This is a genomic window from Arthrobacter sp. MDT2-34-1 (assembly GCF_059091365.1).
In genome coordinates this window covers 115,344-343,111 of the sequence record NZ_JBNHGO010000002.1, presented here as the reverse complement: position 1 = coordinate 343,111, position 227,768 = coordinate 115,344, and the positions used below count along the sequence as shown (strand labels likewise).

Annotated in this window: 212 protein-coding genes and 2 tRNA genes (2 of these 214 cut by a window edge); 108 read left to right on the top strand and 106 right to left on the bottom strand. The window is 68.3% G+C overall.

Going from position 1 to position 227,768, the window contains the following annotated elements:
• The 6 genes from AC5RVV_RS11960 to abc-f all read right to left on the bottom strand — a co-directional run.
• On the bottom strand, positions 1–984 hold the 5' portion of the coding sequence (locus tag AC5RVV_RS11960) for a putative bifunctional diguanylate cyclase/phosphodiesterase (RefSeq protein ID WP_494001604.1). Its footprint begins 1,380 nt before the window's first position; only the first 984 of its 2,364 coding nucleotides appear in the window; its start codon is at positions 982–984; its stop codon lies off the left edge, out of view.
• Positions 985–1,245: 261 nt separating this feature from the next.
• A complete protein-coding gene (locus AC5RVV_RS11955; RefSeq protein WP_494001603.1) occupies positions 1,246–1,785 on the bottom strand; it encodes a hypothetical protein in 540 nt (179 codons plus the stop codon).
• 50 nt (positions 1,786–1,835) lie between these two features.
• Positions 1,836–2,324, bottom strand: coding sequence for a pyridoxamine 5'-phosphate oxidase family protein (locus tag AC5RVV_RS11950; RefSeq protein WP_494001602.1), 489 nt, complete (start codon positions 2,322–2,324; stop codon positions 1,836–1,838).
• Positions 2,325–2,486: 162 nt separating this feature from the next.
• Positions 2,487–2,972: an SRPBCC family protein gene (locus AC5RVV_RS11945; RefSeq protein ID WP_494001601.1), complete on the bottom strand. Its 486-nt coding sequence runs from the start codon at positions 2,970–2,972 to the stop codon at positions 2,487–2,489.
• Positions 2,969–3,271, bottom strand: coding sequence for an ArsR/SmtB family transcription factor (locus AC5RVV_RS11940; RefSeq protein WP_494001879.1), 303 nt, complete (start codon positions 3,269–3,271; stop codon positions 2,969–2,971). Before AC5RVV_RS11940 ends, AC5RVV_RS11945 begins: the two co-directional genes overlap by 4 nt.
• A 258-nt stretch (positions 3,272–3,529) precedes the next feature.
• On the bottom strand, positions 3,530–5,167 hold the full coding sequence (abc-f, locus tag AC5RVV_RS11935; RefSeq protein ID WP_494001600.1) for a ribosomal protection-like ABC-F family protein: 1,638 nt from the start codon (positions 5,165–5,167) through the stop codon (positions 3,530–3,532).
• 214 nt (positions 5,168–5,381) lie between these two features.
• Here abc-f and asnB point away from each other — a divergent pair, with 214 nt between their 5' ends.
• A complete protein-coding gene (asnB, locus tag AC5RVV_RS11930) occupies positions 5,382–6,902 on the top strand; it encodes an asparagine synthase (glutamine-hydrolyzing) (protein ID WP_494001599.1) in 1,521 nt (506 codons plus the stop codon).
• Between the two features lie 123 nt (positions 6,903–7,025).
• On the opposite strand, the gene AC5RVV_RS11925 is transcribed toward asnB, so the two are convergent.
• The 11 genes from AC5RVV_RS11925 to AC5RVV_RS11875 all read right to left on the bottom strand — a co-directional run bounded on the left by AC5RVV_RS11925 (position 7,026) and on the right by AC5RVV_RS11875 (position 19,038).
• Positions 7,026–7,967: a glycine betaine ABC transporter substrate-binding protein gene (locus AC5RVV_RS11925; protein ID WP_494001598.1), complete on the bottom strand. Its 942-nt coding sequence runs from the start codon at positions 7,965–7,967 to the stop codon at positions 7,026–7,028.
• A gap of 26 nt (positions 7,968–7,993) precedes the next feature.
• Positions 7,994–8,791 carry an ABC transporter permease gene (locus AC5RVV_RS11920; protein WP_494001597.1) on the bottom strand — a complete coding sequence of 266 codons (798 nt, stop codon included), beginning with the start codon at positions 8,789–8,791 and terminating at the stop codon, positions 7,994–7,996.
• Position 8,792: 1 nt separating this feature from the next.
• Complete coding sequence (locus tag AC5RVV_RS11915) at positions 8,793–10,010, bottom strand: ABC transporter ATP-binding protein (protein WP_494001596.1); 1,218 nt, start codon at positions 10,008–10,010, stop codon at positions 8,793–8,795.
• The gene (locus tag AC5RVV_RS11910) at positions 10,007–10,651 is read right to left on the bottom strand and encodes an ABC transporter permease (RefSeq protein WP_494001595.1); all 645 of its coding nucleotides are present in this window, start codon (positions 10,649–10,651) and stop codon (positions 10,007–10,009) included. The genes AC5RVV_RS11915 and AC5RVV_RS11910 overlap by 4 nt, the downstream gene beginning before the upstream one ends.
• 161 nt (positions 10,652–10,812) lie before the next feature.
• Positions 10,813–12,627 (bottom strand): glutaminase A, encoded by a 1,815-nt coding sequence (glsA, locus tag AC5RVV_RS11905; protein ID WP_494001594.1) that lies wholly within the window; start codon positions 12,625–12,627, stop codon positions 10,813–10,815.
• 116 nt (positions 12,628–12,743) lie between these two features.
• A complete protein-coding gene (locus AC5RVV_RS11900; protein WP_494001593.1) occupies positions 12,744–14,501 on the bottom strand; it encodes an alkaline phosphatase D family protein in 1,758 nt (585 codons plus the stop codon).
• 223 nt (positions 14,502–14,724) lie between these two features.
• Positions 14,725–15,510 carry a hypothetical protein gene (locus tag AC5RVV_RS11895; protein WP_494001592.1) on the bottom strand — a complete coding sequence of 262 codons (786 nt, stop codon included), beginning with the start codon at positions 15,508–15,510 and terminating at the stop codon, positions 14,725–14,727.
• Positions 15,507–16,058, bottom strand: a complete 552-nt coding sequence (locus AC5RVV_RS11890) for an RNA polymerase sigma factor (protein ID WP_494001591.1) — start codon at positions 16,056–16,058, stop codon at positions 15,507–15,509. Before AC5RVV_RS11890 ends, AC5RVV_RS11895 begins: the two co-directional genes overlap by 4 nt.
• 74 nt (positions 16,059–16,132) lie before the next feature.
• Positions 16,133–16,690: a hypothetical protein gene (locus AC5RVV_RS11885; RefSeq protein ID WP_494001590.1), complete on the bottom strand. Its 558-nt coding sequence runs from the start codon at positions 16,688–16,690 to the stop codon at positions 16,133–16,135.
• Positions 16,691–16,880: 190 nt separating this feature from the next.
• Entirely contained in the window at positions 16,881–18,551 is a 1,671-nt protein-coding gene (locus AC5RVV_RS11880; protein ID WP_494001878.1) for a thiamine pyrophosphate-dependent enzyme, read from the bottom strand.
• A gap of 208 nt (positions 18,552–18,759) precedes the next feature.
• Positions 18,760–19,038, bottom strand: a complete 279-nt coding sequence (locus AC5RVV_RS11875; RefSeq protein WP_494001589.1) for a DUF3040 domain-containing protein — start codon at positions 19,036–19,038, stop codon at positions 18,760–18,762.
• 262 nt (positions 19,039–19,300) lie between these two features.
• Here AC5RVV_RS11875 and AC5RVV_RS11870 point away from each other — a divergent pair, with 262 nt between their 5' ends.
• The 4 genes from AC5RVV_RS11870 (at position 19,301) to AC5RVV_RS11855 (ending at position 23,350) form a co-directional block, all read left to right on the top strand.
• Positions 19,301–19,831, top strand: a complete 531-nt coding sequence (locus AC5RVV_RS11870) for a gluconokinase (RefSeq protein WP_494001588.1) — start codon at positions 19,301–19,303, stop codon at positions 19,829–19,831.
• An 88-nt stretch (positions 19,832–19,919) separates the two neighbouring features.
• Positions 19,920–21,326 carry a GntP family permease gene (locus tag AC5RVV_RS11865; RefSeq protein WP_494001587.1) on the top strand — a complete coding sequence of 469 codons (1,407 nt, stop codon included), beginning with the start codon at positions 19,920–19,922 and terminating at the stop codon, positions 21,324–21,326.
• 60 nt (positions 21,327–21,386) lie between these two features.
• Positions 21,387–22,160 (top strand): SDR family NAD(P)-dependent oxidoreductase, encoded by a 774-nt coding sequence (locus AC5RVV_RS11860; protein ID WP_494001586.1) that lies wholly within the window; start codon positions 21,387–21,389, stop codon positions 22,158–22,160.
• Between the two features lie 134 nt (positions 22,161–22,294).
• Positions 22,295–23,350, top strand: coding sequence for an L-idonate 5-dehydrogenase (locus AC5RVV_RS11855; protein WP_494001585.1), 1,056 nt, complete (start codon positions 22,295–22,297; stop codon positions 23,348–23,350).
• 102 nt (positions 23,351–23,452) lie between these two features.
• Here AC5RVV_RS11855 and AC5RVV_RS11850 read toward each other — a convergent pair whose 3' ends face one another.
• The 3 genes from AC5RVV_RS11850 to AC5RVV_RS11840 all read right to left on the bottom strand — a co-directional run bounded on the left by AC5RVV_RS11850 (position 23,453) and on the right by AC5RVV_RS11840 (position 26,430).
• Entirely contained in the window at positions 23,453–24,178 is a 726-nt protein-coding gene (locus AC5RVV_RS11850) for a FadR/GntR family transcriptional regulator (RefSeq protein WP_494001584.1), read from the bottom strand.
• A 427-nt stretch (positions 24,179–24,605) separates the two neighbouring features.
• On the bottom strand, positions 24,606–25,412 hold the full coding sequence (locus AC5RVV_RS11845; protein WP_494001583.1) for an alpha/beta fold hydrolase: 807 nt from the start codon (positions 25,410–25,412) through the stop codon (positions 24,606–24,608).
• 10 nt (positions 25,413–25,422) lie between these two features.
• A complete protein-coding gene (locus AC5RVV_RS11840; protein ID WP_494001582.1) occupies positions 25,423–26,430 on the bottom strand; it encodes an NAD-dependent epimerase/dehydratase family protein in 1,008 nt (335 codons plus the stop codon).
• Between the two features lie 136 nt (positions 26,431–26,566).
• On the opposite strand from AC5RVV_RS11840, the gene AC5RVV_RS11835 reads away from it, so the two are divergent.
• Together AC5RVV_RS11835 and AC5RVV_RS11830 are read left to right on the top strand one after the other, a co-directional pair.
• The gene (locus tag AC5RVV_RS11835) at positions 26,567–27,226 is read left to right on the top strand and encodes a pentapeptide repeat-containing protein (RefSeq protein ID WP_494001581.1); all 660 of its coding nucleotides are present in this window, start codon (positions 26,567–26,569) and stop codon (positions 27,224–27,226) included.
• A gap of 113 nt (positions 27,227–27,339) precedes the next feature.
• Positions 27,340–28,254, top strand: coding sequence for a phosphodiesterase (locus AC5RVV_RS11830; protein ID WP_494001580.1), 915 nt, complete (start codon positions 27,340–27,342; stop codon positions 28,252–28,254).
• Between the two features lie 79 nt (positions 28,255–28,333).
• On the opposite strand, the gene AC5RVV_RS11825 is transcribed toward AC5RVV_RS11830, so the two are convergent.
• On the bottom strand, positions 28,334–29,938 hold the full coding sequence (locus AC5RVV_RS11825; protein ID WP_494001579.1) for a stealth conserved region 3 domain-containing protein: 1,605 nt from the start codon (positions 29,936–29,938) through the stop codon (positions 28,334–28,336).
• 370 nt (positions 29,939–30,308) lie between these two features.
• Here AC5RVV_RS11825 and AC5RVV_RS11820 point away from each other — a divergent pair, with 370 nt between their 5' ends.
• Positions 30,309–30,716: a hypothetical protein gene (locus AC5RVV_RS11820; protein ID WP_494001578.1), complete on the top strand. Its 408-nt coding sequence runs from the start codon at positions 30,309–30,311 to the stop codon at positions 30,714–30,716.
• A 122-nt stretch (positions 30,717–30,838) separates the two neighbouring features.
• The gene (gene nhaA / locus AC5RVV_RS11815; protein WP_494001577.1) at positions 30,839–32,182 is read left to right on the top strand and encodes a Na+/H+ antiporter NhaA; all 1,344 of its coding nucleotides are present in this window, start codon (positions 30,839–30,841) and stop codon (positions 32,180–32,182) included.
• Positions 32,183–32,269: 87 nt separating this feature from the next.
• Here the strand turns inward: nhaA and AC5RVV_RS11810 are convergent, their stop codons facing one another.
• The 3 genes from AC5RVV_RS11810 to AC5RVV_RS11800 all read right to left on the bottom strand — a co-directional run bounded on the left by AC5RVV_RS11810 (position 32,270) and on the right by AC5RVV_RS11800 (position 35,570).
• A complete protein-coding gene (locus tag AC5RVV_RS11810; RefSeq protein WP_494001576.1) occupies positions 32,270–33,916 on the bottom strand; it encodes an ABC transporter permease in 1,647 nt (548 codons plus the stop codon).
• Positions 33,913–34,827 (bottom strand): ABC transporter ATP-binding protein, encoded by a 915-nt coding sequence (locus AC5RVV_RS11805; RefSeq protein ID WP_494001575.1) that lies wholly within the window; start codon positions 34,825–34,827, stop codon positions 33,913–33,915. The genes AC5RVV_RS11810 and AC5RVV_RS11805 overlap by 4 nt, the downstream gene beginning before the upstream one ends.
• Before the next feature lie 77 nt (positions 34,828–34,904).
• Complete coding sequence (locus AC5RVV_RS11800) at positions 34,905–35,570, bottom strand: TetR/AcrR family transcriptional regulator (RefSeq protein WP_494001574.1); 666 nt, start codon at positions 35,568–35,570, stop codon at positions 34,905–34,907.
• 114 nt (positions 35,571–35,684) lie between these two features.
• Between AC5RVV_RS11800 and AC5RVV_RS11795 the strand changes: the two genes are divergently transcribed.
• Entirely contained in the window at positions 35,685–36,689 is a 1,005-nt protein-coding gene (locus AC5RVV_RS11795) for a universal stress protein (RefSeq protein ID WP_494001573.1), read from the top strand.
• Here the strand turns inward: AC5RVV_RS11795 and AC5RVV_RS11790 are convergent.
• The 3 genes from AC5RVV_RS11790 to AC5RVV_RS11780 all read right to left on the bottom strand — a co-directional run bounded on the left by AC5RVV_RS11790 (position 36,673) and on the right by AC5RVV_RS11780 (position 39,111).
• The gene (locus AC5RVV_RS11790; RefSeq protein ID WP_494001572.1) at positions 36,673–37,011 is read right to left on the bottom strand and encodes a GYD domain-containing protein; all 339 of its coding nucleotides are present in this window, start codon (positions 37,009–37,011) and stop codon (positions 36,673–36,675) included. The two genes, AC5RVV_RS11795 and AC5RVV_RS11790, sit on opposite strands and share 17 nt — an antisense overlap.
• Positions 37,012–37,065: 54 nt before the next feature.
• Complete coding sequence (locus AC5RVV_RS11785) at positions 37,066–38,637, bottom strand: FAD-dependent monooxygenase (RefSeq protein WP_494001571.1); 1,572 nt, start codon at positions 38,635–38,637, stop codon at positions 37,066–37,068.
• Positions 38,638–38,718: 81 nt separating this feature from the next.
• Positions 38,719–39,111 (bottom strand): MerR family transcriptional regulator, encoded by a 393-nt coding sequence (locus tag AC5RVV_RS11780; protein ID WP_494001570.1) that lies wholly within the window; start codon positions 39,109–39,111, stop codon positions 38,719–38,721.
• 170 nt (positions 39,112–39,281) lie between these two features.
• Between AC5RVV_RS11780 and AC5RVV_RS11775 the strand changes: the two genes are divergently transcribed.
• The 4 genes from AC5RVV_RS11775 (at position 39,282) to galK (ending at position 43,830) form a co-directional block, all read left to right on the top strand.
• Positions 39,282–40,799, top strand: a complete 1,518-nt coding sequence (locus tag AC5RVV_RS11775; RefSeq protein WP_494001569.1) for a SulP family inorganic anion transporter — start codon at positions 39,282–39,284, stop codon at positions 40,797–40,799.
• A gap of 193 nt (positions 40,800–40,992) precedes the next feature.
• Positions 40,993–41,370: a TraR/DksA family transcriptional regulator gene (locus tag AC5RVV_RS11770; RefSeq protein ID WP_494001568.1), complete on the top strand. Its 378-nt coding sequence runs from the start codon at positions 40,993–40,995 to the stop codon at positions 41,368–41,370.
• 76 nt (positions 41,371–41,446) lie between these two features.
• Positions 41,447–42,628 carry a galactose-1-phosphate uridylyltransferase gene (gene galT, locus AC5RVV_RS11765; RefSeq protein WP_494001877.1) on the top strand — a complete coding sequence of 394 codons (1,182 nt, stop codon included), beginning with the start codon at positions 41,447–41,449 and terminating at the stop codon, positions 42,626–42,628.
• A complete protein-coding gene (gene galK, locus AC5RVV_RS11760) occupies positions 42,625–43,830 on the top strand; it encodes a galactokinase (RefSeq protein ID WP_494001567.1) in 1,206 nt (401 codons plus the stop codon). Before galT ends, galK begins: the two co-directional genes overlap by 4 nt.
• Positions 43,831–43,838: 8 nt before the next feature.
• On the opposite strand, the gene AC5RVV_RS11755 is transcribed toward galK, so the two are convergent.
• A complete protein-coding gene (locus tag AC5RVV_RS11755; protein ID WP_494001566.1) occupies positions 43,839–44,468 on the bottom strand; it encodes a prepilin peptidase in 630 nt (209 codons plus the stop codon).
• A 213-nt stretch (positions 44,469–44,681) separates the two neighbouring features.
• On the opposite strand from AC5RVV_RS11755, the gene AC5RVV_RS11750 reads away from it, so the two are divergent.
• Positions 44,682–45,452: a response regulator transcription factor gene (locus tag AC5RVV_RS11750; RefSeq protein WP_494001565.1), complete on the top strand. Its 771-nt coding sequence runs from the start codon at positions 44,682–44,684 to the stop codon at positions 45,450–45,452.
• Here AC5RVV_RS11750 and AC5RVV_RS11745 read toward each other — a convergent pair.
• From AC5RVV_RS11745 to AC5RVV_RS11730, 4 genes are all read right to left on the bottom strand, one after another.
• Entirely contained in the window at positions 45,403–45,834 is a 432-nt protein-coding gene (locus AC5RVV_RS11745; RefSeq protein ID WP_494001564.1) for an Hpt domain-containing protein, read from the bottom strand. The genes AC5RVV_RS11750 and AC5RVV_RS11745 overlap by 50 nt on opposite strands.
• A 178-nt stretch (positions 45,835–46,012) precedes the next feature.
• Positions 46,013–46,894: a type II secretion system F family protein gene (locus AC5RVV_RS11740; RefSeq protein WP_494001563.1), complete on the bottom strand. Its 882-nt coding sequence runs from the start codon at positions 46,892–46,894 to the stop codon at positions 46,013–46,015.
• A 30-nt stretch (positions 46,895–46,924) separates the two neighbouring features.
• On the bottom strand, positions 46,925–47,860 hold the full coding sequence (locus AC5RVV_RS11735) for a type II secretion system F family protein (protein WP_494001562.1): 936 nt from the start codon (positions 47,858–47,860) through the stop codon (positions 46,925–46,927).
• Positions 47,857–49,221 (bottom strand): TadA family conjugal transfer-associated ATPase, encoded by a 1,365-nt coding sequence (locus AC5RVV_RS11730; protein WP_494001876.1) that lies wholly within the window; start codon positions 49,219–49,221, stop codon positions 47,857–47,859. The genes AC5RVV_RS11735 and AC5RVV_RS11730 overlap by 4 nt, the downstream gene beginning before the upstream one ends.
• Between AC5RVV_RS11730 and AC5RVV_RS11725 the strand changes: the two genes are divergently transcribed.
• Positions 49,103–49,423: a hypothetical protein gene (locus AC5RVV_RS11725; protein ID WP_494001888.1), complete on the top strand. Its 321-nt coding sequence runs from the start codon at positions 49,103–49,105 to the stop codon at positions 49,421–49,423. The two genes, AC5RVV_RS11730 and AC5RVV_RS11725, sit on opposite strands and share 119 nt — an antisense overlap.
• A gap of 22 nt (positions 49,424–49,445) precedes the next feature.
• Here the strand turns inward: AC5RVV_RS11725 and AC5RVV_RS11720 are convergent, their stop codons facing one another.
• The 6 genes from AC5RVV_RS11720 to AC5RVV_RS11695 form a co-directional block, all read right to left on the bottom strand.
• Positions 49,446–50,639, bottom strand: a complete 1,194-nt coding sequence (locus AC5RVV_RS11720; protein ID WP_494001561.1) for a CpaE/TadZ family protein — start codon at positions 50,637–50,639, stop codon at positions 49,446–49,448.
• Positions 50,636–51,352 (bottom strand): Flp pilus assembly protein CpaB, encoded by a 717-nt coding sequence (gene cpaB, locus AC5RVV_RS11715; RefSeq protein WP_494001560.1) that lies wholly within the window; start codon positions 51,350–51,352, stop codon positions 50,636–50,638. Before cpaB ends, AC5RVV_RS11720 begins: the two co-directional genes overlap by 4 nt.
• An 11-nt stretch (positions 51,353–51,363) precedes the next feature.
• Positions 51,364–52,392, bottom strand: coding sequence for a pilus assembly protein TadG-related protein (locus AC5RVV_RS11710; protein WP_494001559.1), 1,029 nt, complete (start codon positions 52,390–52,392; stop codon positions 51,364–51,366).
• Complete coding sequence (locus AC5RVV_RS11705; protein WP_494001558.1) at positions 52,380–52,784, bottom strand: TadE/TadG family type IV pilus assembly protein; 405 nt, start codon at positions 52,782–52,784, stop codon at positions 52,380–52,382. The genes AC5RVV_RS11710 and AC5RVV_RS11705 overlap by 13 nt, the downstream gene beginning before the upstream one ends.
• A gap of 90 nt (positions 52,785–52,874) precedes the next feature.
• A complete protein-coding gene (locus AC5RVV_RS11700; protein WP_494001557.1) occupies positions 52,875–53,102 on the bottom strand; it encodes a Flp family type IVb pilin in 228 nt (75 codons plus the stop codon).
• A 536-nt stretch (positions 53,103–53,638) separates the two neighbouring features.
• Entirely contained in the window at positions 53,639–54,337 is a 699-nt protein-coding gene (locus tag AC5RVV_RS11695) for a TetR/AcrR family transcriptional regulator C-terminal domain-containing protein (RefSeq protein ID WP_494001556.1), read from the bottom strand.
• 212 nt (positions 54,338–54,549) lie between these two features.
• Here AC5RVV_RS11695 and AC5RVV_RS11690 point away from each other — a divergent pair, with 212 nt between their 5' ends.
• The 4 genes from AC5RVV_RS11690 (at position 54,550) to AC5RVV_RS11675 (ending at position 59,521) form a co-directional block, all read left to right on the top strand.
• On the top strand, positions 54,550–55,947 hold the full coding sequence (locus AC5RVV_RS11690) for a flavin monoamine oxidase family protein (protein WP_494001555.1): 1,398 nt from the start codon (positions 54,550–54,552) through the stop codon (positions 55,945–55,947).
• 2 nt (positions 55,948–55,949) lie between these two features.
• Entirely contained in the window at positions 55,950–56,873 is a 924-nt protein-coding gene (locus tag AC5RVV_RS11685; RefSeq protein WP_494001554.1) for a universal stress protein, read from the top strand.
• 2 nt (positions 56,874–56,875) lie between these two features.
• Positions 56,876–58,417, top strand: coding sequence for an APC family permease (locus tag AC5RVV_RS11680; protein ID WP_494001875.1), 1,542 nt, complete (start codon positions 56,876–56,878; stop codon positions 58,415–58,417).
• Positions 58,418–58,615: 198 nt separating this feature from the next.
• Positions 58,616–59,521, top strand: a complete 906-nt coding sequence (locus AC5RVV_RS11675) for a macrolide 2'-phosphotransferase (protein ID WP_494001553.1) — start codon at positions 58,616–58,618, stop codon at positions 59,519–59,521.
• A gap of 99 nt (positions 59,522–59,620) precedes the next feature.
• On the opposite strand, the gene AC5RVV_RS11670 is transcribed toward AC5RVV_RS11675, so the two are convergent.
• The 3 genes from AC5RVV_RS11670 to AC5RVV_RS11660 all read right to left on the bottom strand — a co-directional run bounded on the left by AC5RVV_RS11670 (position 59,621) and on the right by AC5RVV_RS11660 (position 61,723).
• Positions 59,621–60,262, bottom strand: a complete 642-nt coding sequence (locus AC5RVV_RS11670) for a hypothetical protein (protein ID WP_494001552.1) — start codon at positions 60,260–60,262, stop codon at positions 59,621–59,623.
• Between the two features lie 40 nt (positions 60,263–60,302).
• Positions 60,303–60,824, bottom strand: coding sequence for a MarR family winged helix-turn-helix transcriptional regulator (locus AC5RVV_RS11665; RefSeq protein ID WP_494001551.1), 522 nt, complete (start codon positions 60,822–60,824; stop codon positions 60,303–60,305).
• 137 nt (positions 60,825–60,961) lie between these two features.
• Positions 60,962–61,723 (bottom strand): DUF1353 domain-containing protein, encoded by a 762-nt coding sequence (locus AC5RVV_RS11660; protein ID WP_494001550.1) that lies wholly within the window; start codon positions 61,721–61,723, stop codon positions 60,962–60,964.
• 136 nt (positions 61,724–61,859) lie between these two features.
• On the opposite strand from AC5RVV_RS11660, the gene AC5RVV_RS11655 reads away from it, so the two are divergent.
• Entirely contained in the window at positions 61,860–63,146 is a 1,287-nt protein-coding gene (locus tag AC5RVV_RS11655) for a hypothetical protein (protein WP_494001549.1), read from the top strand.
• Between the two features lie 93 nt (positions 63,147–63,239).
• Here AC5RVV_RS11655 and AC5RVV_RS11650 read toward each other — a convergent pair whose 3' ends face one another.
• Positions 63,240–63,797, bottom strand: coding sequence for a histidine phosphatase family protein (locus AC5RVV_RS11650; protein ID WP_494001548.1), 558 nt, complete (start codon positions 63,795–63,797; stop codon positions 63,240–63,242).
• 266 nt (positions 63,798–64,063) lie between these two features.
• Here AC5RVV_RS11650 and AC5RVV_RS11645 point away from each other — a divergent pair, with 266 nt between their 5' ends.
• The 4 genes from AC5RVV_RS11645 to AC5RVV_RS11630 all read left to right on the top strand — a co-directional run bounded on the left by AC5RVV_RS11645 (position 64,064) and on the right by AC5RVV_RS11630 (position 67,379).
• The gene (locus AC5RVV_RS11645; protein WP_494001547.1) at positions 64,064–64,714 is read left to right on the top strand and encodes a hypothetical protein; all 651 of its coding nucleotides are present in this window, start codon (positions 64,064–64,066) and stop codon (positions 64,712–64,714) included.
• Entirely contained in the window at positions 64,696–65,265 is a 570-nt protein-coding gene (locus AC5RVV_RS11640; protein ID WP_494001546.1) for a P-loop NTPase family protein, read from the top strand. Before AC5RVV_RS11645 ends, AC5RVV_RS11640 begins: the two co-directional genes overlap by 19 nt.
• Before the next feature lie 2 nt (positions 65,266–65,267).
• Positions 65,268–67,052, top strand: a complete 1,785-nt coding sequence (locus AC5RVV_RS11635; protein WP_494001545.1) for an ABC transporter transmembrane domain-containing protein — start codon at positions 65,268–65,270, stop codon at positions 67,050–67,052.
• Between the two features lie 186 nt (positions 67,053–67,238).
• A complete protein-coding gene (locus AC5RVV_RS11630; RefSeq protein WP_494001544.1) occupies positions 67,239–67,379 on the top strand; it encodes a hypothetical protein in 141 nt (46 codons plus the stop codon).
• A gap of 53 nt (positions 67,380–67,432) precedes the next feature.
• Here the strand turns inward: AC5RVV_RS11630 and AC5RVV_RS11625 are convergent, their stop codons facing one another.
• The 4 genes from AC5RVV_RS11625 to AC5RVV_RS11610 form a co-directional block, all read right to left on the bottom strand.
• Positions 67,433–70,894, bottom strand: coding sequence for a DEAD/DEAH box helicase (locus AC5RVV_RS11625; protein ID WP_494001543.1), 3,462 nt, complete (start codon positions 70,892–70,894; stop codon positions 67,433–67,435).
• A gap of 110 nt (positions 70,895–71,004) precedes the next feature.
• Complete coding sequence (locus tag AC5RVV_RS11620; protein ID WP_494001542.1) at positions 71,005–71,433, bottom strand: DoxX family protein; 429 nt, start codon at positions 71,431–71,433, stop codon at positions 71,005–71,007.
• Between the two features lie 181 nt (positions 71,434–71,614).
• The gene (locus AC5RVV_RS11615) at positions 71,615–72,031 is read right to left on the bottom strand and encodes a hypothetical protein (RefSeq protein WP_494001541.1); all 417 of its coding nucleotides are present in this window, start codon (positions 72,029–72,031) and stop codon (positions 71,615–71,617) included.
• Between the two features lie 58 nt (positions 72,032–72,089).
• Positions 72,090–73,259, bottom strand: coding sequence for a glycosyltransferase family 4 protein (locus AC5RVV_RS11610; RefSeq protein ID WP_494001540.1), 1,170 nt, complete (start codon positions 73,257–73,259; stop codon positions 72,090–72,092).
• Between the two features lie 101 nt (positions 73,260–73,360).
• On the opposite strand from AC5RVV_RS11610, the gene AC5RVV_RS11605 reads away from it, so the two are divergent.
• Together AC5RVV_RS11605 and AC5RVV_RS11600 are read left to right on the top strand one after the other, a co-directional pair.
• A complete protein-coding gene (locus AC5RVV_RS11605) occupies positions 73,361–74,107 on the top strand; it encodes a sulfite exporter TauE/SafE family protein (RefSeq protein ID WP_494001874.1) in 747 nt (248 codons plus the stop codon).
• A 109-nt stretch (positions 74,108–74,216) separates the two neighbouring features.
• A complete protein-coding gene (locus AC5RVV_RS11600; RefSeq protein ID WP_493978854.1) occupies positions 74,217–74,345 on the top strand; it encodes a hypothetical protein in 129 nt (42 codons plus the stop codon).
• Between the two features lie 354 nt (positions 74,346–74,699).
• Here AC5RVV_RS11600 and AC5RVV_RS11595 read toward each other — a convergent pair whose 3' ends face one another.
• Positions 74,700–75,281 (bottom strand): dihydrofolate reductase family protein, encoded by a 582-nt coding sequence (locus AC5RVV_RS11595; RefSeq protein ID WP_494001539.1) that lies wholly within the window; start codon positions 75,279–75,281, stop codon positions 74,700–74,702.
• A 215-nt stretch (positions 75,282–75,496) separates the two neighbouring features.
• On the opposite strand from AC5RVV_RS11595, the gene AC5RVV_RS11590 reads away from it, so the two are divergent.
• Positions 75,497–76,798, top strand: coding sequence for a cell division protein PerM (locus AC5RVV_RS11590; protein WP_494001538.1), 1,302 nt, complete (start codon positions 75,497–75,499; stop codon positions 76,796–76,798).
• A 1-nt stretch (position 76,799) separates the two neighbouring features.
• Here AC5RVV_RS11590 and AC5RVV_RS11585 read toward each other — a convergent pair whose 3' ends face one another.
• Complete coding sequence (locus AC5RVV_RS11585) at positions 76,800–77,210, bottom strand: hypothetical protein (protein WP_494001537.1); 411 nt, start codon at positions 77,208–77,210, stop codon at positions 76,800–76,802.
• Positions 77,211–77,251: 41 nt separating this feature from the next.
• Here AC5RVV_RS11585 and purN point away from each other — a divergent pair, with 41 nt between their 5' ends.
• The 3 genes from purN (at position 77,252) to AC5RVV_RS11570 (ending at position 80,331) form a co-directional block, all read left to right on the top strand.
• A complete protein-coding gene (purN, locus tag AC5RVV_RS11580; protein WP_494001536.1) occupies positions 77,252–77,809 on the top strand; it encodes a phosphoribosylglycinamide formyltransferase in 558 nt (185 codons plus the stop codon).
• 398 nt (positions 77,810–78,207) lie between these two features.
• A complete protein-coding gene (locus AC5RVV_RS11575; protein WP_494001535.1) occupies positions 78,208–78,690 on the top strand; it encodes a DUF6318 family protein in 483 nt (160 codons plus the stop codon).
• Between the two features lie 1,047 nt (positions 78,691–79,737).
• The gene (locus tag AC5RVV_RS11570; RefSeq protein ID WP_494001534.1) at positions 79,738–80,331 is read left to right on the top strand and encodes a DUF6318 family protein; all 594 of its coding nucleotides are present in this window, start codon (positions 79,738–79,740) and stop codon (positions 80,329–80,331) included.
• Between the two features lie 88 nt (positions 80,332–80,419).
• On the opposite strand, the gene AC5RVV_RS11565 is transcribed toward AC5RVV_RS11570, so the two are convergent.
• A complete protein-coding gene (locus tag AC5RVV_RS11565) occupies positions 80,420–81,772 on the bottom strand; it encodes an MFS transporter (protein WP_494001533.1) in 1,353 nt (450 codons plus the stop codon).
• 143 nt (positions 81,773–81,915) lie between these two features.
• Here AC5RVV_RS11565 and AC5RVV_RS11560 point away from each other — a divergent pair, with 143 nt between their 5' ends.
• Positions 81,916–82,293, top strand: a complete 378-nt coding sequence (locus tag AC5RVV_RS11560; protein WP_494001532.1) for a hypothetical protein — start codon at positions 81,916–81,918, stop codon at positions 82,291–82,293.
• A gap of 103 nt (positions 82,294–82,396) precedes the next feature.
• On the opposite strand, the gene AC5RVV_RS11555 is transcribed toward AC5RVV_RS11560, so the two are convergent.
• The 7 genes from AC5RVV_RS11555 to AC5RVV_RS11525 all read right to left on the bottom strand — a co-directional run bounded on the left by AC5RVV_RS11555 (position 82,397) and on the right by AC5RVV_RS11525 (position 88,097).
• Positions 82,397–83,230: a ComEA family DNA-binding protein gene (locus AC5RVV_RS11555; protein WP_494001531.1), complete on the bottom strand. Its 834-nt coding sequence runs from the start codon at positions 83,228–83,230 to the stop codon at positions 82,397–82,399.
• Complete coding sequence (locus AC5RVV_RS11550; protein ID WP_494001530.1) at positions 83,230–84,051, bottom strand: ComEA family DNA-binding protein; 822 nt, start codon at positions 84,049–84,051, stop codon at positions 83,230–83,232. Before AC5RVV_RS11550 ends, AC5RVV_RS11555 begins: the two co-directional genes overlap by 1 nt.
• On the bottom strand, positions 84,038–84,520 hold the full coding sequence (locus tag AC5RVV_RS11545) for a hypothetical protein (RefSeq protein ID WP_494001529.1): 483 nt from the start codon (positions 84,518–84,520) through the stop codon (positions 84,038–84,040). Before AC5RVV_RS11545 ends, AC5RVV_RS11550 begins: the two co-directional genes overlap by 14 nt.
• Entirely contained in the window at positions 84,517–85,326 is an 810-nt protein-coding gene (locus tag AC5RVV_RS11540; protein WP_494001528.1) for a 4Fe-4S single cluster domain-containing protein, read from the bottom strand. The genes AC5RVV_RS11545 and AC5RVV_RS11540 overlap by 4 nt, the downstream gene beginning before the upstream one ends.
• Positions 85,307–85,519 (bottom strand): DUF2997 domain-containing protein, encoded by a 213-nt coding sequence (locus AC5RVV_RS11535; protein WP_494001527.1) that lies wholly within the window; start codon positions 85,517–85,519, stop codon positions 85,307–85,309. The genes AC5RVV_RS11540 and AC5RVV_RS11535 overlap by 20 nt, the downstream gene beginning before the upstream one ends.
• A gap of 29 nt (positions 85,520–85,548) precedes the next feature.
• Positions 85,549–87,195, bottom strand: a complete 1,647-nt coding sequence (locus tag AC5RVV_RS11530; RefSeq protein WP_494001526.1) for an AAA family ATPase — start codon at positions 87,193–87,195, stop codon at positions 85,549–85,551.
• A 95-nt stretch (positions 87,196–87,290) separates the two neighbouring features.
• Complete coding sequence (locus AC5RVV_RS11525) at positions 87,291–88,097, bottom strand: hypothetical protein (RefSeq protein ID WP_494001525.1); 807 nt, start codon at positions 88,095–88,097, stop codon at positions 87,291–87,293.
• Between the two features lie 131 nt (positions 88,098–88,228).
• Between AC5RVV_RS11525 and purH the strand changes: the two genes are divergently transcribed.
• Complete coding sequence (gene purH, locus AC5RVV_RS11520) at positions 88,229–89,905, top strand: bifunctional phosphoribosylaminoimidazolecarboxamide formyltransferase/IMP cyclohydrolase (RefSeq protein WP_494001524.1); 1,677 nt, start codon at positions 88,229–88,231, stop codon at positions 89,903–89,905.
• A 369-nt stretch (positions 89,906–90,274) separates the two neighbouring features.
• Positions 90,275–92,503, top strand: coding sequence for an NADP-dependent isocitrate dehydrogenase (locus AC5RVV_RS11515; protein ID WP_494001523.1), 2,229 nt, complete (start codon positions 90,275–90,277; stop codon positions 92,501–92,503).
• Positions 92,504–92,641: 138 nt separating this feature from the next.
• On the opposite strand, the gene AC5RVV_RS11510 is transcribed toward AC5RVV_RS11515, so the two are convergent.
• A complete protein-coding gene (locus AC5RVV_RS11510; RefSeq protein WP_494001522.1) occupies positions 92,642–93,733 on the bottom strand; it encodes a Gfo/Idh/MocA family protein in 1,092 nt (363 codons plus the stop codon).
• Between the two features lie 158 nt (positions 93,734–93,891).
• Here AC5RVV_RS11510 and AC5RVV_RS11505 point away from each other — a divergent pair, with 158 nt between their 5' ends.
• On the top strand, positions 93,892–94,461 hold the full coding sequence (locus AC5RVV_RS11505; protein WP_494001521.1) for a hypothetical protein: 570 nt from the start codon (positions 93,892–93,894) through the stop codon (positions 94,459–94,461).
• Between the two features lie 72 nt (positions 94,462–94,533).
• Here the strand turns inward: AC5RVV_RS11505 and AC5RVV_RS11500 are convergent, their stop codons facing one another.
• From AC5RVV_RS11500 to AC5RVV_RS11485, 4 genes are all read right to left on the bottom strand, one after another.
• A complete protein-coding gene (locus AC5RVV_RS11500) occupies positions 94,534–95,418 on the bottom strand; it encodes a carbohydrate ABC transporter permease (protein ID WP_494001520.1) in 885 nt (294 codons plus the stop codon).
• Complete coding sequence (locus tag AC5RVV_RS11495; RefSeq protein ID WP_494001519.1) at positions 95,418–96,323, bottom strand: carbohydrate ABC transporter permease; 906 nt, start codon at positions 96,321–96,323, stop codon at positions 95,418–95,420. Before AC5RVV_RS11495 ends, AC5RVV_RS11500 begins: the two co-directional genes overlap by 1 nt.
• A 92-nt stretch (positions 96,324–96,415) precedes the next feature.
• Positions 96,416–97,696, bottom strand: coding sequence for an ABC transporter substrate-binding protein (locus AC5RVV_RS11490; RefSeq protein ID WP_494001518.1), 1,281 nt, complete (start codon positions 97,694–97,696; stop codon positions 96,416–96,418).
• A gap of 147 nt (positions 97,697–97,843) precedes the next feature.
• The gene (locus AC5RVV_RS11485; RefSeq protein WP_494001517.1) at positions 97,844–99,064 is read right to left on the bottom strand and encodes an ROK family transcriptional regulator; all 1,221 of its coding nucleotides are present in this window, start codon (positions 99,062–99,064) and stop codon (positions 97,844–97,846) included.
• 145 nt (positions 99,065–99,209) lie between these two features.
• Between AC5RVV_RS11485 and AC5RVV_RS11480 the strand changes: the two genes are divergently transcribed.
• A complete protein-coding gene (locus AC5RVV_RS11480) occupies positions 99,210–99,935 on the top strand; it encodes a hypothetical protein (RefSeq protein WP_494001516.1) in 726 nt (241 codons plus the stop codon).
• Positions 99,936–99,950: 15 nt separating this feature from the next.
• Here the strand turns inward: AC5RVV_RS11480 and AC5RVV_RS11475 are convergent, their stop codons facing one another.
• The 4 genes from AC5RVV_RS11475 to AC5RVV_RS11460 all read right to left on the bottom strand — a co-directional run bounded on the left by AC5RVV_RS11475 (position 99,951) and on the right by AC5RVV_RS11460 (position 103,261).
• On the bottom strand, positions 99,951–100,484 hold the full coding sequence (locus AC5RVV_RS11475) for a gamma carbonic anhydrase family protein (protein WP_494001515.1): 534 nt from the start codon (positions 100,482–100,484) through the stop codon (positions 99,951–99,953).
• A gap of 73 nt (positions 100,485–100,557) precedes the next feature.
• Positions 100,558–101,169, bottom strand: a complete 612-nt coding sequence (locus tag AC5RVV_RS11470; protein WP_494001514.1) for a class I SAM-dependent methyltransferase — start codon at positions 101,167–101,169, stop codon at positions 100,558–100,560.
• A gap of 116 nt (positions 101,170–101,285) precedes the next feature.
• The gene (gene purU / locus AC5RVV_RS11465; protein ID WP_494001513.1) at positions 101,286–102,146 is read right to left on the bottom strand and encodes a formyltetrahydrofolate deformylase; all 861 of its coding nucleotides are present in this window, start codon (positions 102,144–102,146) and stop codon (positions 101,286–101,288) included.
• A gap of 5 nt (positions 102,147–102,151) precedes the next feature.
• The gene (locus AC5RVV_RS11460) at positions 102,152–103,261 is read right to left on the bottom strand and encodes an FAD-dependent oxidoreductase (protein ID WP_494001512.1); all 1,110 of its coding nucleotides are present in this window, start codon (positions 103,259–103,261) and stop codon (positions 102,152–102,154) included.
• 330 nt (positions 103,262–103,591) lie between these two features.
• Here AC5RVV_RS11460 and AC5RVV_RS11455 point away from each other — a divergent pair, with 330 nt between their 5' ends.
• The 4 genes from AC5RVV_RS11455 (at position 103,592) to AC5RVV_RS11440 (ending at position 108,495) form a co-directional block, all read left to right on the top strand.
• On the top strand, positions 103,592–104,689 hold the full coding sequence (locus AC5RVV_RS11455) for a S1C family serine protease (protein ID WP_494001511.1): 1,098 nt from the start codon (positions 103,592–103,594) through the stop codon (positions 104,687–104,689).
• Positions 104,690–104,936: 247 nt separating this feature from the next.
• Positions 104,937–106,217 (top strand): serine hydroxymethyltransferase, encoded by a 1,281-nt coding sequence (gene glyA, locus AC5RVV_RS11450; RefSeq protein WP_494001510.1) that lies wholly within the window; start codon positions 104,937–104,939, stop codon positions 106,215–106,217.
• 1 nt (position 106,218) lies between these two features.
• Positions 106,219–107,118 carry a bifunctional methylenetetrahydrofolate dehydrogenase/methenyltetrahydrofolate cyclohydrolase gene (locus AC5RVV_RS11445; protein WP_494001509.1) on the top strand — a complete coding sequence of 300 codons (900 nt, stop codon included), beginning with the start codon at positions 106,219–106,221 and terminating at the stop codon, positions 107,116–107,118.
• A 399-nt stretch (positions 107,119–107,517) separates the two neighbouring features.
• Complete coding sequence (locus tag AC5RVV_RS11440) at positions 107,518–108,495, top strand: endonuclease domain-containing protein (RefSeq protein WP_494001508.1); 978 nt, start codon at positions 107,518–107,520, stop codon at positions 108,493–108,495.
• A 235-nt stretch (positions 108,496–108,730) separates the two neighbouring features.
• Here the strand turns inward: AC5RVV_RS11440 and AC5RVV_RS11435 are convergent, their stop codons facing one another.
• Positions 108,731–110,125: an MFS transporter gene (locus AC5RVV_RS11435; protein ID WP_494001507.1), complete on the bottom strand. Its 1,395-nt coding sequence runs from the start codon at positions 110,123–110,125 to the stop codon at positions 108,731–108,733.
• Between the two features lie 267 nt (positions 110,126–110,392).
• Between AC5RVV_RS11435 and AC5RVV_RS11430 the strand changes: the two genes are divergently transcribed.
• Entirely contained in the window at positions 110,393–111,307 is a 915-nt protein-coding gene (locus tag AC5RVV_RS11430) for a LysR family transcriptional regulator (RefSeq protein ID WP_494001506.1), read from the top strand.
• Between the two features lie 102 nt (positions 111,308–111,409).
• Here AC5RVV_RS11430 and AC5RVV_RS11425 read toward each other — a convergent pair whose 3' ends face one another.
• The 3 genes from AC5RVV_RS11425 to AC5RVV_RS11415 all read right to left on the bottom strand — a co-directional run bounded on the left by AC5RVV_RS11425 (position 111,410) and on the right by AC5RVV_RS11415 (position 114,251).
• Positions 111,410–112,663: an NAD(P)/FAD-dependent oxidoreductase gene (locus tag AC5RVV_RS11425; protein ID WP_494001505.1), complete on the bottom strand. Its 1,254-nt coding sequence runs from the start codon at positions 112,661–112,663 to the stop codon at positions 111,410–111,412.
• Positions 112,664–112,672: 9 nt separating this feature from the next.
• Positions 112,673–112,999 carry a 2Fe-2S iron-sulfur cluster-binding protein gene (locus tag AC5RVV_RS11420; RefSeq protein ID WP_494001504.1) on the bottom strand — a complete coding sequence of 109 codons (327 nt, stop codon included), beginning with the start codon at positions 112,997–112,999 and terminating at the stop codon, positions 112,673–112,675.
• A gap of 61 nt (positions 113,000–113,060) precedes the next feature.
• Positions 113,061–114,251, bottom strand: coding sequence for a cytochrome P450 (locus AC5RVV_RS11415; protein WP_494001503.1), 1,191 nt, complete (start codon positions 114,249–114,251; stop codon positions 113,061–113,063).
• Positions 114,252–114,440: 189 nt separating this feature from the next.
• Here AC5RVV_RS11415 and AC5RVV_RS11410 point away from each other — a divergent pair, with 189 nt between their 5' ends.
• The 10 genes from AC5RVV_RS11410 (at position 114,441) to AC5RVV_RS11365 (ending at position 123,247) form a co-directional block, all read left to right on the top strand.
• Positions 114,441–115,364: a LysR substrate-binding domain-containing protein gene (locus AC5RVV_RS11410; protein WP_494001502.1), complete on the top strand. Its 924-nt coding sequence runs from the start codon at positions 114,441–114,443 to the stop codon at positions 115,362–115,364.
• Between the two features lie 218 nt (positions 115,365–115,582).
• Entirely contained in the window at positions 115,583–116,521 is a 939-nt protein-coding gene (locus AC5RVV_RS11405; protein ID WP_494001873.1) for an ABC transporter ATP-binding protein, read from the top strand.
• Positions 116,514–117,647, top strand: coding sequence for an ABC transporter permease (locus AC5RVV_RS11400; protein WP_494001501.1), 1,134 nt, complete (start codon positions 116,514–116,516; stop codon positions 117,645–117,647). Before AC5RVV_RS11405 ends, AC5RVV_RS11400 begins: the two co-directional genes overlap by 8 nt.
• The gene (locus AC5RVV_RS11395) at positions 117,644–118,477 is read left to right on the top strand and encodes an ABC transporter permease (RefSeq protein ID WP_494001500.1); all 834 of its coding nucleotides are present in this window, start codon (positions 117,644–117,646) and stop codon (positions 118,475–118,477) included. Before AC5RVV_RS11400 ends, AC5RVV_RS11395 begins: the two co-directional genes overlap by 4 nt.
• Before the next feature lie 162 nt (positions 118,478–118,639).
• Entirely contained in the window at positions 118,640–118,999 is a 360-nt protein-coding gene (locus AC5RVV_RS11390; RefSeq protein WP_494001499.1) for a VOC family protein, read from the top strand.
• Positions 119,000–119,061: 62 nt separating this feature from the next.
• Complete coding sequence (locus tag AC5RVV_RS11385; protein WP_493978594.1) at positions 119,062–119,589, top strand: hypothetical protein; 528 nt, start codon at positions 119,062–119,064, stop codon at positions 119,587–119,589.
• A gap of 83 nt (positions 119,590–119,672) precedes the next feature.
• The gene (locus AC5RVV_RS11380; protein WP_494001872.1) at positions 119,673–120,497 is read left to right on the top strand and encodes an exodeoxyribonuclease III; all 825 of its coding nucleotides are present in this window, start codon (positions 119,673–119,675) and stop codon (positions 120,495–120,497) included.
• Positions 120,498–120,508: 11 nt separating this feature from the next.
• Complete coding sequence (gene trpS, locus AC5RVV_RS11375; RefSeq protein WP_494001498.1) at positions 120,509–121,591, top strand: tryptophan--tRNA ligase; 1,083 nt, start codon at positions 120,509–120,511, stop codon at positions 121,589–121,591.
• A 2-nt stretch (positions 121,592–121,593) separates the two neighbouring features.
• On the top strand, positions 121,594–122,193 hold the full coding sequence (locus tag AC5RVV_RS11370; protein WP_494001497.1) for a 2'-5' RNA ligase family protein: 600 nt from the start codon (positions 121,594–121,596) through the stop codon (positions 122,191–122,193).
• On the top strand, positions 122,165–123,247 hold the full coding sequence (locus tag AC5RVV_RS11365) for a YihY/virulence factor BrkB family protein (protein WP_494001496.1): 1,083 nt from the start codon (positions 122,165–122,167) through the stop codon (positions 123,245–123,247). Before AC5RVV_RS11370 ends, AC5RVV_RS11365 begins: the two co-directional genes overlap by 29 nt.
• A 77-nt stretch (positions 123,248–123,324) precedes the next feature.
• On the opposite strand, the gene AC5RVV_RS11360 is transcribed toward AC5RVV_RS11365, so the two are convergent.
• The 4 genes from AC5RVV_RS11360 to sdhC all read right to left on the bottom strand — a co-directional run bounded on the left by AC5RVV_RS11360 (position 123,325) and on the right by sdhC (position 126,846).
• Positions 123,325–124,113 carry a succinate dehydrogenase iron-sulfur subunit gene (locus tag AC5RVV_RS11360; protein WP_494001495.1) on the bottom strand — a complete coding sequence of 263 codons (789 nt, stop codon included), beginning with the start codon at positions 124,111–124,113 and terminating at the stop codon, positions 123,325–123,327.
• Positions 124,113–125,900: a succinate dehydrogenase flavoprotein subunit gene (sdhA, locus tag AC5RVV_RS11355; RefSeq protein WP_493978599.1), complete on the bottom strand. Its 1,788-nt coding sequence runs from the start codon at positions 125,898–125,900 to the stop codon at positions 124,113–124,115. The genes AC5RVV_RS11360 and sdhA overlap by 1 nt, the downstream gene beginning before the upstream one ends.
• Before the next feature lie 88 nt (positions 125,901–125,988).
• The gene (locus AC5RVV_RS11350) at positions 125,989–126,459 is read right to left on the bottom strand and encodes a succinate dehydrogenase hydrophobic membrane anchor subunit (RefSeq protein ID WP_494001494.1); all 471 of its coding nucleotides are present in this window, start codon (positions 126,457–126,459) and stop codon (positions 125,989–125,991) included.
• A gap of 3 nt (positions 126,460–126,462) precedes the next feature.
• Entirely contained in the window at positions 126,463–126,846 is a 384-nt protein-coding gene (gene sdhC / locus AC5RVV_RS11345; RefSeq protein WP_493987889.1) for a succinate dehydrogenase, cytochrome b556 subunit, read from the bottom strand.
• Between the two features lie 338 nt (positions 126,847–127,184).
• Here sdhC and AC5RVV_RS11340 point away from each other — a divergent pair, with 338 nt between their 5' ends.
• The 20 genes from AC5RVV_RS11340 (at position 127,185) to AC5RVV_RS11245 (ending at position 149,443) form a co-directional block, all read left to right on the top strand.
• Complete coding sequence (locus tag AC5RVV_RS11340; RefSeq protein ID WP_494001493.1) at positions 127,185–128,330, top strand: mannose-1-phosphate guanylyltransferase; 1,146 nt, start codon at positions 127,185–127,187, stop codon at positions 128,328–128,330.
• 95 nt (positions 128,331–128,425) lie between these two features.
• Entirely contained in the window at positions 128,426–129,655 is a 1,230-nt protein-coding gene (locus AC5RVV_RS11335) for an amidohydrolase (protein ID WP_494001492.1), read from the top strand.
• A 192-nt stretch (positions 129,656–129,847) separates the two neighbouring features.
• Positions 129,848–130,966 (top strand): BMP family lipoprotein, encoded by a 1,119-nt coding sequence (locus tag AC5RVV_RS11330; RefSeq protein ID WP_494001491.1) that lies wholly within the window; start codon positions 129,848–129,850, stop codon positions 130,964–130,966.
• 177 nt (positions 130,967–131,143) lie between these two features.
• A complete protein-coding gene (locus AC5RVV_RS11325) occupies positions 131,144–132,709 on the top strand; it encodes an ABC transporter ATP-binding protein (RefSeq protein ID WP_494001871.1) in 1,566 nt (521 codons plus the stop codon).
• Positions 132,706–134,067 carry an ABC transporter permease gene (locus AC5RVV_RS11320; protein ID WP_494001490.1) on the top strand — a complete coding sequence of 454 codons (1,362 nt, stop codon included), beginning with the start codon at positions 132,706–132,708 and terminating at the stop codon, positions 134,065–134,067. The genes AC5RVV_RS11325 and AC5RVV_RS11320 overlap by 4 nt, the downstream gene beginning before the upstream one ends.
• The gene (locus AC5RVV_RS11315) at positions 134,064–135,353 is read left to right on the top strand and encodes an ABC transporter permease (protein ID WP_494001489.1); all 1,290 of its coding nucleotides are present in this window, start codon (positions 134,064–134,066) and stop codon (positions 135,351–135,353) included. The genes AC5RVV_RS11320 and AC5RVV_RS11315 overlap by 4 nt, the downstream gene beginning before the upstream one ends.
• 2 nt (positions 135,354–135,355) lie before the next feature.
• Positions 135,356–135,760 carry a cytidine deaminase gene (locus tag AC5RVV_RS11310; RefSeq protein WP_494001488.1) on the top strand — a complete coding sequence of 135 codons (405 nt, stop codon included), beginning with the start codon at positions 135,356–135,358 and terminating at the stop codon, positions 135,758–135,760.
• A 31-nt stretch (positions 135,761–135,791) separates the two neighbouring features.
• Positions 135,792–137,078: a thymidine phosphorylase gene (locus AC5RVV_RS11305; protein ID WP_494001487.1), complete on the top strand. Its 1,287-nt coding sequence runs from the start codon at positions 135,792–135,794 to the stop codon at positions 137,076–137,078.
• A gap of 245 nt (positions 137,079–137,323) precedes the next feature.
• On the top strand, positions 137,324–138,211 hold the full coding sequence (locus AC5RVV_RS11300) for a DedA family protein (RefSeq protein WP_494001486.1): 888 nt from the start codon (positions 137,324–137,326) through the stop codon (positions 138,209–138,211).
• Positions 138,212–138,271: 60 nt separating this feature from the next.
• Positions 138,272–139,417 (top strand): adenosine deaminase, encoded by a 1,146-nt coding sequence (locus AC5RVV_RS11295; RefSeq protein WP_494001485.1) that lies wholly within the window; start codon positions 138,272–138,274, stop codon positions 139,415–139,417.
• Positions 139,418–139,493: 76 nt separating this feature from the next.
• Positions 139,494–140,219 carry a MazG nucleotide pyrophosphohydrolase domain-containing protein gene (locus AC5RVV_RS11290; RefSeq protein ID WP_494001484.1) on the top strand — a complete coding sequence of 242 codons (726 nt, stop codon included), beginning with the start codon at positions 139,494–139,496 and terminating at the stop codon, positions 140,217–140,219.
• A 90-nt stretch (positions 140,220–140,309) separates the two neighbouring features.
• Positions 140,310–141,590 carry a phosphopyruvate hydratase gene (eno, locus tag AC5RVV_RS11285; protein WP_494001483.1) on the top strand — a complete coding sequence of 427 codons (1,281 nt, stop codon included), beginning with the start codon at positions 140,310–140,312 and terminating at the stop codon, positions 141,588–141,590.
• An 85-nt stretch (positions 141,591–141,675) separates the two neighbouring features.
• Positions 141,676–142,431: an FtsB family cell division protein gene (locus AC5RVV_RS11280; RefSeq protein ID WP_494001482.1), complete on the top strand. Its 756-nt coding sequence runs from the start codon at positions 141,676–141,678 to the stop codon at positions 142,429–142,431.
• Positions 142,432–142,501: 70 nt separating this feature from the next.
• Positions 142,502–143,209, top strand: coding sequence for a DUF501 domain-containing protein (locus tag AC5RVV_RS11275; RefSeq protein ID WP_494001481.1), 708 nt, complete (start codon positions 142,502–142,504; stop codon positions 143,207–143,209).
• A complete protein-coding gene (locus AC5RVV_RS11270) occupies positions 143,209–144,159 on the top strand; it encodes a Ppx/GppA phosphatase family protein (RefSeq protein WP_494001480.1) in 951 nt (316 codons plus the stop codon). Before AC5RVV_RS11275 ends, AC5RVV_RS11270 begins: the two co-directional genes overlap by 1 nt.
• 49 nt (positions 144,160–144,208) lie before the next feature.
• The gene (locus AC5RVV_RS11265) at positions 144,209–145,651 is read left to right on the top strand and encodes a S8 family serine peptidase (RefSeq protein ID WP_494001479.1); all 1,443 of its coding nucleotides are present in this window, start codon (positions 144,209–144,211) and stop codon (positions 145,649–145,651) included.
• Positions 145,652–145,729: 78 nt separating this feature from the next.
• The gene (locus AC5RVV_RS11260) at positions 145,730–147,178 is read left to right on the top strand and encodes an NAD(P)/FAD-dependent oxidoreductase (RefSeq protein WP_494001478.1); all 1,449 of its coding nucleotides are present in this window, start codon (positions 145,730–145,732) and stop codon (positions 147,176–147,178) included.
• A 97-nt stretch (positions 147,179–147,275) separates the two neighbouring features.
• Positions 147,276–147,785: a GNAT family N-acetyltransferase gene (locus AC5RVV_RS11255; protein ID WP_494001477.1), complete on the top strand. Its 510-nt coding sequence runs from the start codon at positions 147,276–147,278 to the stop codon at positions 147,783–147,785.
• Between the two features lie 46 nt (positions 147,786–147,831).
• Positions 147,832–147,904, top strand: a tRNA-Leu gene (locus tag AC5RVV_RS11250).
• Positions 147,905–148,048: 144 nt separating this feature from the next.
• Positions 148,049–149,443 carry an ABC transporter substrate-binding protein gene (locus tag AC5RVV_RS11245; protein WP_494001476.1) on the top strand — a complete coding sequence of 465 codons (1,395 nt, stop codon included), beginning with the start codon at positions 148,049–148,051 and terminating at the stop codon, positions 149,441–149,443.
• A 306-nt stretch (positions 149,444–149,749) separates the two neighbouring features.
• Here AC5RVV_RS11245 and AC5RVV_RS11240 read toward each other — a convergent pair whose 3' ends face one another.
• From AC5RVV_RS11240 to AC5RVV_RS11220, 5 genes are all read right to left on the bottom strand, one after another.
• Positions 149,750–150,520 carry an ABC transporter ATP-binding protein gene (locus AC5RVV_RS11240; protein WP_494001475.1) on the bottom strand — a complete coding sequence of 257 codons (771 nt, stop codon included), beginning with the start codon at positions 150,518–150,520 and terminating at the stop codon, positions 149,750–149,752.
• The gene (locus AC5RVV_RS11235) at positions 150,517–151,512 is read right to left on the bottom strand and encodes an ABC transporter ATP-binding protein (protein ID WP_494001870.1); all 996 of its coding nucleotides are present in this window, start codon (positions 151,510–151,512) and stop codon (positions 150,517–150,519) included. The genes AC5RVV_RS11240 and AC5RVV_RS11235 overlap by 4 nt, the downstream gene beginning before the upstream one ends.
• Before the next feature lie 74 nt (positions 151,513–151,586).
• Entirely contained in the window at positions 151,587–152,567 is a 981-nt protein-coding gene (locus AC5RVV_RS11230) for a branched-chain amino acid ABC transporter permease (protein ID WP_494001474.1), read from the bottom strand.
• Between the two features lie 11 nt (positions 152,568–152,578).
• Entirely contained in the window at positions 152,579–153,907 is a 1,329-nt protein-coding gene (locus AC5RVV_RS11225; protein WP_494001473.1) for a branched-chain amino acid ABC transporter permease, read from the bottom strand.
• Positions 153,908–154,224: 317 nt separating this feature from the next.
• A complete protein-coding gene (locus AC5RVV_RS11220) occupies positions 154,225–154,521 on the bottom strand; it encodes a GroES family chaperonin (RefSeq protein ID WP_494001869.1) in 297 nt (98 codons plus the stop codon).
• A 299-nt stretch (positions 154,522–154,820) separates the two neighbouring features.
• Here AC5RVV_RS11220 and AC5RVV_RS11215 point away from each other — a divergent pair, with 299 nt between their 5' ends.
• From AC5RVV_RS11215 to AC5RVV_RS11195, 5 genes are all read left to right on the top strand, one after another.
• The gene (locus tag AC5RVV_RS11215; protein WP_493978622.1) at positions 154,821–155,651 is read left to right on the top strand and encodes a Bax inhibitor-1/YccA family protein; all 831 of its coding nucleotides are present in this window, start codon (positions 154,821–154,823) and stop codon (positions 155,649–155,651) included.
• 84 nt (positions 155,652–155,735) lie between these two features.
• Positions 155,736–156,662, top strand: a complete 927-nt coding sequence (locus tag AC5RVV_RS11210) for an aldose 1-epimerase family protein (protein WP_494001472.1) — start codon at positions 155,736–155,738, stop codon at positions 156,660–156,662.
• Between the two features lie 37 nt (positions 156,663–156,699).
• Positions 156,700–157,977 carry an AI-2E family transporter gene (locus AC5RVV_RS11205; RefSeq protein WP_494001471.1) on the top strand — a complete coding sequence of 426 codons (1,278 nt, stop codon included), beginning with the start codon at positions 156,700–156,702 and terminating at the stop codon, positions 157,975–157,977.
• Entirely contained in the window at positions 157,974–159,212 is a 1,239-nt protein-coding gene (gene ilvA, locus AC5RVV_RS11200) for a threonine ammonia-lyase (RefSeq protein ID WP_494001470.1), read from the top strand. The genes AC5RVV_RS11205 and ilvA overlap by 4 nt, the downstream gene beginning before the upstream one ends.
• A 2-nt stretch (positions 159,213–159,214) precedes the next feature.
• Positions 159,215–159,790: a rhomboid family intramembrane serine protease gene (locus tag AC5RVV_RS11195; protein WP_494001469.1), complete on the top strand. Its 576-nt coding sequence runs from the start codon at positions 159,215–159,217 to the stop codon at positions 159,788–159,790.
• A 94-nt stretch (positions 159,791–159,884) separates the two neighbouring features.
• Here the strand turns inward: AC5RVV_RS11195 and greA are convergent, their stop codons facing one another.
• Together greA and AC5RVV_RS11185 are read right to left on the bottom strand one after the other, a co-directional pair.
• Positions 159,885–160,376 (bottom strand): transcription elongation factor GreA, encoded by a 492-nt coding sequence (gene greA / locus AC5RVV_RS11190; protein ID WP_494001468.1) that lies wholly within the window; start codon positions 160,374–160,376, stop codon positions 159,885–159,887.
• A 269-nt stretch (positions 160,377–160,645) separates the two neighbouring features.
• Positions 160,646–161,095, bottom strand: coding sequence for a DUF4307 domain-containing protein (locus tag AC5RVV_RS11185; RefSeq protein ID WP_494001467.1), 450 nt, complete (start codon positions 161,093–161,095; stop codon positions 160,646–160,648).
• 54 nt (positions 161,096–161,149) lie between these two features.
• On the opposite strand from AC5RVV_RS11185, the gene mca reads away from it, so the two are divergent.
• The 3 genes from mca (at position 161,150) to AC5RVV_RS11170 (ending at position 164,646) form a co-directional block, all read left to right on the top strand.
• The gene (gene mca / locus AC5RVV_RS11180) at positions 161,150–162,064 is read left to right on the top strand and encodes a mycothiol conjugate amidase Mca (protein ID WP_494001466.1); all 915 of its coding nucleotides are present in this window, start codon (positions 161,150–161,152) and stop codon (positions 162,062–162,064) included.
• A gap of 63 nt (positions 162,065–162,127) precedes the next feature.
• Entirely contained in the window at positions 162,128–162,487 is a 360-nt protein-coding gene (locus tag AC5RVV_RS11175; RefSeq protein ID WP_494001465.1) for a hypothetical protein, read from the top strand.
• Positions 162,488–162,489: 2 nt separating this feature from the next.
• A complete protein-coding gene (locus AC5RVV_RS11170) occupies positions 162,490–164,646 on the top strand; it encodes a thioredoxin domain-containing protein (RefSeq protein ID WP_494001464.1) in 2,157 nt (718 codons plus the stop codon).
• A 34-nt stretch (positions 164,647–164,680) separates the two neighbouring features.
• Here the strand turns inward: AC5RVV_RS11170 and trhA are convergent, their stop codons facing one another.
• Positions 164,681–165,442, bottom strand: a complete 762-nt coding sequence (gene trhA, locus AC5RVV_RS11165; RefSeq protein ID WP_494001463.1) for a PAQR family membrane homeostasis protein TrhA — start codon at positions 165,440–165,442, stop codon at positions 164,681–164,683.
• Between the two features lie 124 nt (positions 165,443–165,566).
• Between trhA and AC5RVV_RS11160 the strand changes: the two genes are divergently transcribed.
• Complete coding sequence (locus tag AC5RVV_RS11160) at positions 165,567–166,328, top strand: isoprenyl transferase (protein WP_494001462.1); 762 nt, start codon at positions 165,567–165,569, stop codon at positions 166,326–166,328.
• A 267-nt stretch (positions 166,329–166,595) separates the two neighbouring features.
• Entirely contained in the window at positions 166,596–167,993 is a 1,398-nt protein-coding gene (gene phoH2 / locus AC5RVV_RS11155; protein ID WP_494001461.1) for an RNA 5'-3' helicase PhoH2, read from the top strand.
• 136 nt (positions 167,994–168,129) lie between these two features.
• Here the strand turns inward: phoH2 and AC5RVV_RS11150 are convergent, their stop codons facing one another.
• The 4 genes from AC5RVV_RS11150 to AC5RVV_RS11135 all read right to left on the bottom strand — a co-directional run bounded on the left by AC5RVV_RS11150 (position 168,130) and on the right by AC5RVV_RS11135 (position 172,326).
• A complete protein-coding gene (locus AC5RVV_RS11150) occupies positions 168,130–169,476 on the bottom strand; it encodes a sensor histidine kinase (RefSeq protein WP_494001460.1) in 1,347 nt (448 codons plus the stop codon).
• On the bottom strand, positions 169,466–170,128 hold the full coding sequence (locus AC5RVV_RS11145) for a response regulator (RefSeq protein WP_494001459.1): 663 nt from the start codon (positions 170,126–170,128) through the stop codon (positions 169,466–169,468). The genes AC5RVV_RS11150 and AC5RVV_RS11145 overlap by 11 nt, the downstream gene beginning before the upstream one ends.
• Positions 170,129–170,227: 99 nt before the next feature.
• Positions 170,228–171,181: an AfsR/SARP family transcriptional regulator gene (locus AC5RVV_RS11140; RefSeq protein WP_494001458.1), complete on the bottom strand. Its 954-nt coding sequence runs from the start codon at positions 171,179–171,181 to the stop codon at positions 170,228–170,230.
• 356 nt (positions 171,182–171,537) lie between these two features.
• Positions 171,538–172,326, bottom strand: a complete 789-nt coding sequence (locus AC5RVV_RS11135) for a hypothetical protein (protein ID WP_494001457.1) — start codon at positions 172,324–172,326, stop codon at positions 171,538–171,540.
• Between the two features lie 56 nt (positions 172,327–172,382).
• Here AC5RVV_RS11135 and AC5RVV_RS11130 point away from each other — a divergent pair, with 56 nt between their 5' ends.
• Positions 172,383–172,889 (top strand): prepilin peptidase, encoded by a 507-nt coding sequence (locus tag AC5RVV_RS11130; RefSeq protein WP_494001456.1) that lies wholly within the window; start codon positions 172,383–172,385, stop codon positions 172,887–172,889.
• A gap of 54 nt (positions 172,890–172,943) precedes the next feature.
• Here AC5RVV_RS11130 and AC5RVV_RS11125 read toward each other — a convergent pair whose 3' ends face one another.
• The 5 genes from AC5RVV_RS11125 to AC5RVV_RS11105 all read right to left on the bottom strand — a co-directional run bounded on the left by AC5RVV_RS11125 (position 172,944) and on the right by AC5RVV_RS11105 (position 177,640).
• A complete protein-coding gene (locus AC5RVV_RS11125) occupies positions 172,944–173,174 on the bottom strand; it encodes a hypothetical protein (protein ID WP_494001455.1) in 231 nt (76 codons plus the stop codon).
• Positions 173,175–173,216: 42 nt separating this feature from the next.
• Positions 173,217–174,527 carry a S8 family serine peptidase gene (locus tag AC5RVV_RS11120; RefSeq protein ID WP_494001454.1) on the bottom strand — a complete coding sequence of 437 codons (1,311 nt, stop codon included), beginning with the start codon at positions 174,525–174,527 and terminating at the stop codon, positions 173,217–173,219.
• Positions 174,528–174,816: 289 nt separating this feature from the next.
• The gene (locus AC5RVV_RS11115; RefSeq protein WP_494001453.1) at positions 174,817–176,244 is read right to left on the bottom strand and encodes a class II fumarate hydratase; all 1,428 of its coding nucleotides are present in this window, start codon (positions 176,242–176,244) and stop codon (positions 174,817–174,819) included.
• A gap of 126 nt (positions 176,245–176,370) precedes the next feature.
• Positions 176,371–176,985 carry a carbonic anhydrase gene (locus AC5RVV_RS11110; RefSeq protein ID WP_493978642.1) on the bottom strand — a complete coding sequence of 205 codons (615 nt, stop codon included), beginning with the start codon at positions 176,983–176,985 and terminating at the stop codon, positions 176,371–176,373.
• A gap of 61 nt (positions 176,986–177,046) precedes the next feature.
• Complete coding sequence (locus AC5RVV_RS11105; RefSeq protein ID WP_494001452.1) at positions 177,047–177,640, bottom strand: DUF4245 domain-containing protein; 594 nt, start codon at positions 177,638–177,640, stop codon at positions 177,047–177,049.
• Between the two features lie 245 nt (positions 177,641–177,885).
• Between AC5RVV_RS11105 and glpX the strand changes: the two genes are divergently transcribed.
• The gene (glpX, locus tag AC5RVV_RS11100; protein WP_494001868.1) at positions 177,886–178,875 is read left to right on the top strand and encodes a class II fructose-bisphosphatase; all 990 of its coding nucleotides are present in this window, start codon (positions 177,886–177,888) and stop codon (positions 178,873–178,875) included.
• A gap of 89 nt (positions 178,876–178,964) precedes the next feature.
• Here glpX and AC5RVV_RS11095 read toward each other — a convergent pair whose 3' ends face one another.
• The 5 genes from AC5RVV_RS11095 to AC5RVV_RS11075 form a co-directional block, all read right to left on the bottom strand.
• The gene (locus AC5RVV_RS11095) at positions 178,965–180,002 is read right to left on the bottom strand and encodes a lipid II:glycine glycyltransferase FemX (RefSeq protein ID WP_494001451.1); all 1,038 of its coding nucleotides are present in this window, start codon (positions 180,000–180,002) and stop codon (positions 178,965–178,967) included.
• Positions 179,999–181,276 (bottom strand): mannose-6-phosphate isomerase, class I, encoded by a 1,278-nt coding sequence (gene manA, locus AC5RVV_RS11090; protein WP_494001450.1) that lies wholly within the window; start codon positions 181,274–181,276, stop codon positions 179,999–180,001. Before manA ends, AC5RVV_RS11095 begins: the two co-directional genes overlap by 4 nt.
• 123 nt (positions 181,277–181,399) lie before the next feature.
• A complete protein-coding gene (locus tag AC5RVV_RS11085) occupies positions 181,400–182,992 on the bottom strand; it encodes an LCP family protein (protein WP_494001449.1) in 1,593 nt (530 codons plus the stop codon).
• 52 nt (positions 182,993–183,044) lie between these two features.
• Entirely contained in the window at positions 183,045–183,572 is a 528-nt protein-coding gene (gene purE, locus AC5RVV_RS11080) for a 5-(carboxyamino)imidazole ribonucleotide mutase (RefSeq protein ID WP_494001448.1), read from the bottom strand.
• Positions 183,569–184,693 carry a 5-(carboxyamino)imidazole ribonucleotide synthase gene (locus AC5RVV_RS11075; RefSeq protein ID WP_494001867.1) on the bottom strand — a complete coding sequence of 375 codons (1,125 nt, stop codon included), beginning with the start codon at positions 184,691–184,693 and terminating at the stop codon, positions 183,569–183,571. Before AC5RVV_RS11075 ends, purE begins: the two co-directional genes overlap by 4 nt.
• Before the next feature lie 196 nt (positions 184,694–184,889).
• Between AC5RVV_RS11075 and AC5RVV_RS11070 the strand changes: the two genes are divergently transcribed.
• The gene (locus AC5RVV_RS11070) at positions 184,890–185,462 is read left to right on the top strand and encodes a GtrA family protein (RefSeq protein ID WP_494001447.1); all 573 of its coding nucleotides are present in this window, start codon (positions 184,890–184,892) and stop codon (positions 185,460–185,462) included.
• Positions 185,463–185,487: 25 nt separating this feature from the next.
• Here the strand turns inward: AC5RVV_RS11070 and AC5RVV_RS11065 are convergent, their stop codons facing one another.
• Positions 185,488–186,183, bottom strand: a complete 696-nt coding sequence (locus AC5RVV_RS11065; RefSeq protein WP_494001446.1) for a TIGR03089 family protein — start codon at positions 186,181–186,183, stop codon at positions 185,488–185,490.
• A gap of 272 nt (positions 186,184–186,455) precedes the next feature.
• On the opposite strand from AC5RVV_RS11065, the gene AC5RVV_RS11060 reads away from it, so the two are divergent.
• The 3 genes from AC5RVV_RS11060 to AC5RVV_RS11050 are packed head-to-tail and all read left to right on the top strand — an operon-like array spanning position 186,456 to position 192,240.
• Positions 186,456–187,004 carry a WhiB family transcriptional regulator gene (locus AC5RVV_RS11060; RefSeq protein ID WP_494001445.1) on the top strand — a complete coding sequence of 183 codons (549 nt, stop codon included), beginning with the start codon at positions 186,456–186,458 and terminating at the stop codon, positions 187,002–187,004.
• A 29-nt stretch (positions 187,005–187,033) separates the two neighbouring features.
• Complete coding sequence (locus AC5RVV_RS11055) at positions 187,034–190,417, top strand: glycosyltransferase (protein ID WP_494001444.1); 3,384 nt, start codon at positions 187,034–187,036, stop codon at positions 190,415–190,417.
• Positions 190,414–192,240, top strand: coding sequence for a DUF5719 family protein (locus AC5RVV_RS11050; protein ID WP_494001443.1), 1,827 nt, complete (start codon positions 190,414–190,416; stop codon positions 192,238–192,240). Before AC5RVV_RS11055 ends, AC5RVV_RS11050 begins: the two co-directional genes overlap by 4 nt.
• 31 nt (positions 192,241–192,271) lie before the next feature.
• On the opposite strand, the gene AC5RVV_RS11045 is transcribed toward AC5RVV_RS11050, so the two are convergent.
• The gene (locus tag AC5RVV_RS11045; protein ID WP_494001442.1) at positions 192,272–192,757 is read right to left on the bottom strand and encodes a metallopeptidase family protein; all 486 of its coding nucleotides are present in this window, start codon (positions 192,755–192,757) and stop codon (positions 192,272–192,274) included.
• Positions 192,758–193,004: 247 nt separating this feature from the next.
• Here AC5RVV_RS11045 and AC5RVV_RS11040 point away from each other — a divergent pair, with 247 nt between their 5' ends.
• The 4 genes from AC5RVV_RS11040 to AC5RVV_RS11025 all read left to right on the top strand — a co-directional run bounded on the left by AC5RVV_RS11040 (position 193,005) and on the right by AC5RVV_RS11025 (position 196,707).
• Complete coding sequence (locus AC5RVV_RS11040) at positions 193,005–193,394, top strand: DUF3499 domain-containing protein (protein ID WP_494001441.1); 390 nt, start codon at positions 193,005–193,007, stop codon at positions 193,392–193,394.
• A 125-nt stretch (positions 193,395–193,519) separates the two neighbouring features.
• Positions 193,520–193,765 (top strand): Trm112 family protein, encoded by a 246-nt coding sequence (locus AC5RVV_RS11035; RefSeq protein ID WP_494001440.1) that lies wholly within the window; start codon positions 193,520–193,522, stop codon positions 193,763–193,765.
• 10 nt (positions 193,766–193,775) lie between these two features.
• Positions 193,776–195,269, top strand: coding sequence for an adenosylhomocysteinase (gene ahcY / locus AC5RVV_RS11030; RefSeq protein WP_494001439.1), 1,494 nt, complete (start codon positions 193,776–193,778; stop codon positions 195,267–195,269).
• Between the two features lie 193 nt (positions 195,270–195,462).
• Positions 195,463–196,707 (top strand): L,D-transpeptidase, encoded by a 1,245-nt coding sequence (locus AC5RVV_RS11025; protein WP_494001438.1) that lies wholly within the window; start codon positions 195,463–195,465, stop codon positions 196,705–196,707.
• A 46-nt stretch (positions 196,708–196,753) separates the two neighbouring features.
• Here AC5RVV_RS11025 and AC5RVV_RS11020 read toward each other — a convergent pair whose 3' ends face one another.
• The gene (locus AC5RVV_RS11020) at positions 196,754–197,557 is read right to left on the bottom strand and encodes an RDD family protein (RefSeq protein WP_494001437.1); all 804 of its coding nucleotides are present in this window, start codon (positions 197,555–197,557) and stop codon (positions 196,754–196,756) included.
• Positions 197,558–197,668: 111 nt separating this feature from the next.
• Here AC5RVV_RS11020 and AC5RVV_RS11015 point away from each other — a divergent pair, with 111 nt between their 5' ends.
• Together AC5RVV_RS11015 and AC5RVV_RS11010 are read left to right on the top strand one after the other, a co-directional pair.
• The gene (locus AC5RVV_RS11015; protein WP_494001436.1) at positions 197,669–198,661 is read left to right on the top strand and encodes a stage II sporulation protein M; all 993 of its coding nucleotides are present in this window, start codon (positions 197,669–197,671) and stop codon (positions 198,659–198,661) included.
• 152 nt (positions 198,662–198,813) lie between these two features.
• A complete protein-coding gene (locus tag AC5RVV_RS11010; RefSeq protein ID WP_494001435.1) occupies positions 198,814–200,175 on the top strand; it encodes a TIGR01906 family membrane protein in 1,362 nt (453 codons plus the stop codon).
• Positions 200,176–200,196: 21 nt separating this feature from the next.
• On the opposite strand, the gene AC5RVV_RS11005 is transcribed toward AC5RVV_RS11010, so the two are convergent.
• Both AC5RVV_RS11005 and AC5RVV_RS11000 read right to left on the bottom strand, forming a co-directional pair.
• On the bottom strand, positions 200,197–202,008 hold the full coding sequence (locus AC5RVV_RS11005) for an AMP-dependent synthetase/ligase (protein ID WP_494001434.1): 1,812 nt from the start codon (positions 202,006–202,008) through the stop codon (positions 200,197–200,199).
• A gap of 49 nt (positions 202,009–202,057) precedes the next feature.
• Positions 202,058–203,698 carry a dolichyl-phosphate-mannose--protein mannosyltransferase gene (locus AC5RVV_RS11000; protein WP_494001433.1) on the bottom strand — a complete coding sequence of 547 codons (1,641 nt, stop codon included), beginning with the start codon at positions 203,696–203,698 and terminating at the stop codon, positions 202,058–202,060.
• 149 nt (positions 203,699–203,847) lie between these two features.
• Here AC5RVV_RS11000 and rsmI point away from each other — a divergent pair, with 149 nt between their 5' ends.
• Positions 203,848–204,732, top strand: a complete 885-nt coding sequence (gene rsmI / locus AC5RVV_RS10995; RefSeq protein WP_494001432.1) for a 16S rRNA (cytidine(1402)-2'-O)-methyltransferase — start codon at positions 203,848–203,850, stop codon at positions 204,730–204,732.
• Positions 204,733–204,951: 219 nt separating this feature from the next.
• Positions 204,952–206,433, top strand: coding sequence for an NAD-dependent succinate-semialdehyde dehydrogenase (locus AC5RVV_RS10990; RefSeq protein WP_494001431.1), 1,482 nt, complete (start codon positions 204,952–204,954; stop codon positions 206,431–206,433).
• Here AC5RVV_RS10990 and AC5RVV_RS10985 read toward each other — a convergent pair.
• The 3 genes from AC5RVV_RS10985 to AC5RVV_RS10975 are packed head-to-tail and all read right to left on the bottom strand — an operon-like array spanning position 206,421 to position 211,230.
• Entirely contained in the window at positions 206,421–208,799 is a 2,379-nt protein-coding gene (locus AC5RVV_RS10985) for a transglutaminase TgpA family protein (protein ID WP_494001430.1), read from the bottom strand. The two genes, AC5RVV_RS10990 and AC5RVV_RS10985, sit on opposite strands and share 13 nt — an antisense overlap.
• A complete protein-coding gene (locus AC5RVV_RS10980; protein WP_494001429.1) occupies positions 208,796–210,169 on the bottom strand; it encodes a DUF58 domain-containing protein in 1,374 nt (457 codons plus the stop codon). The genes AC5RVV_RS10985 and AC5RVV_RS10980 overlap by 4 nt, the downstream gene beginning before the upstream one ends.
• Positions 210,170–210,174: 5 nt before the next feature.
• The gene (locus AC5RVV_RS10975; RefSeq protein ID WP_494001428.1) at positions 210,175–211,230 is read right to left on the bottom strand and encodes an AAA family ATPase; all 1,056 of its coding nucleotides are present in this window, start codon (positions 211,228–211,230) and stop codon (positions 210,175–210,177) included.
• Positions 211,231–211,378: 148 nt separating this feature from the next.
• On the opposite strand from AC5RVV_RS10975, the gene AC5RVV_RS10970 reads away from it, so the two are divergent.
• The 5 genes from AC5RVV_RS10970 (at position 211,379) to AC5RVV_RS10950 (ending at position 217,661) form a co-directional block, all read left to right on the top strand.
• Positions 211,379–212,332, top strand: a complete 954-nt coding sequence (locus tag AC5RVV_RS10970; RefSeq protein WP_494001427.1) for a TatD family hydrolase — start codon at positions 211,379–211,381, stop codon at positions 212,330–212,332.
• Between the two features lie 329 nt (positions 212,333–212,661).
• On the top strand, positions 212,662–213,774 hold the full coding sequence (locus AC5RVV_RS10965) for a resuscitation-promoting factor (protein ID WP_494001426.1): 1,113 nt from the start codon (positions 212,662–212,664) through the stop codon (positions 213,772–213,774).
• 107 nt (positions 213,775–213,881) lie between these two features.
• The gene (rsmA, locus tag AC5RVV_RS10960) at positions 213,882–214,802 is read left to right on the top strand and encodes a 16S rRNA (adenine(1518)-N(6)/adenine(1519)-N(6))-dimethyltransferase RsmA (RefSeq protein ID WP_494001425.1); all 921 of its coding nucleotides are present in this window, start codon (positions 213,882–213,884) and stop codon (positions 214,800–214,802) included.
• Positions 214,803–214,820: 18 nt separating this feature from the next.
• Positions 214,821–215,756, top strand: a complete 936-nt coding sequence (locus AC5RVV_RS10955) for a 4-(cytidine 5'-diphospho)-2-C-methyl-D-erythritol kinase (protein WP_494001424.1) — start codon at positions 214,821–214,823, stop codon at positions 215,754–215,756.
• Between the two features lie 69 nt (positions 215,757–215,825).
• On the top strand, positions 215,826–217,661 hold the full coding sequence (locus tag AC5RVV_RS10950; RefSeq protein WP_494001423.1) for an ABC-F family ATP-binding cassette domain-containing protein: 1,836 nt from the start codon (positions 215,826–215,828) through the stop codon (positions 217,659–217,661).
• A 9-nt stretch (positions 217,662–217,670) separates the two neighbouring features.
• Here AC5RVV_RS10950 and AC5RVV_RS10945 read toward each other — a convergent pair whose 3' ends face one another.
• Positions 217,671–218,171: a MarR family winged helix-turn-helix transcriptional regulator gene (locus AC5RVV_RS10945; RefSeq protein WP_494001422.1), complete on the bottom strand. Its 501-nt coding sequence runs from the start codon at positions 218,169–218,171 to the stop codon at positions 217,671–217,673.
• Positions 218,172–218,286: 115 nt separating this feature from the next.
• Between AC5RVV_RS10945 and AC5RVV_RS10940 the strand changes: the two genes are divergently transcribed.
• Together AC5RVV_RS10940 and zapE are read left to right on the top strand one after the other, a co-directional pair.
• The gene (locus AC5RVV_RS10940; protein WP_494001421.1) at positions 218,287–218,862 is read left to right on the top strand and encodes an NADPH-dependent FMN reductase; all 576 of its coding nucleotides are present in this window, start codon (positions 218,287–218,289) and stop codon (positions 218,860–218,862) included.
• Between the two features lie 167 nt (positions 218,863–219,029).
• A complete protein-coding gene (gene zapE / locus AC5RVV_RS10935; RefSeq protein ID WP_494001420.1) occupies positions 219,030–220,178 on the top strand; it encodes a cell division protein ZapE in 1,149 nt (382 codons plus the stop codon).
• On the opposite strand, the gene AC5RVV_RS10930 is transcribed toward zapE, so the two are convergent.
• Positions 220,098–221,072 (bottom strand): DMT family transporter, encoded by a 975-nt coding sequence (locus AC5RVV_RS10930; RefSeq protein WP_494001419.1) that lies wholly within the window; start codon positions 221,070–221,072, stop codon positions 220,098–220,100. The two genes, zapE and AC5RVV_RS10930, sit on opposite strands and share 81 nt — an antisense overlap.
• Before the next feature lie 223 nt (positions 221,073–221,295).
• Between AC5RVV_RS10930 and AC5RVV_RS10925 the strand changes: the two genes are divergently transcribed.
• Complete coding sequence (locus tag AC5RVV_RS10925; RefSeq protein WP_494001418.1) at positions 221,296–223,017, top strand: ATP-binding response regulator; 1,722 nt, start codon at positions 221,296–221,298, stop codon at positions 223,015–223,017.
• An 81-nt stretch (positions 223,018–223,098) separates the two neighbouring features.
• Here AC5RVV_RS10925 and AC5RVV_RS10920 read toward each other — a convergent pair whose 3' ends face one another.
• Positions 223,099–223,263, bottom strand: coding sequence for a hypothetical protein (locus AC5RVV_RS10920; RefSeq protein ID WP_494001417.1), 165 nt, complete (start codon positions 223,261–223,263; stop codon positions 223,099–223,101).
• A gap of 173 nt (positions 223,264–223,436) precedes the next feature.
• Between AC5RVV_RS10920 and AC5RVV_RS10915 the strand changes: the two genes are divergently transcribed.
• The 5 genes from AC5RVV_RS10915 to glmU all read left to right on the top strand — a co-directional run.
• Positions 223,437–224,498 (top strand): hypothetical protein, encoded by a 1,062-nt coding sequence (locus tag AC5RVV_RS10915; RefSeq protein WP_494001416.1) that lies wholly within the window; start codon positions 223,437–223,439, stop codon positions 224,496–224,498.
• Between the two features lie 206 nt (positions 224,499–224,704).
• Complete coding sequence (locus AC5RVV_RS10910) at positions 224,705–225,091, top strand: SpoIIAA family protein (protein ID WP_494001415.1); 387 nt, start codon at positions 224,705–224,707, stop codon at positions 225,089–225,091.
• Positions 225,081–226,664, top strand: a complete 1,584-nt coding sequence (locus AC5RVV_RS10905; protein WP_494001414.1) for a putative bifunctional diguanylate cyclase/phosphodiesterase — start codon at positions 225,081–225,083, stop codon at positions 226,662–226,664. The genes AC5RVV_RS10910 and AC5RVV_RS10905 overlap by 11 nt, the downstream gene beginning before the upstream one ends.
• Positions 226,665–226,774: 110 nt before the next feature.
• Positions 226,775–226,846, top strand: a tRNA-Gln gene (locus AC5RVV_RS10900).
• 56 nt (positions 226,847–226,902) lie between these two features.
• Positions 226,903–227,768: the 5' portion of a bifunctional UDP-N-acetylglucosamine diphosphorylase/glucosamine-1-phosphate N-acetyltransferase GlmU gene (glmU, locus tag AC5RVV_RS10895; RefSeq protein ID WP_494001413.1), read on the top strand. The gene runs 673 nt beyond the window's last position; only the first 866 of its 1,539 coding nucleotides appear in the window; the start codon lies at positions 226,903–226,905; its stop codon lies beyond the right edge, outside the window.

The following is a 227,768-nucleotide window of genomic DNA, read 5'->3' as shown; positions in this document are numbered from 1 at the left end:
GAGCTCATCGTGCCGGACCATGATGCTGCCGACGTGTGCCAAGGCGTCGAGCACCTGCTCGTCTTCCTCGGTGAACTGTGCGCCGCCGTTCCGCGAGGCCACCAGGTAGTTGTCGCCGTGGTCCCAGCGACGCATCCGGACACCGATTTCCCTATCTTGCGGCGCTTCCGGACGCAAGGACACGCGGTCGGCGCGCACCGAGGCGCTGGCGGCGGCGAGGAGGGTCCGGTCGAGCCCGTCGGGGCTCCACGGCAGCTCGAGCGAGGCGTCGACCAGGCCGGTGAGGCGGCGGCGCAGCTCGCGGTTGCGCAGCCAGCCGGTGACCGCCAGCGCCAGCACGGACGCGAAGACCAGGAGCAGTGACTGGACGCCGTCGTGGCCGAACCGGAGGGCGGCGTACTGGGCGGCCAGGCACAGGAGCAGATTGATGGCCAGCGTGCACAGGGCCGGCGCCCAACCGATGCCGTTGCGGAAGGTGCTGCTGCGCGTGGCCGTGGTGGCGAAGGCACGCTCGACGGCAATCGCCGTCATGAAGAAGGCCAGCCAGCCGGCCAGCAGTGCGGCCGGCCACGCAAAACCGCCCGCGTGGAAGGCTTGGAACACCGCAACCAGCACGGCGGAGGCGAGCAGCCGGCTGATGAACCAGTACACCTCTCCCCAGCGGAAGCGCCGGAAAACCACGCGGGTGGCCAGGAGCCCGACTCCCACCACCGCCACCGTTTCGTGCAGCGGGGCGGTGAGGTCGTTGCAGACGATCACGGCAGCGGTCATCGCGGCGGTGGTTTGGCGGCGCATGAGCGGCGTATCCACGCGCAGGTGCCAGGCCAGCACCAGCATCAGCACGGAGAGGACGGCCACGAGGTCGAAGCGTGGCGGAGCGACGATCGAAGCCGCGACGACCTGGCCCAACACCAGCAGCCCGGCAGCCGAAATGCCGGCGATGGCAGCCCACGCGAAGGCGGCCGCCGCTTTGGTGGCCGTCATGATGCTGCCGGCATGCCCGTTCCCCACTTCTGCCGTCCCGCGTTAACGTTTCAACCATCGTAACCGTGCAGCAGGCCCAGCCCGTGCAGGCAGCGGCTGACGCTCCGAAACAGGGGAGGACCACGGGGGAAGCCGGCGCCCGACGCGCGCCTTCGTGGCCGGCACCAGCCGCGGAAAGACGGAGAGCAGGTGGCCCGCCCGAACGCGGCACCTGTCCGGCTCGCTCCGGACATTGCACACCGCGTGGGCGGGCCTTCACCTTTAGTGCTTGAGCAGCCCCTCCAAGAAGGTGGCGGGCCGCTGCATTTCGCCGTGCTTGGCACCGAGCACGATGACCGTGCCGGCGAAGGCCGGGATGGTCCACTGCAGCAGCTTGAGTTGCTTCTGCGCGGACTTAAGCTCCGGTGACGCCATCGGTGACGGCTCGGTGGCGCCCTCTGCACCCTGTTCGGCCATCTTCTCCACCTTCTTGCCCAGCATTCCGGCGTAGAGGGTGACGGCCGCGCCGGCCAAGGTGACGACGGTCTTGATGACGGTATTCCGCGTCACCCCTTCCTGCTTGACCATCCTGCCCTTGTTGCCCGCCAGCAGCGGCAGGCCGGAGGCAAGGTGCGATACGAAGGCCACGGTCTGGACCGGCGCCCACTTCATCCAGCCGATGCTGGACAAACGGGTGCGCTCGCGCGGATCCTGGGCGGCGGCGGCCGCCCCGTTAAGCCCGATGGCGCCCATCAGGGAACCGCCGAACCAGGCGGCGGCAGTAAGGTCGTGCACAGAACGGGCCAAAAGATTTCCGGACATTGCTGACTCCTTAAGTGCGTGCTGTGGTGCCGATCGGCAGATGCCTCCGGCTAGAGGTTGACGACGTCGTTCTTGCCGACGTCGTCTGCTTGCTTCCCGGTGACCATTCCCTTGGCCAGCTTGAACAGCGTGGCCACCTTGGGGGAATCCGGCTTCCAGTATTCGGCGGTGTGGGCCTCGACCCGGAGCAAGGCCACCGTGGGGTCGTCCTTGCCGTTCTCAAACCACGGTTCCATCATGGGGCCCCACAGTTCGTCGATCTTCGCCTGGTCCCGGACGATGGAGGCGGTGCCCGAGATGGACAGGTAGCCGTCCGACCCGCTGACCGACACATTGACGTGCGGATTGGCGCGGATTTCGTTGGCCTTGGGCGAGGGATCGTGCGTCACAAACCACAGGTCGCCGTCGAACTCTGCTTCCTGTAGTGCCAGGGGCCGACTAAACAGTTGGCCGCTGGCATTGACCGTGGTGAGGACGCCGATGTCGGCGTCCTTCAGGATCTTGGCTACTTCCTTGCGTCCTTCATCATCGTTCGCCATGAAACCACCTTCCGACTAGGGTGCAGGGAATCCTCAGCATACTTTCTAATTCCAAGGAGGCCAATGGTGGTGGCGGGCGGGAACCTTTGAACAGGGAAGTGCGCGCGGCATGAGGCCGGAGCCTGGCTGGCTTCGGCTTCATGCCGCGGCAGTGCCGCCTCTTTACGCGGTGCGGGCGCCGGCGAGCAGTTCGTCCAGCCGCTCGTAGCCTTCGCTCATGCCGCTTTCCATGCCGGACTGGGCCATGCCGTCGCGCGCCTCCAGCGTGGGGTAGACGGAATGTCCGATCAGTTTGCAGCGTCCGTTGCCGAGGTCCTCGAAGGTCATGAACTCGATGCTCACGACGTCCGGGTAGCCGCCGAACTCGAAGGTCTGGATGGCGAACTCGTTCTCGCGGACCGTGTGGAATATGCCGGTAAAGGCGTACTGTTGGCCGTCGGGTCCGGTGTGTAGGTAGCGGTAGCTGCCGCCGGTGCGGAAGTCGTAGTGGTCGACGTCCATCTTCATGCCCCGCGGGCCCAGCCACTGCTTGAGCAGGTCGGGATCTTTGTGTGCGCGGAAAACGTCGGCGACGGGGTAGTCGAACTCGCGTTCGGTATCGATGAACGGAAGGCCCTCCGGGAGGGTGACTTTGAGTGAGTTGCTCATGGTTTGTCCTTGGATAGTTGGCCGAGCACGGCGTCCAGTCCGCGGTACTGCGCCTCCCGAACCAGCCGGTACTGGTCGATCCACGCGGTAAGCGCTTCGAGCCGTGCAGCGTTGAGGTGGACGGGCCGGCGTTGGGCATCCCTGCTGCGGGTGACCAACTGTGCCTGCTCGAGGACCTGGATGTGCTTCGAAACCGCCTGCTTGGAGATTTCGAAGGGCTCGGCCAGTTCGTTGACCGTTGCCGGTCCGCGGCTGAGCCGGGCGATGATGCGGCGGCGGGCCGGATCCGCCAGGGCCATGAACGCCCTGTCCAGGAGGGCCTCGTCGCTACTACCAGTCACATTATTCAACTCTTCCTTTGATCAACCTTTCGGTTGACTAAGAAGTTACTCCGCTGGCAACGACCGGTCAAGGGGTAGCGGCAATCTTTCGACTCGTGTGCCGGGCCGGGGCGGGCCTGTCCGAGGGCCGGCCGGAGCCGGGGAGCCTACCCTGCGTCGGGGACTCAGTTGACGGAGACTTCGCCGGCGCAGGGGGAGCCTGGCTACTTCAGGGACTCAGCGGACGGTGACCTGGCCGGCGTCGACGTCCCAGCGGGTGTCCAGCCGGACGTTTTCCAGCAGCCGGCGGTCATGCGAGACCAGCAGCAGCGTGCCGTCGTAGCTGTCCAGCGCCTGCTCCAGCTGTTCGATGGCGGGCAGGTCCAAGTGGTTGGTGGGTTCGTCGAGGACCAGCAGGTTCACGCCGCGGGCCTGCAGCAGGGCGAGGGCGGCCCGGGTGCGCTCGCCGGGGGAGAGGGCACCGACCGCGCTGGATACCTGGTCGGCCTTGAGGCCGAACTTTGCCAGCAGCGTCCGGACCTCGGCCTGGCTGTAGTCCGGGACCAGCGCTTCGAAGGCAGCACCGAGCGGCCGGTCCTCCGCGAGCTGGCCGCGCGCCTGGTCGATCTCGCCGATGGCGACGCTGGCACCCAGCCCGGCGGCGCCGTCGTCGGGCTGCTGATGTCCCAGCAGGAGGCGCAGCAGGGTGGACTTGCCCGCGCCGTTAGGGCCGGTGATGCCGATGCGCTCGCCGGCGTTGACCTGGAGCGAGACCGGGCCGAGCGTGAAGGCGTCGCGGCGGACGGTGGCCTGGTTCAGGGTGGCGACCACCGAACTGGAGCGCGGGGCGGCGCCGATGCTGAACTGCAGCTGCCACTCCTTGCGGGGCTCCTCCACCTCGTCCAGCCGGGCGATGCGGGACTCCATTTGCCGCACCTTTTGCGCCTGCTTTTCGGAGGACTCCGTGCTGGCCTTGCGGCGAATCTTGTCGTTGTCCGGATTCTTCTTCATGGCGTTCCGGACGCCCTGGGAGCTCCACTCGCGCTGGGTCCGCGCCCGGGACACGAGGTCCGCCTTCTTCTCCGCGAACTCGTCGTAGGCGTCGCGCGCGTGGCGGCGCGCCACGGCCCGCTCCTCCAGGAAGGCATCGTAGCCGCCGTCGTACACCGCCACCTTGTTCTGGGCCAGGTCCAGCTCCACCACGGTGGTCACGCAGCGGGCCAAGAACTCGCGGTCGTGGGAGACGAGCACCGCGCCGCCGCGCAGGCCCTGCACGAACGACTCCAGCCGGGCCAGTCCGGCCAGGTCCAGATCGTTGGTGGGCTCGTCCAGCAGGACCACGTCGAACCGGCTCAGCAGCAGGGCCGCCAAGGCGGCGCGCGCGGCCTGGCCGCCGGAAAGCCCGGTCATCGGGGCATCCGGGCCGACGCCCAGGCCGAGCTCGGCCAGCATGGGCGGGATCCTGTCCTCCAGATCCGCCGCCCCGCTGGCCATCCAATGGTCCAGGGCGGCGGCGTAGGCATCGCCGGCCTGCTTGGAGCCGGACCCCAGCGCCTCGGCCGCGGCTTCCATGGCGGCGGTGGCGGCCGCGGCACCGGTGCGGCGGTCAAGGTAGGCGGCGATGTTCTCGCCGGGAATCCGTTCGTGTTCCTGCGGCAGCCAGCCGACAAAGGCGTCCGAGGGCGCCGTGCTCACGGACCCCGCCAGCGGTGCGTCCGCGCCCGCCAGAATCCGCAGCAGCGTGGTCTTGCCGGCACCGTTGGCGCCGACCACCCCGACGACGTCGCCCGGCGCGACGGTCAGGTTCAGGTTGGAGAACAGGGTGCGGTGGCCGTGGCCGCCCGAGAGGTCCTTGGCCACCAGCGTTGCAGTCATGCCTACCAGTCTAGAGAGCGGCGGCGAGTGGTCCGGACCGCGCCGGCTCCATGACCATGGAACCGTCGAGCCTTTCGGCCTGGCCCGCGACCGGCGGAAGGGCATGGGGGCCGGCTGGCTATGCTGGAGAAGTCGCGTCGCAGCGCCTGGGGCGGACAGAGCCCGGCCGCATGCGGCGCCGGATTTGTTGAACAAGCGCGAAGGCGGGATGCAGATGTCAGGGATAGTGGCTGCCCACGGGGAGTTCGATGTGACAGCGGGCGAACGGATGCTGGACCGGTTGGCACACCGTGGACCGGACGGATCGGGGTCGCGCCGGGTGGGCAGGTCCTGGCTCGGCAGCCGGCAGCTGTCCATCGTCGATCCGGAGAACGGGCAGCAACCCCTGGCCGGCCGGGACGGCGACGCGTGGCTGGTGGGCGACGGCGAGATCTACAACTACCGCCGGATCCGCGACCGGCTCGGGCAGGAGGGTTTCCGGACCCGGTCCGACCTGGAGGCCGCGCTGCGGTTGTACGAGGAGCTAGGCGTCGCCGCCTTCGACAAGCTCTGGGGTCCGTTCGCCTTGGTGATCGCCGGCGATGACGGGCGCTTCGTCGCGGCCAGGGACCTGCTCGGATTGTCCCCGTTGTACTGGGCGCGGCGCGAAGAAACCGTGCTGTTTGCCTCCGAAATGAAGGCGTTCGACGACGAGTGGCGGCCTTTCGTGGAGCCGTTTCCGCCCGGCCATGCCTGGACACCGGAGGACGGCCTGATGGCAGGGCCCGTCTTCCCGGCCGGCGCCCCGGTGCTGCTCAAGAGCCGGCGGCCGGACGAGGATCCCCCGCAGTGGGTCTTCGATGCCCTGCGCGACACCCTGGTCCGGGCGGTGGAGCGCAACCTGGAGGCCGACGTGCCGGTGGGCGTCCTGTTGTCCGGCGGGGTGGACTCCAGCATCGTCACGGCCGTGGCGGCCCGCAAGGCCGCCGAGCGCGGGAAGGTTTTGAAGACGTTCGCCGTCGGGCTGGAGGGAAGCGCCGACCTGCTCGCCGCCCGGGTGATGGCGGCCGCCGCGGGGACCGAGCACCACGAGCTGGTCTACACCGCCGAGGATGCGATCGCGCTGGTACCGCAGGTGATCGCGGAACTTGAGTCCTTTGACCCGACGCTGGTGCACAGCGCGGTGCCGAATTTCCTGGTGTCCCGGCTGGCCGCCGAACACGTGAAGATTGTGCTGGTGGGCGAGGGAGCCGACGAGCTGTTCGCCGGCTACTCGCACTACGGCCGCCATGACTCCGGCGAGGCGCTGCACGAAGACCTGCTGGAGACCATCGAAGGCATGCCCATCGGGGGACTGCAGCGGGTGGACCGGGTGGCCGGTGCGCACGGGATCGAGCCGCGGTTGCCCTTCCTGGACCTGGACATGGTGGAACTGGCCTTGGCGTTGCCGCCGGCGTGGAAGTTGACGGGACCGGAGCGGCCCGCCAAATGGCTGTTGCGCAAGGCCTTCGACGGGATGGTTCCGCACGAGGTGCTCTGGCGGCCGAAGGAGCAGTTCGGCGAGGGCACCGGCATGAACGACGTGCTCCGCGAACACTTCGAAGCCTCGGTCAGCGAAGCCGAGCTCGAGCAGGAGGCAGGCGTTCTGGATCCGCCGGTGCGGACCCGCGAGGAACTCGCTTACTACCGCATCTTCGCCGCCGCCCTGCCGGGAATCGATGCGCAGAAGACGGTGGGACGTTTCGCGGAGGCCTGATACGCCGAGCGATTCGGGGAAACCCGGGACTGCGGCGGATTCGGTAAGGCCTGCTACAGCCAGCGGCCGCCGGTCGTGGTGACCGGCGGCCGCTGGCCGTTGTGCGGAGGCAAGGTCCGGTGGCTAGCCCACCAGGCCCTGCTCCTGCAGCCACTCCTCGGCGACGTCGCGGGGATCCTCGCCGTCGTTATCCACCCGGCCATTGAGCTCGGTGATAACTTCATTGGTCAGTGCGGCGCTGATCGGTGCCATCATCTCCGCAATGGCCGGGTACTCGTCCAGGGTTTCCTGGCGCAGGGTCATGGAGCCCTGGTACGGGACGAAGAATTCCTTGTCGTCCTCCAACACGGTCAGATCGTTGGAGATGACCCGCGCGTCGGTGGAGAAGACTTCGCCGAACTGGCAGGACTCGCCGACCTGTGTGTAGATGAGGTTCAGGTCCAGCTCCACTACTTTGCTGAACTCAAAACCGTACGCCTTCTCCAAGCCCGGGAGCCCGTCGTCGCGGTTGATGAACTCGCTGGCGGCGCAGACGGCACCCTGGTCCGGGTTCTTCTCGATGAACGCGGCGGCTTCGGTCATGTTGGTGATGCCTTCGGCCTCCGCGAACTCCTTCTTGGCGGCGATCCGGTAGGTGTTCTCGAACGGCGCCGGTTCCAGCCACGCGACGCCGTTCTCCGCGTCTTCCTTCGCGACGGCGGCGTAGAGGTCTTCCGGCACGTCCTCGGTGGTGTGGCCGAGGACATTGACCCAGCCGGTTCCGGTGTAGTCCCAGTAGAAGTCCACTTGGCTCGACTCCAGGGCCTCCCGCACGGTGGCGCTGCCGGAGATGCCCGTCTTGTCCTCGACGGTGGCACCGGCATCCTCGAGCGCGACGGCCGCGATCTGGGCCAGCAGGATCGATTCGGTGAATTCCTTGGAGCCCGCCGTGAAGTGTGCGCCCGCGAGCTCGCCGTCGCCCGTCGCCTCGGCGGCGTCGCCGCCGCCGCAGGCCGTCAGCAGCAGGGCCACTCCGGCGCCAAACGCGGCGAACGCCGTCTTCCGTGAACTATTCGCTTTCATCATTCCTCTTTCGTCATGCAGGGGATGGCCTAGAGCCCTTTCGGGCGCAGGAAGTCTTCGGCGATGCTCGCCAGATAGTCGATCAGCAGTGCCAGCACCGCCGTGAGCGCGGCGCCGACGATCTGGACCAGGACGCGGTTGGTGGACAGCCCGGCCACGATGATGTCCCCGAGTCCGCCCGCGTTGATGTAGGTCACCAGGGTGGCCGTACCAACGTTGATGACCAGTGCGGTGCGAACGCCGGCCAGCATGATCGGCACCGCGAGGGGCAGTTCGAGCCGGCGCAGGACGCCGAACTTGGAGATGCCCATGCCCCGCCCGGCTTCCAGCACGGATTCGTCGACCTGCTCCAGGCCCACCATGGTGTTGAGCAGCACCGGGATGATGGCGTAAAGCACCAACCCCACGATGGCGGCCTGGAAACCCAGGAACAGGAAAGCCACGGCCAGCAGGACCAACACGGCGATGGTCGGAACCGCCTGTCCCAGGGTCAGCAGGGTGATCAGGTAGGGGCGGACCCGGCGCATGGCCGGGCGCGTGAACAGGATGCCCAACGGCACCGCGATGACCAGGGTCAGCAGCGTAGAGACCGCGGTCAGCTGCAGGTGCCGGCCCAGGGCGGCGGCCAGGTTGGCCGGGGCCAGGGCGCGCGCCTCGATGCTGTCCAGTTCCTGCGAGCCGACATACAGGTACAGCGCCAGGCAGGCCAGCGCCAGGATGGCCGGCACCAGCAGGTAACCGGTCAGGGTCCTGCGCCGCGTCCTGGCCGGTGGCTGGACCGCAACGTCTTGGTCGTGCACCGTGTGCTGTGGTGTGGCAGCGGACACGTCAGCCACCCGCCTGTACGGCTTCGGCCACCTCGCCCAGACCGGCCCGGGCTCGAGTGACCGCCGTGTCCCGCATGGCGCGGATGGCCTCGTTGATCTGTTCGATATCCACCACGCCCTGGTAGACACCGTGCGAGTCCACCACGATGGTCACGCTGTACCGGGCGGTGATGAGCTCGTTGAGGGCATCGGACAGCGTTGCGCGGGGTTCCACCATGGCTTCCGGCGGCAGCCCCACCTCGTCCAGGGCGCGTGTGCCTGCCCGATGCAGGTCGTCCGCACCCACCCAGCGGCGGGGCCGGCCGGCGTGGTCGAGCACCAGGAGCGCGGAGCGGTCGCTGCGCCGCAACTGCTCCAGCGCGTCCTCGGCCGGGGTGTCCAGCCGGACGGTCGGCCACTGGGTCAGCTCGATGTCGGCCACGCGGCTGAGGTTCAGCCGCTTCAGGGAGGCGCCGTTGCCGATGAAGTCGGAGACGAAATCATTGGCAGGGGCGGTCAGGATCTGCTCCGGGGTGTCGTACTGGGCAATCCGGGAGCGGTCCTGCAGGATGGCGATCCGGTCGCCCATCTTGATTGCTTCATCGATGTCATGGGTGACGAACACGATGGTCTTGCGCACCTCCGACTGCAGGCGCAGGAATTCGTTCTGCAGCCGGTCCCGGGTGATCGGGTCTATCGCCCCGAACGGTTCGTCCATCAGCATCACTTCCGGGTCTGCACCCAGAGCGCGTGCCACCCCTACCCGTTGCCGCTGCCCGCCGGAGAGCTCCTTGGGGTAGCGGTTGCGGTACGTCGACGGCGGCATGTTGACCATGTCCAGCAATTCGTCCACCCGAGCGGAAATCCGTTTGGCGTCCCAGCCCAACAGCTTGGGCACGGTGGCCACGTTTTCGCCGATGGTCATGTGCGGGAACAGGCCGACCTGCTGAATGACGTAGCCAATGCGGCGGCGGAGCTGGTCCGGGTCGGTGGTGGTGACGTCCTCTCCGTCCAGGATGATCCGGCCGGAGGTGGGCTCGATGATCCGATTGATCATCTTCATGGTGGTGGTCTTGCCGCATCCCGACGGGCCGACCAGCACCACGATCTCGCCCTCGTGGATGTCCAGGGTCAGGTCGTCGACCGCGTTGTCCTTCTGTCCGGGAAACCTCTTGGACAGGTTCTGTAAGCGGATCTTGACCGGCCTGGGCTGGGGGGTCTGATGGTCGGAAGCGGTCATCGGATTCCTTTGGAGGTAGTCAGCTTGCGGACGGTGTGGAAGAGCAGATCGAACAGGATGGCGAGGACAATCACGCCGAGGGTTCCGGCCAGGACCATGTTGACAGCCACCGGCGTGCCCACCCGGGCGAGGCCGGTGAAGATCAGCTCTCCGTAGCCGGGGCCCAGTACGATCGCGCCGATGGCAGCGATGCCCAGCAGGACCAGGGTGGTGACGCGGATGCCGGTGATGATCACCGGCCACGCCAGCGGCAGTTCGATCCTCAGCAGCCGCTGGGTTCGGCTCATGCCCATGCCCGTGGCCGATTCCACGATGGCAGGATCCACTTCGCGCAGGCCGGTGATGGTGTTGCGGACGATGGGCAGCAGGCCATACATGGTGAGGGCGACGACGACGGGCAGCGCGCCCAAGCCCAGGGGGCCGATGAGGAGGATGAACAACGCGAAGGAGGGGACGGTCAGGAAAGCACCGGTGACCGCGAGGACTGTTTCGCGCGGCCGTTCGTGCCGATAAGTCGCGATGCCCAGGCCGACCCCGATCACGGTGGCGAGCATGACCGCAACGCCCACGAGGATGGCATGCTCGATGCCCATTTCCAGCATGTCGTCGGCCCGTTTCGCGAGAAACTCGAAAAAGTTCACACGTTCCTTTCTGTAACCTCTGCCGGGAACAAGACACGGAGAGACCGAGGCTAGTGTGGTTTCTGTTGCCGATGTGGCAGGTGGTACGACTGCCCGTAACTATAGTTGATCACCGCTGGTGGATGCCCATTGGGCCGCCGGCAGCGGGCCGCCGCGGACGGTCAGTCGCGGATCCGGACGGCGGTTTCGCGCAGGAACTGGTCCACGCGTGTGTAAGCGTCGCGGGTGAGCGCCTTCCACAGGCGCATCGCCAGTTTCGGGTCCTGCTCCTCCAGTTCCTCGATCGCCTCCGCGGAGAGCACCATGAGTTCCACCGGGCCGTCCGCCTTCTCGGTGGTCTCCTGCCGGTCTTCGCTGCCCAGTGCCAGTTCGCCGAACGTCATGCCGGCGCTGAGCGTGCTCAGCTTGACCCGCCGTCCCTCGGAGTCGGCGGCGATGGTGCTGATCCGGCCGGAGACAATGAAGTACACCCCGCCAAACCGTTGGCCGACCCGCCGGACGATCTCGCCGTCCTCGTACTTCGCGGGCTCCATGCGTTCCACCAGGGCGACAATTTCGTCCGCGTGCAGGGTGCCCAGGGCCAGCGACTGCTCCACCGGCACCGACGTGGGCACGCCCAGCGGATCTCCGTAGCGGGCAATAAGGCGGTTCTCGGAGAACTCGACGGCCCCGGTGCGGGTGTCGAAGACCGGCACGTGCCGCCCGGTGTCGATGAAGACGTCGGCGAGCCTGTCCTCCGGATCGATCAGCAGCAGTTCACGGTTGTCCGCGGCCAGAATCTCCTCCAGGCGGGCGAACATGCGCAGGGCCACGCCGCCCACTTCGTCGACGCGGCGCAGGTCCAGGACCACCAGCTCTACGTCGTCGGGGAGCGAGCTGATTTCCCGGACCATCGATTCCGTACCGGCAAACAGCAGGTCGCCGTTGAGCTCGATCAGTTGCGCGCGATGGCCGTTCTCCCGCAGCACCTCGGCCGACTCGTCCGTGCGGCGGATGCCGGAAGGAACGACGGTGATGTCGTAGCTGGCGCGGATCGCGGAACGCCCGGCACGCGCGGAACGCACGAAATGCATCTCCATGTCCTCGGACAGCCGTCGGCTCACGGCGATCCCGCGGACCGACCCGCCGTGGTCGTCCAGCGGCGGGGAGAACACCGCGAGCCCGACCTGGCCGGGAAGCACCGCCAGGGTGCCCCCTCCCACCCCGGACTTCGCCGGCATCCCCACGTTGGTGACCCAGTCTCCGGCGTCGTCGTACATGCCCGAGGTCATCATGACCGACAGCACCCGTTCCACCGGCCCGATGTCCATGACGTGGTTGCCGGTGACGGGGTTGGTGCCGCCGTTGGCCAAGGTCGCGGCCATGATGGACAGGTCCCGGCAGGTCACCTGCACCGAGCACTGCCGCAGGTAGTTCTCCAACGCGGTGGTGGGGTTGTCCTCGATGATGCCAAATGAGCTCAGCAGGTAGGCCAGTGCGTGGTTGCGGTCGCTGTTGCGCAGCTCGGCTTCGAACACGCGCGGACTGCTCTTCAGTTTCCGGCCGGCGAATCCGGAATACGTGTTCAGGATCCGCTTGATCGCGGACCTGCCGCCGGAGCCCTTGATCATCCCGGTGACCGCCAGCGCGCCCGCGTTGATCATCGCGTTGGCCGGCCGCCCGGTGCCGGCGGCGAGGGAGATCTCGTTGAACGGGTCCCCGGAGGGCTCCACGTCCACCTTCTCATCCACCGCGTCGAAACCAAGCTCGGCCAGCGCGAGCGCGTAGCTGAACGGCTTCGAGATCGACTGCAGCGTGAATTCCTTGCGGGTGGTGCCCACCTCGTAGACGTAGCCGTCCACGGTAGCCAGGCAGATCCCGAAGTCGTCCGGATTGACTACCGCCGAGGCAGGACCAACCAGATACGGCGTCCCGTCGCGGAGTTCGGAGATCTCGGCGTGCAGGGTGCGCAAGTAGCTGTCGATCGGCGATTCCATATCACCAGCGTAAGTGGGCGGACGACGCGCCCCGGACAGCCGCCGGGACTGGCCTACGCCTCATCGCACCGTCGGACCATCGCACCATCGGGCTATCGCGCCATCGCGCCATCGGGCTATCGCGCAATCCGAATGCCCTGCGGCGCGATGGTCAGGGAGGCGACCTCTTCCAGTCGCGGGTGCAGGTCGTCGCCGTCATGCACCACGCCCTTTTCCCACCAGATCTTCAGGCCGTCGGGGGAGTCCTCCAGGCTGGCCAGGTTGTTGTCGAACCATGGCCGCATGTGGCTCTTCCAGGTGAACGGTGGATCGGGGACCTTCGCGCCGCGGGCTACGAGCGCGCCCACCGGAGCGGCGATGCCGTAGGACATGGCGGCGGTGAAATAACGCAGGAAGCGGGGCAGCGGGTTGCGGACGGGCGAGCAGACGGCCTGGACGATCCGGCTGCCCGAATCTCGCACCACCTCCGTCACGTAGGAGAAGTGCACGTCGCCCGAGAGGAAGGTGACGGTCTCCGGCGCCGGTCCGCGCCCGCCGTCGGCCACCTCCTGCACCATGGCCGCCACCTCGTGGAAGGTGCGCTGGAAGGCTGCCCAGTGCTCCAGGTCCACGGCTTGCCGCAGCAGTTCACCGGCGGCCGCCGGCAGCTTGCCCCAGGCCCCTTCGCTGAGGGCCTCGTTCCAGGACTCGATGTGGTGCAGGCCCCTGGGGAGCAGGAACGGCAGCGAGGTACCGATCAGCAGGTGCTTGAAGCCGCCCTGGAGCTGGCCGTCCAGCCAGGCAATTTCTTCCTCGTCCAGCAGCGTCCGCCGGTCCGGCTGCAAGTCACGGGCCGCGCGCGAGTCGAGCACGACCAGCCGTGAACCGCCGATGTCGCGGGTGAAGCTCCAGCGGTAGGTGTCCGGCTGCCGGTCCGCCCGTTCCGCGAAAGCTTCCAGCGCGTCGCTGAGGTCCGGTTCGCCGTCGCCCGGATGGTTCACCACCTGCTGCCACAGTTCGTCCTCGGCACGCTGCTCCGGTGACAGGTTGCCCAGATGCTGGTAGACCCAGTAGGACGCGAGGCCGGCGACAATGCGGCCATGCCACCAGGGCTTCTGGGCCATCTTCCGCCGCCAGCTCTGCGAGGCGTTCCAGTCGTCGCGGATGTCGTGGTCATCGAAGATCATCGCACTGGGCAGCGTGGACAGGAGCCACCGGTTGGCGCCGTCCGACCACGCGAGCATGTACAGGTGGGCGTATTCCGCGTAGTCCTTCAGCTCTTCGCCGGGCGGTTCCTTGATATTGCGGCGAGCGCGGATGAACTCCTGCATCGCCTCGGACGTCGAGTCCGCGTAGACCTGGTCGCCGAGGAAGAGCAGCAGGTCCGGCCAGCCGGGGTCCGTCCCGGTCCCGTCGAGCGCCCCGCCGGTCGCGTCCCCGCTCCCGGTTCTGTCCGCGGTGCCGGCCTTGTCCCCGTGCCGGGCCGCGCCGTCGGCACGGTGCAGCGCGTACGCCCGGAGCGCGTCCACGCCGTGCTGCCTGTTGCCGGCCGCGTCATGCTCGACGCTGGTGCGGCAGGATCCAAAGGCCAGCCGGAGCGGGCGTCCGGGCGTGAGGGTGCGGATCACGGGTGCAGGGTACGGCGAGTCCGGTTCCGGCCAGGCCCGCATGCCGTCAACCTCCACCCGATAGGGTGTGACGCTTCCTGGCTCCAGCCCCTCGGCCTCGACCAGCGCGTAATGGTGGCCGCGCACGGAGAACGTGCCTGCCTGCCAGCTGCGCCCCTGAACCACGACGGCGACGGTGGCGGCTTCGCGCGTTTCCACCCAGATGCTGGCCGACGTCTGGTCCACATAGCGCAGCATCGGGCCAAGTACCAGCGGCGATGCGGTCATGAATCCTCCTGCCTGACCCGACAGAACGGTGTTCCCTTGCGCAACTCTGCCACTATCGCCCGCCTGCCGAAAGAGCCCGCGTCGGAGGATTGCCTTCGGCCGCGGGCATCGCCGCCGTCATTCCCGACGGCCGCCGGTCAGCCCTCCGGCCGGCGGCGGCGGAGAGCCGGCGGTCGGGCAGCGGTCACGCAACGGCGTGGCCGGAGCGCCGGACTGTGGCCGGTCAGCGCTCCGGTGAGGGGAGGGGCTGCAGCGTCGGAAGGTGGCCGGAAGCGGGGACGGGCGCCTCCTGCTTTATCCGCGGGGCCTCCTTGCCGGGATTGCCGTCGCGCTGGCCCACGGACGGATCCGGCAGTCCGCCCTCCAGCGGCGGCACCGCGGGGAGCACGTCCCGGGACGGCGTGCCCGGCGGACGTTTGGCATCCTGCCCGGCAGCATCATCGGTACCAGGGGTCCGCTCCGCCTTGTGCCCGGGCTGCGGCGCGGGGGCAGCAGGATGTGCCGGGGCAGCGGGAGCGGCCGGGGAATCGGTGCCGGTGTCGGCCGAGCCGGAGCCGCCTTCCTCAACCGGGGCCTCGCCCGTTACGGCCGGGGCGCGGGCGGGGGCTGCGGGCACGGAGTGGTCCTGGGGAGTTTCCTGGCCGGTGCCGGACGGGGCGAGGAAGCCCACGACCTGCCGGACGGCCTGGTCCGCGGCTGCCCGGAAGTCGGGGTTGGCCGCCGCCACGCCGGACACTCCCAGCCCGGTGGCGGCCACCGCGGCCGTGAGGACCAGGGCGCCGCGCACCGTGCGGCGTCGGCGCAGCGGCACGACCTGCGCGCCCGCGGCCGCCGTGCCGGCAGCCGGCGTCAGGTAAGCCAGCACCTCGGGCGATGGTGCCGGGATGGGGGCTTCCCCGGCGGCGCGGAGGGCCAGCAAGGTGGACTCCAGCGGGGCAGAAGGAGCCAGCCCGGATTCGTCCAGCAGCCGGAGGACGGCGTCGTCGTCGGACATTTCAGCGCTGTTCATACCAGGACCTCCTTCCTTTCCAGAACGGATTTGAGTTTAAGCAGGGCGCGCCGCTGCAATTGTTTGATGGAGCCGGCGCTCCGGCCCATGATTTCGGCAACCTGTTCGATCGACAGGCCGGCGACCACGCGCAGCATCAGCACTTCCTGCTGCTCCGGCTTCAGCTCCTTGAGCTGGCGTCCCACATCGCTCTCGGCGAGCGTCTCCAGGACAGTTGTTTCGGCGGACTCCACCGCTCGGGCGTCGGCATCCGGGTCGTAGGGCGACAGCACTGGCTGCCGGGCCCGGCGCCGGACATCGTCTACGTAGCGGGCATGGGCGATGGAGAACGCCAGCGTCCGCAGCCCCTGGAACCCGCCGTTCACCGACCGGATGCGGGAGAAGAGGGCGAGGAATACTTCCTGTACTGCGCCTTCGTGGTCTTCCACACCGCGCACCTTCAGGTATCCATTGAGCCCGGGTGCCAGCGCGGTGTAGATCTCGCCGAATGCAGCTGCATCTCCGGACTGCGCCGCGAACACGATGTCGTCGGGAAGTGATGGGGGCAAGTCGACGTTCTTTCAGACAGCGGGCGACGGGTGCGGCGCCCCCAGTGTAGGCGCCGCACCCGGTACCACGGGAATTACTGTCCGGCTTCTACCGTGACCGAAGCGGCGCCACGCAGTTCGGCGCGGGTTTCCGCGGCTTCCGTGCGCGCGTCGATCGCGGCTTCGGCCTTGGCGTTGGCGGTTACCGGCAGCTCCGGAACGGCAGGGACGGCCGGAGTAGCAGGCACGCCGTCGGCACCCGGGACGGCCGGGACTGCCGGAGCCACGGCGGCACCCGAATGCAGCTCGGCGCCGTTCTCCTCGGTGCCGGCCTCGGCCTCTGCACCCAGCGCCGCGTCAGCCTCTGCTCCGTCTGCGCCGGCGGTGACGTCGACCGCGGCATCGGCTGCGGCTGCGGACCGGACTTCCGGCACGGCGGGGGAGGCCGGGATGGCCGGGACTGCGTTCTCACCCTCGCCGGCGGGGACGGCCGGGGTGGCCGGGACTGCCGGGGTGGTGACCGCGGTCTCCGAATTGCCGACGGCGGTCAGGGCGGGTGCTGCCACGGCGGCTCCGGCGCCTCCCACGGCGATGACGGCGGCCAGGGCGGCTCCCTTGGCGGGCAGGCTCAGGGTGCGGAAACGGTTCGACATGGATCTCCTCAAAAGGTTGCTCGGCACGGCCGCGGTACTGCTGCTGCGGCGCGCCCTTACACCTGACTAATCGAAGGAAGAGGGTGAAAGGTTACGCTTTCGTGATTTTCCGGGAGAGACATTTTCACGGTAAACGCCGGTGGCCGGGGCATTACGCCCCGGCCACCCGCCTGCGACCAGCTGGCGGGTGTCAGTAGGCCTTGACCCGCTGTTCGACCACCAAGTGGATCAGGGCGAAGGTCTTGTCCTCGTCGATGGCCTTGAGGGCAGCTTCGAGGGCGGCGGGAACGTCCGCGTCCTTCTCGACCTTCACCCCGAAGCCGCCGAAGGCCTGGGCCATCAGGGCGAAGTCGGGATTCTTCAGCTGGGTGCCGGAGATGCGCTCGGGGTACCAGCGTTCCTGGTGGGTGCGGATGGTGCCGTATTCCTGGTTGTCCATGACGATGACCAGCGGAGTGGCACCGTACTGGGCGGCGGTCGCCAGTTCCTGCCCGTTCATCAGGAACTCGCCGTCGCCGGCGATGGTCACCACGCGCCGTCCCGGGTGGGCCAGCGAGGCGGCGATGGCGGAGGGGACGGAGTAACCCATGGAACCGTTGCGGGCCGACAGCATGGAGCCGTAGTCGTGCGTGGGGAAGTAGCGGTGCGCCCAGTTGGTGTGCTCGCCGGCGCCGAGGGTGACCATGGCGTCGCGCGGCAAGCCCGCGACCAGGTTGGCCATCAAGGTGTCCATCCGGGCGGGCCCGTCGCCGGGCTCGGCCGGCGGCAGGGCGGCGAACTTGACCTGCTCGCCGCGCATGCGCTGGGTGAAGTCTTTCCACTCTTCCTTCACCGGCAGGTCCATCATGACCAGGTCGCGGACAAAGACATCAGGCTTGGCCACGATCTGGTAGGAGACGGGGCCGGAGCGGCCCCGCAGCGACGGGTCGATGGTGACCAGGAAGTTCTTCTTCGACCAGTCCTGCCGGACCAGGAAGCCGTCGGTGATGACATCGCCCGGGACGGTGCCGACGAAGACCAGCAGGTCGGTTTCCTCGAGCAGGTCGTAGGTGGGCTTCGGCCGGCCGTAGCCGATCGGGCCCACGTAGGAGGGGGAGTCGAAGGGGATGGTGCCCTCGCAGCGCCATTCGACGGCAGCCGCGATGTTGTGCTCTTCGAGCCAGGTCGTGAGTGCGCTGGACCCTTCCTGGGTCCAGTCATTGCCGCCGACGACGAACAGCGGCTTCTCGGCGTCCTTCAGCGCGGTCTTGAGCGCCTTCCAGTCCGTGACCGTCATGCCGCCCTGCGCCACCGGGATGACCGGGTGCAGCGTGGCGTCCACTTCTTCGCGGATGACGTCTTCGGGAAGACCGACGACGACGGGTCCCGGCCGCCCGCTCATGGCGGCAAACATGGCCTCGGCGACGATTTCCGAGGCCCGCTCGGGGTGGTCCAGCACCATGACCCGTTTGGCGCCGGTGTCGAACCAGGATTTGATGTCGAATTCCTGGAAGGCTTCGCGGTCACGGTGCTCGAAGGGGATCAGGCCCACGAACAGCACCATGGGCGTGGAGTCCTGCCAGGCGGTGTGGAGGCCAACGTGTGCGTTGGCCGCGCCGGGCCCGCGGGTGACCATGGCGATGCCGGGCCGCTGGTTCATCTTTCCGTCCGTCTCGGCCATGTAGGCCGCGCCGCCCTCATGGCGGCAGACGATGGTGTCGATGCTGGAAGTGTGGAGCCCGTCCAACACTTCCAGGTAGCTCTCGCCGGGAACCACGTACGTGCGTTCGACGCCGTGCGCCATCAATGAATCGACAATAATGTGCCCTGCCGATTTGCGGACCGGCTGCTGCTGCTGCGCTGCGACTGCGACCGCTTCCATTTGATCCTGTGTCACAGGAGACCTCTTTCACCTTTGAATCGAACTCGTCCGCGGCATTCTTCTCGTGCGGGTGCACGGTTCCCGATGAACGCGCTTGAGCAAAAGTACATCAAGGGGTGTGTTAGGGCACCGTCCCTGTGACATGGCGAGGTAACGAAAGTGACGTGGTTCGCATTGTTCCCGGCCGAGGTGTCTGCTGCGGCCGCTCTCACCCGCGCCGGTGGCGGGACACGAAATCGGCGCAGCCGCGGATCGCGCCCGCGGCCAGGCAGATGAGGCCCAGCATGGCCAGAACCAGCGCATTCCCCGCTATGCCGATGAACAGCAGGAGCGCGCCGGCCAAGGCCAGCAGGGTTGCCGCCCCGACAACGTGGCCGAAGACCAGCACGCCGCGGGCCGACAGGGAGCGGGCCAGGCGCGGGTCGTCGTTCTGCAGTTGCTGCCCCAGCCTGTCCAGGCGCTGCCGTTCGTCATCCGATAGAGACATTCCGACCTCCTCGGGCTCCGCGGCGCCGCAGCCGGTGCCGCGCCGGACACCGTATAAGACAAATGTAGCCTCGGGATGCCCGCCGGGGGTATGGGCCGGGGCCAAGCGAAGGCCGATTCGTTATCGACGCCGTCGACGACGGAAGGTTGCGGTTTTGCCGGAGCCTCTCCGCCGGTGGTACTTTGATCCGGATAAATCTGATTTATTGACGAGAGATTGGTCACCAAATCAGATGTAATGATGCGTCTGAGGAGTTCTGCCCATGTCCCTGCAATATCCCCCGCTGGTGGTCATGGGCGTCCAAGGATGCGGAAAATCCACGGTGGGCAGCGCGGTCGCCCGGCACCTCGGCCTTGAGTTCATCGACGGCGATGACCTGCACAGCGCGGCGAACAAGGAAAAGATGGCCTCCGGCCAGCCGTTGACGGACGCCGACCGCCACCCCTGGCTGAGCGCCATCGGCAAGGTCATGGCAGAGAAACTGGCCGAGGGAACCACCGCCGTCGTCGCATGCTCGGCGCTGAGGCGCAGCTACCGCGACCTCATCCGCTCCTTCGCGCCGCAGACCCGGTTCATTCACCTCACCGGCAGCCAGGAACTGATTGCCGAGCGGATCAGCGGGCGCGACCACGAATACATGCCCCCGACACTGCTGGATTCGCAGTTCCAGACGCTGGAACCGCTCGGCGACGACGAGGCGGGCCTTGAGGTCTCCGTCACCGATTCCCCCGAGCGGATTGCGGTGCTGGTGGAGCACTACCTGCAGGACCCGGCCCACCCGGCGGGAAGCTAGCGCCGGCGGGCGGAAAACGACTTAGCCAAACAACTGAAACGGTTGACCCGATAACCCGTCGGGCGACCGTCCGATACAACGAAGGACAATGATGACCGAACTCGAGCTCAACTGGACGTTGGGCACGGCGGGCCTCCTGCTGGTCGCCGTAGCAGCCATCGCGCTGCTGCTGGTGCTGATCATGCGGTTCCGCGTGCACGCTTTCCTGTCGCTGATTATTGTCAGCGTGCTCACCGCGGTGGCCACCGGCATTCCGGCCGCAGACATTATGCCGACGCTGTTGGGTGGCTTCGGCGGAACCCTGGCCAGCGTGGCCCTGCTGGTCGGCCTGGGCGCCATGCTCGGCCGCATGCTGGAGGTCTCCGGCGGTGCGGACGTCATGACGAAGGCGTTGATCAACAAGTTCGGCGAGAAGCGCGCGCCGCTGGCGCTCTCCGTGGCGTCGCTGCTGTTCGGTTTCCCGATCTTCTTCGACGCGGGCCTCGTGGTCATGCTGCCGATCATCTTCACCGTGGCACGACGCCTCGGGGGATCGCTGCTCACTTATGCGTTCCCCGCAGCCACCGCCTTCTCCGTCATGCACATCTTCGTGCCGCCGCACCCCGGTCCCGTGGCCGCCACCGGCCTGCTGGGCGCCGACGTCGGGCTGGTCCTGATCCTCGGCCTCGTCATTGCCATCCCGACCTGGTACCTGGTGGGCTACCTGTTCGGCCACTTCCTGGGCCGCCGGTTCAACATCGCCGTGCCGGACATCCTCGATGCCCCGAAGGGCTCGGTGGAGAACGAATTCCGCTCCGCCCCGAAGCTGGGCACCATCTTCTTCCTGCTGCTGCTGCCGCTGCTGCTGATCTTCCTCAACACCGGCCTGAACATGCTCGCCACCGCCGAGGTTGTCTCGCTGGAGGACACCTGGGTGCAGGTCCTGCGGACGCTCGGTGAAACCCCGATCGCCCTGCTGATCACCGTGCTTTTGGCCATGTGGCTGCTGGGCCACCGCCAGGGCAAGAAGCACAGCCTCGTCGAAACCGTTGTGGACAGTGCCCTGGGCCCGGTCTGCTCGATCATCCTGATCACCGGCGCCGGCGGAATGTTCGGCGGCGTGCTGCGCTCGAGCGGCATCGGCAACGCCATCGCCAGCTCGCTGGACGCGATCGGGCTGCCGATCATCGTCGCCGGCTTCGTGATTGCCGCCGTCGTCCGCGTGGCCCAGGGCTCCGCGACGGTCGCGCTGACCACCGCGGCCGCGCTGGTCCAGCCGGTCGTCATGGGCAACCCGGACTTCAACCCGGTGGAACTGGCCGCCATCGTGCTGGCGCTGGCCGCCGGCTCGGTGTTCGCCGGCCACGTGAACGACTCGGGCTTCTGGCTGGTCAGCCGGTTCTTCCAGATGGACACCAAGACCACGCTGAAGACCTGGACGGTGGGCCAGGCGCTGGTGGGCGTCGTCGGCTTTGTCCTGGCACTGGCCATCTACCTGATCGCCACCTCTTTCTAGTACAACCTTGGGCAACATGGACGGGGCGGCTGCGGCCGTCCCGTCCGCATTTGGAGAGTAATGACTGTGAACATGTTCGACATTTCCTCGCGCGTGGCGCTGGTGACCGGTTCCAGCCGCGGGATCGGCAAGGCGATCGCCCGCGGGCTCGCCGCCGCGGGCGCCGTCGTGGTGCTCAACGGGCTGGATGAGGAACGGCTGGAAGGCACCCGCGCGGAGCTGGCCGCGGAGTTCGGCGCAGACCGGATCCACGCCCGGGCCTTCGACGTCACCGACGCCCAGGCGGCGGCCGACGGCGTTGCCTGGGTCGAGCGCGAAGTGGGCCCCCTGTGGGTGCTGGTCAACAACGCCGGCGTCCAGCACCGGGTGCCGATGCTGGACCTGGACGTCGACGACTGGGAGCGCGTGTTGCGGACCAACCTGACGAGCGCGTTCCTGGTCGGGCGCGAGGCCGCGCGGCACATGATCGAACGCAGCGCCGGGAAGATCATCAACATCGCGTCCGTGCAGACCGACCTGGCCCGTCCGACCATCGCCCCCTACACGGCCTCCAAGGGCGGCATCCGCAACCTGACCCGGGCGATGACCGCCGAGTGGGCCAGCCTGGGGCTGCAGATCAACGCCATCGCGCCGGGCTACATCCACACCGAGATGACGCAGAACCTGGTGGACGACGAGGCCTTCAACACCTGGATCCTGGGCCGCACCCCGGCGCACCGCTGGGGCACGGTGGAGGACATCGTGGGCCCTGCCATCTGGCTGGCCTCCGACGCCTCGAACTTCGTGAACGGCCAGGTGGTGTTTATTGACGGCGGCATGACCACCGTCGTCTGATCCGGCCGACCCGTTCGCGCCAAGGCCTCAGCGAAGTCCGTGCCCGGGCCTGAGTTCCCGGGGCCGGCGGGCGCGGGCACCCAAGGCGGTGCGCCGCCGTCGTAGTTTTGCAGAACCAGCGAAAGGCAGTTTCCATGACTTCCCTCCCAACACAGTCCCTCGGCGTCGTGGCCCACGCGGCCGGTGATCTGCGCGTCGAACCGGTCGCGCTGGCGCCGGCCGGGCCCGACGAAGCCGTGGTCGAGATTGCCTACGGCGGCATTTGCGGGTCCGACCTGCACTACTGGCAGCACGGCGCCGCCGGCGAATCCATCCTGAAGGCGCCGATGCTGCTGGGCCACGAAGTGGTGGGTACCGTGGCGGCGGCGGCGGCCGATGGCAGCGGACCGGCCGCCGGCACCGCCGTCGCCGTGCATCCGGCGACGCCGGGGCCGGGTGACGGATCCAGGTACCCGGAGGACCGCCCGAACCTATCGCCGGGCTGCACGTACCTGGGCAGCGCCGCACGTTTTCCGCACACCGAAGGCGCGTTCGCCCGCTACGTGAACCTGCCGACGCGGATGCTGCGGGAACTGCCCGCCAAGCTGCCGTTGCGGCGGGCTGCCCTGGTGGAGCCGGCCAGCGTGGCCTGGCATGCCGTCGCGCGGGCCGGAGACGTGGCCGGCAAGCGGGTGCTGGTCATCGGCTGCGGCCCGATCGGCGCCCTGATCATCGCGGTGCTGAAGCGGGCCGGCGCGGGCGAGATCGTCGCCGTCGACATGCACGAGAAGCCGCTGGACATCGCCCGGGAAGTGGGTGCCGGCCGCACGCTGCTGGCGACCGATGCCGAGGCGATCGCCGGGGTCGAGGCAGACATCTGCCTGGAGTCGTCCGGCAACCATCACGGTCTGGCGTCGGCCGTGCGCGGTGCGGCCCGCGGCGGCCGCGTGGTGATGGTCGGACTGCTGCCCTCGGGCGAGCAGCCGGCGCTGATCTCGCTGGCCATCACCCGGGAGTTGGAACTGGTGGGTTCCTTCCGCTTCAACGACGAGATCGATGACGTGATTGCGGCGCTGGCCGACGGCTCCCTCTACGCGGACCCGGTGACGACGCACGAATACGCCGCGGCCGACGCCCTGGAGGCGTTCGACATGGCGCGGGACTCGTCGCAGAGCGGGAAGGTGCTGTTGCGGTTCAGCGACGCGGAGTAGCCGCCGGGCGGTCGGTCCGCGTCCGGAATCTACTATTCAGCAGCCGCCCTTCTCGCACACGGGAAGGGCGCCTGCTGAATAGTTGATCCGGGAAAGGCAGGCCTAGGCGCCGGGGGCTTCGAACAGCCGGGGCTCGGACTCCCAGACGCTGCGCACTTCCTCCACGGTTCGCCGCATAATCTGGTCCATGGCCGCCCGTGCCGCTTCCGGGCGGCCGGACTGGATGGCGTCCGCGACGTCGACGTGCAATTGCAGTGCTTCTTCGTGCGGGTGCGCGGGCATCAGCCCGTAATCGGTGCGGCCGCGCAGCACTTCGGCGATCATCGAGTGCATCTGCGCAAACATCTCGTTGCCGGAGGCCGCCAGCACCAGCGTGTGGTAGTGGATGTCCAGCTCCAGAAACTGCTGCAGGTCGCCGGCCCGTCCCACCGCCCGCATTTTTGCCGCGACGGCCATGAGCTCCGCCGCTGTCTCCTGCGGCGAATGCTGCGCGGCCAGCTCGGCGGCGGCCGGTTCGACGGCGGAGCGCAGCTCGGTCAGCGAGCGCAACTGCACGCCCTTGCCGTCTCCGGCCAGGCGCCAGCGGATCACCGAGGGGTCGAACTTGTTCCACTGCTCCGGCGGCAGTACGCGGATGCCGATGCGCTTGACGGACTCGACCAGCCCCAGCGACTGCAGCACGCGCACGGCCTCGCGCAGCACGGAACGGGAGACGCCGAGCTCGGCCTCGAACTGCTCGGCATGCGCGGTGGAGCCGGCCGCCAGCTCGCCGGAGACGATGCGCTTGCCAAGCGTCTCGATGACGAGGCTGTGCAGGCGCGAACTCATGCGTGCGAAAGGGTAGCGGTCACGCGTTCATTCTATGGGGGCCGGATGCGCAAACCGGCCGTGTTGCGGGGCGATGCCGACGCGTACCGGCAGAAGGTCAGGGCCTTCTCGGCGGCAGGATCGGCCCCGGATCGGGGAAGGGGCCGGGCTGCGGTTGCGGCGGAAGCGGCTGTGGCCCCGGGTCCGGGGGCGGCCCGGGCCGTTCGGGCGTGGGCGGCGCATTGGGATCCGGACTGGGCTCGGGCCGTTCGGGCGTGGGCGGCGCGAAGGGATCCGGATTCGGCTCCGGCGGGAACGGGTGCCTGGGTCCCGGCTCGTTCGGATCGTGTGCCGGCTCCGGCGGCGGTGGAATGGTCACGGCATGCCTCCTTGGGCAGCGGTGCGGTAGGCCTGCTGCCTGCCACGCTACAACTGTGTCCCGGGTGCCTCAAGGATTTTTCCCGCTGTCCGTGACGAGGGTCAGCAAGTCCGCGGCGACACGGTCGGGGGCGTCCCAGAGGACCGTGTGCCCGGCCCGGGGGTAGTGGTTGCGCCGGGCGGAAGGGATGGTATCGGCCAGCACGTTCTGCTCGGCAGGGGCGAGCAGGTCGTCGTCGTCGCCCCACACCACGAGGGTCGGGGCACTGACGGCCTCCGGTGGCGGGGGAGTCGCCTCGGCGAGCCCGGCCAGCGTTTGCTGCCAGACGCGGGCGGGGATCTTGAGCGCGTCCGCCAGCACCGCCTGTCGGACGGCCTCGCCGGGGTCAGCCAGCAGAGTGAAGGACTCCACGAAGGCGCGGACGTCGGCGGGGTCGATGGGATCGCGGAACGCCTCGATGGTCGGGGCAAAGGGCGGCCGGCGCTTGTAGAGGCTCAGCGGAGAGCCGATGAGCATGAGGGCCGGGACCCGTGCGGGCTGGTCGACGGCGAAACGCCGCGCGACATAGCCGCCGCTGGAGTGCCCGGCGATCACGGCCCGTGGGATGGCCAGGGCGTCCAGGAAATCGCCGAGGTCGTTGCTGAAATCGTGCAGCCGGTAGCCCGTGGCGGGCTTGTCCGAATCGCCGTGGCCGCGGGGGCAGAGCGCTATCAGCCGGAGCGACGCCGGCAACCGGTCCAAGAGCGGGACCCAAAACCGCCAGGAGTCCCCGTAGCCGGGAACCAGCAGAACCGGGGTGCCGCCGGGGGAGCCGGCCTCGGCATAGGCCAAGCGGAGTCCATTGCCGAGACGAGCGAACCGCTGGCGGGGCTCCATGGCCGGGTCCTCAGGACCCCGCGTGCGCGATGGCCAGCAGCCGGCGCTCGTCGTCCGGCGCCAAACCGGCTCTGCGCGGACGGCCGGCGCCGGCCGCCAGCTCCCACACCAGCGTGTCGGCCAACGTGTCCCGCAGCGGACGCAAAGCCAGACCGGCTGCCTTGGCGGCCGCGTTGCTGCGGGAGGAGAAGCCGGCGAAATCGGGCAGCGGAAGCCAGAGCGGCAAGGACCGCTCGCCCGCCCAGGGGTTGACGCCGGCCGCTGCCAGTTCCTCCTGGCCCAGGGACAGGACCGGGCCGGCGTGGTCCGCGACCCGGCGCGCCATCTCCAGATGCTCGGCCAACGGAAAAGCGTCGCCCACCGCGTTGAACTCGCCGGCCAACCGCTGTTCGGCCGCGGCGATGAGCCAGTCGGCGAGGTCCCGGACGTCGATGACCTGGGCGTCCAACCCGGGCGCATCGGGGACCAGGACGGCGCCGTCGTCGGCCACCGGCCGGGCGAAGCGCAGCGGCCAGTAGCCGGTGCGGTCGGTGGTGTCGCCGGGACCGGCGATGAGGCCCGGGCGGACGATCAGGCTGCGGTCGGGGCCAAAGGCGCTTTGCACCGCCTGCTCGCAGGCGACCTTCGCCTCGCCGTAGACGTCCGGAGCCGTCATCACGTCCGAGGCCAGGGGCGGCAGCAACGGGTAAGTTTCGTCGGCGCCCGGGGTGTGGTGGTCGGCGTAGACGCTGCAGGAAGACACGAAAACAAAGTGCTCCGCCGTGCCGGCCAGCGCGGCCGCGGCACGGCGCACCTGGCCGGGCTGGCGGGAGACATCGAGCACGGCGTCCCAGTGCTGGCCCGCGACGGTGTCCAGACAGTCCGGAGCTTCCCGGTCCGCGCGCACCAGTCGGGCGCCGGCCGGAGCGGACCCGGACGTTCCACGGGCCAGGCAGGTGACCCGGTGGCCGCGGCGCAGCGCAGCGGCAGCGATTGCCTGTCCCAACCAGGCCGTGCCGCCCAGGACGAGTAGATGCATGCTGCCCATGGAACACCGTCCCGGGGCGGATGCGCACGGGTTGTTCGCGCACAGCAGGGAGAACCGCCCCAAATTGGTGCCCAACCGCCTTTGGGTCGGGGCGGCTCATGTCCGGAACTGTGGCTATGCTCCGTAGATGGCTAAACCCGACGACTTCACGCCGCGCCTCGACGCCCCGGATGTGGGGGAACTGTTACCCGGGCAGGTAGCGGCGTTGATTCCCGAGGCCCGCGTGGCCGGCAAGCTGTTTGCCGGTGTGGAACTGGACGGCCGGCGGCTGGCCGGTGCCTCCTTCACGGAATGCGCATTCTTGGATGTTTCCGCAGACGGGGCGGACCTGCGTTCTGCCGGTTTCGTGGACGTAACATTCGAGCGGTTGAATGCGCCGGACTTCAGTGCGCCGCGCTCACGCTTCCGCCGGGTGGTGATCGACGGCTCCCGCCTCGGGTCGGCCGAAGTCTACGAATCCGAGTGGGAATCGGTGGAGTTCCGCAACTGCAAGCTTGGGTATGTGAACCTGCGCGGAGCGGAACTTCAGGACGTCGCGTTTGCCGGCTGCATCCTGGACGAACTCGATCTGGGCGGCGCGACCGGGCGCCGGGTGGCCTTTGAAGACAGCCGGGTCCGCAGGCTCGACCTGACCGGGGCGAAGCTGGCGCACGTTGACCTGCGTGGCCTGGACATCCGGGAACTGGCCGGGCTGGAAGGCCTGCGCGGAGCGGTCATGACCTCCACCCAGATCGGCGAGCTCGCCCCGCTGTTCGCCGCCCGTTTCGGGATCGTGGAGAAAACTTAGCCGCAATATACGTAACTGCCGGCCCGAATTAATCCCCAGTTCAGCTTTTTTCTGTTTGGATGGTCTGTAGTGGACTGGACAGCAGGCGTCCGGCGAACAACAGAAGGTAGATGATGGACTTCCGTCAGGCCGAGCATCCACGGCCGAACCATTTCTTACTTCACATCAGCGACACCCATCTGGTGGGCGGCGACGGCCGGCTCTACGGGGCGGTGGACAGCGAAGCCAGGCTGGAGCAGATCTTCGAGGATCTGGAAGACTCCGGATCCCGCCCCGAAGCCCTGGTGTTTACCGGCGATCTGGCCGACAAAGGCGAACCGGAGGCCTATGGCAGGCTCCGCCGGATCGTGGAACCGGCAGCCGTGCGGCTGGGAGCCCAGGTGATCTGGGCGATGGGCAACCACGACGACCGTGCCGGGCTGAAGACCATGCTCTTGGACGAACCCGGCGGCTCCGAGCCGCTGGACCGGGTATACGACGTCAACGGACTGCGCGTGGTGACCTTGGATTCAACCGTGCCGGGGGCACACTACGGCCGGCTGGAGGACGAGCAGCTGCAGTGGCTGGCCGACGAGTTGGCCAAACCCGCACCGCACGGGACCATCCTGGCCATGCACCACCCGCCGCTGCCGAGCGTGCAGGACCTGTCCGTGCTGGTGGAACTGCGCGGCCAGGCCGAACTGGCCGAGGTGCTGCGGGGCAGCGACGTGAAGTCGATCATCGCCGGCCACCTGCACTATTCCACTACGGGCACCGTGGCCGGGATCCCGGTGTCCGTCGCGTCCGCCACCTGCTACACCCAGGATCTGGCCGCCGACGCCGGCAGCACCCGCGGCCGCGATGCCGCGCAGGCTTACAACATGGTCCATGTCTACGAGGACACCGTGGTCCATTCGGTGGTTCCGGCGCGCGGCGGCCTGCCGGTGGGCCGCCAGGTCAGCGCCGAGCAGACCCGGCAGCTGCTCGAGGCCGCCGCCGTCGTCATTCCCGACGCCGTGCGGCCGGGCCGGATGCCGGCACACCACTAGCCGGGAAACTCCGCTAGCCGGGCAGATTCCGTTAGCCGGTGAAACTCCGCCGCCCGTGAAACTCCGCCGCCCGGTGAGACTACGCCGCCGGCGGTTTCTCCCACGGCGCGCGGAGCGGGAAGTAACGGGCCAGGAAGTCCGTGACCACGCGCTGGCGTTCCTCGGCCGGGACCTCCGGGAAGCTGCCGTCGTTAAGGCAGAAGAAGTCCCTGTTTCGCTTCTGCAGCAGCTTTTCCAGCTGCTTCAGGCCCGCATACATGGTGGTGTCCACGTACTTGACCTTGGCGCCGGGATTGGTCACCGCGCGGCCGGTCAGCAGCGCGTAGTAGTGGTAGAGCGAGTTGGTCACCGAGATGTTGTCCTTGGCCCGGAAGCGGCTCGCCGCCGTCGTCTTGAACTCCTCGGCGAACTCTTCCTCCATCTCCAGCAGCACGGATTTGCGCAGCGGCGCCGCGCAGTGCTCCAGGTGCCGGGTGGTGATCCTGCCGAAACGGTCGTGCAGCAGCCTGCGGTTCACCCGGGCGGCATTCTCGAAACCGGACCGGTCCAGGTGGTTGTCGCCGAGCCCGATCCGGGTGTCCGCCTCCACGAACTTGGTGATGCCGCCGGGGGAGAAGAACATGTCCGGCCCCACCGGCCGGCCGAAGAACATGTCGTCATTCGAGTACAGGAAGTGCTCGCCCAGGCCGTCGATGTGCTGCAGCTGCGCCTCGATCGCCTGCGAGTTGAACACCGGCAGCACGGACGGGTCGCGGAAATGCTGCTCGCTGCGCACCACGCGGATGTCCGGGTGCTCCGCGTCCAGCCACGCCGGCAGCGGCGAATCCGTGCAAATGAAGATGCGCCGGATCCAGGGCGCGAACATGTAAACCGAACGCAGCGCGTACCGCAGTTCGTCAATCTGGCGGAAGCGGGCCTCGGCGTCGTCGCCCTCGCCCACCACGGCGTGCTCCATGAAACTGTTCCGGTAGCGGCGGTACTCCGGATTGTTCCCGTCCACCCAGGAGAAGACGATGTCGATGTCGAAGTCGATGTCCGTGGCGTGGTCGGCGAACATGTTCTCGATGGTGGGCCAGCGGTGCCCGTAGCGTTCAACTTCGCCGCGCACCGCCTCCGCGGCCGGCAGCGTGCGGCGCGTCAGCGAGTTTTCAATCGGCAGGTGGATCAGGTCGTTCTCCCAGCGCCACAGCTCCACCTGCACACCCGTGCCCTGGCCGTACCGCAGCCCGCCGGTCGGCTCGATCCGAGGGCGGTACAACCGGAAGGCGCGCGACCGGTCGCCCTCGGCGAGCTCGCCGTCGGCCACCAGCCGCGCGGTTTTCTTGTTCGCGTCCACGGTCAGCGAGTAGAACGGCTCATCGGCGCAGGCGGCCACCAGCGCCGCGCGCAGCTCGTCGCGCTTCTCCCAGTTCACCGCCACCACCGGGCGGGCATCGTTGCCGCGCACCAGCAGGTAGGGAATCTGCGCCTCGTCCAGCGCCCTGCGGACAAACAGCAGGTCCTCCACCATCGCCTGGTGCGGCGTCAGGGTGGTGTTGACCAGTGCGTAACCGCCCTTGACCATGACCACGTCGGGGCGCTCCGTGAGGCGTACGACGGCGGCGGGCGAGGCGATCTCGACCGTCGACTCGGGCGCGCGGTCGGGTTCGGGCTCGGCGTAGAACGCGTCCTGCACTGCAGGCATGCTGGTCACAAAAAACCTCCGGAAACATGGTGGCGCCAACCCGAAAAGGGGCTGCAGTCACCATGGTAGGCGTGGGCGGGCGGGCGTTACAGACGCTGCCGCCACAGGATAAGCCCGCAGCGGATCGACCGCGGCAGGCCACTCCTTTGACGGTACATGCAGTTTGGCCCTCCCGCTGCGCCAGGACGTGCCCAACCGGCGAAAAATTACCCCGGTGCCGCCCCGAAACCCGGCAGTCGGCATGATGATCCCCGGAACGACGACGGTCCGCGTCCAACACATTTGCCAGGCGGGACGTAGGGGCTCACAGCAGTGCAACGTTCAGCAGCATTTTCTCCGCCGCATGCCCAAGGTGTCATACGATCTGAGCATGCCGGATCTTGCCGCGTCGATCGGACTGGTGTCCGAAGTGCTGACGTGGGCTGCCCTGGTCCCGGGACTGCTGTTGCTCTTCGTGGCCGCTGTGCTCCGCCTGGCCGGAACCCGGTGGCACCGCGCCGACGGCGTCGCGTTCGACGACGGCCGACGCCGCGGTGTGCGCTGGTTCGACACCCGGCATGGATTCCTGGAGGGCGTCTTCCCGACCGGAACGGGCTCCGATGTAGCCGCCGGGTCGGACGTGCTGGTCTTCTACGACGCGCGGCGGCCGGACCGCTGGCAGGTCTCGGAGCCGGAGCGGCCGGGCCGGATCGTCTTGCTGCTGGGCAAGATCTTCACCGCCGTCGGCGTGCTCTCCGCCGTCGTCGGGCTGCTGGCCATGGTGTTGGCGGGGGGCTAGCCGGGCCGGCCGTGGTGCTCGGCGCCCGGCTTTGGCGCTCGCCGCGTGCCCGGGTAGGGTGGACCCCGGTGCGCCGGGAAGTCTGGTCGGCAGTTCTGTTGTCGACCCTTTGAGGACCCGCCATGGCCGCCAAGACCCCCCAATCATCCGCCAAGACCAAGGTTTTGGGACGCGGAAGTTATGCCGAAGCGCTGCGAATCGGCGAAATCCTGCGGAGGGAAACCGTCGGCGGGGCCCTGCTGGTGGCCGCCGCCGTCGTCGCCCTGATCTGGGCCAACTCGCCCGCGGCAGACAGCTACTTCGCCCTGCGCGACTTCACCGTCGGCTACGAGCCCTGGCACCTGGAGCTGAGCCTGGGGGCGTGGGCCGCCGACGGGCTGTTAGCGGTGTTCTTCTTCCTGGTGGGGCTGGAGCTCAAACGTGAGTTCGTCGCGGGGGACCTCAGCAGCCCCCGGAAGGCCATGGTGCCGGTCGCGGCCGCCGTTGGCGGAGTGGTGGTTCCCGCCGTCATCTACGCAGCCATCAACTGGGGCAGTCCGGAAACCATCCGCGGCTGGGCCATCCCGACGGCGACGGACATTGCCTTCGCGGTAGCGGTCCTGGCCGTCATCGGCTCGCATTTGCCCAGCGCGCTGCGGATTTTCCTGCTGACGCTGGCCGTGGTGGACGACCTCATCGCCATCGCCATCATTGCGTTCGTCTACACCAGTGAAATTCACGTCCCGGCCCTGCTGCTGGCCCTGGTCCCCATCGCGCTCTACGCCTTCCTCGCCCAGAAGTTCCGCAGCTTCTTCGGGAAGCATCACGCGGCGTTGTGGGCGGTCCTGCTGCCCGTCGGCATCGTGGCCTGGGCCCTGGTCCATGCCTCCGGCATCCACGCCACCATCGCCGGCGTGGTGCTCGGTTTCACCGTCCCGGTACTGCGCAGCAAGGCCAGCGGCGGACCGGAAGCGGGTCCGGGGCTCGCCGAAATCTTCGAACACCGGCTCCGGCCCGTTTCCGCCGGCTTCGCGGTCCCGGTCTTCGCGTTCTTCTCCGCGGGTGTCGCCGTGGGCGGGGTTGATGGATTTACCTCCGCCCTCGGCGATCCGGTGGCGGTCGGCGTCATCGCGGGCCTGGTGCTCGGCAAGCCGATCGGCATCCTCGGCACCACGTGGCTGATGACCAAGCTGACCCGGGCGGAGCTGGACACGTCGATGAATTGGGTCGACCTGTTGGGCATCGCCATGCTGGCCGGCATCGGCTTCACCGTCTCCCTGCTGGTGGCCGAGCTGAGCTTCGGGCTTGGCACGCCGGCCAATGATCACGCCAAGGTGGCCATCCTCGCGGCGTCCTTGCTGGCCGCGCTGCTGGCATCGGTGGTGCTGCGTGCCCGCAACCGGCACTACCGGCGCATCGAGGCCGAAGAACATGTCGACGCCGACAACGACGGCATTCCGGACGTCTACCAGGACGGCAGGGCGTAGCCGCACCGGCTTTCGGCCCCCGCAGCGACACCGGCTTGCGGCCGTCGCGGCGCTACACCGGCCCGGGGGCCGCTGCTTCGCGGGCTGTCAGGCCTCCAGGTCACGGCGCCGGAAGGCCAGCGTCCCGCCGACGGTGAGCAGCAGGGCGACCGCCGACATCCAGGCCAGCGGCAGCACGTCCACGTCCGCGGCCGGAACCCGCGGGACCAGTCCGAATGGCTCGGCGTCCAGCACCGCCTCCGGCAGGTTGAGCACCGGCCCGTACATGCCCGCCAGCAGTGCAGCGATCAGCAGGATCCAGACCCACCAGGTACCGCCGTGCAGCCCGTAGGCTAGGGCGCCGGCCCCGGCGAAACAGAGGATCAAGGGCAGGAAGGCCAGCCCGGCGGGAGCGAATTCCGCGATCACCGAACCGTCGCCAACCACCGAGAGCGCACCCAGGGCCAGGCCCAACCCGGAGACAACGAGCATCAGCGCCGAGGCCAGCGCGGTGACCAGCAGCGCGCTCAGGACCCAGTGCGCCCGCCCCACCGAGGCGGCGAGCACGGCCCCGGTTCGGCCGTCGGCTTCTTCCTTGCCGAGCCTGCCCATGGAGACCACGGCGAACACGGCCACGGCCATGGCGAAATACTTCAGGAACGCGGCCAGGGCCGTCCGGAGGAAGTCGGAGCTGTCGTCCAGGCCCAGCACCGCGGCCAGCTGCGGCTGTGACTCGTAGCTGTCCACCACCGCCTGGGCCAGAGACCCGGTCAGCACGGCGAAGACGAACAGGCCGAGCGACCAGCTGACGATGCTGCCGCGCTCCAACCGAAGGAACAGCCCCGGCAGCCGCACCAGCAGCGGCGTGGCATTGGCGCGGCCCCGGCGTGCGGGCACCAGCCCAGCGGCCAGGTCGCGCCGGCCCTGCAGCAGATACGCCGCCGGCACCAGCAGCGCCGCGAGCGCCAGGCACAGCAGCAAGGGCCACCAGCGCAGCTCGACATAGGCCCGCGCCTGCTGGACACAACCGATGGGGGAGAGCCACGACAACGCGGTGCCGCCCAGCGCCTGGGCGTCGCCGATGCCGCGGAGGATGTACGCCAGCCCCAGCAGCGCCCCGGCCATGCCGCTGGCCGTCCGCGCATGTTCGCTCAGCTGCGCGGTCAGCGCCGCCACCGCGCCGAAGACGACCCCGACCAACGCCGCTCCGGCCGCCATCGCCAGGGAATCGAGTGCCGCGAGACCGTTGGCCACCAGTGCCGCGAACAGGGCCGCTGCCACCGCCAGGTTGGTGAGCAGCATGACCGCCAGCGCGGCGGTCAGCGGTGCGCGTCGTCCCACCGGCCCGGCCAGGATGAGCTCGGCACGTCCGGCTTCTTCGTTGGCCCGGGTGTGCCGGACTACCGAGAAGATGGACATCAACGCGGTGGCCACCGCCAGCATCCCCAGCACTTCGTTGGCCAGCATCGGGCCCAGGCCGTAGTTCTCCAGGCCGTACCCCGGGCCGGCCAGCAGGGCGCCGGACGGGTCCTGCATGATCGCCGCCCGGCTCTGCCATGCCGCCTGGTCGCCGTACACCTGGGGCAGCACCAGCGCGAAGTAGCTGATGAACCCGCCGATGGCCAGCGCCCAGACCGGGATCCGCACCCGGTCCACCCGCAGCGCCAGGCGGAGAAGCCGGCCGGTCCCGGCCAGCGCCTGATTCCGTGGGCTGCGCGCACGGGAGATCCCCGGCGCCGCGGTAGCGGTGCTCATGACCTGCCGCTTTCGGCCGCGGCCCGCCCATCGGGGCCGTACTGGTGAACGAACAGTTCCTCCAGCGTCGGAGGCGTGCTGGTCAGGCTGCGGACACCCAGCGGGAGCAGGGCCGACAACGCGGCCGGCAGTGCGGCTTCGTCAACGGTGAAGTGCACGCGCCCGTTGTCGCGCCGGAGGTCGTGCACGCCGGTCAGGCTGCCCACCGCGGTGGCATCGCCGTCGGCCACCACGACGACGGCGGTGCGCCGCAGGTGCCTCAGTTCCGCGAGCGAACCGGTTTGGACAGCGCGGCCGGCCCGGATGATGGTGACCTTATCGCACAAGGCTTCCACCTCGGCCAGGATGTGGCTGGAGAGCAGCACCGTCTTGCCGGCCTGCCTCGACTCGCGGATGCACTGCTGGAATTCCAGTTCCATCAGCGGGTCCAGTCCGGACGTCGGCTCGTCCAACACCAGAAGCTCGACGTCGCTGGCCAAGGCGGCGACGAGCGCGACCTTCTGCCGGTTGCCCTTGGAATAGGAGCGTGTCTTCTTGGTGGGATCCAGCTGGAAGCGTTCCAACAGTTCGGCCTTGAGCCTGCGGTCGATCCCGCCGCGGAGGCTGGCAAAAAGGTCGATCGCCTCCCCGCCGGTGAGCTTGGGCCAGAGGCTGACGTCACCTGGAACGTAGGCCAGCCGACGGTGCAGGGGCACCGCGCGCGACCACGGGTCCTCGCCGAAGAGCCGCACGGTTCCGGCGTCGGCCTTCAACAGGCCGAGAATGATGCGGATGGTGGTGGACTTGCCGGCGCCGTTGGGGCCGAGGAAGCCGTGGACCTCGCCGGGTTCCAGCACCAGGTTGAGCCGGTCCAGGGCGCGGACGGAGCCGAAGGCCTTGTCCACTTGGTTCAGGTCGATTACTTCAGACATGGAAACCACCTGCTTCGGGGCGGAATATGGAAGGAACAAGGGTGCGCGGGGCGCGGACGGGACAGAGACGCGGCGGGTCAGGAACCGGGCGGGTCCGTCACATACATCAGGTAGGCGTCGAGCAGGTCGCGGGTGGTCATCAGGCCCTGCGTGTAGAGTTCCACGTTGGCCAGGCCGTGCCGGTCCAGGTAGCCGCGCATGATGGCGGAAAAATCGGTGGGATCCTCCGGCGGGTGAAGCGTCAGGTCCAGCAGCATGGCACCGAATCCCTGGATGGTCAGATAGCGGGCGCGCGCCTTCTCGTCGACGGACGGGTGGATGGTGCCGGCGGCGACGCCTTCGGCCAGCCAGGCCTCGGCGTCGGCGGCGAAGTGCTCGATGAAGGACTCGGCCAGCTCGCCGCCGGACTGCAGGCTCCGCAAGGCGTAGCCGACCAGCGGCGCCGTTTCCTCCAGCTCCGCCATGGCCGCCAGCAGTTCCGTCGGCGAGCCGGAGTGGACTGCCTGTTGCTTGTACGCGCCGATTTTGGCCAACACGTACTCGTCGCAGGCCGTCCGCAGACCGTCCTTGGAACCGAAATGGTGCAGGATCAGCGCCGGGCTGACCCCTGCCGCGTCCGCAATGGCGCGGACACCCACCCGGAAACCCCGGCTGCCGAACAGTACGACCGCGGTGTCCCGGACCCGGGCACGGGCGGTGAGATCACTAGGTGCGGCAGCCTGCGGCGGCGCTGCTGAACGCATGTTCAGCAGTCTAAACCTGTGTTCAGCCGACGGCAATGGTTTCGTGACGCGCCGTCCGCCGTCGGAGCCCGCTGCCCCTACTCAGCCGCGCGGCCGTCCCCTAGGGTGGAAGGCATGGAAGAGGTCGTCCTGGTGGGATTCGACGGCTCGGAAACCAGCGCCCGGGCGCTGGACTGGGGGTTGTTCGAGGCCCAGTCCCGCGGATGGCCGGTGCGGCTGGTCACCGTCGTTTCAACCGCGGGCGTGGACGATCCGCAGGTGGACCACCAGTATCTGGCCACCGCCCGGCGCGGCGGCGAAGGGGTGCTCCAGGCGGCGCTTGACCGCGCCGGAGCGTTGGGGCTTCAGGCCGAAGGGCACGTGGTGGCCGGGGACCCGAGCGAAGTGCTGGTGGACGAATCTGCTTCCGCCGGACTGGCCGTGGTGGGCAAGCGCGGCCGCGGCGGCTTTGCGGGACGGCTGCTGGGCAGTGTCTCCTCGGGCCTGGCGGCCCACGCCGCCTGCCCCACGGTGGTAGTGCCGCAGCGCTGGAAACCGGGCGCGACGGCCGCCGAACTCTCCCCGGATGCCGCCGCCCAACTGCCCGGCGGACCGGTGCCCTGGCTGCTGCCGTCGCCGCGGGAGGGGTCGGACCGGGGGCTGCATCCGCCGGATGCCTCCGAAAAGTTCAGCTACGCGGGGCAGGTGGTGGTCGGCGTCGACCAGTCGGGCAGTGCGAATCCCGCCCTGTGGGCGGCGGCCGAGATAGCCAGCCGCCGTGCCGTCCCGCTGCGGATGCTTTCGTCCCGGGCGCCCTTCTACCGCGATTCGGTCTGGCTGGACCACGCCGAGGGTGCCCACCGGTTCCGCGAGGAGGTCGCCGCGGAGCTGGACGGCCCGCTGCGGGAGGTCCGCGGCAGCTACCCGGACCTGGATGCGAGCTGGAACTTCTATCTGTCCAAACCTGCCGAAGTCCTGGTCCACGCCACCCGCACGGCCCAGCTGATGGTCTTGGGGACGCGCGGCCATGGCGGATTTCCGGGCCTGTTGCTGGGCTCGGTCAGCCAGGCGGTGCTGCACCACGGCCTCTGCCCCATGATGGTGGTGCCCAAGGGTGTGGTCGTCAGCCGGACCCCGTGACGCCGGGAGCCCGGTAACGGACTTCGCCGGCCATGCGCAGGGCGTCGATGGTCTCGTCGATGGTCATCAGCACGGTTGTTTCGAAGGAGCTCAGCGCACCGCCTCCGCTGATGGCCAAGGCGACGGCGGCCATGGAGACGTTATTCGGGGCCTCCCACACGCTGTAGCCGTCGTGCGCGCCGAAGGCGTACCAGAAGCCGTGCAATTTCCCGCCAACGGATTCGATGTAGGCCTTGGCCGCCTTCCCCCGGTCCTCCGGGTTGTTGATCATCCTGGCCCAGGTCTCCGGGGTGTAGCTGAACTTCGAGAGATACAGCACCATCGGCTTTCCTTCCGAACGTGTCCGGCCCCGGATGGGCGCGGAGCAGGCGTTGGCTTACACCTTGGCGGAACGGCGTCCCCGCCGCAGCGCCTGGGTAAACGTGGCCACGGCATGGCTGGGCAGGGACTGCGCCGCCACGAACCCGTCGGGGCGCACCAGATACAGCTGGTCCGGATCGAGCTTCTTGTTCCCGTTGCGCGGCAGCACGTGCATCGGCAGCCCCAGCGCTGCCTCCACATGATTGACGACGACGGCGCCCGGGTCGCCGTACGAGTGCACCTGCCACTGAAGGCTGCGCAGGACGTCTAAGTTGCTGCCGGTGTACGGCAGCCGCCGTCCCACGACGCGGCCCCGCCGACCGCGGGCCGCTTCCCTGGCGCCCGGGGCCATCCAGTAATGGATCCGGGTCTGCGATAGATAACCGAACACTCGGGAGGCACCGGAGGACCGCGGCACCACCCGCGCCGCCACGGGAATGAGGAACGGCAGCACCGACCTCCGGGCGGCGAGCGCCCACGGCGCCGTCGACGTGATGAAGGCGAACACCCGGTCCGTGCTTTGCAGCAGCCGCACCGCCACCGGCCGCCGTTCGGCCTCGTATCGGTCCAGGTAGGAGTCCGCGGCCCGGCCGGCGAGGACATCGGCGAACTTAAAGGCCAGGTTGTGGGCGTCCTGCAGCCCGGTGTTCATGCCCTGGGCACCGACGGGGGAATGGACGTGGGCCGCATCCCCGGCGAGGAAGACCGGCCCGTCGCGGAACCGGGCGGCGATCCGGTGGTGCACGCGGTAGGTGGAGAACCAGTTCGAGGCGCCGTAGCGGACGCCGAACTTCTGAACCAGGCGCTCCCGGAGGGACTCCTCGGAGACGTCCGCCCCGCTGTCGTTGTCCCGCCCCTGGAAGCCGCCTTCGGGATCACGGACCACGCCGATCAGCCGGAGGTGGTCCGGCCCGCTCATGGGAAAGGCCAGCAGGAACTCGTCCACGCCCGCGCGGATATTGACCACGTCGCCGAAGAGGCCCCGGACCTCGGTGGCGTCGTTGACAAAGAAGGTGTGCGGACTGGTGGAGCCCTCAAACCCGATGCCGCGGCTGGTCCGCACGGTCGACGAGGCGCCGTCCGTTCCCACGCAGTAGCGGGCGCGGACCGTCGCCTTGCCCGCGGGGCCGGTCAGCTGCGCCGTGACGGGGTGGTCCGGGTGGCTGCCGCCCGCGACGTCCAGGGCGGCAACGCGGCACTCCCACAGCACCTCGCCGCCGAGTGCGTGCAGGTTCTTGAGCAGCAGCTCCTCGTTCTTGCTTTGTTCGTAGAACATGATGCCCGGGAAGGGTGTGATCCCGCGGCCCATCCGGCCCAGCGGGACCCTGCCGCGCGGCTTCGTGCCGAACCCGATGACCACCGCTTCGGCGAGGACGCCTTCGGCCATCACGGTGTCGGCGACGCCCAGCTGGTCGTAGATTTCCATGCTGCGCGCCTGCACCCCGAGGGCCCGGGATTCCCTCGTGGGGCCCGACTTGCCGTCCGCGATGATGTGGTCGACGCCCAGCTTCGCCAGCCAGTTGGCGAGCATCAGCCCGGTGGGACCTGCCCCGACAATCAGCACATCGGTTTGGAGTTCGGCTGCCATGGCGGTACCTCCTCCTCCGAGGTTACCGCTGCCCCGGGAGCAGCGGCAGGGGGGAGGGGTCCGAACGGGCGGGACCGGCGGTCACCGCCCGCGCAGGTCGCTGATGAACTCGTCCGCCCGGGTCAGGTTCAGGGCGAGCTTGTTGCGTTTTTCGTCGGCGCGCCCGATGTAGTCCTGCAAGAGTTTGCGTTCGGCTGGATGGACGGCGCCGTCGGCTAAAACGTCGATGATGTCCAGGAGCTCGGCCATCTCCTCCAGCGTGAAGCCAAGCGGTTTCATGGAGCGGATGATCAGCAAACGGTCCAGATCCGACTGGGTATAGACCCGGAAGCCGCCCTCGGTGCGCGTGGTGGCCGGCAGCAGCCCGATGTCGTCGTAGTGGCGGATGGTCCGCAGCGACAGGCCTGTGGCCTCCGCGAGTTCGCCGATGTGCATCGTGCGCGTGCCCGACGCGGTACTTTCGGCCTTGCTCATGGTCCATCCCTCCCGTGGTCACCCGGTTACAACTCTACCCTTACGTTAGGTTAGGGTTGTAACCGATATCGACGTTCTTGTCCGTCGACTACTTCCCCGCGCATCGCCGCGCCCCCAGACTTTAGATGTACGCGAAGGCCTGCCGCCTTCAGGATGCGAATGGAGCCCCCATGCCCACGACAACCGCCGCTGCCCGGCCTGAGCTGACTCCCGAGGAGCGCCAGTCCGTGCTGCGCACCCTCAAGTCGCCGCGGCTGCTGAAGACGGAAGTGCTCGGCGGTTTGGTGGTCGCGCTGGCCCTGATCCCCGAGGCCATCGCGTTCTCCATCATCGCCGGGGTGGACCCGCGCGTCGGGCTGTTCGCCTCCTTCACCATGGCTGTCTCGATCGCGTTCCTGGGCGGCCGCCCGGCGATGATTTCAGCTGCCACCGGCGCGGTGGCGCTGGTGATTGCCCCGCTGGTGGAAAGCCACGGCCTCGACTACCTGGTGGCGGCGGTCATCCTGGCCGGCGTGTTCCAGGTGCTGCTGGCGGCGCTTGGCGTCGCCAAGCTGATGCGGTTCATTCCGCGGCAGGTGATGGTGGGGTTCGTCAACGCGCTGGCCATCCTGATCTTCATGGCGCAGGTGCCTGAACTGCTGGGCGTTCCGTGGCTGGTGTACCCGCTGACCGCGCTGGCGCTGGCGATTGTTTTCGGTCTTCCGAAGCTGACCAACGCGGTTCCCGCGCCCTTGGTCGCCATCGTGGTGCTGACGCTGATCACGGTGTTCGCCTCGGTTGCGGTGCCGACCGTGGGCGACAAGGGCGAGCTGCCGGACAGCCTGCCCGCGTTGTTCTTCCCGGCAGTACCGCTGACCCTGGAAACCCTGAAGGTTATCTTCCCGTATGCCTTGGCGATGGCGTTCGTGGGGCTGCTCGAATCGCTGATGACGGCCAAGCTGGTCGACGACGTCACGGACACCCGCTCCAACAAGACCCGCGAGTCCTTGGGCCAGGGCGCCGCGAACATCATCACCGGCTTCTTCGGGGGCATGGGCGGCTGCGCGATGATCGGCCAGACCATGATCAACGTGAAGGCCTCCGGAGCCCGCACCCGCCTCTCCACCTTCCTCGCCGGCCTGTTCCTGCTCATCCTCGTGGTGGTTCTCGGCGACATCGTGGCGCTGATCCCGATGGCGGCCCTGGTGGCCGTGATGGTCTTCGTGTCCTGGGCGACGTTCGACTGGCACAGCATCAAACCCTCGACCCTGAAGATGATGCCGAAGAGCGAGACCGCGGTCATGCTCGTCACCGTCATCGCCACCGTCGCCACGAACAACCTGGCCATCGGCGTCGGGCTCGGCGTGCTGACCGCCATGGTGCTGTTCGCCAACCGGGTATCGCACCTGGTGACCGTCGAGCGGACGGTGCTGGAACTGAACGGCGAGGAGACAGCCACCTACGTGGTCGACGGCGAGCTCTTCTTCGTGTCCTCGAACGACCTCTACACCCAGTTCCAGTACGCACTGGACCCGGACAAGGTCATCATCGACATGCACGCCTCGCACCTGTGGGACGCCTCGACCGTGGCGGCACTGGACGCGATCACCGAGAAGTACCGCGCCCACGGCAAGGACGTGCGGATCATCGGGCTGAACTCGGCCAGTGTGGCCATGCGGGAGCGGATGGCCGGCAAGCTCAACGGCTGACCGGCTGACCGGATAACGGCTGACGGGGCCGGCTGACCGGCTGACCCGGCCCGGCCGCCACCGGCTGACCGGACCGCCGCCGCGGCGGGGAGTGTCCCGTGACAGGCGTCCACCCCATGTACCGCGGCAACGGCGTATTCTAGGGGCACCCTGGTCCGGACCTGCCGGACCGTCCGGCCGACGGGAGGCACAGATGAGCGAGAGCTTGACCCACGACGATGTGGAGCACTTCGCCGCGCTGCTGGACGCCCGCGAGGCGTCGGACCGCGCCCAGGTGGAGCGCCTCACGGTCGACATTGCCGAGGTCACCGCGGCGACCCGGGACGTCCCGGCCGACGACGAACACGACCCCGAGGGCTCCACGGCCACGCTGGAACGTGCGCGCGAAGTGGCGTTGCTGGCCAGCACGGAAAAGGCGCTGGCGGACATCGCCGCCGCCCGGGCCCGGCTCGCGGCCGGCACCTACGGGACGTGCGCCTCGTGCGGCAACCCCATCCCGCGCGAACGCCTGGAGATCCGGCCGGAAGCACAATTTTGCGTGACCTGTGCGGCGAAGCGGCGCCGTGCCTGAGCGAAGCACCGTGGATCGGGCCCAGCCCGGGGCGGGCACCGCCGTCGTTGTTCCGGGAGGAGACCCGGTCACCGCGGTGACCGCGACCCGTTTGGCGGACGGCCGGGAGTTGCTGTTTTTCGACGACGGCGCGCGGCCGGTTCCGCGGGATTCGCAGGACACCCGGGACCTGCCGGAGCGGCCGCCGGTGGGGGAGTTGCGCTACGACGTGCTGACGGGGGAGTGGGTGGCGCTGGCCGCGCACCGGCAGACCCGCACCTACCTGCCGCCGGCGGACGCGTGCCCGCTGTGCCCGAGCACGCCGGACTACGCCTCCGAAATCCCGGCGGCCGACTATGACGTGGCCGTGTTCGAGAACCGGTTTCCGTCGCTCGGGCCGGACCTGCTGGCAACGCCCGAGGACCCGGAGTGGGGCCGCGCCTACACCGCCGGCGGGCGCTGCGAGGTGGTCTCCTTCACCTCGGCGCACACCGGATCCTTCGCCGGGCTGGACACCCGCCGCGTGCGCACCGTGATCGACGCGTGGGCGCACCGGACCGCGGCGCTCAGCGCGACGGACGGGATTGCCCAGGTCTTCTGCTTCGAAAACCGCGGCGCCCAGATCGGCGTGACGCTGCACCATCCGCACGGTCAGATCTACGCCTACTCCTACCTGCCCCCGCGCGGGGCGGCCATGGCGGCGGCGGCCCGGAAACACTTCGAGGCCACCGGCGGGCGGCAGACGCTGACCGGGGCGGTGCTCGGCCGTGAGCGCTCCGACGGCTCCCGGATGGTTCTCGAAGGCGAACACTTCAGCGCCTACGTGCCGTTCGCCGCGCGCTGGCCGCTGGAGGTGCACCTGGTGCCGCACCGGCAGATCGCGGATCTCGCCGGGCTCACGGGCGCGGAGCGGGACGAACTGGCGGTGCTGTACCCGCAGCTGCTGGGCCGGTTCGACGCGCTCTACGACAGCCCGACCCCGTACATCGCCGCCTGGCACCAGGCGCCGGTCGCCCGGGCGCTGCGGGAAGCGGGCTACCTGCACCTGCAGCTGACCTCGCCGCGACGGGCCGCCGACAAGCTGAAGTACCTGGCGGGCTCCGAGGCAGCGATGGGCGCCTTCATCAACGACACCCTGCCGGAGCAGGTGGCCGCCGCGCTGCGGGAGGCGGATCCTGGCCGCATACCGGGTGCCGGCAGCGGCGGCCCGGGCGGGACACGCGCGGCGGACGAAGGGACTCGGGCCGCCGGCGGGGGCGCCGGCGGGGAGGCCCCGTGACCGCCGAAGCTTTGGCCGCACGCACCGCCGACGCCTTCGCCGCACGGTTCGGGCGCCGCCCGGACGGGGTCTGGGCAGGACCGGGACGGGCCAATCTGATCGGCGAACACACCGATTACAACGGCGGCTTCGTGCTGCCGTTCGCCATCGACAAGATCACGACGGCGGCGCTCGCCGTGCGCGGCGACCGCACCGTTCGGGTGGCCTCGGCGCTGCCGGGCGCCGAGGCGGTGGAGATCGGGCTGGACGATCTTGGCCCCGGCTCGGTTTCCGGTTGGTCGGCGTACCCGCTGGGCGTGGCCTGGGCGCTGGGGCAGGCGGGGGTACGCCTGCCCGGCTTCGACCTGCTGGTGGATTCGGACGTTCCGGTCGGCGCCGGCTTGTCCTCGTCCGCCGCGCTGGAATGCGCGGTAGCCCTCGGCCTGGCCGAACTGGTGGGAGGGCGGCGGGCGGATGCGGGGCCGGATAGGGCGGGGCCGGAGCTCGCGGGATTGGATCGGGCCGGGCTGGCTGCCGCCGGACGGCGCGCGGAGAACGAGGTGGTCGGCGCGCCCACCGGCATCATGGACCAGTACGCCTCCCTGTTCGGGGCGGCCGGGTCCGCGGTGTTTCTGGACTGCCGCAGCGAAGCCGTGGAACTGGTGCCGCTGGACCTCGAGGCTGCGGGCCTGGCCTGCCTGGTCATGGACACCAAGGTTTCGCACGCCCATGCCACCGGCGACTATGCCAGCCGCCGCGACTCCTGCAACCGGGCCGCGGAAGCCCTGGGCGTGCCGCTGCTGCGCGACGTACCGCTCGACCGGCTGCCGGAAGCTCAACGGCTGCTCGACGATGAGACCTTCCGCCGCGCCCGGCATATCGTTACCGAGAACGCGCGCGTGGTGGAGACCGTGGAATTGCTGCGCTCCGAGGGGCCCGCGGCCGTCGGCCGGTTGCTGGACGCCAGCCACGCTTCCATGCGCGATGACTTCGAAATTTCCTGTCCGGAGCTGGACCTGGCTGTAGAGACCGCTCAGGCGAACGGCGCCCTGGGTGCCCGCATGACCGGCGGGGGATTCGGCGGTTCCGCCGTCGCCCTGGTCCCGGCAAACGAGGTGGATGCGGTGCGGGATGCGGTCTTGCGGGCGTTCGCTTCGCGCGGCTTCCGGCAACCGGAAATGTTCACCGTCACTTCCGCGGACGCTGCCCGCCGGCTGTTGTAAGCCCGGGGCTATCCGGGCAGCGGGCCGGCCAGCGCGACCACGAGCGTGGCGGTGATCATGGACGGGCCAAATGGGATGTCCGAATCCCGCTTAAGCACGCGGGCCAGCATGAGCAGGATAATGGCCGCCGCGTTTAGCAGGAACGCCCCCAGCAGCACGGCCACCCAGGCCGCTACGCCGTCGTAGCCGGCATACAGGCCCACGACGGCAGCAAGCTTCACGTCTCCCATGCCGATGCCGCCGGGCTTGATTAAAGCCGCCAGCAGGTAGACGGCAAACATCGCCAGCGAGCCGAGCAGCCCGGCCATGACCGGCTGCCACGCGGAGCCCGTCAAGGCAGGCAGGAGCAGCAGTGCCACTGCCGTCCCCAGGAACGGAAGGACCACGCGATTCGGCAGCAACTTATGCCGCAGGTCAATCGCGGCCAGCAGCACGCCCAGGACGGCGAGAAGGCCGAAGGCGGGAAGCTCTGCGGCTTCCCGGGCCGGAGCCAGGAGGCCGCAGAGGATGCCCGTTGCGGCCGCCATCGGCCAGCGCCACGCGGCAGGAAGTACCGTGCGGTCCTCCCGGTGGGCGAGTGCAAAGACGCACCAGCCGGCCAGGGCTCCGAGCGCGGCAAGCAGGAGGGGTAACAGCACGGTCACCGGACCCGCTCACAGGCCACAGCCCTTGTTCCTTTAGGTCCCTCGGCTCCGTGGATCGTTGGTCACCCTTTCATCACATCACTGCCCGACATAGGCTCACAGTAGAAAGAATCGATTAACCTCTAGGAGTATCAGAGAATCGGGCTTCTGCAGAGGCCCGGATGGCCTTCGGGCAGCCCGACGCGGACCGCAGGGAGGAGATGCAGAATGAGTGACCCGGGTGCGGCCGTAGTGATTGAAGACGACGTGGACATCCGCAATCTTGTGAGCGCCGTCCTCCTGCAATCAGGATTCGACGTGCAGGCGGCCGCGAGCGGGCGGGAAGGGATCCATGCCGTGCGGCAACGGATCACCACCGTCGTCACCCTGGACATCTCGCTGCCGGACATCGACGGCTTCGAAGTGCTCCGGCGGATCCGCCAGTTCAGCAACTGCTACATCGTGATGCTCACCAGCAGGAACGAAGAACTCGACACGCTCACGGCGTTGCAGCTTGGCGCAGACGACTATATGACCAAACCGTTCCGTCCCCGCGAGCTGCGGGCCAGGATCCATGCGATGATGCGCCGGCCCCGCACCCCCCATCCGCTGGAAGCCATCCCGGCCAACGCACCGCCGCTGCCGGCGGCCCCGCCCGCCGACAGCAGAATCCTCGAGCACAATGGGCTCGTCCTCGATTCCGATCGCCGTACGGCGTCGCGCGAGGGTGAGGAATTGCGGCTGACCAGGAGCGAGTTCAACGTGCTCCAGGAGATGCTGCGCAGTTCGGGGGCGGTCCGCTCGAAGGCGGAGCTGGTCAAGGTAGTGCGCGGGGACTATTACCCCGAGGACGCCTATATCAGCGAAGCCGATGAGCGGGCGATCGAAGTCCACGTGGGCAATCTGCGGCGCAAACTGAAGGAAGATCCGCACCGCCCGCGCTGGCTCGTTACGGTGCGGGGAATCGGTTATCGGCTGGCGCCGGATCGCCAGGTGTAGCGGGTGCTCCTGGCTCGGCCCTCATGCCCTGCATTTCGCTCACCGTGGCCGCACCGCACTGCTGGATGAGACCAAGCAGGGCGGCTGCCTCTGCGAAATCCGCCGCACGAATATGAGCCTCCACCTCGCCGGCCAGCCAGGCCAGTCGGCTGGCACCCACCATCATCGAGGCGGTCTTCAGGCTGAGTGCTGCGTCCAAGGAATCGGTCCGGTCCTGGCTGTCCAACGCGGTCTCCAGGCAGCTAAACCGTTCCGGCCATGCCTCGGAAAAGTCCTGGACCAAGCCGCGGGCGATGCCGTGGTCGGCCAAACCGTCGCCGAGGTCCTCCACTACCGCGCGGTCAACCAGCGGCAGGACGTGGTGCTGGTCAGCGGCCATCATGGCAGGCGCCGCACGCGGCGGGTCCCGGCCGGGGCCGGCCCGGTCGGTGCACAGTGGGTGGATGGGATGGGCATGGTTCGAGACTACTTTCCGATGTCGGGCGGGTCTGCCGGTTTTCCGGTTTCTTTGGCTAATGTTGCGGGATTGCTGAGGATGCCGACGTGCCTGCCGGTCCTCGTCAGCCGCCCAGGGTGGCGATGATGTTCAGTGCCGCAGGGCCGAGCAGCGCGATAAAAAGCACCGGGAGTATGCAGAACATCAGCGGGAAGACTACCTTGACCGGGATCTGCATGGCCTTTTCCTCGGCGCGCTGGCGCCGCTTGACGCGCATTTCGGCCGCCTGCGTGCGGAGCACGCCGGAGACGGAAACGCCGTAAGCGTCCGCCTGGATGACGGCGCGAACGAACTGCTGCAGGTCGTTGGAGGTGGTCCTGCCGGCCAGCGAGTCGTAGGCCTCGCGGCGCGAGCGGCCCACCTGCATGTCCTGCAGGACGCGGATCAGTTCGGCGGCCAGCGGACCGGAACCGTTCGCTCCTACCCGGGCGACCGCCGCGTCAAAGCCCAGGCCGGCCTCCACGGCGATGGTCATTTGGTCCAACGTGTCCGGCAGTTCCTCGCTAATCGTTGCCTGGCGTTTCTGGCCCGCGCTGTGCAGCAGAAGATCAGGGAGGCAGTAGGCGACGACGGCGATGACGATGGCCAGTAGGACGCTGGACCCCTTGGATGCGGCTGCGACGTACAGGAGCCCGACTACAATGCCTGCCACGGCAAGTACGATCTTGGCGGCCATGAGCCGCTTCAGCGGCCAGGCCTCGGGACGTCCGGCCAGCGCCAGCTGGCGTTCCAAGCGCTGGGCAAAGGTTGCCGGCGTGAACCGGCTGGCCAGCGCCTCGAATCGGCGCCCGCGCTTACGTTTGACCGCGCGCGGCCCGGCCAGGCCACGGGACAGATTCGCCCGGATGGCCTCGTGCTGGGGATGCTTGCCGCCCAGCAGGGACCAGGCAAACAGCGGGAGCGACAGCACCAGGGCTGCGGCAGCCACCATGACAGTCAGCGGCATCGGCGGACTCCTTTACTTACGGTGCTGAACTTAGAACTTAAAGCTGACGACTTTGCGCATCCACAGCCCGCCCGCGACGAGCAGTGCTCCGGCCACGAACAGCAGGGAGAAACCCAGCGGGCTCTGGGTGAAACTGTCCAGGTAGCCGGGGCTGGACACGAACAGGAACCCGCTGAGGCCAAAGGGCAGGATCATCAGGACCAGGGCGGAGATCCGTCCTTCGGCGCTGAGCGCCTTGACCTGGCCCCGGATCTGGGAGCGCTCCCTGATCGTCTGGCCCACTTGGTCCAGGACCTCGGCCAGGTTGCCACCTACCTCGCGGTGGATGTCGATGGCCTGGGCGACCCAGTGGAAGTCTTCGCTGCCCATCCTGTCGGCAGTATCGTGCAGCGATTCGCCGAGGTCTCGGCCCAGCCGCGTTTCGTTGACCACCCGACGCAGCTCTTCGGACGTCGGTGCCGCCGATTCTGCCGAAACCGCGTCCACGGCGCGCAGCAGGCTGTGGCCGGCACGCAGGCCGCTGGCCAGCAGCTGGAGCGTGTCGTCGAGCTGGTCGGCGAAGGCCGCCCGGCGCCGGCCGGCGCGGAAGACCAGGACCGCCTTGGCGACGGCCGGGGCCGCAACGGCCAGGAGCAGGCCGGCGGCGGGCCCGGCGAGCATAAGCCCGAGGGCCGCGCCGACCACGGCGCCGGACAAAACCAGGACCACCAGTTCCGCGGGGCTGAGCCTCAGCCCGGCGGCTTCGAGGGCGCCGGCCATCGCCGGGGCTTCCCGGCGGCGGGCCAGGAGCCGTTCGATGGTGGCGGTGGAACGGGCGGCCACGTCACTGAGCCGGGAGCCCTGTTCCGGGGCGCCACGGCGGGACGCCGAAAGCCGCAGGGACCGCGTGCCGAAGGCGGCCGACACCAGCAAGGCCAGCGAGCCGTAGCAACACAGCATTCCTATAACCAGGACCGCCGGGGTCATCGCGTCGCCGCCTGCGGGCGCAACGGGCCGGCGGCCGGCTCGAAGATGTCGGCCGGCAGGTCGATGCCCAGTTCCCGGAACCGGTCGGTAAACCGGGGACGAACCCCGGTTGGCATGGGTTTGCCCAGGAACCTGCCGCTGGCATCCACACCGGCGCTGTAGTCGAAGACGAAGGCGTCCTGCAGCGTCACGATGTCGCCTTCCATGCCCTGTACCTCGGTCACATGCGTTACCCGGCGGGTACCGTCGCGCAGGCGGGTCAACTGAACGATGACGTCCACCGCGGAGGCGATCTGTTCCCGGATCGCGCGCAGGGGCAGGTCCATCCCGGCCATCAGCACCAGGGTCTCCAGGCGCGCGATGGCGTCCCGGGGGGAGTTCGAATGCACCGTGGACAGCGATCCGTCGTGCCCGGTGTTCATGGCCTGGAGCATGTCCAGTGTTTCTCCGCCGCGGACCTCGCCCACCACGATCCGGTCCGGGCGCATGCGCAGCGAGTTGCGGACGAGGTCGCGGATGGTGATCGCGCCCTTGCCCTCGATGTTGCTCGGGCGGCTTTCCAGCCGGACCACGTGGTCCTGCTGCAGCTGCAGTTCTACGGCGTCTTCGATGGTGACGATGCGTTCGCCGGCCGGAATGAAGGAGGAGAGCACGTTGAGCAGCGTGGTCTTTCCGGTGCCGGTGCCGCCGGAGACGATGATGTTCAGCCGTGACCGGACGCAGGCGTCCAACAACGCGGCCATCTCCGGGGAGAGCGTGCCGAAACCAATGAGGTCCTGGACCTGGAAGGGGTCTGCGGCGAACTTCCGGATGGTCAGGGAGGACCCGTTGACTGCCAGCGGCGGGATGACCGCATTCACGCGCGAGCCGTCGGCCAGGCGGGCGTCAACGAGCGGCGACGATTCGTCGATCCGGCGGCCGACCCTGGACACGATGCGTTCAATGACCCGGCGCAGCTGGTCCTCGGACAGGAAGCGGGCCGAACTGCGCGAGAGCTTGCCCTTGTGCTCCACGTAGATCATGTCGGGTCCGTTCACCATGATTTCGGAGACGTCCGGATCCTCCAGCAGCGGCTGCAGCGGACCGTAGCCGAGCACGTCGTCGCTGACCTCACGGATCAGGCGCTGGCGCTCCAGGTGGCTGAGCGAATTTTCTTCTTCCTCGACCACCTTGGCAAGCTCCTGCTGCACCACGAGATGCAGCTTGTCCTCGTCCAGGGAAGCATCCAGCAGGCGTGATCCCATGCGTTCGAAGAGGACCGTGCTCGCACGTTCCTTCATCTTGGACAGGGCATCCTGGGCCGGGGGAAGGGCGGCCGGGGGAGCCGTGCGGCCGGCAGCGGCCGGCTGCGCCGCGGCCAGGGTGGACGAGGCAGTCGCCGGCGTCGCCGCCGTCGCCGTCGCCGCCGTCGCCGTCGTCGTCGTCGCCGTCGCCGTCGTCGTCGTCGCCGGAGCAGCGGATGCGGAAGCAGCCGGTGCCGGCGCGGTGGTGGCGGGGGCAGCGGGCGCGGCGGCATGGTGGCGGGCGGGGGGAGCTGTCGGGGCGGTGCCGTGCACTGCCTGAAGCCGTTGGGCAAGGTTCATGGCTATCCTCTTCGGTGACGACCGCGGCGCTTGAGCAGGCCGGCCGGGGCGGGGGCAAAGCGGTCCACCACCTTGTGCAAGGCGCGGGCCGCAGGATCGCGCGGGGCGCTTTCGAGCACCGGCACGCCTTGGTTGGTGGAAATCCGGACCGCGCGGGTGTCCGGGATGACGTCGTCGACTTTGCAGCCGAGGGTGGTCTCCGCATCGCGGCGGGTGAGCCCGTCGCGCGGATCCGCCCCGTTCAACACGATGTGGCGGGTGAGCGGTTCCATGCCCAGCTCGCGCAGGATTTCGAGCTCCTTTCGGAGCCCACGGATGCTGGGAACGTCCATGCCGCCCACGAAGATATAGTCCGTGGCGCGATCCAGCGCGGCCAGCGTGTGCTCCGACAGCCCCGGGGACGTGTCGATGATGACGTGCGCGTACTGTGCGGCCAACTGGTCGAGGAGCAGCGATACCTGCTCGCCGGTGACCTGGTCGGCATCGGCCGGGGACGGCGGTGCACACAGCGCATACAGCCCGCTGGGGTGCCGGGCCAGGAAAGACTTGAGCACAATGCTGTCCTTCTGTGCGTGCGGCTGCACGGCGTCGACCAGGGAATGTTCCGGCTCCAGGCAGAGCGCGCTGGCCACGTCGCCGAACTGCAGGTCCAGGTCGACGATGACGGTCTGCTGCTCCGAGGCGGCGGCCAGCCCGACGGCGAGGTTGGTCGCCACCGTGGTCTTCCCGGCGCCGCCCTTGGGCGAGACGACGGCGACGACGCGGCCGTTCGCGGCCTGGCCATCGGACGAGGGTACGCTGTGCCGCCGGTGGGTGGCGCTGCGTACCGCGCGGTGCAGCAGCGCGGCGATATCGCGGACATCGGCGCCGGGAGCCACGACGTCGCGGATGCCGGTGCGCATGGCGGCCAGCACGACGTCGGGGCTCGGCGCCGCGATCAGCAGCACCGAAATCTCGGGCCGCTGGGATTCGAATTCGGCCGCCAGGGCCAGCGCCTGACCGGTGGCCAGCCCGGGGCCAAGCACCACGGCATCCAGGAGCTGCGGGTTGGACAGCACGGCGAAGACATCGTTGGGTTCGGTGGGGAGGCCCGCGCCGTTCCACAGCTGGGTATGGCCGGCCAGGGAACCTACCGCGGCGGCGGCGAAGCGTTGTTCGAAGCCGGCGTCGGTGCCCACCAGTACGTAGCGGCTCATTCGTAGACCTCGTCGCTGTCCACCAGGCGCGTTCCCTTTTCGCTGGCGTCGGCCGGTTCCTTCGAGAGCCAGGTGCGGGCGTACTCCTGGGCGTACACGATCTTTTCGGCGTCCGGTGCCATGACCGCCAGGGTGACCAGCACGTTGTTCGCGGGGACGGTGGCATTGCCGGACTCGGCGGCAACCGCCACGCCCTGGACCCGGGTGACCAGGACCTTATGCAGCTCCAAGTGTGTGACGCCCTTGCCGTCGCCCGGGCCTTCCATGGAGATGAAGACGCCGACGGTGTCTCCGGCCTGCAACTGCCCGCCGACCACGCGTGCCGGCTCCAGGGAGATGGAGACCTCCTGCATGCCCTTCGGGACGGCCACGGTCCCCGGTTCCTGCAGGTCCGCGGGCGGGGCAAAGCGGGCGGCCAGCAGCTGTTCGCCGGCGAGCAGGTCGACGGTCGCGACCTGTCCGGCCAGCTTCTGCACGTCCGTTACCACCCCGGCCGCCGCGACCTTGGCCGGAACGAGCTCAGCCGCAACGTACGCGCCGAGCTCTTCGGCGGGCGTGCCGGCCGGCACATTCTCTGCGACCACCAGGACCTCCATCGTCTCGGTGCCGGCCAGGGCGCGCTGGTCGGCGCTGCCGATGTAGGCGAGGACCATCATGGTTCCGACGACGGCCATCAGCAGGGCCGCTATGGCCCCGATAATTCTCTTTTTCACCGACGGTGCTCCTAATGGACAAGCGTGACGAGGGAGGCGCCGAAGGTGTTGTTGGCGCCGCCGAAGATGAAGTCTTGTTCGCCGGCGTCGAGCGTCACGAACGTTTCGAACTCTCCGATGAGTGCCCGGCAGTTGCCGGTGCACTGGACGGAGGCCGGGCTGAGGTTGTTATGGGACGTGCTGCTGAAATTCCAGCCGGCGACCTTGAAGGCCGCGAACCCGATGACGTGGTACCAGCCACTCGTCCCCTGGCCGCCGACCTTGTCATACAGCGGCAACAGGACGGTGGTGCCGGCAATCTGCTGCAGCATGTTGGTCTGCTTGCAGGCGGACGGCACGTCGTTACCCGTATCGCTGGCGACTTCGGGATCGACCGGGAAGCCCGGAAGGCCGGTCGCGCCGAGGTTGATCTTGGCCTGGCACGGGCGGGCCGGATCCTGCTTCAGCCAGCCGAAGCCGCCCGGGATCGTATAGGCCGCGCCGGTGCTGCCCGGCACCGTTGAGCTGGAACATCCAGCCGTGTTGTTCAGCCCGTTCGGGTTGAATTCCACCCGCTGCAGGCCGCCGTCGAGCATGCCCAGGAACTGGCAATAGGAAATGGCGATGGGGAGGACGGATGTGCCGGCGACGGGGGCTCCCCAGCGGGCCCGGGATTCGGTGGTGATGGAGGCGGAGTCGCCGAGGCCGAGGATGGGCGCGAAGTGTTGGGCCAGGAAGTGGCCGTCGGAAGACCGGGTGGTGGTGGTGACGGTGGCGGTGGCGGCGGCAGGGTCCAGTTGGACGCTGGCGTTGGCCAGGCCGTCGTTCGCGTTCTGGCTCGCGAGCGAGGTGGCGAGGGCCGTGAAGTCCGCATCGCAGTGACCTGCCGCGCAGTTCTGGGCGACGGCCAGCGCGCCGGCGTCGGCGCCGTTCTTCAGTTGGGCGCGCTCGAAGTACAGGGCCCCGATGTCAAGGACGATCGCGGCCATGCCGAGCAGGACCGCCATGAAAAGTGCGGTGGTGACGGCGGTGGCGCCGCGTTCGTCGCTCAGACGCTGCACTGCATGACTCCTTTGCCGGTCAAGGTGATGCTGGCCCCGAAGAGGCCGGACAGAAAATTCATGGGGTAGGCCACGGTGACGGTGGCGACCGAGCCGGGCACACAGAAACCGGTGGCACTGGGGGAAACGGCGACGGTGACTTGCTCAGGTGCAATCCGCGGGTTTAGAGCCGGGGCTGAGGCGATCACTGCCGCCCGGGATTCCGCCGCGCTGGACGCCGTGCCGTTAATGGTCATGACGCGCGCGCCGTCCCGTGCAGCTGCGGTGAGCTGCATCTGGGCGTTGTAGACGCGTCCGAACTCGACGATCCCCAGCAGCAGCAACAACAGAACGGGCAAGACCAGGGCGAACTCGACGGCTGCCGCTCCGCGTTCCGATGTCATGCGCTTCATGTGTTGCTCTTTCACGGTTCGGTGGCTGGGACGGGAGGAAACCGTGCCTCCGTCCCAGCCACCCAGGAGGTGGATTTGTCCAATCCGGGATTAGCCTCCGGCCGGAGCGGTGCCGCCGGTGATGTTCAACTTGGTGCCGAGCGTGCCGAAGAAGTCACGCAGCTGAGGGCCGAAGATGGTCAGGCCGGCGATGAGGACGACGGCAATGAGGCCAACCATGAGGGCGTATTCGACGGCGGTGGCGCCGGTCTCCTCGCGCCGCAGGCGGTTCTTCACGGTGAAACCGAGGGTCTGGAGGGTGGCGATGATGGAAAGCATGAGAACTCCTGTGCGATTGAATCGCTGGCATTCTGGCCAGCGGCTGGCTGGCACCTCGCCAGCTCTTCAAGAAAATTAGCAAGCCGGAAGCCCCCAAACGGCTGGCTTTTGCCTATCCTGCGACACCTGCCGGGGAATGCTTCCCTGCATGGGTAAACGGTGCACTTTCGCTGCGGTTTAATGGTTTTTCCTGCGGAAAAGGCGGGCACGAAAGACGCCCCTTCCGCCCGCTCGGAAGTCCCGCTTCCGCTCGTCGAAAGGACCACCCGGCCGCCGCCGTCCCCTTGCCGGCTCCCGCAGGCCAACTATCCCCACGCACCATCGACTATTCGGATGACGCCCTTTTCGGGCCTGGAAGGGGCGTTATCTGACTTCTCGATCGTGGGCCGAGCGGGGCAGGGGGGGCAGGCGGAGCAGGCGCGCCGGGGATGAGGCTGGCGTGCCGGGGCAGGTGGAGCGGGCGTGCCGGGGCTGCAGCGGGCGTGCCGTGGCCAGGAACAGGCGTGCCGTGGCCAGGCGGAACAGGCGTGCCGGGGTCAGGCGGAGCGAGCGGCCTCGAGCTGCATCTCCAGGCCGGCGATCAGCGCCTCGAGGCCCAGCCGGAAGGCCGCGTCGGCAGCCGAGCCAGCGGGGCCGGCGTCCTGCGACCGCACGGCGGAGGTGAAGGCCGGGTTGGCCGCGGCGAGCTCGCCCGATTCGAAGATGTCTGCCGGCGCGGTCACGTCGAAGGCCGACCCGAAAATGAAGGACTCCAGGGCCACGATTGCCGGCACGACCTGCGGCTCCGGCCAGCCGGCCTTCAGGAAGCCGGCGGTAACGGCCTCGTACATGGCCAGCGTGTGCGGTGCGCCGGTGACGGGCAGCACCGCGATCACGGGAATCAGTGGGGCGTGGTGGGTGAAGGCGTCGCGGTAGGACCACGCCCAGCGACGCACCGCGTCCGCCCACTCCAGGTCGGAAAACACACTCACGTCCACGCCGGCCATCACATGGTCCTGAAGGAGCAGCAGGACGTCGTGCTTCGACGCCACGTGGTTGTAGAGCGCGGAGGGTGCCACCCCGAGGGTGCGCGCCAGGGCCGACATGGTGAGCCCCTCGTAGCCGCGCGATTCGATCAGGCCGAGCGCCGCCGTCGTCATCAGTTCCTTGGACAGCAGTTTCTGCACGGGGCGTCCGGCGGGGCGGTTCCCGTTCCGGACGGAGGCGTCCTCGCCGGCTGGGCGTGCTGTTACCACGGGCTCCCTCTTCCCTCGGCCGTGCGGGCCGCGGCGGTGCGGCCTGTAGGGCCATCCTACGCAACGCTTTCCGAACGTCCGTGGAGGCACCGGTTTCCAAAACGCTGTGGCACGGGTTACAGTGTTGACGCTAAATGAATGTCGTTCATTTAGCGGGCGGGGCCAGGTACCAAGCGGCCGGACCGCCACGGCACGAATGGGAGTTGAATACAGTGAGTAAGTTGAAGCGGGACGTAGTAGTCATCGGCGCCGGGCCCTCCGGGCTGACCGCGGCCTGGGACCTGAAGCGGGCGGGCATGTCCGTGGCCGTGTTGGAGGCGCGTGACCGCGTGGGCGGCCGGACCTGGACCGACGTGGTGGACGGAGCCATGCTCGAAATCGGCGGACAGTGGGTCTCACCGGACCAGACGGCCCTGCTGGAGCTGCTCGACGAGCTGGGGCTCGAGACTTACAGCCGCTACCGCGACGGCGAGAGCATCTACCTGGACCCCACGGGCGAAGCTAAGCGCTACACCGGCGCCATGTTCCCGGTCAGCGCCTCCACGGAGTCCGAGATGAACCGGCTGATCGGGCTGCTGGACGCCCTGGCCGGCGAGGTCGGCGCCGACGAACCGTGGGCGCACCCCAAGGCCCGCGAGTTGGACACCATCTCCTTCGACCAGTGGCTGCGCCAGCAGTCCGCGGACGAGGAAGCCTGCAACAACATCGGCCTGTTCGTGGCCGGCGGCATGCTGACCAAGCCGGCGCACTCGTTCTCGGTGCTGCAGGCGGTGCTGATGGCCGCGTCCGCCGGCTCGTTCAGCAACCTGGTCGACGACGAATTCATCCTGGACAAGCGCGTGGTGGGCGGCATGCAGGAGGTCTCCGTGCGCCTGGCCGCCGAACTGGGCGACGACGTCGTGCTCAACGCACCCGTGCGCGCGCTGCGCTGGAACGACGACGGCGTGACCGCCACCGCGGACGGCGTCACCGTGGAGGCCCGCTACGCCGTGATGGCCGTGCCGCCGAACCTGTATTCGCGTGTCTCCTACGACCCGCCGCTGCCGCGCCGGCAGCACCAGATGCACCAGCACCAGTCCCTGGGCCTGGTGATCAAGGTCCACGCCGTCTACGAAACGCCGTTCTGGCGGGCCGACGGCCTCTCGGGAACGTGCTTCGGCGCCAACTCGGTGGTCCAGGAGGTGTACGACAACACCAACCACGGCGACTCGCGCGGCACCCTGGTCGGCTTCGTGAGCGATGAGAAGGCAGACGCGATGTTCGAACTCAGCGCGGGGGAGCGCAAGGCCGCGATCCTCTCCGCAATCGCCGACTACCTGGGCCCGGCCGCGCTGGCCCCGGTGGTGTACTACGAGTCGGACTGGGGGTCAGAGGAATGGACCCGCGGCGCCTACGCCTCCAGTTACGATCTGGGCGGCCTGTCCCGCTACGGCAAGGACCAGTCGACCCCGGTCGGACCGATCCATTGGTCCTGTTCCGATCTGGCCGGCGCCGGCTACCAGCACGTGGACGGCGCAGTGCGGATGGGCCGCGCGACCGCCGCCCGCATCCTCGCGGCACACACGGCCGACGCCGGTGAGCTCATCCCTGCTGCCGGCCGGGAGGGCTAGGCATGCGGCGCTATGTTGTGGCCTACACCGCCACTGACAGCGGACGCGAGGCGGTCAACCTCGCGACGGCGCTGGCCCGCCGGCAGGGCGGCAGCCTCGACCTGGTCATGGTGCTGCCCGAATCCTCGCCCTACTCGGGCGCCTATCCGCGGCCCGAATCGGGCTTCGGCGGGATCCTCTCCGACCAGATCCGGCAGTGGCTGGCCGAGGGACTGGACCTGGTGCCCGACGACGTTCCGGCCCGCGCCCATGTTCGCCCCGCCGACTCCAACGCCGAGGGCCTGCTTGCCGCCGCCGAGGAATTCGGCGCGGCGCTGATCGTGATCGGTGCCGGACGCAACAGTGTTTTCCGCCGCTTCAGCGTCGGCACCGTCGCCAGCGGACTGCTCCACGCGTCCACGGTCCCCGTGGCATTGGCGCCGCGCGGCTACCGGCGCACCGACTCCGTCTCGCGGATCACGGTGGGCATCGGCAACCGGGCCGGGGCGGACGAGGTCATGCAGGTCGCCTTGAACGCCGGCCATCGGCGGGACCTGGACCTGCGGCTGCTCTCGCTGGTGCCGCTGGATTCCTCCGACGCGGACGCGGTGTCCCGCGCCGAAACCCACGTGAAGGACCGGCTGGCAGAGGCAGAAGCGGTGCTGCCCGGCCGGGTGACCGCCGGCGTCGCCGAGGGCCGCTCGATCGAAGACGCCATCGACGCGCTGGAGTGGGACGACGGCGAAGTGATGCTGATCGGCTCCAGCCGGCTGGCGCCGCACAACCGCCTGTTCCTCGGGGCGACGGCCAGCAAGGTGCTGCGCGCGCTGCCGGTGCCCATGGTGGTGGTCCCGCGCGGCTACCTGGGCGCCCCACAACTTACCGAAGATCCCGGCGAGCCCACGGGGCCTGAAAATTCCGACGGCGCCGGCCGCAAGGAGGCATGACCATGACCACTACCATCACCAAGCCCGGGCGCACCGCGGGCGGACTGAGCCGGAAGGGCCTGAAATCCGGTTCGGTCGGCCTGCTCGGCGCCGTCGTCATCGGCGTCTCCTGCATTGCCCCGGCGTACACGCTGACCGGGGCGCTCGGCCCCACCATCGCCGAGGTCGGCGTGCACCTGCCGGCGATTTTCCTGGTGGGCTTCATCCCGATGCTGCTGGTGGCCCTCGGCTACCGGGAACTGAACAACGCCATGCCGGATTCCGGCACGTCCTTCACCTGGGCCACCCGTGCCTTCGGCCCCTGGGTGGGCTGGATGGGCGGCTGGGGCCTGATCGCCGCAACGGTGATCGTGCTCTCCAACCTGGCAGCGGTGGCGGTCGACTTCTTCTACCTGATGCTCGCCCAGCTCACCGGCAACGCAGCGCTCGCCGACCTGACCAACAACCTGCCGCTGAACATCGCCACCACCTGGATCTTCATCGGCCTGGCCTGCTGGATCTCGTACCGGGGCATGGAAACCACCAAGACCTTCCAGTACGTGCTGGTGGCGTTCCAAGTCGTGGTGCTCGTGTGGTTCGCCGTGGCCGCCTTCGGCCACGTGGCGGGAGGGACGGCGTTCGACGCGCTGGAGATCTCGGCCGACTGGTTCAACCCGTTCGGCGTCGAATCCTTCTCGGCCTTCGCCGCCGGCATCTCACTGTCCATCTTCATCTTCTGGGGCTGGGACGTCACCCTCACCATGAACGAGGAGACGAAGGACCCGGAGAAGACGCCGGGCCGTGCCGCCGCGGCAACCATCATGGTCATCGTCGTGATCTACATGACCGTGGCACTGGCCGTGCTGGCCTACGCCGGCGTGGGCACCGAAGGCCTGGGCGCCGGCAACCCGGAGAACCAGGAGAGCATCTTCGCCACGCTCGCCGGCCCGGTGATGGGACCGTTCGCCATCCTGATGTCCCTGGCCGTGCTGAGCAGTTCGGCCGCGTCGCTGCAGTCCACCTTCGTCTCGCCCGCCCGGACCATGCTCGCCATGGGCCACTACCGGGCGCTGCCGGCCGGTTACGCCACGATCAGCCCGAGGTTCAAGTCGCCCAGCTACGCCACCGTCGCGGCCGCGGTGGCGGCCGGCGGCTTCTACACCGTCACCCGGATCATGTCCGAGAACGCGCTGTGGGACACCATCACCGCGCTGGGCATGATGATCTGCTTCTACTACGGCGTCACCGCCCTGGCGTGCGTCTGGTACTTCCGGGCCGATGCCTTCGCCTCGCTGCGCGGCTTCGGGCTCAAGTTCCTGGCGCCGCTGCTGGGAGGGGTCATCCTGCTGGTGATGTTCGTGCAGACGGCCGTGGACTCGATGGATCCTGCCTACGGTTCCGGTTCTTCGATCGGCGGCCTGGGCCTGGTATTCGTGCTCGGCTGCGGCGTGATCCTGCTCGGGGCGGTGCTGATGGTGCTCATGTACCGGCGCAACCCGGAGTTCTTCCGCGGCGCCACCCTGCGCCAGGGAGTGGCAGCCGACGACGTGGCGGACCGCGGCTGACCGAAGAGGACGGCCGTCCTCCGGGAACCGTCGACGGCGGTGCCTCCCCACGCGGGGCGGGGCACCGCCGTCGTGCTTGCCGCAGTGATGGCGGCGGTACGGCGGGGGCATTAAGGGCCGGGCAGGCGCCGTGGCCGGCGGGCATGGCCTCCGCACGGGCTTGTGGCTACAGTGGCACACAGCCGACCGGAGGTACCCATGAGCGCAGCGCACGACTACACACCGGACTCCGTCGCCGACCTCGCCGCACAAAACGGGCTGGCCATCGATCCACGCTCCGTCCGGTTCAACGAAGCAGGCCTGGACTACCTGGTGGCCTATGCCACCGCCCATGACAGCAAGAGGTGGGTGCTCAGGATCCCGCGGCGGCCTGACGTCGCATCGAAGATGGCCGACGAGGCCAGCATCCTGAACCTGGTCAAAAACAGGATTTCCGCCGCGGTGCCGGACTGGCGGATCCGAAACCGTGGCCTGATCGCCTACCCCGAACTGCCGGGCGAGCCGGGCCTGACGCTCGAGGACGGGGAGCCCGTCTGGCACTTCGACCGCGAGTCTCCCGCCTACTGGGCGTCGTTGGGACGGCTGATCGCCCAGCTGCAGCGCATCAGCGCGGACGAGGCGCGGCAGGCCGGCATCCCGGCTTTGACGGCTGCCGAGGTCCGTCAAGAGATGCGAACCAACCTGGACAAGGTGAGATCGGAGTTCCGGGTGGCGGCGGACCTGCTGCGACGGTGGGACGCCTGGCTGGGCGACGACAGCTATTGGCCGGACTTCACCGCTTTCAGCCACGGCGAGCTGTACCCGGCCCACCTGCTGCTGGACGAGAACGCCGAGATCCGGTCGGTGCTGGACTGGACGAGCGCCAGGGTGGGGGATCCGGCCCTGGACTTCAGCCTGCACTACATGATGTCCACCCCCGAGGCCTTCGAATTGACCGTGCGGACCTTCCGGGAAGCGGGCGGCCGGGTGCCGCAGCGGCTGGCCGAACATTGTGCCGAACTGGTTTCGGCCGGTCCGATCAACTACGGGTTGTATGCCATGGCCACCGGCGACCCGGACCTCCAGGCGGCGGCCGCCGCCCAGCTGGATCCGTCCCGGGGCTGACCGGCAACAGCGAAGCTCCGCCCCGGGCAGCGGGCGGCGTGTGGCAAGAATAATGGCCGGCGCCCGTTCGCTGACGCCGGCCATTGGATGGTGGGGCCGCTACTTCCGGCGGCCTTTGCCCTTCTTGAGCGGGTTGCCCCTGGCCAGCGGCGGGGCGGTGCAGGCCGATCCCGTCGCTGGGTCTGCCGCCCGGTTTTCGGCGACGGCAGGCTTTTCCCCGCCCGGTGCCGCCGCAGCCGGGGCGCCGGGCATGGCTTCGGCTTGCGCCGTGGGGGCAGCGAGTGCGTAGACGGGCCGCGCATCGGCGTCGGTGCGTGCGGCCTCAAGCTGCAGTCGGGGAGCCGCGGCCGGCAGCGCAGCGAAGGCGCTGCCGGCCGCCGGGGACATGGTGCTGCCGGCCGCCGGCGCCGTGGCGCTCCGTGCCAGGCTGCCGGACGCGGCCGGAACCGGCCCGATGTCGTCGGCATGCTCGAACAGAACCTCGGTGAACCTGTCGGCGTAGCCCAACCGCTTGACGATCAGCCAGACGGAGGCGCCGACGATGACCATCGTGGCGATCACCGCGATCCCGGTGCCGTAGATACGCAGCAACGCGTTGACGGGGGAGAGGGCGTGGACGGGGGCGGTGTCCAGCAGCCAGACGATGGACCAGAACACGGCCGTACCGGCCAGGGTCAGCAGCGGGAACAGCAAACCGGCGGTACGTACTTTCTGGGTCAGCAGCTGCCGGGTTGCGGTCAACCGTGTAGAAAGCGTATGCAGATCGTGTTTGCCACCTTGCTCAAGAGCCTTCGATGACATCGCCGGTCGTGTTCCTTTCTGAGTCGCTTCGGGTGGACGCTTCACCGCGCAGCAGTTGCTCGGCGAAGCGGGTAAAGAATTGGGCAAAAGCTTCGCGGTCTTCGTCGGACCAATCCGCCAGGATTTCATCGACGACGGCCGCGCCGGCCTTGCCGATGTTCCGGTGCATCCGCCGTCCGGCCGTGGACGCCGTCACCAGGGTGGCCCGGCCGTCGTCCGGATCGGACTGTTTGTCCACCAGCCCTTTGTCCTCCAGGCGGCGGACCTGCGGGGTCATGGTGGATTTGTCCACGCCCTGCTGCGAGGCCAGTTCCGAGACCCGGACGGGGCCGTTGTCGTCGATGTACTCGAGCAAGGCCACGTCGGTGGGCGTCAGGCCAACCTCGCGCGGGTCGAACAGCTGTTTTCGCGTCTCCGCATGGGATGCCCAGCGCACCACTTGAGCCACGGCGTCACGGATCATGACGCCCGGATCGGGCTGTTTGCGGGAGCTGGCGGGCATGCCTCAAGTTTAGCCGTTTCCGTTTGGTTTTGCCAATCAAACCAAACCGGCGCTTTCGGGGGGCTGGTCGGCACCGGTTCCGGGCAGGGAAGCCGGCCCAGGGAGCGCGCCCGGGGGCCCGGAAATACCGCCGGGGCTCACGGTTGAGTTGTCCGCGCCAAGGGTCCGACGACGGGTGGCGGATCGGGCCGCTTTGCGAAGGGTTTGCCCGCTGCCCACCACGCCGTTTCGCAGACCCAGAGCAGCAGGGCCCCGGCGGCGGCTGCGGCCAGCACGGGCGAGAACAACGCGAACGCCGGAGCCAGGACGGCGACCACCGCCCAGTCGCGGCTCCAAGCCAAACAGAGGGCGCCGGTCAGGAGGACAGCCGCGGCCAGGGGCACCAGGCCGGCGCCGGTTGCCGCGAGCACGGCGCCGGCCAGCAGCCCGACGGCACCTGCCCCGACGGACGCCGTCAGCAGCCGGCCGCGGGCACCGGCATACTGAAGGTAAGCCTGGACCGTCACGACCGCCCACATCAGCCGGGCACGCAAGGCCGCCACCCCGGTGTCCAGCAGTGCGCGGCGGAATTCCTCGTCGTAGATGCGGCGCAGTTGCAGCCCCTGCTCGCCCGGCATGCTGGAACACATCGTCGTGCGCTGGTCGTGCAGCAGGGCCGGAGCGGTCTGCCGTCCGTAGCTGGCGATGAGTCCCCACATCCAGGTGGGCACCGACGCCAGGTCGGTGGAATTGTGCTCGAGCCCGGCGGAGAGATCGTGCGCCTCGATCCGGACCACGGGGGAGGTTGTTTCCGCCCGGTAGAAAATCGGCGCCGCGAGCTGGAAGCATCTCTTGGTGCGCTGGACCAGGGGAATGGCCGTCAGCGGTTCGGTGGCGGAGGGGTCCTGGTAAAACGGCATGCGGCCAGTCTTACATCCGGGGCGGACGTTCCGCACGGGTCCTCTGCGGAATGCGCGGCCTGTGAGCCGATACGCGCCGCGGCCGCGGGCCCGCCCGGTGGTACCTTCGCGGCGGCGGTCGTGGCACACTCGTGCCATGAGCCCTGTGAGCCGCAAGCGCAAGCCGAAAAAGCTGAAGAACAGCCGGTTCGGTGGCCGGCAGGGCGGGCCGGCCGGCGACCCGCTGCTGGAGCTCTACCGCGAGTTGGAACGGCCGTTCGCCGACACACTGGACTCGCCCAGCCCCATCGACGCCCATTCCCTGGCCGGTTACCTGCTGGACCTGTGGGACACGGCCGACGCATCCGGCCAGCAGCGCCGTCATGAGTTGTTTTACGCCTGGCTGGATTTGGCCGAGGACCGAACCGGCCCCGGGACCGTGCCGATGCTGCGCGCGCTGGCCTTCCTGATCGATCGTCCGGACATGCGCCGCGACGCCGAAACCCTGGCCGACCGGCTGGTGGCCGACGGGTTCACCGAGCCGGAATGGGCCAAGCATCCGGTGGCCGTGACGGCCCTGCACCGTTATGCGGACGTCTTCGGCGACGAAGCCAACATGCTCTTCGAATTCACCACCGGCACCGAGAAGGTGGGGCTGCTGGCACTGCTGGACGGCAACATCTTCGGCGGCACGGTGATGGAAACCGGGCTCGTGGACGATCCGGCCGCCGCGCTCAAAGACCTGAACGCGGACGCCCAGGAAGCCGGGCTGGTGCTCGACGCGGACGCAGACCTGACCGGCGCCGCGCTGGACGCCTGGGAAGGACTGGATGCCTCGACGGACCTGCCGGAGCACATGGTGGACGAGGACTTCGGTGCGCGCCGCTGGGTGGCCCAGGCGTGGCTGCGGACGATCATCGAGCTCGCGGACGACACCGAGGACGAGAGCGAAGACTGGCTCTCCGACGAGGACTATGCCGAGCTCGACGACGCCGAGGCGGGGGCAGGGGCAGTGGCGGGGACAACTGTGGCGGGCACCGGGGCCGAGGCCGCCGCCGCGCCCGCCGCCGCCGCGCTGCCGTCCGGCGGCGGTGAACCAGGGCCTGTCCGGGAAGAAGAACTCGAGGCGCTCCGCCAGGAGGAAATCGAGGAGACGGCCGCCCGCTATGTGCGGGAGACCGGGCGCGATTCGCCCGCCGAACGCGCCATGCTGAACCTGGTTCTCGGCTACGGCTGGGACTACGACGGCGGACGCCTCACCCGGGTGAGCCCGGTCAAGCTGGATCTGATCAGCGAAACCGTGCTGGCCGAAGGGGGACTGGAGCCGGTTGACCCGGGCGAGGTGACCGCCTTCCTGCACCGCTGGGTGGACTGGTGCGCACCGCGGGAGGAACTGTCCGCGCATGCGGCGGCCGTCCTGCACCGGCACCTGGACGGGAGCTAGGAACCTGGCCGCTCCACGGCAGCTGGTGGCCCGCCCCCATCACCCGTTCGGCCCCGTCACCGTTTGGCGGCCGGAACCCGAGCACCGGTCCGGTCAGAAGCGCGCGGCGGCCAGTTGGTCCGGGTCCGCCCGGTAGCCGAGCACCAGGTCGGGATCCAATCGCACGGTCTCACCGTTGGCGATGTAGCCCCGCGGCGTGCCGTGGAGGAGATTCAGCGTGAGCCGCAGGATCGTGCCGTGGGCCACCACGATGATGTTGCGGCCCGGGTAGGTGCGGAGCACTTCCTGCAGGCCGGCGACGCCCCGCGCGGCCACCTCGCGTTCGGGCTCGGCCTGCCGCATGAGCGCGTCGATCTCCGGCCGTTCCAGGCCGCGCAGCACGGTGCCTTCGATTCCGCGGTAGTCGCGCTCTGAGAGGTCCGGCACGGTTTCCGCCAACTCCAGCCCCACCCGGCTGCCGATAAGGCGGGCGGTCTCCATCGCGCGGCCCAGCGGCGAGGACACGAGGACGTTCCAATCGCTCTCGGCGAGCCAGCCGCCGGCGTCCAGCGCCTGCCGTCTGCCCACGCTGTTGAGCGGCACATCCGTATGCCCCTGCAGCCGGCCCTCAGCGTTCCAGTCGGTCTGCCCGTGACGTACCAGTGCCAGCACTTTTCCCCTTTTTGCCCGGTGGATGGGACGGTTCCCGCAGTGACTTGTCCCCTGATCAACCATAGCCCGGCGGCGGTGCGCGCCGGCTCGGATGCGGCTTCCGGAAGGCGGGGGAACTTCCAAGCGCGGCAGGCTGAACGGCATGGGGAGCGCGGGTGACGGCAGGGTAAACGGTTCATGAGAAAGCCCTCATGCGGCTGTCATGTTCGTTTCATTGCGGATGTGTTGACTCATTCCTGACGGACCCAACAACCAAGGAGCAGGCCATGACCATCACAGATCTCCCCGCAGGCACCGCTGGAACAACAGGACTCGAAGCACTAGGAACCCCTGCAGCACCGGCGGCCGGCGCGGCGGCGGAGGTTTTCTCCGTTGCCGCATCGGCCGTCGGTGCGGCCGAGGAGCTTTTCGGCCCGGCGGCCGCTCCGGTGGACCCGCAGCGGCTGCGCCGGGCCAAGAAGGCGTACACCACTCGGTTCCTGGCCGAGCGTCTCTGCCTCGACGCCACCGGCTACCAATTGCTCCAGGCCGCCCCGGCCGCCGGCGACGTGGTGCTGGCCCGGGTCGTCGAGATCGGCAAGCACACCCGCTTGGAGAGCCCGGCCTCACGGCGGCAGGCAATGTTCGTCGGCGACGAGATCCTGGTGGCCTACGGCAACCGGTACGCGCCGGACCAGTTCCTGGCGGTTGTACCCGCCGACCTGTCGGAATGCTCGCTGGTGGCCGGCGGCGGACTGGCGGCGCGGGTGCTGGAACAGCACGCCGGCATCGACATGGCCACCCGCATCCAGCCCATCGCCTGCTGGCACGGGACGGGCGCGCGGTCAACCTGGCCGACCTGGCGCCGCACTCGATCGGTGCCGGCACCGCGCTGCCGGGACGGCCGCCGGTTATTGCGGTGCTCGGCACGTCCATGAACTCCGGCAAGTCGACCACGCTTGGCTGCCTGGTCAAGGGCCTGACCGCGGCCGGCCTGCACGTGTCCGCGGGAAAGGCCACCGGCACCGGCGCCGGCAACGACCCGCTGCTGTTCGCCGATGCCGGAGCCGCGAAAGTGCTCGACTTCACCGACTTCGGCTTCCCGACCACCTACCTGCTGGACTACGAGCGCGTGCGCGGCCTGCTCACCAGCCTGATCGACGCGCTGACCACTTCCGAGACCGACGTGGTGGTGGTGGAAATTGCCGACGGCGTCTATCAGGGCGAAACGGCCCGGCTGCTGGCCGACCCGGTCTTCCATGCCGCCGTGGACCACGTGGTGTTTTCCGCGGCCGACGCCCTGGGCGCCACCGCCGGCGTGGCCGTCCTGCGCGATGCCGGCGTCAGCGTGCCCGCCGTCTCCGGCCTGCTGACCGCCTCGCCGCTGGCCGCCCGGGAAGCAGCCGGCGTCATTGATGCCCCGGTGATCAACACCTACGACCTGTGCGACCCGGCGACGGCCCTGCAGCTGCTGCCGGAGCGGAGGTAACAGTGGCGGCCCGGGTGGCCAAGGCCGCGCCGGCCGCACGGAATCGGGCGGACTCACCGCGGGAAGATCCGCCGCCGGCCGACGGGCGGCTGCCTCAGCTGCTGCGCGGCCGGCGCCGCTGGCTGATGGCGGCCCTGCTGGGGACCGGCCTGCTGATGGCCGCGGCCGCCGGGGCGAGCGCTCTGCTGATGACCCGGCTGCTCGGCGGCAACGCGCCGGATGCTGCCGGCATCTTGCCGCCCGCCCTCGGCCTGGCTGCAGCGGCGCTGGGGCTGGGCGGCCTACGGGCCCTCGAGCGCGTCCTGGCCGAGCAGCTAGGGCAGGACTACATCCACGAGATCCGCAAGGGACTGGTGGCCTCCGCCCTGGCCACCGACCGCGGACCGTCGCCGGGGGTGACCATCGCGCGCAGTACCAACGACCTCTCCAGCGTCCGGAACTGGATCGCGCTGGGCATCGCGCCGCTGGCGGTCGGCATCCCGCTGATCGCGGGAACCACGGTGGCGCTGTGGTTCCTGTCCCCGGTGCTGGCGTTCGCCGTCTTCGTTCCCCTGGTACTGCTGACCGCCGGGCTGGCGTTGCTGTCCCGGCCGGCGTTCCAGCGCGCCGGCGCCTTGCGCCGACACCGGGGGCGGCTGGCCGCCCGGCTCGCCGACACGGTGATTGCCGCCGGCACCATCCGTGCGGCCGGCGGCGAGGACCGGGAGGTCAGGCAGATCGACAAGGCCGGGCGGAAGGTGGTGGACGCGGCCGTGCACCGCGCCGCCGCCGCCGGTTACATCCGCGGGGCGGCGGCGGCAGCCGCCTCGCTCGCCGGCGCCGCCGTGGCCGTGGTCGGAACCTGGCAGGCGGTGCCCACGGCCAGCATCGCCGCCGGGCTGACCATCGTGGGGATGATCTCCGCGCCCGTCACGGACCTGGGTCGGGTGGTGGAATACCGGCAGAACTTCCGGGCCGCGCGGCGCATTCTCGGTCCGGCCCTCGCGGTGGCCGCTGCGGCGCGGGATGCCCGAAGGCGGCGCCCGGCAGCCCGGTCCGGAACCAGTGAGGGGGCCGCGGCCGGGACGGCAGCGTCCGGCGCAGCGGCGGAGGTAACCGTCCCGGCGGGTTCCCCCGCCGGCGGGGCCGTGCTGGTGGACGGCCTGGCCGCCTGCCGGAACTGCCCGGTGCCGCCCTTGTCCGCCGGCCCTGGCGCGCGGATCCGCATTCGCACCGCCGATCCGGCGGCCGGGAGCAGGGCCCTGGAGACACTGGTCGGGATCCGCAGCGACCCGCACGCGGTGGCCATGGTGGGCGGCCGGCACCTGCTGGAAAGCGGCAGCCGCATTCGCCGGAAGTTGGTGGGCTACGCCGCCGCGGGCATGTACGTGGAGCGCGGCTCGATCGCCCGCAGCGTGCGGTATCGCCGGCCCGACCTCCCGCGGGAGGACGGATCGGCGGCCCTGGAACGCGTCGGCCTCGCCGGCCGGATCGGGCAACTGGAGCGGCGCGAGGAGACCCAGCTCAAGCGCGGCGGCGAACCGTTGACCACCTCCGAGCTGGCCCGGCTGATGCTGGCGAGGGCCTCGCTGGGCGATCCGCCGCTGCTGGTCCTGAACCGGCTCGACGCCGATCTGGACCGGCAGGGGATTGACATGCTGGCGGAGTTCATCCGGGACTACCCGGGAGTGGTGGTGTTCGCCTCCGACCATCCGGACGCCCTCGGCGTGGAGTACACGGACTGGAACATCGACTGCGCCCACGCGGGCCTGGACCTGGTCTGGCGCCGGCATGCCGGAGGCAAGTGACTTGCCCGGGGAGGAAAAGTTTGGCTGAGCGAAGCCTCCGGCGGCCCCACCGTCCATGGGGAGGGCCGGGCCGGCGTGAGCCGGCGGCGCGTACCCGGCCGGGCGCGGCACCTCGGCCGGCGGGCGTGAGCGGAAGCACCACGCCGCATCCCGCGGTGCCCGGGCGGGCGAGGATATCTTTAGTCCGTGGTCAAAGTTGTGGGAATCATTCAGCCGGTGGAAACCAAGGAGTTGTCGGCCGAGGGTGACACGTATGCCGAAGCCAAGGCCGCGATCGAAGCGCAGGTGCCCGAAGGCTGGCGGCTGCTGCAAATCAAGACGCAGTAGGCGCTGAGGCACTCAAGAAGCAGTAGGTGTGCTGAGGTGCTGCCGGGTGCCGGCTACTCGCCGAACAGCCCGCGGATGTCGGTGGCAGTGAGTTTGGAGGAGAACATCGCATCATCTTCGAGCACCGAGGCGATCAGTTTGGCCTTGCGTTCCTTCAGGGCCATGACCTTCTCTTCGATCGTCCCGCGGGCCACCATCCGGTAGACCATGACGTTCTTGGTCTGGCCGATCCGGTGCGTGCGGTCCACTGCCTGTGCCTCGGTGGCCGGGTTCCACCAGGGGTCCAGCAGGAAACAGTAGTCGGCCTCGGTGAGGTTCAGGCCGAAGCCGCCGGCCTTGAGGCTGATCAGGAACACCGGCGCGTTGCCGTTCTTGAACGTGTCGATGACGTCGGCGCGGCGGCGGGTGGAGCCGTCCAGATAGCAGTACTCGATGCCGGCCGCGTCCAACTGCTGGGCGGTCTTCTTCAGGTAGCTGGTGAACTGGCTGAAGATCAGCGCCCGATGCCCCTCGCCGAGGACGTCTTCGAGTTGCTCGAACAGGACGCCCAGCTTGCTGGAGGGGACCGACGAGTATTTCGGGTCCACCAGCGAGGGATCCAGGCTCAGGAGCCGCAACAGGGTCAGCGACTGGAAGATCGTGAACCGGTTCTTGTCCATGTCCTCGACCAGCCGCAGCACCTTCTGCCGCTCGCGCTGCAGGTGCGTGTCGTAGATCCGCCGGTGCTTGGGCGTCAGCTCCACCTCCAGGATCTGCTCCTGCTTCTCGGGCAGGTCGTCGGCCACGGCCTCCTTGCTGCGGCGCATCATCAGCGGTTTGATCCGGTGGCGCAGTTTCTGCAGCAGCTCCTTGTCCTGGCTGCGTTCGATCGGCCGCTGGTACTGGTCCACAAACCGGACCGCGGACGGGAAGAGGCCGGGCGCGACGATGGAGAAGATGGACCAGAGCTCCATGAGGTTGTTCTCCATGGGCGTGCCGGTGATCGCCATCTTGAAGGGCGCGTGCATATCGCGGGCGCACTGATGGACCTTGGTGGCGCGGTTCTTGACGAACTGGGCTTCATCCAGGATCAGCCCGGCCCAGTCCATCTCCTTGTAGGTGTCGAAATCCAGCCGGAACAGCGTGTAGGACGTGACGATGACGTCGGTGTCCGCCGCGATCTCGGACAGCGGCCGGCCGCGGCCCTGGGTGTCGGTGATGCTCTCGACCCGGAGGTCGGGGGCGAAGCGCCGGCTCTCGTTGACCCAGTTGGACACCACCGAGGTGGGTGCCACGACCAGGAACGGCCGGGCAGTGGCCGGGTCGCCCTGCTGTTTGGCATGCAGCAGCAGGGCCAGGGTCTGCAGCGTCTTGCCCAGTCCCATGTCGTCCGCCAGCACGCCGCCCAACCGGTGCCGCCAGAGGAAGGCGAGCCAGTTGAAGCCTTCGGCCTGGTAGGGGCGGAGGTCGGCGTGCAGGCCGGCCGGCAGCGGGGTCTGCTCGACTGTTTCCAGTTCCAGCAGCCCCTGCACCGATTCGCGCCAGGTACGCGCCTGCACCGTTTCGGTGGCGGCTTCCTCAAGGTCCTCCCAGAGGGACGCCTGGTAGCGGCTGATCTGCAGCTGTTCGCCCGATTCCCGGTCCTGCATGTGGCGGGCTTCGTCCACGAGCTGGCGGAGCCGGTCGAAGACCGGCTGCTCCAGCGACAGGTAGGACTTGTCCACCAGCAACAGCCGCGTCTGGCCGCGGGCCAGGGCCTTGAAGATGTTCCCGAACGGGACGGTGCGGCCGGCCACGCGGACCATGACGCCCAGGTCGAACCAGTCGCTCTCGTCGGTCTCCACCGTGCTGATGGTCAGCTCGGGTGCCTCGGTGAGTTCCTGGTAGTCGGGCTTGTCGCCGACAATATCCACGCGCACGCCGTCGAGCTGTTCGAGCGCCGGCAGCGCGTAGCGGGTGAAATCCACGGTGGCCATGTCCCGGAGGGTGCGCGCCGCCGTCGTGCCCACGCCCGGCACCGCCTCGGCCGCCTCCAGCAGGTCCTGCTCGGCCGACAGATCGCGGTAGTGGCTGCCGTCGGGCTGCTCGTCGACCGGCAGGCGCAGCGGCTTGTCCCCGTGGCGGTACTCGAGGTGCCAGCCGAGCTGCAGCACGTTGCCTTTTCGGTAGGAGGCGGTCAGCACGAGCTCCGGGGGGACGATCTCCGGGAAGCTCACCGAACCGTCGCTGCTGACGACGGCGATGCGCTGGCTGAGCACGGGGTAGTAGCGCTCCATGAACTGCTCGACGTCGGCGGCCGGCACCTTCAGGGGGGTGCCGGAGAGCAGCAGGTTCGCTTCCTGGTCGGTCACCGGATGCCCGGTCGGGGCCAGCGTGATGACGGTCTGTCCGTCGACGGCGTAGTGGTAGACGCCGTGCGTGCCGACGATGCCCGCCGTCCCGGTGGGCAGTTCGCGCCCGTCAATCCGCAGCGACGGCGTGAGGACCAGGTCCGCGGTCGCCGGCCCGGTCTCCCCGCCTGTTTCCGGGGTGGGGGCTTCCGGCGCGGCTTCGGCCGCGCGGGCTTCCGCCGCGGCTTCCGGGGTGGCGGCGTCAGCGGAAGCGTCGGCCGGTTCGTCGCGGTGGGCGTCCAGACCGATCACGGCCTGTTCCCGGACCTCGACGACGGTGTCGGCCTTGGCGCCGATCAGGGCGATGCCCAGCCGCTTGGCCTCGGCGAAGAGTTCCCACAAGAGCGGGCTGCTGAATTCGTCGAGGAAGAGCCAGTCGTTGTCTTCGCCGAAGTAGGTGAGGCCGGTGGCCCGGTGCAGCGGTGCAAACTGGCTGAACCAGCGGTGCTGTTCGGGGTCCAGCGGCAGGCCGTAGGTCTTGTAGCTGATGGTGTTCCAGCGCAGCTTGCTGCGGATCCACCGCCCGGTCTCGTTCTGCAGCACGGGACGGACCCCGACGCGCAGCCTGTTCCCGGCCTTGCGCGTCCAGTTCGGGCCCGGCGCGGAGGCCTGCGGCAGGGAGAGGCCCGAGGGCCGGTACTGGCGGTCCTGCCGCCGTCCGGGTTCCAGGAGGTCGAACTGCAGTCCCAGCGGAGACGTACTTTTCGCCTTGGCCTTCGACGGCTTGCCGGTGTCCTGCCGGGCCGGGTCCGGCGTGCCGCCGATCAGCCCCTCCAACGAGTCCTGCCAGCCGGCCGATTCCGGTTCCGGCTCGCGCGCGAAGGCCTGGCTGGAGATGACGTGCTGGCTGTTGCTGGCCAAGAGCACGGCTGCCACGTGTTTGCAGTCGTCGCCCACCGGGCAACTGCAGGAGGACGATGCCGGGCGCCACTGCCCGCTCTTGCCGGTTTCCAAGTAAATCCGGCAGCGGTACGGCAGGGCGGCGGTGCCAATGACCTTGGCGGTCAGCAGCCGGACGGAGGGGTCCCATACGGGTTCTGCAACGGAGCCGTCGGAGGCGTAGATCTTGCCGCGCGCAAAGGCGGCGCCGCCCACCAGCCGGATGATTTCGCTGACGTCAACCAGCGGAAAAGTGAGAGCGGCCATGGCTTCCATCATCTCACGCTGAAACCGGCGTCCGGCACCTGCCGCTGGCGCTGGGGACGGGGAGGACGACGCCGGAGGGGACGCTCCGCCGTCGTCCTGCGCCGCGGAAGTTACAGGGTGGTGAGGACCTTCGGCTTCTTGTCCTTGGTGTCCAGGATCAGCGCCAGCGCGATGCCGAGCAGCCAGACGTCCTTGGCCACGGGGGTGCCCTCGGAGCTGGGGCGGACGCCGCCTTCGGTGGTCATGTGGGGGGTGTTGAAGTACATGGCCAGCAGCGAACCGGAGAATACGGCCAGCCCCAGGCCGGCCAGCCGGCTGGGCACGAACGGCAGCAGCAGGGCGGCGCCGAGGGCGGTCTCGCCGTACGCGAGCAGCTTGCCGAACTTCTCGGGTTCCATTTCCTTTAACTGGGGGATCGCGCGGCTGCCCATTTCCTGCATCGCCGCGGCACTGTCTCGGTCCAGGTTCCGCTTGCCCAGACCGGAGTTGAGGATGAACGCGCCGGTGGAAAGGCGCAGGGGAATATGGCTCAGTTTCATCGGGACTGTCCTTCTCCGGTAGGTGGCTGTCATGTTCGAGCCTACGGTCCCGCCACGGTGTCCGCTAGGGCCCGAGGCAGGGTCCGCCAGGGCGGGAGCGGGCTCTCGGAGGCAAGCTTGCCGGGCACGGGTTCTCGCGGCCCGGACCGGCTTCCGCGCCGTTCTCCCTGGCCGGCGCTGCCTACTTCTTGGCGGCCCGGACCACGCGGGCCAGGGCCCGCCCGGTGATCCAGACCAGGGGGATCAGCACGGTGAACAACGCAACCGTGTTCGGCCGGAAGCTGGCGGGTCCGGTGCCGTTGCCGATGTAGGCGCCGAGCGGAACGGCCATCCCGCCGCCGCCTCCGCCGGCGGCTCCCCCGGAGTCGCCGCCGCCGAATCCGTACTGGACCATGGCCACGGGCACCACGGTGTCGCCGCCCACCTGCAGCGGTTCTCCGTAGGTCCGGGCGACACCCAGGGACTTGAACTGCTCGGCCAGCCGCTCCGGCACGGACTGCCCGGCCGAAGCGCGCTGCTCCTGTCCGGTCGGCACGCGCTGCTCCTGTCGCAGGGAGGAGCCACTGTCGGGCGGGACGGAACCGGTTTCTGTTGGCATGGCCACATCCTAGTCGAGGCAGGGAGGGCGTCCACCGGTCCGGTCCGGGCTGAAGCTTTCACCCGGTGAGAAAGCCGAGCACGCCGCGGGCTTCGAGGTTAAGGGCGCGGCGCTTGACCCGGGTGGCCAGCCGGTAATAGTCCACCAGCTGCTCGCAGAGCACCGGCCAGGTGCGGCCCTGCACCGAGTCGAAGGCGGCCCTGCCCAGCGCGCGGCGCTTGGTGTCGTCGCCCACCAAATCCTGGACGTACCCGCGCAGTTGGTCCAGCCTCCCGGGCTCGTAGATCCAGCCGGTCCGCGAGGGATCGACCAGGTCCACCGGGCCGCCGCGGCCCACAGCGACGACGGGCACGCCGCTGGCCATGGCCTCCTGGATGGTTTGGCAGAACGTTTCGGATTCGCCGGGGTGGACAAAGAGGTCGAAGGAAGCCACATGCCGGGCCAGGTCTTCGCCGCCCTGGAAACCGGCGAAGTGGGCGCCGGGCAGCCTCTCCTGCAGCTCCTCCTTCAGCGGACCCGAGCCGACCACCACCAGCCGCGTGCCGGGGAGGTCGGCCAGCACGGCCAGGTCCTCCACCTGCTTTTCCGCCGCCAGACGGCCCACGTAGCCGATGATCCGTTCGCCGCGCGGCGCCACGGACGCCCGCCAGCCGGCGTCGTGCTTATCCGGATGGAAACGGCTGGTGTCCACGCCGCGGCGCCACAGGTGGACGCGGATGCCGCGGCCGCGCAACTGCTCCATGGCGAACGACGACGGCGCCAGGGTCAGGGTGGAGGCCTTGTGAATGTTCTCCACCCGCTGCCACAGCAGCTCCTGCAGCCAGGGCGCGCCGTAGCGGGCCGCGTAGGCGGGCACCTCGGTCTGGTAGACGGAGACCGTGGGCAGGCCGAGCTGCTGGGCGGCCTGTACCGCACGCCAGCCCAGGATGAAGGGCGACGCCACGTGGACCACGTCCGGACCGAAGTCCGCCAGCACCCGGCGGAGGCGAGCCACGGTTCCGGCCGCCACCCGCACGTTGGGATAACCGCGCAGCGGAATGGACGGCAGGCGGTGGACCGGGTAGCCCTCCACCGTGGCCGGGGCGGTGTCCTCCAGCCAGGACGACGCCGGTGCGATCACCAGAACGTCGTCGCCGCGGCGGCGCAGGTGGGCGATGACCTGCAACAGCGACTGGGTGACCCCGTTCATGTGCGGAAGGAATGATTCGGCAACGATAGCTATCCTCACACCGCCCAGCCTGCCCGCGGCCGGCGGCCGGCAGGCAAGCACGTGTGATCGTGTCGGTGAACGGCTGCCTAACTCCACTCTGGGAGGGTGGTCGGGTGACCATGGGACTCCTGGCGCTGATCACCGGCGCAATCTTCTTCGGTTCGGTGGCCCAGCGCATCGCGGGCATCGGGTTCGCGCTGCTGGTGGCGCCGATCCTGGCGATCCTGCTCGGGCCGCACGAGGGCATCATGATGATCAACATCTGCGCCGTCGTCTCCTGCGGGCTGATCGTGCCCCGGGTCTGGCAGGAGATTGACTGGAACCTGCTGCTGTGGTTGTCCGTCCCGGCCGCCGCCGGCACGGTTTTGGGTTCCTGGTTAGCGGTGCAGGTCACGCCTGCTGTGCTCTCCGCCGTGGTGGGCGGGGTGGTGATGGCGGGGCTGGCCGTGGCGGTGGTGTTGGGCCGTGCCGAAGTCACCGTTTCCGGGCAGCTGCCCAAGGTGCTCGCGGGTTTCGGCTCCGGGCTGACCAACGCGCTCGCCGGCGTGGGTGGCCCCACCGTCAGCGCGTACGCCATTCTGTCCCACTGGCCGCCGCGCCGGTTCGCTGCGACGCTGCAGCCATTCTTCCTGCAGCTGTGCATCATCACCGTGGGCGCGAAGCTGGCGGTGGACCCGGGCAGCGTGCCGCAGTTGGACTGGTGGATGTGGGCGGTGATTGTGCTTTCGATCATCATGGGCATCGTTGCCGGCGAACGGCTCGGACGGCGGCTGCGGGACGAGCACGCCAGGACCGCAGTAGTCGTGCTTGCCTTTCTGGGAGCTGCGGGTGCATTGGCCAAGGGGCTGGCGGACTTGATGGCCTGAATCCGGGCCTTTTCCGGTATTCCGGGGAGCAGGAATAGGGGGCTGGCTTTATTTCCCAAAGCGGGTATGGTCTTTAGCAAGACATCCCGCTTGAGAAAGAGGAGCACGAATGTCAGGTAAAACGCCGTCACGCGAGAGTGCCAAGAAACAAGGCAGAAGCATCAAAGAAAAGCGTGCCGAAAAGCGCGAAAAGGCGGTCCTGGAGAACGAAACCGTTCCCAAGCGGCGCAAGCGCTAACACACCGGTAACCAACACCGTCCCTCAAATCGACAGCCCTTGCGGTGCTGCGGTCTAGAGGCGTACGGAATGCCGATGCCGAAAGAATCGTTGAAACACGGTTCTTGCAGACTGGCGGAGCCACGGAAAGAGTCCGCGGAATTTGGTTTCCTGCGTTGAATTTTCGTTGAGCAAATATCCGCCTGCGGGGCGGCCGGATTGATGTCAATGTCATCCGGCCGCCCATTCCATTGTTGAGCCCGACTCTCGAAGCAGTATGAGTTTCCCGGACAAAGCGGGCCGTTCCGAGTTGCGGTGGGGGAGAGCGGCGCGCCGGTGGGAGCGTGGCTGCGGGGTGTGAGGCGTTGAGGCCCATCAGCGGCGCACTTGATAGCGCACGTGAAGCACCCGGTTGCCCTGAATCACTACGTCGGGATCCTCCAGCAGGTGCTGTGCGTGGACCGACCCGAAGTAGCGCTTGCCGGACCCGAACACGACGGGTACGACGTCCATGCGAACCTCGTCGACCAGGCCCGCGGCAAGCATCTGGCCACCGACGTCACCGGCGGCGACCTCGACGACGCGGTTTCCTGCAAGCTCTTGCGCCTTGACCATGGCTGCCTCGACACCGTCGACGAAGTGAAACGGCGCCTCGGGGTCCCAGCCCTCGGGCTCCGGCCGGTGCGTCACGACGACCACGTGGTCGACCCCGCTCGGAGGCTTCCCGTCCCAGCCGTCCGTCAGGTCGAAGACGTGGCGGCCGACCAGCGTCACCCCGATCTGGTCCCAGTACGGCCGGGTGTAGTCGTAGGTCGTCTGCGACACCTTTAACTCGCCACTCTCGTCCAACGGGACGTCACCGTTGGACAACCAGTCGAACAGCGGTCCGGGCTGGTCATCCTCGTCCGCGACGAAGCCATCCACCGACACCGAGCTGTACATGACCACCTTGCCCACGGGGCTCTCCTCTGCTTCGGGGTGCCCCACACTAGCGTCTCGTGAGCTGGTGCTCCAGCAACAAGCGCGGGAAACTGCAGCGACTCGAACCCGCTGCCAAGCCCAGCCCGGCACCCGCTGCGTCGGCAGGGTCCGCTCGAGCGCGCCGTGTGCCAATTGCCACGGCACCGAGTCGCTGAACGGACAGGGGCAGCCGGGCTGGCACGATAGAAGCAATGAAACTCACGTCGCGACCGGAAGGCCAGGCCGGACTGCCGATGCCCCTGTGGCTGCAGGGTGTCTTCGAGTTCTTTCAGTGCGCCCTGCTCTCGGCCATCCTGGTGCTGCTGCCGCTGGTAGGTGTGTGGTTCGCGGACGGCTTCGACGACCGCAGCTTCGATTCGCTGGCGCGGCTCGGAGGCCAGGCATGGCTGCTGATCCACGGCGTCCCGCTGGAACTGGCCATCCAGACCGGCTCCAGTTCGGCGGAAACCCTGCGCGGCACGTTATCTCTGGTGCCGCTGGGACTCATGCTCGTTCCGTTCTTCCTCTCCTGGCGCGCCGGACGGCGCCTGGCGAGGGCCTCGTACACCGACCAACTGTGGCAGGCGCTGGGCGGCGCGCTGGGAACGTACGCGGCGGCGGGGGCCGCAACCGCCTACATGGTGCGCACCGACGAAGTGGATATTTCCACTGTGGCCGGCGCGCTCATCCCGCTGCTGCCCGCCGGTGCCGGGCTGATCGTCGGCGCGTACCGGGAGGCTGGATCGTGGGGGCGCTTGATCGGCGTGGATGCCGCGGCTTGGGTCGCCCGCACCAGCCAGCACTCACGCTGGGCGGGATCTTACGTCTGGGCGGCGGTCCGCGCGGGGCTGCTGGCGGTGACGGCCGCGGTGTCACTCTCGGCCTTGCTGCTCGCCGTGGATCTCGGCCTGCACTGGGCCGAAATCGTGGAGATTTACGAACAGCTCGGCGCGGGCATTATCGGCGGCGCAGTGCTCACGGTGGCGCAGCTTGGGCTGGTCCCGAACCTCGTGGTGTGGACGCTGGCATGGTCCTCGGGGGCCGGCTTTGCTATCGGCTCGGGCAGTTCAATCGGTCCGCTGGCCACCACGGTGGGCCCGATGCCCGCGTTCCCGGTGCTGGGGGCGCTGCCGACGGGGGAGCTGTCCTATGGCCTCGCGGCCCTGGCCTTGCCCGTGCTTGCGGGGGTGCTGGCCGGATGGTGGTTCCTGCGCGAGGGCGAGAACCATTTCGACGAGTGGCTCTCCATCAAGATCCAAGCCCGCTGGTTCACCGCATCCGGCTCCACCGTGGTCCTGGGCCTGTTCGTCGGTGCTGTCGCCGGGGCCGCGACCGCCGGGTTGGTGTGGCTGTCCAACGGTTCGCTGGGGATCGGACGGTTGACGGAGATCGGACCCGATCCGATCTCGACCGCCCTCTGGGTGGCGGGCGAAGTCGCCGTCGGCACGATGCTGGGCTATGCGGTGGCCCCTTGGCTGGAGCGCGAGCCGGCCAAGTCCCGCAGCCGGAAGTAACCTACGGCCTCAGCAGGTCGTTCAGGTTCAGCAGCTCGTCTTCATAGGCGGCCAGACATTCTTCGCGGGCTGACTGCGTAACGGCCATCTGGTTGCAGGCCTCGAACTCGGCCGTCAGCGGCCAGAAAAGCACTTGCGCCAGCGTGGTCAGCAGGAAGAAGCCGCCAGCACCGACACCCAGCACATAGGTAAGCCGGAGCGATCCCGGCAGGCCGGCGCGCACCGCTTTGACGAGTCCGATCACGGCCACCACGATGCTGGCCACGGCAAGCGCGGGAGCCACGGCCTTCCAGGGGAGCGGGAGCGCCGTCGCCAGGAACGTGGAAGCCAGTAGCAGCAGCAGCACACGGATGAAAAGCCCCGCCGACTTGGTCTGTTCCTCGGTCGGCGCCGGGCGCGTGTTCTGCAACATGGGTTTAAGCCTAGGCGAGAGGGACGCATAAAGTTGCTTCCATGCGCATTGTGGTCCTCGTTTCCGGCTCCGGCACCAATCTTCAGGCCGTCATCGACGCTATCGGCGACGGCCGCCTGAACGCCGAGATCGTGGCCGTGGGCAGCGACGTGCCCGGCTGCCGCGGCCTGGAACGTGCCGCCGCTGCGGGCATTGAGACGTTCAGCGTGGCTCCCGGAGACTTCGCCGCCCGGCCGGAATGGAACCGGGCGTTGGAAGAAGCTACCGCCGCCTTCCAACCGGACGTGGTGCTGCTGGCAGGGTTCATGCGCATCCTCGACGCCGTATTTGTTGCCCGCTTCGAGGGGCGGCTGCTCAATACCCATCCGGCGCTGTTGCCCTCGTTCCCCGGCGCCCACGGCGTGCGCGATGCCCTTGCCCACGGGGTCAAGATCACCGGCGTGACAGTGCATCTGGTCGATTCCGGGGTCGATACGGGACCCATTCTCGCCCAGGCCGCGGTGCCGGTGCTCGACGACGACACTGAACAATCTCTCCACGAACGGATCAAGGTTGAGGAACGCCAACTTCTGGTGCAAACCCTCGCCAACTTCGCCTAGCCTCGGCTCAACAACGACGTCGGTGTCTCATCGGGGTTCTCGGGCGCGGTTTCCTTGCCAACACCGAGGATAGGGAGAGCGTTGTCAAGGGATGGCTGACGTTTCCACGTGACGCAGACCAAACCTGTGGAAAACCTCCGCATCCGCTGAGGCGTCTGGCTAGACTGGCACGCACCTAGCGTCTAGCCGACCAGCACCGGGGGGTCTGAGTGAGCCAGCAGCTACCACTCTCAGCAGGAACGCGCGCCGCCCGAGTCCTTGCCCCGCTCCTCGCAGCGGCTGCCCTCGCCCTATCGGGCTGCACCGGCTCTGCCGGGGCCGAGCCCTCCGCTCCGTCCCAACCCGCTGCATCGACTCCAGCCAGTGAGACCCCGCCGCCGGTCCCGACCCCTTCAGCCGTGCCGACCTACAAATCTGCAACCGAGGAAGGCCCCGCGGAAAATGTCCCGGTGCCGGAACTGCCGGAAGCCGCTCAGGAGGGGACCAAAGAAGGGCTGAAGGCGTTCGCCCGCTATTGGTACGACTTGCTGAGCTATGCCTACGAGTCGGGTGATACCGAAGAAATTCGACGTATTACATCGAGCGATTGCTCCCGGTGTCAGAAAGCCATGAAAGTGATCGAAAACTGGCATGCCGATGGTAGGTGGCTCGTTGGAGGTGCAGTGCAGGCGACTGGTTTCGGAGATGAAATCGCGGTCGATCAAAACGCCGTCTATCAGTTGCCGGTGCAAGTCGATTACGATCGCTTATCTTATTACTCTTCAGGCCAGCTCCACGAAAGCGAGCAGGCGTCAAGCGGCTCGATTGATTTGTTCATGGCCGTCTTTGAAGAGGGTGCATGGACTGCGGTTGATGTCGGCGTTATCGAGCCAGCTCAATAAGTTCGGAACTGAACTCATGATGCTTCGCGTTTGGATTCTCGGACCACTGTCGATATTACTTTCCCTTCTAAGTGCAACGTCTGCAACGGCTTCCGACCTTCCAGGCACAGGGCGATTCGATGACGAAGGGATTGCCATAGGCGTCTATCAAAAGTTGCCCGGAACGGAACTGTGGGCCATTTACCCCGCAGCTGGTGAACCCTCGAAGGATTTTCGGTTTGAGCTGGCGTGCCATGAAGGCGATGACATCGATAGAGGATGCTTACCAGGTGTGCCCTCTTGCGAAGATGGTGAAGACGGGACGGCGGTCGTATGGTCGTGGCGGAGCCTTGCTGCTCCTTCGCTCGGATGGACAAATTTGCCAGAGTTTGGATGCATCTATTCCTCTAATCCGGACGACGTTCTCGAACAAATTGCCAGCAGGATAGTTGAGCAATTTCGCACTCTCCCAGTGGATGCTGGAAGGATAACCATCCAACCGAGTCCTCATACCTTGGTTGGTGCCCACACTAATGTTTATGCCACTGCGAGCGAGCAGACTCATCGCATCGTCTTGTTGGGGCAAGATGTAGCTATTCATGCAGTGCCGGTTGAGTTCACCTGGGGCTATGGTGACGGAGCTCGTCTCGGACCAACTTCAAATCCAGGGGGCCCCTTGCCCAAGGAGCAGTGGGGCGGTGAGACGCCTACTAGCCATACTTACCGTGAGACCGGCGATTTTCGGGTTTCTTTGACGACAACTTTTCGGGGCACGTACAGCGTGAACAGCGGTCCAGCCATCCCAATTTCCGCTACTGGCTCCTTTACGGCTCCTTCTGCAGCGATCAGCGTCTGGCGTTCAGTGGTCAATAACTACGCAGATAATTGCCTTGAGAATCCCGAGGGGGCGGGCTGTTAGCGCGGAGCCAATTGCGTGTTGTGATATGCAGCACTTGAAGCACTTTTTTCATAATATCCGGCCTACCCGCGGATAGGGTATGTGACGGTGCTGACGCCACCGAGACGAGCGGCAGTCGGCCCTCGCATACCGTTACTCCAGGGGAGAGCATGAAGAAGTTGATGATGTCCGGCGCCGTGATGGCCGTGGCGGCGATTGCGCTTGTCGGCTGTGGCAGCGAGGCCGGTGCCGACAAGCCAGCCGACAGCAACAAACCGGTAGCAGCTACCACCGAAGCGCCGGCGCAGAATGTGCGGACTCCGGAGAAGAACGACCGGATGGCCGAGGATACGGCCGAAGGCCTGGCCTCCTTCACGTACTACTACTTTGACGCCAAGAATTACGCGGTCCAGACCGGTGACGCAGATCTGATGCGTGCAGTCGCCGCGGATTGCACAGGCTGCATGGAAGAGGCTGACGCCCTCGAGGCTGTTTACGCGGACGGCGGCTGGATTGCCGGCGGCCAGCCGAAGGCGCTGAACGTTGTGGCGTTGGATAAGGCCAAGGACGACGAAGGCAACCTGAGCGCAGTGGTTCCGTTCATGGAGGATGCCAGCACCACCCTGGACAAGGACGGCCAGACCGTCGAGACCAAGGAATGGGATTCGGACGGCACCACTCTGACGGTGACTGCCAACTATGCCGACGGCGCGTGGTCGATGGTGTCGGTCGAAGAGACGCCGGACGCCGACATCCCGGAGTAAACCCCGGTCGGCTCCTAGCCACGTGCGCCCTTCCGCCTGATGGCGGAAGGGCGCACTGCCGTCTGCGGGGCGGGGCGGGGGCTTTGCACTAGAGAAGTTCGGCGCCCTTGGTCTCGGGAGAGAAGCGCGCCATCCACAACACGGCGAGCAGCACCAGGACTCCGGCGATGGCGAAGGACCAGGCCAGCCCGAGGTAGGGCCACATGACCGAGGCGAAGATGAGTGGGCCGAAGCCCGCGCCGACGCGGGAGAACGTCGATGCCCAGCCGAAGCCCGACCCGCGCAGCTCCGTAGGGTAAAGCTCGGAGACGTAGGTGTACAGCACGGGAATGGCAATCTGCACGATCATGCCGTAGGCCAGCAGCAGAGCCACCACCGCCGGGGGGACATCAATTAGAAGCGCGACGACGACCAGCGTCAGTGCGGACAACGGCCCGGTGATGGCGAGGATCCACTTGCGCCCAGTCTTCTCGACGAAGTAGGCGGCGATGATGACGCCCACCAAGCCCACGGCGGCCATGCCCGCCGTGGTCAGGAAGGCCCGCCCTGCGGCGAACCCGGCGTCGATGAGGATGATCGGCATCCAGGTCAGGGCAAGGTAGTAGACCAGCAGGATGCTGAAGAACAAAGCCCACGCCGCCGTCGTAATTTTCCAGTTGAATTTCCAGACCGCGCGGAACTGCTCCAGCACGTTGACGGCCGACAGGCGCGGCGCCTCGCTCGGTTCAGGCAGCCGCCATTCGCGAACTGTTGCGCCGGTTCGCTCGATCATGCTGTTGATAACCTGCTCGGCCTCCGCCGTGCGGCCCCGGCTGACCAGATAGAGCGGGGATTCGGGCACCGACCGGCGGACCCAGAAGACAAGCAGCGCCGGCAGCACCATGATCAGCATGGTGAAGCGCCAATCGGCCACGGTGGCCATGATGAGGGCCGAGACGACGCCGCAGAGCGCGGCCCCGACCGGCCACCATCCGTCCATGGCAGTGAGGACCCGCCCGCGAAGCCGCCGCGGCGTGAATTCGCCGACCAGCGCATAGTCCACGGGGACACAGCCGCCAAGTCCGAAGCCCGCAATGAACCGGAAAACGCAGAACCAGACGAGGTCCGGGGCGAAGGCTCCGAGGACCGTGAAGAGCGAGAAGACCAGCAGCGTGGCAGTGAACGCCGTCTTGCGGCCGATGATGTCGGCAATCGATCCCCAGATGAAGGCGCCCAGGGCCATGCCGATGAGGTTCGCGGTGCCGATCCACGCGGCCTGCGCCGGAACGAGGTCCCAGTGGTCAGACAGCAGCGGGATCAGGACGCCGTTGAGCGTGACGTCCCACGCGTCGAACATGAAGCCGAGGCCGCCAAGCAGGAAGATCTTGCCCTGCACCCGCCAGCGCCAGGGGAGTTCCTGCACGATTTGGTCGCCGGTGGGCAGGTGAGCGGTCTGCGTCATTCGTGGCCTTCCAGGGAGTAGCTATGGATACTTTAGTCGCGGGCGGCAGATGAGAACGTTCTCATGGAGTTCTCCTGAACGTCTCACGGTCGGCGTGCATTGTTGATTCATCAGCACCTCACCGCAGGATGAAAGGCATCAACATGAACAAGCGCACTTTGTGGATCGCAACCGGAACCCTCGGCATCATGGCAATCGGTGCCGGTGCCGCCGTCGCGGACTCCGGGTTCGGAAGCCAGGATCTGGGCCCGGGCATCGTCCAGGCGCCAGATGCACCGGCTGTTGCCCCTGTCGTGAGCAGCAGCGTGTCCCCGGCTGCCGTGAATCTGGACCGGCAGGATGTGAAGACAGCGGCCTCCGCCGCTACGGCCCAGAGCCCGGCCAGCCCGGTCTCGGCCCAGAGCGCGCCCTCGCCGGTCTCGGCGCAGTCACCCGCCAGCCCGGTCTCGGCCCAGAGCGCGCCCTCGCCGGTCTCGGCGCAGTCCGCGGTTTCGGCCCCGAGCGCGCAGAGTGCTGACTAACGGAGCGCCAAATGCTGCCGGGGTCCCGGAGGTTGCCCGAGCACTGGCGCCTTGGTCCGTGTCGGACGTGCCAGGCGGTACCCGGGCCTGCCCGGGTACCGCTTCAGTAATCCACTACGCGTCCGAACGACGGCGGTGCCTGCGGCAGGCGCCGGCAGGCGATGCGGCCGCGCAGCCGCTGGAAGATGTGCGGTGGCAGGTCCAGGGCGGCGGCGAAGTCCTGTTCAGAGGTGAACCCGCCGCGCTTTTCCCTGACCTGGACGGCCTTTTTGGCAAGCGGACGCGAGAATCCGGGCAGGGTTTCGAGTTCGCGGGCGGTGGCCGCATTAACATCCACCGGTTCGAATGCGGCATCGGCCGTCGCCCGTGAGGCAGCCGCCGGAGCTGCAGCCTGCCGGCCAAGTGGTCCGGCCAAACTTGGCGCGTCCGGCCGGGCCGCCCGGGGTTCCCCGCCAGTGCCGGCTCCGGGTGCCGGGGCGCCGTTGCGGGAACCGGCACGGCTACCGTGCGCGGACCTGGGGCTGCCCGAGCCGGACCGGTTGCGCGACCGACCGCGGGAGTTCAGCTGGCTGCCGGAGCGCGCCCGTGTTGTTGACCCCGTGGTGCGGGAAGGACGGGCCGCGCCGCGGTCCCGGTCCCACTTGAAGCGCAGGTATTCGGGATTGATGGCCAGAGCGAAGCTGCTGCCGGCCAGCCAGCATGCCAGGAGCAGCCACGTGGCGATTTCTTCCTGCACGCCGGTGCCGTCGACCAGGGCTATGGCCACGGCCGTGAGGGTGAGGTGGACCAGACCGAGGATCCACCACAGCGGCCGCCCCGCCCGCGAACCGACCACCAGCAAGGCAGCTCCGCCCAGGAACCCGAAGGTTCCCAAGGGGACCAGCAGCCAGAGGCTCTGGCGCAGATTCCACATCAGGCTCGGTTGGGCCGAAGACATCAGTGATCCACCGACCTTCCAAACGGCACCGGTTTGGCCGGCGGAAGCTTGCAGACCACCAACCGGTTCAACCGTGCGAGCTCTGGATTCCGTACATCCAAAGCGGCGGCGAAGTCCGCCACGGTGCGGAAGGGCCCACGCTCCTGGCGCAACCGCACGGCCTTGCGCGCCTTGTGCCTGCTGATCCCTGGCAGCTTCTGCAGGGCCGCCGCCGGTGCCGAGTTCACGTCCACGGGCTCGGCCGGCAGCGCAGAAGACGCGCCTGCTCCCGGTCTGCCGGATTGGGCGTAGTAGCTTGCCGCGTCGAGCCCGGGGTCGTTGAGGAGATCGGCCGCGGCCCCCGCGGGGGCCGGAGCAGTCCCTGCGAGCGGCGAGGCGGGACGGGGACGACGGCGGAACATGGCCGCGGCGGTGGGCATCGCGGTCGTGCTGTCCATTCCGGTGCCCGCTGGAGTCCGGCGGACGAGGGCACTCCACGTGCTGCCGGAGGAGCGGGACGCCTGGGTCCAGCGGTTGCGCAGCCAGGCCTGATTGATGCCCAGCGCATGCAGTGAGCTGATGGCCCAGAGCAGGAGCCGGGCCGTCGGGCCGGCCTCTTCGTTCATGAACAGCGAAACCAGCAGTGCCACCAGGTAGAGGCCGCCGGCGGACAGCCAGGCGGCGCGGCGCGCCAGCAGGCCGATGATCACGAAGCCGGCCCAGCCCAAGACCCCGAGGCCGAGCAGCGGCAGCAGCAGCCACAGGCTGGCGACACCGAGCCAGGGAATGGGCGGTGTTCCGGTCCGGCCTGCGAGGGCGGCGGGAGAGTCAGCGGCGGACATTCAGGACCATGGTGACGCTCTGGTCTTCCTCGACCCTCTCGGATGCGAGCTCCAGGCCGGCGGTGTGCGCGCGTTCCCGCAGCTTCTGCAGCACCGCCTGCTGGACTTGGCGCGCGTACGCGGCGTCGATCGCCTGGACGATCTCGGCCGCGCGCCGCCGGTCGACGTCTTCACCGCTGAAGTGGACCTGCCAAATGCCGTCGGCGTCGCGTTCGAAGACCGCCGCCACGTCTGCCCAGTCCGCCTCGAGGGAGGCCTCGGTGACACGGGAAACCTTCGCCTGCGTATCTTCCAGGGCAGCCTGCAGCAGGTTCAGGTCCCGCATCCGGGTTTGCACCTGGATTTGGGGCACGGCAGCAATCTCCGGCACCGTGTCCGCGGTGCGGCTCTTGGCCCTGCCCTCGAGGGCGGCATTGACCGTGGCGACGGCGGCGATGGCCGCGGGGATCAGCAGAACGGAAACACTCATGGGGTTTCTCCTGGTTCGGCGCCGGCCGGAACCGGGCGGGGCATGGTGGCGGGGGCGAGCGGGTGGCGGCGGGCGGTCGGGCGGTCGGCCCGGGCGCCCAGATCCGTCAGCAGAGCGTCCAATTGGTCGTCGGTGGCCCAGCCGTTCAGGCCGACGGTGCCGTCGGCCGCGACCCGGATCTCGATTCGGTCGGGCTGTGCCTGAATGTCCTTCAGCAGGTTACGGTAGCGGCCGGTCAGCGCGGTCAGGCCCTGGTTGGTGGAACCGATCCAGGGCCGGTGCAGTTCCGGCCGGTCCCTCAGGTACGGTCCGTCCGCGAGCAGGTCGGTGGCAGCGAGCAGCCCGGCAATGTCTTCGCGGTCCGCGGCCCAGCGCCGCAGGTCACGGTGCAGGTAGCCGGTGAACGTCATCACGGACAGGCCGGCGGCCTGGAAGGCGCGCGCGACGACGGCGCTGGCCGCCGCCTGTTCAAAGGGTTCGCCGCCCAGCAGGGTCAGGCCTTCGGCGCCCGCCGCCACCGCCTGGTCGACGAGATCGGCGGCGAATTGCCGGGTCGGGACGAGCTCTGCTCCGTGGGCGGCCCACAGGTGGGGGTTGAAGCAGCCGGGACACCGGATGGAGCAGCCTTGCAGCCAGAGCGCGGCCCGCCGGCCCGGTCCCTCGGCCTCGGTGGCCGGGAGGAACCGCGCGTGCCGGATGACGCCGGCGTCGGACGGCGCCGGGGCGCAGCCGTTGTTGATGCGGGGCTCCGGGACCGGGACGCGCGGCTGCCCGGGCACGCCGGGGCTATCGGTCTGCGGACTCATTGCGGACGTAGTCGCTGGTCGTGACGGCGGTGCGGTGGTAGTCCTCGGTGTAGGAGCTGGATACACTCTCGGCCTCCAGCAGATCCTCCAAAACCGTGATGTAGTCCAGGCACTCGGCGCCGAAGATGTTGCGGGTCTCGGCCGATACCGCGCCGTCGGGTCTGACCGTGACGATCAGTTGTTGCTGGTCCATCGCTCTTCCTCCGAGGGGTCGGGTGTTGTCTAAAAGTCCACGGTGCGGCCGCCGCGTACCGGCTGCCCGGCGGCTGCGGCGGGCAGGCCACCGGCAGGTGGCGCCGGGTCGATCGGCTGTCGAATGTCCGCGTCCAGATCCTCGCTGCCGGTGGCACCGACGGCACGCAAGGCAGCCCACTGCCGGATGGCGCCCACTTCCTCGGCCTGCGTGATGGCCAACGGAATCATGTTGGCGACGGCCCGCTGCAGGTCGTCCAGGCGGACCGGGCGGTCTTCGGCATAGGCATCGAAAAGCGCGGCGACGACCGCCTGTTCGATTTCCGCACCGGAATAGTTTTCCGAGGCATCGGCGAGGAGCCCGACGGCGGCCGGATCGTTGGCGACGGCGTGCAGCTGGTTGGCGGCGGTGCCCTTGCCGGCCATCTGGATCTGCCAAATCACCCGGCGTTCGGCGTCGCTGGGCAGATCGACGAAGAAAATTTCGTCGAACCTGCCCTTGCGCATGAACTCCGGGGGCAGCCGGTCGATGTTGTTGGCGGTGGCGACCACGAAAACCGGATGGCGCTTTTCCTGCATCCAGGTCAGGAACGAGGCGAAGACGCGGGCGGAGGTTCCGGAATCCCCCTCGCCGCTGGTGCCGGAGAAACCCTTTTCGATCTCATCGATCCACAGGATCGCCGGCGAGATGGCTTCGGCGGTGGCGATGGCGTTGCGCATGTTCTGTTCGCTGGAGCCGACCAGGCCGGAAAAGACCCGGCCGATGTCCATCCGCAGCAACGGCAGCCCCCAGGCCGACGCCATCGCCTTGGCCGTCAGGGACTTGCCGCAGCCGGGCACGCCGGTGATCAGCACGCCCTTGGGCGCGGGCAGGCCGAAGTCGGCAGCGGCATCCAGCCAGGATCCCTTTCGCTTGGCCAGCCACCGCTTGAGGTTGTTCAGCCCGCCGACCTCGTCCAGGCTGATGTTCACGTCCACGTAGTCCAGCAGCCCGGACTTGCGGATGGTCTGGCGCTTCTCGTCCAGCACCACGTGCACGTCGTGCGCGGTCAGCTCGCCGTCGTCGACCATCGCCCGCGCGAAGGCGTTCTCGGCTTCGGCCATGGTCAGGCCCAGGGCCGCCTGCACCATGTTCTCCTGGTCGGCTTCACCCAGGCTGACCTTGATCCGTCCGCCGTCGGAATTCTGGCTGATCATGTGCGCCAGCATGGCCTTGATTTCGTCATGACTGGGCAGCGGAAAGTCGACCAACGTGACGGCCTTCTCCAGTTCGGGCGGAATGCGCAGCACCGGGGCGACGATGATCAGCACCCGACCGGTGGTGCCCTGTCGGAAGGCGGCAGAGACCTCGCGGACCTTCCGGACCACCTCGGGGTCCGCCGGGCGCTGGTCGGTGCCGAAGTAGGCGTGCAGGTCGAAGAAGATGAAGACGCCCGGATCGTGCGCGCCGAGCACCCGGTCCAGGGCACGCGCCGGGGCCGTGGTGTTGGACTGCTGGCCGTCGCTGGGGGAGAGGAGCCCGCTGCTGGCGTTCCACGTCCAGACGGGGCGCGGGGTGCGCAGCGCGGCGGCGCACTTGAGCACTTCGGCGTGCACGCGTGCTTCTTCATGGCTTTCGACATACAGCACGGGGATGCGGGCCTTGAACGCTTGGTCAAGCGTTTCAGCAAAAGACATGGGTCTCTCCCCTTAAGGAACAGAATCGGGATCTGGCTCTACTTTAGGCACAGTTGCAGGGACTGGGCGCTTTGGCCGCGGGTTAGGCGCAGTTCTCAGCGCCCGATGTCCAGGCTCCAGCTGCCCTCGCTGGTGTCCACCAGGAAATACGTCACCGGGTACGGCTGCCAGGAGAACCGTGTGGTGCTGCTGCCGATCTTGTTGACCACCAGGTTTCGACGCGATTCCTGCCAGGTGTAGACGGCGATGTTGGCGTCACCGGTGTAGGTGAATTCGGCCAGTACCTCATCGCCCTCGTAGCGCACCAGGGCAGGGCCGGAGCCGGCGACCCTACCGTCTTCCGGCACGGCGTAAGCGACCGGGCGGACCTCCAGGCGCCAGTCGCCGTCCGCCTCGACATGCAGTGAAAATTCTTCCCGCGCGGTGGCCAGGAGACCGGCCGAGGGTTCGTCCCGGTCGCCGGAGTTGTAGAGGAAGTGGACCGGCCAGTCGGGGTTCTCCGGGTCGTCCACGGCTACGCTGGCATCCACGCCGCTGTCGATGACGATCTCGAACGGACCGTCGTAACCGGCCGGCCGCTGGTAGCCAAGGACCGCGTTGCCGGATCCTGCATAGCTGCCGGGGCCGCCGGCTTCGGCCACGGTTCCCTCCCCGGCCGCCGCCGACGCCATGCCGGTCGTTTCCCCGGCGCCGGGCGCGGGATCCGCTGCGTTCCCTGCCGCCGGTCCGTCCGCCGGACCGGGGTCGGCGCCCGTGGCGGCCGCGGCGGTGAAAAGGTGAGGCAGCAGCCGGGGAACGGCGAAGCCGAGCGCGCCGCACAGAACCAGGAGACCCAGCAGCCAGACCACGAGCGAAAAGCGACCGATCCGCAGTGCCGCGTCCTCAGTCATCGGTGCCGACATGTTGTGCTGTTCTCCTTTGCGTGTCCCCATGAGGTTACCCACACCGCGGATCCGCTTCACACTCGGTGCCCGGCAGAAGCCCGACGCTAGACTTGGAGCATCCCCGAAGCCATCCTTCCTTGGAGATTTGTGTGAGCCTGAAGCAGCTTGACCGTGTTCCCATCCGCCGCGCGTTGATCTCGGTGTACGACAAGACCGGGCTGGAGGAGCTGGCGGAAGGCCTGCACAGCGCCGGGGTCGGCATCGTTTCCACCGGTTCGACGGCCAAGAAGATCGCCGCTGCAGGCATCCCGGTCACCGAGGTTTCCGAGATCACCGGTTTCCCCGAGTGCCTGGACGGCCGGGTCAAGACGCTGCACCCGCGCATTCACGCCGGCATCCTGGCCGACCGCCGCCTCGATGACCACGTCCGGCAGCTCACCGACCTCGAGATCGAGCCCTTCGACCTCGTGGTGGTCAACCTCTACCCGTTCGTGCAAACGGTGCGTTCCGGCGCCAGCCAGGACGAGGTCGTGGAGCAGATCGACATCGGCGGCCCTTCGATGGTGCGGGCCGCGGCGAAGAATCATCCGTCCGTGGCGGTCGTGGTGGATCCCGCCGCGTACGCGGACGTGGTGAAGGCGGCGAGTTCCGGCGGATTCGACCTGAAGACCCGCCGCCGGCTGGCGTCGTTGGCCTTCGCCCACACCGCCGCTTATGACACCGCCGTGGCCAAGTGGACCGCCGAGCAGTTCGGCGACGACGCCGAGGCCGTCGAGGCGGCGCCGGCGTTCCCGCCGTACGCCGGCCTGGCACTGGAGCGCTCGGAGTCGCTGCGCTACGGCGAGAACCCGCACCAGGCCGCCGCGCTGTATGCGGAGACCGGCGCCGAGCCGGGCATCGCGCAGGCCGAACAGTTGCACGGCAAGGCCATGAGCTTCAACAACTACGTCGACGCCGACGCCGCCGTGCGCGCGGCCTTCGACTTCGCCGAGCCGGCCGTCGCGGTGGTCAAGCACGCCAACCCCTGCGGCATCGCCGTCGCGTCCCCGGGCGCCGCCGATCCCATTGCGGATGCGCATGCGAAGGCCCACGCGACCGACCCCGTGTCCGCATTCGGCGGCGTCATCGCCGCAAACCGAACGGTGACCGCCGGCATGGCCAATACGGTCAAGGACATCTTCACCGAGGTGGTTGTCGCCCCGGGCTTCGAGCCGGAGGCCGTCGAGATCCTGTCGAAGAAGAAGAACATCCGGCTGCTGGTCCTGCCGGACGGCTTTGCCCGGGACACGGTCGAGTACAAGCAGGTCTCCGGCGGCATGCTGCTGCAGGCCTCCGACCGGATCGACGCCGACGGCGACGACCCTGCCAACTGGACGCTGGCCGCCGGCGAGGCCGCCGACGAGGCGACCTTGGCGGATCTGGCCTTCGCCTGGCGCGCTGTCCGGGCAGCGAAGTCCAACGCCATCCTGGTCGCGGCCAACCGCGCCGCGGTGGGCATCGGCATGGGCCAGGTCAACCGGCTGGATTCCTGCCGCCTGGCCGTCGAGCGGGCCAATACGCTCGGCGTGGCGGTCGACGGCGGGGCCGACACTGCCGGGGGAGCGGCCAATGTGCAGGGCTCCGGGGCGTCCGAGCGCGCCCGCGGTGCCGTGGCGGCATCGGACGCGTTCTTCCCGTTCGCCGACGGCTTGCAGATCCTCCTCGATGCCGGCATCCGTGCCGTAGTGCAGCCCGGCGGTTCGGTCCGGGACGAAGAAGTGGTGGCAGCGGCCGACGCCGCCGGCATCACCATGTACTTCACCGGGGCACGCCACTTCTTCCACTGACCGGTCCCCCCGCTGGGCAGCGGGGCCTCGTCAACGGGCGAAAATCCTTGCCGGCAGGGTGCCGGGGGCGCAGGTTCAAGGGAACCGGCGTGCCCGGCACCGGCCGCCAGGCGTCGCGCCCCTCGGGAGGCGGTGCGCCGCCGTCGTGCCGGGCGCCAGGCCTCGCGCCCCCCGGGAGGCGGTGCACCGCCGTCGTGCCGGGCGCGGGACCGGTCCGGACACGTGTGGCTTCTGCGGCACGACGGCTTCCCGACGGCCTCGCGGTCTGCGGTGTGCGCGTCTCCAACCGGCGCCCGGCCGCCCTCCTCGGGTAAATTGGAGGAGTTGAGTAACCAAAGAGACCCACTTTTGCAGGGAGACGCCTCACCCATGGCCAAGATTATCTATACCCACACCGACGAAGCGCCGATGCTGGCCACCTATTCGTTCTTGCCGATCGTTGAGGCCTACGCCTCCACGGCTGGTGTGGAAGTGGAGACCCGCGACATCTCGCTCGCCGGCCGTATCATCGCCGTCTTCGGCGACTACCTCACCCCCGAGCAGCGGATCGGCGACGCCCTGGCCGAACTGGGCGAACTGGCCAAGCAGCCGGAAGCCAATATCATCAAGCTGCCGAACATCAGCGCCTCCGTGCCGCAGCTGAAGGCTGCCATCAAGGAGCTGCAGGGCCACGGCTACGCGCTGCCCGACTACCCGGACGATCCGTCCTCCGACGAGGAGAAGGACATCCGCGCCCGCTATGACAAGATCAAGGGCTCGGCGGTCAACCCGGTGCTGCGCGAGGGCAACTCGGACCGCCGCGCGCCCCTGTCGGTGAAGAACTACGCGCGCCAGAACCCGCACAGCATGGGCGCCTGGACCGCCGACTCCAAGACGAACGTGGCCACCATGGGCGCCGATGACTTCCGCTCCAACGAGAAGTCGGTGGTCATGCCGGCCGACGACAAGATCAAGATCCAGCTGGTGGCCGAGGACGGTACCGTCACGGTCCTGAAGGACGCCTTCCCGGTGCTGGCCGGCGAGGTCATCGACGGCACGGTCATGCGCGCCGCCGCGCTGGACGAATTCCTGGCCGCCCAGGTGGCCCGCGCCAAGGAAGAAGGCGTGCTCTTCTCGGCGCACCTGAAGGCCACCATGATGAAGGTCTCCGACCCGATCATCTTCGGCCACGTGGTCAAGGCCTACTTCTCCGAGCTGTTCGCAGCCTACGGCGACAAGCTTGCCGCTGCCGGCCTGAGCCCGAACAACGGCTTGGCCGCCATCCTGAACGGGCTGGCGGCGCTGGACGCCGAGGACCGCAAGGGCGTCCAGGAACTGATCGACAAGGGCCTGGACGAGGGCCCGGCCATCGCCATGGTGGACTCCGACAAGGGCATCACCAACCTCCACGTTCCCTCGGACGTGATCGTGGACGCCTCGATGCCGGCCATGATCCGCACCTCCGGCCACATGTGGGGGCCGGACGGCCAGGAAGCCGACACGCTGGCAGTGCTGCCGGACAGCTCCTACGCCGGGATCTACCAGGTGGTTATCGACGACTGCCGCGCCAACGGTGCCTACGATCCGACCACCATGGGCACCGTCCCCAACGTCGGCCTGATGGCCCAGGCGGCGGAGGAATACGGCAGCCACGACAAGACGTTCGAGATCCAGACCGCCGGCACCGTGCAGGTAGTCGACGGGGCCGGCACCGTGCTCATCGAGCACCAGGTGTTCCCGAACGATATCTGGCGCGCCTGCCAGACCAAGGACCTGCCGATCCGCGACTGGGTGAAACTGGCCGTGACGCGCGCCCGCGCCAGCCAGACTCCTGCCGTGTTCTGGCTGGACGAAACCCGCGCCCACGACGCCAACCTGATCGCCAAGGTGAACGAGTACCTCAAGGACCACGACACCGACGGCCTGCAGATCGAGATCATGGCCCCGGAGAAGGCCACCGCCTTCACCCTGGAGCGTCTCCGCAAGGGCGAGGACACCATCTCGGTGACCGGCAACGTGCTGCGCGACTACCTCACGGACCTGTTCCCGATCCTGGAGCTCGGCACGAGCGCCAAGATGCTCTCGATCGTCCCGCTGATCAACGGCGGCGGCCTGTTCGAGACCGGTGCCGGCGGATCCGCTCCGAAGCACGTCCAGCAGCTGCTGGCCGAGAACCACCTGCGCTGGGATTCGCTCGGCGAGTTCCTGGCCCTGGCCGTGTCCTTCGAGCACCTGGCCACCTCCACGGGCAACGCCCGAGCGCAGATCCTGGCCGACACGCTGGACGCCGCCACGGGCACGTTCCTGCTGGAAAACAAGTCGCCCAAGCGCAAGGCCGGCGAGCTGGACAACCGCGGCAGCCACTTCTACCTTGCCCTCTACTGGGCGCAGGAACTGGCCAACCAGACCGCCGACGCCGAGCTGGCCGCGGCCTTCTCCGGCATTGCCTCCGAGCTGGCCCAGAACGAAGGGGCCATCGTCGGCGAGCTCAACGCCGTGCAGGGATCCCCGGTGGACCTGGACGGCTACTACCGGCCGGACGCCGCCAAGGCCGCCGAGGTCATGCGCCCGTCGGCCACGCTGAACAGCATCGTGGCCACGCTGACCGGCAAGAAGTAGGCGGCGCCGGGCGCCCGTCCGGCAGCAGCCACCCCGTTGCGACGGCGGACGGCGCACCTCCCGCGGGAAGGTGCGCCGTCCGCCGTCGTGCTGTCCGGGCCGGTCCGCTGCCGCCGCGTCGGCCCGCTGCTCTTCGGCTCAGTCCGTCACCGGCACCGCACGGTCATTGGCATAGCTGACCCCCAGCTGGGCGCGGACCCCGTCGAAGAGCCGCATGGTGTCCACGGTGTCCGCCCAGGGCATGGTGGGGCTCTGCAGCAGGCCGGACTGGACGCAGCGGGTGACTTCGCGTAGCTCGAAAACGTAGCCGCGGCCGACGCTCGGGAAGGTTTCCACCCGCGGCTGGCCCAAATGAGGTTGGACCGCCAGCTCGGTGGGGTTATGCAGCGGCGCGTTGCTGCGGAGCCACCCGCCAGTGCAGGCGACGGTGGCCGTGCGCGGCGAGGCGGCCTGCAACGAACACGCCAGCTGCGCCTGGGCACCCGAACCGTAGCTGAGCGTCATGGCGTTCTGGGCGTCGACGCCGTCGTCGTTGACCTGCCCGGAGGCGGCCACCGTCTGCGGGAAGCCCAGGGTGCCCAGCGCCCAGGTCAGCGGATAGACCGCCAGATCCAGCAGCGCTCCGCCGCCTGCTGCCGGATTCCACAACCGGGCAGCCGGGTCGTAGACCGCCGGGAATCCAAGGTCGGCCTGCACCCAGCGGACCTCGCCGAGTTCGCCGGACGCGAGGATGTCCCAGACGCGGTTGATGATCGGCAAGAAGCGCGTCCAGACCGCCTCCATCAGGAACAGTCCCCGCGCGGCCGCCAGTTCCGTCAGCTCCAGGGCTTCCCGGGCGTTGATGGTCAGGGACTTTTCGCACAGCACATGCTTGCCGGCCTGCAGCGCCCGTCCCGCGATCTCGAAATGCTGGCCGTGCGGAGTGGCCACGTAGACCACGTCCACGTCCGGGTCGGCGAAAAGCTGGTCGTAGCCCTTGCCGGCATCGCCGTCGAAATAGGCAGTGGCGAAGCCGAAACGCCGTTGGAAGGCCACCGCGTTGGCCTGGTGGCGGGAACTGACCGCTTGCAGCACGGCATCCTCCAGCCGGGCGATGTCCTCGGTAACCCGGGTGGCGATGGTCCCGGTGGCGACCACGCCCCAGCGCAGTTTCCGGCCGGTGGCTGCGCGCGGATCCGGGGCGCCGGGCCGGGCGCAGGGCGGGGTGACGATCCGGGGCGGTTGTCCCATGGCTCCATCTTGGCGGCCGGCGGCCGGGACGTCCATGGGCACCGATTGCCCTTTGTCCCGTCCTGCCGCGCGTGTCCCTGCCCTACCGATGTGGACCTATCGATGGTACAAAGTAAGCAGGCTCAGTAATTTCGCCACAACGAGGAGGAGCCCGCACCATGGATACAGGCATGATCGTCGGAATCATCATCGCGATAGTTGTACTCCTGATCATCATCGGAGTCATTGTCTTCTTTGCGCAGAAGCGGAACACCAAGCGGAAGTTCGAGAAGCAGGAAGAGAACCGCAGGGAGGCAGCGGAGTTGCGGCAGGGAGCGCAGGTGTCCTCAGTCGAGGCGCGGGAGCGCCAGGCGGACGCCACCCAGGCGCAGGCCGAGGCCCAGCGGGCGGACGTCGAAGCCGAGCGTGCCAAGATTGAAGCCGACCGTCTGCGCCAGGCTGCCGAGCGGCGGCAGGCGGACGCCCAAGGCATCCAGCAGGAGAGCGACGAGAAGCTGCGCCGCGCCGATGACCTGGACCCGGACGTCAACACCAAGGACCGGGACTCCCGGAAAGACCGCAAGCACGACGGCGGCGCCCACCGCGGCGACGCCGACCCCGACCGCGGTGTAGACGCGGCCGCGGGGTACGGCGACGACGGCGGCCGGCATGTCGATGACGCGCGCAACGACGGCGCCCGGGCTGCCGACGACACCCGCCGCGGCGAGGGCGGCAGCCACAACATCTAGGCCCGATCACAACAACACCTGGCGCCTGCTTCCCCTAAGGAGGCAGGCGCCAGGTGTTGTTGGGGGAGCCGCTCAGCCCTTGACCGAACCGCTCATCAGGCCGCCGACGAAGTACTTGCCCAGGATGATGTAGACCAGCAGGGTGGGCAGCGAGGCGATCAGCGCGCCAGCCATCGACGCGGCGTAGTCGGTCAGCTGTCCGCCGGCCAAGAAGCTCAGCGCGATGGTGACCGGGCCGTTGGAGCCGGAGGAGAAGAACGCCGCGAACAGGTAGTCATTCCAGGCGGAGGTGAACTGCCAGATGAGCACCACCACGAAGCCCGGGGCGGAGACCGGCAGGATCACCGAGGCGTAGGTGCGCAGCAGCCCGGCTCCGTCCATGCGCGCCGCTTCGATCAGCTCGGCCGGCACGGATTCGTAGTAGTTGCGGAAGATCAGGGTGCAGATCGGCAGGCCGTAAACGATGTGCAGCACCAGCAGCGAGGGGATGCCGTTGGGCACTCCGAGACCCTGCATCAGCTGGGTCAGCGGGATCATCACGGCCTGGTACGGGATGAACATGCCGAACAGGATGAGGGTGAAAACCACGTTGGCGTAGGGAAAGCGCCAGCGGGATAGCACGAACCCGTTCATCGATCCGAGCAGGGCCGAGATGATCGAGGCGGGGATGACCATGGCGAAGGTGCGGCCCAACGCCGGGCCCAGGGTGTCCCAGGCCTTGGCCCATCCCGCGGTTTCCCACGTCGTCGGGAAGAGCCACGCGGTGGAGGGATCGGCGTCGGACGGGCCCTTGAAACTGGTAATGAACAGGACGTAGGCCGGAATCAGCACCACAAACACGAACAGCAGCAGGATGGAGTACTTGAGCGTCCGGTTCATCCTCTGCCGGCCGGTGCGGGGAGCCGCCGGCCGGGGCCGGGAAACCTCGACGGGCGGCGGGACAGTTGCGGTGGCCATCAGCGCTTCTCCTGCCGCGATGTGTAGACGAGGTACGGGACGACCACCAGCGCGACCAGCACCAGCATGATGGTGCCGATGGCGGCCGAGTCGGCGTAGTCGCTGCCGATGTACTTGACCCACATCATGGTGGCCGGGACCTGGATGTCGTAGGTATTGGCGTCGGGAACGATCGCCCGGATCAGGTCGAACAGCTTCAAGGACATGTGGCCGATGATGATGACAGCCGAGAGCATCACCGGGCTCAGCTGCGGAAAGATCACGTGACGGTAGAGCTTCCACTCGCTGCAGCCGTCGATCCGCGCCGCCTCGCGCAGTTCTTCCGGGATGCCGCGGAATCCGGCCAGGAACAGGGCCATCACGTAGCCGGAGAGCTGCCAGATGGCCGGCACGGCGATGGCGGCAATGCCCCAGTTGGGATCGGACCACCAGCTGTTCTGCAGGAAGCCGAGCCCCGTGCTGTCCAGCAGCCGGTTCAAACCTGTGGCGCGCTCACCGCCGGGCTCGCTGGTCTGCAGGCTTGAGAGCAGCCAGCGCCAGACCACGCCCGAGGCGATGAAGGACACCGCCATCGGGAAGAGGTAGACCGAGCGGAACAGCCCCTCGCCGGCCCCGGGCCGCTCCAGGATCCAGGCCCAGAGGAAGCCGAAGACCAGCGTGCCGGCCAGGAACACCACCGTCAGCAGGAGCAGGTTGCGCAGTGCGTGCTGGAAATCTGCGTCCCCGAACAGCCGGAGGTAGTTCTCCAGGCCGACAAATTCCGACGACGGCCGGGCCGTGTGCTGGTTGGTCATCGAGATGCGGACGTTTTCCGCGATCAACGCGTAGACGAAGACCGCCAGCAGGATGAGGGTAGGGGCGATCAGGGCCAGCCCCGGTCCCCAGGTCTTCACTTTCTTGAACATGGACTTCTCCTAGTGCCGCCGTACACGCCGGTGTGACATGGAAGGGCGGGCGCGGTGGTGGTGCCGCGCCCGCCCTTCCGGGGCGTCCTGGCTTACTGCCCGAACTTCTCGGCGATGGATGCCAAGGATTCCTGCAGGGCAGCCACGTCCTGCGGGCCGCCGAACTTGCTGACGGCGGTGCTCAGCTCGTTCAGCCAGGCCACCGGCACGGCGGCGCCGTGGGCCAGCGAGGACACGATGGTGTCGGACGAGAAGTCCTCGATGGCGCTCTGCTGGTATTCGCCGAACTCGTCGGACGGCACGTCGGTGCGGGCCGGGATGGAGCCCTTCGCCGCGTTGAATGCCTGCTGGCCCTCAACGCTGGAGATGGTGGTCAGCCAGGCCTCGGAACCGGCCGGGTTGGGAGCACCCTTGGGCAGTGTGAACGAATCGGCCAGGAAGTCGAAGATGCCGTCGGTGCCCGGGGTGGGGAAGTAGACGTAGTCCTCACCGGGCTTCTTGCCGTCCTGCGCGAACTTGGCTTCGGCCCAGTCGCCCATCACGTTGTAGGCGGCGGCGCCGTCCTCCACCAGCTGGGTGGCAGGACCCCAGTCGCTGAGGGTGTCACGGTCGGAGTTGGTGTAGCCGAGGGTCTTCTTGTAGTTCTCGATGGCTTCGGTCACGTCGGGGCCGGACCAGTCGGTGGTGCCGTCCCAGAGCCCGTTGTAACCCTCGGCGCCAAGGGTGGCGAGCAGGATGTTCTCGAACAGCTGGACCTGGGTCCAGGTGCCGGCCACGGCCAGCGGGGTCTTCCCCGCCTCCTTGATCTTGTCCATGTCCGCGAACCAGGCGTCGAGATCGGCCGGCGGGCTGTTCGGATCCAGGCCGGCGTCCTTCAACACGTCCACGTTGGCCCACACCACGTTGGCCCGGTGGATATTCGACGGGACGGAGTAGATCTTGCCCTCAACGGTCAGCCGGTCCAGCAGGTCCTGGGGGAACGCCTCGTTGAGCTGGGCGTCCTCGTAGAAGGAGGTGAGGTCCTCGAGCTGGTCGGCGGCGATGTAGTCCTGCAGCTCGGCGCCGGCATGCGCCTGGAACGAGTCCGGCGGATTGCCCGACTTCAGGTTGGCCGCCAGCACGCTCTTGGCCTGGCTGCCGGCGCCGCCGGCGACGGCAAGGTTGTCGAACTTCAGCTCCGGATACTGTTCGGTGAAGATTTCCACCAGCGCATCCAGCCCGACCTTCTCGGAACCGTCCGCCCACCAGGTGAAGACTCCTACCGACCCCGACGCTTCCTCAGGGTTGGCTTCGTCCACCGCGCTTCCGCCGCCGCACGCGGACAGGAGCAAACCCGCGGCCGCAACGCCGGCGAGCAAAGATTTGCGTCGCATAAACGCCTCCATCAATCAGCAGTCATGGCCACGGGGTCGGCAAGACCCGCACACGGATGTGTGGCTTAGTACCGAAGTTAACTCCGTCACACACCTTGTCGTCAAGAGTTGAACGCAAACACGATCCCGGGACGGTCCCGTCCGTGCTTAGGCGACGGGGAGTTCGGCCTGTTGAAGCACCAGCGTCGCAGCGCCCAACGCCTCGGCCCGGCTGCCCAAGGTGGACATCGCCAACTCCGTGGATTCTCCGACTACCGGAACCGCGTGGCGCAGCAGCCCGCGCCGTATCGGGTCCAGCAGGATGCTGCCGAGGCCCGTCAGCGAACCGCCGACCACGATGACCTCGGGATTGAGCAGGTTGCAGACGTTGGCGAGGGCGCGTCCCACGGCCAGGCCCGCATCATCGATCACGCGCAGGACGGCCGGGTCGCCCTCCAGTGCGATCCGGACGATGTCCTCGGTGCCGATGGGCTCGCCGCGGCCGCGGCTGAGCAGATCGATCATGGTGGAGGTGGAGGCCACCGTCTCCAGGCACCCGCGGTTGCCGCACCGGCAGATGATGCCGTGTTCGGCGACCGTGGCATGGCCTACCTCGCCCGTGACGCCGACATGGCCGTAATAGAGCTTGCCGTTGAGGACCAGGCCGGCCCCGATCCCGGATCCGATCTTCAGGAAGACCAGGTTCTGCGCGTGCTGGTAGGGGCCCCAGCTGACTTGGGCGAGGGCGCCCAGGTTTGCGTCGTTGTCCACAAAGACGTCGGTGCCGAACCTCTCCCGCAGCCGGGCCAGCAGGTTGATGCCCACCCATTCGGGCAGGATGGCACCGTGGATCACGGTGCCGGTCCTCCGGTCGATCGGGCCCGGTATGCCTGCGCCCACCCCGATCACGGCCCGGGGGGAAACGGAGTTTTCATCCAACAGCCGCTGCGCCAGCCGGGCGGCGGTGTCGATGCCCTGCTCGGCCCCGTGGCCGAGCGGCAATTCGACGGCGCCTTCGGCGAGCACCTGGTGGTCGAGGCTGACCAGCACCACGTGCACGTGCCGGCGGCCGAAATCCACTCCGACGGCAACCGCGCCACGGCCGTCGAGCAGGACCGACAGGGCGCGGCGGCCGGAACTCGTGGTGGGCGCGGTGCTGACCAGTCCGTCGTCGGCCATCGCCTTGACGATGTTGGAGACCGTGGCGGTGGACAGCCCCGTTTGCCGGGACAGTTCGGCCTGGGTAAGCGGGCCACGGGACATCAGCGCCTGCAGGACCCGTTGGCTGTTCCGCCGCCGCAGGGCGCTTTGGGACCCCGGCCGGAGCTGGGGTGTGCGCGGCACCGGAGGCTGCGGGGCCTCGAGGGTGGACGGCTGATCGGCTCGCATACAGAAAAGCGTGCGGCAGCGCCGCCTTGTAGTCAAGAAGTTAACGCAACTTCCTCGGCGCGGCCCGTGTGCTGCCGAACCTTGCCACGGATCCGGCCGGCCTTTCCCGAGCGTAGACTGGCCGCAACGCGCGGAGGCGAATGACATGGAAGACCTCAGGCTCACTGTCAACGATCTGGAACGCAACGCACGGCTTCCCGCCGGCGACGACGAACGGTTCTTCGGTTACGTCGTGTCGGGGCTGACCTTCTCCTCCGGCCATGTGCTGGGGCTGCGGCGGTTTCCGGTCACCTCGGTCGGCCCCGGCTACACCTCCGTGTGGCTGCGTGACCCCGCCGAAAACTGGAGCATCTTCACCACGGTGCCGGCGGAAAAATCCTGTCCCCGGTATTTCGGCAGCGGACTGCGGCACACCTCGGTGCACGCCATCGCGGTTGATTGGATCGGGCCGCGCGGTTTCACCGTGTCCATCCCGGACATCGACTTCTCTTGGGACGCAACCGTCTCGGACACTCCGGTCACCCGGCTCATGTCCGGAATGACGGCCAAGACGCCGGACCGGCTGTGGCAGAGTGGCCCCTTCCTGGCCGCCATGGGCGTCATGTCAGGCCCGGCACTGCGGCTGGGGCGGATGCGGCTGGCGGGGACCGCCCCGAACCGGCAGCGGTTCCGCGCCGCCCCGCGCCGGCTGTGGTTCATTGACAACAGCAGTGCACGGCTGGGGGCAACGGACTTCGGGCCGCCGGGACCGCTTCCCGAGCAGGCCAGGCTGGGCGGCTTCTGGGTCCCGCAGCGCGGTACGTTCATGATCGGCACGGCCGCCTTTGAGACCCTCGATCCGGCCAGGCACCTGCAGCAATCCACGGCCTGACCGGGCTCTCAGCGGCTATGCCTCCGCGGCGTCGTCGATCGCGTCGCGGTGCAAGGCGGCGATTTCCACGTAGCGGGCGGCGTTGTCCAGCACCGACTGGTACTCGTCCTCGCTGAGTTCGCGGCGGACCTTGGCCGGGACACCCGCGACGAGCGAACGCGGGGGGATCTGTGTGCCCTCCAGCACGACGGCGCCGGCTGCCACCAGCGAACCCTCACCGACCACCGCGCCGTTCATGACCGTGGCGCTCATGCCGATCAGGCAGTTGTCCTCGATCGTGCAGCCGTGAATCACGGCGGCGTGGCCGACGCTGACGCCGGCGCCGACGGTGCAGGGGAAACCGGGGTCCGCGTGCAGGACCACGTTGTCCTGCAGGTTGCTGCGCTCGCCGACGCGGATGGGAGCGGTGTCGCCGCGGACGCTGACGCCGTAGAAGGCGCTGGAGTCGGCTGCCAGCGCCACGTCGCCGCTGAGCGTCGCCGTGGGGGCGACGAAGGCGGACGGATCGACGGCCGGCAGCATGCCGGAGATGGTGATGATGTGGGCCATCCCATCAGCCTAGCGACACCGGACCCGCCGCAGGAGCTTCGTGACGGACCTTCCGTGCCGCGGAGCCTGCCGCTCACGGCTTGGTCAGGATAAAGAACTGATAGTGCCGGTCGGACTCCGGCCGCTCCCAGGTGGTGAAACCGGAGATCAGGCCGTGCTCCCCGAAGAGCCGCCGGACGGTTGCGTCGCTGCGGCGGCTGTAGAAGCGGCGCGGTTCGAAGTCGTCGTCGGCAACGATGCCCTCCTCGTCGTCGCCGGACCAGAGCCCGACCGCCAGCGGAGCGCCCGAGGCCAGGACCCGCATGGTCTCGGCGAGAACATCCGGCAGGTCCTGGTCGGGGATGTGCAGCAGCGTGCTCATGGTCCAACCGGCGGAGAACGTTCCCCCGGCGAACGGCAACTCCCGGGCCGAACCGACCACCGCCTCCAGGTGCTTCGTCCGGGCCAGCCGGACGTTCTGCTCGGACAGATCCACGCCGGTGTAATGGATTCCCGCGGCCTTGAACGCGAGCCCGTCCGTGCCGGTGCCGCAGCCGATCTCCAACACGCTGTGCCGCCGGGCTGCGACCAGGGAGGCAATGAATTCCTGCCGGGCTGCGTCCCTGCGGGGATCCCTCCAGCGCCGGTCGCGCTCGGGCGCCTGCCGGTCGTAGAACGCCCTCAGTTCAGGCTCATGGTTGCCCATCCGATGAGAGTACGCCCCTGCGCCGGGCCGGGCACAGGGGCGGACACCGCCGTCGTGAATGGACCACTGAGAGGGCCCCGACGAGGGGAGCCCGGCGCGTGGACGCCGGCGTCGAACTAGTTGAAGACGACGGTGCGGGTGCCGTCGAGGAGCACGCGGTGTTCGGCGTGCCACTGCACGGCGCGAGCCAGGGTGCGCGCCTCGCCGTCCCGGCCCAGGGCCACGAACTGCTCGGCGGTGTGGGCGTGGCGGACCGGAATGACTTCCTGGTCGATGATCGGGCCCTCGTCCAGGTCGCCGGTGACGTAGTGCGCCGTGGCGCCAATCAGCTTCACACCGCGGGCGTGCGCCTGGTGGTACGGCCTGGCGCCCTTGAAGCTGGGCAGGAACGAGTGGTGGATGTTGATGGCCTTGCCGGCCAGTTCAGTGCAGAGCTCGTTGCTGAGCACCTGCATGTAGCGGGCCAGCACCACCAGTTCCACGTCGTGTTGCGCGGCCAGGTCCCGCAGGGCCTGCTCGGCCTGCGGCTTGGTGTCCGGGGTGACCGGAATGTGGTGGAAGGGGATGCCGTAGAACGCGGCGAGCTCGGCCAGGTCCTGGTGGTTGGAGACGATGGCGGGGATCTCGATCGGCAATGTGCCGGAGCGCTGCAGGAACAGCAGGTGGTTCAGGCAGTGGGCCGACTTGGACGCCATCAGCAGCGTGCGCATCTTCACGCCGTCGCGGCGCAGCTTCCAGTCCATGCCGAACTCCTGCGCGACCGGCTGCAACCGGTCATGGAGTTCGGTGTAGGAGAGGTCCGTGGCCACAGCCACCCGCATGAAGAACCGGCCCGACTGCGGGCTGCCGTACTGCTGCGAGTCGGTGATGTTTCCGCCGGCCCCGGCCAGGGCGCCGGCGACGGCATGTACGATGCCGGGGCGGTCCGGGCAGGAGAGGATCAGGGTGTAGGCGGTGGCGGCGGGGGCTTCAGTCACGCATCCTAGGGTACCGGCTGCGCTTCGGCTTCTGCGGCAAGGTACCTGCCGGCGGCCACGGCGGCCGCCCGGCCGGCGCGGGTGGCCCCGACCGTGGACGCGGATGCGCCGTATCCCACCAGGAACAGCCGCGGCTCCTTCGCCACCGAGACGCCGTCGTCGCCCATCCTGATCCCGCCGCCCGGTTCACGCAGCCGCAGCGGCGCCAGGTGGTCCAGTGACGGCCGGAATCCGGTGGCCCAGAGGATGACGTCCACGTCTTCGGCCGAGCCGTCGGCGAATTCGACGCCGTGCTCCGTGATGCGGGCCAGCTTTCCGCGCGAGACGAGCACGCCGTCGTCGATGCCCTTCCGGTACGTCTCGGTCAGCGGCAGCCCGGTGGCGGCAACCACGCTCAGGGTGGGCAGGCCCGCGCGCGTGCGCTCGCTGACGCGGCGTTCCACGTCGACACCCCATTCCATGTCGAACGGGGCGGCGGTAAAGTCGGGGTCGCGGCGGGTGGACCAGAGCGTGTCCGCGCCGGCCGCGTCCAGTTGGAGCAGGAACTGCAGCGCGGACGTCCCGCCGCCGACCACCAGCACCCGCTGCCCGCGGAACTCGTCCGCCAACCAGAAGTTCCGGGTGTGCAACTGGCGGCCGCGGAACGTCTCCCGGCCCGGGTAGTGCGGCCAGTGCGGCTTGTCCCAGGTGCCGGTGCCGCTGATGACGGTCCGCGCCAGCCACTCGCCGCCGGTGGCGCTGCGCACGCGCAGGAAGGTACCGTCGTCGTCCACCGAGGTCACGCGCACGGGCCGGTGCACGGGGAGATTGAACCGCCGCTCGTAGGTGCCGTAATAACGGCGCACGACGGCGGAGGACGGCTCCTGCGGGTCCGGAACCCCGAGGGGCAGGCCGGGGAGGTCGTGCAGGCCGTGCGCCGCGTCGAAGGTCAGCGAGGGCCAGCGGTGGCGCCAGGCGCCGCCGGGGCCGTCGTTGGCGTCGAGGACCACGAAGTCCTGGTCCGGGACCAGGCCGCGGCGGGCCAGTTGGTAGGCGGCGCTCAGCCCGGCCTGGCCCGCGCCGATCACCACCGCCTGCAGCGGCTGTTGCCCGGTGCCGATTGCCTGGTCCGTCACGATGCCCCTCCGATTTGTTGACACTTCAACATCTGTCCGGTGCAACGATGGCCGCCGGCCGGGTATTCCGTGGGCGGCGGCCGGGACGCTGAGGCGGGCGGGGAGCGTGGCGGGCCGGCGGGACGCTGAGGCGGGCGGCGGGGGAGCGTGGAGGGCGGGCCCGAGAGCGCAGCGGGCCGGTGGCCCGGGATCCCATGGCAGACCGGCCCGAGAGTGTGGCGGGCCGGCGGGAAGAGTATCGCGTGCCGGATCCATCCGATGGCCGTAAGGCGTTTTCTGCCCATCCCGATGGGTCTAGGGTGGCAGCAGCGACGACGGAAGGTCCGGGCCATGACGCATTTGGAACGGGAGAAAACGCTCCGTAGTGCAGGGCGCGTGCTGCTGGTCGCCGCGCTCCTGGCTGGCCTGGCCGGGTGTACCGGCGAGACCGGCGGGGAGCCGGCCGTGACCGGCGGAGGGGACCCGGCCGCGACCGGCGGGACCACGCAGGCGCCGGGTGATGCAGGAGGACAGCCCGCGGGGGCGCAGCCTGCCGGCGGCATTCCGGAGATCGTGGAGAACGTGCAGCCGTCGGTGGTGACGGTCTTTACCGACAACGGCCTGGGCAGCGGCGTGGTCTATTCCGGAGACGGGCTGATCCTGACCAATGAACATGTGGTCGGCGACAGCACCACCGTGGAGGTTGGCTTCGCCGACGGGCAACGCAGCGCGGGCAAGGTGCTGGCGACGGATGCGGTGTCCGATCTGGCCTTGGTGCGGACCGAGCGAGACGGGCTCCCGGCCGCCGAGTTCAACACGTCGCTGCCGACGATTGGCGAACTTGCCGTGGTGATCGGTTCGCCGCTGGGCTTCGAGAATACTGCCACGGCAGGCATTATCTCCGGCCTGCACCGTTCCATCCCGGGCTCCGCCTCGTCGAGCCTGGCGCTGGTGGACCTGATCCAGACCGACGCGCCGATCAGCCCCGGCAACTCGGGCGGCGCCGTCGTCAATGCGCGGAGCCAGGTGGTGGGCATCAGCGAGGCCTACATCCCGCCGGAGGCCGGCGCGGTGTCGCTCGGTTTCGCCATCCCCGCCGCCACCGCCCGGGAAGTCGCCGAGGAACTGCTCGAAGACGGGACCGCCGACCACGCTTTCATGGGCCTGACTCCCGCCAGCATCACGGCGGCGATCGCCGAGCAGCTTGGCGTGCCGCAGGCGGAGGGCGTCCTGGCCCTGTCCGTAGGCAACGGCGGCCCGGCCGACGAGGCGGGAATCCGCGCCGGCGATGTGCTGCTGAGCGTGGACGGCGAGGCGCTGGCGAGCGCCGAAGACCTGCTGGCCGCCATCCGCCAGCACAACCCGGGCGACACAGTCAGCGTGGAAGTGCGCCGCGACGACGAGACCCGGAGCGTGCAGGTTGCGCTCTCGGACCGCCCGGTGCCGTGACCGGCTGCTAGGATTGGCTCGCCGCGACTGGCGTTAGGTGGGACACCACCAGGAAGCGGCAGCAGGGCCGGAGACCGTTGGTTGCCGCTCCTGCATATACCGACCTCGGATCGCACGCCTGGGACGCAAGGTCACCTTCGGGCCGGAGTGTGTCCGGGGCAGGTCATGCGTCATGCGTGCGGGTGCCTGCAGCCGGTAATCTGGCCTGTAGCAGTGAGATAAGCCCCACCACCCAGGAGATTCTCCCTTGACTTCTACGCCCTCTGTGACCGATCTGCCGCTGTCCCAGGTGGATCCTGAAATCGCCGCCGTGATCGACGCCGAACTCGGTCGCCAGCGCGACACTCTCGAAATGATCGCCTCCGAAAACTTCGCGCCGCGTTCGGTGCTCGAAGTCCAAGGCTCGGTCCTGACCAACAAATACGCCGAGGGATACCCGGGACGGCGCTACTACGGTGGCTGCGAGCACGTAGACGTCGCCGAAAACCTGGCCATCGAGCGGGCCAAGTCGCTCTTCGGCGCGGAATTCGCCAACGTCCAGCCGCACGCCGGCGCCCAGGCCAACGCGGCCGCCCTCTCCGCCCTGATCCAGCCGGGCGACAAGATGATGGGCCTGTCCCTGGCGCACGGTGGCCACCTCACGCACGGGATGAGGCTGAACTTCTCCGGCAAGCTCTACCAGGTCGCCGCCTACGAGGTTGACCCGAAGACCTTCCGGGTGGACATGGATAAGGTCCGCGAACAGGCGCTGGCCGAACGCCCGAACGTGCTTGTGGCCGGCTGGTCCGCGTACCCCCGCCAGCTGGACTTCGAGGCCTTCCGTTCCATCGCCGACGAGGTCGGAGCCTACCTCTGGACCGACATGGCGCACTTCGCCGGGCTGGTCGCCGCCGGCCTGCATCCGAACCCGGTGCCGCACTCGGACATCGTCACCTCCACGGTCCACAAGACCCTGTCCGGCCCGCGCTCCGGCGTGATCCTGGGCAAGGAAGCCTTCGCCAAGAAGGTCAACTCGGCCGTGTTCCCGGGCCAGCAGGGCGGCCCGCTGATGCATGTGGTTGCTGCCAAGGCGGTGGCCTTCAAGATCGCCGCCGGCGAGGAATTCAAGCAGCGCCAGGAACGCGTGCTCGAAGGCGCCCGGATCCTGGCCGAGCGACTGGCCGCCGCCGACGTGGCCGAGGCCGGCGTGTCCGTGCTGACCGGCGGCACCGACGTCCACCTGGTCTTGGTGGACCTGCGCAATTCCCAGCTGGACGGCAAGCAGGCCGAAGACCTGCTCCACGAGGCAGGCATTACGGTCAACCGCAACGCCGTGCCGTTCGATCCGCGCCCGCCGATGGTTACCTCGGGGCTGCGCATCGGTACGCCGGCGCTGGCCACCCGCGGTTTTGGGGCGGCCGAATTCACCGAGGTCGCAGACATCATTGCCACCGCGCTCAAGGGCGGCGCCGATACCGCCGCCTTGCGGGCCCGCGTGAAGAAGCTCGCCGACGACTTCCCGCTCTACCCCGGCCACGAGGAGTGGTGACATGAACCTCTACACGACCCCGCCGACCGCCCGCGTGCTGGACGGCAAGGCCACCGCGGCGCAAATCAAGACCGAGCTCACGGAACGGGTAGCGGCGCTCAAGGCCAGGGGCATCGTGCCCGGTCTGGGTACCGTGCTCGTCGGTGAGGACCCGGGCAGCAAATGGTACGTCGGCGGCAAGCACAAAGACTGCGCCGAAGTGGGCATCGAGTCGATCCGCCGCGACCTGCCTGACTCCGTCTCGCAGGAGGAACTCGAAGCGGTCCTCGACGAGCTCAACGCCGACCCGGCCTGCACCGGTTACATCGTGCAGCTGCCGCTGCCCAAGCACATCGACACCAACCGCATCCTGGAGAAAATCGACCCGGCCAAGGACGCCGACGGCCTGCACCCGATGAACCTGGGCCGGCTGGTGCTCAACGTGGGCGAGCCGCTGGACTCGCCGCTGCCCTGCACCCCGCACGGCTGTGTCGAGCTGCTGCTGCGCCACGACGTCGAGTTGGCGGGCAAACGCGTGCTGGTCGTCGGCCGTGGCGTCACCGTGGGGCGCCCCCTGGGCCTGTTGCTGACCCGCAAGGAGATCAACGCGACGGTGATCCTTGCCCATACCGGAACGATCGACCTGGCGGCGGAACTGCGCGAGGCCGACGTCGTGATTGCCGCCGCCGGGATGCCGCACATGATCAAGGCATCCGACCTCAAGCCCGGCGCCGTCGTGCTGGACGTTGGGGTCAGCCGCGTCGAGGACGAGGACGGCAAGGCCCGGGTGACCGGCGACGTGGAGCCCGAGGCCCGCAACGTGGCCAGTTGGCTTTCGCCCAATCCGGGCGGCGTCGGTCCGATGACGCGCGCCATGCTGCTGGCCAACGTCGTGGGAGCCGCCGAGCGCCAGGCCGGCTGAACCTTGCGCTGAACGTCAAGAGGGCGGTGTCCGGACTCCGGACGCCGCCCTCTGACGTTTCCGGCCACGCTGCTTGGTTCCAGCCGGCGTTGTTCGGTAAGCGTGCGGCCGGGCGCTTGGCCTCACCGGCGGCCGGAGATTCAGGGGCGGCCGGGGGTTAACCTCGTGCGCGGCCGGAGAATCAGCGGCGGCCGGGCTGAGCCGGCAGCCAATCATGAGCGGCGGCCGAAACTGTTCCGGCAGCCAATCGTCAGCAGCCCCCGGGGCGGCGGCAACTTTGGCGACAATGGACTGGCGGAAAGTTGCAGCGACACGCCGACGTTCGCTGCAGCTACTCGCCACTCGATGACCTGTGAATAACTTCCGCACGCCAGGGCGCCGGCTGTAGATAATGTCCGGATGAGTCCAGCACACCGACCGGGACCGGAACAGCACCTGCCACGGCTGAGGCCGCTCCCGCCGCACCTGCAGGCCGCCGCGTTCACGATCGAGGACGGCCTGAAATCGGGGCTGAGCAAGAACCAGTTGCGCCACCCACGCCTCATCCGCATAAGCCGGGGCATCTGCACCCTCCAGCCGGCCGGCCTCGACCTCGCAGCCCGCGTGCGCCCGTTCACGCGGATCAGCGATTCGAGCGCTGCCTCACATGACACCGCGGCACGCCTTTGGGGCTTTCCCGAACCTGCCGCCGGCTTCGATCGGCGGGTCCATATCTCGCGTCCAAGCGACCGCGCACGGATGCAACGCCCGGGCGTGGTGGGCCACCGGTCCCGGCTCGTTCCGGATGAAGTGGCTTGGGTGGACGGACTGTGCGTCACGACGCGCACGCGGACATGGCTGGACTTGGCGGAGGCCCTCGATCTGGCTGACTTGGTGGTGATAGCCGACTACCTCCTGCGCATTCCGCGGCCGGACTTCGAAGGGCGCGTGACTCCATTCACCACCCGGGAGGATCTTCAGGCCCTGCTGAGCCGCCACCCCGGAAAGCGGGGCCTGCACAAGGCTCGTGCAGCCTTGGCGTTGGCCCGGGTCGGAGCGGACTCTCCGCCCGAAACCAGGCTTCGGCTGGCCATGCGTAGCGCGGGATTGCCGGAACCCGAGGTGAACAAGCCGATCAGGGACGACGACGGCGCTATTCTGCACAGCCCCGACCTGTCGCTGCCTGAATACCGGATCGCCATCGAATACGAGGGCGAAGGCCACGGCCAGGCCGACCAAATAGCGCGGGACATCGAACGGGCGGAACGGGCCCGGGGAGCAGACTGGGACGAAGTCCGGATCTCCAGACGACACATGGCCAACGGCGCAGACCGCGCGATCCAAAAAATCACCGCGGCACTGCAGCGGCGTGGTTGGTCCGCGGAGCAGGCTGCCTGAGCTCACAACCAGCCCCCGCAGCATGTTCTGGTGGAGAAAGTACGACCCCGGTCGGGGCGCCGAAGAGGTCGACGGACCGGAGGACACAACCGAGGCGCGACGTCTCACCGGGCGCCGAAGAGGTCGACGGACCGGCCGGACACGACCGAGGCGGGCGTCCGGCCGGAATAGCTCCGGCAGGAAACCCGCCTCGGTGTTGAGTCAGCTGGGGTTACTCCAGCACAGCCTTGGTGGCTTAGACGCCGGCCTTGACGGCGTCGTCGGTGGAAACTCCGCGGCGCTTATCGAAGACGGTGGCGCCGACTTCCTGCTCGGCCTGATTGTTGATCGACAGATCGATGCCGGGGCGGTCGCGCAGGATCAGCACGGCGATGATGGAGATGATCGTCATGCCGAACAGGTACGCCGAGACGGAGCTGCTGGTCCCGGTGGAATTGATCAGTGCCTGGGCGATGGTCGGGGCGAACGCGCCGCCGAGAATCGCGCCCAGTGCGTAGGCGATCGAGACACCCGAGTATCGCACGGAGGCCGGGAATATCTCGCTGTACCAGGCCGCCTGCGGGCCGTAGCTCAAGCCCAGGCCGAAACTGAACAGCGCCAGCGCCAGGTACAGCATGCCCAGCGAACCGGTGTCGATCAGCCAGAACAGCGGGAAGACCGTCAGCAGCTGGGCGCCGAAACCAATCAGGTACGTGCGCTTGCGACCGATCTTGTCGGCCATGATGCCGGCCAGGGCGGTGAAGATGAACCACATGGCCGAGGCGAACGTGATGGCCAGCAGCACGTCGGTGCGCTCCATGCCCACTGCCTCGCTGGTGGCGTAGCTGGGGATGAACCCGCCGGTGGCCATGTAGCCGGCAGAGTTGTTGCCGGCGAAGATCAGTGCGGCCAGGATGACCAGCAGCCAGTGCTTGCGGAACAGTTCCACGATGGGGACCTTCTGCTGCTGCTTCTTGTCGGCAATCTCCTTGAACACCGGGGACTCGTCCACCGAGCGGCGAACCATGTAGCCGATGGCGATCAACACGACGCTAAGCAGGAACGGGATGCGCCAGCCCCACTCAAGGAAGGCCTCGCCGGGGGAGATCACGCCGGTCATCAAAGTCATGACGCCCGAAGCGAGCAGCATGCCGAGCGGAACACCCAACTGGGGGAAGGAGCCTGCACGGCCGCGGCGGTCACGCGGGGCGTGCTCCACGGCCATCAGGACGGCGCCGCCCCATTCGCCGCCGGCGGAGATGCCCTGCAGGATGCGCAGCGAGAGCAGCAGCACCGGGGCCAGGATTCCGGCCGTCTCGTAGGTTGGCAGGATGCCGATCAGCGTCGTCGCTGCACCCATCATCATCAGCGTGATGACCAGCATGGCGCGGCGTCCGAGCTTGTCGCCGTAGTGGCCCGCCAGGAAGGCGCCCAGAGGCCGGAACAGGAAGCTGATGCCAACGGAGGCGAAGGCAAGGAGCAGCCCGATGGATTCGCCGGCCGGCTCGAAGAACAGGTGCGCGAAGACCAGGCCCGCTGCCGTGGCGTAGATGAAGAAGTCGTACCACTCGATGGTGGTGCCGATGATGGTGGCAAACGCGACGCGACGCTGATTGGCGGCGGACGATTGCCCGGAAACTGTAGTGCTCATAGTTGTCCTCTTGGGTCGGTCACACCGAGGAGGCCGGCGCGACCAGATGGGTGGAGCTTAGGCAGGCGGGAACAACGAGGCCGGGGTGTTCGGCCCGGGTCGTGTGGTTCCGCCGCCGGGTCTGCTTAGCAGCCCGGCGATGCCCGCCGGTTGGGATCAGCCACCATTCGGGGCAGAACGTTGAACGTGACAACCATTGTGACACGCCTCGCAATCTTCGGTAAACTTCAGATAAGCGACGAACTTCTTTGATTGGACTGAAGTACTGTGGTCGATTTCACCTTGCGACAGCTTCAACTCTTCGCTGCCCTCCCGGACCATCCGACACTCAGCTCGGCTGCCGCCAGCCTAAACATCTCGGAGTCCGCGCTGTCACAGGCCATCACGGCCCTCGAACGGGCCGCGGGGGAGCAGCTCTGCGTGCGGCGAAAGGCGCGCGGCCTCCAGCTGACGCCGTCGGGCCAGTTCTTCGCGCAACGGGCCCGACTGCTGCTGCGCGATGCGGAAGCACTGATCAGCGACCTCTCAGGCGCAGCCGGCGAACTGAAGGGACCGGTGCGGTTGGGGTGCTTCGCGAGCTTCGCCAGCAGCGTCCTGCCCTCGGTGCTCGATCGCCTGCCCGAACAGTACCCGGGCATCAGCGTGGACGTCACGGTGGGCTCCCACGACGACCTGCTGCCTGCACTGGACGCCGGGCTGCTGGACCTGGCCATGGTCTACGACATGGAGCTCCCGGCCGGGTACAGCCAGCGCACCATCTATCAGACCGAGTTGCAGGCGGTGCTGCCGCCGGAACATCCCTTGGCCGGGCAGCCAACGGTGGATTTGGCGGACCTCGCCGCCGAACCCCTCATCATGTACGAGTCGAGTCCGAGCACGGCGAACACGTATCGCGTCTTTGAGGAACGCGGCCTGCGCCCGTACGTCGCCACGTCCATGCCGCAGGCGGTGCTGGTGCAGGCACTCGTCGGGCGGGGGCTGGGGTACGCGCTGCTGATGTCACGGCCGGCCGCCCCGGCCGTGACGGTCGAAGGCCGGCCGGTCGCGGTGCGACCGCTATCGCCGCCCGTATCGCAGACGACCATGTGTGCGATCTGGCCGGACACCATGGTCCTCAGTCCCAGGGCCGAGGCGGTGTTGGGCCATGCCGTGCAGGCACTGGGCAGCGGCGGAGGCACCTGACCCTGCCGCCACGACCTGACCCGCCGCGACCTGACCTGCCGCGCGCAACCTAACCCGCCGCCACCTGACCCGCCGCCGCTGCCTGCCTTACCGGTGGTGTTGCTAGAGCGCCGCCGGTTGCAGTTTGGAGTGCGCCTTGAGGCCGAAGGCGGGGTCGGCGGCCTGTTCGGGGGTGAGGGTGGCGCCGGCGGCGAGGAGGCGGCGGGCGGCCATGTGGTCGGCGGGCTGGTTGACGGATTCGACGGCGACCAGCACTCCGTTGCGGAAGCAGAAGACGGAGAACTTTTCGTCGGCGGGGTCGCCGCGGAGAACTACCTCGTCGCCGGGGGCGACCAAGCCGGCGATCTGCAGGCGCAGGGGCCCCTGGTTTGACCAGAACCAGGGCAGGTCCGCGTAGTTGCCGGACCCGGTGCCGAGGATGGCGCGGGCGGCGTGCCGGGCCTGGTCGGTGGCGTTCTGCACGGATTCGAGCCGTGTGCGGGCGCCGGCGTGGGCGTTGGGGAAGGACGCGCAGTCGCCTATGGCGTAGATGTCCGGGTCGGAGGTGCGCAGGGTGGCGTCCACAGTGATGCCGTTGTCCACCTCGAGGCCGGCGGCAGAAGCGAGTTCCGTGCGCGCGATGACGCCGACACCGACCACGACCAGGTCCGCGGGGTAGCGTTCGCCGGTGGTGCTGATGGCGGCGGTGACGTGCCCGGTCTCGTCGGCGTCGAAGGAGGCGATGCCTTCGCCCAGGCGCAGGGTCACGCCGAGACGCCGGTGCGCGGCGGCGAAGAACCCGCTCATGGTGGGGGTCAGGGCCCGGCCCATGGGCTGGTCGGCATATTCGAGGACGGTGACGTCCAAACCGCGGGCGCGGGCGGCGGCGGCGAACTCCAGGCCGATGAAGCCGGCGCCGATGACGACGACGGAGCCCACCGTGTCGAGGCGGGCGTGCAGGGTCTGGGCGTCGGTGAGGGTGCGCAGGCCGTGGATGCCGGCCAAGCCGGCGCCCGGGACGCTCAGTTCGCGGTTGGCGGCCCCGGTGGCGAGCACCAGCTTCGTGTAGGACAGGGTGGTGCCGTCGTCGAGGGTGACGGTCCTGGCGGCCCGGTCGATGGAGGTGGCGCGCACGCCGAGGCGGGCGTCGACGTCGTTGGTGGTGAAGAATTTTTCCGGGCGCAGCGGCAGCGGGGCCGGGGTCTTCCCGGCGGCCAGGTAGTCCTTGGACAGCGGGGGCCGCTGGTAGGGGTGGTGCGGCTCGTCGCCGAGCAGGGTGATCGCCCCGGTGTGGCCTTCCTTGCGCAGCGAATCCACCAGCTGCATGCCGGCCTGGCCGTTGCCAACAATGACGATGTTGCCTGACGTTTGCCTCATGGTCCGCCCTTAGATCTGGTCGTCGGGGATGTCGACTTCGATCTGTTCGAGGCCGTTGCCGACCGTGATCTGGCAGCCGAGCCGGCTGCGGGTTTCGTCACGGGGGCCGGCGGTGCAGTCGAGCATTTCGTCTTCGTCGTCGCCGATTTCGGGCAGGCCGTCGAGGTATTCGGGGCGGACGTAGACGTGGCAGGTGGCGCACATGGCCTGGCCGCCGCATTCGCCGACGATGCCGTCGACGCCGTTGGTCACGGCGGCGCGCATCAGGGAGGTGCCGGGGTCGACGTCGAGCACGTCCACGCTGCCATCCGAGTGGTGGAAGCTGATCTTTGCCATGGGGAAGTGTCCTTGCTGTGGGCGCTGGTTTGGGTGGAACGGAAGGGTGAGCGGGCCGGTCTTAGCCCCAGAGCACCGGGAATTTGGTCATGCCGCGGAAGACCCAGCCGGCGTCGACCGGAGTGTTGTCCGGATCCAGGCGGAGGTTCGGCAGTTCGCGGAAAACCTGCGGCATGGCAATGTGTGCCACCGACGCGCGTGCCACCCAGGCGCCCGCGCAGAAGTGGTTGCCGCCGCCGAATGCCAAGTGCGGCTTCTTCTCCCGGTTGATGTTGAAGGATTCGGGGTCCTCGAACACCGCCGGGTCGCGGTTGGCTGCGCCGACGACGATGCCCAGCCGCGCACCGGCCGGCAGTTGCATGCCTTCCACGACGGTGTCGCGCGTGACCTCCCGCGGGTACATGCCGATGGGTGCGACCCAGCGCACGGACTCCTCGAAGGCGCGCGCGTAGAGGGATTCGTCAGCGAGCACCTGGGCCAACTGGTCCGGGTTGGCCAGCAGCGCCCACACGGTGGTGCCCAGGACGTCGCGCGGTTCGTTGAGGCCGCCGCCGATGGTCATCTTCATGTTCGCCCGGATGGCCTCGAGCGGGATCGGCATGGAGGTGAGCCCGGACAGCAGGCTGGCATCCGGATTCTTGCGCAGGTAGGGCAGGATTTCATCGATCGCGTCGTCGACTTCGTTGTACGACTGCTCCGACTTGCTCCAGACGTCCGGGTCGTCCGCGTAGTTGCCGGTGCCGTCGATCATGGTCTGCGACCAACGCTGCATGTCTTCCTGGGTGGCATTGTGGAAGCCCATGATCAGACGCAGGTTTTCCGCGGCGTAGGGAGCGGCATACTCCCAGACAAAGTCGGCGCCCGGGCCGGCCGCCTTTAACTGCGCCAGGTATTTGTCGCTGTTGGCCTGGAAGATGGCGTTCCAGTGCTCCTTGATGGCTTTGGGCCGCAGCACGTTCCCGTAGGATTTCCGGTCCACCTCATGCTCCGGGTCGTCCTTGCGCAGCATCGAGTGGCCCATGGCCCGCTTCATGAGCGAATTGGTCTCGTTGGCCGAAAAACGCTCCTGGTCCTGCTCGATCACGTGGCAGGCCTGGTAGCTGGTAACCATGTACCGGTTGACGGCGGGCACCCAGTGCACGGGCGCTTCGGCCCGCAGCTTTTGATAGATCGGATACGGGTTCCGGTAGAGATCCGGGATGGTGACCCAGTCCGCGGTGGGAACCGGGCGGGCTTCGGTGGCGGCGGTCATTCTCGCTCTCCTCGTCATGTTGGTCCGGAAACGGGTTGCCGGATCCTTGCCGGCGGGCCTCGCACCGTACCCGGCGTGAGGTGTGTCTCCCACGAGTGTGACAGCAGACATATCCGCCGGTAAAGTGCATAAAGAGGGGAAATATCCCCCGAAAAGCTTTGGTTATATCCCTGCGGCGCAGGAGGCGCTTTGGTCCGGTACACGCTGCGGCAGCTGGCGTACTTTGTCGCAGTGGCAGAGGCCGGCACGATTGCCGCCGCCGCCGACGAACTCCATGTCTCACAGACGGCAGTGGCCGCGGCAGTGAAGGAACTGGAGCGTATTTTCGGCACGCAGCTCACGGTCCGCCGCAAGGCACACGGCGTCAGCCTGACACCTGCAGGCCGGCAACTGCACGCCCGCGCCGCAACCTTCCTGCGGGAGGCGGAGGAGCTGGAGCTGAGCACCAGCAGCGGCGGGGGAGAGCTGGCCGGCCCGCTGGTGGTGGGCTGCTATCTGACGTTGGCGCCGACTGTCCTGCCCGGGCTGCTGGAGCGTTTCGCCGCTGAGCATCCCAAGGTGCAGTTGGACTTCGTCGAAGGCACCCAGGATGCCGTGCAGGACAAGCTGTTCACGGGAGAGCTGGACCTGGCCATCGTCTACGACATGGACCTGCGGCCGGGACTGGAGTCGGTGCAGCTGGGCGCCATGCATGCCTACGCGCTATTGCCGGCCGACCACCGGCTGGCCGGCCGGGAGGCGGTGAGCTTGGCCGACCTGGCCGAGGAGCCAATGATCCTGCTCGATGCACCGCCGAGCAGCCATCACACGATGTCGGTGTTTCGTGACGCTTCCGTCGTGCCGAAAATCAAGTACCGCACCACTGACTTCGAGCTGACCCGCTCGCTGGTCGGGCGGGGTATCGGCTACTCGGTCCTGGTGCAGCGGCCGTCCGGCGATGCCACCTATGAAGGCCGGACTTTCACCGCGTTGCCAATCGAGCCGGCGGTCCGCCCGGTTGGCGTGAAGATCGTCTGGCCCGAAGGGGTCAGGCTGACCGACCGGGCCGCGGAGGTGGTCAGGTATGCGGTCGAGGCCCATGCGCCCCGCCAGAGTGGCGGCTCTGGCCGATGAGTCGTCCCCGCCGGCCGCGGGGCCTCACCGCCGGCGGCGCCGCCGGGCGCAACCACCGGCGGCCGCGCCGGGGAGCTACCGCCGGCGGCCGCGGCGCCTCAGCTTGGTCAGGCACCGCTGCCAATCGGACACGCCGGAGGCTGAATCCCGATTGGCTTTCCTCAATCGCTAGTGTGATCTAGGCTATAGCAGTGCCTCAAACATCTCTCTCACACCGGTTGCCTCAGCGAACCTCCGCGGCCGTCATTTCCGCCCGGGACGTCGTGAAGACCTACGGCAATTTCAACGCCGTCGACGGTATCTCCTTCGAAGTCCCGGCGGGGGAGTCGTTCGGGCTGCTCGGCCCCAACGGTGCGGGCAAGTCCACGACGATGCGGATGATCGGCGGCGTGTCGCAGCGGACGTCCGGCGAACTGAGCATCATGGGCCTGGACCCGGACCGACACGGGCCGGAGGTGCGGGCGCATCTGGGCGTGGTGCCGCAGCAGGACAACCTGGACGAGGAACTGAAGGTCCGCGAAAACCTGATTGTTTACGGCCGCTACTTCGGGCTGCCGTACTCCTACCTGCGGCCCAAGGCGGACGAACTGCTGGAGTTCGCGCAGCTGACGGACAAGGCCAAGGCGAAGGTTGATGCTCTCTCCGGCGGCATGAAACGGCGGCTGACCATCGCCCGTTCGCTGATGAACGATCCGAAGGTGCTGCTGCTCGACGAGCCGACCACCGGACTCGATCCGCAGGCGCGCCACATCCTCTGGGACCGGCTCTTCCGGCTCAAGGAAGCGGGCGTGACCCTGATCCTGACCACGCACTACATGGACGAGGCCGAGCAGCTCTGCGACCGACTCATCGTGGTGGACAAGGGAAAGATCATGGCGGAAGGGTCGCCGGCAGCCCTGATCCGCGAACATTCCACCCGAGAGGTCCTCGAGCTTCGGTTCGGTTCCGAGCGGAATACCACCGTGGCCCCGGAGCTCGCCGGCATCGGGGAGCGGCTGGAAACGCTGCCGGACCGTGTGCTGGTCTATGCCGACGACGGCGAGGCGGCGCTCGAGCAGGTGTCCAACCGCGGCCTGCGCCCGATCACATCCCTGGTCCGGCGCTCCAGCCTGGAGGACGTCTTCCTCCGGCTGACCGGCAGGAGCCTCATTGACTGAGCAACAGCCCCCGCAGGTGCCGGGCGGGCAGGACATGGAGACCACGGCGCGCCCGGCCGAGAAAACCACCGCGCGCGCGGGCGAAGACACCACGGCGCGCGCGTCCCAAGAAACTCCGGTCCGCGCGGCCGAAGAATCACCGGCGCCCGCGGCCCAAGAGTCCGGGCGAACCGCGACCGCTGCAGCCTCCGTGCCGGACGCCGCGGCCGCCGCGGGCTCGGTCGATGCGCGGGCCCCGGAGCAGCTGTCACTGCGGGAAATCGACGCGCTGACGCGGCCAGTCACCGGTTTGCGCTCGCCGCTGACCCCGCTGCAGTCGGCCGAGCGCGCCCGGAACTTCGGTTCCGTCTACTTCCTGGAGCATTGGCTGCGGCAGTTGCGCGGCTACGGCTGGACCGTCTTGATGACGGCGGTCGGCACGCCGCTGGTATACCTGTTTGCCATGGGCGTGGGGCTCGCCACGTTGGTGGACGCCAACACCAACGCCTCGCTCGACGCCGGAAACGGCCAGTCCGTGCCGTATCTGGTCTTCGTGGCGCCTGCCCTCCTGGCGACCGCCGCGATCATGGTGGCCAGCGAAGAGAACACGTACTCGGTGATGTCGGGGTTCCGATGGCGCAAGACCTACTACGGTCCCAACGCCTCGCCGCTGCAGAGCCACCAACTGGTCAACGGGCACTCATTGGGCGTGCTGGCCCGCCTGCTGCTGACCACCGGCTTGTATTTCCTCTGCCTGGTCATCTTCGGCGCGGTGACCGAGGCCACCGCCTGGCTGATGGTCATCACGGCGGCCCTGGGCGGGATGGCCTTCGGGCTGCCGCTGATGGCGTACTCGGCCAGCATCGAAGAAGACCGCGGCCAGTTCGCGCTGGTGCAGCGGTTCATCGTGATGCCGCTGTTCCTCTTCTCCGGCACGTTCTTTCCGCTGGAGGCCATGCCGTTGGTGGTGCGCTGGATCGGATGGATCTCGCCGCTGTGGCATTCGACGGAGCTGGGCCGGGTGCTCAGCTACGGCTATGTTGAACCGGCCTGGCTGACCGTGCTGCACGTCGCCTACCTTGCCGTCCTCTGCGCGGCCGGCTGGGTCTTCGCGCGCCGCATCTATATCAGGAGGCTGGGCAAATGAGCCAGCACGTTCTCCCGCAGCCGCCGCGGCTCGAGCCGGCGCGCCGCCCGTTTGGCTCGCTCTATGCCGGCAACGTGCGGGCGGTCTTCGCCCGCGGCGTCAAGGCGACCTGGGGAACCAACTGGGCGATCATGGTTAGCGGCTTCGTCGAGCCGGTCCTCTACCTGGTGGCGATGGGGATCGGACTGGGCTCGCTGATCGGCACGATAAGCGGCCCCGGCGGAACCGAGATCGGTTATGCGAACTACATTGCGCCGGCGCTGCTGGCCGTCTCGGCGATGAACGGCGCGGTGTACGACTCCACCTGGAACGTCTTCTTCAAACTGAACTTTGCCAAGCTCTACGAAGGCATGTTGTACACCTCTTTGGGACCGCTGGACGTGGCGCTCGGCGAGATCCTGCTGGCGCTGATGCGAGGAGCGCTCTACGCCACCGGCTTCACCGCGGTGATGGGGGCGATGGGGTTGATCACCTCGCCCTGGGCGCTGTTGATGATCCCCGCAGCCGTGGTGGTGGCCTTCGGCTTCGCTTCCTTCGGCATGGCGATCACCAGCTACATGAAAACGTTCCAGCAGATGGACTGGATCAACTTCATCATGCTCCCGATGTTCCTGTTCTCTGCGACTTTCTATCCGCTCAGCGTCTACCCGGAGCCGATCCAGTGGCTGATCCAGGCATTCCCGCTCTGGCACGGCGTGGAACTGCTGCGCCAGCTCAGCGTCGGCGCCTTCACCGCCGCCACCTGGATCCACGTGGCGTACTTCCTGGTCATGATCGTGCTCGGGCTGATCCTGACCACTGGCAGGCTGCGCAAGCTCTTCCTGAACTGACCGCGGACCGACGTGCGGCGGGCGGGACCGCGGACCGACGGCCGGCGGGCGGGGACCGCGAGGTGCGGCGGGCGGGCTGCCGCCTTGTCCTTGCCACACCCTTGCGGCGCATCAATGATGGAGACACCGTCCCAAGGCCCGAACCAAGTAAGGAGCTGGCACATGATCGGCACGTGGCAGGCACTGGTCATCGATTGTCCGGACAGCGATGTACTGGCCACCTTTTACGAGGAGCTGCTGGGCATGATCCGGGTCCAACAGGACGACGACGGCTGGATCAGCATCGGGGATGCCCCGGACCGGCCGGCCATCGCCTTCCAGCAGGTCCGGGATTACGAACCGCCCCAGTGGCCGGGACAGGAGCATCCCCAGCAGATGCATGTTGACGTCAGGGTCAGGGACCTGGACATCGCCGAAGGACTGGTACTCCAGCTGGGAGCCACGAGCATGGACTCGGGCACCGAGACCTTCAGGGTGTACCTGGACCCGGCCGGGCACCCGTTCTGCCTGGTGCAGTGGTAGCGGGCGCTGAGCCGTGGGCGGACACGGCGCACGCAGGCGCGCGGATTTGAGAGAATAGGCCCATGCGATCAATTGGTCCCGAGTCTTCCGTTTCGTCCACCGCCCGCCAGCTGCCGTTCAAGGCCGGCAACATCAGTCTGGCAGTGCTGGTGCTTGTCTTCCTGGTCGCGGTCATCTTTGCCGCCAATGAGAACGACGTCATCGGCTGGATCGTCGTCGCAGTGTCGCTGGCATGGCTGGCCCTGGCCGCCTTCGTGGTGTTCAGCGTCCGCGGTGCCACCCGCAAGGCGAAGGAGAAGCTGGCCAACGTGCAGGCCGATTATGCCGGGCGGGTCAACCCCGCTCCCGGCGGCGGTACCGCCCTCGTCGAGGAAGAAATCTCTAGGGCGAATGCCGTGCGGGACGAAAAGCTGGACCACAGCTTCAAGATCATCCAGGTGCAGGCCAAGGTGATCCGCGACTACCGCGGCAAAGACGAGGGCATGGTGGACCGGGCGCTGGAAACGGTGGAGATCACGGCCCACAACGGCCGCGGCATGATCCGCAAGGAAGACGGCGGCGGAACGGTCAGCGGCACAGTTGTTGGCTGAACTGAAGGGTTGGGTAAGGTAGTCGGGTGACTTTGGCAACCGTTTCCACCGCACCGACCACCTCCCGCGACGCCGCCGGCGGACTGATCCAGGCAGGCAAGACACTGCGGATTGCCAGCGTCAACGTCAATGGCATCCGCGCCGCCTACAAGCGCGGGATGGCCGACTGGCTGGCCGTCCGGGACGTGGACATCCTCTGCCTGCAGGAGGTGCGCGCACCGGACGCGGTAGTACGTGAGCTGCTGGGCAGCGACTGGCACATTCTGCATGCCGAAGCCGAGGCCAAGGGCCGCGCCGGTGTCGCCATTGCCTCCCGCGTGGAGCCCACTGCCACCCGCAGCCACATCGGCGATGAGTACTTTCTCTCCGCCGGCCGCTGGGTGGAGGCCGACTTTGCGGTGGACGGCATCGACGGCGAAAAGACCCTGACGGTGGTGAGCGCCTACGTCCATTCCGGCGAGGTGGACACCCCCAAGCAGGTGGACAAGTACCGTTTCCTGGACGCCATGTGTCACCGCCTGCCGCAGCTGAAGGCCGAGCGGGACTACGCGCTGGTCGTCGGCGACCTGAACGTGGGCCACACCGAGCTGGACATCAAGAACTGGAAGGGCAACGTCAAGCGTGCCGGCTTCCTGCCCGAGGAACGGGCCTACTTCGACCGCTTCTTCGGCGAGGAGATCGGTTGGCGCGATGTGCACCGGTCGCTGGCCGGGGATGTCAGCGGTCCCTACACCTGGTGGTCCTGGCGCGGCCAGGCCTTCGACAACGACTCCGGCTGGCGCATCGATTACCAGGTGGCCACCCCGTCGCTGGCCGATCTCGCGACGACCGCCGCCGTCGACCGTGCCGCCACCTACGACGCCCGATTCTCCGACCACGCACCGCTGGTCGTCGACTACCAGTTCTAGGAAGCATCCCGATGAGCACAGGAACCACAGAACCGACAGACACCGCCCTGCGGGCCGCCGGGCAGGCGGGCCGGCCGCAGGCCGAGCGTCCTCGACTTCTCTCCGGCATGCAGCCCTCCGCCGACTCCCTGCACCTGGGCAACTACCTGGGGGCACTCGTCAACTGGGTCAAGCTGCAGGACGAGTACGAAACCTTCTACTTCATTCCCGACCTGCACGCCATCACCGTTGACTACGATCCCAAGGATCTCGCCCACCGCACCAGGGTGACCTGCGCGCAGTACATCGCCGGCGGCATCGACGTCGACCGCACCGCGCTCTTCGTCCAGTCCCACGTGCCGGAGCACGCCGAGCTGGCCTGGGTCCTGAACTGCGTGACAGGCTTCGGCGAGGCCTCCCGGATGACCCAGTTCAAGGACAAGACGCAGAAGAACGGTACCGACGCCGCGACCGTGGGGCTGTTCGCCTACCCGGTGCTGATGGCCGCGGACATCCTGCTGTACCGCCCCTACGGGGTGCCCGTCGGCGAGGACCAGCGCCAGCACCTGGAACTGGCGCGGAACCTCGCCCAGCGGTTCAACCACCGGTTCGGGGAAACTTTCGTGGTGCCCGAAGCGGTGATCCCCAAGGAGGGGGCGAAGATCTACGATCTCCAGCACCCCACAGCGAAAATGTCGAAGTCGGCGGAGTCGACCGCCGGTCTGATCAACATACTCGACAACCCGAAGCAGGCCGCCAAGAAGATCAAGTCGGCCGTCACCGACGACGGTACGGAAATCCGCTTCGACCGCGAGGCCAAGCCGGGCATCTCCAATCTGCTCACCATCTACTCCACGCTGTCGGGCAAGACCGTCGGGCAGCTTGAGCAGGAGTACCAGGGCAAGATGTACGGTCATCTGAAGGTCGATCTGGCCGAGGTGGTCGTCGAAACCCTCGCCCCGGTGCAGGCGCGGGCCCAGGAGCTGCTGGACGATCCGGCCGAACTGGACCGGCTGCTGGCGCGCGGGGCCCAGCGGGCACGTTCAATCGCATCGGCTACACTCGCTGATGTGTACTCCAAGGTAGGTTTCCTGCCCGCCGGAGGCGGGCGCTAGCCATGCGCCAGCAGGACCAGGACAGCATCGCCCGTGTCGAACACGACGGCGATGCTGGCCGCGGTGCCCGGACGGCGGTCGGTTGCGTCGGCGTGGTCATCGGGGTCCCGGAGCCGATGGCCAGTGAGCTGCAGGGCTGGCGGGCCTCGTTCGGAGACCCGCTGGCCTCGGTGATACCGCCGCACATCACCCTGGTCACCACCACTCCGGTGCTTGACTGGGACGAGGCCGTGCAGCACGTCCGGGCCGTGGCCAGTTCGCAGTCCCCGTTCACCCTCTCCCTGCGCGGCACGGGCAGTTTCCGCCCGGTTTCGCCCGTGGTCTACTTGAGCATCGACGAGGGCTTCGACGAGTGCGTCGCGCTGCACCAAAAACTCCAGTCCGGGCCGCTGGAACGCGACCTCGAGTTCGGCTTCCACCCGCACGTGACCGTGGCGCACGACGTCAGCGAAGCCAGCATGGACTCGGCCGAAAGCAAGCTCGCTGATTATGACGCCGCATTCCGGGTCAGTAGCATGGGGCTCTACGAGCACGACGAGACTGGTGTGTGGATACTACGGGAAGAGTTGACCTTTGGCGCCGGACCAGCAGGAGCAGGCTGAGGCAACGCCGGATCCGCTGGAACGGCAGCAACTGCTGCTCGCCGCCGTAAGGCAGCGGCGGGAAGCAGGCCGCGCCAAGCGCGAAGAAGGCACCCTGCAAAGCGTCCTGGCCGCGGCCAGGTACAGGCTGGCAACGCTCAACTCCCGGCGCCTGATGCGGGTCATGAATCTCTACGCCCTGAGGCACGGGTCGCTGCTGGCGGCCGGGTGTGCCTACAAGATGTTCTTCTCCGTGGCCGCGATGCTGGTGGCCGGTTTCTCCATCCTGGGCCTGGTGGTTTCCGGCAACCGCGACCTGCAGATGGCCATCATCCGGGTGGTGAACGACTTCATCCCGGGACTAATCGACACCGGAGACGGGGGCCTGGCCACACCCCAAGAGCTCTTCTCCCGCAGCGAGGCATTCGGGGTCAGCCTGATCATCTCTACCGTAGTCATGATCTGGACCTCGTTGGGCTGGATCGCCGGGCTGCGGACGGGGATGCGGGGCATCTTTGACCTGCCCCCGCTGGATACGAACGTCGTCCTGGTCAAGCTCAAGGACACCGGCACGCTGCTGATCGTGGGCGTGGCCTTGATCGTGACGTCGCTCGTCGCAGCCATAGCCAATACCGCGCTGGACCTGATCGTGGAATTGCTCCGTATCGAAGGCGATGCCGTGGTTCCGCTGACCCGGATTGCCGGCATCGTGGTCATGCTGTTGCTGGATACGGCGGTTGCCGTGGTCCTTTTCCGCGTGGCGTCAGGGATCCGGATGCCACGCCCGGTGATGCTCCAGTCCGCCTTGCTAGCCGGCGTCGGCAGTACCGTCCTCAGGTACTTCTCCTCGACGCTCCTGGGCAACGCGGGCAGCAACCCGTTGCTGGCTTCTTACGCCGTCATCCTGGGTCTGTTCGTGTGGTTCTACCTGCTGAGCCAGGTCTACCTGATCGCCACCGCCTGGGGAGCGGTCGGCACGGCGGACGCGCTGGCCCGGCAGGCGGCCGGGGGAGGCCGGTCGCTGCGGCAGCGGGCGTGGAGCCTGCGCCGGCGGAGGCCCCTGCCGGAACCTTAAACACCGGTGGCGCCGACTCCCGGAAGGAATCGGCGCCACCAGGACCGCGCAGTCCCGAAGGGGACCGCCGCGATGGGCTAGACGGAGCGGTGCAGGATGGCCTGGCGCACCTCGGTGATCGCCTTGGTCACCTGGATGCCGCGGGGGCAAGCCTCGCTGCAGTTGAAGGTGGTGCGGCAACGCCACACGCCTTCCTTGTCGTTGAGGACCTCCAGGCGCATGTCGCCGGCATCGTCGCGGGAATCGAAGATGAAGCGGTGCGCGTTCACGATCGCCGCCGGCCCGAAGTACTGGCCGTCGGTCCAGAACACCGGGCAGGAGGAGGTGCAGGCGGCGCAGAGGATGCACTTGGTGGTGTCGTCGAACCGCTCACGGTCCTCCTGCGACTGCAGCCGCTCGCGGGTCGGCGCGTGGCCGTTGTTGATCAGGAACGGCATGATCTCGCGGTAGGACTGGAAGAACGGCTCCATGTCCACGATCAGGTCCTTCTCCACCGGCAGGCCCTTGATCGGCTCCACCGTGATGGGCTTGGCCGTGTCCAGGTCCTTCAACAGCGTCTTGCAGGCCAGGCGGTTGCGGCCGTTGATGCGCATCGCATCCGAGCCACAGACGCCGTGGGCGCAGGACCGGCGGAAGGAAACGGAACCGTCATGCTCCCACTTGACCTTGTGCAGGGCGTCCAGCACGCGGTCGGTGCCGTACATGGTGAGCTTGAACTCGTCCCAGCGGGCTTCCTCGGAAACCTCCGGATCGTAGCGGCGGACCTTCAGCGTAATGTCAAAGCTGGGGATTTCGCCGCCGCCGCCGACCCCGGGAGCCAGCTCGACCTTGGACGGTCCTTCGGGAATTTCGGTCGCGGTGCTCATCAGTATTTCCTCACCATCGGTTCGTAGCGCGTGAATACCACGGGTTTGGTATCCATGCGGATGCCGGCCGTCTGATCGGTCACGGCGTCGACGTCCAGGTAGCACATCGAGTGCTTCATGAAGTTCTCGTCGTCGCGGTCCGGGTAGTCCTCGCGGAAGTGTCCGCCGCGGGACTCCGTGCGGTGCAGCGCCGCCACGGTCATCACCTGGGCCATGTCCAGCAGGAAGCCGAGTTCCACGGCCTCCAGCAGGTCCAGGTTGAAGCGCTTGCCCTTGTCCTGGACGCTGATGTTCTTGTAGCGCTCGCGCAGCGAAGCGATCACGTTCAGCGCCTCGGTCAGGGACTTCTCGTCGCGGAACACCTGCACGTTGGCATCCATGATGTCCTGCAGTTCCTTGCGGATCTGGGCGACCCGCTCGGTACCGGTACCGCCGCGCACCGTCTCGAGCAGCTCCATCGTGTACAGCTCCGGGTTCTCCGGCAGCTCGACAAAGTCCGCGGTCTTGGCGTACTCGGCGGCGTTGATGCCGGAGCGCTTGCCGAAGACGTTGATGTCCAGCAGGGAGTTGGTTCCCAGTCGGTTCGAGCCGTGGACGGAAACGCAGGCCACCTCGCCGGCGGCGTACAGGCCCGGCACCACGGTGTCGTTGTCCTGCAGCACCTCGGCCTTGATGTTGGTGGGAATGCCACCCATGGCGTAGTGGGCGGTGGGGAACACGGGCACCGGCTCGGTGTAGGGCTCGACGCCGAGGTAGGTGCGCGCGAACTCCGTGATGTCCGGCAGCTTCGCGTCAATGTGCGCCGGCTCCAGGTGGGTCAGGTCCAGCAGCACGTAGTCCTTGTTCGGACCGCAGCCGCGGCCTTCCCGGACCTCCAGGGCCATGGAGCGGGCCACGATGTCACGCGGCGCCAGGTCCTTGATGGTGGGGGCGTAGCGCTCCATGAAGCGCTCACCGTCGGCGTTGCGGAGGATGCCGCCTTCGCCGCGGGCGGCCTCGGAGAGCAGGATGCCCAGGCCGGCCAGGCCGGTCGGGTGGAACTGGACGAACTCCATGTCCTCCAGCGGGAGGCCGCGGCGGAACGCGATGCCCATGCCGTCGCCGGTGAGAGTGTGCGCGTTGGAGGTGGTCTTGAAGACCTTGCCCACGCCGCCCGAAGCGAAGATGACGGACTTGGCCTGGAAGACGTGGAGCTCGCCGGAGGCCAGGTCATAGCTGACGACGCCGGCGACGCGCTTCTGCTTGTAGGGGGTGCCGTCCGCGCGGGTGGCGTCTTCCTCGACCAACAGCAGGTCCAGCACGTAGTACTCGTTGTAGAACTCAACGTTGTGCTTGACGCAGTTTTGGTACAGGGTCTGCAGGATCATGTGTCCGGTGCGGTCGGCGGCGTAGCAGGCGCGGCGCACCGGGGCCTTGCCGTGGTCGCGGGTGTGTCCGCCGAAGCGGCGCTGGTCGATCTTGCCCTCGGGCGTCCGGTTGAACGGCAGGCCCATCTTTTCCAGGTCCAGCACCGCGTCGATGGCTTCCTTGGCCATCACTTCGGCGGCATCCTGGTCAACCAGGTAGTCGCCGCCCTTGATCGTGTCAAAGGTGTGCCATTCCCAGTTGTCCTCTTCGACGTTCGCCAGTGCGGCGCACATGCCGCCCTGGGCCGCGCCGGTGTGGGAACGGGTGGGGTACAGCTTGGTCAGTACTGCGGTGTGCGCGCGCTGGCCTGATTCGATCGCGGCGCGCATACCGGCGCCACCGGCACCGACAATGACGACGTCGTACTTATGGACCTGCATACTGGATGCTCTTTCTGTTGAAACTGGGTTTTCTTCGCCGTGTGGGGTTCACGACGGGCAACGGCGCCGCGGTCTGTCGCGGGGACGGTTAGGGTGCCGGGCAGAACGACGGCAGCAGATCGGCGGTGGCGTTCGCCGGGCACGGATCGAAGGTGAAGATCACCAGGGTGCCGAGCACGATGATGACGGCAGAGGCCACGTAGAGGACCATCTTGAACCAGAAGCGGGTGATGTCCTTTTCCGCATAGTCCTCGATGATGGTCCGCACGCCGTTGGTGCCGTGCAGCATGGCCAGCCACAGCATGGCCAGGTCCCAGATCTGCCAGAACGGGTCGGCCCACTTGCCGGCCACAAAGCCGAAGTCGATGGCGTGGACGCCTTCGCCCACCATCAGGTTGACGAACAGGTGCCCAAAGACCAGCACCACCAGGATGAGGCCGGAGAGCCGCATGAACAGCCATGCGTACAGTTCGAAGTTGCCCTTGCGCCCCTTGTTGCGCATGTACTCGGGAGCGATGCGGGCGCTACGGGGAGCCTGGATTTCAGAGTTGACCGACATGAGTTAGTGACCCCCGGTGAAAGCGAGCGTGAGGTGGCGGATGAGGAACGGAACCATGACGACGACCCAGAGGCCGACAACCCCCCACAGAAGCTTGGCCTGGTACTTGGGACCCTTCTTCCAGAAGTCGATGAGGATGACGCGAAGCCCGTTAAAGGCGTGGTAGACGATGGCCGCTACCAGGCCGGCTTCCAGAATGGCCATGATCGGGTTCTTGTACGTGGCCATGACGGCGTCGTAGGCGCCCGGGGATACCCGGACCAGCGCGGTATCGAGCACGTGAACCAAGAGAAAGAAAAAGATTGCGACGCCCGTGATGCGGTGTCCTACCCAAGACCACATGCCTTCACGGCCGCGGTATAAGGTCCCTGCTGGTGTCTTCGACACTGAATTACCCTCCCTGCATCGCAGAGGCGCAGCGTGGCTTCCACGCAAGAGTTGACGCCGGTGCGAGAGCGCTCTATAGCTCAAGACTAATCTAGGCTTCGCTGAGGGCTTATTCAATTTAGGTACGGCAGGGTGTGACCTTTTTAACAGCAGGGGCTTAGCCGCCCGTGCTGTACCGGCTTCCACGGGGCGGCTGAGGCCGGTCCGCGCCCCCGCAGGACCTGGATTTCGACGCGGCGCCGGTCGGCGCCGATACGGCACCGGCAAACCACCCCGATGGGAGAAATCGGCCTCTAGGATGAAGGCGGTACCCACGAGGCTGGATTACCGTGGAGAGCGTGAACACTCAAGCAGCAGGCCGGGGTGCGGCCGACGACGACGCCGTGCTGGACCGTTTTCATGCCGTTATACCGGCCGGCGGGACCGGGACGCGGTTGTGGCCGCTGTCCCGCGCGGCGGCCCCGAAGTTCCTGCACGACCTGACCGGTTCCGGGTCCACACTGATCCGCGCCACCTATTCCCGTCTTGAGCCGCTGTGCCAGGGGCGGACCCTGGTGGTGACCGGCAAGGTGCACCGGCATGCGGTGTGCGCGCAGCTGCCCGAACTTCAGGATGCGAACCTGGTGCTGGAGCCGGAACCGAAGGATTCGGCGGCGGCGATCGGTCTCGCCGCGGCGATCCTGTACCGGCGGGACCCGCGGATCATCATGGGCTCCTTCGCCGCGGACCAGGTGATCACCCCGGTGGAGGAGTTCCAGCAGGCTGTTCGCGAGGCGGTGTACACCGCGGCCGAGGGCTACATCGTCACGATCGGGATCACCCCGACGCATCCGGCTACCGGCTTCGGGTACATCCGTTCCGCCGGGGCGCTGCAGGTCCCCGGCGCGCCCTCCGCGCAGGCGGTGGCCGAGTTCGTGGAGAAACCCGACGAGCAGGTGGCCCGCGGCTACCTGGCGACGGGGGAATATTCCTGGAACGCCGGCATGTTCGTGGCGCCGGTTGACCTGCTGCTGAAGCACCTGGAAACCAACGAACCCGAACTCTTTGCCGGCCTGACCGAGATCGCCGAGGCCTGGGACACCCCGGCCCGCGGCGCTGTGATGCGCAGGATCTGGCCGGACCTGCCCAAGACGGCGATCGATTACGCGGTGGCCGAACCCGCGGCGGCCGCCGGGGACGTGGCGATGATCCCCGGTTCCTTCTCCTGGGACGACGTGGGCGACTTCGCCGCGATCGGGCGGTTGAATACCGCCAGCGAAACCTCCGGGCTTACGGTGCTCGGCGAAGGGGCGAGGGTGTTCGCGGAGTCGGCCACCGGCGTCGTGGTCTCCGACACCAAACGCGTGATCGCGCTGATCGGCATCGACGACGTCGTCGTGGTCGACACCCCGGACGCGCTGCTGGTGACCACCAAGGAACACGCGCAGAAGGTGAAGTCCGCCGTCGAACACCTCAGGGCCAGCGGCGACACCGACGTCCTCTAAAGCCGCAAGGCACCCGGGACCGGCGGCGAAAGCCTGATCGTGTGCAAGGCCGGCGACCGTCCTCGGAACGTCGCTCAAATCGATAGAGTGCAGGTGTGCAGAAGATTTCAGAAACTCCGCTGGCCAATCTCAATATCGGCGTCTGGGCATCGCCACTGCTGGATGAACTCCGGCGGTTCCGGCGGGACCTGCACCAGCATCCCGAGCTGTCGCACAAGGAATTCCTCACCACCCGGAAGCTGGTCGAGCGGCTGACGGCCGCAGGACTCGAGCCGCAACTGCTGGACGGCACCGGGCTGTTCGTCGACATCGGGGAGGGCCCGCTGGCCATCGGGCTGCGCGCGGACATCGACGCCCTGCCGATCATGGAAGAAACCGGCCTCGACTACGCCTCGGTCAACACCGGCATCAGCCACGCCTGCGGACACGACATCCACACCACGGTGATGCTCGGCGTCGCGCTGGTCCTGCGCAAACTGGATCTGGAAGGCGAACTGTCCGCCCGCGTGCGGGTCATTTTCCAGCCGGCCGAGGAGACCATGCCCGGCGGCGCGTTGGCCGTCATCGAGCAGGGCGTGCTGGAAGGGCTGCCGCGGATCCTGGCACTGCACTGCGACCCGCGCATCGACGTCGGCCTGGTCGGCACGCGGATCGGAGCCATCACCTCCGCCTCGGACACCATACGGATTGAACTGCGCGGGCGCGGCGGCCACACGTCCCGCCCGCACCTGACGGAGGACCTGGTGTTCGCGCTGGCCGAGATCGCCGTCAGTGTCCCGGCCGTCATCAACCGGCGGATCGATGTCCGCAGCGCCGTCTCGCTCGTGTGGGGGCAAATCCAGGCGGGCGCCGCCCCCAATGCCATCCCGGCCGTCGGCTACATGGCCGGCACCATGCGCTGCCTCGACGGGGAAGCCTGGCAGGCCGCCGGTGAGCTGGTGGACGAGGTGGTCAACCAGGTGGCCGCACCGTTCGGCGTGGACGTCAAGCTCGAACACATCCGCGGCGTGCCTCCCGTGATCAACACCGAGCGGGAAACCACGCTGCTCGAGGCGGCGGCCCGGAGCGAGCTGGGGGAGGACGCGGTGACCCTCACGCCCCAGTCGATGGGCGGGGAGGACTTCGCCTGGATGACCCAGGAAGTGCCCGGCGCCATGATGCGGCTGGGCACCCGGAGCCCGGGCGGCGAAACCTTCGACCTGCACCGCGGCGACTACGTTCCCGACGAGCACGCCATCGGCGTGGGCGTGCGCGTCATGGCCAAGGCCGCCGTGCTGGCCGCCCGGCGTCACCGGGACACGGCAGCCGGTGCTACCCAAAAGTAACAACTTTTGAACAATCTGCGCGCGCCGGTAGCGATTGCTTCGCCGGTGGGTCGCGCGGGAACTACTGTAGGGTCATCAACTGTGCACCTGCAGGACAGGTGCTGTGCCACGCGGAGTACAAGTCAAACGCCGCACTTCTTGTGAAGCGACCATTGAACTGTGGCGGGGCAGACATTCTTTTATGGAGGAACATTGAAGACTTCACTGCGCAAGATTAAGCGCGGCACCGGCCTCTCCGCCGCGGTGCTGGGCGCGTCCGCACTGGTTCTGACCGCTTGCGGCGCACCGCCGGCCCAAGAGGGCGGCGCCAGCGGCAGCCCGGCAGCGGAAGGCACCGACTACCTCGGCTGCATCGTCTCCGACTCCGGTGGATTCGACGACCGCTCGTTCAACCAGTCGAGCTACGAAGGCCTGAAGATGGCCGAGGAAGAGCTGGGCATCAAGATCCGCGAGGCCGAGTCCCAGGCCGAGACCGATTTCGGTCCCAACGTGGATGCCATGGTGCAGGCCAACTGCAACATGGTCCTGACGGTCGGCTTCCTGCTGGGCGACGTGACCAAGGAAGCGGCGGCGGCCAACCCCGAGACCAACTTCGCGATCGTCGACTACAACGACCCGGAGTTCAGCGACAACGTCAAGCCGATCATCTATGACACGGCGCAGGCGGCGTTCCTGGCCGGCTACGTGGCGGCCGCAACCAGCGAGACCGGCAAGGTGGCCACCTACGGTGGCATGAACATCCCCACCGTCACCATCTTCATGGACGGCTTCGCCGACGGCGTCGACTACTACAACGAGCAGAAGGACGCCAACGTCGAACTGCTCGGCTGGAACAAGGAAGCCCAGAACGGCACCTTCGTCGGCAACTTCGAGGATCAGGGCAAGGGCAAGACCAACACCCTGAACTTCATCAACGAGGGCGCTGACATCATCATGCCGGTGGCAGGCCCGGTGGGCCTGGGCACGCTGGACGCCGTGCTCGAAGCCAATGCCGACGGCAAGGATGCCAAGGTCGTATGGGTCGACTCCGACGGCTACGAGACCGCCGGCAAGGCCGAGGAATTCATCCTCACCTCGGTGATGAAGCTGATGGGCAACGCGGTCGAGGAAGTCGTCAAGACCGACGCCGAGGGCAACTTCGACAGCACCCCGTATGTCGGAACCCTGGAGAACGGCGGCGTGGCACTGGCCCCGTTCCATGACCTCGACGCAGCGGTTTCCGACGAGACCAAGGCGGAACTGGAAACCATCAAGGAGTCGATCATCTCGGGCGAGATCAAGGTCGAATCCAAGGCCAGCCCGCAGCAGTAAGCACGCAGCGGACCGCCGCCCTCCGTACCGGACACCGGTGCCGAGGGCGGCGGTTCGCGCTGTAATCGGCCGAACCGGTTTAGGCTAGGCACAGCGTCCGGGCAGCAGCACCGTCCGGCACCGCGCCGCTGGATGACGACCGTCGTACCTACGGACAAAGAACAGGTGGGTTGGGGTTTGAAACTCGAGCTCAAGGGAATCACCAAGCGATTCGGCTCCCTGGTTGCCAACGACCACATTGACCTGGTGGTGCAGCCGGGACAGGTGCACAGCCTGCTGGGTGAAAACGGCGCCGGGAAATCGACGCTGATGAACGTCCTCTACGGGCTTTACGAGCCCAGCGAAGGCCAGATCCTGGTCGACGACAAGCCCGTGACCTTCGACGGCCCCGGGGACGCCATGGCGGCCGGCATCGGCATGGTGCACCAGCACTTCATGCTGGTCCCGGTGTTCACCGTGGCCGAGAACGTGGCGCTCGGCAATGAGGCGACCAAGGCCGGCGGCCAACTCAACCTTGAGGAGACCCGGGCCCGGATCAGGGAGATCTCCGACCAATACGGTTTCGAGGTGGATCCCGACGCGGTGGTCGAGGACCTGCCGGTCGGGGTGCAGCAGCGGGTCGAGATCATCAAGGCCCTGGTCCGGGACGCCGAAGTGCTGATCCTGGACGAGCCGACCGCCGTCCTGACGCCCAAGGAAACGGATGAGCTGCTGGGCATCATGGGCCAGCTCAAGGCCGACGGCAAGGCCATCGTCTTCATCTCCCACAAGCTGCGTGAAGTCAAGGCGGTTTCGGACATCATCACGGTCATTCGCCGTGGCAAGGTCATCGGCGACGCGCCGCCCTCGGCCTCCACGACCGAGTTGGCGGAAATGATGGTGGGCCGCGCCGTCAGCCTGACCCTCAACAAGGAACCGGCTCGGCCGGGCGAAGAAACGTTCACCGTCAACAACCTCACCGTGCGTTCGGCCACGGGCCAGCGCGTGGTGGACGGCATCAGTTTCGGCATCGCGCGCGGCGAAATCCTCGCGGTGGCCGGCGTCCAAGGCAACGGGCAGACCGAACTGACCGAGGCGATCCTGGGGCTGCAGGACCACGTGTCCGGCTCCATCAGGCTCGAAGGCCGCGAACTGGTGGGGCGCAAGGTCAAGGACATCATCGAGGCCGGCGTCGGTTTCGTGCCGGAGGACCGCAGCGTCGAGGGCCTGGTCGGTACCTTCTCGGTGGCCGAAAACCTCATCCTCAACCGCTACGACCAGCCGCCGTTTGCCCGGGGCCTGGCCATGAAGCCGGCCCTGGTCGCCCGGAACGCCGAGCAATACATTTCGGAGTTCGACGTCCGCACCCAGTCTGCGGCGGCGGCGGCCGGTACCCTCTCCGGCGGAAACCAGCAAAAGGTGGTCATGGCCCGGGAACTGTCCAGGCCGTTGAAGCTCTTTATCGCTTCCCAACCCACCCGCGGCGTGGACGTAGGCTCCATCGAATTCCTGCACAAGCGGATCGTCGCCGAGCGCGACGTCGGCACGCCGGTGATGATCGTTTCCACCGAACTGGACGAGGTGCTGGAACTTGCCGACCGGATCGCCGTGCTCTACCAGGGCCGGCTGATGGGCATCGTCCCCGCCGGCACCTCGCGCGGCGAGCTGGGCCTGATGATGGCCGGCATGAGCGCCGAGGAAGCACAGGCACACCGGACGGACGCCGAAGTACAGCAGACAGACGCCGAAGGAGGCGAGGAATGAGCGCGGACGAGTCCGGCAAGCACGGGAAGCGGTCGAAACACGCGGGAACGCCCGCGGCGGAGGGCGACGAGCAGCGGCTCGAGGCGGCTGCCGCCCTCGGCGACGGCACCCAGGCACCGCCGGCCGTGTTACCCACGGGGGAGAGCCTGCACCCCGAGTTGCGCGCGCATCAGACCATCATGCAGCGGATCGTCTCCGGCAACGCGCTGGTGGCTGTCCTCGCCATTGTGCTGTCCCTGATCGCCGGCGGCATCCTGATCGCGTTGACGAACGAGGAAGTCGCCCGGACCTCCAGCTACTTCTTCGCCCGCCCGCAGGACATGCTGGCTGCCGGCTGGACGGCCGCCGCCAACGCCTACGCCGCCCTGTTCCAGGGCTCGATCTTCAACTTTGAGGGCGCCTCGTTCGCTCGGATGATCTACCCGTTGACCCAGACGCTGACCGTGGCCACGCCGCTCATCTGCGCAGGCCTGGGCGTGGCGCTGGCGTTCCGCGCGGGACTGTTCAACATCGGCGCGCAGGGCCAGATCATCATCGGCGCCACTCTGGCCGCCTGGGTCGGTTTCAGCTGGCACCTTCCGGTGGGCCTGCACCTGCTCCTGGTCATCATCGCCGGCATCATCGGCGGCGCGTTGTGGGGCGGCCTCGTCGGCCTGCTGAAGGCCAAGACCGGTGCCCACGAAGTGATCCTGTCGATCATGCTCAACTACGTGGCCATCAACCTGGTGCTGTACCTGCTGACCATGCCCGCGTTCCAGCGACCGGGCTCCACCAACCCGATCAGCCCGCAGCTGGATGCCACGGCCATGTATCCGCCGCTCTTCGGCGACACCTTCCGGCTGCACTGGGGCTTCGTGGTAGCCATTCTGGCCACCGTTTTCTGCTGGTGGCTGCTCAACCGCTCCACCATCGGCTTCGAGCTGCGCGCGGTCGGCTCCAATCCGCACGCCGCGCGCACCGCCGGCATCAGCGTCACCAAGGGCTACGTCGTGGTGATGGTGCTGGCGGGCGCCCTCGCCGGCCTGGCCGGCGTCGCGCAGGTGGCCGGCACCGAACGCGTTCTGACCGCGGGAGTCGCTGCCAGTTTCGGGTTCGACGCCATCACCGTTGCACTGCTGGGACGTTCGACGCCGTGGGGCACCTTTGTGGCCGGCCTGCTGTTCGGCGCCTTCCGCGCCGGCGGGGTGACCATGCAGACCAACACCGGCACCGGCATCGACATCGTGCTGGTGGTCCAGTCCATGATCGTGCTGTTCATCGCGGCGCCGCCGCTCGTGCGCGCGATCTTCCGGCTCCCCGAGCCAGGCAAGCTGACGGCAAAACCCCGTAAGACCGCAAGCACCGGAGGTGCAGCATGAGCACGGTTACCGCCACCGCCCCGCAGCAAAGCCCAGCCGCCGCGGACACCGTGCGGAACTGGAAGACGCCGGTCATCCTGGCCGTCCTGGCTTTCGCGGCCGTCCTGGTTTTCGCGGTCGGGGCACCGGACAACTCGGTGACCTTCCGGCTGTCGGACCCCAACGACCCGGTGGTGCTGCCGTCGGTGGTGCTCTCGGCCGTCGTCACCGGCTGGGTCACGGCCGTCTTGATGCTCGCCGCCGCCGTCTGGTCGTTCATGCTGGTCCGGTCCGGACGAAAGGTCCCCGGCTGGCTGGTGGCCGTCTTTGCCGTGCTGTTCGTGGTCGGATTCCTCACCTGGGTGGTCGGCAGCGCCCGGACCCCCAACGTGGCCCTCTACGGGCTGCTGGCCGGTTCGGTCACGCTGGCCGTGCCGCTGATTTTCGGCTCCCTCTCCGGCGTGCTGTGCGAGCGCTCCGGCGTCGTCAATATCGCCATCGAAGGACAGCTGCTGTTCGGTGCCTTCTCCGCCGCGGTCGCCGGATCGCTCTCCGGCAACGCGTTCATCGGGCTGGCCGCAGCGGCCGTCGGCGGCGTGCTCGTCTCGGCGGTACTGGCGGTGTTCAGCATCAAGTACATCGTCAACCAGGTGATCGTCGGCGTGGTGCTCAACGTGCTGGTTTCCGGCCTGACCGGTTTCCTGTTCTCCACCGTCCTCTCGGCCGACTCGGCCACCTGGAACTCTCCGCCGCGGCTGCCGATCATCAGCATTCCGGTGCTGTCCGACATCCCGATCATCGGCCCCATCCTGTTCGAACAGTCGGTGGTCGGCTACCTGATGTACGTCGCGGTGGCCGTGATCTACTTCGGCCTGTTCCACACCAAGTGGGGCCTGCGCACTCGTGCCGTCGGGGAGCACCCGCAGGCGGCGGACACCCTGGGCGTAAAGGTCAACCGGATGCGGTTCATGAACGTGCTGCTGGCCGGCGTCGTCGCCGGTTTCGGCGGCGCCTTCTTCACCCTGGTCCTTGTTTCCAGCTTCGGCCGCGACATGACCGCCGGGCAGGGCTACATCGCCCTGGCGGCGCTGATCTTCGGCCGCTGGAACCCGCTGTACGCGTTCTTCGCGGCGCTGCTGTTTGGCTTCGCGACCAACCTCCAGTACGTGCTCAGCGCCCTGGGCTCCACGGTGCCGAACCAGTTCCTGGCCATGCTGCCTTACGTGGTGACCATCTTCGCCGTCGCCGGCCTGGTGGGCCGCGCCCGACCCCCGGCCGCCAGCGGCGTGCCATACATCAAGGGATGACCGTGGAAGCACCAACGACGGCCCAGGTGGACTGGCACGCCCTCCAGCAGGCCGCGGAAGCCGCCATGCGGCTGGCCTACGTGCCGTATTCGGGCTTCCCGGTCGGTGCCGCCGCGCTGACCGACGACGGCCGGATCGTCTCCGGCTGCAACGTGGAGAACGCCTCCTACGGCTTGACCCTGTGCGCGGAATGTTCGCTGGTGAGCCAGTTGAACATGACGGGCGGCGGGAAACTGGCCGCCTTCAGCTGCGTGGACGGGGAGGGCAACGCCCTGATGCCGTGCGGCCGGTGCCGTCAGCTGCTGTACGAGTTCCGCGCGCCCGGCATGCTGCTGATGACGCCGGCCGGCGTCAGGACCATGGACCAGGTGCTGCCCGACGCCTTCGGACCGCAGCACCTGGCCTGACGGCCGGAACGCATCACCTAAGGAGCAGGACATGACCGAAACATTCGACGCCGTCGACATCATCCGGACCAAGCGGGACAAGGGAACGCTCAGCCCGGAGCAGATTGCCTGGACCATCGACGCCTACACCCGCGGGACCATTGCCGACGAGCAGATGTCCGCGCTGAACATGGCCATCCTGCTCAACGGCATGGACCGGGAGGAGATCGCGCACTGGACGACGGCGATGATCGCCTCCGGCGAGCGGATGGACTTCTCCTCGCTCGGCAAGCCGACCGCGGACAAGCATTCCACCGGCGGCGTGGGGGACAAGATCACCCTCCCGCTGGCCCCGCTGGTGGCAGTCTTCGGCGTGGCGGTGCCCCAGTTGTCCGGCCGCGGCCTCGGCCACACCGGCGGCACCCTGGACAAGCTCGAGTCGATCCCGGGCTGGCGGGCCCTGCTCAGCAATGACGAGATGATGAGCCAACTGGCCGACATCGGCGCCGTGATCTGTGCGGCCGGGGCCGGTCTGGCTCCCGCGGACAAGAAGCTCTACGCGCTGCGCGACGTGACCGGGACGGTCGAGGCGATCCCGCTGATCGCCTCCTCGATCATGAGCAAGAAGATTGCCGAAGGCACCGGCTCACTGGTGCTGGACGTGAAGGTCGGCAGCGGCGCCTTCATGAAGGATGAGCGCAACGCCCGGGAACTGGCCGAAACAATGGTCGCCCTGGGCCAGGACGCGGGCGTTAACACCGTCGCACTGCTGACCGATATGAGCACGCCGCTCGGGCTGACCGCCGGCAACGCCATCGAGGTCGAGGAATCCGTGGAGGTGCTGGCGGGCGGCGGCCCCGAGGACGTCGTGGAGCTGACCGTGAGGCTGGCCGAGGAGATGCTGCACGCCGCCGGCGTGACGGATGCCGACCCTGCTGCCGCGCTGCGGGACGGCCGCGCCATGGACGTCTGGAAATCCATGATCCGCGCCCAGGGCGGGGACCCCGACGCCAAGCTGCCGGTGGCCAGGGAGTCGGAGGTCGTCTACGCCGAGGCCGACGGCGTGCTGATGCAGCTGGACGCCCTGGCGGTCGGCGTCGCCGCCTGGCGGCTCGGTGCCGGACGCGCGCGCAAGGAAGACGCCGTGCAGGCCGGGGCCGGCGTGCGGATGCACGCCAAGCCCGGGGTGGTGGTCCGCGCAGGCGAACCGCTGATGACGCTGCTGACCGATACCCCCGAAAGGTTCGACCGCGCCAAGGATGCGCTGCGCGGCGCCGTCGTTATTGCCCCGGAGGGGAGCCGGCCGGCCCGGCGGCTGATCATCGACCGGGTGGCCTGACCCACCCAGAACCCCAGCTGAAAACAACTGGGGCAGCACGGATATATATCCACCGGGGCAAGCTCTTCCCGGCGTTCCCACGGCCCCGCTACGATGAAATGGTGCGGCCGGAGCGGGGGATGCCCCGGCGCACCGCGGGGTCTGCGGCGTTGAGCGATGGGGGCCCGGTCAGGGATCTACCCGATAGCGGCACAAGATGCGGCATGGCATCGTTGGACTAGGTATCCAGCGGACAGGAACACTTCGTGCAGACTTTCATGGACGCGCTCAGCGTCTTCATCATCGACGCGGCAGCGCAATGGTGGATTTACCCACTGCTTCTGGCTCTCTGCCTGATCGACGGGATCTTCCCGCCGGTGCCCAGCGAATCGGTGGTCGTGGCACTGGCTGCCATCGCGGTATCCGCCGGAGCCCCGAATATCTGGCTGGTAGCCGCCGTTGCCGCCGTCGGCGCGATGGCGGGGGACAACATCGCTTACCTGATCGGGCGCCGCATCGGCGCAGACCGTTTCCGCTGGATGCAGCGTCCCCGGGTTGCCGCGGCCTTCGCCTGGGCCCGCAGGGAGCTGGACCGGCGCGGCGCGCTGCTGATCCTGAGCGCACGCTACATCCCGGTGGGCCGGGTGGCCGTCAACATGACCGCCGGCGCCACCGGGTACAACCACCGCAAGTTCGTCCTGTTTTCCGTGGCCGCCGGCATCTCCTGGTCCTTGTACTCGGTAGCCATCGGGGCGCTGGCCGGGCGGTGGTTCCACGACAACAGCCTCCTGGCCGCGGGCCTGGCGATCATCCTGGCGCTGCTGCTGGGCCTTGCACTGGACCACGGCATGAAATTGGCCAACCGGCGCCGTGCCGCGCGGCTGCGCGCGGCTGCCCCGGCCGGGCACCGCGGAGCGGAGCCGGCCGCCGAAGCGGGGACGGCGGCGGATGCCGGGTCGACGGCGGAAGCCGGCCCCTCGGCGGCGGCAGGCGATGCCGGCGCGGCCACCGAGAGCCGGGACGCCGCAGTGGCGGCACGGCGCGATCCCGCCGACCAGCTGCCGGCAACGGGTTCGCGGACCGTCCGCTTCGAACCGTACGTTCCCCTGGCCGTGCCCTCCCGCAACCGTTCCGCCGCCAGACTCGACGACTGAACCCGGCGAGGGGATCCGCGCCGGTTCAGGCGTGCCCGGTGCTCGCGTAAGGTGGTGCCTGTGACTGAGCCTGAATACTCCGAAGACACCGCAGCCGACCTCGACGTCGACATCCGCAGCCTGCCGAAGGTTTCGCTGCACGACCACCTGGACGGCGGACTGCGCCCGGCCACCATCATTGAACTTGCCGCCGCCGAGGGCCACGAGTTGCCCTCCACCGACCCGGTGGCGCTCGGGGAGTGGTTCCGCGCGTCGGCGGATTCCGGCTCGCTGGTCCGCTACTTGGAAACCTTTGACCACACCATCGCCGTGATGCAGACCAAGGAAGGCCTGTTCCGTGTGGCCCGCGAATTCGTGGAGGACCTGGCCGACGACGGCGTGGTCTACGGCGAGGTCCGCTGGGCGCCCGAACAGCACCTAACCAAGGGCCTGACCCTGGACGAGGCGGTAGAGGCCGTCCAGGCAGGCCTGGAAGCCGGCGTGGACGCCGTGGAAGCCAGCGGCCGCCCCATCCAGGTGGGCCAGCTGGTCACCGCCATGCGGCATGCCGACCGCTCGCAGGAGATCGCAGAACTCGCCGTGCGCCACCGTGACCGCGGCGTGGTCGGATTCGACATCGCCGGAGCCGAGGACGGCTTCCCGCCCTCGCGCTTCAAGGACGCCTTCACCTACCTGGCCGAACAACAGTTCCCGGTGACGATCCACGCCGGCGAGGCGGCCGGAGTGGACAGCATCGTGGACGCGCTGGTCAGCGGCCGCGCGCTGCGGCTGGGCCACGGCGTCCGGATCGCCGAGGACATCCAAGTGGACTTCGGGCCCGACGACGAGGACGGCGAAGAGGTTGGCATGGTCACGCTGGGCCGGGTCGCCTCGTGGGTCCGCGACCGCGGCATCCCGCTCGAGTGCAGCCCGTCGTCGAACCTGCAGACCGGCGCGATCTCCGTCTTCGGCGAGGATATCCACTCCCACCCGTTCGACCTGCTCTACCAGACCGGGTTCAAGGTCACGATCAACACCGACAACCGGCTGATGAGCGGAGTCACGCTCTCCGACGAATACGAGTTGCTGATGGAAACCTTCGACTACGACCTGGACGACCTGCTGGAGATCACCCTCAACGCGGCCGAGGCCGCTTTCCTGCCGCTGGAAGAGCGTGAGGCGCTCATCGAGTTCATCGGCGAGGGCTTCAACAGCCAGCTGGGCTGACGCCGCGATGCCGCACGCCGGACACTCGTGTGAGCGGGGGCGGCTCCCGGACGCCCCCGCTCAGTCCGGCCGGGGGGTGCTCCCGGACGCCTCCGCTGAGCCCGGCCGGGGGCGGGCGCTCGCCAGGCTGCTGGACGTCGTGGCACAACTGCGCGAACACTGCCTGTGGACCGCGGCGCTGACCCATGAGTCGCTGGTCGAGTACCTCGTGGAGGAAGCCCACGAACTGGCCGAAGCCATCGAAACCGGCCACACCGGCCGGGCCGACGTTGCCGAGCTCAAGGGCGAACTGGCCGATGTGCTCTACCAGGTAGTGCTGCATGCCCGTCTGCAGGAAGAGCGGGGACATTTTGATTTCGACGCCGTGGCCGCGGAACTGACAGCCAAACTCATCCGGCGGAACCGGCATGTCTTCCGGCCGGACGGGTCCTTGCAGGACAAGTTTCCGGAGACCATCGCCGAGATCGTGGCCGGCTACGACGCGGTCAAGGCGGCGGAAAAGCCGGAGCGGACCACGCCGTTCGACGGGCTTCCGCACTCGCTGCCGGCGCTGGCGTTGGCAGCTAAATCGCTGGACCGCGCGGCCCGGGCGGGCAGCGCGTCGGCGGTCGGGCCGGAGCAAGACAGCGCGGCCGGGGGCACCGGCGCAGCCGGTGCTGCCCGGGCAGAACGCGAGGTCGGCGAGGATTTGTTCGCCGTCGTCCGCCGCGCAGTCGAGGCGGGCGTGGACCCCGAGCAGGCCCTGCGGGGTGCCGTCCGCAGATTCCAGCAGCGCGTAACGGAAGAAAACCGCGGCGGGTGATCTCGATTAGTCTTAAGCCGGACCTTGCAGCCGGCCACGGCCTCGCCTGCAGACATTCCATCTTTCGTTCCAACGAACAGGAGCTACTCCATGGCGCTGATCGATGCCATCCACGCGCGTGAAATCCTTGATTCCCGCGGCAACCCCACCGTAGAAGTTGAGGTGCTGCTCTCCGACGGCTCGATGGGACGGGCCGCGGTTCCGTCCGGCGCCTCCACCGGGGCATTCGAGGCGGTGGAACGCCGCGACGGCGAGAAGGACCGCTACCTGGGCAAGGGCGTCGGCCAGGCCGTGGCCGCCGTGGTGGACACCATCCAGCCGGCGCTGGCGGGCCTCGACGCCACCGACCAGCGGCTGATCGACCAGACCATGCTGGACCTGGACGGCACCTCCAACAAATCCGATCTGGGCGCCAATGCCATCCTCGGTGTGTCGCTGGCCGTGGCCTCGGCCGCCGCCGAATCCGCCAACCTCCCGCTGTACAAGTACCTGGGCGGCCCCAACGCGCACGTGCTGCCGGTCCCGCTGATGAATATCCTCAACGGCGGGTCGCACGCAGACTCCGACGTCGACATCCAGGAATTCATGGTGGTGCCGCTGGGCGCCGCCACGTTCTCCGAGGGGCTGCGCTGGGGCGTGGAGGTCTACCACAGCCTCAAGACCGTGCTGAAGGAGAAGGGCCTGTCCACGGGGCTGGGCGACGAGGGCGGCTTCGCCCCGAACCTGCCCAGCAACCGGGCCGCGCTGGACCTGATCACCGAGGCGATCACCCGTGCCGGCTACGCCCCGGGCAAGGACATCGCCCTGGCCCTGGACGTGGCGTCCTCCGAGTTTTACCAGGACGGCGCCTACCAGTTCGAGGGCAAGTCCCTGACGGCGGCGGAAATGAGCGCCTACTACGCCCAGCTGGTGGCCGACTTCCCGCTGGTCTCCATCGAGGATCCGCTGGACGAATCCGACTGGGAGGGCTGGGCCGCGCTGACGGCCGAGTTGGGCGACAAGGTGCAGTTGGTCGGCGACGACCTGTTCGTCACCAACCCCGAGCGACTGCAGCAGGGCATCGATGCCAAGACCGCCAACTCCCTGTTGGTCAAGGTCAACCAGATCGGTTCGCTGACCGAAACCCTGGAGGCCGTGGCCCTGGCCCAGCGCAACGGCTACACCACGATCACCTCGCACCGCTCCGGCGAGACCGAGGACACCACGATCGCGGACATCGCCGTGGCCACCAACGCCGGCCAGATCAAGACCGGCGCCCCGGCCCGTTCGGAGCGCGTGGCCAAGTACAACCAGCTGCTGCGCATCGAAGAGGAGCTCGACGACGCAGCCCGCTACGCCGGTCGCGGCGCCTTCCCGCGTTTCACGGCGTAGTTCGGCCCGACCCTCGGTAATGTCTTAAGCGGGGCCCGGCGGCAAAGCCGGAGCCCCGCACGACGACCACGGTGAGGAGCCGCGAATGTCCACCCGACGCCCCAACATGCCCCGGGCCGGCCGCCCGGCCGGCAGCGGGCCTGCTTCGGGCGGCGTGGACGGCAAGGACACCGACGCGCGGGAACCGGAGACCGGACAGGTGATCCGGGCCGACTTCGGCCGGCCCCCGACCAGCTCCGCTCCGCAGCCGGATGCCCGCACCCCCCGCGCGCCGGACGCCGGCCAGCAGCGAAAGCCGAAGCCGCCGGCGAAACCCAAACCCTCGCCGTCGGAAGCCCGCGCGGCCGAACGCCGGCAGCTGTCCGAGGCCATCCGGCAGCCGGCCGCACCGGCTGCCGGCCAAAAGCCCCGGCCACCGGCCAGGGAAACCCCGGCCGACGCCGTGCCGGTCCCGGCGAAAGCGTTCTCCGGGCGCCTGCTGGCGCTGGCCCTGGTGCTGGTATCAATCACCGTGCTGCTGGCCCCGTCGGTGCGGATCTTCATTGAACAGCGGGCGGAACTCTCCGCGCTGCAGGCGGACATCGCCGCCAAGAAAGACTCCAACGAACAGTTGACCAAGGAACTGGCCCGCTGGGACGATCCCGCCTACATCAAGCAGCAGGCCCGGGATCGCATATTCTATGTAATGCCGGGGGAGAAGCGGTACATGGTCACCGGCGCGGAGGGACTGCGCGAGTCCAACAAACATGCCTCCGCCACCGCACCCGAGGACCTGCCGTGGGTCGACGCCCTGTGGAACTCGGTGACCCGCGCGGCCACAGACTCGCCCGCAGCAGACTGACCTCCCGGCAGAGCCTGCCGAATCACACGGCCCTGCCCCACGGGCCGCAGCGCCAGGAAAGGACTGAGCCATGAACGACGCTCAGCGCACCCCCACCCCCGACGATCTCGACACCCTGAGCCGCCAGCTCGGCAGGCCCGTGCGCGACGTCGTGGAGATCGGCGCACGATGCGTCTGCGGAAACCCGCTGGTCGCCACGACGGCGCCGCGGCTCGGGAACGGAATCCCTTTCCCGACCACGTACTACCTGACCCACCCGGTCATCACGTCGGCGGTATCCCGGCTGGAGGCCGCAGGGGTCATGACGGAGATGACCGAACGGCTGGAGCAGGATCCGGAATTGGCCGCGGCCTACCGCCGCGCGCACGAGGAGTACCTGGCGGCCCGCGACGAGGTCGGCAGCCGGGCCGGCATCGGCGACGTGCCCGAAATCGCGGGAGTCTCCGCCGGCGGCATGCCCACGCGGGTCAAATGCCTGCACGTCCTAGTGGGTCATTCGCTGGCCGCAGGTCCCGGCGTGAATCCGCTGGGCGACGAAGCGATTGAACGTATCGCGGAATGGTGGACCGCGGACCGCTGCTACTGCCCCGGAGCCTGGGATGTGGACGGCATCGCTCCGGCCCGGGATCTAAGCCGGCACACCCGGACGCAGGGACTGACGGCCGAGGAGCTGGCCGCGAAGAAGGCCCGGCGAGCCGGCGGCAGGGAGGCGGCGGACGGCGACGGCGGCACCGTCGATGGCCCCACGTCCGGCCAGGCTGACGGAGGCGAGTCGTAGTGGCACGCGTCGGAGCCATCGATTGCGGAACCAACTCGATCCGCCTGCTGATCGCCGATGTCCAGGACGGCGGGCTCGCCGACGTGGTCCGCGAGATGAGAGTCGTGCGGCTGGGGCAGGGCGTCGACGCCACCGGGGCGCTCGCGCCGGAAGCGTTGGAGCGGACCTTCGCGGCGGCGGAGGACTATGCCGGCCAGTTGCGCAGCCACGGTGCCGAAACCCTGCGCTTTGTCGCCACCTCCGCCACCCGCGACGCCGCCAACCGCCAGGTCTTCGTCGACGGCATCCGCCAGCGCCTCGGCGTGGAACCTGAAGTGATCAGTGGCCGGGAAGAGGCTGAGCTGTCCTTCACGGGCGCCGCCAACGTCCTGGCGCCGCAACCGGGGGAGAAGGTGCTGGTGGTGGACCTGGGCGGCGGCAGCACGGAGTTCGTGCTGGGAACCGCCGACGGGGTGCTGGCCGCGCTCAGCACCGACATGGGCTGCGTCCGCTTTACCGAGCGGCACCTGCTCTCGGATCCGCCAACCGCCGCCGAGATCGCCCACGCCGTGGCGGGCGCCGAAGAACACCTGGCGCGCGTGCTCGACGAGGTGCCGCTGGCCGACGTCGACCGCTTGGTCGGAGTGGCGGGGTCCGTCACCACGGTCACCGCCCACGCCTTGCAGCTGGCCGAGTATCGTCCGGAAACCATCCACGGGGCGCATCTGGACGGTGCCCGGCTGGATGCTGCGTGCACCTCCCTCTTGGAGATGACGCGGCAACAGCGGGCCGCGTTGCCCTACATGCATCCTGGACGGGTCGATGTCATCGGCGCCGGCGCGCTCATCTGGCGGACCGTTTCCCGACGGCTGGCCGCGCTGACCGGCGGCCGCGTGGACGGTGCGACCGCCAGCGAACACGATATTCTTGACGGAATCGCCCTGAGTGCGGCCACCCGGCTGCCGCACTGAGCTTCCCGGGTTCCGGGGACCAAACCGCTTTGCCAACGAAGGGACATCCATGCGCCAGCGCGACAGTGAACGGCCGGCCAGACGCGCGGCCGCGTCGAAGGCCTTCTCGCTGGGAACGGCGATCGCGGTGCTCGCTTCGTTGGTGCTGGCCGGCCCGGCCCAGGCGGACGACACCCGCGACAAGGAATACTGGCTGGACGCCTATGGGATTCGCGCCGCCTGGGACGAATCGCAGGGCGAAGGCGTCAAGGTAGCAGTGATCGACAGCGGCGTTGACGCGACGCACCCGGACCTCAAGGGTGCCGTGGTGGGCGGTACCGACGTATCCGGCTCCGGTGATCCCGATGGCCAGCGGGGCATCGGGCAAACGCCGGAGCACGGCACCTTGGTTGCCACCCTGCTGGCCGGACGCGGCCATGCACCGGAGAAAGACAAGAAGGACGACAAAAAGAAGAACGACAAAGAGTCCAAGTCCAAGTCCAAGCACAAGGACGAGGGGATCGGCGCCGGCACGGACGGCGTGATCGGGGTGGCACCGAAGGCACAGATCCTGACGGCGTCGACCTGGCTCGGCACGCCCAACCCCTCGGGCATCGGCGTCGACGAGCAGATCCCGGCGGCCGTCCGCTGGGCCGTGGACAATGGCGCGCAGGTCATCAACATGTCACTGACCAGCTCCAGCACCTCCTGGCCGGAGAGCTGGGACGCGGCGTTCCTCTACGCCGAACAGCATGACGTGGTGGTCGTCGCCGCCGCGGGCAACCGCGCGGGCGGCACGGAACAGTCCGGCGCCCCGGCTACCATCCCCGGCGTGCTGACCGTGGCCGGATTGAACCGCGACGGCGAGGCGAGCCAGGAGGCCTCGGCACAGAGCATCGTCATCGGTGTTGCGGCACCGGCCGAAAACCTGGTCGGCGGACTGCCCGGCGGCCTCTATGCCGACTGGTCCGGCACCTCCGGTGCCACGCCGCTGGTCTCGGGTGTGGCCGCACTGATCCGCTCCAAATACCCGGACATGAGCGCGGCCCAGGTGATCAACCGCATCGTCAGCACGGCCAAGGACGCAGGTGTTCCGGGCCATGATCCGATCTACGGCTACGGCGTACTCGACGCGGAGGCAGCCCTGAACGCGGACGTGCCGGAGGTCGCCGGCAACCCGCTCGGCTCCATCGCGCATTGGATTACGGTGCACCGCCGCGGCGAAGCCGCCGCCCCCCAGTCGGAGGCTCCGGTGCAGTCCAAGGCCGAGGCGCCGGATATTCCGGAACCGACTACGCCCGTGGCGGTTCCCCCGAACAGCGAAGACTCGGTGCTGCCGGCCGTCCTCGTGTTTTCGTTCGGCGGACTGATCGCCGCCGTCCTGGTATTGGGCGCCGTCCAGACCCTGCGCACGCGCAAGGCCGTGCGGCAGGGCACGTCGGCGGTCGAGGAAGCAAACACGGACTTCATCCCGCCGATCCGGGAAGAGATCCGGAAGCCGGCCAAGCGCTGATTCTGCCGGGCCTCAGGGCTGTTATGCCCGCCGTCCGTACTTCGTGAAAAGTTTCACAAAAGCGGCTATACTGAGGGCATGGCACTCACTCCTGCTCTGTCCGATCGTCCGCGCGTCCTGGTGGTCGGCGGCGGTTACGTTGGTCTTTACGTCGCGCTGAACCTCCAGAAGAAGGTCAAGCGGCACGGCGGCATCGTTACCCTGGTGGACCCGCTGCCGTACATGACCTACCAGCCGTTCCTGCCCGAGGTCGCCTCCGGCAGCATCGAAGCCCGCCATGTGGTGGTCAACCACCGGCAGCACCTGCGGGACACCGAACTCATCACCGGCAAGGTGACGTCGATCGACCATGCCGCGAAGAAGGCCGTGATCACCCCCGCCGTCGGCGAGGCCTTCGAACTGGACTACCGCGACGTCGTCGTTGCCGCCGGTGCCATTACCCGCACCTTCCCGATCCCGGGACTGGCCGAAGCCGGCATCGGCCTGAAGACGGTCGAAGAAGCCGTGGAACTGCGCAACAAGGTCCTCGAGCGGATCGAATCCGGTTCGTTGCTCCCGGAGGGGCCGGAGCGGACCCGCGCGCTGACCTTCGTCGGGGTCGGCGGAGGCTTCGCCGGCATTGAAGCCATGACCGAGATCGAGGACCTGGCCCGCGCCGCCGTCAAGAAGAACGGGCGGCTGCGCCAGGAAGACCTGCGCTTCGTCCTGGTCGAGGCGATGGGCCGGATCATGCCCGAAGTCACCGAAGACCAGGCCGAATGGGTCGTCGAGCACATGCGCTCGCGCGGCATCGAGGTCATGCTCAACACCTCACTGGCCAAGGCAGAAGGCGGCGTGCTGGAGCTGATCAACATGCCGGACAAGACTCCCGCCGAAACCTTCGAGGCCGACACCCTGCTGTGGACCGCCGGAGTCCAGGCGAACCCCGTGGCGCGCAACTTCGGCTTCCCGCAGGACGAGCGCGGCCGGATCAAGGCCGACGCCACGCTCCAGATCATCGACGAGAACGGCCCGATCGACGGAGCCTGGACCGCCGGCGACGTCGCCGCCGTGCCGGACCTGACCGGCGGCGGCGTGGGAGGGTTCTGCGTTCCCAACGCCCAGCACGCCATCCGCCAGGCGAAGCGTCTCGCCAAGAACATCTACGCCGCCCGCTGGGGCGTGGGTACCGTTACCGAGTACAAGCACAAGAATCTGGGCGCAGTCGCCGGCTTCGGCCTGAACAAGGGCGTCGCCAAGATTATGGGCATCAAGCTCAAGGGCTGGCCGGCATGGATGGCCCACCGCGGCTACCACGGGATGGCCATGCCGACGGTGGAGCGCAAGATCCGCGTGATCTCGAACTGGTTCTGGACGATCTTCCTGGGCCGCGACACCACTCGCCTTGCCGACCTGCAGACTCCGTACCGCCAGTTCCGCGAGGCGGCTTCCCCCAAGCCGCGCCCGCAGGCCGCCGACGCCCCCAAGCCGGCAGGGGCTGCCAAGGGCACCGAGGCGGACAAGGAACTCGCCTCCACCGGCCGCTAGGCGCACCAGCATCAGGCCCGGGTACCGCTGTGGCGGTGCCCGGGCCTCACTGCATTTAAGGAGCTCCCGGCGGGGCGGGGCCGCATAGAATGCTGCGGTGAGGATCAGGACGGAACAGCGGGACGACCGGTCGGCCGTGCTCCGGCTGGTGGCACGCGCCTTCGCCACCGACGACGGCGATGAACCGGTGGAAGCCCGGCTGCTGGCCGAGTTGTACGGCTGCGACGGCTTCCTGCCGGAGTTTTCGCTCGTCGCCGAAGAAGGGGGCGCCGTCGTTGGCCATGTCATCAGCACCCGCGGCTGGATTGGCGATGAGCCCGCGCTGGGGTTGGGGCCCCTTGCCGTGGAGCCGAACCATCAGCGTGCAGGGATCGGGGCGGCCCTGCTGCAGGAAACGCGGCATCGCGCCGAGGCGGCCGGGGAGAGCGTGATCGTGCTGCTGGGAAGCACCGGCTACTATCCGCGGTTTGGTTATCGGCCAGCCAGCGAACTGGGCATCGGTGCCCCGGATCCGTCGTGGGGCGCCAACTTCATGGCCCTCCCGCTGGCCGGCCGGCCGGTGCCGGCGGGTGTTTTCCGCTACGCCGAACCCTTCGGGCGATTGTGAACCGGCGCGGGCCCATCAAGTACCCTAGGTAGGTGCCGGAGTGCTGGCCCCCGTAGTCCAATGGCAGAGACAACCGACTTAAAATCGGTCCAGTGTGGGTTCGAGTCCCACCGGGGGTACGGATTAAGTGTGACGAGCGTTACAAGGATGTAACCCAAAACGCTTATTTTCAACAACGAATTGGACTAGTTTTCTCTGTAATCAGGAATACCTGGTGATCGCATCAAAGGTTCGCGGACCTTTCGATCGAGGAGAAAACATACATGACTGCAACACGCAACGCAGTGCTTTTCGGCACCGGCGCCAACTCCGCACGCGCGGGAAGGGTGGCCGCGCTCGGATTGGGGATCGCTTTGTTTGCCTCGGCTTGCGGCGGGGGCACGTCAACGCCCTCGGAGACCGGCGGGGGAGCCGGCACATCGGCACCGGCGGGCGCATCCGGTTTGGTCTGTCCCGAGGGGGGAGAGGGCGCTGGCCCCACCTCAGGCGCGACGGGTGATCCCTCCGCCGTTCCGGAGACGAAGGGCTCCACCGATACCCCGCTGAAGATCGGCACGCTGCTGCCTGCCACCGGCTCGCTGGCCTTCCTGGGCCCGCCGGAAGTCGCGGGCGTCGAGCTGGCCGTCGAACGGATCAACGAGGCCGGCGGCGTCCTGGGCAAGGACGTGGAAACCATCCAGCGAGACTCCGGCGATACCACCACCGACATTGCAACCCAGTCCGTGACCGAACTGCTGAGCGAGGACGTCAGCGCCGTCGTAGGCGCAGCGTCCTCGGGCGTCTCCAAGACGGTGATCAACCAAATTACCGGCGCGGGCGTGGTGCAGATTTCCCCTGCGAACACGTCGCCGGACTTCACCACCTGGGACGACAACAACCTGTACTGGCGCACCGCCCCGTCCGATGTGCTGCAGGGCCGCACGCTGGGCAGCTACATGGTGTCCTGCGGCGCCCAGACGCTGGGCATGATCGTGCTGAACGACGCCTACGGCACCGGCCTCGCGGAGAACGTCAAGCAGGCGTTTGAGGGCGCCGGCGGCCAGGTAGTGGCCACCGAGATGTTCAACGAGGGCGACTCCCAGTTCAGCTCGCAGGTGGACGCCGTGGTCAACGCCAAGCCCGACGCGATCGCGCTGATCACCTTTGACCAGATCAAGTCGATCGCACCGCTGCTGCTGTCCAAGGGAGTCACCCCCGACCAGATGTTCCTGGTGGACGGCAACACCTCGGACCTGAGCGCGGACCTCGATCCGGGTGCCATGGCCGGAGCCCAGGGCACGATCCCCGGAACGTTCGCCAAGGAAGATTTCCAGGCGGCGCTGGCGAAAATGGACGATAAGCTCAATTCCTACTCCTACGCAGGTGAGTCCTACGATGCGGTGAACCTGGTGGCCCTGGCAGCCGAGGCTGCCGGAAGCACCAAGGGCGAGGACATCGCCAAGGAAATGCAGGGCGTGTCCGCGGACGGCGAAAAGTGCTTCGACTTCGCCGGCTGTGTCACGCTGCTGCGCGACGGCAAGGACATCGATTACGACGGCATCTCCGGCCCGATCTCGTTCGACGAGAACGGTGATCCGACCGAGGCCTACATCGGCATCTACGAGTACGACGACACCAACGTACCGCAGCCGAAGCGCGAGGAGTTCGGCCAGCTGTAAGGCTGATCCAGCACCACGGGTAGCACTGCAGAGGGTCCCGGCCTCCGGTCGGGGCCCTCTGCCGTGCTCCCGGGCCGGACGTTCCGGAGCGGGATGCGAAGGCGGTGCCGGCATGAGAGGTCCGCTGGGACCGGGCCGGGCGGGGCGTTGGGGGACGAGCATGCCGCCTGGGCCCGCCAGGGGGCAGCACACGCGGCGGGGACACCCGGCTTGGGCGCAGCGGGCGGCGCCCTGAGGCCAGTGGGCAAACACGAAGGCGGCGCCCGCCCCTGGGGACAGGCGCCGCCGTCGCGGTGCGGCTGGGTCTCAGGCCGTGTCCGCGAGCGTGCCAAGGTAGAGCTGGATGACCTTCGGATCCTTCAGCAGCTCACGGCCGGTTCCGGTGTAGGCGTCCTTGCCCTGGTCCAGGACGTAACCGCGGTCGCAGATCTGCAGGCAGCGGCGCGCGTTCTGTTCCACCATGATCACGGAAACACCGGCCCGGTTAATTTCGTGCACCCGCAGGAACGTCTCGTCCTGCTTGACCGGAGAGAGGCCGGCGGAAGGCTCGTCCAGGAGCAGCACCGCCGGGTCCATCATCAGGGCCCGCCCCATCGCCACCATTTGGCGTTCACCGCCGGAGAGCGAGCCCGCCCGCTGCGCGCGCCGCTTGGCCAGTTCCGGGAAGATACCCGCCACGAAATCGAAGCGTTTCCTGAAGTCCTTGGGCCGTTGGAACATGCCCATTTCCATGTTTTCTTCGATGGTCAGCGTCGAGAAGACGTTGTTGTTCTGCGGGACAAACCCGATGCCGCGGCTGACGAGCTTGTTCGCTTTCAGCCCGGTCAGGTCCTGGCCGCGCACCACTACGGTGCCGGAATGGACCTTGACCAGGCCGAACATCGCCTTGAGCAGGGTTGACTTGCCGGCACCGTTCGGGCCGATGATGCCGATCAATTCGCCCTGGCGGGCCTCGATGCTGCAGCCGTTGAGGATATTGACGCCGGGCAGATAGCCGGCCACCAAATCCGTCACGGTGACCACCGGTTCCCCCGGCGCCACGGCTTGCGGGGTCGTTTCCATGCGGCGCGCATTCATGGCCGGTCCTTCCTTCTGGTTCCGCGGTCGGCGTTGCCTGCTTCTTCCGCGCTGGAATCCTGCTCGCTGATGTGGCGGCCCAGGACGCCCTCGGCATCCGTGCCCACGACCGACTCCGCGTCCTGCGCCAGCTCTTCCTCCAGCGCTTCGACGCCTTCGGCGTCGCCCAGGTCGACGTCGTGATGGGCGCCCAGGTACGCGTCGATCACAGCGGGATCCTTCATGACGACGCCGGGCGGACCTTCCGCCACGATCCGGCCTTCGGCCATGACCACCACCCAGTCGGCAATGTGGCGGACCATGTGCATGTCGTGTTCGACGAACAGCACGGTCATGCCCTCGGCCTTCAGGTTTCTGACATGCTCCAGCAGCGACTGCGTCAGGGCGGGATTGACGCCGGCCATCGGCTCATCGAGCATGACCAGCTTGGGCCGGACCATCAGGGCGCGGGCCATTTCCAGCAGCTTGCGCTGGCCACCCGAGAGCGATGCTGCGTAGTCGTCCCGTTTGGTGTCGAGCTTGAACTTGGCCAGCAAGACGTCGGCCTGATCCGTGATCTCCCGTTCCTTGGGCCCCCAGATGTTCTTGAAGAGGGCCTTGAAGAGGTTCTCGCCGGACTGCCCGGTGGCACCCAGGCGCATGTTCTCCATGACGGAGAGCTTTCCCATAACCTTGGTCAACTGGAATGTGCGCACCATGCCCATGCGGGCCACCTTGTAGGACGGCACACCGGCGAGGGAATGCCCCTCGAAGGACCACTCGCCGCTCTGGGGGATATCGAACCCGGTGAGCAAATTGAACAGGGTGGTCTTGCCCGCCCCGTTGGGTCCGATCAGCGCCGTAATTTGGTGCCGCGGGATCTCGAGATATTCCACGTCCACGGCGTTGACGCCGCCGAATTGCCGGGTCACGTTTTTGGCAACGAGGATGGGATCCCGTTTCCGGCAGCCCGGGCCCGGTTCGTCGGCAGCAATGGGACGCGTGTCCGTCATGTAGTCCGTGACCGGCTGGTCTGCCTGTTCCGGGACGGCGGTGGCCCCGGCAGCGGTGGTGCGGTCTTGTTCGCTCATGTGAATGCCAGTTCTTTCTTATTGCCCAGCACGCCTTGGGGCCTGAAGATCATCAGCAGCATCAAGGCGATGCCAACCAGGATGTAGCGGAGCTGTCCTGCCTGCGTGGTTGTCAGGAAGGTGATGTAGTCCGCCTCGATGGCACCGTAGAGCAGTCCCTGGGTCAGCGAGAGGACTACCCAGAAGAGCATGGCGCCGATAACCGGGCCGAGGACGGTGGCCATGCCGCCCAGCAGCACGCAGGTCCAGAGGAAAAACGTCAGCTCCGTCTGGTAGTTGGCTGGTTGCACCGCTCCGCGGGGAAGCGTGAACACCATGCCGGCCATTGTTCCGAACAGGCCGCCGATGATGAGGGCCTGCATCTTGTACGAGTACACGTTCTTGCCCAAGGCCCGCACCGCGTTCTCGTCCTCGCGGATGCCTTTCAGGATCCGGCCCCACGGGCTGCGCATCAGCAGGAAGACCAGCAGGCAGCAGATCACCACCAAACCCCAGCCGACGACGCGGATCCAGAGGCCGCGTTCGTTCAGGGTCACCAGGCCGAAATTGTAGGCGCCCTGCGGGAACGGGTTCAGGGCGAAGAACCCGCCTTCGAAGGCAGCCAGGCCGTTGGCCGAACCGGTGATGTCCGTCAGGTCGTTGGTGGTGACCACGTACCGGATGATCTCCGCCGCGGCGATCGTAACGATGGCCAGATAATCCGCCCGGAGCCGAAGCGTGGGGATGCCCAGCAGAAGCGCAAAGATCACCGAGCCGATCAGGGCTATCAAGACGCCGACGAAGAACGGCACGCCCCATTCGAGCGTGGGGATGGCGAAGCCGTAGGCACCGATAGCCATGAAACCGGCTTGGCCGAAGTTCAGCAGGCCGGAATAGCCGAAGTGGACGGCCAGCCCGAGTGCCGCCAGGGCGTAGGCGGCCGTCGTCGGGCTGATGATTTCGCCCAGGGCGTTGGTGAATATATTCAGGAAATCCATGGTGTTGCCTCCTAACCCACGCGCTCTCGACGGCCCAGGATGCCCTGTGGCCGGAACAGCAGGACGACGATCATGATCAGCAGGGCGCCCACGTATTTCAGGTCCGCTTCCAGCCAGAGCGTCGACAGTTCGACGAACATGCCGACGATCACCGAGCCGACCAGGGCGCCGAACACGGTGCCCAGGCCGCCGAGGATGACGCCGGCAAAGACGAGCAGCAGGATCTGCTGGCCCATGTTGAACGTGACACCGGGTCGGTAATACGCCCAGAGGATGCCGCCCAGCGCGGCCAGCACCCCGCCGACCGTCCAGACGATGCGGATGACGCCGTCAACATCGATACCGGAGGCCGCCGCCAGCGCGGGATTGTCCGCGACCGCCCGGGTGGCCTTGCCCAGCCGGGTCTTCAGCAACAGCATGGCAATCAGGATGATCACTATCAGGCTGACGATCAACGAGAGCAGCGTGTTGCGGCTGATCGAAATCTCGCCGAATTCCAGGATGGGGCTTCGGGCCTGCGGCAGCTGCTGCGTGGCGCCGCCGAAGTTGAACTGGATGACATAGCGGGCAGCCAGGGCCAGGCCGATGCTGATGATCATCATGGGGATCAGCCCGGTACCCCGATGACGCAGCGGCTTCCACAGCCAGGCATCCTGTGCCCAGCCGAACGCGCCGCCCAGGACAATGGCCAACAGCATGGCCAGCCACACCGGAAGGCCGACAAGCGCGAAGCCGAACATCAGCACCGCGCCGGCGGTGACCATCTCGCCGTGCGCGAAGTTGGTGAGTCCGGTGGTGCCGTAGATAAGGGACAACCCCACCGAGGCCAGGGCCAGCAGCAGGCCGAAGCTCAGGCCCGCAATGAGACGCTCGACGAAGATCTCCCCGAAACCGGCGCCCTGGAGCACAATGCCTTCACCGAGCGGAAAGATGGCCGCGGCATTGGAAGTGTTCGTGAAGGTGACTTTCCGCGGATTCGGCGTGCCTTCGGCGAGCTCTACTCCCTCCGGGAAGGTCGAGACGTCCACTTCGACTTGGTATGTGCCACGTTTCGGGACACCGATCGACCAGGACCCGTTTTCGCCGGTGGTCGCCTCGCCGGTGAATCCTTCGCCCGTCGCCGTGATCCGGACCCCCACGACGGGGCCGTCGGCATTGCGCAGGACGCCGCTGATCGTGTCGCGGAAGGGTTCCGCCGGCGCGGTCCCCGTCGTCGTCGCGCCGGGCGTGGGTTCAGGTGAGGTGGTCGAAGCCAGTGAGGGTGGCGCGGACAAGATAATGCCCGCGATGATCGCCAGTAAGGCGAGCAATGTCCCCAATGGCCGAACGAGCTTCGGCATCGCGATCAAGATATGAACCTCCACAGTGGGGGGTGCGGTCCGCCGGATCACCGGCAGGCGCTGACAGCGTCTGTGACGGAAATCACGGACGTGTCGTTTATGTTACCTGCGTCACGGGCGGCGGGAAGGTGCGTTCTGTCGCGATCAGGTAACAACTGTGAAGCCGTCGTTTAGCATCGATGAAACGTATCGACCTCAGGGAACAGGCGGGCTACCGGATGCCGGCAACCCCGCGGAAAACCAGAGGGGTCCCTGCGGGAAGCTTCAGGCAGGGCGCCCGGGAACGGCAGGAAGGGCCCGAATTTACAGGCAGAGATCTACAGGTAGAGCCCCGTGCCGCTGTCCGCTTCCTCGGGCTGGGAGACGGCATGGACGTCGCGCTCGCGGAGCAGGGTGTAGTCGGCGGCGTTGACTTCGACTTCCGCGCGGTCCTCGGGGTCGAAGAGCACGCGATCGCCGACCGCTACCTGGCGCACGTGCGGGCCGGCGGCGACTACCTCGGCCCACGCGAGGCGCTTGCCCATGACGGCGGTGGCCGGAATGACGATTCCCGAGGACGAACGGCGCTCGCTGCCGTCCTGGTCCGGAGCCACGAGGATGCGGTCATGAAGCATGCGCAGGGGCAGCTTGGCGCGGGCGGAGGAGCGGGGCGCGTTGGAAGGACTGCGGGACGTCACTCCAGCATTCTACCCGGGCAGGCGGGCCCGGCCGCGGGGCTGCAGGCGCGTCGGCCGCGATGCTGCCGCAGGGCGGCGCTGCTGCCGACGCAGGTTACTGCCCAGGAAGGCCGCCGGAGGGCGGCGCCGGGGCCCGACCCGGGTTCACCGGCCGGTCAAGGAATTTTCTGCCGTGTTGTTCGTTGGGATTGGTAGTCTAAGCAATAGCTCGCCCCCTGACGATGGAGGACAACAAGATGGCAATCGGAGGAAATCCGGTTTTCAACAACCCGAAGGCGTTCCGCGGCTCGCCCGCGGGCCCTGCCGGAGCCGGCTCCGCCGTGCTCGCCGGCCAGACCCAGCTTTCCAGCCAGCAGCTGCAGGATCTGTACAACCAGCCGTCGGCGGGCCCCGCCCAGACCGGCCGGATGACCTATGACGACGTCATCCTCAAGACCCTTGCCTGCCTGTCCCTGGTAGTCGTCGGCGGTGCGATCGGCTGGATGTTCCCGATCCTGCTGATTCCGGGCATGATCGCCGGCCTGGTGCTCGGGCTGGTCAACGCCTTCAAGCGGGAACCGTCCAAGGGCCTTATCCTGGCCTACGCCGCCGCCGAGGGCCTGTTCGTCGGCGCCCTGTCCATGGTCATCGACTCCATGTACCCCGGCGTGGCCCCGCAGGCCGTGCTGGGCACCGTGTGCGTCTTCGCCGTCACGCTGGCCCTGTTCAAGAGCGGCAAGGTGCGCGCCACCCCCAAGGCCATGCGCTTCTTCATGATCGCGCTGATCGGCTACGCGCTCTTCTCCTTGGTCAACCTGGGCCTGATGTGGTTCGGCGTGCTGGACAACCAGTGGGGCATGCGCGGCGTTGAGATCATGGGCATCCCGCTGGGTGTCATCATCGGCCTGCTGGCCATCGGCCTGGCCGCGTTCTCCCTGATCGTCGACTTCACCTCGATCGAGCAGGGCGTCCGGCAGGGCGTGGACCGCAAGTACTCCTGGACCGCCGCCTTCGGCCTGACCGTGACCCTGGTCTGGCTCTATGTGGAAATCCTCCGCCTGCTCGCCATCCTCCGCGGCGACGAGTAACTAGCGGTTCTCCTGACCAAGCAACCGACCCCGGCCCCTGCGCCGGGGTCGGCTGTTTAAGCGGCGACCCGCTACGGTGGAACCATGACGGGCCAGCGCAGCCGGGCAGCGACCGGCGAGCAGTTTGAACTGCGGCGCGCCGGGTCGCGGGCCGTGGTTACCGAACTGGCGGGCTGCCTCCGGCTCTTCGAAAAACAGGGCGTGCAGCTGACCGAGACCTTCGGCGACGACCGCATCCCACCCTCGGCCTCGGGCATCCTGCTGGCGCCCTGGCCCAACCGGGTGGACGGAGGCCGTTGGGAACTCGACGGCGCCGTACAGCAACTGGACATCACCGAACCGAGCCGCGGCCACGCCATCCACGGGCTGCTCCGCAACACCGGCTACCGGCTGGTCGACCGCAGCGGGTCAGCGGTAGTGCTGCAGGCAGAGATCTTCCCCCAGCACGGCTACCCCTTCCGGCTCAGCCACGTTGCCGAATACTCCCTGGACCAGGCCGGCGACCTGACCGTCCGGCAGGAACTGCAAAACCTGTCCGCGGCCGCCGCACCTGTCGCACTGGGCGCGCATCCCTTCATCCGGCTCGGAGACGAACCCGCCGACCGGCTGACCTTGACCGTGCCGGCGGCGCGGTACTTTCCGACGGACCGGCACACCATGATTCCGACGGCCGATGTGCCGGTCACCGGCCAGTGCGACCTGCGCGGCGGAAGCCGGCTGGCGGAGCTGGACCTCGATCACGGCTACACCGCCCTGTCCGCCGGCCCGGGCGGCCGCGCCGTGACCACCCTCGCCTCGGAGAGTGGGTCGGCGGTCGCGTTGTGGCAGGATGAAACCTTCCCCTACGTCCATATCCTCGTGACCACAAAATATCCGGGCCGGGACCGCGCCGTCGCGGTGGAACCGATGACGGCACCCGCCAACAGCTTCAATTCCGGCTGGGGGCTTCAATGGCTGGAGCCCGGTGCAACGGTCGGCGGGAGCTGGGGCATTACGGCGCAGCTTCACTGAACGCACGGCTGGGTCACAGTATGAAACTATTGGGTGTATGAACCGGTCCTTCCCCGAAAACCGTCCGCTGCCGGCCGGACGTTTGGCCGGAGTTGACGGCCAACACCACGTCCGCGAGGACGTTCCCTATGCGCTGCGGATCAGTGCGGCCTGGGCGTGGCGGGTGGGGTTGATCCTGGTGGTGGGCGGACTGCTGGTCTGGCTGCTCAGTTTCGTCTCGCTGCTGATCATCCCGTTGATGGTCGCGGCCCTGATCGCCGCCTTGATTTCCCCCGTCGTCCGGTTCCTGCTCAAGGCCAAGGTTCCCAAGAGCCTGGCTGTCGTCATCACCATCCTGGGCTTCCTGGGGCTGATTGGCGGGGCGCTCTCCCTGGTCGGCCGGCAGCTCTACATCGGCTTCAGCGAGCTGTGGGACCAGGTGATGCAAGGCATCGGCCAGGTCCAGGGCTGGCTGACGGACGGGCCGCTCCGCCTGACCAACGAACAACTCAACGACTACCTGAACGAAGGCCTGGACCAGCTGCAGAACAACAGCAGCGCGATCTTCTCCAGCGCCCTGAGCGTCGGGTCCACCGCCGGGCACCTGGTCACCGGACTGCTGCTGACCATCTTCGCGCTGATTTTCTTCCTCTACGACGGCGACCGGATCTGGCGTTTCATGGTCGGCCTGCTGCCCAAGAAGGCGAGGGCGGCCGGCTATGGCGCCGGCCGCCAGGGGTGGACCTCCATGGTCCACTACATCCGGGTCCAGATGTTCGTCGCTTTCGTCGACGCCGTCGGCATCGGCGCGGGCGCGGCCATCATCGGCGTGCCACTGGCACTTCCGCTGGGCGTCCTGGTATTCCTTGGCTCCTTCGTCCCGATCGTCGGCGCCCTGCTCACCGGGTTCGTCGCCGTCCTCCTGGCGCTGGTGGCCAACGGCTGGGTCAACGCGCTGATCATGCTCGCCATCGTGCTGGGGGTTCAGCAGCTGGAGGGCCACGTGCTCCAGCCGCTGATCATGGGCAAGGCAGTCTCGCTGCATCCCCTGGCCGTCGTGCTGGCCGTGGCCGGCGGCTCGATGGTCGCGGGCGTCGCCGGCGCACTCTTTGCCGTCCCCCTACTGGCGATCCTCAACGCGGTCGTGAAGTACATCGCCGCCCGCGGGTGGGAAACCGACCCGGCCCTGGGCGCGCCGCCACCGGTGGAAGAACCCTACCGGGCACCGGAACCGGCACTGGCTTCGCCGGGTCCCGGAAATCCGCCCGAGCCCTCAGACCGGGAACCCTCCCGCCGACGCCGCGTCCTGCTGCACAGAAAAGAGACCGACAAGTGACAGTCACCGCCCAGCTTCCCGTCACGCTCGACGATATCCAGGCCGCCCGGAAAACCCTCGACGGCATCATCGCCAAGACGCCGATCGAACAATCCCGCGCCCTGGGCCGGATGGTCGGCTCCGACGTGTTCTTCAAATGCGAGAACCTGCAGCGGGCCGGGTCGTTCAAGGTCCGGGGTGCCTACGTGCGGATGGCCGGGCTGTCCGATGCGGAGAAGGCACGCGGCGTCGTGGCTGCCTCCGCCGGCAACCACGCGCAAGGCGTGGCGGTGGCGGCGGCCCGCCTGGGCATCAAGGCCCGCATTTTCATGCCGCTCGGCGTCGCCCTGCCGAAGCTGGCGGCCACCCGGGGCCACGGCGCCGAAGTCGTGTTGCACGGCCACAATGTGGACGAGGCACTCGCCGAGGCGCAGCGCTACGCGGACGAGACCGGAGCGGTCTTCGTGCATCCGTTCGACAACCCGGACATCATCGCCGGGCAGGGCACGCTGGGGCTCGAGATCCTGGAGCAGGTCCCCAACGTCGAGACCATCGTCATGGGCGTCGGCGGCGGGGGACTGCTGGCCGGCGTCGCCACGGCCGTCAAGGCCAGGGCGAAGGAGTTGGGGCGCGAGATCAGGGTGATCGGCGTGCAGGCGGAGAATGCGGCCGCCTACCCTCCCTCCCTGGCCGCCGATGCGCTGGTGCCGCTGCAGAAGGTCTCCACCATGGCCGACGGCATCGCCGTCGGCCGCCCCGGGCAGTTGCCGTTCTCCATCATCCGTGAACTGGTCGACGACGTGGTCACGGTCAGCGAGGACGCCCTGGCCCGCGCACTGATCTTCCTGGTCGAACGGTCCAAGCTGGTGGTCGAACCCGCCGGTGCCGTCGGCGTCGCCGCGCTCATGGAGGGTGTCATCCCGGACCCGGGCACCACGGCGGTGATCCTCTCCGGCGGAAACATAGATCCCATGCTGATGCTGAAGGTGATCCAGCGGGGCCTGTACGCTTCCGGCCGGTTCATGTCCGTGCGGATCATGCTCGACGACCGACCCGGCTCGCTGGCCACGATCTCCCGCATCATCGCCGAATCGGACGCCAACGTCACGCGCGTGGACCATACCCGCATCGGCGGGTCCATCAGCATGGGCGATGTTGCCATCACCATCGACATCGAGACAAAGGGCCACGAGCATTGCGAACTGGTGCTCGGCAGCCTCCGCGCCGCCGGCTTCCAGCCCATCGTCGTCCACTGACCGTGGCCGTCGGAAGCCGTGGACTGCGCCCCGCCCCGGCGCTGGCCGGTGCCGGGGCACTGGCGGCACTGCTCTGGGTGGTCTTCCTGGTCAACGTCTTCGCCGGCGGGTACTTCAGCCTGCTGCTGGGCATCGCGCCACGGCGGCTCGACGGGCTTGACGGTGTGGTGTTCGCGCCGCTGCTGCACGCCGACACCGGCCACCTGTTGAGCAACACGGTCCCGCTGCTGGTACTCGCGTTTCTGACGCTGCTGGAAGGAATCCGGCGGTTTTGCGTGGTGCTCGCCTGCAGCTGGCTGGCCTCCGGGCTAGGGGTCTGGCTGACCGGTGCGGGCCTGACCATCGGCGCCTCGGGACTGGTCTTCGGGCTGTTGGCCTACTTGTTGGTGCGTGGCTTCTACAATCACAGCTGGCGCCAGATTCTGCTGGCCGTGGTCATCTTTCTTTTCTATGGTTCGGTGTTGTGGGGAGTCCTGCCGACGGCGTTGCCCGGGATCTCCTGGCAGGCGCACCTGTTCGGGGCGGCCGGGGGAGTCGTCGCCGCCGTGCTGCTGCGCCGCAGGCGGGGCCTGCGCTGAACCCGTTCCCGGCGTGCGCGGGCCGACGCCTGCTGCCGCATACGCCGAAGGCGGGCTCCCGCAGGAGCCCGCCTTCGACGATGATGGTGCGTAATCAGCCGGCGTAAGGCTTGGCGGAAATGATCTCCACACTGATCTGCTTGCCGTTAGGCGCGGCATAGGTGGTGGATTCTCCCGCCCGCAGGCCGTGGATGGCCGCACCCAGCGGAGACTTTTCGCTGTACACGTCCAGTTCGGATTCGCCGGCGACCTCGCGGCTGCCCAACAGGAAGCGCTCGGTGTCGCCTGCGATTTTCGCTTCGATGACCATGCCCGGCTCCACGATGCCGTCGTCGGCGGGTGCCTCGCCCACGTGGGCGTTGCGCAGCAAGTCGGTGAGCTGACGGATCCGGGCCTCGGCCTTGCCCTGTTCTTCCTTGGCGGCGTGGTAACCGCCGTTTTCCTTGAGATCCCCCTCCGAGCGGGCCTGTTCGATGCGGTCGACAATCTCTGCCCGGCCGGGGCCCGAAAGGTGATCCAGTTCAGCCTTCAGGCGGTCGTAGGCTTCCTGAGTGAGCCAGGCGACGGGTGCGCTGGAAGTGGACACGTAGTTCTCCTTAATTGCTGCCGGTACCGCTGGAGGCGGGCCGGCACGGTGGCTCTTTGCACAAAAGGCCGCCAAGGTGGCGGCCACTCCATGCAAAGACCCCGCCGTGAAGGTGAATCATTCGTTCTGGGAGTTTCCCAGTTCACCGGGGGGCGGGGCAATGTATTTGCTCAATTGTAGTCAGCCGCCGCCGGTTTTCCCAATAACCCGATGGCAAAAGAACCGCGGCAGCCTGGAAAGGCACGCCGCGGGTGCGCCCGGCGGGAGGGTCAGCCGCCGGTGCCGGCGGGCCAGCAGCTGTCCACGCCGCCGGAAACGGCCAGGGATTCGGTCCGGAGCTGGACGCGGTGCGCCGTGGTCTGGGCGGCAGCCCCTTCGGCGGCGGGCCCGATCGTGGCGACCTTCCAGCCGACGACGGCGTAGTTCTCACTGAGGGCCTGAACGGCGCACTGGACGGTGGCCTCGGGATCCTTGGTGACTTGGAAGTCCACGGTGATGTGGCCGGCGTCGGCCACGGCAAAGCCAACGTCCTTGCTCTCGATCTGCGGCCCGTCCTGGCCCAGGGCAAAGAAACCGGCGCCGATGATGGCCACGCCCAAAGCCCCGCCGGCCAGTGCCAGTTTGCTGCGGCGGGACAGCGTCCGCCGCGGTGTGCCGTAACGTTCGGAAACCGTTAAGCTGGGGGGAGTCTGAGGGGTTCGGGGGCCGGAGGTGCTCACGCCCTCAAGTTTAGCTTCCCACCCACCCACGCAAGATTTCCCAGGAGCAGCCACGTGAGCTTCGATGCAGCCCAGCCGGCGCAGAGTGAGGGACTGCGCCTGCTGGCGGTCCACGCCCATCCGGACGACGAATCCAGCAAGGGCGCCGCGTCCATGGCGCGTTATGCCGCCGAAGGCGTCCAGGTGCTCGTCGCCACCTGCACCGGCGGTGAACGCGGAGACATCCTCAACGCGGAGGCCGCGTCCGATCCGCAGGCGCACCGGGACCTGGCCGGTTTGCGGCGGGTGGAGATGGCCCGGGCGGCGGCGGAGCTGGGCGTGCAGCATCGCTGGCTGGGGTTCGCAGATTCGGGCCTGCCGGAAGGGGATCCGCTGCCGCCGCTGCCGTTCGGCAGCTTCGCCACCCAGCCCCTCGAGCGGGCGGCGGCTCCGCTGGTGAGGCTGGTCCGCGAGTTCCGCCCGCATGTGGTGATCAGCTACGACGAGAACGGCGGCTACCCGCACCCGGACCACATCATGGCCCACAAGGTGGCGGTGGAGGCCTACCACGCTGCCGGTGATCCGGAGCGCTACCCGGACGCGGGCAGTCCCTGGGAGCCGCTCAAGCTTTACTATGACCGCGCGTTCAACCCGGAACGGTTCCGGGCACTGCACTACGCCCTGGAGGAAGCCGGGCTGCAGTCGCCCTACGCCGCACGCCTCGCGGCGTGGCTGGAGGCCGACGCCGAGGGGCATCAGCCGCCGATGCCGAACCACCGCACCACCACGCAGATCGACTGCGGCGACTTTTTCCGCCACCGCGACCGCGCGCTGCTGGCGCATCGAACCCAGGTGGAGCCCACCGGGTTCTTCTTCGCGGTCTCCGAGGAGATGCAGCGGACCGTCTGGCCGTGGGAGGATTTCTCGCTGATCCACGCCCGGGTGGAGACCAGCGTGCCGGAAACGGATTTTTTTGCGGGCATAAGATAGACCTTGCAGCCAACCAGCACCGGAGCCGAATTTTCCGGGACGCAGCCAGAAAGAGACTGAAACTTGCCCCTGATCCAGATCCTTGCCGCCGTCGCCGCCGGTGCCGGCGAACCCAGTCTCCGGCCCGGCCTGGACGCTGACCAGGTTTCGCCCGGCCCCTGGGGCTTTTTCTTCACCTTTGGCCTCGCGGCCGTGGTGGTTTTCCTGATCTGGGACATGAGCCGGCGCATCCGGCGGGTGCGCTACCGCGCCCAGGTGGAGGAGAGCGGCGGCCAGGATTCGCCCGCGGCCGGGCCTGACGCGTCCGGGCAGGCAGGCCCGGCCGGCGGGGGCGCGGGCGGGTACGCCGACGGCGGCGGCACCGAAACGGGGAGCACGAACGAACGCAGCGGCCGCTCGGGCCGCCCGGACCGCCGGGAGTAACCATGGCCGGCAGACTGCGCTCGGAGGCTTCGGCCTACTTGCGCCAGCATGCCGGGAACCCGGTGGACTGGTGGCCGTTCGGTGACCAGGCCTTTGAACAGGCCCGTCTGCGCGACGTGCCTGTTTTCGTTTCGGTCGGCTATGCGGCGTGCCACTGGTGCCATGTGATGGCCGGTGAGTCCTTCGAGGACGAGGCCACGGCCCGGTACCTGAACGAGCATTTCATTCCGGTCAAGGTGGACCGGGAGGAACGCCCGGACGTGGACAACGTCTACATGGCGGCCACGCAGCTGATGACCGGCCAGGGCGGCTGGCCGATGAGCGTCTTTACCCTGCCCGACGGCCGGGCCTTCTACGCCGGCACCTACTTCCCGCCGCGGCCGCTGCCGAACCAGCCATCCTTCCGCCAGGTGCTCCAGGCGGTCCATCAAGCCTGGGAGCAGCGCCGGGACGCCGTTGAAACCACTGCCGCCTCGCTGGCCGAGGCCCTCGCGCAGGCGGGGGAAGCCAACCGTGAGCTCCTCGGGGACCTCACTCAGGGGTCCGACGACGCCGCCGATCGGTCCCACAATCCCGGGCAGGGACCCGTGCAGGTGTCCACGGGCGGCTGGGGTGCGGGCCGCCCGGTCCTCGAGCAGGCCGTCGAGGTCCTGGCGCGGCAGGAGGACACCGTCTTCGGAGGGTTTGGCGCGGCACCCAAATTTCCGCCGTCGGCCGTGCTGCACTTCCTGCTCCGGCATGCCGCGGCCTCGCGGTCCGACACGGCTGGCCAGGCCGCCGCGCTATCGTCCCGGACGCTGCAGGCCATGGCCGGGTCCGCGTTGTACGACCAGGTGGAGGGCGGCTTTGCCCGCTACGCGGTGGACCGTCAGTGGTCCGTGCCGCACTTCGAAAAAATGCTCTATGACAATGTCCAGCTGCTGCGCGTGTACGCCCAATGGGCCTTCCAGTCTTCGGTCGGGGCCGAGAGGGACCTGGGGCGCGCGGTCACGGCCGGCACGGCGGACTGGATGGTGGGCCGGCTGCGGTTGGCGCACGGCGGGTTTGCGTCCTCGCTCGACGCCGACACCGTCGTCGACGGTGTCCACCAGGAAGGCGCAACCTACCTGTGGTCCCCGGCAGAGCTGCGGGAGCTGCTCGGCGCCGACGACGGCGGCTGGGTTGCCTCCGTGATGGGCGTGCGCGAGCGGGGCAACGTCACCGCCACCGGCTCGACCTTGCACCCGGGACGACTGCTGGAACCGGACGAGCGGCAGCGGTGGGAAGGGCTGCGTCCGGTGCTGCTGGCCGCCCGGCAGGAACGGCCGCAGCCGGAGCGGGATGAAAAAGTCGTCGCCGGGTGGAACGGCCTGGCCGTGGCCGGGCTGGCCGAAGCCGGCGAGCTGCTGGGGCGGCCCGAGCTGACCGCCGCCGCGGTGGCCGCCGCGGACTACCTGCTGGCCGTGCACCTGGACGGCTCCGGCCGGCTTGCCCGGGTGTCGCACAACGGCACTGCCCAGCACTTCGAAGGCTTGCTGGAGGACTACGCCGGCTGCGCGGAGGGGCTGTTCTCGCTGTATGCGGCCACCGGGGAGCCCCGCTGGTATGCCGCCGCGGAAGCGCTGGTGCTGCGCGCGGAGGAGCTGTTCCTGGAGGCGGGACAGCTGAGCGACCAGGCGGCCCCCGCCGCCCAGGTGGCTGCAGCCGCCGGATCCGTTCCGCCCGCGGATCCGCTGGAGAGCGCCACTCCCAGCGGCACCGGCCTGTGGGCCGGCGCGTTGGCCACCTATGCCGCCTACAGCGGCTCCGCCCGGCACCGGGAGTTGGCGGGCCGGCTGCTGGGTTACCTGGAGCGGATTGCCGTGCGCGCACCCCGTGCCGCCGGGTGGGGCCTGGCCGCTGCGCAGGCACTGGCGGCGGGGCCGGTAGAGCTGGCGGTCACGGGGGCTCCGGGCGCGGCCGCCGAACTCATAGCCGCGGCGCGCGCAACCGGCAGCCCGGGCCTGGTTGTCGCGCGTACCGGAGAGGCCCGGCCGCCGGAGGGGACGCCGCCGCTGCTGGCTGATAAGCCCGCCCCGGCTGAAGGTGCGCTGGCTTACGTGTGCCGCGGGATGGTGTGCCGGCGGCCGGTGGCAACCGTCGACGGCCTGCTCGCCGAGCTGGGCGCGGGAGCAGGCTGAGTCCGGCACTTATTCCGGACGCCCGTGGTGAGAGTCAAGCGGAGTTGCCGAGCACCGCGATCATGATGGCGAGGTAATGGCAGGCGAAAGCCACCACGGTGCAGGCATGGAACAGCTCGTGGAAGCCGAACCAGGTGGGAGAGAAATCCGGCCGCTTGATCCCGTACACCACTGCACCGCCGATGTAGAGGACCCCTCCCGCGCAGATCAGGACCGCCGCGGGCACGCTGGCAGCGAAAAAGTCGGGCAGGTAGAACAGCGCGGCCAGCCCGAGTGCGCAATAAACCGGGACGTAGAGCCAGCGCGGGGCGTGGGGCCACAACACCCGGAACCCGACGCCGGCGATGGCGCCGGCCCAGATCAGCCACAGCAGCAACGTGGCCTTCGCCGGCTCCAACAGTGACCAGGCCAGCGGCGTGTACGTTCCGGCGATGACCAGCATGATGTTGGTGTGGTCCAGGCGCTTGAGCACCAGCTTGACGTGCGGGCTCCAGTTGCCGCGGTGGTAGACGGCGCTGACCCCGAAGAGCAGCACGCCCGTGACGGCGTAGACCGCGCAGGCCCATTTGGCCGCTGCCGTGGGTGCCAGCGCCACGAGGACGATCCCGGACACCAGGGCCAGCGGGGTGGCCCCTGCATGCAGCCAGCCGCGGAACTTCGGCTTGATGTTGAGCGCGTCGGCTACCTGCTCAACGGCCCGCTCGATGGGGCCGTCCGTCGCCTCCCGCCGGGCGGGGGAATCCTCGTAGCCGCCCCGGTAACCGGAGGGCCCGGAGGCGGCGCCGTGTTCACTCATGCGGTAATTCTAGCGGCCGCCGCCACTCCTTGTTACCGGCCGGTAACAAGGAGTGGCGCGGAACCGGCCGGGCGGGGGGATAGAATTCTAAGTCGTGAACGGGCGATCAGGAAGGCGGGGTGCGGTGTCTCTTCCCGGCGTCCTGTACCGCCTGTACGAGCGGCGGCTGCAGCGTTCGCTGGCGCCCGACCGTATCCCGGGCCACATCGGTGTGGTGGTCGACGGCAATCGGCGCTGGGCCAGGCTGGCCGGGGCGCCCACCCGGGAAGGGCACCAGGCCGGAGCCGACAAGATCCTGGAGTTCCTGGGCTGGTGCGGCGACCTGGGCATCAAGGTGGTCACGCTCTACATGCTGTCCACGGACAACATGGGCCGTTCGGAAGACGAGTTGCGCGAACTGCTGGGTGTCATCGGCAACACCTTGGACCGGTTGGGCGAAGGCAAGAACGTGCGCGTCCATCCCGTCGGCGCGCTGGAGACGCTCCCGGCCGACCTCGCGGCCAAACTCAGCGATCTGGGGGAGCAGACCGCGGGGGTTAACGGCGTCCACGTGAACGTGGCCGTGGGCTACGGCGGCCGCCGGGAAATCGTTGACGCGGTCAAAGGCCTGCTCCGCCATGCCGACGCCGAAGGCAAGAGCCTGGCAGACGTCGCGGATACGCTGGCGGTCGAGGACATCTCCGGCTATCTCTACACCAGCGGCCAGCCGGACCCGGACCTGGTCATCAGGACCTCGGGTGAACAGCGGCTCTCGGGCTTCCTGATGTGGCAAAGCGCCTACAGCGAATACTACTTCTGCGAGGCCCTGTGGCCGGATTTCCGGCGTTTGGACTTCCTGCGCGCGCTACGCGACTACGCCAGCCGGCAGCGCCGTTTCGGCGCCTGACGCGGCCGGCGGAGCGGGCGGCGGGCCGGCGTCGTTCCTGTTACGCAAAATTCATTGAAACGATTTCTTCCGCGCCCTTGTCTGAGTGAATTACATCCGCGTAATTTAGGACTATCAGTCGGCAAAACCGCAGATTGATCGGGAGGCCACCAGTTTGATGCGCACAGCGAAAGCCGCATCGGGGGAGGCCGGTTCCGGCCTGGTGGCCCTACCGTCCACGCCCCGCTTCACACAGTCGGAGCCGTCGCGCTCCGGACGGGAGCAAGCATGACCGCCACCAAGAATCCGCACCCAGCCGCCACGACCGGACCCGGGAAGCAGCCCGCCGCTGCCACCTCGTCCGGTCGTTCTGTTTCCGCCGGGGAAGCGGAAACAACCCGGGCGTCGTATGTCCTGGACACCTCCGTGCTGCTGTCCGATCCGCGGGCACTGCTGCGCTTCGCCGAGCACGAGGTGATCCTACCGGTGGTGGTGATCACCGAGTTGGAAGGCAAGCGGCACGAGCCGGAGCTGGGCTACTTCGCCCGCCAGGCACTGCGCCTGCTGGACGACCTGCGCGTACAGCACGGCGGTCTGGACCAGGCCATCCCGCTGGGGGCGGAGGGCGGCACCCTGCGGGTGGAGCTCAACCATGTTTCGTCCGACGTGCTGCCGGCCGGATTCCGCGGCGGCGACAACGACAGCAGAATCCTGGCCGTGGCCAAGAACCTGGCCGTCGAGGGCCGCAACGTCACCGTGGTCTCCAAGGACCTGCCCCTGCGGGTGAAAGCGTCGGCGCTGGGGCTTCGCGCGGACGAGTACCGCAACGAACTGGTCAAAGACTCCGGCTGGACCGGCGTGGCCGAGCTGGATGTGGCCGACGACGACGTGACCGCGCTGTATGGACACGAGCCGGTGTTCATCCCGGAGGCGGCGGAGTTGCCCGCCAACACGGGCCTGGTGCTGCTGTCCACCCGCGGGTCGGCCCTCGGCCGGGTGGGGGCCGACAAACAGGTGCGCCTGGTCAAGGGCGACCGCGACGTGTTCGGTTTGCACGGACGCTCCGCGGAACAGCGGCTGGCCATCGACCTGCTGATGGACCCGGAGGTAGGGATAGTCTCCCTCGGCGGACGGGCCGGTACCGGCAAGTCCGCCCTGGCGCTGTGCGCCGGGCTGGAGGCGGTGCTGGAGCGGCGCGAGCACCGGAAGGTGGTGGTGTTCCGCCCGCTGTACGCCGTCGGCGGCCAGGAACTCGGGTACCTCCCGGGTTCGGAAGCCGAAAAAATGAATCCGTGGGCCCAGGCGGTGTTCGACACGCTCGGCGCCTTGGTTTCGACCGAGGTGGTCGAGGAAGTCATGGACCGCGGCATGCTGGAAGTGCTGCCGCTGACCCACATCCGCGGACGCTCGCTGCACGACTCGTTCGTGGTGGTGGATGAGGCGCAATCGCTGGAGAAGAACGTGCTGCTTACGGTGATGAGCCGGATCGGCCAGAACTCCAAGATCGTCCTCACCCACGACGTGGCCCAGCGTGACAACCTGCGGGTCGGGCGCCACGATGGCATCGCCGCCGTCGTGGAAACACTCAAGGGACACCCGCTCTTCGGTCACGTGACGCTGACACGGTCCGAGCGCTCGCCCATCGCGGCCCTGGTCACGGAGCTGCTGGAGGGCGCCGATATCTAGCCTTGCGGCCTTCGCGTCCAAGGGCGGGAAGCGGGCTGCCGCAGCGTGGCCCGCTTTCCGTCGAAGGCAGTCGGCCGATCGCCGCCTCACCGCACCGGGGGTTGCCGCTGGCCGCGCCCCGGCAGGCGCCATGCAACTACTGCCCGGCAGGAAAGGCCATGACGATCCGGGTGCCCGCGCCGGGGGCGGATTCAACGTGCAGCGTACCGTCAGCCTCGCGGACGGTGTCGCGCATGATCCGGAGGCCGAAGTGTTCGGCCCGCCGGGCGGCCTCAGGAGTAAAGCCGCCGCCGTCGTCGACGACCTCCAGCACCACTGCAGCGTTGGACTGCCTCAGTGAAACCTTAACCAGCCGGGCGGACGCATGCTTGGAAGCATTGGTCACGGCTTCACGTGCCGCCCGGTAGAGCAAATCGGGGCAGGCGAGAGCGGCGGGCTCGGGGAAGTCGATCTCCAGTTGCCAGTCCGCTCCCCGTTGGCGGACCAGCACACCCAATCCGTCGAGCGCAGCCGGCAGGCCCTCAGCCGACAGGTCCGGCGGGTACAGCGTCAGCGTGATCCGGCGCAAGTTGTCGATGCTGCCCTTCACAATATTCCGTGCCAGCGCATGAAAGTCGCTGTCCGAAGCGGCCTGCTGCTGTTCGCGCGCTTCCAGGCTGTAGGCCAGCCCCGCCAGCTCCTGGATGACGCCGTCGTGGAGGGTCCGGGCCAAACGCCGGCGTTCCTCCTCGGAGGCGGCGATCGATTTCTGCAGCAGTCCACGCCGGATTTCACTGGCCTTCCGCATGCGGCGCGCCATTCGAAGTGCCGGTCCAAGCTGGAGCAACTGCAGCACGGCCAACGCGACGAGGATGACAGGCAGGATGCCCAGCATTTCGTCCTGCATGCGGTTGATTTCGTTCGCCGGGTGAGACAGTTCGAAGATGTAGTCATTTCCATCTCCGGCCTGTGCCCGAACATACACGTTGACCAGCTCGGCGCGGCCCAGCCCGAAGATGTTGCCGCCGGGGGGACCTTCGACGACGCTGACGGGGACATCCTCCTGCAACCGGGCCAGGAGCTGGGCCGGGAGGTCGATCTGCTGTCCGATCAGTTCATCGACGTCGGAATAGACAATCGAGCCGCCGAGATCCCGGACGGTGACCCGCAAAATGTGGCCGTCGTCGATCATCGGGTCCACTTCGCTGTCCAATTCGGCCAAGGCCTCCGGAACCCCGGCCAGCGCATCCGCCGTGACGTCCTGGGCGAATTGGTGGTCGACGATTTGTGTCGTGCGTTCCGCGGCGTGGAGGAGGGAATGGTCGGCAGCCAGCGAGCGGGCGACCATGATCACCGGCACCGTGACGATGATCAGTGCCGCAAGCCCCGACAGTGCGAAGCGGCGCAGGGCCGCCTGCATTTCCGAGGGCTTCCGGCGGCGGGACCCAGAGGGTGTTCCAGCGAGGATGCTGCGCCGGAGCTGCGCTGTTGAGTCAACGACCATGCCCGCCGTCCAGCAGTTCCAGCCGCTGGGCGGTGGCCACGGCTTCCAGCTGTGAATGTGCGCCTAGCTTGGCCAGGATCGACTTCACGTATCCCCGGCACGTGTGCGGGGATATCCCCAGCCTCCGGGAATTCGTGCGGACATCGTTGCCTGCTGCCATGAGGGCCAATACCTGGTGCTCGCGTTTGGTCAGGGCAGGCCTGTCTGCTGCCGTGGCCGGTGGAGCGGTGACGTATCGAGTGAGCGCGGACGGGTAGACCGACATGCTGCCGCTCCTGGCGTTCCGGACCGTCTCGAGCAGCGTCGACAGGGAACCGTCTTTGGGCAGGAAACCGCAAAGACCCGAGGCGGCGGCGCGCGCCAGTACATTCAGCGACGGGTTGCCGGTCAACAAGATGATCCGTGTCTCCGGGGCAGACTGCAGGATCTGCTCGGCCGCGCCGACCCCGTCACCGTCGGGCAGGTGGTAGTCCATGATGACCACGTCGGGCCGGGCCCGGCGGCACAAGGCAACCGCCTCGTTCATACCGGCGGCGCTGCCCACATTGACCAGATCCGCTTCCCGGTCCAGCGCATCAGACAGCAACTCCGCGAAGGTCGTGTGATCATCCACGACGGCGATGCGTAGTTTTTGCTCCCCCAAAGAGCTCACTCCAGTTCCCCAACTCAAGACACAAAGGACTTGACCCCACCTCGAGTATGCACGGCGCGCGCCGGGAAGTACATATCGGGGCCGGCGGGTCTCCCGGCCTCAGCTGGCTGCGAGCGCCTTGCGCAGGAACGAGCTGACGATGTCTCCCGCCGCCATGTACTGGGGTCCGGCCGTGGCGTCGACTGCGAAGTGTTCCTTCCGGTGCTTTGCTGCGGGCGGGGTCAGCCGTTCGTTGAGCAGCAGCAGCGCCGCCAGGACTTCCGAAAGGCCCGACTGGGCGTCAGCGGTGGCCTTCAGCAGCCGCACGTGGATCTCCTGAAGGGCCGGGCCGGGGGCACAACCGAGGTCGCGGCCGAACAACCGCCGGCACCGTTCGTAGGCCTGCAACCCGTCGGCATGCCGTCCGCAAAGCTCCAGGCCGCGGATCAGGACTGTCCACGCCGCTTCATTCAGCGGAGAAGCAGCAACGCACCGCTGGGCCCAGAGCACGGCGTCGTCGGGCCGATGCAAGGCCAGCGCGGCCTCCGCAGCCAATTGTTGGGCGTGCTGCACCGTTTCCGCATGGCCCGAACGAGCCTCTTCCGCCCAATCGGGAGTCAGCTCGTCGCCCAGCAGCGGCTCCGACGCGAGTGACAACGCCTCGGCCAACAAGGGGTAGGCCCTCGGCGGTTCGGCAAACTCGGCGGCCCGCACCAGGGCCTGGAAGCGGTGCAGGTCGACGTCGACCATGTCCCGGTCGATCATGTAACCGCCGTTGGCTGTGCGCAGCGGCCCCGTCTTTGCGCAGCCAGGCTGCAGGTTGCGCCGCAGGATGCTGACATAGCTCTCCAACGTGGCCAGCGCTTCACCCGGGGCGCGGCCGCCCCACAAGAGGTGCACCAGCCGGTCCTTCGACATCGGCGAACCGACGTGCAACAGCAAGATTTCCAGCACCTGACGCGGCTTCGGGCCGCCCAGTTTGTCGGCGGTCAACACGGTTTCGCCGCGACGGATCCGTAAATTTCCGATCATTTGCACGGCCATGGGCATGGCCCATCCACTCAATTGCTCCACGATTCCCCCTCGCAGCACGCACCCCCCAATGAGTGCACTACCATCGTGCGCTGACTCCCCGACGGCGGGACAGCCTCGCCTGAGGGGGGCCGATACCCCTAATGTGAGGGGACCGGGACGGCACCGGCTTTTTCCAAGGATGAATGGGGACTCTGGACACGTGACCCCGGTGGCTTCGGCGCTGCACCTCACGGCCGGCCGGGCGCACGCCGCCGGGCCCTGGCCCCACCCCTCAACGCCAGGGCCCGGCCGCGCGCCCTGCACCGTCCGGACGACCGGAGAGCCACTGGGCGTGCTGCACCCCAGGCGGCCGGGCATGGTGACGCCGGTGCACACCGGCGCGCTCCGCCGCGCCCTCAGGCGGGATGCGGGCGCACCGGCCAGGGTATGTGCTCCCGCACGTCGGTGAGGTTCATGCTGACCTCGAGGAACAGGTCGTCGAGCATGTATTCGTCCACTCCGAGGATGGTCAACGAATGACCGCCGCCCTGTTGAGGCCCGTCCATGGCAACCGCGGAAACACAGACGCCGGTCCGCCAGTCGACCCGCACCTCGGTGCGGCCCTCGGGAAGCAGCGGATGGCCGGTGTCGTACGGTACATACGTCTGGTTGGGCGAAACGACCGCCTCCAGCGCCTTCCGGCCCTGGTGCTCGACCTCCCGCAGTTCATGGATCTCCACGGGGTTGGCGAAGGGCGCCTCATAGGCCACCGGCGCGCTGCCGGCCAGCTCAACCGGATCCAGCATCGCGGACCAGCGCCCGTTGCCGAAGACCGGCTCACCGTAGGCGGCCTCGGGCCGGCGGCGCACCAGATGGATGTCGTTGAATACCGGAGTGACCAGATGCGGAGGCAACAGCCATGACTTGCGTGTCGCGCTGACGTAGAAACCGTCCCGGGAGTCGTTGATGCCGGTGGTGCTGTACAGCAGCCTGCCGTCGGCCGACTCGACCCGAAGCGCTCCGGGGCGCCGGGTCCACGCACGCAGCATGCCGCCGGAAGCGTCCGGCTCCGGCGCATCCGGGTGGACGGCCCGGAGCTCGAACCGCAGCGATTCCCACTTCCACGGGGAAGAACGGCAGAGGCACCTGAAGGTCTCCGCGTTGCCGGCGGCGTCGCCGGCCTTGAGCACGCTCCCGCCGTTCATATGCACAGTGTAGCCGCCGGCTCCTGCGGATCAGGCGAGTGCAGTAGGTTGGGTCCATGGTCGAGCAACTGGCGCTGCTGTGGCCCGGCCATGCATTCGCGTTTTGGATGCTGTTGGCCGCCGGCGGTTATCTGCTGGTGATCGGAACCCGTCTCAGCTGGATCGACCTGAGGACGCACCGGCTGCCGAACCGCATCATTTTCCCGGCCTATGCGGTGTCCGGAGTGCTGCTGCTCGCGGCCTCCCTCGCAGGCTACGAAGCCGGCATGTTCTGGCGGGTGCCGGCCGGCGGCGCACTGCTCTGGGTCTTCTATTTCGCCGTCCGGCTTATTTATCCGGCCGGCATGGGATTCGGCGACGTCAAACTGGCCGGGGTGCTGGGGATGTACCTGGGCTACCTGGGGTTTGAACACCTGCTGCTGGGCACGTTCGCGGCCTTCCTGCTGGGCGGCGCGTACGGGGTGTTGCTGGTGGTGCTGCGGCGCGGAACGCTGCACAGCGACATTCCGTTCGGGCCGTTCATGATCGCCGGCACGTGGGCGGCGCTGCTGCTGCCTTCGTAGCCGCGAAGCGCGGGTCAACGACGCGCGGGGCGTCCCGGAATTTGTCCGCCGAGCCTATTGGATATCGGAGTCGGGAGGGGGCAGGACGAACTGCCGGTCTTCGTCCACGGACTCGACGCCCTCGATTCCGGCAACAGCGGCACGCTGTCCCTCCGGCAATGAACCGGTAATCATGCCCAGGGATGACAACACGTTTTCCACCCGCATGCCGCCGGCTGCCAACTGCTCGGCAATCCGCCCGGTATCGGAGAGGTAGTCGTGGCGCACCGTCACGGTGATCTGCATACCCCCATGATAGGTCCGGCGGCCCCTCCCGGGGGAAGCGGGTCACTGCGGGGCAAGAACCAGCCCTGCCCCGACGTCGACGGAGGGCACGGGCAGCCGCTCCGCTTCCTGCACCAGCGTGGCCCACAGTTCCAGGCCGCGCCGGCCGGTAGCCTCTGACCACAGGGCCGCCACGCCGGCGGCGTGGGGCGTCGCCATGCTGGTGCCGCTGATGGTGTTGTAACGCTTCGGCATGGGCCAGGACGAATACACCTGAAACCCGGGACCGGCGCAGTCCACCTGCCCGCCGCGCAGGGGGAGGCTGCGGGCGGAAAAGAACGCGACCTCCAGGGCCTGGTCCAGCGCGGCCACCCCCATGATGAACGGGCTGTTCGCCGGGGCGCCGACGAACCCGAACTCGCCCTTCCGGCGGTCGGCATTGTTTCCCGCGGCGGCGATGATCAGGGAACCCTGCTCCAGCGCCCGGCTCCCGGCGGCCGTGTAGGGCGGGTGGATTTGTGCGACGTCGGCTCCCAGGGACATGGAGATGACGGCACAGCCGTTGCCCACGGCCCAGTCGATCCCGGCGAGGATGCCGGCGTCGGTCCCCGAACCGGCGTTGCTGAGGACCTTGCCGGCGAAGATCTCCGCTTCGTGGGCCACGCCGTAGCGCGGGCCGGTGCCGGGGGACTTGGGGCCGCACGCGGTCCCGATGCAGTGCGTGCCGTGGCCGTGTCCGTCCTGCGGCGGCTCGCCCGGGATGAAGGAGGCGCTGGTGATGCTGCGTCCGGCGAAATCCGGATGCGTCTCGTCGAACCCGGTGTCCAGCACGGCTACGCGCACGCCTTGCCCGGAATAGGCCGACGAGACGGCCCTGGTGGCCTGCTGTCCCCAGGTGAAATTGTTGTTGTCGGCGAAGCCCGCCGGTGCGGGGCCCGCCTCGTAGCGTTCGTGCCGTCGCGCGGCGAGCCTGCCGGACAGGTCGGTCACGCCGTCGCGGTAGCCAACGGCGTAGTCATCGGCCGGACCGAGCACGTCGTGGATGAGTTCCGGCGAGACCGAAAGGACACGGTGCCGGGCAGCGGTACTGACTTGGAGCGAGCTGATTTGGTCCGGGCCGGCGGCGACGACGGCGATGCCCAGGTTTGCGAAGACCGTTGCGTCGGCGCCGGAGGCCGCGTCCGGGTCCACCCCGCGGGTGCCGAAATCGCGGCTGTCCGCGACATTCGACAGGCCGGCGGCGTCGGCCAGGAGGCCGGCACACTCGTCGGATGGGCCGTAAAAGACGACGATAAAGCGTCCGGTGGTCTTCGGCTGCCCGGGCACGGAATAGTCGGCCGTCGCCAGGGACGGGGGCTGCGAATCGCCAATCACGGAGACCTCCTGGACACTCTTCCACCGTGTCCCCGACGGGTCGGCAGGCGGCCCTGGCTGGGCCGTTCATCCGCCGTCCACGGGGACGTGTGCGCCTCATCCTAGTCCCGGAGGCCGACGGTTCAAGCTCCAGGCAATCGTTTCAGCCGGTCGGGGCCAAAAAAGGCTGCAGGGCCCCGTCCCGACGCCGATCCGGCCCGGGTGAGCGGCGGCCGGGGGCGCCGTACACGCTGAAGGGCGCCCCCGCCGAAGCAAGAGCGCCCTTCAGGATCCGCGATGGACCGGCCGGCTACTTGGCCTGCGGCGGGACGGTCATCGAGAGCACGTCCAGGGCAGAATCCAGCTGCTCTTCGGTCAGTTCGCCGCGCTCCAGGAAGCCCAGCGCGATGACGGACTCGCGCACGGTCAGGCCTTCCTGGACCGAGTGCTTGGCGATCTTGGCGGCGTTTTCGTAGCCGATGAACTTGTTCAGCGGGGTCACGATCGAGGGGGAGGCCTCGGCCAGGAAGCGGGCGCGCTCCACGTTGGCGGTCAGCCCGTCGATCATCTTGTCCGCCATGACGCGCGAAGTGTTCGCCAGCAGGCGGATGGACTCGAGCAGGTTGGCGGCCATCACCGGGATGCCCACGTTCAGCTCAAAGGCGCCGTTGGTGGAGGACAGGGCGATGGTGGTGTCGTTGCCGACGACCTGGGCGGCAACCATGATCGCCGCCTCGCAGATCACCGGGTTGACCTTGCCGGGCATGATCGAAGAACCCGGCTGCAGGTCGGGGATGGCGATCTCGCCCAGGCCGGTGTTCGGGCCCGAACCCATCCAGCGCAGGTCGTTGTTGATCTTCATGAACGCGTAGGCAATGTTGCGCAGCTGCCCGGAGGCCTCGATCAGGCCGTCGCGGTTGGCCTGGGCCTCGAAGTGGTTGCGGGCCTCCGTCAGCGGCAGGCCGGTGTCGGCGGCCAGCAGTTCGATCACGCGCTGCGGGAAGCCGGCCGGGGTGTTGATGCCGGTGCCGACGGCGGTGCCGCCCAGCGGAACCTCGGCCACGCGCGGCAGTGATGCCTCGATGCGTTCGATGCCGTAGCGCACCTGGGCGGCGTAGCCGCCGAATTCCTGCCCGAGGGTGACCGGCGTCGCGTCCATCAAGTGGGTGCGGCCGGACTTCACCACATCCTTGAACTCCTCGGCTTTGCGCTCCAGGGAAGCGGCCAGGTAGTCCAGCGCGGGGATCAGCTCGTTGATCAGGGCGGAGGTGGCGGCCACGTGCACCGAGGTCGGGAAGACGTCGTTAGAGGACTGCGAGGCGTTGACGTGGTCGTTCGGGTGAACCGTCTTGTCGCTGCCGGCGTCGCGCAGCGCACGGGTGGCCAGTTCGGCCAGGACCTCGTTCGTGTTCATGTTCGACGAGGTGCCGGAACCGGTCTGGAAAACGTCGATCGGGAAGTCGCCGTCGTACTTGCCCGTGGCTACTTCGTCCGCCGCCGCGGCGATGGCCTTGGCCAGCTCGCCGTCCAGCACGCCCAGTTCGGCGTTCGCGGTGGCCGCAGCCTTCTTGATCCGGGCCAGGGCCTCGATGTGGGCGCGCTCCAGCGTCTTGCCGGAGATCGGGAAGTTCTCGACGGCGCGCTGGGTCTGCGCACGGTAGAGGGCGTTGACCGGAACGCGGACCTCGCCCATGGTGTCGTGTTCGATGCGGTATTCAGCAGAATCAGCAGAAGTCATGGCTCCAAGCTTATGCCTGCGGCGCACCGGTTCCGAATTGTGTTGCGGCACGGCGGCGGCTTGGTTGAGGCGGCGCCGAGCGGGCCTGCGGCCCCGGGGGCGGGGCGTCCCGCCCCCGGGGCGCGGCTAGAGGGCCCCGTGCCCTGCGACGAGCTCGGCGCGGCCGTCCGCGAGCCGGTAGGCCACGCCGACGACGGCCGTGCGGCCGGCCTCGACCGCCTCGGAAATGGCCCGCGAACTGTCCAGCAGGCGTTCGGAGGACTGTCGGACGTTTTCGATCACCATGTCGTTGAGGTCCTCGAGGCCGGCACGCCGGGCGGCCAGCACCGACGGGGTGATCCGTTCCACGAGGTCCCGCAGGCCGCCGCGCGGCATTTCGCCGGTGTCAATCGTGTTCTTTGCCGCCGTCACGGCCCCGCAGCTGTCGTGGCCCAGGATGACAATCAACGGAACGTTGAGCACATCCACGCCGTACTCGAGCGATCCGATCACCGCGTCACCGAGGACGTGGCCGGCGGTGCGGACCACGAACGCATCGCCGAGTCCCAGGTCGAAAATGATTTCGGCGGCCAGCCGGGAGTCGGAACAACCGAAGATGATGGCGAACGGATGCTGCTCGTTGACCAGCGAACTGCGCCGGGCGGCGTCCTGGTTCGGGTGGACTGACGTACCTGCCACAAAGCGGGCGTTGCCGTCGATGAGTTTTTGCCAGGCCTGGGCGGGAGTCAATGAGGTGGGCACGAAGCAACCTTACTGCTTCGTGCGTCCCTGCCCGTGCACCGGTTTCCGTGTCGGGGCGGGTTTACTTGCTGTCCAGGTCTTCCACGATCGCGGTGGCCAGGACATCGAATTCGTCCAGCTCCGCGGTGCCGGTCAGGATGACGGTGAATCCGCCGTGCTCCAGCACGAGGCTGCGCTCGCCCGCGCCGGCGTCGCGCAGTTCCCAGGTGGCACCCACTTCGCGCTCGCCGGTGACCGGCGCGTTGTCGGTTGCCTGGCCGACCCAGGTGGGGTTGGCTTTGTCGGTCTGGATCAGTCCGATGTACTCTTCGCCCGGCGTGATGTAGCCGACTTCCCACGCCGCCACCTGTGCGGTTCCCCCGGTATTCCACCGGGCGTAGTTGGACGTCCAGCCCGCCGGGAGGTCGACGGCGAGCGGCAGGTAACCGGCCGTGGACTCGGCCTGCAGGGCGACCCCCGGGACGTCAATATTACGTTCGTAGACTCCGGGCTTGCTGCCCGGATTCAGGAACATCACCGGCAGCAGCACGGCGAGGGAGAGCCCCACGGCCATCAGCATGCCGACCACCGGAGCCTTCGCGCGGTTGGCCTGCTTGGCCGTCAGCACTGGCTTGACGGGCAACTCGGTCGATTCTTCGGGACGCGCTTCACTCACGGTTCCATGATCTCAGATGCCCGCCCCTGCGCGCACACGCCCGGGACGCCGGAGGGCGGGCCGGCCGGTCCGCGCGCTGGCCCCCGGGGCGGCGACGACTATGATCGAAAGCAATGGAAGATGTCCGCACCGCAGATGCATCCATCACGGCACCGCAGCCGGTGCTGTCTGAAGAGCTACTCGAAGATGAGGTCGAAGTGTCCCACGAAGCCCAGGCTGACCCCTTTTCCAACTTTCCGCCGTCCATGCGCGTCGGCGACAACGAGCCGGACCGAAACCTGGCGCTGGAACTGGTGCGCGTCACCGAAGCCGCGGCGATCGCCGGCGGCCACTGGGTCGGCTACGGGGACAAGAACGGTGCCGACGGCGCCGCCGTGGACGCCATGCGCGCGTTCCTGTCCACCGTCAGCTTCAACGGGGTGGTCGTCATCGGTGAGGGCGAAAAGGACGAGGCCCCGATGCTGTTCAACGGCGAAAAGGTCGGCGACGGCACCGGCGCCGAGTGCGACGTCGCCGTGGATCCGATCGACGGCACCCGGCTGACGGCGCTGGGCATCAACAACGCGCTCTCCGTGCTCGCGGTCTCCGAGCGCGGCACCATGTTCGACCCCTCGGCCGTGTTCTACATGGAGAAGCTGGTCACCGGCCCCGAAGCGGCGGACCTGGTGGACCTGCGGCTGCCCATCAAGCAGAACCTGCACCTGATCGCGAAGGCCAAGAACAAGAAGATCAACCAGATCAACGTGATGATCCTGGACCGCGACCGGCACAAGCCGTATGTCGAGGAGATCCGCGCCGCCGGCGCACGCACCAAGTTCATCATGGACGGCGACGTCGCCGGCGGCATCGCGGCCGCCCGCGAGGGCACCGACGTCGACGTCCTGATGGGCATCGGCGGCACCCCGGAGGGCATCGTGACGGCCTGCGCCATCAAGTCCCTGGGCGGCGTGATCCAGGGCCGGCTCTGGCCCACCACCGACGAGGAAAAGCAGAAGGCCATCGACGCCGGCCACGACCTGGACCGGGTGCTGACCACCGATGACCTGGTCACCAGCGACAACTGCTTCTTCGTGGCCACCGGCATCACCGACGGTGACCTGCTGCGCGGCGTCCGCTACAAGAACCACAAGGTCCTCACGCAGTCGATCGTGATGCGCTCCAAGTCCGGCACCATCCGCTTCGTCGAGGGCGAGCACCAGGAATACAAGTGGGACCGCTTCGAGCGAAAGCTCTAGCCACCCGCAGCGAAGGAAAACCCCGCACCGGCCCGAGCCGGTGCGGGGTTTTCCTCTTGTCGTTCCGGGACGGACCCGGGGGGGGGCGGTCAGCGGGGGAGCGTGCCGCGCAGCTTGCGCACCGCCGGCACGACGGCGGCGCGCGCCTTGCGGGCGGCCGGCAGCACCGCGGTGCGCACCTTGTGAACGGCGGGGCTTACGGCCTCGCGGCCCGTGCGCGAGAGCAGGTAGGCCCGGTACATGAGCTGGTTGACGGGCAGGTCCCAGCTGCCCGGATAGCTGACCTCGTAGCCGCCGAAGGAGCGCTTGAACCGGGAGAAACCGGCCCACGGGTGGTCGGGCTCGTCCTCGGGACTGACGCCCCACATATCGAAGTGGCGGATGCCGGCGGCGCGGGCGTCCATCATCATGGTCACTACCAGCGGAATCCCGGCGTTGAGCTTGCGGTGGGCGTCGTCCGCCGCGGCGTGCGCGTACACCCGGGTGGCCTCCGTGTCGTAGGACAGCGCGGCCGCGATCGGCTGGCCGTCCAACCGGGCGATGAACAGTTTGGCCGCGCCGGCCGGGACCAGGGTCCGGGCTGCGTGCCGCAGGTAATCGTCGGACTGGGCCTTGAACTCCGCGCGCTCGGAGACGTCGTGCAGGAAACCCAGCAGGATTTCGATGTCCGCCGGGTCGGTGGAGACATCGAAGGTGACGCCCTTCTTGTGGATATTGCGGTACAGGTTGCGGCTGGTGCTGCGCATGGCGGCCAGCAGGTCCTCTTCCGGCTGGCTCAGGTCCAGCATCCAGGTCAGTTTCGGCTGGACATCCACCGGTGCCTTGACCAGGCCCAGCGACTGCAGCGCCGCCTGCGGCCGCTGGCCGAGGTCGGTGCCGACCGGTTCGATCCGCACGTAATGGGCGCGTTGTTCCGCGGCCAGGGACTGCAGGGCGGCCAGCGCGCGGATCAGGGCGGCGTTGTCTGCCGCGGCCGGGCCGTACGGGACGTACAGGAACCGGCCCAGGGGCGTCTTTTCCGCGATGGCCAGGAAGTTCCAGCCGTCACCGTTGCGTTCGAAGACCTGTTTGCCCAGGCTGCGTTGAAAGTCGGCCCAGGGCGCAGACTGCAGGATCGAAGCGGTCAAAGTGTTGCTCCCGTTCGTTGTTGATCGAATTCATGTGTGCCGCCCGAGGTGGTCACCGCGAACAGCACCGCGCCGGTTCCGGTGTCTCCGGCCGGGTGCACGTTCACCGGTTGTTCCGTGTCGGGGATGAACGCGGCATCGCCGCGGCCAAGCATCAGGTCGGACTTCGGGGAGTCCAGCAGCACGCTGCCGGACACGGCCAGCACGATCGCGGGGCCGTGCTGGGCCAGCGGCACCGGGCTGCCGCCGTCGGCCAGTTCGATGCGCTGGAGCTGGAACTCGGCAAAGGGCGGGCAGTACAGTTCCTGGCCGGCATCGGTGATGGTCGGTTTCACCAAGGGCGGGGCGATAGGCCGGAAGTTCGTAATCTTCAGCAGTTCGGGCATGTTGACGAACTTCGGGGTGAGGCCGCCGCGCAGCACGTTGTCCGAGGCCGCCATGACCTCCACCCCGAGGCCCTGCAGGTAGGCGTGGATGTTTCCGGCGGGCAGGCACAGTGCCTGGCCGGGGGAGAGTTCGACCAGGTTCAGCAGCAGCGAGATTAACGCGCCGGGGTCGCCCGGATACAGTTCGCCCAGGCGGGCGACCGCTGCATATTCGGTGCCCAGGCTGCCGGCCGGTGTGGCCGCCAGCAGGCGGGCCGTGTCCGCCGCGAGCCGGGTGGAGCGCTCCCCGCCGTCCAGCAGCGCCACGAAGGCACCGCGGAGGGCCGCTTCCTCGTCGCCGCCACCCAACAGTTCCAGCACCTCGTCCAGGAGATCCAGGGCCGCGCCGGCGTCCGCCAGCCGTGGTTTCAACCCGGCCAGCAGCCGCGCCGCGTCGCGCGGGGGGCGGAAACCGCACAGCGCCTGGAAGTCGCTGAGCGCGAAGATCATCTCCGGCTTGTGGTTGTCGTCCCGGTAGCTGCGCTGCGGGTCGTTGAAGGAGATGCCGGCCGCATTCTCCGCGGCGAACCCTGCGCGGGCCTGCTCGAGCGTGGGATGGACCTGGAGCGACAACGCGGAGTCGGCGGCCAGGACCTTGGTCAGGAACGGCAGCGTGGCGCCGAACAGGCCCAGAACCGTCTCGCCCAGGGCGGCGCCAGGGTTCTCCTTGATGAACTCATCGAGCGGCCGTTCGCCTCCGGCCAGCTGCACCCGTGACGGGGAGTCGGGGTGCGCGCCGATCCAGAGTTCGGCTTCCGGCCCGCCGGACGGTTCCCGCCCGAACAGCTCGGCAATCGCCGTCGTCGAGCCCCAGGCATAGGGACGCACTACATTCGTCAACCGATACATGTGAAGCCTCTTCCTCGTCCTTGTTCCCACGATCCTCTCAGACCCCGCGCCGTTGCAGCATTCCGGCAGCACGCGCCCCGCACCGGGGGGACGCCGCCGGACCGGCGTGGCAGCGAACCGGGATCAGGGGACCGAGCACTTGCCGTTGTTGGCCACCAGGGCGCCGAGCGTGGCGGTATCGCCGATCTCGGCCAGCTGCTGGAGATACTCTGCGGTGACCTGGGGCTCCGCCGGTGCCTCCGGGGCGTCGGCCGCATCCGGTGCCGCCTCGTCCGCGCGGCCGGCCCCGCCCTCACCGGCGGTGGTTTCTCCGCCACCGGAGCCGGGGTCTCCGCCGGCGCCGCCGCCGTCGTCCTTGGGATCTTTCTGCCGAGTCTGCTCTTCCTGGGTGAACATCTCCTGAACGCGGGGATGAATCACCGAGAAGTCGGGGTAGGTGACGAAATTTTCTGCGGCGGTGCCGAAGTCCGGCGGTCCGATGGTCAGGCGCTTCACCTTCTGGTCTTTGGCCTTCAGCGCCAGCGAGACGAAGCTGCCCAGCTGCGAACTGGGAATGTCCGTCTCGACGACCTGTTCGCCGGCCTCGGCCAACTGCTGGAAGCGGGTCAGCACCGTTGCCGGGTCCAGCTGCTTGACCATCGCCGACATCACGCACTGCTGGCGCTGGACGCGGTCGTAGTCGGTGGCGAATTCGCGGGAGCGGGCGTACCAGAGGGCGTGGTAGCCGTCGAGCTCCTGGACGCCCGGGGCGATCCAGCCCTTCGGCGGGTAATGCTGATTGGTGCCGGGGATGGTCCTGTTGGAAATAGGCACCCAGCCGCCGGCCTTGACCGTGATGCCGCCCATCGCGTCCACCAGGGCTTCGAAGCCGTCCATGTCCACGAGGGCATACGCCTGGATCTCGATGCCCAGGATCCCGCTCACGGCGTCCTTCATGGCCTCCGCGCCAGGGTTCTTGGCATCAGGGTAGCGGTCGGCGTGGTTTTGCTCCACGTCGACGTAGAGGGCGTTGATGATGCATTCGTCACCGCAGCTGAAGCCTTCCGGATACACCTCGTGCATCGGCGAGTCCGCCGGGAACGGGGCGTTTTGGAAGTTGCGCGGGATGCCGAACATGACGGTCTGGCCGGTCTTCGCGTCGACGCTGACCACCTGGATGCTGTCCGGGCGCAGCCCCACCCGCCCGGCACCGGCGTCGCCGCCCATGAGCAGGAAATTGTAGCGGCCGTCCACCGGGTCGAACGCGGGCCGGGTTTCGAAGATGGAGCTGAAGGCGTTGCGGCTCACGTTGAGCAGGTAGGCGGCGTAGCCCAGGCTGCCGCTGGTGAGCACCATCAGGGCAACCAGCGTCACCGCCACCGCCGGTTTGACGCCCGGGGCCAGCAGGTTGGGCCTGATGATGCGCAAGGTGTTCAGGAACAGGAACGCCCAGAACAGCGCCAGTGCTGCCAGCACCACAACGAGGGCCAGCGAACCCCAGCGGTCGGTGGCCAGGTTCACCAGCAGCGGCCAGTTCACCAGGGCCATGACGGCAGCGGCCACAACGGCCGCCCAGGCCAGCAGCGTCACGGCCAGGCCGCGCCGGCCCAGCCGGCGGTCCCCTGCCACGATCTGGGCGCTGCCCGGGACGAGCAGGGTCAGCAGCAGCAGGACGAAGGCGCGCTTGGTGCGCACCGGCGCCGGAGCGTGCTGGGGGTAGCGGACCGGATCGGTCACCCCGCGCGCCGAAGACCCCGACGGCTTCCTCGGCGGCTGGGGACCCACCGTCCTAGGCCTCGCCGGAGCCTGCGGCGCGTTCACGCAGCGCGGCTCCCTTGTCGTAGGCGGACCGGCGCAGGCCGGACGCGAACTCGAGCAGGGCCGGCTGCAGCCGCCCGGCCAATTCGTCGCCACCGGCTGCCAGCATCCGCACGGCCAGCAGCCCGGCATTGCGGGCTCCGCCGATGGACACCGTGGCCACCGGCACCCCGGCGGGCATCTGCACGATGGAGAGCAGGGAATCCATGCCGTCCAGGTACTTCAGGGGCACCGGCACCCCGATCACCGGCAGCGGGGTTACGGAGGCGAGCATGCCGGGCAGGTGCGCGGCACCGCCGGCGCCGGCGATAATGATCCGCAGTCCCCGGGAGTGAGCGTCGCGGCCATAACCGATCATGTCCTCGGGCATGCGGTGCGCGGAGACGACGTCGGCCTCGTAGGGGACGCCGAATTCCTCCAGCGCCCGGGCGGCGGCCTCCATGACGGGCCAGTCGGAATCCGAGCCCATCACCACGCCGACTATCGGCTTGTTGCTCATGGTTTGCCTTCCTGGGGGTCCACGCCGTCGCGGACAATCGCCGCGACGCGGTCCGCGCGCCGGCGCAGTTCCTCCACCTGGGACGCATCGCGGCCCACCACATTGACGTGGCCGATCTTCCGGCCGGGACGGACAGACTTGCCGTAGCCATGCAGCTTGACGGACGGTTCGGCGGCCAGCGCGCGCGGATAGGCCGAGAACAGGTCGGTATTTGCGCCGCCCAGGTAGTTCTTCATGACGACGGCGCCGCCGAGCAGGGACGTATCGCCCAGCGGCAGATCCAGGATGGCCCGCAGGTGCTGCTCGAACTGGCTGGTGACCGACCCGTCCTGGGTCCAGTGGCCGGTGTTGTGCGGGCGCATGGCCAGTTCGTTGATCACGAAGCCTGCCCCGCGTCCCGGGGTGGCGAACAACTCGGCGGCCATCACGCCGGTGACGCCCAGCTCGTCGGCCAGCCGGAGCGCCGCCTGCTGGGCCGCCTCGGCGACGTCCGCCGGCAGGTCCTGTGCCGGCGCGATCACTTCGTCGCAGACGCCGTCCACCTGGATGGTGTGCACCACCGGCCAGGCCCGTGCTTCGCCGGACGGAGTCCTGGCTACCAGCGCGGAGAGCTCCCGGCTGAAATCGACTTTTTCTTCGACCAGCAGCGCGCCGCCGGTGAACCAGTCGGCCGCCTCGGCGGCAGCATCCGCATCGCGGATGATCCGCACTCCCTTGCCGTCGTAGCCTCCCCGCGGCGTCTTCAGCACCACCGGCCAGCCAATCCTGCCGCCGAAGGCAACCAGCTCGTCGACGCCCGAGACGGGTGCCCACACCGGGTTTGGCAGCCCCAGCCTGTCCACCACCGCGCGCATGACCAGCTTGTCCTGCGCATGGATCAACGCGTCAGGATGCGGCTGCACGTTGACGCCCTCGGCAATCAGGGCCTGCAGATGTTCGGTAGGGACGTGCTCGTGATCGAAGGTCATCACGTCCAGGCCCTTCGCGAACCCCCGCAGCGCCTCCAGGTCGCGGTAGTCGCCCACGGGAGCCGTGGCCACGGCGGGTACCGCGGAAACATCGGCGGCCTCGGCCAGAACACGCAGTTCAAAGCCGAGCTCTACCGCACAGGGTGCCATCATTCGGGCAAGCTGGCCGCCGCCCACTACGCCGATCACTGGAAAACTCACCTAGTCAGGGTACCGAACAGGCTCCGGACGAGTCGCATTGCACTTCGCGCGGCGGGTACGTCCTAGGTAACGCCCAGACTGGCGCAATACAATAGTGCGTCGGCCGGCTCTGCTCCGGCATCCGAGCGAAAGGGATCCACCTTCGATCATGAACCGAACTATTTCCGAGCGCCTGCGCGCCATTGTTTCCCTTTTTTGGCGGGAAGTGGCGAAGTTCGGCACGGTCGGCGGGATCGCCTTCATCGTGGACAACGGCGTGTACTGGTGGCTGATCAACGGGCCCATGGACGACAGCGTGGTGAAGGCGCGGTTCGTGTCCGCCTCCGTGGCAACACTGTTCTCCTGGGTAGCCAACCGCTATTGGACGTTCCGTCATCGCCGCCAGGCGAACGTCTTGCGCGAACTGGTGCTGTTCATCGTCATCAACGTCATCGGCATGGTGGTCTCCGCAGGCTGCGTCTGGATAGCCCGCTACCCGCTGGAGGTGACGGACCGGACCATGCTGCTGTTCGCGGGCATCGTCGGCACGGTGCTGGCCACCGTGATGCGCTTCTTCGCCTACCGGTTCCTGGTGTTCAACGTTGAGCTGGACGCCGAGCCGGAGTTTGCCGAGGACCGCAAGATCTTCGAGCGCCACCCCGAGGACAATGCCGACCAGCCTCCCGCGGACGCCGCGCCGGAGGCCGACGGCCCCCAGGCATCGGGCACGGCGCGCGGCTAGGCGGGGTCCGGGTCGGATCACCGGTTCACAGTTGTACGGTGACCCGTTCGCTGTCCAGCAACCGCTGGGTCACCCCTACCTCCGGGTGCACCAGCACGACCGTGCCGCCGCCCTGCCAGGTTGCCAGGGCTTCGCGAAGCACGTCCGGCCAGGGGGTGTGCGCCGGCACCAGCAGGTTCCTGGCCGCTGTCGGCCGGTCCAAAAGCCGGGCGAAGGTCAGCGCTCCGCCGTCGTCCTCCAGGGCCAAGCCGTTTGCCGCCAGGGAATCGATTCCCAGGTATTCATCCGCGTAGGAGCGGACCTCGGCCGCGTAGTCGAGGACGCCGTCGGGCAGTTCCCCGGGCCAGCGCAACTGGAGCGCGCCCAGGGCGACCAGGACCTGGTGTCCGCTGCCTTCCCGCACCAAAAGGGCCGGATCCGCGGCCACCACCACGTCGGCGCTCCGGGCGGCCTCGCCCAGCCGGACGGTGGCGCCGGCCTGCCACGCGGCCAGCGCCCAGACCAACGACCGCCAGTGCGGGTCCATCAGAAGACCCACGCTCGTACCCTCGGCGGCGTCCAGTTCCTCGGCCAGCAGGTTCGCCGTCTTGGCCACCCAGTTGTCCAGCACGCGCCCGGACAGCTCGATGCGTTCGCCCTCCGGGCCGTACCAGACCAGGCAGGGGGACGAGCCCGGGCGCATTCGGGCCAGCAGGTCGGTGATCGTGGCGGGGGTGCTCACGGTGCTCCTTAATGTCGGGTTCGTGGCCCAGCCGGAGGCCGGCTGACGCCTGCACGCGGTATTTGTGACGCACATCACGGGAGCGGGCCCTCGCGTGGCGTACGCGGATTTCGCTGTCGAGTCTCTAAGATTCCCGCCGGCGCTTGACTTGAACGTATTACACCCATGTAATTAGTTATTAAACGTGTAACAGCATGCTTGTGTCCGGCGCTGAGATCCAGCGCTGCACATGAATCTAACACCATGCTGGTACAGGAACTCCGGGAGGGCTGATGGGGCAGGCAGAACGTAGTGCGCACCGGCGGGAGCTCGAAGCGCAGGCTTCGGCATCGCACGGATCGCGCGGCGTACCGGCAGACTGGTATGTGGATCCGGCAGATCCGACGGCGGCAGAACGCTTCCGCGAATCCAGCCAGCAGACACTCGAGGACGCGGCCACCGCCTTCCTCGCCGCGCACGAAGCGTTGGCGGAGGGACCCGGGGCCGAGGTATTGGAGCTGACTGCTCCGCGCCTGCTCCGGGAACCGGCCGAGGCCGATCCGGCGCCGAAACCGCAGTGGATCGGGCTGCCGGGCTTCGGCGCCGGCTATGAGGACGAGGGAGAACTCGGCTGGCAGGCCGATGCCCTGTGCGCCCAGACGGACCCGGAAGCGTTCTTCCCCGAGAAGGGCGGATCCACCCGCGACGCGAAGAAGGTGTGCGGCGCGTGCACGGTGCGCTCGCAGTGCCTGGAGTACGCGCTGGCCAATGACGAGCGTTTCGGCATTTGGGGAGGCCTGTCGGAGCGCGAGCGCCGCCGGCTGCGGAAAAGAGCGCTCTGATTCAGCAGCAAGTTCGCGTCACAGCCGTTGTGGTAGCCCACGACGGCGCTTCCTGCCTGCCCCAAACCCTGGCAGCCCTGGCCCGGCAGACGAGACCCGCCGATGCCCACGTCGGGGTGGACACCGGATCGTCCGACGGGTCCGCTGACCTGCTGCGCGCGCAACTGCCCGCCGGCAGCCCGGTGGCCGCGGCTTCCCACCGCGCCGGGTTCGGCGCCGCGGTCCGGGTGGGGCTGGCCGAGCTGCCCAAGCACACCCCGGACGACGGTCCGGCCCAGGAATGGCTGTGGCTGCTCCACGATAATTCCGCCCCGGAGCCTGATGCGCTCGAGGAACTGCTGCTCGCCGTGGAAACGGCACCGTCGGTAACCATCGCCGGCTGCAAACAGGTGGACTGGAACGACCCGCGCCGGCTGGTCGACGTGGGCCTGACCGTGAGCCGCTGGGCCGAACGGCTGACCATGATCGACGTCGACGAGATGGACCAGGGCCAGTACAACGGCCGCAGCGACTTCTTTGCCGTCAACTCCGCCGGCATGCTGGTGCGCCGCGACGTCTTCGACCAGCTGGGCGGGTTCGATCCGGCCCTGCCCGGGACCGGTGACGACGTGGACCTGTGCTGGCGGAACCGGCTGGCCGGCCACCGCGTGGTGGTTGTCCCCACCGCGAGGGTTCGCCACGCCGCCCGGACCGGCGACCACGGCACCGCAAGGGCAGCCCGCAAAGCTCAGATCTATCTCCGGCTCAAGCATGCGGCCTGGTGGCAGGTGCCGTTCCTGTGGATCGGGGCCCTGCTCGGCGGGCTGTACAGCTTCCTGGCCTCGGTGGTCGCCAAGGACCCCATGCACGGGCTGCGGCAGCTGGGTGCCACCCTTGCCGCCTTGTTCCGACCCGCGGGCTTTTTCGCGTCCCGGCGGCAGGCCGCCAAGACGCGCAGGACCTCGCGGGCCATAGTGCGCCCGCTGATGGTCCCGCGGCGCGAGGTCTGGGCCTACCGGCGGTCACTGGCCGAGTCGCTGCGGCCCGAGCTCGCCGTCGGCGTCGTGGGCGACGGCTCCGGATCGGATGCCGGCGGCAGCGACCAGCCCACCGGCGGATCCGACGACTTCGCGGCCCTCGCCGCGCCCGCCCGGACCTGGGTGGGTACGGGACTCGTGGCCGCCGCCGTCGTGCTGGCCCTCGTCTCCACGGTCGGCATGTTTGACTTCTTCGGGGCGCCGGCGCTGGTGGGCGGCGGACTGCTGCCGGTCTCGGCCACCGTCGCCGAAATCTGGCACAACGCTTCGAGTTGGTGGATCTCGCTTGGCTCCGGCGTCCCCGGGCACGGCGACCCCTTTGGCTACGTGCTGGCGGTCCTGGCCGTGCTGGGTTTGGGGAACGGTTCCGCCGCCGTCCTGACGCTGGTGCTGCTGGCCATGCCGTTGGCCGCCGCCGGCGCATGGTTCGCTGCCGGGGCCTTCACACAGCGGCGCGGCCTGCGCTTCTGGGCCGCGATGTTCTGGGCGAGCGTTCCCGCGTTCCAGGTCGCGTTGGGCGCGGGCCGCCTGGGCGCGCTGATCGCCCACCTGCTGATCCCGTGGGCCGTGCTCGGCCTGCTGCGCGCCACCGGCTCCGCCGTCCAACGCGCCGACGCCAACCGGCCCCTGCTGCCGCACGAAGCCGTGCACAAGCCCGGGATCAACGGGAATCCCTCCTGGACGGCGGCGGCAGCGGCGGGACTCTGCCTGGCCGGCATCACGGCGTCGGCACCGGCGCTGCTGCCGGTGGTCGTCGTCTTCATCGCCGTCCTGATGCTGGCCTTGCGCCGCCGGGCCAAGACCGTCTGGTGGGCGCTTATCCCGCCGCTGGCACTCGCCCTGCCGATGCTCGTCGCCGGGCTGGACCAGCCGCGCGCGCTGCTGGGCGATCCCGGCCTGCCGATGGCCTTCCACGCCGCCCCGCTGTGGCAGCAGCTGATGGGCTTCCCGCTCGCCTTCGGCCCCGCCGACGGGCTGGCCGGGGCCGGGATGCTGGAGAAACTGGCCCAGGGTCCGTGGGCGCTCGCTTACGCACTCGTTGTCGCCGTGCCGGTGCTGGCGCTGGCCGTGGCCGGGGCGGTCACGGGCAAGGGTGCCGGCCGCGCACGGTTGCTCTGGCTCGGCGTGTTCCTGACCCTCGCGGCCTCCTTTGGTTCATCGCTGCTGGCCACCGCCGTCGCACCGGGAGCGGTGGTGACACCGTTCACGGGTCCCTTTGTCTCGCTGGCCCTGTTCCTGCTTTTGGGCGCGGCACTAATCGCCGGGGACCGGCTGCGGCACGACCTTGCCGCAGCCGGGCGCCCGGCCTCGGGCCTGCGGCGCACCGTGGCCGTGGCCGCCGCCGTCCTGATGGCGCTGGGCCCGGCAGCGAGCCTGGCGCACTGGCTGGTGCCCCAGTTCACCGGCTACACACCGTCCAGCGAGGCGCGGACCCTGACGGACTTCGGTACGCAGCTGAAGGTAACGCCCGGGGCCGGCCGCACGCTGCCGGCCACCTCTGCGGACAGCGGGACCGGGCCGGAACAGGCCCGTGCGCTCGTGTTGACGGCGGGAACCGGCGGCGCGGTGACCGCTGCCGTGATGCATGGCAGCGGCACCACCCTGGACCAACTCTCGGCCATTTACTCGGCGCGGGCCCTGGCCGGTCCGCTCACCGACGCCCAGGTGCGCTCCGACGACGACGCCGACGCAGAATTGCGGAACACCGTGGCGGTCATCGTTGCGGGCACCGGCGTGGATCCGCGGCCGTCCCTGGTGAGGCTCGGCGTGGACTTCGTGGTGCTGCAGGAGTCCGATACGGCGGCCGAACTGCTTGCCGGCCGGATCGACGCCGTGCCCGGACTGACCTCCGTGGGACGCACCGACTCCGGATGGCTCTGGCGGGTGGTCGGAGCGACCGGTAAGGACGGCACCGCGGCAGGCCAACTGACCGCACGGGTGCGCCTGGTCGATGCCAACGGCGACCTGCTGCAAACCGTGCCGTCCGGCTGGACCGCGGCGGCCGGGGAGATTCCCGCCGGCGAGCCCGGACGTCGGCTGATTCTGGCCGAGCGGACGGACCCGGGCTGGACCGCCACCCTGAACGGCCGGCCGCTGGAATCCTCGCAGGACGGCTGGGCCCAGGCGTTTGAGGTGCCGGCAGCAGCGGGTACGGTAAAGATCGGCTATTCGAGCCCGTGGTCGCCGTGGATCGGCATCCTCCAGGTGCTCGCCATCGGACTGACCGTCCTGCTCGCCATACCGATCCCGGCCCGGCGGCGGTTCGCGCCGCGCCGCATCGACCACATCAAGACCACCGGGGCGGATGCCGGCCCCGCGGAACTGCGCAGGGCGGCATTCGAAGACCCGGCCGACGGCGGCGCAGTTGCCCTGGCCGGAAAAGGACAGCAACGATGACCGAGAAGGGTGGCCGCGGCGAGGAGCCGCGGGCGACAGAGGCGGCGATTGGGCCAACGGCCGCTGCCGCATCCGCACCTGATGGCGTGCAGCCGGACCGGGACAGCGCGGCCGGGCCCGTGCAGCCGGAGCGGGACAGCGCGGCCGAGCCCGTGCAGCCGATCGACCGCAAGGCCGCCAAGCGTGCTGCGCGGCGGGACCGGGCACGCGATGCCGCCGCGGGCAAGCCTGCCGCACGCTCCGGCAGTTCCACCGCCGGCGCCACGCCGAAGCGCGGCCGGCGGACGCTGGGCGCCGTCTCCGGGGCGGGCCTCCTGCTGCTGACCGGAGCGGCGGTAGCCGCCGGCAGCCTGGCGGACGTGCCGGGTGCGGCCGCCGAGCGGCCGCCCGTGTCCGCTGCCGTTCCGGCCGGAGACTACACCGCTGTCTGCCCGGAGCCCCTGCGGCTGCTGGACAGCGCCGCCGAAGACACCGATCCGCAGTTCAGCCCGGTCTCCACTACGGCGCAGACCAGGGCGCGGGCCCTGGTGCTCAGCGACCTCGGCGGCAACGTCCCCGGCAGCGAGTTGACGGAACTGGGCGCGGGCACTCCGCTCGCGCGCATCGCGGAACCGACGGAAAAGTCATCCGGCGAGACCAAGATGGTGGCGTCCGTGGTGTCCGGACAGGACCTGTCCGCTCCCACCGTGCTGCGGGCCGCCCCGATGGGGGAGACCACCGCGCTGGCCGGCGCGGCGATGACTTACCGGGCCTCCGACGGCGACCTGCGCGGACTGGCCGCTGCCAACTGCATGGCACCGGCCAATGACTTCTGGCTGCTCGGCGCGTCCACCACCGTTGGAACCACGTCCGTGCTGAAACTGCACAACAGTTCCCAGACACCCTCCTCGGTAGACCTCGAACTGGTCTCGTCCGAGGGGCAGGTCCAGGCTGCCGGCACCCGCGGGCTGCTGGTCGCTCCCGGGGAGTCACGCTCCATCGTGCTGGCGGGAGTGGCCGCAAACCAGGAATCCCTGGCCGTGCGCGTACAGTCCTCCGGCGGCCCGGTGACCGGCTTCATCCAGCAAAGCGTCCTGCGCCAGCTGACCCCCGGCGGCGTCGAGTTGCTGCAGGCGTCGGCCCCGGCCGGCACGCGGCAGGTGGTCACGGGAATTACCGTCCAGGACCAGAAACCGGCACGGGCCATCCGGGACCAGGACGGTTATGAGGACGCGGCGCCGGCGCTGGACGTGGCGGTGCCCGGCGTGACCGACGCGGTCTTGGAAGTGCGCGTCTTCGGTTCCGACGGCCCGGTCAGCCTCCCGGGCGGCGGCGTCGTCACCGCGGCGGCCGGGAGCGTCACCAGGGTGCCGCTGGAGTCGTTGCCGGCCGGCACGTATTCCGTCGAAATCAGCGCCGACGTGTCCATCGCTGCCGCCGCGCGGGTCAGCAGGGGAACCGAGGCGGGCGAACCGGTGGACTTCGGCTGGTCACCCGCGACCGGCCGCCTCGGCAGCAATCATCTGGCGGTCGTGCCGGGCGGTGTCAGCTCCCGCATGGCCTTCAGCGCGCCGTCGGGGGACGCCCGGGTGGAAATCACGCCGGTGGATCCGAAGGGCAAACTGGGGGAGAAGCAGGCGGTGACCGTGCCCGCCGGAACCACCGTGACCCTTGATCCCCGGGCAGACGGCGCCGACGCTGCGGCCCTGTTGATCAGCGCGTCCGGCGAAGCCGTCTACGGCGCCCAGGTCCTGACCGACGGCGGTGCTCCCGACGTTGCGGTCCTGCCGGTGCCCGCCGGCACCCAGGCGCAGACCGCGGTGCCGGTCGATATCGGGTACTAGGGAAGAAGCGGCGCCGGGACCGGAACGCCGGTCAGGGGCGGGTCCGGCCGTAGCCGGGGTCAACCGCTTCCGGGGCCATGTTCAGCAGCTGCGCGGTCTGCTCCACTACCACATCGTGAATGAGCTCCGGCAGTTCGGCCCGCAGCCGGGCGGCCGCCTGGACCGGCTGCCGGAAGACGGTCACCACGGCCGGGCGGCCCGGCGCGGCCGGCGTGAAGCTGCCCAGGGGCGCGGCCTGGCCGCGGGCGAGCAGCTCTTCGAGTCGGGGCGGAATGTCCTCGACCACGAATTGGGCTGCTTCGACCCGCTCCCCCCAGAAGTACGCCAGCCGCTCGGCGGACTCCGCGACCCACGCCTCGAACTGTTCGGACCTGGTCAGATGCCCGGGCAGGTTGGCGGGTAGCAGGTCGCCGCGCAGCCCGCGGCCGCGGCGGTTCCGGCGTCGTGCGGCAAACGGACGGCGCCAGCCACCGCCGTCGCTGTCCAGCGAGAGGGTCAGTAATGGTCCGTTTTCCATATACCGACTTTAAGCCCGGGGACCGGAATAAGGCACCCGGGCCCCGCGGCGGTGCGCCGAAGCGTCCCGCGGCGTCAACGCGACCCGGCCCCGGCAGCGTCGCTCCGGAGCACCCGGCAGCGGTGCGACGTCCGGCGGGCGGCGTCCGGCGGGCCGCGTCCGCGCGACCCGATTGTGACCTAATCTTTGACCACCGGCCCGCGCCGGTGGTCGGGAAGGAGGGAGGCCCGGAGTAGGATGCATTCTCGTGGGATCCATTCGTCAATGTTCACGCTCGGCCTGTCAGCGGTCGGCCATCGCTACTTTGACGTACGTGTATGCCGATTCCACCGCCGTGCTGGGCCCGCTGGCAACCTATGCCGAGCCCCACTGCTACGACCTGTGTGCCGAGCACGCCGAACGGCTGACCGTGCCCCGCGGCTGGGAAGTCATGCGGCTGGCCCTGCCCGAGCAGGCGCCGGTCCCCAACCCCGACGACCTGTTGGCCCTGGCCGACGCCGTGCGGGAGGCGGCCCGCACTCCCGAGGTGCCCGACGAGGCGCCCCAGCCGCGCGGCCAGCGCGAGCCGTTGGAACCGCCCGCGGGCGCGGCGGGCACCCGGCGCGGGCACCTGCGCATTCTGCGCGGACAACCCTAGGGCGATACGCTGGGAGACGGGCAGCGCGCCGTGCCGGCAACCTGCCGTCCGCGGCGAAGCCCCGCGCCGCCGGCCGCCGGAAGCGGACGCAGCCGAAGCTGCTGGAGATCAAAGGACACCATCGCATGGCACATCTGACCCCCGAACTGCTGGCGGTTTTGCGCTGCCCGGCTACCGGTTCATCACTGGTCCAGGAGGGCGACGAACTGCTCTCGACCGGCCGCACCGCCGCCGGAGACCGGCTGCACTACCGGATCGAAGACGGCATCCCGGTGCTGCTGCCGCAGACCGCCCCCGCCGGCGGCGCCCTTGATTCAACCAACGACGGCGCCGCTGCCTCCCCCAACGACGGCCCCGCTGACCACGCTTAGGAGCATTACTGTGACGTTCGATTACAAGGTCAAGGACCTCTCGCTGGCAGCCGCCGGCCGCCACCAGATCCGCCTGGCGGAGCACGAGATGCCGGGCCTGATGGCCCTGCGCGCAGAATTCGGCGAGGCCCAGCCCCTGGCCGGCGCCAGGATTGCCGGTTCCCTGCACATGACGGTGCAGACCGCGGTCCTGATCGAAACGCTGACCGCGCTCGGAGCGGAGGTCCGCTGGGCCTCCTGCAACATCTTCTCCACCCAGGACGAGGCCGCCGCAGCCGTCGTGGTGGGCAACGGCACGCCGGAGGAACCGCAGGGCGTTCCGGTCTTCGCCTGGAAGGGGGAAACACTCGAAGAGTACTGGTGGACGGCCGAGCAGATCCTGACCTGGCCCGGCGCCGACGAAAACCCCGAGCTGGGACCGAACATGATCCTGGACGACGGCGGCGACGCCACGCTGCTGCTGCACAAGGGCGTGGAATTCGAGGCCGCCGGCGCCGTCCCCTCGGCCACCGCGGAGGACCCGCACGAGTACACGATCATCCTGGACGTGCTGCGCGCCTCGCTGGCCAAGGACCCGCAGAAGTTCACCCGGGTCGCCGCCGGCATCCGCGGCGTCACTGAGGAAACCACCACCGGCGTGCACCGGCTCTACCAGCTGGCGGAGCAGGGCCAGTTGCTGTTCCCGGCGATCAACGTCAACGACGCAGTGACCAAGTCCAAGTTCGACAACAAGTACGGCATCCGCCATTCGCTGCCCGACGGCATCAACCGGGCCACCGACGTTCTGATGGGCGGCAAGACGGCGGTTGTGTGCGGCTACGGCGACGTCGGCAAGGGCGCGGCCGAGGCGCTGCGCGGCCAGGGCGCCCGCGTCGTCGTCACCGAGATCGACCCGATCTGCGCCCTGCAGGCCGCGATGGACGGCTACCAGGTCACCACCCTGGACAAAGTGGTGGGCGAGGGCCACATCTTCATCACCACCACCGGCAACAAGGACGTCATCATGGCGTCCGACATGGTGAAGATGCGCGACAAGGCCATCGTGGGCAACATCGGCCACTTCGACAACGAAATCGACATGGCGGGCCTGGCCGGCGTCGAGGGCGTACAGAAGGTGGAGATCAAGCCGCAGGTGCACGAATGGGTCTTCGATGCCGGGCTGGCGACCGAGCGCTCCATCATCGTGCTCTCCGAGGGACGGCTGCTGAACCTGGGCAACGCCACCGGGCACCCTTCGTTCGTCATGAGCAACTCGTTCGCCAACCAGACCATCGCGCAGATCGAGCTGTTCACCAAGCACGGCAAACCGGCCGAGGGTTCGGCCACCGGCGAGCCCGAGTACGCCAACCAGGTCTACGTGCTGCCGAAGGTGCTCGACGAGAAGGTCGCCCGGCTGCACCTGGACGCGCTCGGCGTCGAACTCACCGAACTGACCAAGGAACAGGCCGAGTACCTGGGCGTGGACGCCGCCGGCCCGTACAAGCCGGACCACTACCGCTACTGATCCAGACCGGGAGGCCGACGGCGGGCGTACGTCCCGCCGTTAGCCGTCCGGTTGAATGGTTACCGGATTGTTGGGCGGGCTCGCCCGCAATAACCCGTCCCTTCGGCGCCACCCGCCCTACGATGGAGGCAGGGTGCTGTTGTGCCCTGCAGCGGCGGTTACCCGCCGCGGGGGTCTCGTGAGTTGGGTTGGGATGACTGAGGAAAAAAAGAAGCGCAAGGGCCTTAAGATCGCCCTGCTGTGCATCGTCGGAGTGCTGGTGGCAGCCGCCGCGGCCGTCACTGCAGCAACCATGGCGTCGCCCACGTTCGCAGGCCAAATGGGACGGGTGTTCGCCGCCGCCCCGGCCGAGCGGCAGGGCTTCTCCGCGCCGGTCGTCAAGGCGATGTCGGTCGGTGTCACCCCGGCAGACAAAGCCGTGGAGGTTAACCCCGCCACCGTGGCCACCATTACCGCCAAGAACGCCTCCATCAAGGACGTGGCGTTGGCGCCGGCACAGGGCGGCGAACCGATCGCCGGGGAGCTGTCCGCAGACGGCAGCGTCTGGAAGGCAACGGAACGCCTGGACTTCCTGACCGAATACGAGTTCAGCTACACCCTGGTGGACCGCGCCGGCACCGAGACCGCGAAGCAGCAAAGCTTCACCACCGTGCTCGCTCCCAACCAGGCCGACGGCTGGATGTACCCGCTGGACGGGCAAAGCGTGGGCATCGCCCAGCCGCTGGAGTTCAACTTCAGCGAACCCGTGCTCAACAAGGAAGCGGTGGAGGAGGCCATCTCCATCACCACCTCCGCCGGGCAGAAGGGCGAGTTTTACTGGTATTCGGACACCAAGGCCCGCTTCCGCGCGGAAAGATACTGGGAGCCGAACAGCACCGTGACCGTGGACATGAAACTGTTCGGCGTGGAGTTCGGCAACAACATGATCGGCATGAACGACGAGAAGATCACCGTCAACATCCTCGATGACCGCCGGGCGATCGTGGACAACAAGACCAAGACCATGAAGATCTACGTGGGCGGCGACTTGGCCAAGACCTTCCCGGTGACGCTGGGCGACCCGAACTGGCCGTCCAGCAAGGGCATCCACCCGATCATGGACATGCATGAATCGCTGCCGTTCAACCCGCGCAGCATCGGGCTCAAACCGGGAGACCCGGACTGGTACGAGCCGTTCGACGCCAAGTACGCCAGCCGGCTGAGCAACAGCGGCGAGTTCGTCCACACCACCCTGGACCCCTCCGCCCTGGGCGTGCGCAACATTTCCCACGGTTGCGTGGGCATGTCCGAAGCCGGCGCCCGGTACTTCTACGAGACCATGCGGACCGGGGACATCGTGGATATCCGCAATACCGACGGCGGGTTCCTGGACCCGACGGACGGTTTCGGGGACTGGAACGTGGACTGGAAGACCTGGACGTCGCAGGACAAGGGGTAGCCGTCGCGCGGCCGGCACGGTAGCGGCGCGGACCGCGCGGCCGCGATTAGTCCCGGAAGGGCAGCGAATGCAGCCGGGCGCCACGCCGGGCGGCGCGCTCCTGCAGTCGGGACAGCCGGACGAAGTCGCGTTCGCGCCGTTCGGCCATCACGGCCAGCAGGTACATTTCCGGCGGCGTCCCGGCCGGCGGCGGGGGAGAGACATAGCCGGACGCCTCGTTGGCCAGGGCCGTGGCCAACCGGGCGCGGGAGGCCGGAATCATCTTGGGCGCCTGCGAGAGGAACTGGATAATCCGCCGGGCCAGCGGCTCCGGCAGCCGCCCCATGTCGGCGAGCTTCACCCAGGGGGCCAGCTGCGGGGGGATTTCCGGCAGGATCTTCGGCGCGACCGCGACGCGTTCCCGCATGCTGTAGGTGCCCGCCAGCAGGTCGCCGAGCCGCTTGGACCTGTCATTGAACAGGGCCACCATGAAGGCCACCGAACCGAGCAGGATGTACAGTTCGAAGACCGCCACGAGGCCGCGGATGAGCGCATGCCGGAACCGGATGGCACCGCCGTCGTCGCGCACGATCCGCAGGCCCATGACCCAGCGGCCCAGCGACTTGCCGCGGGTAAGGGTCTCGACGGCGATGGGCACCCCGACCAGGAAGAACAGCACCACGGCGATGACCAGCGCCCGGGCGGCCGCGGCGTCGAACCCGACCTCGAGGGTCTCCGCCAGCAGCACGAAGGCGGCGATCAGCAGGATCACGTTGGCCACCACGTCGATGATCGAGCTCAGCGCCCGGACGCCGAACGACGCCGGCCGCAGTTCCAGCACTACCGCCTCGCCGGTGATGACGTTGCTCATCGGATCCCTTTCCCGGGCGGCCTGTGCCGCGCCCGGTTCCACTCTATCGATCCGGGGCGGCGGGCCGGGCGGCGCCCCGGATCTTCCGCGCGCGGCGGCTAGGCTAGGAGCGTGGATATCGATGCCTTCGCCGCGGTGCATGAGCACGATTGGCAGCGGCTGGACGAACTGAGCGCCAAACGCAGGCTCACCGGCGCCGAGGCGGATGAACTGCTCGTGCTCTACCGGCGCACGTCAACCCACCTGTCGATGATCCGGTCGGTGGCCGCCGAGGGCCAGCTGTCGGCGGCCCTCTCCACCCGCCTGTCGCGCGCCCGGACCCGGTTCACGGGGGCCCGCTCCAACTTCGCCCGGGACGTGGCGGAGTTCTTCGTGTTGTCGCTGCCGGCCGCGTTCTACCGCCTGCGCTGGCTGACCGTGGCCATCGGCGCCCTCTTCGTCCTGGTCGCCTGGCTGTTCGGCGCCTGGGTGGCGGGAACCCCCGAGGTCATCAAAGCGATGGGCTCCGACGAGAACATCCGGCAGTACGTGGAAGAGGACTTCGTCAATTACTACTCGGAAAATCCCAACGCCTCCTTCGCCGGCATGGTGTGGACCAACAACGCCTGGATCGCCGCGCAGGCGGTTGCCTTCGGAGTGACCGGACTGTGGGTGCCGTACATCCTGTTCATGAACGCCCAGGGGGTGGGCATGGCCGGCGGGATGATGGCCGCCTACGACCGGCTGGACGTCTTCTTCCTCTACATCCTGCCGCACGGGCTGATGGAGATCACCGCCATCTTCATCGCCGGGGCGGCCGGACTGCGGATTTTCTGGTCCTGGGTCTCGCCCGGCCGGCTCACCCGCACCGCCTCGCTGGCCCGGGAAGGCAGGTCGCTGATTACCGTCGCCCTGGGACTGGTCCTCGTCCTCCTGATCTCCGGCCTGGTCGAGGGCTTCGTGACCCCCAGCCAGTTGCCGGACTGGCTGCGCCTGGGCATCGGTGTGCTGGTGCTGGCCGCCTACTGGATCTATACCCTCGTGGTGGGCCGGCGGGCCTACCTGGCCGGGGAGCGCGGCGATCTGGGCCGGTTCGACGCCGGCGAGGCCGCCGCCACCGGGTAGCTGCCGTCCGGGCAAGCGACGGGGCAGGCAGCCGGCGGGGCAGGCAGGCGACGGCCGGGCGGGCCGCCCCCGGGGTGGCAACCGTGAAGCGCCGCCGGCCGGCGGTAGTCTCATAGGCAGATAGGCCAGCGGCACAGAAAGAGGCGACGGACGTGGCAGTCGAAGACGTGAAATCCGGCGGAGACGAACGCAGGGCACGGACAGCGCCGGGAGAAGCCCCTGGCGCTGAACCGGAGCGCGCCCCCGCGCCTCCGGTCCCTGCCGTCAACGGCCGGTTCCGGGACGGCGCCAACCCGCTGCCCATGCGCCGGCCCAGCCGGCTGCCGGATTTGAGTGCCGTGGCGACCGGCCTCGGCACCGAGCGCGACGGGGGTGCCCCGAACAGCGCCGGAACGCGGCCCCGGAGCGACGGGTCCACGCAGCCCGACGCCGGGGCGCGGGCCGCCGGAGGAGCGGGCGCTGCCGCCGAAGCCGCCCGGGTCGGAGCCCCCGTGCCTGCCGGCCGAGCCGCCGGTGGCCCCGCGGCCGGACGGCCGGATCCGGCCGGAGCAGCAGACGCCGCACCCGGCGACGGCCGCCGGGGGACCGGCACGGCCGCCGCTGCCGACCAGGGCCCGGCGGCCCCGAAGCCGCTGCCGGCGCGCCCGCCCATGCCGCCCGGTGGCACGACCGCAGCCGCGGCCGGCAGCGACGCCCACCCAGCGACCGGTGCGCTCTCGGTACGCCCGCCGCGCTCCGAGGTTGTCCGGCGCACGACCGAGCGCGACGAGGCAATGAACGCCAAGCCGCTGGCCGGACGGATCCTGCAGGTTGTCCTGGCGGTGCTGTTCCCGCCGCTGCTGATCATCGGTGCTATCCGGCTGGTGGCCACGCCGTTGTTCCTCTGGGCGGAATACCACCGCCCCGGGTTCCCGGCCGACAGCTTCGGCTTCAGCACGGAGGAACGGATGACCTACGGCTCCTATGCGGTGGACTACCTGCTGAATTTCGCCGGCCCGCGATACCTGGGAGACCTCTCCGGCCCCCACGGCGGCAGCCTGTTTTTGGACTCCGAGGTCAGCCACATGGCCGACGTGAAGGGCGTGTTCCTCGCGACCATGCTTGCCGGGGCGGCCATGCTGCTGCTGGCCGTCGTCGCAGTGGTCTACCTGGCGCGCCGCTACCACGGGGGGATCCGGCGCGGCCTGTTCGCCGGTTCCGCCGCGACACTGATCCTGGTCCTGCTGCTGGGCGTCCTGGGGGCGCTCAACTGGCAGCAGTTCTTCACCGAGTTCCACCGGATCTTCTTCGCCGACGGCACCTGGACCTTCTTCGTGGACGACACCCTGATCCGCCTGTTCCCGGCCCAGTTCTGGATGGACGCCGGAATCGTCATTGCCCTGCTGGTGCTGATGGTCTCCTCGCTGGTGCTGGCGCTGACCTGGCCGACCCGCGCCCGGCGGAACCGGAGCGCCGCCGCCGCCGAAGAACAGCGCCGCCGGCACGAACTGCTGCTCGCACGCGAGCAGGACTAGGCGGCGGCTGCCGGCCAGGGCCTAGCGGTACAGGGAATCGATCTCGCCGGCGAAGTCTTCCAGCACGGTGACGCGCTTGAGCTTCAGTGACGGCGTCAGGTGCCCGGAGGCCTCGGTGAGGTCCTGTCCGAGGACCGCGAACTTCCGGATCTGCTCCGCCCGCGAAACCAGCTGGTTGGCCTGGTCCACGGCCTGCTGCAGCTCGGCCAGGACCGCCGGGTCTTCGGCGGCCTCGGCCAGGCCGACCGGCCCGCGGCCGGCCGACGAAAGCCAGCCGGCCAGGCCCTCTTCGTCCAGGGACACCAACGCCCCGACGAACGGGCGTCCCTCGCCGACCACCACCGCCTGGGACACCAGCCGGTGTTCGCGCAGCGCGTCCTCCAGCGGACCCGGAGCGACATTCTTGCCGCCCGCCGTTACCAGCAGCTCCTTTTTCCTGCCGGTGATGGTGAGGTAGCCGTCGTCGTCCAACGTCCCGACGTCCCCCGTGCACAAGAAGCCGTCCCGAAAGTACTCGGCATTGGCGTCGTCGTTATTGTGGTAGCCGCGGGTGATGCCGATGCCCTTGATCAGGACCTCGCCGTCGTCGGCGATTCTGATGGTGGTGCCGGGCAACGGCAGTCCCACGGTGCCGATCCGGTTGGCGCCGGGCAGGTTTACCGCCGCAGGGGCAGTGGATTCGGTGAGCCCGTAGCCTTCCAGGACCGGCACGCCGATGCCGGTGAAGAAGTGCGCGAGCTTTGGATTCAATGCGGAAGCGCCGGAGACGGTGTACTCCACGTGCCCGCCGAACGCCGCGCGCAGCTTCCCGTAGACGAGCCTGTCGAACACGGCATGCCGGGCCTTGAGCGCCAGCCCTGGCCCGGCGCCGGTGCCGCGTGCCTGCGCATCCCGTGCCCGGGAGTAGGCGACCGCTGTCTGCGCCGCGGCGTCGAAGATCCTGCCCTTGCCGCCGTCGTGCGCTTTCTGCCGGGCGGAGGCGTAGACCTTTTCGAACACGCGCGGAACCACCAGCAGGAAGGTGGGCTGGTAGGTGCGCAGGTCCTCGATCAACTCCGCCATGCTGGACGTGTGGCCCATCTTCACTCCGGCGGTCAGGCAGATCACCTGCACGGCCCGGGCCAGCACGTGGGCAAGCGGCAGGAACATCAGCGACTTCGCGTCCGGGCGCTTGAGGATGTCCGCCAGGAACTCCACGGTGTTGACCGCAAGTTCCGCGAAGTTGCCATGCGTGATGATGCAGCCGCGCGGCCGGCCGGTGGTGCCCGAGGTGTAGACCAGCGAGGCCGCGTCCTGCATGCCCCGGGAGGTCCGGCGCAGTTCAAGTTCCTCGTCGGTGACCGCGGTTCCGCGGGCCTCCAGCTCAGCCAGCCCCTCGGCCTTCCCGTCCAGTTGCCAGACCGGAAGCGCGGCCGGCAGCCCGGACATGGCGTGGCGCACCACGGCGGCCTTGGCTGCGTCCTCGGCGAACACCAGCTTCGCCGCCGAGTCCTGCAGGATCCACTGCACCTGGTGCGGGGACGAGGTCTCGTAGATGGGAACCACCACCGCACCGGCGAACCAGCCGGCCAGGTCCACAACCGTCCACTCGAACCGGGTCTTGGACATCACGGCAATGGTGTCTCCGGCTTCGATGCCGGAGGCCATCAGGCCCTTCGCCACGGCGCTGACCTGGGCCAGGAGTTCGGCGGCCGGAACATCGGACCAGGCGCCGTTGCGCTTGACCGCATAGAGCGCCCGCTGCGGGTCGCGCTGATGCTGGGCCACCAGGATGTCCGTCAGGTTCGACCCGGCCGGCATCGCTGCCAGCACTTCGGTTACTGCTTCGCGCACGTCGTGCCCACTTTCTGAATCCGGTAAAAGTCGTGTTGTCTTGCCTGCATCAAATCCAACTTGGCATCCACATCCGCCAGCGCCACTGGTCGTAGCCGATCATCTCTGCGGTCCACACCGGCAGGAAGAATGCCGACACCGCGAGTGCGGCCGCCACGAAGAGCCCGACCACCAGCACGCCTTGGCGCCGGCGCCACGGCGGATCCGTCGCCCGGCCCAGCGCCAGCCCGAGCACGTAGGTCAGGGCCAGGACCAGGAACGGCTGGAAGGCGATCGCGTAGAAGAAGAACGTGGTCCGGTCGGGGTAGAGGAACCAGGGCAGGTAACCGGCCGCGACTCCCGCCAGAATCGCCCCTGCCCGCCAGTCCCGCCGCCCGGCCCAATAGAAGAGCAGCACCAGCAGCGAGGCGGCCGCGGCCCACCAGATGAGCGGGTTGCCGACCACCGTGACCGCCTCGGAACAGCGGGTGGCCGCCTCGCACCCGCCCTGGCCGGCTTCTTCGGCATGGTAGTAGAACGACGTCGGGCGGCCCATGAACAACCAGGTCCAGGCATTGGATTCGTACGGGTGCTCGGAATCCAGGCCGTTGTGGAAGGTGTAGGCGCTGCGGTGATACTCGGCCAGCGAGCGCAGCCAGTCCGGCAGCCACCCCCAGGCCGCGGACGGGTTCGACGCCGCCCAGTTGCGGTCGTAGGCATCGTCGGAGCGCAGCCAGCCGGTCCAGGCCGCCAGATAGGTCACCGCCGCGGCCGGAATCATGGTGAAGAACGCCGGCACCCCGTCCCTGATCACGCCGGCGCAAAACCACTCCCTGATCCCCGCGGCACGCCGGGCGCCAAGGTCCCAAAACACGCACATCAGGCCAAACACCGCGACGAACGCCAGCGCCGACCACTTGGTGCCCACGGCCAGCCCGAGGCAGACCCCCGCAACCAGCCGCCACGGCCGCCAGAGCACCCAGGGACCGTACAGCAGCCGCGAAGGGGGCGGCACCCCGGAGGGACCAGCCTGCCGGGCGATTTTCGCGGCCAGCCGCCGTCGCCCGTCGAAGCGGTCCAGCAGCAGCGCGCCGAAGGCGGCGACCACCCAGAACATGAGGAAGACGTCCAGCAAAGCCGTCCGGGAGTGGACCAGATGGTGCCCGTCGATGGCCGTCAGCAAACCGGCGACCCCGCCCAGCGCCGGCGACTTGAACAACGCCTGTGCGATCAGGGCGATCATCAGGATGGACAGCGTGCCGGTGAGTGCGGCGCCGAAACGCCAGCCGAAACCGTTGTCGGAACCAAAAAGCCACATGCCGGCGGCGATCATCCACTTGCCCACCGGCGGGTGCACCACATATTCGGGGGTATCGAGGAGGACGTCCGGATTGCCCGCATTGAAGGAGTCGTTGGCGTCCTTGGGCCATTCGCGTTCGTAGCCGGATTGCAGGTAGGAGTAGGCGTCCTTGACGTAGTAGGTTTCGTCGAACACCAGCGAACCCGGTTCACCCAGGCGGTAGAAACGCAAAACCCCGCCGAGGACGGCCGTGAGTACGGGGAGCAGCCACGCCCAAGGCCCGAACCGGGCCGGAAGACCGAGCAGTCGGCGGCGCAGCACCGCCTCGCTGAACGCCCGTCCCGGCGATTCCAGCCAGCCGTGGCGGGGGGCAACCGCCGCCGGCTGAGGCGTGGTTCGGGTCACGGCCATTATGTTACCGGCCGGTAGGTGCAGGGGTGCGCGGCGCCACAGGCCGGGACGTCGGCTGCCGGACGGCGGTCCTCGCTGCAGTGGGGCACATACCGACTCTATATAAGGCGCCGGTGAAAGAGGGCAACGCCGCAGGTAGGGTTGTCCATGTGAATGAGCAGGAACGGGGCGTCCCGGCAGGGGGACAGCCAGGACAGATCGTGTTGGCCGGAACGCCGATCGGCAACGTCGGGGACGCCTCCCCGCGGCTGGTCGAGCTGCTCCAGACGGCCGATGTAGTCGCTGCCGAAGACACCCGCCGCCTGCACAAACTCCTGCAGCGGCTGGGTATCACGGCCGCCGGCCGGATCATCAGCTACCACGAACACAACGAGGCGACCCGTACCGCAGACCTGCTGGAGCTGGTCCGTGCCGGCAGCACGCTGGTGATGGTGACCGACGCCGGCATGCCGGCCGTCTCGGATCCCGGTTTCCGGCTGGTGGAGGCGGCCGTGGCGGAGGGCCTGCTGGTCACTGCCGTGCCCGGGCCGTCGGCCGTGCTCACGGCGCTGGCGCTGTCCGGCTTGCCCACCGACCGCTTCACCTTCGAGGGCTTCCTGCCCCGCAAGCAGGGGGAGCGCGCCGCGCGGCTGGCGGAGCTCGCCGCCGAGCGCCGGACCATGGTCTTCTTCGAGGCGCCGCACCGGCTGGCGGCCATGCTGCGGGCCCTCGACGCCGGATTCGGCCCGGGCCGGCGGGCGTCGGTCTGCCGGGAGCTGACCAAGCTGCATGAAGAAGTGCTGCGCGGTACGGTCCGGGAACTGCTGGAGTGGGCCGAAAGCCATGAGGTCCGGGGCGAAATCGCCGTGGTGGTTGCCGGCGCGACGGAAACAGCGCCCGAACAGCCCGAAGACCACGTGGACGGCGTCAACGCGCTGGTGACGCAGGGTGCCCGGCTAAAGGACGCCGTCGCCGCCGTCGCGGCCGATGCCAGGGTGAGCAAACGCGAGCTCTACGCCGCGGTCCTGGCCGCCCGTGCTCCCGGCGGGCGCTGACTCTCAGCGAAGCGGGTGCCGCCGGATGTCCTGGATGTCGTCATCTGCACGCTCTGTGACCCTCACCCGGCCGCCGGATTGGTATTGTCGATCTGCACAGTAGGTGCCGTGGAACGTAGTGCACCCTCGCATTTACACCCGTGAAGCGGAGCACCTACCGTGAAGGAAAACGGGCAACTGCGCCCACGGACACAATCCCGAACACTTGGAGGCACCGCCATGGCTGAAACCGCAGCCCGCGAAGCAGAACTGCTCGCCAAAGTACCCACCGGCCTGCTGATCAACGGCGAATGGCGCGACGCATCCGACGGCGGGACCTTTGACGTTCACGACCCCGCCACCGGCAAGGTGCTGGCCACCCTGGCCTCGGCCACCAGCGAGGACGCGCTCGCCGCCCTCGACGCCGCCGACAGCGCGCAGGCCGCCTGGGCCCGCACGGCTCCGCGCCAGCGCGCCGAGATCCTGCGCCGCGCCTTCGAGCTGGTGACCGAGCGCTCGGAGGATTTCGCCCTCCTGATGACCATGGAGATGGGCAAGCCGCTGGCCGAATCCCGCGGCGAAGTGGCCTACGGTGCCGAATTCCTGCGCTGGTTCTCGGAGGAGGCCGTCCGCGACTACGGCCGCTACCTGACCACGCCGGAGGGCAAGAACAAGATCCTGGTCCAGCGCAAGCCGGTCGGCCCCTGCCTGTTGATCACCCCGTGGAACTTCCCGCTCGCCATGGCCACCCGCAAGGTCGGTCCCGCGGTAGCCGCCGGCTGCACCATGGTGCTCAAGCCTGCCAAGCTCACCCCGCTGACCAGCCAGCTCTTCGCCCAGACCATGATCGAGGCCGGCCTCCCGGCAGGCGTGCTGAACGTGGTCTCCTCCAAGAGCGCTTCCGGCATCTCCGGGCCGCTGATGCAGGACTCCCGCCTGCGCAAGGTTTCCTTCACCGGCTCCACGCCGGTGGGCAAGCAGCTGCTCAAGGACGCGGCGGACAACGTCCTGCGGACCTCGATGGAGCTCGGCGGGAACGCCCCGTTCATCGTCTTCGAAGACGCCGACCTGGATAAAGCCGTCGACGGCGCCATGGCGGCCAAGATGCGCAACATGGGCGAGGCCTGCACGGCCGCCAACCGCTTCCTGGTCCAGGCCTCCGTGGCCGAGGAATTCACCACCAAGTTTGCGAACGCCATGAAGGCCCTCAAGCCGGGCCGCGGCACCGAAGCGGACACCACGGTGGGCCCGCTGATCGACGGCGGCGCCCGTGACGACGTGCATGCCCTGGTGACCGCGGCGGTGGAAGCCGGAGCGTCCGTCAGCACCGGCGGCGGGCCGGTGGAAGGCGACGGCTACTTCTACCAGCCGACCGTGCTGTCCAACGTTCCGAACGACGCCGATATCCTGCAGAGCGAGATCTTCGGCCCGGTTGCCCCGGTGACCACGTTCGAAACCGAAGAGCAGGCCATCGCCCTGGCCAATGCCACCGAGTACGGCCTTGCCTCCTACATCTACTCGCGCGATGTGAACCGCATGTTCCGCGTCTCCGAGCAGATCGAGTTCGGCCTGGTCGGCTACAACGCCGGCGTGATCTCCAACGCCGCCGCCCCGTTCGGCGGAGTGAAGCAGTCCGGCATGGGCCGCGAAGGCGGCGCGGAGGGCCTGGACGAGTACACCACGGTCCAGTACATCGGCATCGCGGATCCCTACGCCCGGTAATTCCGATCCGTCGGCCGGCCGTCCCCCAGGGGCGGCCGGCGGCGGAACAGCGACGCCGGCCACAACAGCCCGGCCAGGCGGCGCCGCCATCCGGCCCGCTCCAGGAGCCTGTCCCTGACGGTTTCCACATCGGACCACCGTGCGGCGCCGGCGCCGCCCGGGGGCGGCGCCTCCGGAGCCGCATACGCGGCCCGCTCATAGCCAGCCCGCAGCCGCGCCAGGGCAACGGAAGACTTCCCGGTGACCACGCCGGCGTCGTCGAGGCGTTGCTGGAAGGCCCGCGGTGTTTCCGTTGCCGCGGCCGGCCAGCCGAGGTCTTCCGCGGTATCCACGGCTTCCGCCCAGGTGACCAGGGCGGCACCCCCGCCGCCCCCGGCCATCGCTGCCCGGCGCCAGCCGGTCCGGCGCCGGCGCAGCACCAGCGGCAACAGGAGGACGGCCAGCACCAGGGCCGCGGCCGCCGCCGACCACAGCCGTTGCGAGAGCATGTCTTCCTCCGCCAGGCCGGAGGAGCCGGAGGCAGTGGAATCCCGGGGAGTGTCGGTGGCGGCCGGCGGCGGCCCCGCGGGCCTGAGCGGGTCGTCGTTGGGAAGCACCGGGCCGCCGGCGGGTCCGGTCTGGGCGTAGGCCGGCAACACTCCCCGCGACGGCGTGGGCTCGAAGGCGACCCAGCCGATTCCATTGAAAAAGAGTTCTGGCCAGGAATGCGCGTCCCGGGAATCGATCTCGAACTCCTCCAGCTCCCTGCCGGTATCGTCTTCAAGGACCGCACCGGTGGGACGCCCGGGCGCATAGCCGACCGCCATCCGGCTGGGAATGCCCGCGATCCTGGCCATGATCGCCATCGTGGCGGCGTAGTGGATGCAGTAGCCGGACTTTTCCTCCAGGAATGAGGCCACGACCTCGAAACCGCTCTGGTCGTAGCCGCCGTCGACCGGAGCCTGTTCCGAGTACACGAATCCGGACGTCCGCAGGTACGTCTGGATGGCCATGGCCTGTTCGTACGGATTCTCCAAACCCGCCAGCACGGTCGCCGTGGTGTCTGCAATGATGTCCGGCATGTCCTCCGGTAGCTCGGAGAAGACAGGATCGACGACGGGGTTGTTCGACGGTTCCGATGCCCGCAGCGCTTCCCTGGTCAGCGCCGGCCTGACGCTGCGCACCTCGTACTCCTGGTTGGCGGTGGTGGTGCCGGACTCGCCGCGGATGTTGAGGGTGCGGGGATCCCAGCTCCACGTGCCGCGGACGCCCGTGACCCGCGCCGGAGCGTAGGGGGCCAGCAGCCAGGGGCTGGTGAAGGATGCCGTACTGATCCTCGTGGTGGTCACCTCGCCGTCTGTCAACAGGTTCCGCACGCTGGGCACCTCGAGTTCATCGATGCCGGTGCGGCGGTGGCCGTCGAAGTCGCTCGGGCTCCAGCGGGCGCCGGTCAGGTTTTCCAGCGTGACCGAGCGCAGATAGAGCGGTTCCCCGGCATCCGTGGCGTAGGTCATCCTCCCGAAGGCCCCGGGCCGCCGGAGGTTGTCGCCCAGGCTCACCACCGGGTTGAGGCCCGTCGGCGCGCCCCAATTGAGCCTCGAGCCCTCCGGGAACAATCCGGACGTGAAGCCCGGGATGGCCAGCGGGAGCACCAGCGAAACCGCGAGACCGGCCGCCGCTATGCTCACGGCGCGGCGGATCTGCTCAACGGAGGCCAGCCGACCCCTGCCGCTGCCGCCGGCGGCAAGCCACTGCGCGCAGCCCAGTACCAGCAGGTAACCCGCCGCGGCGGCCAGGAAACCCGCCGCTCCGATACTGTTCGGCTTGATGATGGCTGGAACGATGGCCAGGCCCAGCAGGCCCAGGCCGCTGATGGCCGGCATCTGCAGCGGGACGGCCAGCGTATCCACGAGCAGGGCGATCAGCCCCACACCAACGCAGGCCGCCAGCGCGATGCCGTCGTTGACCAGCACCGGAGCGACCTGCGACACAACGGTGTCCCGGGCTTCCTCCAACATGGGATCAAGGGCAGCGAACGTGCCGGGCCCGGGGATCACGCCCAGGAGACCGGTCGGCGCCAGGAACATCGCCGTGACCGACATGACCAGGCCTGCCAGTCCCAGCAGCGCCCCGGCCAGCGGCGACCAGTCCAGCCGGCGGGCCAGCCCCGTGCCCGCCTCGGTGCAACAGACAGTCACGGCGGCTTGGAACAGCCAACTCCAGCCCTCCAGAACCCCGTGCAGGCTGGCGGCCGTGAGCAGGACGGCGAGTGCGACGGCGGCGCTCATCAACCATGGCGCGACGCCGGGGGAGGGCGGCCGCCCGCCGCTCCGGCCGGGTGTGTCCGGGCCGCGGAGTTCCGCCTGCTTGTCGACCGTGAGGGTCACGTGACCGCTCCTGTTCCCACCGGATCGATCCGGCCGACCAGGTCGAAGTGCGCCCAGGCCGCCGGCAGCGAGGCCTTGGGGCTGACCGCCACGGTCCGCCAGCCGCCCGCACGCAACACGTCCATCGTCGCCCGGGCCTGTTGCGGCCGGTCGGTGACGATCAGGGCGAAGGCGTGGGAGCCGAATTCGGCGGCCGGGGCCAGCAGGCGCGCTTCGCCGGCGCTGATCTGGCCCAGGACCGCGACCAACGGCCCCTTGTACTTATGTGCCGCAAGTTTGTCCATCAGCCGGTCCCCGAACGCCGGTTCTCCCGGATGCCGGTCGGACTTCCGGTGGTCTTCGGCCAGCCCCAACGCGGCCAGCCCCTCGGCGAGGTCCTGGTAGCCCGCGGGCCCGTCGAATTGCTCTTGGCCGGGCGACGGGGCCGAGGGGGACTCCAGGACTGCCGCCCGGGCATGGACGTCCAGGAACCGGACGGTGTAGTTGCGCTGCAGGAAGTCGTTGGCGGCCGAGGCCACAGCAGTCACGGCCCACTCGAAGGAGGGCGAGGTGTGCAGCAGGTCCCCGTGCGGGTCGGTGCCATCGCCGAAGGACGGCAGCAGTCCCGTGCCGTAGGCCGCGGCCCGGCGGTCCAGCACGATGGTCGCCTGCGGCGTGGTCACCGATTCCTCCTGGCGGACCATGAGCTCGCCGTGACGGGCCGTCGCCGCCCAGTGGACCCGGCGCATCGGATCGCCGTAGCGGTATTCGCGGGTCATCACGTCGTCGTCGCTGGGATTGGCCTGCCGCCGGGTGCTCGCCGTGCCGTCCGAACCCCGGGCGCCGGTTAGCGAGGTGGCCGGCAGTTCCACGGGGGACGGGGGCACCACCAACGCGCTGGTTTCGCCCAGCTGATGCCGGTGGTTGGCCAGCCCGAACGGGTCGGAAAAATCCGCCGTCACCGGCCCGATGGCGAACATCCCGCGCTTGCTGGATCGGAGCTTGTACTCATACACGCTCGCCCCGGAGCGGGACGGGTGCCGCGCCGGGAAGCGGAAGGACGGGGCCTTGCCGAAGCGCAGCGGCAGCTGCTCTTCCATGTACACCAGCCCCGTCAGGCCCCCGTTGCGGCGCACCGACAACCGGACCTGGACCACGAGGCCGGTTTCGACGGCCGCGGGCCGGAACTTCCGCTCCACCGTGAATTGCGGCTTGAGGAGCACCATCGCCGCCGCGGCCAGCAGCGGCAGGCCAATCAGGAACACCGCCAGGGTCAGCAGGTCCCTGCGGCCCAGGATCTGCGCCAGCAGCAGCGCCAGCACGCCAGCCGCCAGCACGCCCCACCCGCGCAGGGTGACATACCTGGTGGGGAGCCAGCCGAACGCGTCCATGGCCGTCAGGAAGAGGCGCGGCGGGATTCGCCGCCCACGGGAACCTTGGCCAGCACGGACGCCACCACGCTGGAGGCGTCTTCGCCGGCCGTCATCGCCTTGCGGTCAAGGATCAAACGATGCGCCAGCACGGCCTCGGCAACGGAGGCCACATCGTCGGGCAGGACGAAGTCGCGGCCGTCCAGGGCCGCCGTCGCCTTCGCCGCGCGCAGCAGCTGGAGCATGGCCCGCGGGCTGGCTCCCAGCCGCAGGTGCGGGTGTTCGCGGGTGCCCCGCCCGATGTTGACCGTGTATTCCTTCACCGCCGGCGAAACGTAGACATCACGGACCATGGCCATCATGCTGCGTACCTCGCCCACCGTGACGACCGGGCGGACGCCCTCCAGCGGCGAGACGGACTGGTGGGTCTCCAGCATTTCCATCTCGGCGCGGGGATCCGGGTAGCCCATCGAGATCCGGGCCATGAAACGGTCGCGCTGGGCCTCCGGCAGCGGGTAGGTGCCCTCCATCTCGATCGGATTCTGGGTGGCGATCACCATGAAAGGCGTATCCAGCGGATAGGTGTTTCCGTCCACCGTGACCTGGTGTTCCTCCATGCACTCGAGCAACGCCGACTGGGTCTTGGCCGAGGCACGGTTGATCTCGTCGCCGATGACGATGTTGGCGAACACCGGTCCGGGGCGGAATTCGAACCGGTGCATGTCCTGGTTGTAGATGGAAACACCGGTGACGTCGGAGGGCAGCAGGTCCGGCGTGAATTGGATCCGGTGCACGCTGCAGTCGATGGTCTTGGCCAGCGTCTTCGCCAGCATGGTCTTGCCGACGCCGGGCACATCCTCCAGCAGCAGGTGCCCCTGGGCCAACAGCACCGTCAGCGCCAGCCGTGCCGCCTCCGACTTGCCGTCGATGACGGTCTCGATCGCGGCCCTGATCCGGCCGCAGGCGTCGTGGAACTCGGTCAGCGCGAGGCCCTCACCGGCCTCGAGGCCCTCACCCGGCCCCGAACCCGCTGGATCGGAGTGGACGGTCCCGGCCTCTGCCATGTGCTGCTGCGTGTCCATGAAGTACCTTCCGGTGTGCCTTCCCCGAGGGCCGGTTGATCCAACCCTACTTGCTGGCTGTGTGATGCGGTAGACACGCGGACCCCGCCTGGCGGGCCCGCCTCCCTTCACGGCGGAATCGGACCCGGCGCTTCAGTAGGCTGGAAACATGTCCCATCCTGCAGCCGCCGTTGCCGGCGAAACTCCTCCCGCCTACACCGCTGACAGCAGCGCAGCCCGGACGACGGCGGTGCGGAGCCCCACCGAGGGGGACGGCCGGCGTCGTAATCTCAGCTATCCGCCGGCACCCGAGCCGCTGCCCGTGCCGGTGATGGACAACCACACGCACCTGGACTTCCGCGACGGACCGGTGGCGGTCACGGTCCGGCAGGCGATGGACGCCGCCGAGGCGGTCGGCGTTGCCGGTGCCGTCCAGGTGGGCTGCGACCTGGAATCCGCCCGCTTCACGCTGCAGGCCGTCGAGGCCGAGCCGAGGCTGCTGGGAGCGGTGGCCATCCACCCCAACGACGTACCCCCGCTGGCGGACGCGGGGACGCTGGAGGAGGCCCTGGCGGAGATCGAGGCGATAGCCGCGCACCCGAGGATCCGGGCGATCGGGGAGACCGGACTGGACTACTACCGGACCGACGGCGGAGGCCGGGGCGCCCAGCAGGAATCGTTCCGCCGCCACATCGACATCGCCAAGCGGTTGGGCCTCGCCCTGCAGATCCATGACCGGGACGCGCACGACGACGTGGTCCGCGTCCTGCTCGAGGAGGGAGCCCCCGAAAAAGTTGTCTTCCACTGCTTTTCCGGGGACGCGGCGCTGGCCGGGACCTGCAACGACAACGGCTGGCACATGTCCTTCGCCGGAACCGTCACCTTCAGGAACGCCGACGGCCTGCGTGAGGCCCTGGCGGTCGCGGAACCGGCCCTGGTGCTGGCCGAGACCGACGCGCCCTTCCTGACCCCGCATCCCTACCGGGGCCGGCCGAACGCCAGCTACCTGGTGCCCTACACCATGCGCGCGATGGCCGAGGTCCTCCGGAAGGACCTGGCGGAGTTATGCACGGAGGTGGCGGAAAACACGGAGCGCGTTTACGGCTCCTGGCAGCAGGAATAACACGCGCGTAACTTCCCCGGGCCGGACCCGAAACGAGCATGCCGGGCTGCCCGAACGGCAAAGCGGCGTCCACTGCCCGGTGCCGCCCGCAGCAGGCGCCGCTTGTCGCCATGTCACGTTTCGATTACGGTAGGTAGCTAATGGCCGGGGTCGGGGAAGGCAACCGGACATTGTGACACCTGTGGCGGTAGCCGTTGGACGTTCCGTTCGTACGCCCAAACAGCCGCCGCGGGTGCAGCCTGCACTCGCACCGTGCCGTGAAAACCGGCACCTCCCACGCGCGTGTCTTAGTGTCCCCGTGCCCGGAAACTGCAACAGATTCGGGAACCGTGACAAACGCACTGAAGAACCGCTGGGTGAAGATCGCCGGCCAGGTCGTCGTCATGACCGCCTTGGTCCTCGGGCTGGTGGCTTTTGTGGGCAACAACAAGTCGGTCACGCTGACCGTGGACGGGCAGGCCAGCACCGTCACCACGTTCGGTTCCACCGTTGCAGACGTCTTGGCCGAATCCGAGGTGCAGGTCGGCGAGCTCGACGACGTCACCCCTGCGGTGGGCGAAGAGATCACCGACGGTGCCAGCATCGAAGTGGTCACCGCCAAACCCGTGGACGTGAACGTGGACGGCAAGGCCTCCACCGTGCACACCACCGCCGCCACCGTCGAGGAACTGCTGGACGAACTGGAAGTCACCGAAGAGTCGGCCCTGTCCGCCCCGTTGACTGCCGAGCTGGCCTCGGTGGGCGCGGTGACGATCTCGACGCCGAAGAACGTCACCATCGCTGTCGACGGCGAGACCCGCAAGGAAATCACCACCGCGACCACCATCGGCGACCTGCTGCAGGAACAGAAGATCAAGCTGGGCAAGGAAGACAAGCTCTCCGTTGCCGAGGCCGAGCCGGTGACCGAAGGCACCAAGGTCAAAGTGACCCGGATCGACCGCGAACGCGTGGAGGAGGCCGAGTCCGTCCCGTTCGAGACGGCCACCACGACCAACTCCGCCATGTACGAGGACGAAGAGAAGGTCACCCGGGCCGGGGAGCCCGGCGAACGCGTCAAGGTCTACGAGGTCGTCCTCACCGACGGCAAGGAAACCGACCGGAAACTCGTCAGCGAAAAGGTCACCCGCGAACCGGTCAGCCAGAAGATCACGGTGGGCACCAAGAAGCGTCCGGCCAAGGTCAACAACGCCAACGTCGGCGGGACCTGGCAGGCGCTCGCCGAATGCGAGTCCGGCGGCAACTGGTCCATCAACACCGGCAACGGCTACTCCGGCGGACTGCAGTTCAGCGCTAGCTCCTGGCTCGGAGCCGGCGGCGGCAAGTACGCGCCCTACGCCTACATGGCCACGCCCAGCGAGCAGATCGCTACCGCCGAAGTGCTGCGCAGCAACGGCGGCTGGGGCCACTGGCCGGCCTGTGCCGCCAAGCTGGGACTGCTGTAAGGCATCCGCTTGCTGCCACCGGGCCCGGGCTTCGTTGCCCGGGCCCGGGGTGCGTTAACCGGGCGGCGCCGCCACGGCCGCGGCCGGCGGCCCGATACGATGGCACAGTGACAGAACCCCAATCCGCCTCCGGTACCGACTCTCGGCACGACGCCGGGGGAGCCGCGCCCGCCCACACCCGACCCTTGCTGGGAGCGGCCGACGTCCGCCGGCTCGCGGCCGAACTGGACGTGCGTCCCACCAAGACCCTCGGGCAAAACTTCGTGATCGACGGCAACACCATCCGTCGGATCGTGGCTGCCGCCCATGTTGTCCCCGGCGAGACAGTCCTGGAGGTCGGGCCCGGCCTGGGGTCGCTCACGCTCGGGCTGCTGGACGCGGCCGGGCACGTGGTCGCCGTCGAAATCGATCCCAAACTCGCCGCCCGCTTGGAACGCACAGCGGCCGAATGGCGTCCCGGTGCCGCCGGGCGCCTGGACGTGGTGCTGGCGGACGCGCTGCGGGTCAGGGAACTGCCCAAGGCCCCGGATGCGCTGGTTGCCAACCTTCCCTATAACGTGGCCGTGCCGGTGGTGCTGCACCTGCTGGAGCACTTCCCGTCGCTGCGGCACGGACTGGTCATGGTGCAGGACGAGGTGGCCGACCGGCTCGCGGCCAAGCCCGGCTCCAAGATCTACGGTGTGCCCAGCGTCAAGGCCGCGTGGTACGGCACCATGCGCAAGGCAGGGGTGATCGGCATGAACGTGTTCTGGCCCGCACCCAAGATCGCTTCCGGGCTGGTGGAGTTCACCCGCGGGCAGCCGCCCGTGACCCGGGCCCCGCGCCATGAAGTGTTTGCCGTCATCGACGCGGCGTTCGCGCAACGCCGCAAGACGCTGCGCGCCGCGCTGGCCGGCTGGGCCGGCAGCGCCGCCCGGGCCGAGGAAGCGCTGCGGCTGGCAAACGTGGACCCCGGCGCCCGCGGAGAGGTGCTGGACATTGCCGCCTTTGCCCGCATCGCCGAGTTCAACCATCCGCTTGTCGGCTAGGAAGGTGGCGGCATCGATATGACCAGAACACGTCCCGTCCGCGTCATGGCGCCCGGAAAGATCAACGTCTCCTTCCGCGTCGGCGGCCCGCGACCGGATGGCTACCACTCGGTGGCCAGCGTCTATCTGGCGCTCTCGTTGTATGAGGAGGTCACCGCCACCGCGCGTGAGGACGATGCCATCACGGTCAGCGTGCGCAACGGGCCCGGGCTGGACTTCGATCTGGACGGCATCCCGCTGGATGCTTCCAACCTGGCGGTGCAGGCCGCCGACCTGATCCGCGAAACCTCCGGACACGCGCAGGGCGTGCACCTGGACATCACCAAGCGGGTGCCGATTGCCGGCGGCATGGGCGGCGGCTCCGCCGACGCGGCCGCCGCCCTGGTTGCGTGCAGTGCGCTTTGGAACACCGGCTACTCCCGGGACGAGCTGATCGGCCTGGCCGCCGGGCTCGGCGCAGACGTGCCGTTTGCGCTGCACGGCGGAGTGGCCGTCGGACTGGGGGTCGGCGACCGGCTGACGCCGGCGCTGGCACGCAGCGAAATGCACTGGGTCCTGGTGCCCGCCTCGTTCGGTTTGTCCACGCCCAAGGTCTACGCCGTGGCCGACGACCTGCGCGCCCGCCGCGGCCACGTCCCGGACGAGCCCGAGCAGGTGGACCCGGCGATCCTGCAGGCAATGCAGTCCGGCGACGTCCACCAGCTGGCCGGCTGCCTGCATAACGACCTGCAGGAGGCCGCCATCGAGCTGGCACCCGAACTGGCCGATATCCTTGAACTGGGCGAGGCCGAAGGCGCGCTGGCGGGCTTGGTTTCCGGGTCCGGGCCGACGGTAGCCTTCCTGACCGCAGGACGGCGCGAGGCGGCCGAGCTGGGGCAGCGGCTCGCGGATGTCGCCGGCGTGGTTGCCCTGCCGGTCCGCGGACCGGTGCACGGCGCCCGCATCATGGCCTGACCGCCCGGCCCCGCCCCTGGAACGACAGCGGCGCGTCCGCCTCCACCAACGCAACAGAAAGCAGCATCCTTGGTCCACCTGCTCGGCGCAGAAAACGTCAGCGTCTCCTTTGCCACCCGCACCATCCTGGACTCGGTGTCCCTCGGCCTGAACGAAGGGGACCGGATCGGCATGGTGGGGCGCAATGGCGACGGCAAGTCCACCCTGATGCGGCTGCTGGCGCACCGCGCCACGCCCGACGACGGCCGGGTCACCAAGCGCGGCGACGTCAACGTGGGCTACCTGGACCAGCAGGACGTGCTGGACGGAGACCTGCCGGTCGGCGTGGCGATCGTCGGCGAAGCGGCCGAGTACGAGTGGGCCTCCAACCCGCAGATCCGCGAAATCATGAACGGCCTCGTCGGCGACGTCGACTGGCACGCGACGGTGTCGTCCTTGTCCGGCGGGCAGCGCCGCCGGGTCGCCCTCGCCAAGCTGCTGATCGAGCCCCATGACGTGATCATGCTCGACGAGCCGACCAACCACCTCGACGTCGAGGGGGTCGCCTGGCTGGCCCGCCACCTGCAGACGCGGTGGCGCCCCACCGAGGGGGCCTTCCTGGTGGTCACCCACGACCGCTGGTTCCTGGACGAAGTGTGTACCCGGACCTGGGAGGTCCACGACGGCACCGTCGACCCGTTCGACGGCGGGTACGCCGCCTACGTGCTGGCCCGTGCGGAACGCGACCGGACGGCTGCCGTCGTCGAAGGCAAGCGGCAGCAGCTGGTGAAAAAGGAGCTTGCCTGGCTGCGCCGCGGTGCTCCCGCCAGGACCGCGAAGCCGAAGTTCCGGATTGAAGCGGCCAACGAGCTGATCGCCGACGTGCCCGAGCCCCGGGACGCGGTGGCCCTGAACAAGATGGCCACCGCCCGGCTCGGCAAGGACGTGCTGGACCTGGAGCAGGTTTCCTACACCCCGCCGGCCCGGCCCACGGACGGCGACGGCGGGCCCGCCGCGCTGTTCGACAACATCACGCTGCGGCTGGCACCGGGGGAACGGCTCGGCCTGGTCGGCGTCAACGGGGCGGGCAAGACCACCCTGCTGCGGTTGCTGAACGGCGAGATCCAGCCCACGGCCGGCAAGGTCAAGCGCGGCAAGACGGTGCAGACGGCCATGCTCACGCAGGAAGTCCGCGAACTCGACGATGTCATGGACCTCCGAGTGGTGGAGGTGATTCAGCGCGAACGCCAGGTCTTCAACATCGGCGGACGCGAGGTTTCCGCCAGCCAGCTGGTGGAACAGCTCGGCTTTTCCAAGGAGAAGCAGTGGACGCCGGTGCGCGACCTGTCCGGCGGGGAGCGGCGGCGGCTGCAGCTGCTGCGGCTGCTGGTCGGGGAACCGAACGTGCTGATGCTGGACGAGCCCACCAACGACCTGGATACGGACACGCTGGCGGCCGTGGAGGATGTGCTCGACGGCTGGCCGGGCACGCTCGTGGTCGTCTCGCACGACCGCTACCTACTGGAACGGGTGACCGACCATCAGGTGGCGCTGCTGGGCGACGGCAAGCTCCGCGGGCTGCCCGGGGGAGTGGACCAGTACCTTGAGCTCCGCGAAGCGGCGCTCGCCGGCCGGCCCGCGCCGTCCCCGGCCGGCGCAAGCGCCACCGCCGCACCATCCTCCGGCGCCGTGCACAGCGAAGCGGACAAGCGCCAGGCCAAGAAGGACCTCAACCGGATCGAGCGCCAACTGGGCAAACTGGGCCAGCAGGAGGACAAGCTCAAGGAGCAGATGCACGCGGCAGGTGCCAAGTCCGACGTCGACTTCGCCGGGCTGGCGGAGATGAACCGCAAGCTGCAGGAAATCGCCGAGGAGAAGGAAGGCCTGGAGATGGAGTGGCTGGAGGTCTCCGAAATCCTGGAGTGATCCCTCGGCTCAGGACGACCTGCCGCTGTTCCCCCAGAGGCCCGCGTCGCGGATGGACCGCTGGATCTTGGCGGTTGCCGAGAGCAGCGCCTCGCGCTCCGCGGCCGAGAGCGGATCGAAGACGTTCTCGCGGACGAAGCTGACGTGGCCGGGGGCGGCCTGCCGGATGGCATCCCAGCCGGCGTCGGTCATCGAGATGTTGAAACCCCGCGCATCCGTGGCACACGCCACCCGCTCCACCAGCCCGCGGGCTTCCATCCGCTTGAGCAGGTGGGACAGCCGGCTGCGCTCCCAGTCCAGCTGCTGCGCGATGTCCCGGGCCCGCATGACGCCCTCGTCCGCCTCCGACAGGGACGCCAGGACCGAATACTCCACGCCGGACAGGTCGGAGTCGCGCAGCAGCTGGCGGTCCATGGCGGACTCGAAGCCCCACAGCAATTCCCGGAAGGCGCGCCAGATCTCTTGCTCGTGATCGTCCAGCCAGCGGGTGTCGGAGTTCACGACTGTCACTTCCTCGCCTTTGGTTGACAATTCAAGTTTCCGCCCTGCATAATTGACGTGTCAACAAAACCATGACGCGTCGACAATGTTGGCACGTCGGGACCAGACCTCGAAGGGGTTATTTATGACCAAGATCGCTATCGTTACCGGCAGCACCCGTCCGGGTCGTGTCAACAAGCAGGTTGCCGATTGGGTTCTCGCCCAGGCCGCCGGCCGCACCGACGCCGAGTTCGAGGTCGTCGACATCGCCGACTTCAACCTGCCCCTGCTGGACGAAGCTTACCCGGCCATGTACCAGAACTACCAGAACGACCACACCAAGGCGTTCTCGGCCAAGATCAGCGAGTTCGACGGCTTCATCTTCGTCACCGGCGAGTACAACCACACCGTCACGCCTGCCCTGACCAACGCCCTGTCCTACCTGAACGTCGAGTTCAACAACAAGGCCGCCGGCATCGTTTCCTACGGTTCCATGGGTGGCGCCCGTGCCGCTGAGCACCTGCGCAACATCCTGTCCGAACTGCAGATCGCCCACGTGCGCAACCAGGTCATGTTCTCGCTGTTCACCGATTTCGAGAACTTCGCCGACTTCAAGCCGACCGAGCAGAACGCCGGCACCCTGGCTCCGATGATCGACCAGCTCATCCCGTGGACCAAGGCCATGGAGTCCGTCCGGGCCGCAGCTGTCGCCGCCAACTAACCTGCGGCCCCCGGCGGCTTCGCGCCGCTTAACGCTCCGCATCGCAGGGCGCTCCGTACCTCCCGTCAGGGAAGCCGGGGCGCCCCGCGCCGTTAAGGCGGGGACGGCCGGAACGATGGCACCGGCGGGTCGGGTTTCGTTGGTACCGGGAGAAGGAGGGACGCGTCGTGGACGCAGGAAACGCTGCGGCCGGCCTGCGGGGGCGGACCCCCAGCCGCCGCCGGATGCTCGACCATCTTGAGCAGGCCGCCTCGGCAGCTGGCTTCCGCCTCGACGAAGACCAGCACAGGGCCGCCCGCCTGCTCGCCGAAGCCGCCGCGCCGCTCCGCGCCGGACTGCCCGCTTTGCCGGGGATGCGCCGCGGGCTGTATCTTTGGGGTCCCGTCGGACGGGGCAAAAGCTGGCTGGCCCGGGCATTCTTCGATGCCGTCGACGTGCCGGACAAACAGCGCTGGCACTTCCACGACCTGTTCCGACAACTGCACGCCCTCCGCCGCGACGCGCAGGACCCGGAGGCCCGGCCGCCGGGTACCAGCGCCATCGACGTGGCCATCGACGGCTTGCTGCGCGGCTGCGCCCTGCTGGTCCTGGATGAATTCCACGTCCACGATCCGGGGGACGGCCAGTTGCTGGCCCGGCTGCTGCGTGAAATCCACCGCCGCGGCATAGTGCTGGTCACCACCTCGAACTATCCGCCCGAGCAGTTGATGCCCGGCGAGGTCTTCCATGAGCTGTTCGAGCCCACCATCGCCCTGATCCGCCGCACCATGCACGTTGCCCCCGTCGCCGGCCCGGTCGACTACCGCACGCAGCCCGCCGGTCGCGCCGACGGCCGGTCGGACGACGGCGGTGCCCGCCCCGGCCGGTTCGGCGACGGCGCCATGGTCGTTGCCCCGGACGGTCCCGGCGACCCGCGGGTTGCCGAGGCGGGCCTACACTGGCCGTCCGCGGCAGAGGCGCGCGAACTGCGGCCGGGGAGCTGGCCGCTGCCGGTCCTTCGGAGCACGCCGGCCGAATTGTGGTTTGATTTCCGCGACCTGTGCGAAGGGCCCACCGCCGCCTCCGACTATTTGGGCCTGCTGGCGCATGCCGCCCACTGGATCATCTGCGGTGTGCCGCCCCGGGAAGCGATCAGCATGAACGGCTGGCAGCGCTTCAGCAATATTGTGGACATCCTCTATGACGCCGACGTGCCGTTGACGGTCATCAGCGCGGAGCCGCTTGACCTGGCCTCGTCAGCCAGCCCGTCCGCCGTCGACATCTCCCGCATTGCCAGCCGGTTGGGCACCCTCGGCCGGGTGGGTGCCGCGCCCTGACTGCCGTTCCCGCCGGTCGCGCCGGCGGGACAGCGCAACGCCCAGCAGGCACACCCCGCCGCCGATGACGGCCAGCACGGTGGGCGTCTCGCTCAGGAACAGCCACCCCAACACGATGGTGACCGGAGGAACAAGGTAGGACGAAACGCTCAGTTGCCCGGCCGGCATCCGGGCCAGGGCATAGGCCCAGGTGCTGAAAGCCAGGGCCGTGGGCACCAACCCCAGATACACCACGCCCAAGGTCGCCGCGGCCGGGGCGGTGCGCAGTTCCGCCAAAAGGTCACCGGCAAACGGCAGCGATGAGAGTGCACCGATGCTGCAGGCCAACCAGGTGACCTGCCCGGCCGGCACGCTGCCCAGGGCCGGCTTCTGGAGCAGCACCCCGGCGGAGTACGTCAACGCCGCTGCCAGCGCCCAGAGCAGCCCGACGCCGCCGGCGGCGCCGCCACCGGTGCCGAAGCCGATCATGACGACTCCCGAGAAAGCGACTCCGGCGCCGATGGCCAGCCACCTGGGGATGCCTTCGCCCAGGAACAGCCCGGCGCCCAAGGCCGTGAGCACGGGTGCGAGATTGACGATCATGGCGGTGGTGCCGCCGTCGAGCGTTTGCTCCGCGGTGTTGAGGGCGAAGTTGTAGACGCCGAACCACGACAGGCCGCAGCCGGCGATCAGCAACCACGCCCGGCGGCCCGGCCTGACCCACGGCCGCCCGACCAACAGCAGTGCCAGTGCGGCCGAGCCGATGGCGAGCCGCATCAGGCTGAGCGGACCGGGCCCGAAATGCGGCAGCACGCCGCGGATCACGACGAAGGCACTGGCCCACGCCAGGACCGTCACGATGATGGCCGCAAGGACCGAAAGCGGGACGGCGGCGATCCGCGGGACGTGTGTCATGGTGGCAACGCTAACCCAAGCGGCAGTGCACCGGCCGGGCCGGACCGGAATGTCTGCTTCCCGCGTCAGGTGTCGGGGCCTGCACCGGTCCTGATGGGGGACGGGTGCGCGCCGGAGGCAGGACGGAACCTCGCGTCGTACCGGTGAGAGCACTGCTACTCTTCATTCATAACGTCGGGGGGCCGGGACGACACCGGGCCGCGTTCAATGCAGGAGGAATGCAGTGCGGACCGTTGCAGGTGAGCCCGGGGCGGCAGCGCGCCCAACCGTCCTGGTCGGCGCCGTGGACCCTGCGACCCGCGGGTTCCTGCGCAGCGTCCTGAGCGATGCCGGCATATCGGTCGCTGCGTTGACTTCCGCGGCCGAGGTGTTGGCCGAGGTGCAGCGCAACCCGCCCGACATCCTTTTGGTGGACGCCGCCGATATGTCCCTGGCCGGGATGGAAGCCGTGCGACGGCTGTCGGACAGCCAGCCGGGCGCGCAGTGGCGGGTGATGCTCATGGCCACCGAGGACGAGCTGCACTTGGTGGAACGCGGCTACGAGCTGGGCGTCTCCGACTACCTGATCAAGCCGCTGACGGCCGCCAGTGTGGTGAACCGTGTCCGCGTGACCCTCGCGAGATCGGAACACCGGCGACGGGAACGCAACGGGGTGGCCGTCCTGCGGGAGCGGATCCGGAATGTGTCCGACGGCATTCGCAGTACGAATGACCCGGACGAAATGATCAACCTCGCGTTGCGTGGCATCGGCGAGGCCTTCGAAGCCGACCACGTCTGGGTGCGTACCCTGGCGGACGAACGAGTGCCGCATACCACCGCTCAATGGATCAGCGAATCCACCCAGGGCTCCATGCCCTACCGCAGCGACGAACAGGTGCTGGAGCTGTCCTCGGCGCTCTGGGCCAAGCACAGCGTGCTCACGTCGGCCGACGACGGCGGCATCGATATCGCCGCATATCCCCATGTGGCCGAATGGCTCGCCACCCCCCGGGGCAAATTGTCCCTGCTCGCGCCCTTGGGGCAGGGCCCGCAGGCTTTCGGCTTGCTGTGCCTGATCCGCACGGGGCAGCCGCGGCCATGGTCGCCGGCCGAGATTTCACTGCTTCAGCATGTAGCCGGCAACCTGGCCCACGGTCTGATTCAGGGGCACCTGATTACAGTTCAACAACAGGTCGTGGAAAAGCTTCGCGAGCTGGACCAAGCCAAGTCGAACTTCGTGGCCACGGTCAACCATGAGCTCCGGACTCCGTTGACCTCTATCGCCGGGTACCTGGAGCTGGTGCTGGATGGAGACGCCGGTGAGGTCCCGGAATCAGTGGCGCGGATGCTGAAGATCGTGGGTCGCAATGCCGCGCGGCTCCGCGAGTTGATCGAAGACATGCTCACCTTGTCCAGGATGGATTTCCAGAGCAGCGGGTTGAAGACGGAACCGGTGGACCTGCCACGCCTCCTGCGCACGGTTTCCACCGCGCTGGAACCGGTGGCGCAGGCCAAGAACGTAAAACTGGTCGGTGAGGGTCTGGACACCCGGCTCGCCGCTGACGGCGATACCAAGATGTTGGAGCAAGTCTTCACCAACATCCTGTCCAATGCCGTCAAGTTCACGCCGCAGGACGGGGAGGTGCGGGTCACGGTCGGCCTCGGCGGCAAGAACGACGACGGCGTCCCCTGCGCCGTGGTCAAGGTCGCCGACAGCGGGATCGGCATCCCGGAAGAAGACCTGCCCCAGCTCTTCTCGCGTTTCTACCGGGCGTCCAACGCCCATGCCATCCAGGGCACCGGCCTGGGCCTGGCCATCGTCAAGGGGATGGTCGACCAGCACCGCGGCGATATTTCCGTGGAGTCGAGGGTCGGCATCGGCACGACCTTCACGATTACACTGCCGCTGGATTCCGGACCGAAACAGCAACCCGCCAACGCGTCGGACGCCGTCGCTGTCTCTTAAACCACAAAGGCCGTGGCACGCGTCCGAAGATGCATGCCACGGCCTCAGCCGGCGAGCGGGAATCCCGCTCTATTTACTTACTTAGTGCGGCCAGTTGCCTGCGTTAATGGAGTAAGCACCATCGAATGCTTTGCTCTGCACAACGACGTTAGACAGATCAGTTGAACTGGCTGCCGCTGCGGGCGCCGCTGCACCAACAACCGCAAGGACCGCTGCAACCAGAACAGCTGCGGAAAATTTCTTCATGTGGGCTCCCGTATTAGTTTATGCATGACTCTGCAAATGCATGCAGATGGCGATGACATCGTAAGTCTACAGAGTTCAGGGCTTTGGAGCTAGTGGTGAAACGACACATTTGGGTGCGGCGGAAAGCAACCCAAAGCGAATAAGATTGATCCCAGAGCGTCTGATCTATTCGGATGACGAAGTTGAGAGGAACGCACATGGTGTTGGCGTCGGCCGCAGGTGATGGCATTCTGCTTGAGCTTAGGGCGCGAGATGCATTCGCAAAGCGCGACTATGTGCAGGCGAGGCTTGGAGCGAGAGAACGCGCCGACCAAGCCCTCGCAGAGAATGATCAAGGGACATGGTGGCATATGACGTTCTTGGAAGCCGAGTGCTTCCGAGACATGGGCCGATTTTACGACTGCATCAGTACCGCTCAAACGTTAGAGATGCATCCGCTGACCGTCGCCTCGCCGGAACTACTTTGCCGCGTGCTCACAATCAAATCCGTTGCTGCTCAAGGGGCGGGCGAATTGGCCGACGCGCTCAAACTAGCCAGTACCGCAGTCTCGCTAGGTGAGTCGGCTCCTTTGCGAAACGAGATTCAGGTTGCGGCGCTCTCCGCCGAGGTTGCTGCCTTGGCTGAAAATGACCGACTGGAAGAAGCCTGGCAGCAATGCGAGGTCCTTATCAGATTGCTCGATGAATCCGGTGACGCTCAAATGGCGGGCAAGGGATACTGGGCCGTCGGCAATGTCGCCTTCTTAAGGCAGCAGTCAGCCGAGGGCGTCCGTTACCACCAGTTGGCAGCGGAACACCTATCCCCGTCGAATGACTTGTCTCTGTGGGCTTGGTTCAACAGGGCTTCAGCGGCGATGCGGCTAGCTGCAGGAATCGCTGATATGGAAACCGAAAATTGTATGGACCGGGCAGAGTTGGCGGCCTCCATCATTGGGATAACGGACGATGTCGAACGCTTGAATCACTTCAACCGGGCTCACTGGCACTTCCGACTGGGTGAACTTGATGATGCTATCCGGCTGCTCGTGCCGATATGTGCCGAATCTCCATCAATGGCACATCAGACTGCGGGTGAAGCGCATATGTTGCTTGCGAAGGCCCTGCGCGAACAAGGCGATTGTGCATCGGCCCTACGCCACTTGAAGGACAGCCAAACGTATTTCGTCCAAGCCGGTGCCAAGGACAGGGCGGCCCAAGTGGCCGCAGAAATCGCCGAGTTTCCGCGGGCTTCGTAACATGCATTCTTCATCGTGTCATTGAGCGTGTCGTGAACTCCGTTCGTTTACGCTGTGAACGATTGGCAGTTCTAAAGCAGTAAGTTCTGGATTTGTTGGACGGGAGCGAAAGCTTCCATCGAATCGTTGGGGGAGCGGATGCACGTGCTAGGTCATGGCTGGCCCGAGAGGGTTGCAGGAGCGGTATCCAATAACGACGCGGCCGCATGAGGCGCGTAGTTGGCGCGGCCGATGCCGTTGCAGCCGACGTGATCAGTGCCGGCGATGGCATCATCAGCGTCGATCTTCCGCGCGGAGCAGCCTTCACCGACGAAGTCGCGGCCCACACGTCAACACAGCTTCGCGTGCTTTCCGGCGGCCACCCTTGCCGTGTCTTGATGCGGATGACGGGCGTTACATCGATTTCCCGCCTGGCCCGGTCGATGCTGGGTCGGCAGACGAATGCGTCCGCCATCGCCCTCGTGGGCGAGTCTCCGGTGGACCGGGTGATAGCCAACTTCGTGCTGGGAGCCGAACCGTCCGAATGCCCTGTCCGCTACTTTGACTCCGAACCACAGGCCCTCGCGTGGCTGGAACGGGACAATGCCGCATAATGCCGATCCTCGGCTCCAGCAGTTGGTCGACGGGATGGTCCGCCTGGCCGGAGGCGATCTGTCCACCAGGATCGACCCCTCGCCGGCACGCGACGATATTGACGCCGTCATCACGGGCGTCAACCTCTTGGCCGAGGAGCTGCAGCTTAGCTACATGGAACTGGAACAGCGCGTCGAGCAACGGACGGCTGAACTGCGCCAGGCACATCGGGACATGAGCCGGATGGCCCTCACAGATGCCTTGACCGGGCTGGCGAACCGCACGGCTTTGGCCAAGGACATGGACGCCGCGCTCGACGATGCGCGGTCCGGCCAGCGGGCCCCGGCATTGCTCCTGCTGGACATGGATTCCTTCAAGCAGGTCAACGACAGTTTTGGCCACGACGCCGGCGACCGCGTACTCACGGTCGTGGCGAACAGGCTAAGGTCCGTCGTGCGCGACGGTGATACGGTGGCACGGCTGGGCGGCGACGAATTTGCGGTCCTGCTTCCGCGCGCGACGACGGACCTCGCGCTCCAGGTGGCCCAGCGGATTCTGGGCGTGCTCAATGACGAAATCCAACTGGACGAAGTCACCGTCTGGCCCCAGGCCAGCATCGGCGTCCGGGTGGCAGATGCGGGACAGACCGCGCAGAGCCTGCTGCTGGACGCGGACACGGCAATGTACGAGGCGAAAAAAGACCCCCAGAACCGCACCAAGGTCTTCCAGTCCCATATGCTTCAGGCGCGCCAACTGCACAACCAGATGGCGTCCGAACTCCGCGGTGCCATCGCGACCGGCGGCTTCGAGCTCGAGTACCAACCGGTAGTGGATCTGTGCACGGGCCTGCCGATCGGGGTGGAAGCGTTGATCCGGTGGAATCACCCGGTGCGGGGACGTGTCATGCCGGCCGACTTCATACCCATGGCGGAACAGACCGGCCTGATTGTTGACCTGGGGCGGTGGACCTTGTGGGCGGCCGCGCACCAGTTCGCCCAGTGGTCCGCCGAACTGAACCTGGATCCGGCGTTCCAGATCCGCGTTAATCTCTCGGTAGCCGAGCTCCAACGCATCGACCTGGTAGAGCACGTTCGGGGCGTCTTGAGGGATTCCGGAATGCCGGCCGAGTCGCTGGTGCTGGAGATCACGGAGACCGGTCTGGTTACCGGGGGAGAAGTGGAGACCTACTCCTTGCTGGCCCTGCGCAAGCTCGGGATCGGCATCGAAATCGATGACTTCGGAACCGGCTACTCATCGATCAGTTACCTGCGCCGGTTGCCGGTTGACATGGTTAAAGTGGACCGGTCCATCATTGCTACGCATTCTGCCGACGGGTCCCAGCAGGACTTCATCGGTGCCGTCCTTCAGCTCATTCGTGCTGCGGGGCTGGACGCGATCTTCGAGGGCATCGAGACGCGGGAACAGGCGGAACAATTGCGCGATCTTGGCTGTAGCGGTGGCCAAGGGTTCTATTTCAGCAAGCCGGTGTCGGCAGCAGTCATGGCCCGGCTGTTGCGCAGCGGTGCCAGCCTGCCGGCGGCCGTCGAGCCATCCTTTGAGGACGCACCCAGCCTGGCGACCGCGGTGGAGTGACCGGCACGGATGCCATGTGTCGGCGGCCCGTGCCGCCGAGTCGCATCGGGGTTGGCAAACGTGGCAAAATGGACACTTGTGCCACCGGGTCAGTGTTCTTGGCGGCACGGTCCGCCCTGGTGTAATGGCAGCACCCCGGCCTTTGGAGCCGTGGAGTATAGGTTCGAATCCTATGGGCGGAACGACCACCGGCCGGTAAACCGGAGGTGCTGCGGCAGGTAGGATGCCGTTAACCCAAATGCACCGGCCACACCGGAATCAGCGCAGCGAGGAGTGCCACTTAGTGAGCCCCCAGGACGTCCCTGAACAAAACGTCAAAAACGCTTCAACACCGGCAGCGGTCATCGTCCTGGCCGCGGGGGCGGGCACCCGGATGAAGTCCAAAAAGCCCAAGATCCTGCATGAGATCGGCGGCGTCTCCATGGTGGGCCACGCGCTCGCCGCGGCACGCGGCCTGGCACCCACGGTGCTTGCCGCCGTCGTACGCCATGAGCGTGACCGGGTGGCGGAGCATATCACTTCGTTGGATCCGGATGTACTGATCGTCGACCAGGACGAGATCCCCGGCACCGGGCGCGCAGTGGAGGTGGCGCTGGATGCCCTTCCCGCCCAGCCGGACGGCCCCGTGGTGGTCACCTACGGCGACGTTCCGCTGCTGACCACGGCGCTGCTGAAGGAACTCGTGGGCGAGCATGCCTCCAGCGGGAATGCCGTTACCGTACTGACCGCAGTCCTCGATGACGCCGGCGGATACGGGCGGATCATCCGCGCCGAGGACGGCAGTGTCCAGGGCATCGTCGAGCACAAGGACGCCACGGACGAACAGCGCGCGATCCGTGAGGTCAACTCCGGAATCTATGCCTTCGATGCCGGAGTCCTTCGCGCCGCCCTGTCCAGGATCACCACGGACAACGCCCAGGGCGAGAAGTACCTGACCGACGTGCTGTCGCTGGCCCGGGCCGACGGCGGCCGGGTGGCCGCCGTCGTCACCACCGACCGCTGGCAGGTGGAGGGGGCCAACGACCGGGTCCAGTTGGCTGCCCTGGGGGCGGAGCACAACCGGCGGGTCTTGGACGCTGCCATGGGGGCCGGCGTCAGCATCGT

Coding starts and splice junctions, on each gene's coding strand:
- nhaA (WP_494001577.1), top strand. CDS start 30,839: ATGGCCGCCAAGACCCCCCAATCATCCGCCAAGACCAAGGTTTTGGGA.
- AC5RVV_RS11945 (WP_494001601.1), bottom strand. CDS start 2,972: ATGAGCAACTCACTCAAAGTCACCCTCCCGGAGGGCCTTCCGTTCATC.
- AC5RVV_RS11525 (WP_494001525.1), bottom strand. CDS start 88,097: ATGTCGGCACCGATGACTGAGGACGCGGCACTGCGGATCGGTCGCTTT.
- AC5RVV_RS11955 (WP_494001603.1), bottom strand. CDS start 1,785: ATGTCCGGAAATCTTTTGGCCCGTTCTGTGCACGACCTTACTGCCGCC.
- AC5RVV_RS11235 (WP_494001870.1), bottom strand. CDS start 151,512: ATGACGGACACGCGTCCCATTGCTGCCGACGAACCGGGCCCGGGCTGC.
- AC5RVV_RS11885 (WP_494001590.1), bottom strand. CDS start 16,690: ATGTCGAACCGTTTCCGCACCCTGAGCCTGCCCGCCAAGGGAGCCGCC.
- AC5RVV_RS11050 (WP_494001443.1), top strand. CDS start 190,414: ATGACCGAGAAGGGTGGCCGCGGCGAGGAGCCGCGGGCGACAGAGGCG.
- AC5RVV_RS11605 (WP_494001874.1), top strand. CDS start 73,361: ATGGGACTCCTGGCGCTGATCACCGGCGCAATCTTCTTCGGTTCGGTG.
- AC5RVV_RS11395 (WP_494001500.1), top strand. CDS start 117,644: ATGAGCCAGCACGTTCTCCCGCAGCCGCCGCGGCTCGAGCCGGCGCGC.
- AC5RVV_RS11665 (WP_494001551.1), bottom strand. CDS start 60,824: ATGCCCGCCAGCTCCCGCAAACAGCCCGATCCGGGCGTCATGATCCGT.
- AC5RVV_RS11845 (WP_494001583.1), bottom strand. CDS start 25,412: ATGGAGCCCCGCCAGCGGTTCGCTCGTCTCGGCAATGGACTCCGCTTG.
- AC5RVV_RS11510 (WP_494001522.1), bottom strand. CDS start 93,733: ATGGGACAACCGCCCCGGATCGTCACCCCGCCCTGCGCCCGGCCCGGC.
- AC5RVV_RS11485 (WP_494001517.1), bottom strand. CDS start 99,064: ATGCGAGCCGATCAGCCGTCCACCCTCGAGGCCCCGCAGCCTCCGGTG.
- AC5RVV_RS10910 (WP_494001415.1), top strand. CDS start 224,705: ATGAGGCGCGTAGTTGGCGCGGCCGATGCCGTTGCAGCCGACGTGATC.
- AC5RVV_RS11495 (WP_494001519.1), bottom strand. CDS start 96,323: ATGTTCAAGAAAGTGAAGACCTGGGGACCGGGGCTGGCCCTGATCGCC.
- AC5RVV_RS11435 (WP_494001507.1), bottom strand. CDS start 110,125: ATGAGCACTACAGTTTCCGGGCAATCGTCCGCCGCCAATCAGCGTCGC.
- AC5RVV_RS11315 (WP_494001489.1), top strand. CDS start 134,064: ATGAGCACGGTTACCGCCACCGCCCCGCAGCAAAGCCCAGCCGCCGCG.
- AC5RVV_RS10940 (WP_494001421.1), top strand. CDS start 218,287: ATGACCAAGATCGCTATCGTTACCGGCAGCACCCGTCCGGGTCGTGTC.
- AC5RVV_RS11390 (WP_494001499.1), top strand. CDS start 118,640: ATGATCGGCACGTGGCAGGCACTGGTCATCGATTGTCCGGACAGCGAT.
- AC5RVV_RS11795 (WP_494001573.1), top strand. CDS start 35,685: ATGGAAGAGGTCGTCCTGGTGGGATTCGACGGCTCGGAAACCAGCGCC.
- AC5RVV_RS11850 (WP_494001584.1), bottom strand. CDS start 24,178: ATGAGTTCGCGCCTGCACAGCCTCGTCATCGAGACGCTTGGCAAGCGC.
- asnB (WP_494001599.1), top strand. CDS start 5,382: ATGTCAGGGATAGTGGCTGCCCACGGGGAGTTCGATGTGACAGCGGGC.
- AC5RVV_RS11415 (WP_494001503.1), bottom strand. CDS start 114,251: ATGACCGCCGCCACCGAAGCCCGCCCGGTTCCCACCGCGGACTGGGTC.
- AC5RVV_RS11550 (WP_494001530.1), bottom strand. CDS start 84,051: ATGTCCGCCGCTGACTCTCCCGCCGCCCTCGCAGGCCGGACCGGAACA.
- AC5RVV_RS11660 (WP_494001550.1), bottom strand. CDS start 61,723: ATGCCGTTTTACCAGGACCCCTCCGCCACCGAACCGCTGACGGCCATT.
- AC5RVV_RS11075 (WP_494001867.1), bottom strand. CDS start 184,693: ATGATGGCACCCTGTGCGGTAGAGCTCGGCTTTGAACTGCGTGTTCTG.
- AC5RVV_RS11125 (WP_494001455.1), bottom strand. CDS start 173,174: ATGCAGATCACCGTGACGGTGCGCCACGACTACCTCTCCGATACCGGG.
- AC5RVV_RS11215 (WP_493978622.1), top strand. CDS start 154,821: ATGGCAATCGGAGGAAATCCGGTTTTCAACAACCCGAAGGCGTTCCGC.
- AC5RVV_RS10970 (WP_494001427.1), top strand. CDS start 211,379: ATGTCCCATCCTGCAGCCGCCGTTGCCGGCGAAACTCCTCCCGCCTAC.
- AC5RVV_RS11950 (WP_494001602.1), bottom strand. CDS start 2,324: ATGGCGAACGATGATGAAGGACGCAAGGAAGTAGCCAAGATCCTGAAG.
- AC5RVV_RS11360 (WP_494001495.1), bottom strand. CDS start 124,113: ATGAGCACCGCGACCGAAATTCCCGAAGGACCGTCCAAGGTCGAGCTG.
- AC5RVV_RS11785 (WP_494001571.1), bottom strand. CDS start 38,637: ATGGCAGCCGAACTCCAAACCGATGTGCTGATTGTCGGGGCAGGTCCC.
- AC5RVV_RS11880 (WP_494001878.1), bottom strand. CDS start 18,551: ATGGAAGCGGTCGCAGTCGCAGCGCAGCAGCAGCAGCCGGTCCGCAAA.
- purE (WP_494001448.1), bottom strand. CDS start 183,572: ATGAGCAACAAGCCGATAGTCGGCGTGGTGATGGGCTCGGATTCCGAC.
- AC5RVV_RS11475 (WP_494001515.1), bottom strand. CDS start 100,484: ATGGCCCACATCATCACCATCTCCGGCATGCTGCCGGCCGTCGATCCG.
- AC5RVV_RS11915 (WP_494001596.1), bottom strand. CDS start 10,010: ATGACCGCTTCCGACCATCAGACCCCCCAGCCCAGGCCGGTCAAGATC.
- AC5RVV_RS10905 (WP_494001414.1), top strand. CDS start 225,081: ATGCCGCATAATGCCGATCCTCGGCTCCAGCAGTTGGTCGACGGGATG.
- AC5RVV_RS11135 (WP_494001457.1), bottom strand. CDS start 172,326: ATGAACGGCGGGAGCGTGCTCAAGGCCGGCGACGCCGCCGGCAACGCG.
- AC5RVV_RS11445 (WP_494001509.1), top strand. CDS start 106,219: ATGAACCTCTACACGACCCCGCCGACCGCCCGCGTGCTGGACGGCAAG.
- AC5RVV_RS11020 (WP_494001437.1), bottom strand. CDS start 197,557: ATGAGCAACGTCATCACCGGCGAGGCGGTAGTGCTGGAACTGCGGCCG.
- AC5RVV_RS11500 (WP_494001520.1), bottom strand. CDS start 95,418: ATGGCCACCGCAACTGTCCCGCCGCCCGTCGAGGTTTCCCGGCCCCGG.
- AC5RVV_RS11545 (WP_494001529.1), bottom strand. CDS start 84,520: ATGAGTGTTTCCGTTCTGCTGATCCCCGCGGCCATCGCCGCCGTCGCC.
- AC5RVV_RS11940 (WP_494001879.1), bottom strand. CDS start 3,271: ATGGCCCTGGCGGATCCGGCCCGCCGCCGCATCATCGCCCGGCTCAGC.
- glsA (WP_494001594.1), bottom strand. CDS start 12,627: ATGGAATCGCCGATCGACAGCTACTTGCGCACCCTGCACGCCGAGATC.
- AC5RVV_RS11275 (WP_494001481.1), top strand. CDS start 142,502: ATGAACGACGCTCAGCGCACCCCCACCCCCGACGATCTCGACACCCTG.
- AC5RVV_RS10930 (WP_494001419.1), bottom strand. CDS start 221,072: ATGACACACGTCCCGCGGATCGCCGCCGTCCCGCTTTCGGTCCTTGCG.
- trhA (WP_494001463.1), bottom strand. CDS start 165,442: ATGAGTGAACACGGCGCCGCCTCCGGGCCCTCCGGTTACCGGGGCGGC.
- AC5RVV_RS11750 (WP_494001565.1), top strand. CDS start 44,682: ATGAGTGACCCGGGTGCGGCCGTAGTGATTGAAGACGACGTGGACATC.
- AC5RVV_RS11655 (WP_494001549.1), top strand. CDS start 61,860: ATGAGCCCTGTGAGCCGCAAGCGCAAGCCGAAAAAGCTGAAGAACAGC.
- AC5RVV_RS11530 (WP_494001526.1), bottom strand. CDS start 87,195: ATGTCTTTTGCTGAAACGCTTGACCAAGCGTTCAAGGCCCGCATCCCC.
- AC5RVV_RS11775 (WP_494001569.1), top strand. CDS start 39,282: ATGCCCACGACAACCGCCGCTGCCCGGCCTGAGCTGACTCCCGAGGAG.
- AC5RVV_RS11780 (WP_494001570.1), bottom strand. CDS start 39,111: ATGAGCAAGGCCGAAAGTACCGCGTCGGGCACGCGCACGATGCACATC.
- manA (WP_494001450.1), bottom strand. CDS start 181,276: ATGTATCGGTTGACGAATGTAGTGCGTCCCTATGCCTGGGGCTCGACG.
- AC5RVV_RS11320 (WP_494001490.1), top strand. CDS start 132,706: ATGAGCGCGGACGAGTCCGGCAAGCACGGGAAGCGGTCGAAACACGCG.
- AC5RVV_RS11470 (WP_494001514.1), bottom strand. CDS start 101,169: ATGGGCAACCATGAGCCTGAACTGAGGGCGTTCTACGACCGGCAGGCG.
- AC5RVV_RS11440 (WP_494001508.1), top strand. CDS start 107,518: ATGAGTCCAGCACACCGACCGGGACCGGAACAGCACCTGCCACGGCTG.
- trpS (WP_494001498.1), top strand. CDS start 120,509: ATGAGCACAGGAACCACAGAACCGACAGACACCGCCCTGCGGGCCGCC.
- AC5RVV_RS11205 (WP_494001471.1), top strand. CDS start 156,700: ATGAACCGGTCCTTCCCCGAAAACCGTCCGCTGCCGGCCGGACGTTTG.
- AC5RVV_RS10975 (WP_494001428.1), bottom strand. CDS start 211,230: ATGGACACGCAGCAGCACATGGCAGAGGCCGGGACCGTCCACTCCGAT.
- AC5RVV_RS11725 (WP_494001888.1), top strand. CDS start 49,103: ATGCGTTCGAAGAGGACCGTGCTCGCACGTTCCTTCATCTTGGACAGG.
- AC5RVV_RS11600 (WP_493978854.1), top strand. CDS start 74,217: ATGTCAGGTAAAACGCCGTCACGCGAGAGTGCCAAGAAACAAGGCAGA.
- AC5RVV_RS11130 (WP_494001456.1), top strand. CDS start 172,383: ATGGTCGAGCAACTGGCGCTGCTGTGGCCCGGCCATGCATTCGCGTTT.
- AC5RVV_RS11070 (WP_494001447.1), top strand. CDS start 184,890: ATGAACCGAACTATTTCCGAGCGCCTGCGCGCCATTGTTTCCCTTTTT.
- AC5RVV_RS11735 (WP_494001562.1), bottom strand. CDS start 47,860: ATGACCCCGGCGGTCCTGGTTATAGGAATGCTGTGTTGCTACGGCTCG.
- AC5RVV_RS11705 (WP_494001558.1), bottom strand. CDS start 52,784: ATGAAGCGCATGACATCGGAACGCGGAGCGGCAGCCGTCGAGTTCGCC.
- AC5RVV_RS11625 (WP_494001543.1), bottom strand. CDS start 70,894: ATGGCCGCTCTCACTTTTCCGCTGGTTGACGTCAGCGAAATCATCCGG.
- AC5RVV_RS11425 (WP_494001505.1), bottom strand. CDS start 112,663: ATGAGGCAAACGTCAGGCAACATCGTCATTGTTGGCAACGGCCAGGCC.
- AC5RVV_RS11115 (WP_494001453.1), bottom strand. CDS start 176,244: ATGACTTCTGCTGATTCTGCTGAATACCGCATCGAACACGACACCATG.
- eno (WP_494001483.1), top strand. CDS start 140,310: ATGGCGCTGATCGATGCCATCCACGCGCGTGAAATCCTTGATTCCCGC.
- AC5RVV_RS11585 (WP_494001537.1), bottom strand. CDS start 77,210: ATGTTGCAGAACACGCGCCCGGCGCCGACCGAGGAACAGACCAAGTCG.
- AC5RVV_RS10915 (WP_494001416.1), top strand. CDS start 223,437: ATGACGAAGTTGAGAGGAACGCACATGGTGTTGGCGTCGGCCGCAGGT.
- AC5RVV_RS11210 (WP_494001472.1), top strand. CDS start 155,736: ATGACGGGCCAGCGCAGCCGGGCAGCGACCGGCGAGCAGTTTGAACTG.
- AC5RVV_RS11870 (WP_494001588.1), top strand. CDS start 19,301: ATGTCCCTGCAATATCCCCCGCTGGTGGTCATGGGCGTCCAAGGATGC.
- AC5RVV_RS11370 (WP_494001497.1), top strand. CDS start 121,594: ATGCGCCAGCAGGACCAGGACAGCATCGCCCGTGTCGAACACGACGGC.
- abc-f (WP_494001600.1), bottom strand. CDS start 5,167: ATGACTGCAACGCTGGTGGCCAAGGACCTCTCGGGCGGCCACGGCCAC.
- AC5RVV_RS11675 (WP_494001553.1), top strand. CDS start 58,616: ATGAGCGCAGCGCACGACTACACACCGGACTCCGTCGCCGACCTCGCC.
- AC5RVV_RS11385 (WP_493978594.1), top strand. CDS start 119,062: ATGCGATCAATTGGTCCCGAGTCTTCCGTTTCGTCCACCGCCCGCCAG.
- AC5RVV_RS11170 (WP_494001464.1), top strand. CDS start 162,490: ATGGCCGGCAGACTGCGCTCGGAGGCTTCGGCCTACTTGCGCCAGCAT.
- AC5RVV_RS11680 (WP_494001875.1), top strand. CDS start 56,876: ATGACCACTACCATCACCAAGCCCGGGCGCACCGCGGGCGGACTGAGC.
- AC5RVV_RS11855 (WP_494001585.1), top strand. CDS start 22,295: ATGACTTCCCTCCCAACACAGTCCCTCGGCGTCGTGGCCCACGCGGCC.
- AC5RVV_RS11280 (WP_494001482.1), top strand. CDS start 141,676: ATGTCCACCCGACGCCCCAACATGCCCCGGGCCGGCCGCCCGGCCGGC.
- AC5RVV_RS11060 (WP_494001445.1), top strand. CDS start 186,456: ATGGGGCAGGCAGAACGTAGTGCGCACCGGCGGGAGCTCGAAGCGCAG.
- AC5RVV_RS11805 (WP_494001575.1), bottom strand. CDS start 34,827: ATGTCTGAAGTAATCGACCTGAACCAAGTGGACAAGGCCTTCGGCTCC.
- AC5RVV_RS11620 (WP_494001542.1), bottom strand. CDS start 71,433: ATGAAACTGAGCCATATTCCCCTGCGCCTTTCCACCGGCGCGTTCATC.
- AC5RVV_RS11895 (WP_494001592.1), bottom strand. CDS start 15,510: ATGAACAGCGCTGAAATGTCCGACGACGACGCCGTCCTCCGGCTGCTG.
- AC5RVV_RS11875 (WP_494001589.1), bottom strand. CDS start 19,038: ATGTCTCTATCGGATGACGAACGGCAGCGCCTGGACAGGCTGGGGCAG.
- AC5RVV_RS11925 (WP_494001598.1), bottom strand. CDS start 7,967: ATGATGAAAGCGAATAGTTCACGGAAGACGGCGTTCGCCGCGTTTGGC.
- AC5RVV_RS11825 (WP_494001579.1), bottom strand. CDS start 29,938: ATGCCTGCAGTGCAGGACGCGTTCTACGCCGAGCCCGAACCCGACCGC.
- AC5RVV_RS11265 (WP_494001479.1), top strand. CDS start 144,209: ATGCGCCAGCGCGACAGTGAACGGCCGGCCAGACGCGCGGCCGCGTCG.
- AC5RVV_RS11455 (WP_494001511.1), top strand. CDS start 103,592: ATGACGCATTTGGAACGGGAGAAAACGCTCCGTAGTGCAGGGCGCGTG.
- AC5RVV_RS11835 (WP_494001581.1), top strand. CDS start 26,567: ATGGCTAAACCCGACGACTTCACGCCGCGCCTCGACGCCCCGGATGTG.
- sdhA (WP_493978599.1), bottom strand. CDS start 125,900: ATGCAGGTCCATAAGTACGACGTCGTCATTGTCGGTGCCGGTGGCGCC.
- AC5RVV_RS11045 (WP_494001442.1), bottom strand. CDS start 192,757: ATGGAAAACGGACCATTACTGACCCTCTCGCTGGACAGCGACGGCGGT.
- AC5RVV_RS11000 (WP_494001433.1), bottom strand. CDS start 203,698: ATGGCCGTGACCCGAACCACGCCTCAGCCGGCGGCGGTTGCCCCCCGC.
- AC5RVV_RS11220 (WP_494001869.1), bottom strand. CDS start 154,521: ATGCTTCATGACCGCATCCTCGTGGCTCCGGACCAGGACGGCAGCGAG.
- AC5RVV_RS11570 (WP_494001534.1), top strand. CDS start 79,738: ATGAAGAAGTTGATGATGTCCGGCGCCGTGATGGCCGTGGCGGCGATT.
- AC5RVV_RS11260 (WP_494001478.1), top strand. CDS start 145,730: ATGGCACTCACTCCTGCTCTGTCCGATCGTCCGCGCGTCCTGGTGGTC.
- AC5RVV_RS11830 (WP_494001580.1), top strand. CDS start 27,340: ATGGACTTCCGTCAGGCCGAGCATCCACGGCCGAACCATTTCTTACTT.
- AC5RVV_RS11770 (WP_494001568.1), top strand. CDS start 40,993: ATGAGCGAGAGCTTGACCCACGACGATGTGGAGCACTTCGCCGCGCTG.
- AC5RVV_RS11865 (WP_494001587.1), top strand. CDS start 19,920: ATGATGACCGAACTCGAGCTCAACTGGACGTTGGGCACGGCGGGCCTC.
- AC5RVV_RS11615 (WP_494001541.1), bottom strand. CDS start 72,031: ATGCCAACAGAAACCGGTTCCGTCCCGCCCGACAGTGGCTCCTCCCTG.
- AC5RVV_RS11230 (WP_494001474.1), bottom strand. CDS start 152,567: ATGGATTTCCTGAATATATTCACCAACGCCCTGGGCGAAATCATCAGC.
- AC5RVV_RS11840 (WP_494001582.1), bottom strand. CDS start 26,430: ATGCATCTACTCGTCCTGGGCGGCACGGCCTGGTTGGGACAGGCAATC.
- AC5RVV_RS11720 (WP_494001561.1), bottom strand. CDS start 50,639: ATGAGCCGCTACGTACTGGTGGGCACCGACGCCGGCTTCGAACAACGC.
- AC5RVV_RS11810 (WP_494001576.1), bottom strand. CDS start 33,916: ATGAGCACCGCTACCGCGGCGCCGGGGATCTCCCGTGCGCGCAGCCCA.
- AC5RVV_RS11240 (WP_494001475.1), bottom strand. CDS start 150,520: ATGAATGCGCGCCGCATGGAAACGACCCCGCAAGCCGTGGCGCCGGGG.
- AC5RVV_RS11820 (WP_494001578.1), top strand. CDS start 30,309: ATGCCGGATCTTGCCGCGTCGATCGGACTGGTGTCCGAAGTGCTGACG.
- AC5RVV_RS11685 (WP_494001554.1), top strand. CDS start 55,950: ATGCGGCGCTATGTTGTGGCCTACACCGCCACTGACAGCGGACGCGAG.
- AC5RVV_RS10980 (WP_494001429.1), bottom strand. CDS start 210,169: ATGGACGCGTTCGGCTGGCTCCCCACCAGGTATGTCACCCTGCGCGGG.
- AC5RVV_RS11860 (WP_494001586.1), top strand. CDS start 21,387: ATGACTGTGAACATGTTCGACATTTCCTCGCGCGTGGCGCTGGTGACC.
- AC5RVV_RS11700 (WP_494001557.1), bottom strand. CDS start 53,102: ATGCTTTCCATCATCGCCACCCTCCAGACCCTCGGTTTCACCGTGAAG.
- AC5RVV_RS11645 (WP_494001547.1), top strand. CDS start 64,064: ATGACCATCACAGATCTCCCCGCAGGCACCGCTGGAACAACAGGACTC.
- AC5RVV_RS11420 (WP_494001504.1), bottom strand. CDS start 112,999: ATGGCAAAGATCAGCTTCCACCACTCGGATGGCAGCGTGGACGTGCTC.
- AC5RVV_RS11790 (WP_494001572.1), bottom strand. CDS start 37,011: ATGGTGCTGTATCTCTCGAAGTTCAGCTACACCCCGGAGACCTGGGCC.
- glpX (WP_494001868.1), top strand. CDS start 177,886: ATGCGCGTCGGCGACAACGAGCCGGACCGAAACCTGGCGCTGGAACTG.
- AC5RVV_RS10990 (WP_494001431.1), top strand. CDS start 204,952: ATGGCTGAAACCGCAGCCCGCGAAGCAGAACTGCTCGCCAAAGTACCC.
- AC5RVV_RS11560 (WP_494001532.1), top strand. CDS start 81,916: ATGAACAAGCGCACTTTGTGGATCGCAACCGGAACCCTCGGCATCATG.
- AC5RVV_RS11540 (WP_494001528.1), bottom strand. CDS start 85,326: ATGAGTCCGCAGACCGATAGCCCCGGCGTGCCCGGGCAGCCGCGCGTC.
- AC5RVV_RS10955 (WP_494001424.1), top strand. CDS start 214,821: ATGACCAGAACACGTCCCGTCCGCGTCATGGCGCCCGGAAAGATCAAC.
- AC5RVV_RS11800 (WP_494001574.1), bottom strand. CDS start 35,570: ATGCGTTCAGCAGCGCCGCCGCAGGCTGCCGCACCTAGTGATCTCACC.
- AC5RVV_RS11555 (WP_494001531.1), bottom strand. CDS start 83,230: ATGTCTTCGGCCCAACCGAGCCTGATGTGGAATCTGCGCCAGAGCCTC.
- AC5RVV_RS11565 (WP_494001533.1), bottom strand. CDS start 81,772: ATGACGCAGACCGCTCACCTGCCCACCGGCGACCAAATCGTGCAGGAA.
- AC5RVV_RS11245 (WP_494001476.1), top strand. CDS start 148,049: ATGACTGCAACACGCAACGCAGTGCTTTTCGGCACCGGCGCCAACTCC.
- AC5RVV_RS11305 (WP_494001487.1), top strand. CDS start 135,792: ATGACCGAAACATTCGACGCCGTCGACATCATCCGGACCAAGCGGGAC.
- AC5RVV_RS11900 (WP_494001593.1), bottom strand. CDS start 14,501: ATGACCGCATCGCCGCTGGTACTTGGCCCGATGCTGCGCTATGTGGAC.
- AC5RVV_RS11515 (WP_494001523.1), top strand. CDS start 90,275: ATGGCCAAGATTATCTATACCCACACCGACGAAGCGCCGATGCTGGCC.
- AC5RVV_RS11025 (WP_494001438.1), top strand. CDS start 195,463: ATGACTGAGGAAAAAAAGAAGCGCAAGGGCCTTAAGATCGCCCTGCTG.
- AC5RVV_RS11350 (WP_494001494.1), bottom strand. CDS start 126,459: ATGTCGGTCAACTCTGAAATCCAGGCTCCCCGTAGCGCCCGCATCGCT.
- purN (WP_494001536.1), top strand. CDS start 77,252: ATGCGCATTGTGGTCCTCGTTTCCGGCTCCGGCACCAATCTTCAGGCC.
- AC5RVV_RS11535 (WP_494001527.1), bottom strand. CDS start 85,519: ATGGACCAGCAACAACTGATCGTCACGGTCAGACCCGACGGCGCGGTA.
- AC5RVV_RS10920 (WP_494001417.1), bottom strand. CDS start 223,263: ATGAAGAAATTTTCCGCAGCTGTTCTGGTTGCAGCGGTCCTTGCGGTT.
- AC5RVV_RS11150 (WP_494001460.1), bottom strand. CDS start 169,476: ATGGTCGTTGACTCAACAGCGCAGCTCCGGCGCAGCATCCTCGCTGGA.
- AC5RVV_RS11490 (WP_494001518.1), bottom strand. CDS start 97,696: ATGCGACGCAAATCTTTGCTCGCCGGCGTTGCGGCCGCGGGTTTGCTC.
- AC5RVV_RS11590 (WP_494001538.1), top strand. CDS start 75,497: ATGAAACTCACGTCGCGACCGGAAGGCCAGGCCGGACTGCCGATGCCC.
- AC5RVV_RS11035 (WP_494001440.1), top strand. CDS start 193,520: ATGGCACATCTGACCCCCGAACTGCTGGCGGTTTTGCGCTGCCCGGCT.
- AC5RVV_RS11745 (WP_494001564.1), bottom strand. CDS start 45,834: ATGATGGCCGCTGACCAGCACCACGTCCTGCCGCTGGTTGACCGCGCG.
- AC5RVV_RS11505 (WP_494001521.1), top strand. CDS start 93,892: ATGGATACAGGCATGATCGTCGGAATCATCATCGCGATAGTTGTACTC.
- AC5RVV_RS11480 (WP_494001516.1), top strand. CDS start 99,210: ATGGAAGACCTCAGGCTCACTGTCAACGATCTGGAACGCAACGCACGG.
- AC5RVV_RS11225 (WP_494001473.1), bottom strand. CDS start 153,907: ATGCCGAAGCTCGTTCGGCCATTGGGGACATTGCTCGCCTTACTGGCG.
- phoH2 (WP_494001461.1), top strand. CDS start 166,596: ATGACCGCCACCAAGAATCCGCACCCAGCCGCCACGACCGGACCCGGG.
- AC5RVV_RS11740 (WP_494001563.1), bottom strand. CDS start 46,894: ATGCCGCTGACTGTCATGGTGGCTGCCGCAGCCCTGGTGCTGTCGCTC.